We start from the raw sequence: 223842 nt of genomic DNA, 5'->3' as shown, positions 1-223842 counted from the left end.
GATCGGGACCCGCTGTCCTTCGCCCACCGCGAGGCTGTTCCGCAGCCCGAGCTTGCCCAGCACCAGGTCGGGGCCGCCGACCTGGACCCGGGTGGCCCCGGAACCCGGGGGGCCGCGGCCGGCCCGTGTGCGCGGCCGTGTGCCCGGTCAGGTACACGGCCGTGTGCGAGCCCGTTCGCCCCGGACAGGGCCGTCGTGGCAGCGTGGGGGCATGAGTACGGCAACGCGGAAGACACCCCTGACCGACTGGACCCTCGTGGTCCCCTTGGTGGCGCTGGTCGCACTGCTGTTCAGTTGGGGGCGGGACCTGCCCGGAGTCGCGGTCGCCGCCGTCGCCCTGTGCCTGGCCGGCGCCGTCCTGGCAGCCGTCCACCACGCCGAGGTCGTCGCCCACCGGGTGGGCGAACCCTTCGGCTCCCTCGTCCTCGCCGTCGCCGTCACCGTCATCGAAGTGGCCCTCATCGTCACCCTGATGGCCGACGGCGGAGACAAGACCAGCTCGCTGGCCCGGGACACCGTCTTCGCCGCCGTGATGATCACCTGCAACGGGATCGTCGGCCTGTCCCTGCTCGTCGGCTCCCTGCGCAACCGGGTCGCCGTGTTCCACGCGGAGGGCTCCGGCGCCGCCCTGGCCACCGTCGCGACCCTGGCCACCCTCAGCCTGGTGCTGCCGACCTTCACCACCTCCAAACCCGGCCCGGAGTTCTCCGCCGCCCAGCTCACCTTCGCGGCCGTCGCCTCGCTCGCCCTGTACGGGCTGTTCATCGCCGTCCAGACGGTGCGTCACCGGGACTACTTCCTGCCCGTCACCACCAAGGCCCGGGCGGAGGACGAGCACGCCGAACCGCCGACCGCCCGAGCCGCCCTGATCAGCCTCGGCCTGCTGCTGGTGGCCCTGGTCGCCGTCGTCGGCAACGCCAAGGCCGTTTCGCCCACCATCGAGTCGGGCGTCGAGGACGCCGGCCTCCCGCACGCCGTCGTCGGCGTGATCATCGCCCTGCTGGTGCTGCTCCCGGAAACCCTCGCCGCCGTCCGGGCGGCCCGCCGCGACCGCGTCCAGACCAGCCTGAACCTCGCCTACGGCTCCGCCATCGCCAGCATCGGCCTGACCATCCCGGCGATCGCCCTGGCCTCCGTATGGCTCTCCGGTCCGCTGCTCCTCGGGCTCGGTCCGATCCACATGGTGCTGCTCGCCCTCACCGTGGTGGTCAGCGCCCTCACCGTGGTCCCGGGCCGGGCGACCCTGCTCCAGGGCGGAGTGCACCTGGTACTCCTCGCCGCCTACCTGTTCCTCGCCGTCAGCCCCTGACGGGCGAGGAACAGGCCTGCGAAGGGAGGCCGGTCAGCGGCGCTCGCGCGCCCAGACCACCCGCAGGGCCGGCGAGGACAGGATGTCCCGCTCGCAGAACCGCGCCTTCACCCAGCGTTCCTGCGAGAACAGCCGGGTCTGGTCGGCGAAGTACGGCGAGTTCGGGTTGGCGGACTGGCCGTACGTCAGCAGCGTGCGGGCCACCGGGCAGCGGCTGCCGTCCCAGCCGACCGCCTGCATGTGGCTAGAGCCGTGTGCCACGTCCGCGTAGCCCCCGGCGGACGGCAGCCACGCCGCCTCGATCTTGTTCCACACGCCCAGCGCCTCGGTGCCACCGCCGACCGGAATGCGCTGCCCGCCGCGCACCACGAACTGGTGCTCGCCCAGTGGGGCGTCCAGGGCGATGCCGGCCGCCTTCAGCTCCGCCACCGCATCGGCCAGGGCCCGCCCGATCCCGGGCGCGGCCCGGTTCAGCGTACGGGGGGTCCGCACGGGGTCGGCCGCCGAGAACGGCACCAGCCACAGGTCCTTGGCGGGGGTTCCCGCCGTCAGCTTCCGCCAGAACCGGTCGAAGAGCAGGGCGCCCCGGCTGCCGGTGTCCGCCGTCCGGTCCCATCCGGCCAGCACCGGGCAGGCCGCGGAGACGTCCACCGTGCTGCCGTCGCTCGCGGTCGCGGTGCCGCCGGGCAGGGCGGAGCAGGCCAGGGCAGCGTCGGCGGCTGCCAGGTCACCTGCGGGCACCCGGTTGGCGTACTGCTGCTTCTCCAGGTCGGCCACGGTGAGCCGGCCCCGGGCGGCCATCGCCGCGACGTCCTCCACGGCGCCGCGGGTGCGCAGGCTGCGCGGGGTGTCGATGTTCCCCCACACCCGCTCGTAGCCCCGTACCGGCCGGTCGGCATTGGCCAGCCATGCGCTGTCGTTGGAGTTCTCGGCGTACGGGGCGTCGCGCAGCGACGGCGCCTTGGCCGGGCCGAACACGCCCGGCTGTACGGCGTCCGGGTCCGAGCCGAGCGCGCAGTCCCCGCGCGATCCGTCCAGCACCGCCAGGCCGGAGGCCGGGTAGGTGGCCCGGCCGAGCGGGGTGGAGCAGCGGGCGGCCAGCTCGTCGGTGATCCGCGGCAGCACCTGGGACTGGGTGAACAGGGTGCCGCCGGCCGCGTCGGCGGCGATGGTGTTGACCCAGGGCAGGCCCTGGGTGCGGGTCAGCGCGTCCTGGACGCCGGCCACCGAGCGGGCCCGGCCCAGGGCCAGGGCGGTGTCGGAGCCGCGCAGGTTCTGCGCGTTGGGGTCGTTCAGCGCGTACGCGGTGCCGCCCGTCCAGGGCAGGGGCAGGCCGGGCCCGAGGGAGGTGACGACCGGGCCGTAGCGGGTCCACCACTGGGTGCGGGTGACCGGGGCGCCGTCCTTGACGGGCACGGTCACGGTCCGCCGGGTCATCCGCTCGGCCCGTCCGTCGACCAGGTAGGCGGTCGGGTCGGCCGGGTCGAGGGCCAGCTGGTGCAGGTTGACGGGGGTGCCGGTGGCCACGGTGTGGCTCCAGGCGATCCGGTCGTTGAAGCCGATGTTGACGACCGTCGTCCCGAGCAGGGAGCCGCCGGAGACGTCGAGTTCGCCGGGGATGGTCTGCTGGGACTGCCAGAACCGGCGGCCGCCCTGCCAGGGGTAGTGCGGGTTGCCCAGGAGCAGCCCGCTGCCGGTCGCGGAGGTGGTGCCGCCGAAGGCCACGGCGTTGGAGCCCATGTCCCGGCGGGAGGCGTCGAAGAGCTCGGCGGCGGCCCGGGCGGCAGCCCCGGGGTCCACGGCGGGCGCCGTCGTACGCATGTCCGTACGGGCCGCTGTACGGGCCTCCGTACGGGCCGCCGTACGGTCATCCTCAGGGGCCTCCGGCCGGGCGGCGCCCGGTTCCGACGGGGCCGAGTCCGGGGCCGCGGGCGGGGCGGCTTGCGGGGCGGCCGGCGGCTGGGCGGCGGTGATGCCGTCGATGCCGCGGCCCTGCCCGCCGAGCACCGAGACGGCGTAGCCGCGGGCGGCCACGTCGACCGCGGACACCGGGCGGACCCAGCCGGCGTCCTTGCAGGCCGGGTCGGTGATCCTGTTCTGGGCCAGCCAGGCGTTGTATCCGGCGGCCCAGCCGCGCATCAGCTCCTTCAGCCGGCTGCTGGGCCCGGCCGGGGCGGGTGTGGCGAGCAGCTTCTCCACCGTGCCGCTGTCCCTGACGCCCCGGAAGTAGAGGTCGCTGGACAGGTTCTTCGTCGCGGAGGACAGGGAGCCGTCCGGGGCCCCGTCGGGGCCGAACCAGCGGGAGCGCTCGCCGCTGACGGTCACGAACCCGTCGGCGAGGACGCACACCTGGTCGGCCGCCTGCGCCCAGCCGGTGCCGAAGCCCAGGTCGGCGTAGTCCTTGGCGAGGATGTGGGGTATGCCGTTCTCGGTGTAACGGATGACGGCCGAGAGCCGACCGCCGGCGGGGCCGGCGCTCGCGTGGTCGTCGGCGGAGGCCGCGGCCTGTGGCAGCGCGGCGGTGGCGGCGAGCAGGGCGGCGCCGGCCAGGGCGAACCGGCGGAGGATCGGGCGGGTGCGGCGATGCGAGTCGGAAGAGCGCAACATACCTCCCAAGTAGCCTGCGTTGTCACAGGGTTGACGCCCCCACACTCATGCAGGCCGACGGAGGTCTGTCAACATCCCGTTTGGTATCTCATCGCGGGGCGGGCTCCCGCAGGGCCCGGGCCAGGATGCGCAGCGGAGCCAGGGCGCCGTAGCCGATGTCCTTGCGGAGGGCGGCCGGGCCGGCCCGTTCGACCAGGGTCAGCTGGTGGGACATCAGCTCCAGCATGGTGCGGCCGACCCGGCGCAGGCCGGGGTGGGCGTGGTCCACCACGTCGGCGGCTGCGCCGAGGGAGGCGCGGGCGGCGGCGCACTCGGCGGCCAGCAGGGCCCGCACGGCGGGGGTGTCGCGGGCCTGTTCCAGATCGGCACGGGTCACTCCGTGCGCGGCGAGCCGGTCGTGGGGCAGGCACAGGCGGCCCTCGGCCAGGTCGCCGGCGAGGTCGGCGAGGAAGTCCACGCGCTGGGCGGCGTCGACGAAGCGGCGCCAGGCCGCACCCTGGGCCTCGTCCGGCCCGCCGGGGTACTGGAGTCCGGTGAAGACGACGATGCCCGGCCAGGCGTATGCGTCGAGGTAGTCCTGGAAGTCCCGCTCGGTGGCGAACCCGGTGAACTCGGCCTCGGCCGTGGCCGCCCCGGCCAGGAAGGCCTTGACCCAGTGCGCGGGCAGTCCGCGGGCCTCCGTAGCGTGCGCGTAGGCGCGGAGCACGGGGTGCTCGCTGCGGCCGGTGGCCGACGCCGCCTCCACCTGGTCGGTGAGCGCGGCGAGCCCGTCGGCCCGCTGCTGCGGGGACCCGGTCTCGGCGATGTCGTCGACCAGGTTCATGAAGGCCAGCCCCGCCGTCAGGTACGGCACCAGGGGCGGCGCCGCCAGCAGGCGCAACGCCAGGTACGGGGCCTTCTCGCGGCGGAGCACCCGGCGGGCGGCTGCGGTGTAGTCCGCCCGGTGGGCAGGGTCGGATATCTCGGCCGCGTCAAGGGTGCGGCGCCAGCTGGGCACGGGGTGGACTCCTCGGGTGTCTCGCCGATCGGGCCGGGCACGCATCGGGTGATCGGCGGCCTCACCGTACCGGGCCGCAGTGTTGGAGGCCGGGGGAGGCCGGGGGGAGGCCGGACGGCCGCCGGTCAGTCGTGTGGCAGCAGGCCGGTGCGGTGGAGGCGGCGGAGGGTCAGGTGTTCGTGGGTCAGGCGGCCCATGAGTGCCCCGCCGTAGACGACGAAGCCGACCCCGACCAGCCAGGACTGGACGACCAGGAGGGTGCCGAACGGCCCGTAGGTGACCGCGTTGGAGGCGATCAGCGGGGAGAACACCAGCTGGGAGAAGACCCGCAGGCCGAGCAGGCCGGCGCTGGTCGCGATCGCGCCGGGCAGCAGGGCCCGCCACCGGACCCGGCCGCCGAGCAGCAGCCGTTGCGAGCCCCAGAAGAACATGCAGGTGCCCAACAGGTCGCCGATGGTGCCGGAGACCGTGCCGAAGGCACTGTGGGACGGCGCGGGGATGATGACCAGCAGGCCCAGGTAGCAGACCAGCAGGGCCAGCCAGATGACGTGCAGCCACATGGTGTGCCAGCGGGCGGACGGCACGTCCCAGATCTTCTCGTAAGCGGTCTGGACGGCCGAGCCGAAGGTCAGGCCGAACACGGTGAGGGCGGCCAGGCCGAAGGCGGTGGTCCGCTCCAGGGCCAGGTCGGCCGCACCGAACAGCATCTCGACATGGGTCAGGGAGGCCTCGCTCACCCCGAGGGCCTGGCCGAGCCAGCGGCCGAAGTTCTGGCCGCTGCCGGGTGCCGCAGCGGCGACGACGACCAGCAGCGGCACCAGGGTGAGGAAGCCGAGCGCCGCGAAGCCCATCGCCCGGTGCATCAGCTCGATCTCGCGGCCGCGAATCCAGGCCAGCCCGGCAGGGGAGGCCTGGAGCCGGTCGTGCAGCTGCCGGAAGGTCGAGGTCACACCGGTGCCCTACCCGGCGCCCGGCCGCCCGCCCCGGAGATCCGTCCCAAGTGCGCCCGAAGGGGTGGTTCGCCCCCGCCCCGTCCTGCCGATCGGCGGCCCCGTCACCCCCCGCCCCGCAGGTCCACGACCCGCTTGATCTTGCCGACGGAACGCTCCAGCGTCTCCGGGTCGACGATCTCCACTCCGACCGAGACGCCCATGCCCTCCTTGACTGCCCGGACCACCGAGGCCGCGGCGGCTTCCCGCTCGGCCGGGCTCGCCTCCCGGCGGGCCTCCGCACGGACGGTCAGGGCGTCCATCCGGCCTTCCCGGGTCAGCCGCAGCTGGAAGTGCGGGGCGATCCCGGCGGTGCGGAGCAGGATCTCCTCGATGTTCGACGGGTACAGGTTGACCCCGCGCAGGATGATCATGTCGTCGCTGCGGCCGGTCACCTTCTCCATCCGCCGGAAGGCCGGCCGGGCCGTGCCCGGCAGCAGCCGGGTCAGGTCGCGGGTGCGGTAGCGGATCACCGGCATGGCCTCCTTGGTGAGGGAGGTGAACACCAGCTCGCCCGGCTCCCCGTCGGGCAGTACCTCGCCGGTGAAGGGGTCCACCACCTCCGGCAGGAAGTGGTCCTCCCAGATGTGCAGGCCGTCTTTCGCTTCGACGGCCTCCTGTGCCACGCCGGGGCCCATCACCTCCGACAGCCCGTATATGTCGACCGCGTCGATGCCGAGCCGCTCCTCCATCTCCCTGCGCATCTCCTCGGTCCACGGCTCCGCACCGAAGATGCCGGTGCGCAGCGAGGTCGTGCGCGGGTCTATGCCCTGCCGCTCCATCTCGTCCAGCAGGGTGAGCATGTAGGAGGGGGTCACCATGATGATCTCGGGGCGGAAGTCCTGGATCAGCCGGACCTGGCGGTCCGTCATGCCCCCGGACGCGGGGACGACCGTACAGCCGAGCCGCTCCGCGCCGGCGTGCGCGCCGAGGCCGCCGGTGAACAGGCCGTACCCGTAGGCGATGTGCACCATGTCCCCGCGGCGCCCGCCGGCCGCCCGGATGGACCGGGCCACCACCTCCGCCCAGACGTCCAGGTCCCGCTCGGTGTAGCCGACGACGGTCGGCCGGCCGGTGGTGCCGCTGGAGGCGTGGATCCGCCGGACCTCGGAGCGGGGGACCGCGAACATTCCGAACGGATAGTTCTCCCGCAGGTCCGCCTTGGTGGTGAAGGGGAACCGGGCCAGGTCGGCCAGCGACCGGCAGTCGTCCGGATGCAGGCCGGCCCGGTCGAACGACTGCCGGTAGAAGGGCACCCGTTCGTACACCCGGTGCAGGGTCGCGCGCAGCCGCTCCAGCTGGAGTGCCTCCAGCTCCCCGCGGGTCAGCCGCTCACCGCTGTCTTCTCCGTACTGCTGCTCAGTCCTGCCCATGGCCCCTCCCGAGTGCCGACCGATCATTCGGTAGATTGCCCGACCCCGAGCCGGGAAATCAATAACTCGTTCGAGTGGTTCGTCGGCGATGATGTCCGCCATGCCGATCTTCACGACGTACGACGGAACCGAACTCTCCTACCGGATCGCGGGGGAGGGGGAGCCGCTGGTCTGTCTGCCGGGCGGGGCGATGAGGGCGGCCGAGTACCTCGGTGATCTGGGCGGGCTCGCCGCCACCCGGCAGCTCGTCCTGCTCGACCTCCGGGGCACCGGCGACTCTGCGGTGCCGGCCGACGAGTCCAGCTACCGCGTGGACCGCCAGGTCGAGGACGTCGAGGCGCTCCGTTCCCACCTCGGCCTGGAGCGGATGGACCTGCTGGCCCACTCGGCCGGCGGCGGGCTCGCCCTGCTGTACGCCGCGGCGCACCCGGGCCGGCTGCGCCGGCTGGTGCTGGTCACGCCGAACGCGGCCGCGGCCGGCCTGCCGGCGACGGCCGAGGACCGGCTGGCGGCCGCCCGGCTCCGGGCCGGAACGGACCCGTACGACGCGGCCATCGCCGCGTACGCGCGGATCCTGGCCGGGGAGGACGAGGACGACGCGCTGTGGGACCTGGCCCTGCCGCTGTTCTACGGCCGCTGGGACGAGATCGCGCGGGCGCACGCCGCGGCCAGCGACCGGCAGCAGAACGAGAAGGCGGCGGCGGCCTATGCCGGCCCGGGCGCCTTCGATCCGGCCGCGACCCGGGCGGCGCTCCGCGCGGTGACCGCGGAGGTTCTGGTGCTGGCCGGCGGGTACGACGGGAACCCGAGCCCGGAGCGGGCCGCCCGCATCGCCGGGCTGTTCCGTTACGGCATACCGGACGCCCAGCCCTCGGCCGGCCACTTCCCGTGGCTGGACGACCCGGACTGGTTCAGCGCCCGGGTGGAGCGCTTCCTGGCCGAAGCCGCCTGACCCCGGAGCCCGCCGCAGCGCCCCCGACGATCCGCGGTGCCCCGGCGTCCCGCCCGCAGCGCCCCCGGCGTCCCGCCCGCAGCGTCCCCGGCCTTCCCGCCCGTAGTGCCCCCCGGCCCTCCCGCCCGGCGGGCGCGGGGAGCCGGGCGTACCGTCGGAAGTGGGGCCCGGCCGAAGTGGGGCCCGGCCGAAGGGAGGCCCGGACATGTCCGTCATCGACCCGGCCGTCTCCGTACGGATCACCGCCGTCGAAGCGCGCCGCCTGGTGGGCCTGCTGGGCGAAGTGTCGTTCCTGCTGGAGGATCCGGGCGCGGACCGGCTCACCGACCCACAGACCGCCCTGCTCGGTCAGGGGGCAGCCCGGCGCGAGCTGGCCGAGTGGGCGCGGGCCTTCGCCGCAGAGCTCCAGGCGAAGCTGTGATCCGAGGGGCCGCGAGGGACGGCCGCCGTGAGCGGCTGTTCTCCGGCCCGGACCGCGCGGTCATCGCGGCCGCCTCCATCTCCATGCTGCTCGTCCAGATGGACTGGTTCGCCCTCAACCTGACCCTGCCCGTGATCGCCCGGGACTTCGGCACCCCGACCACCGACCTGCAGTGGCTGGTCAGCGGCTACATGCTGACCCTCGGCGCGTTCATGATCATCGGAGGCAGGGCGGCGGACGTGCACGGCAGGCGCAAGGTCGCCGTCTGCGGGCTGACCGGCTTCGCCGTCGTCTCCGTGCTGTGCAGCACGGCGCAGAACGTGCCCTGGCTGGTCGCCGGCCGGGTGGTCCAGGGAATCACGGCCGCCCTCGTCTTCCCGGTCGCCGTGGCCGTGGTCACCGCCCACTTCCGCGACGCCCGGCAGGGCCGGGCGGTCGGCACCGTACTGGCCTTCAGTGCGATCGGCACGGCCCTCGGCCCCTTCGTCGGCGGGGCGTTCGCCGAACACGTCAGCTGGCGTGCGGTCTTCCTGCTGAACGTGCCCTTCTGCGCGGCCGCGATCGTCCTGCTGCTGCGCTTCGTCGCCGACACCCGCGACGAGCAGGCCGGCCGCGGCCTGGACCTGCCGGGGGCGGTCACCGTCGCCGGCGGCCTGACGGCCGTCATGCTGGCGGTGGACCAGGGCGGCCGCTGGGGGTGGGCCTCGCCGCCCACCCTGGTCTGCTGGGTGTCGGGCATCCTGCTGCTGGCGGCGTTCCCGGTCATCGAGCGTCGGACGGCCGAGCCGCTGCTGGACCTCGCCCTGCTGCGCAACGGCCCGTTCGTGACGGTCACCCTGGCCGGCTCGGTGTCCAACATCGTCTACTGCCTGGTCGCCGTCCTGTCCGCGCTGTACCTCCAGCAGGCCCGCGGGCTCTCCCCGCTGGAGTCGGGGCTGGTCTTCCTGGCCCTGTCCGGTGGGGCGGGCGCCGCGAGTTACCTGTCCGGGCACCTGGCCCGGCGGTGGCGGGCGGAGGCCCTGATGGCGGCCGGGATGCTGCTGAGCGGGCTCAGCCTGCTCGCCCTCACCTGGACCGTGCCGATCGCCCTGTACACGGCCGTCTTCGCCGTCGTGGGGCTCGGCCTCGGCCTCGGCTGGGCGCTGACCCAGGTCGCCACCCAGTCGTACGTGCCGGCCGGCCGACTGGCCGCCGCCTCCGGGCTGGTGCTGACCTCGCTGGTGCTGCTCGGGGCGATGGCGGTGGCCGTGGCCACGACCGTACTCGAAGCGCTGAGCGGCTCGGCCGAGGGTGCCGCCTCCGACGGCCCCGCGATCGAGGCCGTGCTGCGGGTGGCGGCCGCCCTGGCCCTGGCCGGCGCGGCCGCCCTGCTCCCTCTGGTCCGTGCGCACGGCGCGAAGGCTGCCGTCCCGGGCGAGTTCCGTGCCCCCACCCTGTGACCGGGGGCAGGAGGGCCGGCCCTCACACGCCGGCGGAGGCTCGAGCTCCGCGGCGTGCGGGGTGCGGGGCGGGGGTGTCCCGGTGTGCCCACCCGTCCCGCCCTGGGGGACGATCGCCCATACCGGAAGGTCAGGCGTCGTCTGTTGCGGGCGTGTCCGCCTGCGTTGCGACCGCCTTCGCCCACCGGTAGTCCGCCTTGCCGCTCGGGGACCGCTGGATCGACGGGGCGACCACCAGCTGGCGGGGGATCTTGTAGCCGGCCAGCCTGGTCCGGCAGTGGGTCTGGATCTCGTCCAGGGTGGGTTCCGGCGCGCCCTGCCGGATCTGCACCACCGCCGCGACGTGGTTGCCCCACCTGGCGTCCGGGACGCCCGCGACCAGCGCGTCGTACACGTCCGGATGCGCCTTCAGGGCCTGCTCGACCTCCTCCGGATACACCTTCTCGCCGCCCGTGTTGATGCACTGCGAGCCCCGACCGAGCACCGTGACGATGCCGTCCTCGTCGACCGTGGCCATGTCACCGAGCAGCACCCAGCGCTCGTCACCCCGCTGGAAGAAGGTTTCGGCGGTCTTCTCCGGGTCGTTGTAGTAGCCCAGCGGAACGTGCCCGCGCTGGGCGAGCCGGCCGGGCTCGCCCACCGGCACCGGCTCGTGCGTCACCGGGTCGATCACCTGCGTGCGCTCGTTGACCTCCAGCCGGAACCCCTTCTCCGGGCCCGAATCGTCCGTCGCCTTGCCGTTGGACCCGGACTCGGAGGACCCGAAGTTGTTCAGCAGCAGCACGTTCGGCACGAGCTCCTGGAACTGGGCGCGCACCGTGTCCGACATGATCGCCCCGGACGAGGAGACGCTGAACAGCGAGGACATGTCGGTGCCCTTGAGAGGGCCGCGCAACGCGTCGAGGAGCGGCCTGAGCATCGCGTCGCCGACCAGCGACACGCTGGAGACCTTCTCCTTCTCGATGGTACGGAGGACCTCTTCGGGCGCGTACTTGCGGTGGATGACGATCCGCTGCCCGTAGTTGAACGCCACGAACGAGGTCAGGGTCGACGTGCCGTGCATCAGCGGGGGCGTGGGGAAGAAGGTGAGTCCCGCGCCGCCCGCGGCGACCCGCTCCGCCAGTTCCTCGGGCCGCTTCACCGGCTCGCCCGTCGGCGCGCCGCCGAAGAGCCCCGCGAAGAACAGGTCCTCCTGGCGCCACATCACCCCCTTGGGCATGCCGGTGGTGCCGCCCGTGTAGATGATGAACAGGTCGTCGGGCGAGCGCGGTCCGAAGCCCCGCCCCGGCGCGCCGGACGCCTCCGCGTCACCGAACTCCACGGCTTCCAGGGCCGGTGCCCCTTCCGGGACCGCACCCACCCGGACCAGGTGCCGGAGCTTCTCGGTCCGCGGCAGCGCGCCGGCCACCCGCTCGGTGAACTCCCCGTCGAAGACCAGCGCGGCCAGGTCGGCGTCGCGGTAGAGGTAGACCAGCTCCTCTTCCACGTAGCGGTAGTTGACGTTGACGGGCACCAGCCGGGCCTTGAGGCAGGCCAGCACCGTCTGGAGGTACTCGACGCCGTTGTAGAGGTGCAGTCCGAGGTGCTCGCCGGCCTTGAGCCCGTTGTCCAGCAGGTGGTGGGCGATGCGGTTCGCCGCCTCGTCCAGCTCCCGGTAGGTCAGCCTGCGCTCGGCGCCGGTCCCGGGGTGGTCCACGTACACGAGGGCCTCGCGGTCCGGTACCACGTCGACCACCGACTCGAACAGGTCGGCAAGGTTGTACTCCACCGTTCCTCCTGACCTCTTCATCCGATGGCGGTCATTAGAGCGCCGCCCATCCCAAGTGGGAAGGGCGCCGTCCAAGAAATCTGACTGAGTGTCAGAAAGCTATTGAACTGCACCCGCCCCTCCTGCAACCTGTTCTAGGTCTTGAGACGGGAGGACGGCAATGGGTGGGACGGAACACCTCACCGTGGAGCGCCACGGCGCCACGCTGGTGCTCACCATGAACAGGCCCGAGGCGAAGAACGCGCTCTCGCTGCCCCTGCTGGTCGGGCTCTACGACGGCTGGCTGGAGGCGGACGCGGACGACGGGATCCGCTCGGTGGTGCTCACCGGAGCGGGCGGCGACTTCTGCGCCGGCATGGACCTCAAAGCCCTCGCCGGCAAGGGCATGTCCGGCGACCACTACCGGGACCGGCTCAAAGCCGACCCCGACCTGCACTGGAAGGCGATGCTCCGCCACCACCGGCCGCGCAAGCCGGTGATCGCCGCGGTGGAGGGGTACTGCGTGGCCGGGGGGACCGAGATCCTCCAGGGCACGGACATCCGGGTCGCCGGGGCGGGCGCCACCTTCGGGCTGTTCGAGGTCAAGCGGGGGCTCTTCCCGATCGGCGGCTCCACGGTGCGGCTGCCGCGCCAGATCCCGCGCACGCACGCGCTGGAGATGCTGCTGACCGGGCGGCCGTACTCCGCGGAGGAGGCCGCGCGGATCGGGCTGGTGGGGCGGGTCGTGCCGGACGGGGAGGCGCTGGGCAAGGCCCTGGAGATCGCGGAACAGATCAACGCGTGCGGGCCGCTGGCCGTGGAGGCCGTGAAGGCCTCGGTCTACGAGACCGCCGAGCTGACGGAGTCGGAGGGGCTGGCCTCCGAACTCCTGCGGGGGTGGCCGATCTTCGATACGGCGGATGCCAAGGAAGGGGCGCGGGCCTTTGCCGAGAAGCGGCCCGCGGTGTATCGGCGGGAGTAGCTCCCGGTCCGGTCCGGCCCCGCCCGGCGTTGCGTCCGTGCGCGATGCGGTGCGGCGCCGTTGCCGGGGCTCCGCCCCGGACCCCGCGCCTCAAACGCCGGCGGGGCTGGATTGGCCCTGTGCCTCGATGCCCGGCGGGGCTGGATTGGCCCCGCGCCTCGAAGCCCGGCGGGGCTGGATTGGCCCTGTGCCTCGAACGCCGGCGGGGCTGGATGTGGTCCGCGCCTCGAATGACGGTGGGCTGACGTGCGCCCGCCCCAACGATCGGAGAGTCACCCATGACAGCCCCCGCGTCCCCACCCGAGGTGCTCCGCGCACCCCTCGTCGTCGAGTTTCCCTTCACCCGCTCCCTCGGGCCCGTGCAGAGCGCCTTCCTCACCGGCCTCCGCGAGCGCGTCGTCCTCGGCGTGAAGACCTCCGACGGCACCGTGATGGTCCCGCCCGCCGAGTACGACCCCGTCACCGCCGAGGAGATCCGCGAGCTCGTCGAGGTCGCCCCCACCGGCACCGTCACCACTTTCGCCTGGAACGACCACCCGCGCCCCGGCCAGCCCCTCGACACGCCCTTCGCCTGGGTGCTCGTACGGCTGGACGGAGCCGGCACCGCCCTGCTGCACGCCCTCGACGCACCCGGCCCGGACGCCGTCCGCACCGGCATGCGGGTCCGGATCCGCTGGGCCGCCGAACGGGTCGGCGCCATCACCGACATCGCCTGCTTCGAGCCGGACCCGGCAGGACCCCCCGTCGCCGAACCCCGCCCGCACGACGGCGGCTTCGCCGACGCCGTCACCGGCATCGTCGCCCCCGCCCGGCTCGACTACACGTACAGCCCCGGCCGCGCCCAGACCGCGTACATCAACGCCCTGTCCGAGCGGCGTACGGTCGGCGAGCGCTGCCCGTCCTGCCACAAGGTGTACGTGCCCCCGCGCGGCGCCTGCCCCACCTGCGGGGTCGCCACCACCGACCGCGTCGAGGTCGGCCCGGCCGGCACGGTCACCACCTTCTGCATCGTCAACATCAAGGCCCGGAACCTCGACATCGAGGTCCCGTACGTCTACGCACACATCGCCCTCGACGGCGCCGGCCTCGCCCTGCACGGCCGGATCGGCGGCATCTCCTACGACCAGGTCCGGATGGGCCTGCGCGTCGAACCCGTGTGGACCGAAGGCGGCCGCTACCCCGACCACTACCGCCCCACCGGCGAACCGGACGCGGACTACGACGCGTACAAGGAGCTCATCTGATGGCCCGATACGCCCGCGAGGTCGCGGTCGTCGCCTTCGCCCAGAGCGACCACCGGCGACGCACCGACGAACTCAGCGAAGTCGAAATGGTCATGCCCGTGCTCCACCGGGTGCTGGCCGAGACCGGCCTCAAGGCCGGCGAGATCGGCTTCACCTGCTCCGGCTCCAGCGACTACCTCGCCGGCCGGGCCTTCTCCTTCACCATGACCCTCGACGGGGTCGGCGCCTGGCCGCCCATCTCCGAATCCCACGTCGAAATGGACGGCGCCTGGGCCCTCTACGAGGCCTGGGTCAAGATCCAGACCGGGGAGGCCGACACCGCCCTCGTCTACGCATACGGGAAGTCCTCCCCGGGCTCGGTACGCGACGTACTGACGCGCCAGCTCGACCCCTACTACCTCGCCCCCCTCTGGCCCGACTCGGTGGCCCTGGCCGCCCTCCAGGCACAGGCCCTCATCGACGCGGGCGAGACCGACGAACCCGCCCTCGCCGCCATCGGCGCCCGCAGCCGGGCCGCCGCCCTGGCCAACCCGCACGCCCAGCTCCGCGGCACCGTCGACCGGGGCGACTACGAAGTCCGGCCGCTGCGCACCGGCGACTGCCCGCCGATCGGCGACGGCGCGGCCGCCGTCGTCCTGGCCGCCGGCGACACCGCCCGCCAGCTGTGCGAGCGGCCCGCCTGGATCACAGGCATCGACCACCGCATCGAGGCCCACAGCCCGGGTCTGCGCGAACTCACCGACTCCCCGTCCACCCGGACCGCCGCCGAACACGCCGGCGTCTTCGACCGGCCCGTGGACACCGCCGAACTGCACGCGCCGTTCTCCTCCCAGGAGGTGATCCTGCGCAAGGCCCTCGGCCTGGGCGAGGACGTGACCGTCAACCCGTCCGGCGGGGCGCTCGCCGCCAACCCCATGATGGCGGCCGGCCTGATCCGGATCGGCGAGGCCGCCGCCCGCATCCACCGGGGCGAATCCCACCGGGCGGTCGCCCACGCCACGTCCGGCCCGTGCCTCCAGCAGAACCTGGTCGCGGTCCTGGAAGGAGATCCCGCATGACGAAAGAAGCAGTGGCCGTCGTCGGAATCGGGCAGACCAAGCACGTCGCCGCCCGCCACGACGTCTCCATCGCCGGACTCGTCCGGGAAGCCGCCCAGCGGGCCCTCCAGGACGCCGAGCTGACCTGGGCGGACATCGACGCCGTCGTCATCGGCAAGGCCCCCGACTTCTTCGAGGGGGTGATGATGCCCGAGCTGTACCTCGCCGACGCACTCGGCGCGGTCGGCAAACCCATGCTGCGGGTCCACACGGCCGGCTCGGTGGGCGGCTCCACCGCGCTGGTCGCCGCCAACCTGGTCGCCGCCCGGGTCCACCGCACCGTCCTCACCCTCGCCTTCGAGAAGCAGTCCGAGTCCAACGCCATGTGGGGCCTGTCCCTGCCCGTGCCCTTCCAGCAGCCGCTGCTGGCCGGAGCCGGCGGCTTCTTCGCCCCGCACGTCCGCGCGTACATGCGGCGCACCGGGGCCCCCGACACCGTGGGCTCGCTGGTCGCCTACAAGGACCGCCGCAACGCCCTCAAGAACCCGTACGCACACCTGCACGAGCACGACATCACCCTGGAGAAGGTCCAGGCGTCCCCCATGCTGTGGGACCCCATCCGCTACTCCGAAACCTGCCCCTCCTCCGACGGGGCCTGCGCGATGATCCTCACCGGCCGGGAGGGAGCGGCCCGCGCGCCCCGGCCGCCGGCCTGGGTGCACGGCGGGGCGATGCGCTCCGAACCCACCCTCTTCGCCGGCAAGGACTTCGTCTCCCCGCAGGCGGGCAAGGACTGCGCGGCCGACGTCTACCGGCAGGCCGGGATCACCGACCCGCGCCGCCAGATCGACGCCGTCGAAATGTACGTGCCGTTCTCCTGGTACGAGCCCATGTGGCTGGAGAACCTCGGATTCGCGGAGGAGGGCGAGGGCTGGAAGCTCACCGAGGCGGGAGTCACCGAACTCGACGGCGACCTCCCGGTCAATCCCTCGGGCGGGGTGCTGTCCACCAACCCCATCGGCGCCTCCGGCATGATCCGCTTCGCCGAGGCGGCCCTCCAAGTACGCGGCCAGGCAGGCGAACACCAGGTCCCGGACGCGCGCCGGGCCATGGGACACGCGTACGGGGGCGGCGCGCAGTTCTTCTCGATGTGGCTGGTGGGCGCCGAACCCCCCACCTCCTGAACGGAGCGGGAGCACCGGCCGAGGCGTGCCGGACCGGCCACGGGTGACGCACCGTGGCCTGTGCGGCACGGGCTGCTGTGGTTAACCTGGCCCCCGGACGACGTAGGCAGTACGGGAGGAGCACCACGTGGCCGAGAGCATGACTTCACAGCCCCTCGCCGGCTGGGGCAAGCCGGACCTCGATCTCACCAGGGCAGACTGGCAGTCGAGCAGCCACGGCGCGGGCGACGTACAGATCGCCTTCGTCGAGGGATTCATCGCCATGCGCAACAGCGAGCGCCCGGAAAGCCCCTCGCTGATCTTTGCCCCGGACGAGTGGCACGCCTTCGTCCTGGGCGCGCGCGGCGGTGCGTTCGACCTGACGTAGCGGTCGGCCCACGGCGGGCCACCGGGGGCGGCCGCAGCCCCGGTGGCCGCCGGTCGACCGGTTCCCGAGGCTCCGCCCGCGCGTACGCGGGCGTACGCTGATCTCCCGAACCGGCCTGGGGGGTACCAGCCATGACGGAACGCCCGACCCGTACGCGGCGCACCCTGCTCGAACGCGAGGCCGAACTGGCCGCCGTGGACGAGGCCTTGGACCAGCTCACCGGTCCACAGTCCCACCAGGGCGGCACCCTGCTCGCCTTCTCCGGCCCCGCCGGCCTCGGCAAGACCACGCTGCTCGCCGAGATCCGCCGTCGCGCCCACGCAGGCCGGTGCACCGTCCTCACCGCCCGCGGCGGCGAACAGGAACAGAACCAGCCCTTCCACGTCGCCCGCCAGCTCATCCAGCCCCAGCTGGCCCGCACCTCCGAACACGAACTCCGCACCGCCCTCGGCAGCTGGTACGCCATCGTCGGCCCCGCCCTCGGCCTGTGCGCCCCCGAACAAGGCGCGCCCCCCGACCCGCAGGGCCTGCGCGACGGACTCGACTGGGTGCTCACCCACCTCGCCGTCCAGCGTGCCCCCGTCGTCCTCGTCCTGGACGACGCCCATTGGGCCGACCCCGAATCCCTCGGCTGGCTCGCCGCCTTCGCCCCGCGCGCCGAACACCTCCCGCTGCTCCTCGTCGTCGCCTACCGGCCTGACGAACTCCCCGCCCACGCCGAGGCCTTCCGCACCCTGCCCGGCCGGGCCGGCCGCCGCCCCCACCCCCTCGCGCCGCTCACCGCCGCGGCCGTCGGCACCCTGGTCCGCGAAGGCGTCGGCGACCACGCCGACGACGCCTTCTGCCGGGAAGCCTGGGCCGTGACCTCCGGCAACCCCTTCGAGGCGGTCGAACTCACCGCCGAGGTCCGCGTCCGGGCCCTCGACCCCGTCGAATCCAGCGCCCCGCTGCTCCGCGACCTCGCCGCCGCCCAGCGCGGCACCGGCCTCGTCGCCCGCCTCCACCGCCTCGGCCCCTCCACCGTCCGGTTCGCCTGGGCCTGCGCCGTCCTCGGCACCGCCATTCCGCAGGAGATCGCCGGGCGGGTGGCCGCACTGGGCGACGAGGAGGCCGTCGCGGCCGCCGAGCGGCTGCGGCACGCCCGCATCATCGCGGGTGCGGGTGCGGGTGCGGGTGCGGGTGCGGGTGCGGGCGCCGGGGCGGGTCCGGGTACAGGTGCGGGCGCGGGGGCCGGCGGCGGGGGCGGCACCGGCGGGCTCGAGTTCGTGCATCCGCTGATCGCCACCGCCCTCTACCGCGCCATCCCCGACGCCCTGCGCGTCGCCCTCCACAGCAAAGCCGCAGCGGCCCTCGTCGATGCCGGACTCGGACCCTCCGCGGCCGCCCGCCACCTCCTGGAAACCCACCCCGAGAGCGACCCCTGGGTGGTACGGACCCTCCGCGAGGCCGCCCGCGACAACCTCCGGGCCGGCGCCCCCGAAGCGGCCCGCCGCCAACTCGCCCGTGCCCTGCGGGAACCGCCGGGCTTCGACGAACGCGCAGCCGTCCTCTACGAGCTCGGCTGCGCCTCCCTGCTCACCGAACCCGCCACCACCGTCAACCACCTGCGGGCCGCGCTCGCCGAGCCGTTCGACGACCCGGCCCTGCGCCAGGGCATCGTCATCCGGCTCGCCCAGGTCCTCGCCCACAGCGACCGGCTCGCCGAAGCCTCGGAAGCCTTGGCGCGGGAGATCCCGCACACCCCCGACGTACGCAACCGGCTGCGCCTGCAGTCCGAACAGTTCATGTGGGACGCCTTCCGCGCCGACGAACCCGACTCCCCGGCCCGCTCCCGCCGGCTCGCCAAACTCGCCGACCGGCTGCCCGGCCGCGACCTCACCGAGCGGTACGTCATCGGACTGCGCGCCTGGGACGCCACGCTGCGCGGCGAACCGGTGGACGTCGTCCTGCACCACGCCCGCCGGGCCCTCGGCGACCGGCTCAGCTGGGCCGAGGAGGACCGCGGCTTCGAGGTTCCGGTCCTCGTCGCACTCACCCACCTCTACGCCGACCGGCCCGACCGGGCCGAGGAACTCTTCGAAGCCGGCACCGCCGAGTTCGAACGCCAGGGCTGGCGCGGAGCCCACCTGTCCTTCGCGCACAGCCTGCGCGCGTACATCCGCTTCCGGCGCGGCCGCCTCGCCGAGGCCGAGGAACTGGCCGGGCTCGGCCTGCGGCTCGCCGAGCGGGTGGGCCGGCGTACGCCCGTGCACTGGTACGCCATAGCCATCCTCACCGAGACACTGCTCGCCAGGGGCCGGGTCGGCGAGGCGTGGGAGCTGGCCCGGGAACACGACTTCGGGGAGCCCTTCCCGGCGGGCGTGGTCTTCCCCGACTCGCAGACCGTGTACGCGGAACTGCTGCTCGCCCGCGGCAACATGAAGGCAGCGGCGGCCGAACTGGAGGCGGTGGGGCGGCGGTTGACACCGCGCGGCATCCAGAACCCGTCCTGGTGCCCGTGGCAGCTGTACCTGGCCCGGGCGGTCGCCGGCGAGGAGCCGGAGCGGGCCCGGGCCCTCGCCGCGGACGCGCTGCGGCAGGCGAGGGCCTTCGGGGCGCCGTCCGCCATCGGGCAGGCACTGCGCTTCGCCGCCGAGGTCGCCCCGGCGGCGGAGCGGACCCCGCTGCTGACGGAGTCCGTCCGGCTGCTCTCCGACTCACCGGCGCGGTACGAGCTGGCCTGCGCGCTGGCCGCGCTCGGGACGGAGCAGCGGGACGCGGAGCTGCTTGAACGGGCGCTGCTGCTGGCGAGGGAAAGCGGCGCGGAGGGCCTGGCGGCGGGGCTCACCGCGAGGCTGCTGGGCTGAGGATGCGGGCCCGGGCGGGCGGGCCTGCTGGCAGAGTGGGGGCATGGACTACATCTCCGTCTTCCGCAGCGAGACGTCGGCCTTCCAGCGCGCCGTCGGACGGGCCGTCGGGGCAGGGGAGGGCGCGCCGCTGGTGCCGTCCTGTCCCGGCTGGTCCGTGTCCGACCTCGTCGGGCACCTCGGCGGCGTACACCGCTATGTGGCGCACATCCTCCGCGAAGGCACGACGGAGGCCCCCGACCACACCGATCTCTCGCTGTACGGCCTGCCGGCCGATCCCGCCGTGCTGGCCGCCTGGCCGATCCCGGACCGGGCGCCGAATCTCGGGCCGGTGCCCGTCGAGCTGACCGAGTGGTTCGCGGAGGGCGCCCTGGCGCTGGAGGAGCAGTTCCGTGCGCACGGCTCGCAGCTGCCGGTCTGGACGTGGTCGGCCGAGCAGAGCTCCGGCTTCTGGCTGCGGATACAGGCCATCGAGGCGGCCCTGCACCGCTGGGACGCGGAAGGGGTCACCGACGCGCCGGCCCCGGTGGACACCGGGCTCGCGGTGGACGCCGTCGGGCACACCTTCGAGGTGATGGCGCCGTTCCGGCGGGCGGTGAAGCAGGCGCCGCCCGGCCTGGGGGAGCGGTACCGGTTCCGGCAGACCGACGGGAACGGGGACTGGACGGTCCGGTTCGAAGGTGATCAGGTGCGGTTCGACGAGGGGCCGGCCGACGCGGAACTCGCCGGTACGGCCTCCGAGCTGATGCTCTTCCTCTGGAACCGGATTCCCGCATCGGATCTCGAAGCCGACGGTGACCCGACGTACTTCGAACGTTACTTCGAGCTCGTGCCGCCGGTGTGATCCGATGACCGACGTACTGATCGTGGACGGGGCCAATGTCGTCGGCTCCGTGCCGGACGGATGGTGGCGGGACCGCCGCGGTGCGGCCGAACGGCTCCGCGACGCGCTGGCGGCCCGCCCCGGCGACGAGGAGATCATCCTGGTCGTCGAGGGCGCCGCGCGCGGCGTGCCCTCGGTGCCCGGCGTACGGGTGGACAGCGCGCCCGGGAGCGGCGACGACCGGATCGTGGAGCTGGCCGCCGAGCACGCGGGCCGCCGGTGCGTGGTCGTGACGGCGGACCGGGAGCTGCGGGAGCGGGTCCGGGCCCTGGGGGCCGAATGCGCGGGCCCCCGCCTGGTCCGGCCCTGACCACCTCCGAGCCGTCCGACCCTGCGCACCTCCCGACAGAGGGGACCCGCGGCCGGATTTCCTGCCCGGCCACGTACCATGGCGGCATGTCCTTCCTCCGCCGCCACCGTGCCGCCACCCCCGCCGGCCCGGACTTCGATGTCCTGGCCATGGACCCGGGCGACTGGCCGGGCAACCTCGGGGCCGGGCTGCTGCCCGCCGCCGACGGCAGCTGCCAGGGTGTCTTCCTCCGCTACGACCTCTTCGGCGGACGCGGCCCCGCGATGATCATCGGCAACCTTCCCGAGGGCTCGCCGGCCCGGGAGCTCGCCGACAAGCAGATCCCCTTCGAGGTGGCCCAGCTCCTCGACGCCCTCGAGAACGACGAGGACGTCGAGGTCACCGGTGTCGAGGACTGCCCCGTCATGCAGGGCGACAACCTCCTCATCGTCCGCAAGATCAAGCTGTCCGAGTCGCGCATTTCGTGCGTGCAGTTCGACCGCAGCGACAACGTCCTGGTGACCATCGCCAGCTGGGACCGGCCGATCACCGACGACCTGTACGCGCTGCTCAAGCCGCTGCCCGCGGAGCTCTTCCAGCAGGGCTGAGCCGGCGGATCACGCGTCCGCGATGTCGTTGGCCGCCACATGGCCGAACGTCATCGCGGGCCCGATGGTCGAGCCCGCGCCCGCGTAGCTGTGGCCCATCACGGCCGCACTCGCGTTCCCCGCCGCGTACAGGCCCCGGATCACCGAGCCGTCCGGCCGCAGCGCCCGCGCCCGCGCGTCCGTCACGATGCCGCCCTTGGTCCCCAGGTCGCCCGGCACGATCCTGAAGGCGTAGAAGGGCGGCGCCCAGATCGGGGCCAGGCAGGAGTTCGGCTGTACGGCCGGATCCGTGTAGTAGTGGTCGTACGCCGTGTTCCCGCGGCCGAAGTCCGGGTCGGTGCCGTGCCACGCCTGCGCGTTGAAACGGTTCAGGGTCGCCCGGAAGGCCGCTGCCGGCACCCCGATCTCACCGGCGAGCGCATCCCAGCTCCACGCCTTCTTCACCGCGCCCGTCCGGTACCAGGAGTCCGGGAACACGATCGTCGGCAGCACGTCCTTGAACAGGTACTTGCTGCGGTAGTTCTGATCGACGATCAGCCAGGCCGGGATGTGCGAGCCGGGTGCCCCCTCGTCCCGTTCGTACATCACGTGCACCACATCGCTGTACGGCGCCGCCTCGTTGACGAACCGCGCGCCCGCCCCGTTGACGATCAGCCCGCCCGGCAGGGTCCGTTCGGCGAGGCAGAAGTACGGTTCGCCGGGCAGCGGGATCGACGGCCCCCACCAGGCGTCGTCCATCAGGCCGAGGGCCGCGCCGGCCCGCTGACCGGCCCGGATCCCGTCGCCGGTGTTCTCCTTCGCACCCACAGACCACTGCGTGCCGATGGGCTGCTGCTGGTACTGAGCCCGCATCGCCGCGTTGTGCTCGAACCCGCCGGAGCCGACGATCACGCCCTTGCGGGCCCGCACGGTGCCGCGTACGCCCTCCTGCTCCACCACCACACCGGTGACGGCGCCGCCTTCCTGCACGAGGTCGACCAGCGGGGTGTTCAGCCACACCGGCACCCCGGCCCGCATCAGCCCGGCCCGCAGTCCCGCCGCCAGGGCCTGGCCCATGGTCAGCGGCTTCTCCCCGCGCAGCGCGGCCTTCGTCCCGCGCGCCAGGCATTCGGTCGACACGGCCAGCCCCTTGGCGTTGACCGCCGCCAGGGTCAGCCACTTGTAGTCCTGGCTGAACACCACCATCCCGGCGGGCACGGGCAGGTACGCCGGGTTCAGGCGGGCGAGTTCGGCGCCGAGGACGTTGCCGTCGAGCTGGTCCGGCTCGATGGACCGGCCGTTCGGCAGGCCGCCGGGGAGGTCGGGGTAGTAGTCGCTGTAGCCCTCCATGAACCGGAACCCCAGCGGGCTGTTGGCCATCACGAAGTCCAGCATCCGGGGGCCGTTGGCGAGGAAGGCGGCCTGCCGGTCGGCCGGCACCTCGTCCCCGACCACGGCCGCCAGGTACGTCGCCGCCTTCTGCGGGGTGTCCGGCACCCCGGCACCCAGGATCACCGAGTTGTTCGGCAGCCAGATCCCGGCGCCCGAACGCGCCGCGGACCCGCCGAAGGTGGCCGCCTTCTCGACGACCACCACGCTCAGGCCCCGCTTCGCGGCGGTGAGCGCGGCGGTCATCCCGGCCGCCCCGGAGCCGACCACGACCACGTCGTACTCGGCGAGCACCGTCGTCCCGGCGGCCCGCGCCCCGGCGGACGGCAACACGGCGGCGGCCAGCACCCCGGCACCCGTCCCGGCGAGGACGGAACGGCGGGTGGGGGAAGAAGACATGGGCGGGCTCCAGCGGTCGGGGGAGGCTGAGTGAGCCAAGGTCTTCGGGGGATCATGTGATGTCAAGGCATGCGCGCGCGTTCCGGCGGCGCGCCCGGTCCACCCCGGGGCGTACCCCGCCGACCTGCCCCGCCGACGTGCCCGGCCGACATGCGCGAGGTCCCGTGGCGGGGGCCACGGGACCTCGTACTGGCGGCAGGCGGTGTCAGCGGGTGCCGACCGCCGCGCGGACTGCTCGGCGTGCCATGCCGCAGTCGTCGTGCAGGCGACGCAGCAGCAGCCGTTGTTCCTCTCCGGAGGAGAGGGCGCCGGTCGGCAGCGGCTGTGCCGGGGCCGGCGCCAGAATCGAGCGCTGGACCGCCATTTCGGACATCCGGATCTCCCGGGTCAGTACCAGCATCAGGTTGACCAGGAAGGCGTCGCGGGCGGCCGGTCCGGCCGTCTGCGCCATGCGGCTGATCTGGCTGCGGGCCGCCGGGGCGTCGCCCAGGACCGTCCACAGGGTGGCCAGGTCGTACCCGGGCAGGTACCAGCCCGCGTGTTCCCAGTCCAGCAGCACGGGCCCGGCGGGCGACAGCAGCAGGTTGGACAGCAGGGCGTCACCGTGGTTGAACTGCCAGTGTGGTCCCGCCACCGCCAGCCCGTGCAGCAGCTTCTGCAGATCTCCCAGGTCCCGGTCGGTCAGCAGCCCCAGTTCGTGGTAGCGGGAGATCCGGGAGGCGTAGTCCAGCGGCCGGCCGAAGAGTTCGGCCGGCGGACGCCACTGGTTCACCCGGCACACCGCCCCCAGAGCGGCCCGGACATCGGCCCTCGGCGGGGCCTCCACCGGATGGCGCTGCAGGGCCGCGACCCGGCCCGCCATCCGTTCCACCACCAGCGTGCAGTTCTCCGGGTCGGCGGCGATCAGCCGCGGGACCCGGACCGGCGGGCGGTGCCGGACGAACGCCCGGTACGCAGCTATTTCGTGCCGGTACCGTTCGCGCCACTCCGGCGAGTGGTCCAGTAAAACCTTGGCGACGGCGGTCGTCCGCCCGGTGGTGCCCACCAGCAGCACCGACCGGCCGCTGCGGCGCAGCACCTGCACGGGGGCGAACTCGGGACAGATCCGCTGCACCGAGGCGAGGGCGGTGCGCAGTTGCGCGCCCTGCGGCCCGGACAGGTCGATTCTTCCGCTGAGCGGCTGCGTGCCGGCTCCCGGCATCCGCCGGGCCCGTACGGCGCCCTGCGCCGGGACCGCGGACCGGCCGGAGTCGAGGTAGGGGCTGCCGCCCGCCTGGAGCGTGCGGTGCGGCCGGACGGGGGCGGTCACGGAGGTCGATGCTGCGTACATGACGGATACGGATCCCTTCGTGCGCCGACGAGTTTCGTACGCCACCCCGCCGGATCCCGATGCATCACCCTGGGGAGTTCCGCCCGGGGTACCGGGGCGGGGAGGCGCATTCCTACCTGACACCCCGGCGCGGGTGGCGGACCATCGAGCGTGCCCTGGCGAAGCCTGGCGAATAGTCGCTCGGCATCTGACCCGGGGTTACTGTCAACTCAGCCGAGAACCTGGGGGCTTGACGTGAGCAGAGGACCAAACACCCGTCTGAACGACCTGTTCGGCCTGGCCGGGTGGTCCAAAGGCGAGCTGGCGAGGATGGTCAACCGGCAGGCGGCGGCCATGGGCCACCACCAGCTGGCCACCGACACCTCGCGGGTGCGGCGCTGGATCGACATGGGGGAGACCCCGCGCGAACCGGTGCCCACCGTGCTGGCAGCCCTGTTCACCGAGCGGCTCGGTCGTGTCGTGACCATCGAGGACCTCGGGTTCGTACGGCAGCGGCGCACCACGAAACGGCAGCCGGACGGGGCGAAGGACAACCCCGACGGCCTGCCCTGGGCGCCCGAACGCACAGCCGCGGTCCTCACCGAATTCACGGGAATGGACCTCATGCTCAACCGACGCGGCTTGATGGGAGCGGGTGCCGTGCTCACAGCCGGCTCCGCCCTCAGCAGCGCCATGCACGACTGGCTGCACACCGACCCCGCCCAGACCGGCGCCCCAGGGTTCGCCGATTCCTTCCAGGCCGACCCGGCGGGCTACGACCGCTACGAGGCGGCGCCCATCGGCTCCCAGGAGATCGAGGCACTGGAACGCTCCGTGGAGGTCTTCCGGGCCTGGGACGCCTCCCGCGGCGGCGGCCTCCAGCGGAAGGCCGTGGTGGGCCAGCTGAACGAGGTGGGCGGCATGCTCGCCTACCACCACCCGGACCACCTGCAGCGCCGCCTGTGGGGGGTGGCGGCCAACCTCGCCGTCCTGGCGGGCTGGATGTCCCACGACGTCGGCCTGGAACCGACCGCGCAGAAGTACTTCGTCATCGCCGCGCACGCCGCCCGCGAGGGCGGGGACCGGCCGCGGGCCGGGGAGGCCCTGTCCCGCGCCGCCCGCCAGATGGTCCACCTGGGCAAGCCCAACGAGGCGCTGGACCTGATGAAGCTGGCCCGGTCGGGGGCCGGCGAGGAGGCGCTGCCCCGCACCCGGGCCATGCTGCACACGATCGAGGCGTGGGCGCAGGCCGCGATGGGCAAGGGGCAGGCGATGCGGCGGACCCTCGGTGAGGCGGAGGAGCTGTTCGTCTCCGACAAGGGCGATGTGCCGCCGCCGAGCTGGATGCAGCACTTCGACGAGGCGGATCTGCACGGCATGCAGGCGCTGGCGTACCGGACGCTCGCCGACCACGACGCGACGGCGGCGCCGATCGCCGCCCGGCACGCCAGGGAGGCGCTGCGGCTGCGCGGCGACGGCTACCAGCGCTCGCAGATCTTCGACTACATCTCGCTGGCCTCGGCCTGCTTCATCGCCGACGATCCGGAGCAGGCGGACCGGTACGCGCGGCTCGCGCTGGTTTCCATGAACGAGACCTCCTCGCACCGGACGTGGGACCGGCTGCGGGAGATGTACCGGCTGACCGGGCAGTACTCCGGGTACGCCCGGATCGAGGACCTGCGTACGGAGATCAAGCTGGCCCTGCCGGGGAGCCCGGCGGCGCGGACCCGGGGCGCGGAGGTCTAGCTCCGCCGACGCGGAGATCTGGCTCCGCCCCGCCGCCCGGGACTCGCCTCTCCGCCAGGGCTCTGCCTTGCCGCCCGGGGCTCCGCCCAGCCCCCGCGCTCGAACCCCCGGACTTCGTCCGGCGGGATCCCCTGGCGGGGCCGGGAATTGCGGGGCCGGAGAGGGGCTACGCGCCGATGCGGGCCACCAGGACGCAGGCGTCGTCCTCGCGTTCGCCCTCGCCGAACTCCTCGATGACCATCCGGACCACGTCCTGGGCCGACCGGGCCGCCGAGAAGCGGGGCGCCAGGGCCAGCAGGCGTTCGGTGCCGTCGGCGCGGCTGAACTCGATGCTGCGCGGGGTCAGTCCGTCCGTGTGCAGGACGAGGACGTCACCCGCCTCGAGCCGCTCCTCGGCCTGGCCGTACGCCGCGCCGGAGGTCGCGCCCAGCAGGACGCCCTCCGGCGGGGCCAGGGAACGGCCGGAGCCGTGCCGGAACAGCAGCGGGGCGGGGTGGCCGGCCTGGGCCCAGGTCAGCACCCGGCGGGCGGGGTCGTAGCGGCAGCAGACGGCGGAGCCGAGGGCGGGCTGCACCGAGGTCTCCAGAAGCTGGTTGAGCCAGCCCATCAGGGGGCCCGGGGCGATCCCGGCCATCGCCATGCCGCGCAGGGCGCCGAGCATCATCGCCATGCCGGAGGTGGCGGTGACCCCGTGCCCGGTCAGGTCGCCGACCGTCAGCATGGAGCAGTCGTCGGGGAGTTCCAGCGCGTCGTACCAGTCGCCGCCGATCAGCGCGCTGGTAGCCGAGGGCAGGTAGTGCGCGGCCACGTCGAGCGCGCCGGTGTTGCCGTGCGGGAACCGCAGGGAGCCGCGCCACGGGGGGAGCACGGCTTCCTGCAGCTCGACCGCCAGCCGGTGCTCGGTCTGCGCGATCTCCCGCTGGCGCTGCAGCGAGTCCCGGGACTCGCGTACGGCCCGCTGGCTGCGGCGCAGTTCGCTCACATCGCGGAGGACGGCCCACATGGAGGCCGTGCAGCCGTCGGAGTCGAGGACCGGCTCGCCCCTCATCTGCAGTGTGCGGACCCGGCCGTCGGCCCGGACGATGCGGAACTCGCCGTCTATGGGCCGCCCGTCGACAAGACAGGCCGTCACCATGGCGGTGAGCAGCGGCTGGTCCTCGGAGAACAGGGTGGAGCCCAGTTCGTCGAGGGAGAGCGCGCCCGCCTCGGGGGAGCGGCCGAAGATCTGGAAGAGCTCCTCGGACCAGCTGACCTCGTCGGTGAGCAGGTTCCACTCGGCGCTGCCGACGCGGGTGAGCTCGCCGTTGAGTTCGCCGCCGGCCTCGTACGGAGCCGGCTGCGGCACCTCGCCCTGCTCGGTCTCGACCACCGGGGGCATGCCCTCCTTGAGCTGCCCCAAGTGCTCGCCGAGGTCGTCGAGATGGTGCACGGCGAGGTCGCAGAGGGCGCGCTGCCAGCGGCCCTGCGCGTCGTCGTCGTCCACGACGGCGTCGCGGCGCACCGCGTCCACGTCTCCGCGCAGGCGCCGGGTCTGCTTGATCAGCGCGTCCACCGACCCGGGCTCGGGCGGCTGCGCGGGACGGTCCGCGAACAGGTGGGACGGCATGAGGACTCCGATACAGGCGCGGCACGGCCAAGTCTGAAGGAAGGACCGGTAACGACTGTGGCACAGGCTGCGACGGGGTGTAAGGCGTTTGGCAACATCCGTTACGGCCTTGCACCTGGCATATGCCAAAGGCCTTCCGGAGCCGGTGATGTGTGCGAATGATTCAGGTCACTCCCCGGTCCGCGGTGGGGGTCCGACGGGCCCCCACCGGGCCGTCATCGGGGTCAGCTCACCATGAGCGGAACCGGATGAATCTCGTCCGCCGGGTGCCCGGCCCGCTCGTGTATCCGCTGGACGGCCTCCTTGGACGGGGCCTCGGAGAGGCAGTAGACCGTCCCGGCCTCCGGGTCCGCCCAGGCCTGCTTGAAGTGCACGCCCTCCTCGGCCTCGATCGCCAGGTCCGCCCGGTGGGCGGCCGACAACTCCTCCTTGGTGATGCCCTTCATGCCCGTGTGGACGTCCATGTAGGTGGCCATGGCAGCGCACCTCCTTCCTTCTCTCCCTCCATCGTCGGCCCGCGGCCGGAAACCGGCCTTCCGGGGGCCGCACACCGTACGTACGGCCGAGCCGTAGGCCCGGCAGGAGCAGGTCAGGTTTTTGCGGGAACGCCCCCCGAACGAATGACCCCGCAGGCCGGAAGCCGCGCTTCCCACCGATCCCACCGATCGCTACTCTACGTGCCGGTAATCAGCTCATATTCGGCTCACTCGGCGCGTACGGAGACCAGATGACAGGGCAGAGGCAGAGCCGGCGGACCTTCCTCGGCTACCTGGTCGCCGCACCGACCCTGGCAGTCGCCACCCGGGCCGGCGCCGACGCCCTGCTCCCGCAGCCGGCCCACGCGGTGATCCCCACCCTCCCGGCCCCCGCCGACCTGGTCGACCTCGGCGATCTGTTCATCCTGGCCGGCGCGCCCACCGCCGGCATGCTGGTGCTCACCGTGGAGACCGACGGCACCATCCGGTTCCGGCTGCCCCGCGAGGAGGTCGGCCAGGGCCTCACCACCGCCGTGGCCATGCTGGTCGCGGAGGAACTCGACGCCCCCCTGCACGACGTCCGGGTGGAACTCGAGGACGCCCGGCCCGAACTCCTCTTCAACCAGCTCACCGGCAGCTCCAACGCCATCCGCTCGTTGTACGGCCCGGTCCGGCAGACCGCCGCCGCGGTCCGGGCCCGGCTGGTCGCGGCCGCCGCCGCCCGCTGGCAGCTGCCCCCGTCCGGCCTGACCACGTCCGGCGGCACCGTCCGCGCGCCCGACGGCCGCACCGCCGGCTACGGCAGCCTCGCCGAAGCCGCCGCCGACCCGCACCTGGTCGTCCTCGGCGCCACCCCCAAGCCCGAGTCGCAGCACACCCTGGTCGGCCGGCCCACCAGCCGCATCGACGCCCGCGCCATGGTCACCGGTCGGCACGAGTACACCCTCGACCTGGACGTGCCCGGCGCCAAGCCCTGCGTGCTGCGCCGCCCGCCCAGCCTCGGCGGCACCGTGCGGTCCGTCGCGAACGCGGCCGCCGTCAAGGCCATGCCCGGTGTGCTCGACGTGGTCACCGTCCCCACCGGGGTCGCCGTGGTCGCCGAGACCTTCGGCCAGGCCCTCGACGCTCGGGCCGCCCTCCAGGTCAGCTGGGGCCCCGGGCCCGCCGACCACCTCTCCGACGCGGAGATACGTACGAAACTGCGGGCCGCCACCCCGCCGTTGCTCGTGCCGCCGCTGCTCACCCCGCACGTGGACGCCGAGTTCGACTTCGCCTTCGTCAGCCATGCCCCGCTGGAGACCAACTGCGCGGTCGCCGACGTACGGGAGGACCGCGCCGAGATCTGGTCCGGGCTGAAGTCCCCGATCGTGGCCCGCCAGACCATCGCCGCCGAACTCGGCCTGCCCGTGGACCGGGTGACGGTCCATGTCGTGCAGGCCGGCGGCTCCTTCGGGCGGCGGCTGTTCTTCGACGCCGCGCTCGAGGCGGCCCGGGTCTCGAAGGCCTGCCGCCGGCCGGTGCGGCTGATGTGGACCCGGATCGACGACACCCGGCACGGCCGGATGCGGCCCGCCACCCACCACCGGATCCGCGCCACCTACGCCCTGGGCGAGGTGCTCAGCTTCGAGCACCGGGTGGCGGCCGCCGAAACCGACTTCCGGCACGGCCTCGGCGAGATCATCACCGCCACCGCCGCCAGGCTCCCGCTCGGCATCGGCAACGCCACCCTGGCCCAGACCCTGTTCCTCACCACCGTGAAGTCGCCCTACCACTTCGGTCTCACCACGCAGCTGCTGACCGAGGTCCCGACCGGGATCCCCACCGGCTCCTGGCGCTCGGTGTACTCCGCCAACACCCGCGGCGCCGAGGAGATCATGGTGGACGAACTGGCCGGGCGCCTCGCCAAGGACCCGTACCGGTTCCGCCGGACCTTCCTGAAGACCGACGCCCAGCGCGCCGTGCTGGACCGGGCGGCCGCAGAGGGGGAGTGGGGGCGGGCCATGGAGTCGGGCTGCGCCCAGGGCATCGCCTTCCACGAGGAGTACAAGTCCCGCACCGCCTGCCTGGTGGAGATCGACGCCCGGGACCGCAAGCGGGTCCGGGTCACCAAGGCGGTGGTGGTCGTGGACGTCGGCCGGCCGGTCAACCCGCGCGGCCTGGAGGCCCAGATGCTCGGCGGGCTCACCGACGCCATCTCCACCACCCTGCGGGCCGGCCTGCACATCGACAAGGGACTGCCGCTGGAAGGCAGTTACAGCCAGTTCCACTGGGCCCGCCAGCAGGACACCCCGCGCCAGGTGAAGATCATCGTGATGCCGGCCCGGCCGGGAGCCGAGCCGGGCGGCGCCGGTGAACTCGGCGTCCCCGCCGCCGTGGGCGCCATCGCCAACGCCTACGCCCGCGCCACCGGCACCAAGCCCCGCAGCTTCCCCCTCGACTTCGACGTCGACTTCACTCCGTACCCCCGCTAGAGCTGGAGCCCCCACGTGCCGTCGCACACCTTCACCGTCAACGGGCGCAGCGTCACCGTGGACGCGCCCGACGATCTCCCCCTGTTGTGGGTACTGCGCGACCTGCTCGGCATCCGCGGCCCCAAGTACGGCTGCGGGGTGGACGTCTGCAAGGCCTGCACCAGCCACCTCGACGGCTCCGACATCCGGCCCTGCGTGGTGCCGGTGTCCGCCTGCGCGGGGCGTGAGGTGACCACCATCGAGGGCCTGGCGGACGGTGACACGCTGCACCCCGTGCAGGAGGCCTGGCTCGAGCAGGACGTCGCCCAGTGCGGTTTCTGCCAGCCCGGTCAGATCATGGCGGCCGTGGCGCTGCTGAAGCGGACCTCGGAGCCCACCGACGAGGACCTCGACGCCATCGCCAACATCTGCCGCTGCGGCACGTACGTCCGGATCAGGGAGGCGATCCGCAGCGCGGCCGCCCGCATGTGAGGACACGCGGGACGGCCCGCAGGGGCGTGCGTGAGGAGGGACCCCGGTGCTCCCCCGTGAACACCGGGGTCCGACCGCTCGGGCTACAACCTAGGCGCGTGCGCGGCCCGTTGCAGGATTCGTTCTGCCCAGTCGTTCAAGGAGACCGGTATCACAGCGCACAGTGTGCGCCCGGTGGTTGAATGCGCCGACCCGCAGCGAAGGGAACGTGCCATCCAGCCCTGGAACCGCTCCGACGACATCCTCAAGGCCCACCGGCTCGCTCACACCGGCGGTTCGGCCGCGCTGCTGCGCTGGCTGTCGGTCAGGCTCTCCGGCTGGACCGGGGTGCTGGACCCCGGCGGTCCGCCGGCCTGCCCGGAGCCGGAGCTCGCCGCCCGCGCCGCCGCCGAACTGGCCGCCCGGGGCGTCCGGTCGGCCGTACTCGACGGCCCGTCCGCCACCGCCCTGCTGTTCGCGCTCGACGGCGGCAGCGCGCTGGCCGCCGTACTGCCCCGCCCCTACCCGCCGGGGGCGCCCGCCCTGCTCGCCGACACCGCGGTGCCGCTGGCCCTGGTACGGCGCGTCGAGGCGGCCGCGCGGCGCGAGGAGCGGGCACGGCAGGCGGAGACCAGGGCCCGCGAGGCGGTGCTGCACCTGCTGATGAACGGCCGGCTCTCCATCGCCCACCAGATCGCCGAGGCGCTCACCCCCTCGCTGCCCGACCCGATGCGGATGTACGTCGTCGAATGCCGCCCGGGGACCCGCGAGGAAGTGGTCCGGCTGTGCGCCGAACTCACCGGCGGGCGGGCCTGGATCGTCCGCTGCCCGGTGTACGTCCGCCACCTCATCGTGCTGGTGCCCACCGATGTGCCGGCGACCTCCGCGGACTGCGACCCGCTGGCCGGGGCGCTGGCGGCCGCGGCCCGCGACAGTGTGACCGGGGTCAGCGAGGAGACCGGGCTGCGGGACGCCCCGGCCGCCTACACCCAGGCCTTCCACGCCCTCGCCGTGGCCCGCGGCCGGGCGGACCGGTACGCCCGGTTCGGCCCCGGCCCCGAGCTGGCGCTGGCCGCGCACACGGCCGGCGCGGGCTGGGCCGAGGCCCTGCTCGGGCCCCTCCACGGGTACGTGCCCCGGCGCCCGCAGGACCCCGGCGCCCAGGAGCTGCGCGCCACCGCCCACGCCTGGCTGAACTTCACCTCGCACGCCACCCGGCTGCTGAAGATCCACCGGAACACGCTCGCCACCCGGCTGCGGCTGGTGGAGGAGATCCTCGGACTGGACCTGGCCCGGCTGCCCGACCAGGCCTCGCTCTCCCTCGCGCTGCGGCTCACCCCCGGCGGCCCGCCGCCCCGGCCCGCCGACACCGCCGCTGCCTCGCTGGACGAGGTGCTGCGCCATCCGAGCCTGGCCCAGTGGGCGCGCCGCCACCTGCGGCCGCTGACCGGCCCGGACGCGCCGTCCGGCGCCCGCGACACGGTCCGCGTCTGGTTGCGCCACGACGCGCGGCTGGTCCCGGCCGCGGCCGCGCTCGGCATTTCCGTACCGGGCGCACGCAAGCGGCTGACCCGGATCGAGACCCTGCTCGAGCGGTCCCTGCTCCAGTCGCCCAGCGCCCGCCACGACCTGTGGCTCGCACACAGGGCCGAGGAGCTGGGCGTGTGTCACGCCGACTGAAACCGGTCAAATCGGTTGATCATCTCTGAATGAGGCGCATCCACCCGAAACGTGTGCTGGTCGGTGAACCGCTCGACACCGCCCGGCTGGGCGAGACCCTGCTCCCCAAACGGCTGGCCCTGCCGATCTTCTGCAGCGACCCCCTCTCCTCGGTGGCGTACGCGACCGAGGAGATCCTGCTGATCCTCGCGCTCGGCGGGGTGGCCCTGCTCCACCTCGCCTGGTACGCGGCCGCCGCGATCGTGTTCCTGCTGGTGGTGGTCGTCGCCTCCTACCGGCAGACCTGCCACGCGTACCCCGGGGGCGGCGGCGCGTACGTGGTCAGCTCCGAGAACCTCGGCCAGACCGCCGCGCTGACGGCCGCCAGCGCCCTGCTCGTCGACTACGTGCTGACCGTGGCCGTCTCGGTGGTCTCCGGCGTGGCCGCCGTCACCTCCGCCATCCCCGCCCTCTCCGACCACGAAGTCGCCCTGTCCATCGGCTTCGTGATCCTGCTGACGGTGATGAACCTGCGCGGCGTACGCGAGTCGGGGCGGGTGTTCGCGATCCCCACCTACGGGTTCGTCCTCGTCATCTACGTGATGTTCGCGGTCGCCGCGGTCCGGATGGCCACCGGCTCCACCATCCGCGCCGAATCCGCCGAGCTGCCCGTCATCGCGGACGGCACCTACACCGGCCTCGCCCTGGTGCTGCTCGCGATGCGCGCCTTCGCCTCCGGCTGCACCGCGCTCACCGGCGTCGAGGCGATCAGCAACGGCGTCCCCGCCTTCCGGAAGCCCAAGAGCCGCAACGCGGCGACCACCCTGGCCGTCATGGGAGCCCTGTCGGTCACCATGTTCCTCGGGATCACCATCCTCGCCATGGCCTACGAGGTCCATGTCGCCGCCGACCCCACCGAGCTCGGCCTGCCTCCCGGAACGCCCACCTCCACCGCCCTCGCGCAGATCGGCCGCGCCACCTTCGGCGACTGGCACTTCCTCTTCTACCTGCTCCAGGCCGTCACCGCCGGAGTGCTGATCCTCGCCGCCAACACCGCCTTCAACGGCTTCCCGATGCTGGCCTCGATCCTCGCCCGGGACCGGTACGCGCCGCGCCAGCTCTTCAACCGCGGCGACCGGCTCGTCTACTCCAACGGCATCCTGCTGCTGGCGCTCGCCGCCATGGCCCTCATCGTCGCCTTCGACGCCCAGCTGACCCGCCTCATCCAGCTGTACATCATCGGCGTCTTCGTCTCCTTCACCCTGTCCCAGGCGGGCATGGTCCGGCACTGGAAGAGGGAGCTCGCCGACCCCGCCACCCCGGCCGCCGAACGCGTCCACATCCACCGCCGGCGGGCCATCAACGCGGTCGGCGCGGTCATGACCTCGGTGGTCCTCGTCATCGTCCTGGTCACCAAGTTCACGCACGGGGCCTGGCTGGTGGTCATCGCGATGCCGCTGCTCTTCCTCGGCATGAAGGGGGTGCGCCGCCACTACGAGCAGGTCGCCCGGCAGGTCTCGGTCGCCCCCGGAGTCAGACCCAGGCGGCCCGCCCGGCACCACGTGGTCGTCCTGGTGGCCGACGTGCACGCCCCCACCCTCAAGGCCCTGGGCTTCGCCCAGGCCCTGCGCCCGGACACCCTCACCGCGCTCAGCGTCGCGGCGGACGAGGAGGCGGCGGCCCGGCTGCGCGAGGCGTGGGCCGAGCACGATCCGGGGGTGCCGTTGAAGATCCTCCACTCGCCCTACCGGGAGGTGGTCGGCCCGGTCCTGTCGTACGTGCAGGAGCGCGCCGCGGAGGACGGCGAGGACATGCTCTCGGTGGTGATCCCGGAGTACGTGGTGGGCCACTGGTGGGAGCAGCCGCTGCACAACCAGAACGCACTGCGGCTCAAGGCCCGGCTCCTGTTCACCCCGGGGGTCGCGGTGATCGACGTGCCCTATCTGCTGGAATCGGCGACACCCTGAAGGCCTTCACCGTGGCGAAGGCGCTGACGGATTCGGGGGGTCGGCCGGGTCCGCGTGCGGTCGCCCGCTGGACCACCGCCGCGTGCGCCAGCGCCAGTTCCACCACCTGGGCCGGGTCGGACAGGGTGCGGCCGGTCAGCTGCTCCAGCCGGCGCAGCCGGTTGGAGACGGTGTTGCGGTGGCAGAACAGGCGCTGGGCGGCGTGCGTGGTCGAGCCCTGGCAGGCCAGCCAGGTGCCCAGGGTGGTGAGCAGCACCCGGCAGTCCTCGGCGGGCAGTGCCAGCACCGGTCCGAGCACCACCTGCCGCAGCCGGTCCGCGAGTTCGCCCTGCGCGGCCACCAGCGCCGCCGGCAGCGCCTCGTCCAGCAGTGCCGTCCGCGGGGCCGGCGCCCCGGCCGCCGTACGGAGGGCCAGCCCGGCCAGCCACCGGGCCCGGGCGAGCCCGGTCGGCGTCTCGGTCACCGGGCTCACCCCGGCCCGCACACCGAGCGGCGCCAGCAACTCCCGTACGGCGTCCAGCGGATGACCGCCCAGGTCCACCAGCCCGGTCTCCCCGTCGGCCCGGATCCGCCACAGCACCCGGGGGCCGTCCGGCCCGGCCTGCGGTTCGGCTCCGGAGCCGGCCCCGGAGCCCGGCCCCAGCACCACCACCGCGAACCGGCCCCGCTCCGGCAGGCCCAGCTGCGCCGCCGCCTCGGACACCAGCCCGCGCGCCGCCCCGGTGCCGTCCAGCAGTGCGTCCAGCAGGGCCGCGCGGCGCTCCCGGTCCCGGGCGCCGCGGGCCGCCTCGGTGTGCCGGTAGGCCTCGGCGACGGCGTCCGTCAGCTGGTCCAGTACGTCCCACAGCACGGCCGCGGCCGGCAGCAGCCGGGCCGGCCCGGACCGGTCGTGCGCGGCCGCCGCCTCGGTCAGGGCCTGCCAGAGCAGCCGGCCGCCGTGCCGGTAGGTGCGCAGCAGCGAGGTGAGCGGCAGCCCCTGCTCGGCGCGGAGCACCCCGGTGGCCCGGGCGTCGGCGAGGTCCACGGGGAGGCCGCGGATGCTGCGGACCAGGCCGTCTGCGGCCTGGCGGAGGTTGTGGTGGATCCGCTCGCGCAGTTCGGCCCGTCCGAGCAGCGCGGCGTACGCGGGATCCTCGGCCAGGGTGCGGTCCGCCAGCCGGTCCGCGGCGGCGGCGATCCGCCGGTCCAGGTCCTCGCGTATCTCCTCGATGATCCTCTCCATGGCGCGCAGCGTGTCACGGGGACGGGCCGATGGGGAGGGGCCCGGAGTCCGCGCGGCGGGCGATCGGGCGTATGCCGACGCACCGAATCACTGCAGGTGCAGTACTCTGCCCGATGTCGAACGTTCCATGTCCGATGTCCGATGTCCTCATCTCACCGCCAGGGGCCCGCCATGCGCCAGAACCCGGAGCGCCGCGCCGCGCTGCTCGACGCCGCCATCGAAGTCCTCGCCCGCGAGGGATCCCGCGGACTGACCCTGCGGGCCGTGGACAAGGAGGCCGGAGTCCCGACCGGTACCGCCTCCAACTACTTCGCCAACCGCGCCCAGCTGCTCGGCCAGATCCTGCGCCGCACCCGCGAACGCCTGGTCCCGGACGAGGGCGTGCTCACCGGGCCGCTGGACACCGCCACCCTGCTGCGGGACCTCCTCGCCCGGATGCGGCGTGAGCGCAGCGTGCACATCGCCATGCTGGAGCTCCGCCTGGAGGGCACCCGGCGGCCCGAACTCCAGGAGGAGCTCGCCCGGTTCCAGGGCGCCGAACTCGAGGCCAACGTGGCCTTCCACCTGGAATCCGGCCTGCCGGGGGACCGGACCGGCGTGGTGCTGCTCTACCTCGCCATGCTCGGGCTGATCGTGGACGACCTGACCGTGCCCGAGCTGCTGGCCCCCTACCCGGTGGAGGGGCTGATGGACGCCATGGTGGAACGGCTGCTGCCGGAACGGCCCGAGGGCCGGCCTACCCCTTGACCGGATCCGTATCCGTATCCGGATCCGGGCCCGGGCCGGCCGTGCGGCGGAGCGTTCGGGCCGTGCCGGCCAGGATGAGCGGTACCGTCACCGCAGTCAGGCCCGCCCCCGCGGCCAGTGCCACCGGCACGCCCGTGCCCATCGAGGCGGCCACGCCCGAGAACACCGCCAGCATGAGCAGGGTGAGCATCGGGAACATGAGCAGCCACAGCATCCTGCGCGTCGAGCAGCCGTCCCGGTCACCCTCGGCGTAGGTGCCGGCGAAGTCCCGTGCTCCGGCCCTGCCTTCCGGTACGGCGACCAGCAGCTGCCGGCCGCCAGTCGGTGGTCATGGCGTCAGCCTGCATCACGGCGCGGCATTCGGCGCGGCCGACCCCGGAAGCCGTCGCTCCGTCGAAGTCGCCCTCGGACGCAGGTCGATCGGGGGTGGTCAGCCCAGGCCCGACTCGCCCGCGTCGTGCACCAGCAGGGCGATCTGGACCCGGTTGTTCAGGTCCAGCTTGGTGAGGATCCGCGAGACGTGGGTCTTCACGGTCGGGAGCGACAGGTACAGCTCGCGCGCGATCTCCGCGTTGGAGCGGCCCTGCCCGACGGCCAGTGCGACCTCCCGCTCCCGGCCGGCCAGCAGGGCGAGCCGGGCCCGGGCGGCCTCGGCCCGGGAGTCGACGCCGGTCTGGCCCGCCACCCGGTCGATCAGCGCCTGGGTGACCGCCGGGGACAGCACCGGCTCGCCGGCCATCACCTTCCGTATCGCCGTGACGATCTCCTGCGGCGGGGTGTCCTTCAGCAGGAACCCGGCGGCCCCGGCGCGCAGGGCGCGCAGTACGTGCTCGTCCGTGTTGAAGGTGGTCAGCACGATCACCTCGGGCGCCCCGGGCCGCGCGCGCAGCGCCTCGGTCGCGGCCAGTCCGTCCGTGCCGGGCATCCGGATGTCCATCAGCACCACGTCGGGGGCGTGCGCCGCGACCAGCGCGGGCACCTCCGCCCCGTCGGCCGCCTCGCCCACCACCTGCAGGTCCGGCGCCCCGCCGAGCATCAGACGCAGCCCCGCCCGCACGATCGGGTCGTCGTCCACCAGCAGCAGCCGGATCACGGGCACCTCACAGTTCTGGGTCGGCCGGCCCCCAGGGTAGCCAGGCCGCGACCCGGAACTCCCCGCCGTCCACCCCGTACTCCAGCCGGCCCCCGGCCAGCCGGGCCCGTTCCCCCAGCCCGAGCAGCCCCTGCCCGCCCGACGCCCCGCCCGATGGCACGGCCGATGCCGATGCCGGGAGGGTCGGCTCCCTGCCGGCCGTGCCGGCAACCGTGTTGCCGACCTCGACGGTGAGGCCGGAGCCCGGGCCGCCCGTCAGCGAGAGCCCGACCAGCTCGCCCGGTGCGTGCTTGCGCGCGTTCGTCAGGGCCTCCTGCACGATCCGGTACGCCGTCCGGCCGACCGCGGGGGAGGGCGCCGGCCCGTCCTGCGGCAGCAGGTCGCAGACGATCCGCATGCCCGCCGCCCGGGACTCCGCCACCAACTGCGCCACATCGGCCAGGCCCGGCTGCGGACGGTCCCCGAACTCCCCGGCCGGGGCCCGCAGTACGCCCAGCACCCCGCGCAGGTCCTGCAGCGCCAGGTGCGCGTTCTGCCGGATGACACCGGCCGCGCGCCCGATCTCGTCCCGGGGTGCACCCGGGTTGAACTCCAGCGCACCCGCGTGCACGCTCAGCAGCGACAGCCGGTGCCCCAGGACGTCGTGCATCTCGCGGGCGATCTCCTCGCGGGCCAGCTGCTGCGCCCGCTCCGCCCGCAGCGCCGCGTCCGCCTCCGCGAGCTCCGCCCGCTCCCGCAGCGAGTCGATCAACTGCCGCCGGGACCGCCGGTACAGGCCCCAGCCGATCGCCCCCGCGACCAGCGCGAAATAGGTCACCGCCGAACCCGCCCGGTCCTCCGTCAGCTCCGGCAGGTTCGTCAGGAACACCGGCAGCGGGGCGAAGGCCACCGCCGTGACCCAGGCCGTCACCCGCCACGGGCGGGTCGCCGCCACCGTGAACACCGCCACCAGGGCGGGCCCGGTGAGGTAGTGCCCGATGCTGCCCGCCAGCAGCAGGACGACGGCCAGCTGGACCGGCCACCGCCGCCGCAGGAACACCGCGGCACAGCCCAGAGCGCCGGCCAGCTGGTCGGCGGTCCGCCAGCCGGGCCCCGGGTCCCCAGCGACGGGCACGGACTCCGCGGTGACGATCGCGAAGCAGACCGCGAAGAGGAACATTCCCAGGTCGGCGGCCCAGTCGCGGCGGGTCCGGTGGATGGTGCGCATGCTCCGGAATCTACGCCGGGCGGGCCGGCCGGGGCGCGCCTGCTCCCCGGCCGGATACTTAAGTACGACAGGCCGGCCCCCGGCCGCCGACCTTGGTCGCCCCACCGCCACCGGAAGTCCGACGCCGGGCGGCCCCGGCCCTGCCTACGGTCGGGCCATGACTTCCTCCAGCCCGCTCAAGGGCCTGTCCGGCATCCTCGGCTTCGTTCTCATCCTCGGCGGCGCCTTCGGCCTGCTGCACGAATGGTTCGGCTGGATCCGCTTCTTCGGCTTCGTCCGCTTCCTCGTCCCTTCGGGCCACGAGGTCTTCGGCTACGCCGTGATGATCGTCCTCGGCCTGGCGGTCGGCGCCGCCGGGGACCTGGTCGGCCGGCGAAGCCGCGGCTGAGTTGATCTTATGCTCAGGTTTACGCGAGTCCGCTGGTTTTGAGGCGGTTGAGGGACTTTGATGGGGGTTGGCAGGCCTCGTACAGGAGCAGGGGGAGTACTCATGGGCATTGATCGCCAGGGCGACCTCAAGGACAAGGACAGCGCACCCACCCTCATCGGCTCCGTGCAGCGGGCGCTGCGCCTGGTGGAGGCGATGTACGCGGAGGGCGGGGCGACGGCCAAGCGGCTCGCGCGGCTGACGGGCATTCCGCTTCCGACCGTGTACCACCTGTTGCGTACGCTGACCCACGAGGGCTATGTCCAGCGGGAGGGCGGGGCGTTCCGGTTGGCGGACGATCTTCCGCTCCCAACGTGATCTCGCCTATGCGGATTCGGCCAATCCAAGTCGCCTTCCGTGCATGTTCCGTTGGAAAATGCCAGAACCCCCTTCCGCAGTGTGGAACTTGAGTAAGTTCCTCTCTGTCGCCGCCGTACGACTGTGCGCTACGGACATCTGGCCGGGAGGGGAGCCCGCGTGCCCGGGATCGACGAATGCCTGCTCGAAGCCATGGCGCTGCCCGGTGCCCGCGGCGCCGCGCTGGTGGACTGGAGCAGCGGGCTGGCCCTCGGCACGGTGGGGGAGTCGCCCGTCGGCGACCACGAGACGACCGCGGCCGAGACCGCCGAACTGGCCAGGGCAGCGGCCGAGTACGAGTCCTTCGCGGCAGCGGGTCCGCCGGAGCCGCCCGGGCGGGCGGGCCGGACGGACCAGGCGGGCCAGGCGGGCCGGGCGGAACAGGAGAAGCAGGCCGCCGCGGCCGGACCGCCCGTCGAGGACCTGATCGTCACCACCCGCAGCGGCTACCACATCCTCCGGTTCGTCGAGACGAGCTTCGACAGCAGCGTCTTCCTCCACCTGTGGCTCGACCGCACCGACGGAAACCTCGCCCTCGCCCGCCTGAAACTCCGGGTCCTGGCCGAGGGGCTGGTGCTGAGATGACCGGCACCCCGCTCGCCGCCCACGATCCCGCCGTGGTCTCCCCGCTGCTCACCCGGCTCGCCGCCGAGCGCGCCACCGGCGCCCTGCTGCGCGACCGCGGCACCCTCTTCCTGGAGGACGGCCGGATCGTGCACGCCGAGAGCCCGGCCACCCCGGGCCTGGACGTGCTCCTCACCATCGGCGGCGGCCTCACCCCCGAGCGCTGGCGGGAGGCCGTGGACCGGGCCGGGTCCCGCCGCCAGGTGGCCCGCTTCCTCGTCGACAGCGGCGGGCTGGCCGGCGGGGAACTGGAGATCTGCCACCTCGCCGCCATGTACGACGCGGCCTTCTTCGCCCTCGAACCCGGCTCCGGCCCCTCCCGGTTCCGGCGCGGCGCCACGCACTGGATCGGCTCCGTCCACTCCGTCCCGGCCGCCGCAGTCGAGCGGGAGACCCGGCGGCGCCGCGAACTGCTCGACGCGGTCTGGCCCTACCCGGCCCTGGACACCGCCCCCGTGGTGCCCCGCCCGGCCGCCCCCGGCCAGACGGTCACCAGCCGCCAGCGCGTCCTGCTCCGCCACGCGGACGGCATACGCACCCCCGCCGCACTCGCGTGGACCCTGGGCCGGCCCGCCTTCCACACCCTGCTCGACGTACGCCGCCTCGCCGCGGCCGGACTGGTCGAGACCCCGCACGCGCCCGCCCCCCGGCCGGCCGCGGCCCCCCTGCCCGACTGGGTCACCCAGGCCCAGACCCCGGACGTGGCCCTGCTCCGCCGGTTACGCGACGCACTGGAGGCAAGCCTGTGAGGCTCCCGCTGCGCCCGCGCGCGGACCGGCGCCAGCCCGAAAGGAGAACGGTGATGGTGCCTGCCGAAGCCGAAGCCGAGATACTCGCCGAACTCCGGCGGCTGCGGGCCCGGGTCCCCCAGCTCACCGGCGCCCTAGCAGCCAGCGCCGACGGCCTGGTGCTGGCCCAGGACACCGCCGCCACCGAGGCCGAAGCCGTGGCCGCACTGACCGCCGCCGCCCTCGGCGTCGCCCAGCGGCTCGCGGACACCACCGGCCAGGGCGGCTTCCGGGAACTCCTGGTCCGCGGCGAAAACGGCTACGTCGCCACCTACGCCGCCGGCGAGACGGCCGTCCTGACCCTGATCGCGGAGCCCCGCGCCAACGTCGGCCGCCTCCATCTGGAGGCCCGCCGCTCCAGCCTCCACATCGCCGAGCTCATCGACGAAACCCTCGGCCGCCGGGGTCCCGGCGGCCGTTCCTGAGCACGCCCCTTTGAAAACGCCCCCTTCCGAAAGGCAGAACCCTCATGGCCAACGTGGACACCGTCCTCAAGGAAGCCACCACCACCATCGACGGCGCCCTCGGGGCCGCCCTGGTCGACTACGGCAGCGGCATGGCCCTCGGCACGGCCGGCGGCGGCAAGGACTTCGACCTGAGCGTCGCCGCGGCAGGCAACACCGACGTCGTCCGGGCGAAGGTCCGTACGATGGAGCTGCTCAACCTCCAGGACGAGATCGAGGACATCCTGATCACCCTCGGCTCCCAGTACCACCTGATCCGGCTCCTCAGGGGCCGCGGCGCCCAGGGGCTGTTCCTGTACCTGGCCCTGGACAAGCAGCGCGCGAACCTCGCGATGGCCCGACACCAGCTGAAGAAGATCGAGGCGGGCCTGGAGGTCTGACGGCCCCGTCTTCGACGGAGCTGTCACCAGCGGGTCACAGTCCGGCGGCGGGTGGCTTAAATCTGGCCGCCCGCCCCGCCGACCTGCAGCTATATGCACCTTTCGTCCGGACTTCACAAAGTCATTACCACGTAAGATGTTGTACTTAGCTGATCATTGACTGACAAAATCCGCTGGAGAGCCCCCACCCCATGTCCCCGCGCCTGAGCATCGTCGTCCCCGTCTACAACGTCGAGCTCTATCTCGACGAGTGCCTGGAGTCCCTCGCCGCCCAGACGTTCCGTGACTTCGAGGTCGTCATGGTCGACGACGGGTCGACCGACGCCAGCGCCGTCATCGCGAAGGCCTTCGCCGCGAAGGACAAGCGGTTCCGCCTGGTCATGCAGGAGAACGCGGGTCTCGGCGCCGCCCGCAACGTCGGCGCCCGGCACATCTGTGCGGACAGCGAGTTCCTGGCCTTCGTCGACAGCGACGACACCATGCCGGACAACGCCTACCAGCTGATGATCGACTCCCTGGACGAGACGGGCTCCGACTTCGTCGCGGGCAACGTGCTGCGCTTCCGCTCCGTCGGCATGAACCAGTCCTGGGGGCACAAGGCGCCGTTCGCCAAGACCCGGCTGAAGACCCACATCTCCAAGTTCGCGCCGCTGGTCACCGACCGCACCGCCTGGAACAAGGTCTACCGCCGCACCTTCTGGGACGCGCACTCCTTCCAGTACCCGGAGGGCATCCTCTACGAGGACGCCCCGGTCAGCATCCCCGCGCACTACTTCGCCGACAGCGTGGACATCCTCAGCGACGTCGTCTACCACTGGCGGGTCCGGGAGACCGGCGAGCGCTCCATCACCCAGCGCTCCACCGACCCCGTCTCCCTCACCGACCGCGTCACCTCCGTCCGCCTGGTCCGCGAGGCCCTGCAGGGCAAGGAGGGCGCCGTCTACGCCAAGTACCTCCGCGAGTACGACCACAACGTGCTGGTCGAAGAACTCCCGCTGATCTACAAGTACGTGCCGGAGGGCGGCGAGGACTTCCGGGCCGCGTTCGTCCGGGACGTCGGCGGCCTGGTCCGCGAGATCGGCTCCCAGGGCTGGGCCGACCTGACCGTCGGCGACCGCCTCAAGGCCTACTTCGCCCGCGAAGGCCGCGTCGAGGACTTCATCGCCCTGCTCGAGCACCAGGAGGACTTCTCCTGGAGCATCCCGGTCAAGGGCTTCGCCCGCCCGCAGGCCGACTACCCCTTCCTCCAGGGCCGCCCGCCGGTGCCCGCCTCCCTGCTCGCCGTCGGCCGCAAGGAGCGCCGCCTGGTCAGCGGACTGGAGACGGTCAAGTGGTCCGACGGCAAGCTGCTGCTGCGCGGCTGGGGCTTCCCCGGCCAGCTCGGCGCCGAGAGCCGCCTCCGCTCCCGCAAGAAGCTCGTCTTCCGCGAGAAGGGCCAGCGCCGCAAGGTCGTCGTCGGTGCCCGTACGGTCGCCAACCCGGTGGTCAGCGCCAACCACGCGCACCTCGCGCTCCGCCACGCCGACTGGGCCGGCTTCACCGCCGTCCTCGACCCCACCGCCTTCCAGCAGGGCGGCGAGTGGCAGGACGGCGTCTGGAACGCCTCCATCGTCGTCAAGGACGTCGCCATCCCCTACCAGGCGCGGCTCAAGGGCGGCGACCACGACAGCGCCCAGGCCCCGCCGTCCCACTGGGTCGACCAGGACGTCCGGATCGTCGCCTCCACCGCCGGCAACTCCCTCTCCCTGAAGGTGGAGAACGTCAAGGCCCGCGTCCTGGACGTGCGCGCCCTGGACGCCGAGGCCTTCGAGGTCGGCGGCGAGCTCGCGCAGAACCCCGGTGAGGGCACCACCCTGCGGGCCGAGCACCAGACCACCGGTACCGTCCTCACCTTCCCGCTGGAGCTCGGCGCCCTCGCCGGCAACGGCCGCACCCCGTTCACCGCCCGGGTCCCGCTCGCCGGCCTGGCCGCCGTACCCGACCGCGAGGTCGAGCCCGGCCACTGGACCCCCGAGCCGTGGACCCTCTGCATCGAGAAGGGCGACGGCACCCGCCTGGACCTCGCGCACGACGAGCGCGGCGGCTTCAACGGCCTGGTCCTGCCCGTCCCCGGCGAGACCGCCGGCCGCTCCCTGTTCGTCAAGCGCACCGCGGTCGGCTTCCTGCAGTTCTCCATGCAGCCCTCGCCGCCGCTGGTCGACCGGGCGAGCGCCGACAACGGCGTCTTCACCCTCGGCGGCGTCTTCCACAAGCCCGTCGACGAGGAGTACGAGCTCGTCCTGCACAACTGGCGCGGCGAGGAGTACAGCTACCCGGTCAGCACCGCCGACGGCCGCTTCGAGGCCGTCTTCAAGCCGGTCCTGCCCGAGCCGTTCGCCGGGAAGACCACCCTCCCCGAGGGCCGCTGGTGGCCGACCCTGCGCCCGATGAGCGAGGCCGGCACCACCGCCGGACTGCTCGGCGTCGACCGCGGCGCCCCCGTCCAGATGATCGCCCCCGCGCTGGGCACCGGCCCGGTCACGGCCACCGTCGACGGCCGCCGGATGCGGGTCGAGGCCCGCTTCTTCGACCGGATGGCCCTGGTCGCCGACCCGCTGCGCACCCCGCGCGACCGCGCCCGGTTCCACCAGCGCATCATGCGCGACGAGACCTACCCGCAGCTGCGCACGGCGCCGCTGCGCGACGTGGTCGTGTACTCCACCTTCCAGGGCAACGGGGCCGGCGACTCCCCGCTCGCCATCCACCGCGAGCTGGTCCGCCGCGGCGAGAAGCTGGAGCACGTCTGGCTGGTCAACGACGGCCGCGCCGAGGTTCCCGCCTCCGCCCGCGCCGTGGACCCGGCCTCCCACGAGGCCTGGGAGCTGCTGGCCCGCGCCAGGTACTTCGTGACCAACGACAGCGTCCCCGGCTGGTTCCGGCGCCGCGAGGGCCAGACCGTCGTGCAGACCTGGCACGGCACCCCGCTCAAGCAGATCGGCCACGACTACATCCACGACTACTACACCAGCCCCGGTGTCCTGGAGTCGCTGGAGCACGACAGCGCCCAGTGGACCCTGCTCGCCTCCCCGAGCAGCTTCGCCACTCCCGTGCTCAAGCGCGCCCTCGGCTTCCAGGGCGAGGTGCTGGAGGTCGGCAGCCCGCGCACCGACGTCCTGGTCAACCGGGACGAGGCCCGCGCCGCGGAGGTCCGCCGCCGGCTCGGTCTGCCGGAGGGCAAGAAGGTCGTCCTGTACGCCCCGACCTGGCGCGAGAACCGCGAGGCGTGGAGCGGCGGCTACAAGCTGGACCTGCGGATCGACCTGGACGCGGCCCGTCGCGAGCTCGGCGAGGACCACGTTCTGCTGGTCCGCGGCCACTACCGGGTCAACGAGCAGGTCCGCGACGCCGTCCGGGACGGTTTCGTGGTGGACGTCTCCCGCTGGCCCGACGCCGCCGACCTGCTGCTCGTCGCCGACGTCCTGATCAGCGACTACTCCTCGGTGCTGTGCGACTTCTCGCTCACCGACAAGCCGATCCTGCTGTTCACGTACGACCTGGCGCACTACCGCGACACCCTGCGCGGATTCACCTTCGACTACGAGGACAAGGCCCCGGGCCCGCTGCTCGAGGACTCGGAGAGCCTGATCGCGGCGGTGCGCAACGCCGATGCGCTGGGCGCGGAGTACGCGCAGGCGCGGGCCGCCTTCCGGGCGGAGTTCGCCGACCTGGACCGCGGCGACGCCGCCGCCAAGGTCGTCGACCGGATGCTCGGGAAGTAGGCCGAACGAGTGCTTCCGCCAGTCCGGCCCCGGGCCACCGATGAATTTCGGGCCCGGGGCCGGTCTGTATGGGCGAGAAGGTCCCCCACTCGCCAGGAGGCAGTCATGAGCGGCAGCGGCTTCACCACGTGCCTGTGGTTCGACGGCAACGCCGAGGAGGCGGCCGCGTACTACGTCTCGGTGTTCAAGGACGGCAGGATCGGCCGGACCGCCCGCTACACCGAGGCCGGCCCCGGCCCGGCCGGATCGGTCATGGTCGTCGAGTTCGAGATCAACGGGCAGAAGTTCGTCGGCCTGAACGGCGGCCCCGACTTCACCTTCAACGAGGCCATCTCGTTCCAGATCCACTGCGCCGACGAGGCGGAGGTCGACTACTACTGGGACGCGCTGACCGCGGACGGCGGTCAGGAGGTTGCCTGCGGCTGGGTGAAGGACAGGTTCGGGGTGTCCTGGCAGGTCGTCCCGGCCGGGGCGATCGAGCTGGTCAGCGACCCGGACCCGGAGCGGGCCGCCCGGGCCACCAAGGCCATGATGACGATGAAGAAGCTGGACGTGGCGGCCATGCGGAAGGCCGCCGACGGCGGCTGACGCGGCCGACGGCGGTTGACGCGGCTGACGGGCCTGCCGCGGGTGACGAGCCTGGACTCGTGGGGGGAGCCCCGCCGATCGGGCCGGCCCGCCCGGCATCACCCTTCGGCGGCGATCCGCCGCAGCAGCTTCGGCAGCGCCGTACCGATCGGTTCCCGTACGACCTCCTCGGCGAGCGGATCGTACGGGGTCTCCTCGGCGTTGACGATGATCAGCCGGGCGCCGTGCTCGGCGGCGATCCCGGCCAGCGAGGCGGCCGGCTGCACCTGGAGGGTGGTGCCCACGGCGATGAAGATCTGGCAGCCCTTCGCCACCGCCATGGCCTGGGCGAGCACCTGGGGGTCCAGCCGTTCGCCGAACATGACGGTGGCCGACTTCAGGATCCCGCCGCAGGCCAGGCAGGCCGGATCCGGGTCGCCGGCGGTGACCCGGGCCAGTGCCTCGGCCATGGCGGACCGGACGTGGCAGCGGGTGCACACCACCGCCCGGGCGGTGCCGTGCAGTTCGAAGACCTTGCGGTCGGGGAGTCCGGCGAGCTGGTGCAGCCCGTCCACGTTCTGGGTGAGGACCCGGACCGGGGTTCCGCCGCGCTCCAGCTCGGCCACGGCGAAGTGCGCGGCATTGGGCCGGGCGGCCAAGGCGCCGACTTCTACGCGCATCTGCCAGGAGCGCCGGCGGATCTCGGGGTCGGCCATGTAGTACTCGTACGTGACGAGTTTTTCGGCCTCGGGGTCGCGCCGCCACAGGCCGTTCGGGCCCCGGTAGTCCGGAATCCCGGAGTCCGTGGACATTCCGGCCCCACTGAGCAATGCGACGAGCGGCTTTCCCATGCGGCGACTCTACGAAGCGCCGCCCGGCCCGGCCAGCGGATTTATCGCGCCGCGACGACCAGGGCCGCTGCCGCCGCCCAGACCAGCCCGGCCGCGACCAGCAGCGCCTGGACTTCGCGGCCGTCCGTGGCGATGCGCGCGGTCAGACCGAGCGTCCCCGCCGTTCCCGCCAGCAGTCCGAGGGCCGCGGCGAGCAGCCCGGGCAGCGGCACCAGCAGCACGGCGGCCACCGCGGGGCCGGCACCGCCGGCCAGCGCCAGCCCGTAGAACACCATCGCGACGTGCCGCGCCGCACGACTCTCGACGAGCACCGCGCCCCCCTGCCTGCTGTCCGAACCGCCCACCGTTCCGCGCTGGGATCATGCCTCACGGGTGCGGGGTCTAATCGGGCGAAGTGCAACGAAGCGGAGCCCCGAGTCGGTGGCAGGGGCGGAGTGGAAGGGGATCCTGAGTACGGGTACTCAGGAGTCCCGCCCGCCCCGTTGGCATAATCGGCCGTCCGTCCTGCCCGTCCGGTCCTTTGGAGAACCGCGTGATACGCCGCCGCCCCGCCCCGACCGCCGCCGTCGCCGTACTCGCCGCGGGCGTGCTCACGCTGACGGCCTGCGGCACCACCAAGACGACGACCGGGCAGCCCGGGGCGGCCGGGTCCGGAGCGGCCTCCGCCTCCGCCTCCGCCAAGCCCGATTACGTGGCGGCGGCCGAGGCGTCCGCGGCCGCCGAACAGCAACGCCACGACGCGAAGTTCCCCGACATCGTCGCCCGTTGCAAGGACGCCGCCGCGACGGCCGGTCCTTCCACCGCAGCCACGTCGAGCCGTTCCATGGATCCCGAAGCGGCCAAGTACGCGGAGAACCACGCCTACAAGACCAAGGGCGAGCTGAGCCCGGAGGCCGAGTGCAAGGGCCGGGCGCACGCCGCCCGCATCGCCAAGGCCCTGTCCGGCGCGGGGAAGACCACCCCGGCCACCGAGGCAGACCTCGCCAAGTCCCTGGAGAAGCTCGGCTACCCGAGCGCGCAGGACGAGGTGTACCGGGACGGCGGCAACCTCGGCTTCGCCTTCTTCGTCCAGGGAACCGGCTCCTGCGTCACCGGCCGGCTGGGCACCCCGCCCAAGGTCGAGGCCCACGGCCCCTACATGGAGGGCGGCTGCCAGGAACCCCGGGGCGGGCACTGAGACTTGGCCGGCGCCGGCCGGATGGTGACCCGGTGACCCGGTGACCCGGTGACCCGGTGACCTGATCCGGTTGCCGTCGGCCTCCGGGTCCGGCCCGTTCTGGTACAACACCCCGCATGACGGGATTCGAGATCACCGGCGCGAGCGCCGCCGACATGGCCCTGTTCCGTGCCTGGGCCGATGACGAGGGCTGGAACCCGGGAGACAGCGACCGGTTCGCGTTCGCCGTGGCCGACCCGGAGGGGTTCCTCATCGGCCAGGTCGACGGCGAACCGGCGGCCTGCATCTCCGCCGTCCGCTACGGCACCGGCTTCGGCTTCATCGGCTTCTACATCGCCCGCCCCGCCTTCCGCGGCCAGGGGTACGGGATCCGGCTCTGGCAGGCCGCCATGGACCGGCTCGACGGCCGGCTCGTCGGCCTCGACGGGGTGGTCGAGCAGCAGGACAACTACCGCAAGTCCGGTTTCCTGCCGGCCTGGAACAACATCCGGTACGAAGGCGTACCGGTGCCGGTGCCGGTGCCGCAGGGCGCCGGAGCCGGCTCCGGTTCCGGAGGTGGTGCGGGGGAGGATTCCGGAACCGGAACCGGAACTACGGGTGCCGCGGACGGTTTCGACCTCGTCGACGCCGCCTCACTGCCCTTCGCCCGGCTCGCCGCCTACGACCGGCGGTTCTTCCCCGAGGCGCGCGACGCCTTCCTGGCCGCCTGGACCGGTCTGCCCGGCCGGACCGGGCTCGCGGCCGTCCGCGACGGCCGGATCGAGGGCCTCGGGGTGATCCGCCCGTGCAGCGGCGCCGCCCGGATCGGACCGCTGTACGCGGCCACGCCGGCCGTTGCCGCCGCGCTGGTCCGGGCTCTCGCCGGCCGGGCGCCGGGCGGCGCCGTGGCACTGGACGTGCCCGACGCCCACCCGGCCGCCGCGGCCCTGATGGCGCAGCTCGGCCTGGCCCCCACCTTCGAGACCGCCCGCATGTACACCGGGCCCGCACCCGAGGTGGACCTGACCGGGCTGTACGGCGTCACCAGCCTCGAACTGGGCTGACCGCCGGTCAGAAGTCGAACACCGTCCCGCTGCCGTGCCGCAGTGCGCACTGGTTGGAGAAGGTGTGCGCGTAGTTGACCAGGCGGCCCTGCCACACTCCCGCCGCGTTCACCGTCACCGGGTCCCATTCCCGGGTGCAGGCGACCTCCTGGCCGTCCTCGGTGATCGCCTCGAACCGGCCCTGCTCCGCACGTAATTCGGCGCAGGCGGCGGCCGGGTCCGGGTGCGTGCCGTCCGGGCCCGGCATACAGGAGAGGGTGACCGCCCGCAGCACCGTCCCGTACGCCGGGTCCTCCCCGGCGGTTATGGACAGCACCAGTGCCGACGGCGCGTACAGGCTGTCCGCACCGGCGGGTGCCGCGCCGGCCGGACCGGACGCGGCCAGCGCGGTGACCGCGGTGAGCGCCATGGCGGCGGACGAAAGCCCCAGGCTGCGTGCGATGGAACGCATTGCGAACACTCCTCGATTGGTTGTGCCGGATAGCGGACACGAGTCTTCCGCACCTTCGGCGTGCGCGCGCGCCACCGGTACCAATTCACGTCACTTTCGGTGACCGCATGTGTGCAGAGTGCGGCGGTGGCGAAGCTTCCACCTGCGGCGCAGCCGAACGGAGATTCGGCCGAACCCCGCCCTGAACCGACCCCGGGGGTAGGGCCTGCCCCACCCCCGGGACTCGGTCCAGGGCTGATGTGCCGGGCGGACGGCGCCGGTTGAGTGGAGGTCATGCGAACCGATGAGATGCACGCGATCCGGCTGCGGGACGTCAGCCGGGTCCACGGGTCCGGGGACCACGCCGTCACCGCCCTCGACCGGGTCTCCCTGGCCTTCCCCCAGGGCACCTTCACCGCCGTCATGGGCCCCTCCGGCTCCGGCAAGTCCACGCTGCTGCAGTGCGCGGCCGGTCTCGACCGGCCCACCGCCGGCACCGTGACCGTCGGCGGCACCGAACTCACCGGGCTCAGCGAGACCCGGCTGACCCTGCTCCGCCGGGACCGGATCGGCTTCGTCTTCCAGGCCTTCAACCTGCTGCCCGCGCTGACGGCCGAACAGAACGTCGCCCTGCCGCTGCTGCTGGCCGGCCGTCGGCCCGCCCGGGCCGAGGTGCGCGAGGTCCTGGAGCGGGTCGGGCTCGGCGCCCGGGCCAAGCACCGGCCCGCCGAGCTGTCCGGCGGGCAGCAACAGCGGGTGGCCCTCGCCCGTGCCCTGATCACCCGCCCCGACGTCCTCTTCGGCGACGAGCCGACCGGAGCCTTGGACTCGCAGACCGGCCGTCAGGTGCTCGGCCTGCTCCGCGGCATGGTCGACACCGACGGGCAGACGGTCGTCATGGTCACCCACGACCCGGTCGCCGCCTCCTACGCGGACCGCGTCGTCTTCCTCGTCGACGGCCGCGTGCACGGCGAACTCGCCGGGACGACCGCCGAGGACATCGCCGCCCGGATGACCCGCCTGGAGTCCGACCCGGACACCCGCCCGATGACCGGTGCGGAGGCCTTCCCGTGCTGACCGTCGCCTTCCACACCCTGCGCGCCCGCTGGACCGCCTTCGCCGGCAGCTTCCTCGCCCTCGCCCTCGGCGTCGGCCTCATCACCGTCATGGGCCTCGGCCTCGCCGCGAGCCTGGACGCCCCCGACCGGCAGCCGCCCGAGCGCTTCGCCCGGGCCCCCGTCGTGGTCCAGGGCACCGGCACCCTCGCCGTGCCCAGCCCGATCGGCGACCGGACCGCACGACTCGCCCACCCGCGGCCGGTCCCGCCCGCCCTGGCCCGGCAACTGGAGGCCCTGGGCCGGGTCGTGGAGGACCGCAGCTTCCCCGTCCGCGCCTCCGGCGCCCCCGCGGACCTCGTCGGCCACCCGTGGTCCACCGCCGCCTTCGCCCCGTACGGGATCCGGCACGGCCGTGCCCCGCAGGCCGACGGCGAGGTCGTCGCCACCGGCGACTGGGCCCGCCCGGGGCAGCGGCTGGACACCGCCCGCGGCCCCGTCACCGTCGTCGGCAGCGCCCCCGGCCTCGGCTTCGAGAACGCCCTCTTCTACCCGGACGCCCAGGCCGCCCGCCTCTCGCCCGCCATCGACCGGCTCGTCGTCACCGCCGACCCGGCAGCCGTCCGGGCCGCGGCCGGCCCCGGCCTGCAGGTGCTCACCGGGCCCGACCGCCGGTACGCCGACCCCGACCCGGAGCGCGACGGCGAAGCCCTGGTCGCGGTGAACGCCCTGCTCGGCACGGCCGGCGGAGTCACCGGTTTCGTCTCGGTCTTCGTCGTCGCCTCCACCTTCGCCTTCGCGGTCGCCCAGCGCCGCCGGGAGTTCGCGCTGCTGCGCACCGCGGGAGCCACCCCGCCGCAGATCCGCCGGATGGTCCTGGCCGAGGCCCTGCTCGTCGGCGTGCTCGCCTCGGCGGCCGGCTGCCTGCTCGGCGGCGCCGCGGCCCCGACCCTGGCCCGGTTCCTGGCGGACGACGGGATCGCACCGCACTGGTTCGCCATCGGCGACCACACCTGGCCCTACCACCTGGCCTTCTGGACGGGAGTGCCGGTCTCCCTCGCCGGGGCCGCCGCCGCCTCCTGGCGGGCCGGCCGGGTAGGCCCCGCCGAGGCGCTGCGCGAAGCCGCCGTCGAGACCGGGACCATGACCCGGGGCCGCTGGGCCGGCGGAGCCGTCCTGCTCGCCACCGGACTCGGCCTGCTCGTCCACGCCCTGCTCACCGACCCCGCCGACCTGCTGCACCGCAAGACCTACACCAGCCGCCCCATGCTGCTGATCGTGGCCTTCGCGCTGCTGGCTCCCGTGCTGGTCCGGCCGCTGACCCGGCTGCTCGCCTGGCTGCCGGCCCGGCTGCCGGGCGCCGGCGGGATGCTGGTCCGGGAGAACGCGGCCGCCGGGGTCCGGCGGACCGCCGCCGTCGCCGCTCCCGTGCTCGTCACGGTCGCCCTGGCCGGCTCCCTGCTCGGTACCACCGAAACCCTGGCCGGGGCGAAGTCGGCCGAGATCCGCCGCCAGACCACCGCCGACTACGTGGTGACGGGCGGCACCGGCCTCGACGCGGCCACCGTGGACCGGCTGCGCGCCGTCGCCGGCGCCCGGGTGTCCGCCACCGCCCGCACCGCCGTGTACACCCTGGAGGACGGGGTCGCGCTGATCCGCTCCGACGCCCGCGCCGCCGATCCGGCGGGCCTGGCCCGGACGGCCGCCCTTCCCGTGGTGGCGGGCCGGGCCGCCGACCTCGACGACGACTCGATCATCGTCAACGAGGAATGGGCCCGGAAGACCGTCGGCACCCGGGTCGAGGTCTGGCTCGGCGACGGTACCCGCAGATCCCTGCGGATCGCCGCCGTCATGAGCACCGGCACCGGCAACAACGGGGCGTACGTCACCCCGGCGAACGCGCCCGGCGCCGCGGTCGACCGTGTCGACGTGAAGCTTGCCTCCGGCGCGGACCGGGCGGCGGTGGGCGCGGCCCTGGCCCGCGCCGCCGGCCCGGCCGGCGCCTCGGTCCTCACCCGGGACCAGTGGGTCCGGGCGGCCTCCCCGCAGACCAAGCGCACCACCCGGATGGGCTTCGTCCTGGTCCTCGGCATCGCCCTGCTGTACACCGGCATCGCCCTGGCCAACACCATGGTGATGGCCACCGCCGACCGCATCCGCGAGCTGGCGGCGCTGCGGCTGGCCGGGGCCACCCGGCGGCAGGTGCTGCGGCTGGTGGCGGGGGAGTCGCTCATGGTGGTGACGGTCGGCGCGGTGACGGGGGCCCTGGTCGCCGCCCTGAACCTGTTCGGCCTGTGGGGTGCGCTCGGACTCCTGGACGCTCCGGCCGCGGTCGCCGTCCCCTGGGACGCCCTCGGGGCCGTGGTGGGCGCCTGCGCGGCGGCCGCGGTGCTCGCCGCGGTGGTCCCGGCGTGGCTGGCGCTGCGGCGCGGGACGGCCGGGCCGGCGGGCGTACGGGACCGGCGCCGGGAGGGCCGGCGGCTCTGCCGCCGGCCCGGTGCCCCTCGTCCGCTCAGATGAGATGGCCGGTACGGGGAACGTACAGGTCGAGCAGCCGGGTCCGGGTCTGCTGCAGCCGGTGTGCGAGCACCCGCCCCACCCAGTGTCCGAGGGCGGACCCGAAGGCGGGATCGGCGTCCATCAGCATCCGTACGTTCGCCGCGTCGAACTCGTAGGACCGCACCGGGGTCATCGCCTGGGCGCCGAGCTGCCAGACGTACGGCGGGAACAGCCAGGACCAGCCGACCAGCTCTCCCGGTCCGAGGCTCTCGATGACGGCCGGGCGGCGGCCGGGCACCGGCAGCTCCAGGGTGACCGTGCCGGACCGGACGATCCAGAAGGCGTCGGCCGGGGCACCTTCGTCGAAGATGCGGGCGTTCTCGGGGAAATTCACCTCACGGGCCAGGCTCATCAGGCGCCCGCGGTGGTCGGCCGACAGGACGGCGGCGATGCGTATGGGGGAAGGTGTGCTCACGACGGCCTCCGATCAGGGCCCCCCGTACCACCAGTGTCCGCTGCCGGACGGAAGAAACCCCTCCCCGGGAACGATTCAGTCCTCCGCCTGGGCTTCCAGGCAGGCGAGCTCCATGGAGTCGAGCACGGCCTCGTAGCTGCGCCGGCTGAGCTCGGCGACGTTCTCTATCTGCGCGGTGGCCCATGCGGACAGGGTCATGACCAGCACCCGGAGACCGTCCGGGCCGTGCTCGGCCAGCACGGCGTCGGCCAGCGCCATGGCTCCTTCGGGGACCCGCTCGGGTGGCTCCAGGCCGACCAGTTCGCGCAGCAGCCCGATGGTCCGACGTGAGATCTCCGGCGTGATCCTGGCCAGCCGGAGGTCCTCCTCCTCATCCATCCACCCGCCTCCTTCCCACCCCGCGGTCGTCTTCCCCGCACGGTAGAGCCCCCCACGCCCCGAGGTGGGCCCTTTCCGCAACCTCCCGTCCGCCCGGGCGGGTTCCCCGCCCGGGCGCCGCCGGACCACCACCCCCCGTCCCGGAGCCCGCCGGTACGTCGCCATTGCGTCAAGTGGGCTGCCCGGGCGCCCGAAACGTCCTATGGTGCGCCCGTACGTATGCCGTACGTACGGCTGATCGCATCGCATTGGGGGGTTCATGCGTAGATCCAGGTGGCTGACAACCGCTCTCGCCCTGTCCGTGGCCGGAGCCGGCGCCGGCCTCGGGCTGAGCGTCGTACCGGAGGCGGCGGCGATCACACCGCCGGTGGCCTTCACCGCAGATCCGCTGCCCACCTGGCAGCCCAACGGCGTCGTGTGGGCCCTCGCCGAGGCCGGCGGGACCGTCTTCGCCGGCGGCACCTTCTCCGCCGTACGCCCGCCCGCCGGGGCCGGCGGCAGCCAGCAGCAGGCCGTGAACTTCGCCGCCCTCGACGCCGCCACCGGCGCGCCGACCGCCTGCAAACTGTCCTTCACCATCGGCAGCGGCACCGCCACCGTGCGCGCCCTCGCCCTCTCACCGGACAAGAAGACCCTCTACGCGGGAGGGTACTTCGGCGCCGTCAACGGCACCCCGGTCAGCAGCCTCGCCGCCATCGACGTGGCCACCTGCACTCCGAAGGCCTCCTTCCGGCCGGCCTTCGCGGCCACCGTCCGCGCCCTCGCCGTCACCGCCGACACCGTCTACGCGGGCGGCGACTTCCTGACCGTGGCAGGACAGCCCCGGCAGCGGTTCGCGGCCGTGTCCACCGCCGACGGCACCCTGCGCCCCTTCACCGCCAACGCCGACGAACCCGGCCGCGCCGTCGAGGTCACCCCGGACGGCAGCAAAGTCCTCCTGGGCGGGGACTTCTTCACCGTCAACGGGACCAACTCTCACGCCCTGGCCGTGGTCGACGCCGCCAGCGGCGCCCTGACCAAGGCCTACCCGGGCTTCATCGAGACCAACTCGGTCGTCAAGGACATCGCCACCGACGCCACCGGCTTCTACACCGCCAACGAGGGCACCGGCGGCGGCGTCTTCGACGGCCGGATCGCCCTCAACCTGGCCGACTTCGGGCAGCGCTGGCGCGACACCTGCCTCGGCGCCACCCAGGCCGTCCTCCCGTACCAGAACGTGCTCTACAGCGCCTCGCACGCGCACGACTGCTCCAGCGTCGGCGAGTTCCCCGACGGCCGCCGCTACCACCTCCTCGCCCAGCCCACCACCAGCGTCGGCAAACTGGGCTGGGCCCCCGACACCAACGACGGCATCGGCGAGGGCATCGGCCCGCGGGTGATGACCGTCGGGGCCAAGAGCGGGGTGCAGTACCTGTGGGTGGGCGGTGAGTTCACCACCGTCAACGGGGCCGCCCAGCAGAGCCTCACCCGCTTCGCCTCCACCGGCGACACCGGCGCACCCACCACGCCCGTCGCGAGCGCCGTCAGCTTCACCCCGGGCCAGGTCCAGGTCCGCTGGCGCACCAGCCTCGACCTCGACGACAGCCGGCTCACCTACCGCATCTACCGCAACGGGGCCGCGACCCCCGTCGGCACCGTCACCGCCGACTCGCTGTTCTTCCTGCGCCCGCAGGCCTCCTGGACCGACACCACCGCCGTGCCCGGCCAGTCGTACACCTACCGGGTGACGGCCACCGACGCGGCCGGCAACACCAGCGCACTGTCGGCCACCGCCGCGGTGACCGTCCCCACCGCCCCGGACGCCTACCCGAGCCAGGTCCGCAGCGACGGCGCCCGGCTGTTCTGGCGCTGGGACGAGTCCGCCCTGCCGTTCGTCGCCGACTCCTCGGACGGCGGCAACACCAGCGGAGTCCACCACAACGCCCCGGCCCTGCGGCAGACACCGGCCGCCGTGACCGGAGCCGGCACGGCGATCGGCTTCAACGGCACGGACGCCAAGGTGTACGGCGACCGGCGGTCCCAGGTGGGAGGCAGCTACACCCTGGAGACCTGGGTGAAGACGAACACCACCCGCGGCGGCAAGCTGCTCGGCTTCGGCAACAACCAGGACCGCGGCAGCAGCCAGTACGACAAGCATCTGTACATGACGAACGACGGCCGGATCGTGTTCGGCGTCTACACGGGCGCCACCCGGACCATCACCACCGGCGGCACCGAGCGGTACAACGACAACACCTGGCACCACGTGGTCGCCACCCAGGGGCCGGGCGGCATGGTCCTGTACGTGGACGGGGTGCAGAAGGGCACCCTCAACGTCACCGCCCACGAGAACTTCGCCGGCTTCTGGCGGGTCGGCGGGGACAGCCTGGGCGGCTGGCCGGAGCGCCCCACCAGCGAGTTCTTCGCCGGGCAGCTGGACGAGACGGCCGTCTACCCGACCGTGCTGTCCGCGGCCCAGGTGCAGAACCACCACCAGCTGGCCAAGGCTCCGGCCCCCTCGGTGGTCCAGGTCACCGCGGCCGAGGACACCTACGCCAACGCGGGCGCGCCGGCCGCCAATTACGGCACCTCCGGCTCCCTCGCGGTGCGCGGCAGCTCGTTCTACGCGAGCTACCTGCGCTTCAACCTGCCGGCCGCGCCCGCGGGCACCGTCCTGAAGTCGGCCACGCTCGGCGTGAAGACCAGCACCATGGCGGGCGCGGGCACCGCCGACACCGTCTCCGTGGTGCCGGTCACCGGCTCCTGGACGGAGGCGGGGACGACGTACGACAACCGGCCTGCGGTCGGCGCCCCGGCGCTGGGCACTTTCGCGGGCGTCCCGGACGGGTCCGCGGTGCACACCACCGGGCTCAGCACGGCGGCGCTCTCGGCCGCGCTCGGTACGACGTACAACCTGGCGCTGACGAGCACGGGCACGGACGCGCTGTGGCTGTGGTCCTCGGAGGCCGCGGCCAACGAGGGCACCCCGCAGCTGACCCTCACCTTCGGTCCGTAGCGGCGGAGCAATCCGGGGAGGGTGGGCGCGCGGCCGCGCTCACCCTTACGCGCCGGCGGCCGGAGCGTGGTGCACATGTGCCAGAACCTGCTGGAGCAGGGCTTCCACATGGGTGTCGTGGAGCTCGTAGGTCACGCTGCGGCCGGACCGGCGGCCCGTCACGAGTCCGAGGTGGCGGAGCAGGCGGAGGTGGTTGGAGACCGTGGGCTGGCCGAGGGAGAGGTCGGCGGCCAGATCCCCGACCGGGCAGGGAGCGTGCAGCAGGCGCGCCAGGATGCGGACCCGGGCCGGGGAGGCGAGGGCCTGCATCACCTCCGCGACGGCGGTGGCCTCCTCCTCGGAGAGCACGTTCACGGGTTCCACGGGTCGCATGGGCCCAGCTTAGAGCGCGATCGGGTGCTGTTGTGATGTCCCGAGATTCAGATATTTGGATGTGCTGATATATTGGGCCCATGGACAACGCCCTGAACGAGCACGCGCGCCACCGGGACCCCGACGAGTGCGGCACCTGCGCCACCCTCACCCGGCCCCGCCCGCGAGCCCGCCGCGCCGCCGCCGAGCTCCCCGCCGCCTCCCGGCCGCCGAACCCCCGCGACGGCCACGAGCGTGCCGAGCTCGCCGCCGCCCTCCTCTCGCTCGTCGCCTACCTGGCCGGACTCGGCCTGAAGCTGACCGGCACCGACGGCCCGCTCCCCTTCGCCCTGTTCCTCGCCGCCTACGCCTTCGGCGGCTTCTTCACCCTCCGCGAGGCCCTGGCCGCCGTACGCCGCGGCGCCTTCCAGGTCGACTCCCTGATGCTGATCGCCGCGGCCGGCGCCGCCGCCATCGGGAAATGGGAGGAGGGTGCCGTCCTGCTGGTCCTCTTCAGCCTCGGACACGCCCTGGAGGGGTACGCCATGGGGCGCGCCCGCCGCTCCGTCGAAGCCCTCGGCGAGCTGGCCCCGCGCACCGCCGTCCTGCTCCGCGACGGAGGGACCACGGAGGTCCCGGTCGAGACGCTCGCCGTCGGCGACACCGTCCGGGTCCGCCCGCACACCCGCGTCCCCGCCGACGGCTTCGTCACCGCAGGCACCGGCAGCATCGACCAGTCCGCCCTCACCGGCGAGAGCGTGCCCGCCGACAAGCGCCCGGTCCCCGACCCGGCCGCCGCGCTCGCCTACCCGGCCGGCACCGCCGCCGACAGCCGGGTCTTCGCCGGCACCGTCAACGGCCCCGGCTCCCTGGACGTCACCGTCACCCGCCTCGCCGCCGACAACACCCTCGCCCGGGTGGTCCGCATGGTCGCCGAGGCCGAGGAACGGAAGTCCCCGACCCAGCGGTTCACCGACCGCTTCCAGAAGGTCTTCGTACCGGCGGTGCTCGGCCTCGTCGCCGTCCTGCTCGCCGTCGGCGCCGTCTCCGGCGAGCCCTTCACCGAGACCTTCTACCGCGCGATGGCCGTCCTGGTCGCCGCCAGCCCCTGCGCCCTGGCCATCGCCACCCCGGCCGCCGTGCTCAGCGCCGTCGGGCGGGCCGCGCGCAGCGGCGTACTCGTCAAGGGCGGCGCCCCGCTGGAGGAGTTCGGCCGGCTGCACACCCTCGCCTTCGACAAGACCGGCACCCTCACCGAGGGCCGGCCCCGGCTGACCGACATCGAGCCCGCCGACGGCAGCGACCGCACGGAACTGCTCCGCACGGCCGTCGCCGTTCAGCGGATGAGCGACCACCCCCTGGCCCGGGCGGTGGTACGGGACGCCGGTGACAGCGCGGGCACCGCCACCGCCACCGGGGTACGGGCCCTCGTCGGCCGCGGCGTGACCGGCGAACTCGACGGCCGGACCGTCCACATCGGCAGCCCGGCATACGCGGACACGCTCGCCGGCCCGCCCGTCCCGCCCGCGCTCCGCGCCCGGGCCGAACAGCTCGCCCGGACCGGCCGGACCACCGTGCTGGTCCGGCACGGCGACCGCTGGCTCGGCACCCTCGGCCTGATGGACACGCCCCGCCCGGAGGCCGCGGACACACTGGCCCGGCTGCGGCGGCTCGGCGTGAGCCGCATCGTGATGCTGTCGGGCGACGACCAGCGGGTCGCCGACGCGGTCGGGCAACAGGTCGGCGTGGACAGCGCCCGCGGCGGCCTGATGCCGCAGGACAAGGCCGCCGAACTGGCCCGGCTGCGCGGCGACGGCCGCACCGCCATGATCGGCGACGGGGTCAACGACGCCCCGGCCATGGCCGGGGCCACCGTCGCCGTCGCGATGGGCGCGGCCGGCTCGGCGGTGGCCCTGGAGACCGCGGACATCGCCCTGATGTCCGACGACCTGCGCCGGCTGCCCTTCATCACCGGCCTCAGCCGCAAGGCGAGCCGGGTCATCCGGCAGAACCTGTGGCTGAGCCTCGGCATCGTCGCCGTGCTCGTCCCGGCGACCGCCCTGGGCCTGGGCATCGGCCCGGCAGTCCTGGCCCACGAGGGCTCCACCCTCCTGGTCACGGCCAACGCCCTCCGCCTGCTGCGCCACCGCGACTGACCCGTCTCACCTCCGCCCGCCACGGCCGGGCCGTCACTCCGACGGCCCGGCCACGACGGCCCGGCCACGACGGCCCGGCCACGACGGCCTGGTCGGCAAAGGCCTGGTCGGCGAGGGGCATGGTCTGCGAGGGCCTGGTCCGCGAGGGCCTGGTGAGACCCATGGAGCCGGGCGCCGCATGCGCCGACGGCGCTACGTTGCGGACACGCCCCGGGCTTCGGCCGCGGCGCGCTGCAGTTCCGTAGACGGGGCCGGCAGCCGTTCCAGGAGCGCCTGCCCGGCCTCCGCCGCCGCCCGCGCCTCGGCGGGCAGGCCGGCCGCGGCCGCCGCGCGGGCCAAGGCGAAGTGTTCCTCCGTCACCTGAAGGCCGATGCTCAGGCGAACCCACGGTATGCAGTGGTGGGTCGACGGGCCGCCGGCCGGCGCCGGTACCGGGGGGCCGTCGAGTGTGGTGACGGCACGGCACAGGGACTTCCAGGCGGCCGGCAGATCCTCCGCGCGCCGCTGCAACGACGCCAGGTTGGCCAGGGCCGAGCCGCGGGCGAACGGGTCGTCCAGCAGGCAGGCGTGCAGGTGGCGGGCGCGCGCCGCCTGGCGGAAGTCGCCGATCCGCACGAACTCGGAGGCCAGCACGCCGATCAGGCCCCGGTCGCGCGGCCCGGTGGCATCCAGCATCCGGATCAGCGCCGCCCGCGCCAGCTCGGTCCGCCCCTGCCGCCCGGCCAGGGCAGCCCAGTCGACCTCGGGCTCGTCCAGGGGATCCGTGCCGTACTCAGACGCGTCCCAACCGGCCGCCCACCGGCCCAGCTCCGCCGGATCCTCCGGGAACTCGGCACCGCCCAGGGCGTAGTACACATCGGGGACGGCCGAGCGCACCGAGTTCAGCCACGCATGGTCGCGGGCTTCGCCGTGCAGGCCCAGCAGCACCGCGCCGAGCCGGAACTCCGCCACGTCCTCCCCGTGCTCCACGACGTGTTCCAGCAGAACGCGCAGCAGCGGCAGGTCCTCCGCCCGCCGGTCGTACTGCGCCGCCCGCAGCACGGTCGCCCGGCGCCCCGCATCGGCGAGCACGTCCGCCGGCGCGACCGCACCGGACCGCAGCCGGTCGAGGTAGGCGCGGCCGGGGGCCAGGACCGTCTCCCACAGGGCCGGCCTCGGCAGCTCGTCCAGCCGGCGGTAGGCGCGGTGTTCGGCCGCGTTGAGCAGCAGGAAATCCGGCTCCGTACGCAGCAGGGCCCGCTGCAGCCGCCCGGCCAGCTCGCGCACCGGCAGCCGCCGCAGCCCGAGTCCGGCCAGCAGCCTCTCCCGGTCCGCGTCCAGGGACGGGCCGTAGTACTCGGCGATCTCCTCCTCGACCTCGGCGGTCCAGGCGGCCAGTTCGGCATCGTCGAGGGACAGGTCGAGATCCGCGTAGGACCCCCAGTCTCCGAGCCCGACGATCGTCTCCAGCGCCTCGGCGATGCTGCCGCCGATCAGCCCGGCCTCCCCCTCCGAGCCGCCGTACAGCACCTCACCGCCCGCGCACACGAAGAACGACCCGCCCGTGTCGTCTCCCGCGACTTTCCGCAGCGGCCCGTCGGACGCCAACCGGACCTCCTCCACGTGCCGTCTGCGGCCCACGTCGAAGTTGAACGGGTACGCGGCGAGGTCCGCCAGCTCGGAGTGGCGGAGCAGCAGCTCCAGCGCGTCGTCACGGTGCGTCATGATCGGAAGGTAACAGCCGGGTCCGACAGCCAGGTCGTCGGCGGTTCCACCTCCAGGAAGCGGCGGCGCCGCGGCCCCCGGTAGAGCAGGGTCTGCCAGCCGGCGCCTTCCAGCACCTCGGCGCAGGCGGCCAGTCGGTCGGCCTCCTCCTCGGCGGCCCGGCTGCCCGGCGGGCCGGCCCAGGTCACCCGTACCCGGTCCGGCCCGTCCCCGGCGGTGGTCCGGTAGCCGGTGACGATCCGGTCGCCGGTCGCCGGGTCGACGGCGGACGGTGGCAGCCCGGCCGCTTCCAGGGCCAGCGACACCGCGCGCAGCGGCTGTTCCCGCTCCCACACGGCCGGGCCGTCGGTCCGCATGATCCGGCGGATCTGCAGCAGCCCCTCGAACGCGGTGCGCACCTCCTCCGCGCGCACCCCGGCCGCCGCCCCGGCTTCGGGCGGCGGACCGTCACCCGTGGCGGCCTCGAAGGGACCGCGACCGGGTCCAGCTGTCACCACCCACCACCTCCGTCCGGTGTGATCTGAGTATGCGGGCCCCAACGGGCTGAGTACCTGCCCCGATTCCCGGCCCGGCCGCCACTGGTCGAATGCATTCCATGACCCCGACCCCCGCCACCGCCCGGCACCCCCGCATCCGGCACGTCACCCTCGCCGGCCAAACCCTGGCCGGCGCGCTGGTGCCGCTGGTCGTCGGCGTGCTGCTGGCCAAGGCCGTGGCCGGCGACCCGATGACCCCGGTGAACGCGCTGATCACCAACGGCGGCCATCGGGCCCGCATCGCCCCGGCCGAGCTGCGCCGGTGCGGCCGCGACGCGCTGGGCCGCCTGCGGCCCGTCCGCCGCCGCCGTGCCCGGCGGCCGCCACGGGCCGGCCGGTGGGCCCGGCGAGCCGGTCAGTCCGTGGCGGCGAGGGGCTCCTGGAGCTCCGTCACCCATTCGGCCGGGTCGTCCGAGTAGTGCAGCGTCACCTCCCGCGCGTAGCCCGTGGACCGGTGGCCGTGGTCCTCGATCCACCGCGCCAGCGCCTGCACGCTGGGCAGTACGTCGTCCATGGAGCCGCGGTGCACCACGGTGGCGGCCCGCTCGATGCCCGGCAGGACCACGATCTCCACCCCCTCCACGGCGCCCGCGTCGGAGCCGACCGGCAGCCCGGCGTGCACCGTCACGGCGCCCTCCGTCCCGGCGTCCTCGTAGTACGCGGTGCCCGGGCCGGCCGGGGTCACGCCCGCCGCCTCCAGACGGGCGCACAGCTCCTCGAACAGCGGACCGATGACGGGGCCGATGTGCTCCGGCTCGAAGCTCTCGGCGGTGGCGGTCAGCTCGGCGAGCCGGACCGGGGGAACGCTCTTCAGGACGATGTCGACTGCAGGCATGAAACCCTCGCTCTCGATGATCCGGAGCCTCGTCTCGACCTGGGCCAGCCGGGCGGCCGCCGCCGCAACGGCCGACTCCAGCTCGGTCCGCCGCAGCCGCAGCATGCCGCGCAGTTCCTCCGGCCCGACGTGTTCGTCGAGGATCGCCTGCACCTGGTGCAGGCTGAAGCCGAGGTCCTTGAGCGCGATGAGGCGGTTGAGGCGGGCGAGCTGGTCGGCCCGGTAGAAGCGGTAGCCGCTGGCCGGGTCGACACGTGCGGGGTGCAGCAGCCCGATGGCGTCGTAGTGACGCAGCATGCGGACCGACACCCCGCCGTGCTTGGCGAAGTCTCCGATGGTGAACATGTGGCTCCATTGCAGGCCCTGACACAGTGAGAGGGTCAAGCCAGTCAAGCCCACACATCGGGAAGTCCGGGAATCAGCCCCCGGTCAGCGCCCGTACCGGCCCACGCACAGGTCCACCACCGACGGCGGCACCGACCCCTCGGCGGCCTCGCACAGGTCGTCCATGTCGTCCGCGCCGGCCACGTCAACCACGTCGGCCACGTCGTCCATGCCGTACGCCCGTCCCGGACCCGGGGCCGGTGCGGCCGGCCGCCGGTGGGGCCCGGCCGGGCCGGCCGGCGTGCGCGGGTGGGTCTTGCGGGCGCCCGCGGGCGGCCCGGGCCGCCCGGCCGCCGGCGGAGCCGCCTGCGGGGGTGACCCGGGCAGCCGCCCCAGCGGCAGGGTCTCCTCGGCCGCGGGGGAGGCCGCCGACCCCGGTTCCGGTACGGCGGCCGGGGCCTGCGGGGCGTCCCCGCGGGGCGGCGGGGCCGGCGAACCGACGGACACGCACCCGGCGCTCGTCAACAGCGCGGCGAGGGAGAGGGACAGGCGGGCGGCCCGGCGTAACTGCATGGGTCCACCATGCCGTACCGGCACCCGCCCGTGCCGCCGCCGCTCACGCCTGTGGGTGACGGCCCCGGCCGGGCCGCGGCGCCGGGCGGGCGCATCGCGACCGGATCGTGAGGTTCGCCGGGGAGTCCCCCGACCGGAACCGGGGCATGGGGACACCTGTTCGTCGATCCTCAGTCCGCTCGTCCGCTCGTCCGCTCGTCCGCTCGTCCGCTCGTCCGCTCGTCCGCTCGTCCGCCCTGTTCCGTCGTACGGAGTCCCAGCATGACCGCACCCGTCCCGCCCGCCACCCCCGTGAAGGCATGGTCCGCCGTGCTCGCCGTGTCCCTCGGCATCTTCTGTCTGATCACCTCCGAACTGCTGCCGGTCGGCCTGCTCACCCCGGTCGGTACCGAACTGGAGGTCTCGGACGGCACGGCGGGCCTGATGGTGACCGTGCCCGGCCTGGTGGCCGCGCTCTGCGCGCCGCTGGTCACCGTCGGGACGGGCCGGCTGGACCGGCGGCTGGTGCTGTGCGTGCTGATCGGGCTGATGGCGGCCGCCAACCTGGCCGCCGCGGCCGCCTCCGCGTTCCCGGTGCTGCTGGCCGCCCGGCTGCTGGTCGGGGTGAGCGTGGGCGGGTTCTGGGCGATAGCCGGCGGCCTGGCCCTGCGGCTGGTACCCCCGCACCAGGTGGGCCGGGCCATGGCGGTCATCTTCGGCGGGGTCTCCATCGCCTCCGTGCTCGGCGTGCCCGCCGGCACCCTGCTCGGCGAACTCAGCGGCTGGCGGGTCGCCTTCGCCGCGGTCGGCGGGCTGGGCCTGGTGTCCCTGCTCGCCCTGGTCCTGCTGCTGCCCCCGCTGCCGCCCCGGCAGACCGTCACCTTCCCCGAACTGCCCGCCCTGCTGCGCAGCCACCCCGGGGTCCGGGCCGGGGTGATCGTCACCTTCCTGGTGGTGACCGGCCAGTTCGCCGCCTACACCTTCGTCCGGCCGGTCCTGCAGGACGTCTCCGGCGTCGAGGCCGGCCTCATCAGCACCCTGCTGCTCGGCTACGGCGTCGCGGGCGTGGCCGGCAACTTCCTGGCCGGCACCCGCGACGCCCGACGGACCCTGTTGGTGATCGGCCCCGCCCTGACGGCGGTCCTCACCCTGATCGGCCTGCTCGGCTCACCGGCCGCCGGCGCGGTGCTGCTGCTCGCCTGGGGGCTGGCGTACGGCGGGGTCTCGGTCAGCGTGCAGAACTGGATGAACAAGGCGGCACCGGAGGCCACCGAGGCCGCCTCCTCCCTGATGGTGGCGATGTTCAACCTGGCCATCGCCGCCGGCGCGCTGCTCGGCGGCCTCGCGGTCGACACCGTCGGCACGGCGGCTGCCCCGGCCGCCGGTGCGGCCCTGACCCTGCTCGCCGCCGTCACCATCCTGGCCACCCGCCGTACGGCCCGGCCGCCCGCCGCCCCCTCCCTGCCGGTCGCCGGCGGCCCCGGCACCACCGCCGCAACCCCCCACCCCGGCCCGTCCGCCGACCACACCGAGAACGCCTGAGCCGCCGACGCGGACACCCCCTACTCCGCCGGGAGTACTCCCGGCGGATCACCGGCCGCCCCCGGCCACCCCCCGCGGTAGCCGCGATCTCCCCCCTGCGCCCCACGAACACGGCCCCGGCGGACGGGAGTCTGGAGACACCACAGACACCTGCCAGGAGGGAGGCCCGGGATGAGGGCCGCAGTGAAACAGGGCCGGTCGCGGGCGTGGGGGGTGCTCGCGCTCTGGGTGGTCGTCCTCGCCGTCGCCCTGCCGTTCGCCGGGAAACTCGCCGGCGTCACCCAGAACCGGGCCGTCGACTACCTCCCCGCGAACGCCGACTCCACCCAGGTCGCCCGGATCCAGGACGCCCTGCCGGGCGGCGGCTCCACCGACCTCGTCCTCGTCTACCACCGGGACGGCGGACTCACCGGCGCCGACCGGGCGCAGGCCGCCGAACAGGCCGCCCGGATCGACCGCGAACACCGGCTCACCGCCCGGCCCGAAGCGGTGCCCTCGCCCGACGGCAGCACCCTCATGTACGCCGTCTCCACCACCGAGGTGGACCCCGACGGGCCCGCCCGCGTCGAGTTCGTCGAACAGGTCCGGGACGTCGTCCGGGGCGGTGACGGACTGACCGCAGAGGTCGGCGGGCCGGCCGCTTTCGGCACCGATGCCGACAAGGTCTTCGAAAGCCTCGAGGGCCCGCTGCTGTGGACCACCGTCGCCGTCGTCGCGATCCTGCTCGTCCTCATCTACCGCAGCCCGCTGCTGTGGATGGTCCCCCTCCTCGCCGCCGGCGCCGCCAACTTCCTCGCCAACGCCACCGTCTACGCCCTCCAGCAGGGCCTGGGCATCACCGTCACCGGCCAGAGCACCGCCGTCATGGCCATCCTCGTCTTCGGCGCCGGCACCGACTACGCCCTGCTCCTCGTCGCCCGCTACCGAGAGGAACTCCGCCGCCACGAACGCCCGTACGAGGCCATGGTCGCCGCCCTGCGCGGCTGCGGCCCCGCCGTCCTCGCCTCCTCCGGAACCGTCGCCGCCGGACTGCTCTGCCTGCTCGTCGCCGACCTCAACAGCAGCCGCGGCATGGGACCCATCGCCGCCGTCGGCGTGGTCTGCGCCCTCGCCGCCATGACCACCCTGCTGCCCGCCCTGCTGGTGCTGCTCGGCCGGCGGGTCTTCTGGCCGCTCGTCCCGGCGTACGGCAGCCAACCCAGGGAGCGGCGCTCGATGTTCGCCGCCATGGGCAGCTCGGCCGGCCGCCGGCCCGTCACCGTCCTGCTGGCCGGCGCCGCCGTCCTCGGCGCCCTCGCCCTCGGCTCCCTGAACCTGCCCGGAGACCTCAAGCAGGAGGACGGCTTCGTCACCCGGCCGGAATCGGTCACCGCCATGAACACCCTCGCCCGCAGCTTCCCCGGGCAGAGCAGCCAGCCCATCGCCGTCGTGGTGCCCGCGCCGGCCGCCGACAGCGCGCTGGCCCGGATCCGCGGCACCGCCGGCGTGGTGTCCGCCCAACCCGGCCGCAGCGCCGACGGCTGGACCGAACTCGCCGTCCTCGCCCAGGACCCGCCCCAGTCCCCGGGAGAACGGGCCGCCATCGAAGCCCTGCGCGCCTCCCTCGGCGAACTCGACGGCTACGTCGGCGGACCCAGCGCCCAACAGCTCGACCTGGAGACCGCCAACGCCCGCGACCTCCGCCTGGTGGTGCCGCTGGTCGTGCTGTCCGTCCTCCTCGTCCTGATCCTCCTGCTCCGCAGCCTGGTCGCCCCGCTGCTGCTGGTCGCCGCCGTGATCGCCGTCTGGGCGGCCGCCCTCGGCATCGGCGGCCTGCTCTTCGGACCGCTCTTCGACTTCGCCGGCACCGACCCCGGACTGCCGCTGCTGTCCTTCGTGTTCCTCGTCGCCCTCGGCGTCGACTACGGCATCTTCCTCATGCACCGGATGCGCGAGGAGGCCCTCACCGGGGCCGAACCGGACGCCGCCGCCCTCACCGCGCTCCGCACCACCGGCGCGGTGATCGCCTCGGCCGGACTGGTGCTGGCCGCCACCTTCGCCGTGCTGCTCAACATGCCGATGGTGGCCCTGGCGGAGCTCGGCTTCGTCATCGCGGTCGGCGTCCTCCTGGACACCTTCGTGGTCCGCACCTACCTGGTCACCTCGGCCGCCGTGGCGCTGGGCCGGAAGGTCTGGTGGCCCGGACCGCTCAGCCGCCGCCCGCTGCCGCCTTCCGCCGGGCCGACACTTCACGAGGCCGCGAACCCGGACCCCCTCAAGGTGCTCTGAACAGCCGATGACCGAGAATGTGCGGGTGCCTTCGACCACACGGACGGCCCGATGGACCGAGCGCATCCTGGCGGCCGTCCACCGCGACCCGATGTCGGCGCCGCACCGGCAGCGCACCGACGCCCTCATAGCCGTGGGCGCCGGTGCGCTCTCGCAGCTGATCGCCCTCACCGCGAACGGCGGCCGGAACCCCGACGCCCTCGGCCTGGCCCTGCTGGTGGCCGCCGCCGTCCCGCTGGCCTGGCGGCGGCGCTCCCCGCTGCTCACACTGCTGGCCGTCGCCGCCTTCGAAGGCCCCTACCACATCCTCGGCAACCCCGACCACGGGCCGCTGCCGCAGTCCCTCATCGTGCTGTGGACCGTCGGAGCCACCGGCTCCATGCTGCGGACCGTGCTCACCGGCCTCGCGAGCGTCGCCGTCGCGCTGGCCCTGATGATGGCCGGTCACATGGAATCCGGCCATGAACTGCTCCAGGTCTGCGGCTGGATCCTGGCCATCCTCTTCCTCGGCCAGGACGTCCGCATCTACCGGCGGTACGTGGCCTCCCTGGTGGACCGCGCCGAACGGGCCGAACGCACCCACGAGGAGGAAGCCGCCCGCCGGGTGGCCGAGGAACGCCTGCGGATCGCCCGCGACCTGCACGACCTGCTGGCGCACAGCATCACCCTGATCGGAGTGCAGACCTCGGTGGCCGCCCACGTGCTGCGGGCCGACCCGGACCGGCTGGACCGGGAGGCCGTCGCCAAGGCCCTCGCCGACATCACCGAAACCTGCAGGGAGGCCCGCACCGAACTCCGCGGCACCCTGGAGGTGCTCCGGGCCGACAGCGGCGGCCCGCCCGCCGCCGGCGCGGACGGCCCGCTGCCCGACCTCGGTGCCCTGCCCTCGCTGGTACGGGCGGCCGAGACGGCGGGCGCACGGGTGGCGCTCACCCTGCGCACCCCGCAGGGGCGGCCGGCCCCGGCGGTCGGCGCGGCCGCGTACCGCATCGTGCAGGAGGCCCTGACCAACGCGGTCCGGCACGCCGGGCCCTCGGTCGGGGTCACGGTGGTGGTGGAGCCCGTGGCGCAGGGCCGGGAGCTGCACGTGCGCGTCACCGACGACGGACCCGGGCCCCGGCCGCAGGGCGGTGCGCCGGGCTTCGGCATCATCGGGATGCGCGAGCGGGCGCGCAGCGCCGGCGGCACGCTGACGGCCGGTCCGGGGCCGGCCGGCGGCTTCGAGGTGCTGGCGCACCTGCCGCTGCACGGCACACGGGACGCGGAGGGCACACGGGACGCGCGGGACGCGCGGGATGCGCGGGATGCGCGGGACGGGGAGGCGGTGGCATGACGGGGATCCGGGTTCTGCTCGCGGACGATCAGGCGCTGGTCCGGGCCGCGTTCGCGATGCTCCTCGACTCGGCACCAGGCATGGAGGTGGTCGGGCAGGCCGGCACCGGGGCCGAGGCGGTCGAACTCGCCCGGTCGGCCCGCGCCGACGTGGTGGTGATGGACATCCGGATGCCGGAGATGGACGGCATCGAGGCGACCCGCCTGATCGCCGCGGACGAGGACCTCGCGGGCGTCCGGGTCCTGGTCCTCACCACCTACGACACCGACGAGCACGTGCTGGAGGCCCTGCGCGCCGGCGCCTCCGGCTTCCTGGTCAAGGACACCGAGCCGGCCGCGCTGCTGGCCGCGATCCGCACCGTCGCCGCCGGTGAGGCGCTGCTCTCGCCGGGGCCGACGGCCCGTCTGATCGCCCGGGTGCTGCGCGCCCCCGGCCCGCCGGACCCGCCCCGGGAACATCCCACCGGCGGTCTCTCGGACCGGGAACGGCAGGTGCTGACCCTGGTGGCCCGGGGCCAGAACAACACGGAGGTCGCCGAGACGCTGGGACTGAGCCCGCTCACCGCGAAGACGCACGTCAGCCGGATCATGGGCAAGCTCGACGCTCGGGACCGGGCCCAACTGGTGATCGCGGCCTACGAGTCGGGGCTGGTGGTCCCCGGCGGGGACCGCACCCCCGGCCCCCCGGATGCCGGTCCGGCCTGAGCCCGCTCCCCGGCCGCCGCACGGCCCAGTGACCGGACCGGGTTTGACCTGGCGTCCGGCGTGCGCGAGAGTGCCGCCGGGCCGGGGTGCAGTGCCGCGTCGGCCCCCGTGCCTGCCAGGAGCCAACCGTGTCCCACCACCGTGACCAGAGCGCGGCCGTCGACGACGACGGCCGGCTCGTCCCTCCCTACATACCCGCCGGGGGACACTCCGGCCCGGCGGGCTCCTGGCTGCCGTCCGTGCCGGAGCCGACGGAACCGGACCCGGACCCGGGGCGGCCCGCCCCCCGGTCGGCGCGGCCGACGGCGGCCGGTGCCCCCGCCGGCCGCGCTTCGCACCGCCGCGCGGTGCGCTCCCGCCGCGGCCCGCGGACGCCCCTGATGATCATCGGCGTCCTCGGGGTGGCGGCGACGGCCGGGCTGCTCCTGCTGCTGCGGTCACCCGAGACCGAGCGACCGAAGGCGTCTCCGCCCCCGCTGACCGGCGTGCCGGGACTGCCGGGCGGAGGCGGGGTGGCCGACGGCTCGGAAGCCCCCGCGGACACCGCCGCCGGCACCCTCACCGGCCCGGCCGCCACACCCTCCGCCGTACGCCCCTCCGCTTCCGCCGCCACGACGCCCTCGGCGAAGCCCTCGCCCGGTACCGGCCAGACCTCCGCGCAGCCCACGCCGTCCCCGGTCCGGCCGGAACGGACCGACGGCACCCTGCGGACGGGCGACTCCGGCCCCGAGGTGAGCGAACTGCAGCAGGCGCTCTTCGGGCAAGGCTTCACCTATGTGTCCGTCACCGGCAGATACGACGAGGCGACCAAGCGCGGGGTCCGGCAGTTCCAGCGCGACAGGAGCCTGCGCGGCGACCCCTCCGGGGTGTTCGGCCCGCACACCCGCGCCGCCCTCTACGGCTAGGGGGTGTCTTGTCGGTCAGGCCGCGAGCCCGGCCTGACCGGCAAGACACCCTCTGGCCTCCGGGGATTCAGCGGCCGCCGGACACCCGCAGGACCGTGCCCGTGGTGTACGAGGCGTCCGGCGACAGCAGCCAGGCCACGGCGGCGGCGATCTCCGCGGGGGCGCCGGGCCGCCCGAGCGGGATGCCCGCGGCGGCCTTCGCGGGCCGGTCGGGGTCCCCCATCGCGGCGTGCATGCCGGTCTCGATGATGCCCGGCGCGACCGCGTTGACCCGGATGCCGGCCGGCCCCAGCTCCTTGGCGAGGCCGAGGGTCAGCGTGTCGGTGGCCGCCTTGGTCGCCGCGTAGTGCACGTAGTCGCCCGGGCTGCCCAGGGTGGCGGCCGCGGAGGACAGGTTGACGATGGCGCCGGACCCGGCTGCCGTCATGTCCCGGGCGGCCCGACGGCAGCACAGCAGGTAGCCGAGCAGGTTCACCTCCACCACCCGGCGCAGGTCCTCGGTCCGCGCGTCCGCCAGACGGCCGAGCGGGCCGGTCACCCCGGCGTTGTTGACCAGCCCGGTCACCGTGCCGAGCTCGGCCGCGGCCACGTCGAACAGCCGCTCCACGTCGACCTCCACGGCGGTGTCCACCCGCACCACGGCACACCGCCCGCCCGCCGCCCGTACCGCCTCGGCGGTGGAATCGGCGGCCGCGCGGTCGTTCACGTACCCGAGGGCGAGGTCGTGGCCCTCGGCCGCGAGCCGGACGCAGGTGGCCGCGCCGATACCGCGGCTGCCGCCGGTGACGATGGTGACGGGTCGTGACATCGGTGCTGTTCCCTCGGGCCGGGCGGGTGCCCGGCCGGGCCCGGAGGCCGGCGGGCGGGATCCCGTCGATCCTATGCACCCGCCGGCCGGCACCCGCCCGCCGGCACCCGGGCGCCGGCACCCGGGCGCCCGGGCCCCCGGGCTCCTCGGGGCCTAGAGGGTGACCGCCACCACGGTGGACGTGGTGGCCGGGTCGGACCAGTCGGCGTCGAACCGGGCGTTCACCACGTACAGCCGCCCGCCGTACACCGCCGCCGTGGTCGGCAGGTCGAACCGCGGGTCGGTGATCCGCTTCACGAACCGTGCCCGGCTGCCGTCCGCGGCGATCCGGAACACGTCCACCGCATAGGCCCAGTTGCGCACCACGTACAGGGTGCAGCCGTCCACCACCAGGCCGTCGCCGAAGCTGACCTCGCCCCCGCCCTCGAGGACGGTCCGGGTGGCCTCACCGGTCCGCGGGTCCACCCGGAACAGCGCCGGGGCGTTGTCGTTGACCACCAGCAGGGACCGGCCGTCCGGGGTCCGTTCGATGCCGTTGGCCCCCCACACCTGCCCGCCGGGCGGGGTGGGCACCCACTCGCCGCCCAGCGGGATCCGCCGGAGCGCGGAGGCCGGAGCCGGCGAGCCCGGCCACACCGGCAGCCGGTACAGGACGTCGTTGAAGGAGTCGGTGAACCAGGCCGAACTCCGCCCGGCCACCACGTCGTTGACGAAGTTGACACCGGTCCCCGCCTGATAGGTGGCCAGTACCCGGCCGTCGCCGGGCCGCACCACCCGGATCTCGCCGCTGCCGCCCCCGGCGACCAGCAGTCGGCCGTACGGGTCCACCTTGAGCCCGATGGACGCCGGGCCCCGGCCGGGGCTGATGATCCGGCCCCGCCCGGTGGCCAGGTCGAAGGCGTAGAGCGCGCCGTCGATCATCGAGCCGGTGTAGGCGATGCCGTCGGGGCCGACGGCGATGCCCTCGGGCTGGAAGCCCGGCGGGGTGGTGATGAGCTCGGGCCCGGCACCGCCTGCCGCGCGGGCGACGCCGGCGAGCGGCCCGAGCGGGGCGAGCAGGGCGGCCCCGCCGACGGCCGCGGCGGTACCGAGCAGACCGCGACGGGAGAGAGTGTGTCCCACGGTTCGGATCCTTCCGGCTGTTGAAGTCTCTGACGCAGACACTTCAACACACGTAGCACGGTGAAAAACCGTTCGCCCAGCGGAAATCGACTGACGCAGAGTGACGTTCATGTCGACCTTGAGAGTCACCGCCGAAGTCCTGACCATCCACGAGCACCCCAACGCCGACGCTCTTGAGCTGGCCCAGGTCGGCCTCTACCGGGCAGTCGTCGCCAAGGGCCGCCACCGCACCGGGGACATCGCCCTCTACATACCCGAACAAGCCGTGCTGCCCGAGGCGTTGATCGAGGAGCTGGGCCTGACCGGCCGGCTGGCCGGCGGCGACGCGAACCGGGTCAAGGCGGTCCGGCTGCGCGGGGAGCTGTCCCAGGGCCTGGTCTGTCTGCCGTCCGCGCTCGACGGCACCGACCTGGAACTCGCGGTCAAGGAGGGCACCGACTTCGCCGGACTGCTCGGCATCACCAAATGGGTCCCGCCGATCCCGACGAACATGAGCGGCGAGGTGGAGTCCGCCCCCGAGCTGCTGCCCTGGGTCGACATCGAGAACCTGCAGCGCTACCCGGACATCTTCGAGCCCGGCGAGCCGGTGGTCCTCACCGAGAAACTGCACGGCACCGCCAGCCTGGTCACCTACCTGGCCGAGGACGGGCGGGTGCTGGTGTCCTCGAAGGGATTCGGCTCCCGGAACCTGGTCCTGAAGGAGGACGAGGGCAACCTCTACTGGCGGGCCGTCCGCGCCCACGGTGTCCCGGAGGCCGCCGCCCGCCTCGCGGCCCGGCTCGGCGCCACCCGGGTCGGGATCTTCGGCGAGGTATTCGGCGCGGGCGTCCAGGACCTGGCGTACGGATCCGACGCCCGCACCACCGGACCGGGCTACGCCGTCTTCGACGTCTCCGCCGAGATCGACGGGCAGGTCCGCTGGCTGGACCCGGCCGCGCTGCTGGACGGCGAACTGCCGCTCGTACCGCGGCTGTACGAGGGCCCGTACGACCTGGGCACGGTCCTGGAGCTGGCCACGGGCCGGGAGACGGTCTCCGGCCGGGACCTGCACCTGCGGGAGGGCGTGGTCATCCGGCCGGCCACCGAGCGGTACAGCCCGGTGACCGGCGGCCGGGCCATCGCCAAGGCCGTCAGCCCGGCCTATCTGACCCGCAAGGGCGGCACCGAGTACGAGTGACCGCCCCCGGGCCGGCCGGCGCCCTCACTCGTCGTTGGCGGGCAGGCTGTCCATGAAGGAACTGACCGAGAACACGGCCCGGCCCGGACCGGCCGGGCCGTACCCGGGCGGGGAGCTCAGCCCGAACTCCTCCATCGTCGACCGGTAGGCCTCCAGCAGCCGGATGTGGTACTCCAGCGGCGCACCCTGCGGATTTGCCTTGCCCAGCGGAGTGGTGGGCTCCGGGCACCAGGTGGTGAACCGCGGGGTGATGCCGTGCGACATGAAGTAGCGCAGCCCCTCCACGGTCGAGTCGATGGCCTCGTCCACCGTGGTGAACCCGAACGGCTCGGCCATCTCCACGCCCGCGACGAAGTTCGGGATCACGTTGCGCGCACCGAACACCTCGGCGGACTCCAGGATCCGCCGGTGCCACTCGTCCCGCCCGATGTACTGCTCCTTGCCCGGGCAGTACAGCTCGAACAGCCGCCGGTCCCACACCTCGTAGTTGGGGTGGTAGATCCGCACCCCGTAGTCGTAGAACCGCTGGACGTCCTCGCGGGGCAGCGCCTGCGCGACCACCTTGCCGGTCCAGCGGCCCGGGAACCGCTCCTCGATGGCCTTCGCGTACTGCCCGTAGAAGTCGGCCTCGTCCTTGCCGCCGACCTGCGAGGTGATGGCCCCGCCGGTGAGGGTGTACGCCTTCGACGCCTTGGCCGTGTCGTACTTGTCGATGATCTCCAGCGCTTCCAGGATCTCGTCGAGCTGCTTGACCCCGGTGTAGGGGCGGCCGGCCGCCTTGTGCTGGCGCCAGTTGTGGTTGATGTCGCAGTACTGGCACTCCTGCTTGGCGCCGAAGTACTGGCAGACCCGGAACACCGTGAGGTAGATCAGGTAGCCCCACTGGATGGTGGGCGCCACCTCCATCACGGACTTCCCGTTCGACAGCTTGTGCCGGTAGTACTCGGGCATCGGCGGCAGCCCGACGTCCGCGATCCGTACGCCGTCCAGCCACAGCCCGAGCATGCCGTCGTCCCCGGCCGCCACCCGGTAGGGGGAGGCGGGGTTCACCCGCACCGACACCACGGTCCGGCGCAGGTCGTAGGGGCCGCCGGTGAGCACGATCTCCTCCGGCGGGCGGCGCAGGGCGGCCGCACCGAGTTCGGGCAGGGTCCGGTGGTCGAAGGAGAAGATGAAGTACGACTTGGGCTTGACGTCGCCCGATTCGTTGTCGCTGAGCGCGGATTCGTCGAAGGCGATGCCCCCGCGCAGCAGGTCCTCCTTGATGACCGCCTCCCGGGGTACCTGCGGGAAGCGGGCCATCAGCGACTCGATCGTGTCGGTGCGACGCTGGGCGGCGGGGGTGTGCGGCGTGTGCGCGATGTCTTCGGTCACCCCTCCAGGAATATCAGCACGCCCGGCCGGACTCGTCCCGAGGGTGCCCGCTTGCCCGATTTCGCTCTCGTACCCGGCGCTCGGCGCCCACCGCGCGGTCAGGCCGGCGAGCCCAGGGCGCCGCCCTCCGCCCAGCTCGTCTCCACCCCGGGCAGGTCCCGGGACCAGGCGTCCGCCACGGCGGCGAGCACGGACCGGGACGGCGGGGCGGGTCCCAGGCCGACGGCGAACCGGGCCCGGGTGGGGGAGGAGCGGAAGGGGCGCGGCCAGGCGTGGACGTCGGGGACGCCGGCCTCCTCCAGGGCGGTGAGGAGGGCGCGCATCCGGCCCCGCATCCGGCCCGCGGCCGCCTCGAACTCCGCCTCCGTGTCGGCCCGTACGGTCACGATCGCCCAGGCCGCGTGCCGCCGGTGCAGCGGCGGCGGGGACAACAGCCCGGCCGGGCTGCCGCCCGCCTCCAGGGTCTCCCAGGCCTGGTACAGCTCCTGGACCAGCAGGTCTCGGAAGCCCGGACCGACCTGTGCGGTGCAGCTGCGGACGGGCGCGGACGGGGTGAGCACCGTGACCGCCCCGCCCCCACCGGCCGGCTCCGCCCCTGCGGCAGCTGTCGGCTCCGGCCCTGCGGCAGCTGTCGGCTCCGCCGCGCTTGCGAGGGTCACCGGCCGCCGCCAGTCCCATGCGGCCCAGGCCCCGAAGAACTCCTGCAACAGCGCCCGGCCGCCGTCCCCGCCGGGCTCTCCGGCTCCGCCGGTCCGGGCCCGGTCTTCGGCCGGGCCGGCCGGGGTTCGGCCTTCGTCGGCCCGGGCTGCGCCGGGTTCGGCGCCGGGTTCGGCGGCTGCTTGGGGGGCGGCCGGCCGGGAGGGCGGGGTCTGAAGGACCGTGCGGGCGGCCAGGACGGACCAGGCCAGGCCCGGGAGTCCGCCGTGCGGGGCGGAGTCCAGGCCGCGGGCCCGGGCCCAGGCCTTGACCTGCCGGGCCAGCTGGGCGAACTCCGCCTCCCGGCCGGCGGCTCCGACCGCCTCCCGTACCGCTTCCGCGTCGCTCACCGAGCTCAGCGCCACCGCTGCCGCCGGGTCCAGCTCCGCGCGGCGGGCCACGGCCTGCCCGGGGTGCACGTTCCCGGCGCCGACCAGCACCAGGTCGACCGCCAGCCCGCCCACGGCGAACCGCAGGCCCGGGACCCGGGCGCCGATGACCTGCCGCAACCGGGTGGCCTCCGGCAGCGCCGCGCGGATGCGGTCCGCGACCCCCTCGGCATCGGCCCGGCCCGGCAGCGCCGCCACCAGGTCCAGGTCCGCGCCGGGCAGCGCGCATCCCGTACGGCGCGAGCCGACCACCTCGACGACGCCCTCGCCGAGTGCGGCAGCCACCCGTGCGGCCACCGAGTCCGCATCCGGCTCGCCGGGTGCCCCGCCGGGTGCGCCGTCGGCCGGCCCCCCGGGCGCCCCGGCGGCCGCGGCCGGTGCGGGCTCCGGCAGCCAGCGGACCTCGCCGGTACCCAGCGCCACCGTGGCCCGCGCCCGCATCGGCTCCTCGCCGCGCCGCGACAGCAGCACGAGTTCGCCCGCCCGGGCGGCCGGCAGCCCGGCCCGGGCCAGCCGCTCGGCGCAGTCGGCGGCCACCCGCTGTGGATCCGCCGAGCGGCCCAGTGTCAGATGCGGGGTGTACCCGGCTCCGGACCGGCCCCGGCATCCCGGGAAGCGGGCCGCCAGCGCCGCCCGCAGTTCCTGCCACGGCGCCTCCCCGGCCGCCGCCGGGTCGAGCCACACGGTCGCGTCCTCCCGGTGCCCGAAGGTGTGCACCCCGGCCGGCCGCACCGGGAACGGTGCCGTCCCCGCCGCCACGGCCGCCACCAGCGGGGCCGCCCGCTCGAACTCCGCCTCCGGCACGAAGCCGAAGAGCAGGTTCACGTGCGGCGGCCAGCGGTGGACCTGCGGGTCGTGGTCCCGCCGCAGCTCCTGGACGCCCGGCCACCACTCCCGGGGCGGCAGCCAGGCCAGGGCCGTGCGCGCCGTCGCCGGCACGTCCAGCACCGGCACCCCGCCCGTCCCCTCGCCCTCCGCGCCGACCGACAGCTCCGCCCGCACCCCGTAGTGGTCCGACAGGAACAGTCCGTCCGCCTCCGGTACGTCGCCCAGCAGGCCGGCGCCGGCCACCCGGGCGCCGCCCCGCAGCAGGATCCGGTCCAGCCGCGAGGCCCGCCCGGTCAGCGAGGAGACGGCGGCGAGCGGATTGGCCCCCGGGTCGAAGGTCGGCGTCCGGTCCGCCGGCCCGTGCGCCTCGGTCCAGGCGTCCCGGAGTCCGAGCGCGGCCGCCGGCCCTTCCGGCCCGTCCCGGCCGTCGTTGAAGTCGCCGAGCACGACCAGGTCGCCTTCCACCCCGCCCAGGCCTTCGCCCAGCCGGGCCAGTTCGGCTTCCCGCCGGCCGGCCCCGTTCTCCGAGTGGTCGCTGCTCAGGTGGGAGGCGGCCACCACCAGCGGCCCGCCGGCCGTGTCCACCACCACGGCCGCGACCGCCTTGTGCGGGCCCAGCCGGTGGCCGCCCGCCTCCCGCACCGGGAGCCGGCTGAGCAGCAGCAGCCCGCTGTCGTCCACGTCCCTGCCGCCCGGATCGGTGCCCAGCGTGTACCGGGCGCGCACCCAGTCCGCCGCCAACAGCATGTCCAGCAGCGCCGGTTCGACCTCCTGCAGGGCGATGACGTCCGCGTCGGCGGCCGCCAGCGCGGCGAGCAGCCGCGGCCGCCGGCGGGCCGTGTCGATCCGGTCGGCGTCGTACCGGTCCCACAGCGTGTTCCAGGTCAGCAGCCGCACTTCCGCGGCGGGGACGTCCGCTCCGGCCGTCGGGGCCGCTCCGGCCGGGGACCAGCGCCCGGCCGCCGCGTCCCACGCGTACGGGGTGCGGGCGGTGAAGAACGGTGCCCGCAGCCGCCGCGGCTCCCGTACCCGCCCCGCCTCCGACAGTCCGACCCGGTCCAGGCCGGCGGACCGGTCCCACACCAGCTCCCCGTCCGCTTCCACGAACAGCACCCGGTGCCAGGGGATGTCGCCGCCGGGCACGAACGCGGGCAACGGGATCCGCTTCGGTGCGGCCCCCCGCTGGAGCAGTCCGAGCACGAACCGTGCCGGGTCGAGGCGCGGATCCCAGCGCACCTGGTGGTAGATCTCCTCGCTGGTCCGCATCAGTTCCTCACGCCCCACTCGTCCCCGTCGGCCAGGCCGCCGGCCCGGTCCGCGATCACGCCGTCCGCACCCGCGTACCAGGTGCGGTGGACCCGCCCGGGGTACGGCGGGCTGAACCGGCGCAGCTGCCCGGCCAGCACGTCCGCCGGCACCGGATGCGGCCGGACGGCGTTGCGCCGGACCAGTTCGTCCTCGTCCACCAGCAGCACCAGCTGCGTGACCAGGGCGTTCCTCCGCCCCGCCACCCCCAGCACCAGCCCGCGCTGCTGCTCGGTCAGCGAGGTGGCGTCCCATACCACTGTGCCTCCGCCGGACAGGGCGCTGTCCAGCCGGTCCAGGCCCGCCCGCAGCACCTCCCCGTTGGCCCGCTGGTCGGCCCGGTCGCCGCGCTCGGAGCGCAGGTCGTCCAGGGAGACGTACGCGCCGACGCCCGGCAGCGTGCGCGCCACCGTGCTCTTCCCGCTGCCCGAGGGCCCGACCAGCTGGACCAGCCGGGGGAACGCCCCGTCCCGCCACCGCCAGGTCGCGGCCACCGCCTCCTCGGCGGTGCCGAGCCGGCCCCGGACGTACGCCTGGCGGGCCTCCGCCCAGCACCGGTCTGCAGCCTCGCCGTCCAGGCCGCCGAGTGCCTCGCGCAGGCCGGCCCGCAGCGGTTCCAGCGGGTCGGCGGCGAGCAGCCCGGCGTCCTCGGCGTACAGCGCGGACCATTCCAGGTGCCCGCGGGCCTCCGCGGCCTCCGGGCCGGTGCGTCCGGCCAGGGCCGCGGCCGACACTGCGTGCAACAGCCCGAGGTCGGCGGCGGCCGCCAGCCGCAGCAGCCCGGCCCGGCGCTCCTCGTCGGGGTACGGGCGGTGCGGCAGCGGGTGCAGGCCGACGAGGTCGGCGACCCGGCGGGCGAGCGGCAGCCCGAGCGGGCCGGCGAGCCGCGCGCCGAGCCCGGCCCGGCGGCGGCCGTGCAGCAGGGCCGCGAGGACCCCGGCGAGCCGGGCGTCCCCGGTCCGCCCGAGCAGATCGATCCGGCCGGCCGCCTCCGCCACGGCCTCCGCGGCAACGTCTCCCGCTCCCGCCACGGCCTCCGCGACGACGCCCCCCGTGCCCGCCCCGGCCTCCGGGGCAACGCCCTCCGTCTCCGCGGCGACGCCTCCCGCGTCCGGCGCCGGCTCGCCCAGCGCCGCCGCGAGCGCCGCCGGATCGGGCACCGCACCCGAGCGGACCGCCCACAGCGCGGCGGCCGGCCCCAGCCCGTTCTCCACCACGGCCGCGTACATCCAGTGGGTGTCGGTCATCACGTGCCCGGGCCGCACCCACTTGGCGACCCGCTGCCCGAACTCGGCCCGGGCGAAGCCCTCGACGGTCCGGACGACGTACCCCTCCTGGCGGGTCGTGTCCGGCCGCAGCCGGCGCAGCGCCCGCTCGTCGAACACGCCCCGCCACAGCACCCGGGGGACCGGCACGCCCAGCCCCCGGAGGAACCGTACGGTGGAGTCCCAGTCCAGGCAGTGCCCGGTGGCGTCCCACACCGAGAACCCGTAGAACCAGCTGTCCAGTTCCTCGTACGCGAGGGAGTGCCGGGCGTACAGGTTCTCCCCGCACACCCGCCAGCCCTGCGGGATCCCGGCGCCCACGCGCCCCTGCAGCCCCCTTCACCCAGGCCCGCGACGGATGGTGCCCCGAGTCCAGCGACCGGGCGTGCAGCCCGTCCGCGTACAGGGTGGTGTTCTCCCCGTCGAGCTTCTCGGTGACCACGACCTCGCGCCCGGCCAGGCCGGCCAGGTCACCGGCCCGCACGTCGTCCGAGGCCGCCCCCGGCGACCAGGGCAGATGCGGCGTACGGGGATAGTGCGTGCGCATGATGACCTGGACCGACCTGTTCCTGCATGTCCTGCGACGAGGACGACGATGACGAGGGCGTTCACGCCGGCTGCGTGGCGCCCCCGCCACTGTAGGAAGCCGCCGGAGGCGGATCTACCGATTAACGGCGATCACCCCTTTTCCGCGCGCGTGCCCGCCCTCCAGATGCCGGATCGCCTCGGGCACCTCGGAGAGCTGGTACGTCCGCTCGACGGCCGGCACCAGCCGCCCGGCCACCACGAGTTCGGCGAGCTCGCGCAGGTCCGCCGCCCGGTCCGCGGCCACCAGGGTGCGCAGCCGCTGCCGGATGAACGGGGAGAGCAGGGAGGCCCGCAGCTGCCGGTCCAGGGTGCCGAAGAACCGGCTGCCGCCCTCGCCGCCGACGATGACCAGGGTCCCGTCGGGGGCCAGTGCCCGCCGCAGCAGCGGCAGCGGCCGGTTCCCGGCGGTGTCGAGGATCAGGTCGTAACGGGGCCCCGCGTCCGCGAAATCCTCCCGGGTGTAGTCGATGACCGCGTCCGCGCCGAGCGACCTGACCAGGTCCACCTTGCCGGTGCTGCACACTCCGGTCACCTCCGCCGCGCCCAGCGCGCGGGCGAGCTGGACGGCGTACGAGCCCACTCCGCCCGCCGCCCCGATCACCAGCACGCGCTGTCCCTCCTTGAGGCCCCCGGTGTCGCGCAGTCCCTGCAGGGCGGTCTGCCCGGACACCGGCAGCGCGGCCGCCTGTTCCACTCCGAGCCCGGCCGGCCGGGCCACGATCCGGTCCTGCCGGGCGCACGCGTACTCGGCGAAGGCGCCCGTACCGACCCCGAACACCTCGTCGCCCGGCGCGAACCCGGTCACCTTCGGGCCGACCGCCTCCACGCGGCCGGCGAACTCGTGGCCCCGGACCCGGGTCCTGGGTCTGCGGTACCCCATGCCGAACAGTCTTCCGATGGACGGCAGTCCGGCCATCAGGTGCCAGTCGCCGATGTGGACTCCGGCCGCGTGCACGCGGACCAGCACCTCCGCCGGGCCGGGAACCGGCACCGGAATGTCCGCGAGCTCCAGCACCTCCGCCGATCCGTACCTGTCCTGAACGATCGCTTTCACAGGTGACTCCAAACGAGGGTCCGAGAACCCGGATGTTGGCTATGGTCCATAGCGCGTACGGCGCTTGGCCGAGGGGGAGCGATGGCGCGGGTGATCTGTGTGCACGGTATCGGTCAGCAGTTCGGCGGAGAACGGGAACAGCACGGCCGATGGTGGCCCGCCATGGCCGACGGCCTGAGCCGGGCCGGCCACGAGGACCGGTTGAAGCCCGCCGACATCGCCTGCGTGTTCTACGGCGACCTGTTCCGGCCGCCCGGCCGGGTGCTATCCGGCAGCGAACCGCCCTGGGACGCCGCCGATGTGGAGCCGGAGTTCGAGGCGGAGCTGCTGCGGCTGCTGTGGGCCGAGGCCGCCCGTACCGACCCCGCCGTGGTCCCGCCCGACGCCCCCACGCTGGCCCGCACCCCGCGCTCCGTCCAGCGTGCCCTCGACGCCCTCAGCCGGTCCCGGTTCTTCTCCGGCCTCGCCCTGCGGGCCCTGGTCGCCGACCTCCGGCAGGTCCGCCGCTACCTGTGCGACCCCGGGGTCCGCCCCGCCGTCGCCGCGCGGGTGGCCGCCCGGATCACCCCCGACACCCGCCTCCTGGTGGGCCATTCGCTGGGCAGCGTCGTCGCGTACGAGAGCCTCGCCGCGCACCCGGAATGGCCGGTCCGCGCCCTGCTGACGCTCGGCTCCCCGCTGGGCATCCGGAACCTGGTCTTCGACCGGCTCAGCCTGCCCGCCGGCGGCGCGCCCGGCGACTGGCCGGGCTCGGTCGAACAGTGGACCAACATCGCCGACGAGGGCGATGTGGTCGCCCTGGCCAAGGACCTGCGCCCGCTGTTCGGCGAGCGGATCCACAGCCATCTGGTGCACAACGGCGCGCACGCCCACGACATGACCCGCTACCTCGACACCGCAGCGGCCGGCGCGGCCGTCGCCGATGGCTGCGGCCTCCGCTGAGGGCCCGCGCCGCTACGTGCTGGCCACGGCGGTCGCGCACATCGACGGGCACCCCGAGTACGACGTGCCGGAACTCGCCGAGGACGTCCGCCGGATGACGGCCCTGTTCACGGAACTGGGCTACGAACCGGTCACCCCGCCCGGGCCGGTCACCCCGCCCGGGCCGGTCACCCCGCCCGGGCCGGTCACCCCGCCCGGGCCGGTCACCCCGCCCGGGCCGGTCACTCCGCCCGGGCCGGTCACTCCGCCCGGGCCGGAGGCGGGCCCGTGGACCGATCCCGGACGGGAGCAGCTCACCCGTACCCTCCGCGGGTTCTGCACCGACCCCGACCGCCGCCCCGACGACTACCTGGTCTGCTACCTCGCCGCCCACGGCGTGGTGGCGGACTCCAGCGGCGTCCACTACCTGATGCTCGCCGACACCGACCCCGTCGACCTGCGCGGCACCGCCCTGCCCACGGCCGATCTGGTCTCCCTGATCTGGGAGGACACCCGGCTCGAACGGGTCCTGCTGCTCCTGGACTGCTGCCACGCCGAAGCCGGCACCGACGACGCCCTGCACGCCGCCCTGCAGGCCCGCCGGTTCCGCAGCCCGGCCGGCCCGGACGGCGGCGGCTCCACCACCGGCCGTACGACCGGCCCTACGACCGGCCACACCACCGGCCTCGCCCTGGTCGCCGCCTCCCGCCGCAAGGACGTCACCCGCCCCGGCGCGCTGCCCGCCGCGTTCGAGCGAGCCGTCCGCAGCCGGGCCACCGCCGGCCACGCCCCCGCCGCCATCAGCCTCGAACACGTCATGGCGGCCGTCAGCGCCGACCCCCAGGTCCCCGAGTGGCAGCGCCCCGTCTGGTCCATCGGCCAGGCCTCAGCCGCCATCCCCGAGTTCCTGCCCAACCCCCGGTACGTCCCCGACGCCGCCGACCTCAAGCTCGACGAGATCGACCGGCTGATCCGGCTCCGCTCCCGGGAGCGCACCGCCCGCGAGGAGGAACTGCTCAGCCACTTCCTGCCCCGGGCGCGCGGCACCGACGTACCCACCGAGGAGGTCTGGGACTTCACCGGCCGGCACCAGGCCCTGCACGCGACCGCCCGCTGGCTCGACGCCCGCCCCCACCACCGGCTCTGCGTGGTCACCGGGGACCCCGGCTCCGGCAAGTCCTCACTGCTCGGAATGGTCACCCTGCTCGCCGACCCGGAGCGGGCCGCCGCCGTCCCCCGCGACCGGCTGCCCGACGGCGACCTGCCGGCCCCCGGCACCGTCCACGCGGCCGTGCACGCCGGCCACAAGTCCACCCGGCAGCTGCTCGACGCGATCGCCGCCGCCGCGGACTGCGCGGCCGAGACCGTCGGTGCCCTGACCGCGGCCCTGCAACGCCGCACCGACCCGCTCGTCATCCTCGTCGACTCGGTCGACGAGGCCCTCGACCCGCGCGGCGCCACCGAGGAACTCCTGCTGCCGCTGACCGATCCCGAACTGGGCCTGCCGCTGCGGCTGTTGCTCGGTGCCCGCCGCCACGTCGCCCAGCGGCTGCCCGCCTCCGCCGTGCGCATCGACCTCGACGAGGAGGAGTACGCCGACCCGCTCGCCGTCCGCGCGTACGTCCGCGGGCTGCTCACCGTCCCCGGTTCGGTGCTCGCCACCGTCGAACCCCACCGGGTGGACGCGGTCGCCGGCGCCGTCGCCGAAGCCGCCGGCCGGTCCTTCCTGGTAGCCCGGATCACCGCCCGTACGGTCGCCCGCGAGATCCGCGTCCCCGACCCCGACGACTCCGCCTGGCGGGCCGCCCTGCCCCGGCTGCCCGGCGAGGCCATGGAACGCGATCTGCGCCAGCGCCTCGGGGACCGCGCGGACACCGCCCGCGACCTGCTGGTGCCGCTCGCCTTCGCGCAGGGCGTCGGCCTGCCCTGGGCGGGGGTGTGGCCGCAGCTGGCCAGCGCCCTGTCGGGCCGCACGTACGGCGACGCCGACCTGTTCCGGCTGCGGGACGAGGCCGGTTCGTACATGGTCGAGAGCGTCGAGGACGGCGGCTCCGTCTACCGCGTCTACCACCGCGCGCTCATCGAATACCTGCGGGAGGGCCGGGACGAACGCGCCGTCGAGGCCACCGTGACCCAGGTCCTGCGGGCCTCCGTCGACCGCCTCCCGGGCGGCGGCTGGCCCGCCGCCCACCCCTACGTACGCCGCTACCTGGCCCTGCACGCGGGCGCGGCCGGCGTCCTCGACGAGCTGGTCCAGGACGCCGACTACGTACTGTCCTGCGCCCCCGGCCAGTTGATGGCCGCGCTGCCCGGCCTGCGCACCCCGGCCGGCCGGCGGGCGGGCGACGCGGTGAAGGAACTGGAAGGCGACCTCCGCCGGTCGGACGGCCGCGCCACCACCCCCGAGGTCCGCGCCCGCCTCCGCCTGGCGGCGGTCTGCCGGGGCGCCGGGGCCCTCGCGGACTCCTGCGACCCGGCGCCGGGGGAGCAGTGGCCGGAGTGGCGGGTGCGGTGGGCGGTGTGGAACCCGCACGGCGGGAAGCGGGCCTACGAGGGGCTGAGAGACTGGGCCGGGGTGGTGGTTCCCCGGCCCACGCAGGGCGCCGACTTCTGCGGCATGCCGGAGAGCGGCAGCTTCGAGAGCTGGGACCTCGACTTGGGGGAGCTCCGGGAGGTACCGGTCCAGGGACCGGGATGGCTGAGGCAGGGGCCGTGGACGGCGCTGCCGCCACCCGCGCGCGCGGTGGCGGTGGTGCTCGACGACTTCTTCCGGCGGAATCCGGCGGACAGCGCGACGGCCCACGCGCGGCGCCCGCGCCTCGTGGAGTCCGCCTGGGAACTGCGCGTCTTCGACCCCGGTACGGGCGCGATGAGCTCGTGGCGGCTGCCCGTGCCGCCCGACGCACCGCCGACGCTGGAACGCACGCCCTCACACCTGGCGGTGAGTGCCGCGGACGGATTCCCCAGTCATGCGGCCTTGCTCGTCCCACCCCACCGGCTGCTCGTCTACCGACTGGAGAAGGAGCCCGGGCAGCGGCAGCTCACCCGTGCGCAGCGCAGGACCGCGTACGAGTTCGAACGCCGGGAGGTCGAGGAGCGACTGCACCAGCGGGCGGGAACGCTGGTCGGGATGACGGCTGAGGGGGACCCTTCGATCACGGTCTGTGCGGCACCGGACGGGATGCCCGAGGGACGGTTCCTGGTCGGCACGGCCGAGGGGGAGGTCCTGGTCCTCGACGGCAGCGGCCGGATGGTCTCGCCGATCCGTACCGGTCACCACGCCGAGGTGACGGCCATGGCGGTGATCCACCCCCACCCGCACGGCCGGCTGCTGGTGTCGGGCGGCCGGGACGGACGGGTCCAGCTCACTCCCATGGGCACGGACGAGGCTCCCCGCACCCTGCTCGCCTCCCGTTTCGTGATCACCTCCCTCGCGGTGGTGCGCAGGGACCGCCAGTGGATGGTGGCCGTGGCCACCGCCGACGGCCTCCTGCACCGCATCGACGTGGAAAGCGGCCGCCCCGTCGGCCTGCCGCTCGACGTCGCCCGGTGGGGCCCCCGACTCGCCGCCTTCGGTCTCGGCGCCACCGCGTGCGTCGCCGTCCAGGGCGGTGGCCGGGGGCTCCAGCTCTACGACCTGATCGGCGGGGAGCGGATCGGCGGCCAGGAAGACGAACACGAGGCGAGCGCCCTGACCCGGATCGGCGGGACCCTCTGCGTCGGTGGCACGGACGGCATCGTCCGGCTGCTGCCGACCGCGCACGTCACCGATACCCGGCAACTCGTCGCACACGACGTGCCCGTGATCGCCCTGGGCGAGGTCCGGGGGCCGGGCGGGGTGCCCTGCCTGGTCAGCGTGGGCGCCGATCACCGGATCCGCTGCTGGGACCCCCAGCGGCGCACCGAACTGTGGCACCGCCCGGCCGTTCCGCTGCCGCCGGGCATCGGGGAGCGGACGGATTCCCTCAGCCACGCGGTGTGCGGCCGCACCGGGGCGGGCCTCGACTACGTCGCCACCACGCGCCATGTCGACCTCGGCCGGGTACGGATCCTGCTGCTGGCCGGCGGACTGCCGGTCCGGGAGCAGGAGTTCAGGGCACCGAGCCCGGTCACCGCGTTGTGCGCGGGCCGGGTCCGCGGCCGGGACGTCGTGGTCGCCGGTACCGACGACGGCCGGGTCCTCTGCTGGGACCTGGGGGACGGCGGTCGATGGTGGGGCGGGGGCCGGACCCCCGCCGGGGCCTGGCTCACCGCCCTCGCCCTCGCCCCGGACGGCTCCGGCCGCCTCGCCGGCGGCACGGAGGACGGCACCGTCCACCAGTGGTCCGTGCCCGACGGACGCCTGCTCCCCGACCCGGTTCCGGCCCACCGCCGAAGGGTCCGCGCGCTGTCCTTCGTCACCGGCAACGGAGGGGACCGGGGGCCGTGGCTGGTGAGCTCGGGAGACGACCACCGGCTCGTGGCCCGGGAGCCGGACGGCGCCGGCGGGATCCGAACCGTGTGGGAGCGGCGCACCGACCGGCGGATCCGCTCCCTCCACCCGGCTGCCTCAGGACTCGTCTGCGGGGACGACCTGGGCGGTCTGCACCTGCTGACCCGTGAGGGGCCCGGCTGGGTCCTGCGGGACGGGCGGGAGCCGGTGCCCTCCGGCCGTGCGGTGGCCACCACCCTGTTCGGGGACCGCCCCGTGTGCGTCTCGCCGGGCGGTCACGACGTGCTGCTGGTGCACGACCTCGCCGACGGTTCCCCGGTGCAGCGGCTGAGATCCGCGTTCGGCTCCGGTCACCGGGCGGTCACCGCCGTGCGCCGGCGCTCCCCGGACGGCAGTCCTCGCCCCCTGGTGTTCGCCCGTACCGGCGAAGGACTGCTCGAATACTGGGACTTCGCCGACCCGGCCGCCCCCGTACGGACCGGCAGGCCGATGGGGCTGGCCGTACCGCACGACGACGGCCGGGGCGTGAAGAGGCTGGCGGCCTTGCCGGACCCGGCCGGGGAGGCGGAAGACCTGTACTCGCTCTCCGCCGTCGGGCCGGTGTTCGCGGTGCAGGACGTGGCGCGCGGCCCGCTGGTGCACCAGGTGCTGTGGAGCGACGGGCTCCGCACGCCGTTCTTCGGCCTGCGGCCCGACACGGTGCCCGTGTACCCGCAGCCCATGCCGCGGGAAGGGCAGACCCAGCCCCTCCGCCTGAAGGCCCCGTGGGCGGTGCGCAGCGCCGGCCGTACCCTCGGGATCGTCGAGACGGAGAGGGCGCGGGTCTCGCTCGTCGACCTGGAGACGGGGCACTGGGCTCGGGCCTCGCTCGCCGGCCACGACCTGGTGGAGGCTTTCGTGGTCACCCTGGACGACGGCGGTGCCGGTGTCCTCCTGGTCGGTGCCCGGATGGCCTGGCTCTATCCGGTGCCGTCCTTGCTGGAGGCGCTCGCCGACCCGGAACCCCCTTTCGAGGGGCTCCGGTTCCTCGGCAGGCCCCGCGCCCTGCGGCTGCGGCCGAAACCGGTGCGCCCCGTGGCCCACAACGTCGCCCGCTTCACGGTCCGGCATGCCGCACCGCTTCCCGGCGGCCGAGAGTACGTGGTCGCCGGCAGCCGTCTGCTCCTCATCCGGTCCGTCTCCGGCGGCTCCCCGCGCCACCTCGTCGAACTCCCCTCTCCCTGCACGGCCCTGGCCGTCTCCCCGGCCGGCGAGATCGCCGTGGCGACCCGCAACGGCCTGTTGCTGTTCGACCCGCCCGGCAGCCCCCGCGGCCGCTAGAGTCCGGGCAGAGCACTCCGGACGAGGGGGACGCATGGCCAAGGTCAACATCAGCCTGGACGCCGAGCTGGTCGTGGAGGTGATGGTGCTCGCCGGCGTCGGCTCGCCGCAGGACGCCGTCGAGGCGGTCGTACGCGACTACATCGCCCGCGGCCACCGGACCGAAGCCCGGGTCGAACTGAAGGACACCCAGCACCGCCGGCACGACCTCCGCCCCCAGGAGCCCCCGCAGGGCTAGGGGGTGTCCGGCGGATCAGGGTCGGATCAGCCCGGCCCGCCTGGCACCGCGGCTTGCCGCGTTGTCGTCGGTCGCCGACGCTCCGCGTGGGCTCCCTCCTCCGCCTTGCAATCCACGGCACCAGACGACCCGGGCTGATCCGACGCTGATCCGCCGGACACCCCCTAGCGGGCTCGATCGCCCGCTGGGTCAGGAGCTCGGCGGCGGGCTGAACTCAGCCTGGGCCTGCGGGGTCTGCGATCACCAGGTCGCCGACCGTGTCCGCCAGTGCCTCTCGGGCCGGCCGGGGCATCCCGCTGTCGGTGACGAAGCAGTCGATGCGGTCCAGCGGGGCGAAGGAGCTCAGGCCGACCACACCCCACTTCGTGTGGTCCGCGACCACCACGACCCGCCGGGCGGCGGCCACCAGGGCCCGGTTGGTCTGGGCTTCGGCCAGGTTCGGGGTGGTCAGCCCGGCGCCTTCGCTGACCCCGTGGACGCCCAGGACCAGCAGGTCCACGTGGAGCGAGGAGATCACCAGGTCGGCGAGCGGGCCGACCAGGGCGGCCGACGGGGTGGGGGAGCCGCCGGTGAGCAGCAGGGCGGGGGCTTCGGCCTCCCCGCGGTCGCGGGCCGCGGCCCGGACGAGGTCGGCGACCGGCAGCGAGTTGGTGAGGACGGTCAGCCGGGGGATCTCCAGCAGCCGGGCGGCCACCGCGCAGGCGGTGGTGCCGGCCGAGACCGCCACCACGCTGCCCGGCTCGACGAGCCCCGCGGCGGCCTCCGCGATGGCGGCCTTGGCGGGCCCCGCCAGGGAGGCCTTGGCGTCGAAGCCGGGCTCCTCCCCGCGCGCTCCGGGAGCGGCGACGGCCCCGCCGTACACCTTCTCCAGCAGCCCGCGCGCGGCCAGCGCGTCGAGGTCCCGGCGGACCGTCATGTCCGAGACGCCCAGCCGGTCGACCAGGTCGGCGACCCGGACCGCGCCGTCGCGCCGGACCGTTTCGAGGATGAACGCACGTCGCTGCTGGGCCAGTTGCACCTCAACAGCGTAGCACGCAGGATCTGTTGATTCTTATAGGATTCTGTTTACTCTTGGGGGGTGAAGAAGAGCATCACGAAACTCGCCGACGGTCGTGAGCTGATCTACTACGACACCGACGAGAGCGCCGTGCGCGACACCCCGGACCCGCGCCGGCTGGAGCGCACCGAGAGCCGCCCGGAACTCCGCCGCGACGAGGCGACCGGCGACTGGATCACCATCGCCGCCCACCGCCAGACCCGCACCCACCGACCCCCCGCCGACCAATGCCCGCTGTGCCCCGCCCGGGACGGCCGGACCGGCGAGATCCCCGCCGCCGACTACGAAGTCGTGGTCTTCGAGAACCGCTTCCCCTCCCTCGCCGGCGGGGCGGGCCGCTGCGAGGTGGTCTGCTTCACCCCCGAACACGACGCCGGCTTCGCCGATCTCACCGAGGACCGGGCCCGCCTGGTCCTCGACGCCTGGACGGACCGCACCCGGGAACTGTCCGCACTGCCCGGCGTCGCGCAGGTGTACTGCTTCGAAAACCGGGGCGCCGACATCGGCGTGACCCTCGCCCACCCGCACGGCCAGATCTACGCCTTCCCCTTCACCACCCCGCGCACCGCCAAGATGACCGCCGCCGCGGCCGCCCACCGCGCCACCACCGGCCGCAACCTGTTCGAGGACCTGCTGGCCGGAGCCCGTGCCGCCACCGAGCGCGTGGTCACGGCGGGGGAGCACTGGACGGCCTTCGTGCCGTACGCCGCCCGCTGGCCCTACGAGGTGCACCTCTACCCGCACCGCAGGGTCCCCGACCTGACCTGCCTCACCGAAGCCGAACGCGCCGAGTTCCCGGGCATCTACCTGGACCTGCTGCGCCGCTTCGACCGGCTTTTCGGCCTCCCGGACCCCACCCCGTACGTCTCCGCCTGGCACCAGGCCCCCGTCCCGGACGGTGCCGGCACCGAACTCGCCCTGCACCTCGAGCTGTTCACCGTCCGGCGGGCGCCCGGCAAGCTCAAGTACCTGGCCGGCACCGAATCCGGCATGGAAGCCTTCATCAACGACGTGGCGCCGGAGGCGGCCGCCCGGCAGCTGCGGGAGTCCGTATGACCGACGACATCACCGCCGAGAGCACCGACGGAATTGCCGCCGTGTTCCGGGAGCTCTACGGCGCGCAGCCGGACGGCGTCTGGGCGGCGCCCGGCCGGGTCAACCTGATCGGTGAACACACCGACTACAACGACGGCTTCGCCCTGCCCATGGCCCTGCCGCAGAGCGTCCGGCTGGCCGCCCGCCGCCGCGGGGACGGCGTCCTGCGGCTGCACAGCGCCCAGTCGGGCGGCCCGGCCGCCGAACTCCGGGCGGACGGGCTCGCCCCCGGCGCGGTCACCGGCTGGGCCCGCTACCCGGCCGGCGTGGTCTGGGCGCTCACCGAGGCCGGGCACGACGTGTCCGGCGGCGCCGACCTGCACCTCGACAGCACCGTCCCCACCGGCGCCGGCCTCTCCTCCTCCGCCGCCCTCGAATGCGCCGTCGCCGTCGCCCTCGACGAGCTCTACGGCCTGGGACTGGCCGGCCCCGAACTGGCCCGGATCGCCCAGCGCGCCGAGAACGCCTTCGCCGGGGTGCCCTGCGGGATCATGGACCAGATGGCCTCCGTCTGCTGCACGGAGGGCGCCGCCCTGCACCTCGACAGCCGCACCCTCGGCCACCGCCAGGTGCCCTTCGACCTCGACGGCCACGGCCTGCGGCTGCTGGTCATCGACACCCGCGTCCAGCACGACCTCGCCGACGGCGCGTACGCGGGCCTGCGGGCCGGCTGTGAACGTGCCGCGGCCCTCCTCGGCCTGCCCGCCCTGCGCGACCTCCCGGACGAGGACCTCCCCGCCGCCCTGGCCGCCCTGCCCGACCGACTGGTGCCGCTGGTCCGCCACGTGGTCACCGAGAACGCCCGCGTCACCGAAGCCGTCGCCCGGCTCACGGCCGGGGACCCCGCCGCCCTCGGCCCCCTCCTCACCGCCGGGCACGCCTCCCTCCGCGACGACTACCGGGTCAGCTGCCCCGAGACCGACCTCGCCGTGGCCGGCGCCGTCGGCGCCGGAGCCCTGGGCGCCCGGATGACCGGCGGCGGCTTCGGCGGCTCCGTCATCGCCCTCACCCCGGCCGACCGGACCGACCGGGTGCGCGCGGCCGTCACCAGGGCCTTCGAGTCGGCCGGCCACCGTCCCCCGGCCGTCCTCGAAGCCGCCCCGTCCCGAGGCGCCACCCGCCTCGCCTGACCGGCCGGCCCCGGCGGCCGCGGCACAGCCGAACGGTCGGTCACGGCCGCCACCGCCGCCCCCCGAACTCATTCGGGCGTCCGCCGCCGTGCGGGCCCGCCCCGGGTGATGCATGCTCGGGAACATGACCGACCCGAGCGACGCGGTCGCAGCCGACCGTGCCCTGAAGAGCAGGCACCGTGCGATGTGGGCGCTGGGCGACTACCCCGCCGTGGCCTCCCGCCTCATCCCCGAACTGGGCACCGTACTGACCCGGGCCTGCCGCGTCACCAGCGGGACCCGGGTGCTCGACATCGCCGCCGGCTCCGGCAACGCCTCGATCCCGGCGGCACAGGCCGGGGGACACGTGGTGGCCTCCGACCTCACCCCCGAGCTGCTGGAGACCGGCCGCCGGCTGGCCCAGGAGGCCGGCGTCGACCTGGAATGGCGGGAGGCGGACGCCGAGGCGCTGCCCTTCGGCGACGCGGAGTTCGACACCGTCATGTCCTGCGTCGGCATCATGTTCGCCCCGCACCACCAGGCCGCCGCCGACGAGATGGTCCGCGTGTGCCGCCCGGGCGGCACCATCGGGCTGGTCAACTGGACCCCGCAGGGATTCATCGGCCAGATGTTCGGCGTCATGAAGCAGTACATGCCCCCGCCGCCGCCCGGCGTGCAGCCGCCGCCCCTGTGGGGCGACGAGGCGCACGTACGCGAACTGCTCGGCGACCGGGTCACCGACGTGGAGGCGCGGACCCGGACCGTCCGGGTGGACCGGTTCGAACGGCCCGAGGAGTTCCGCGAGTTCTTCAAGGCCTGCTACGGGCCGACGATCGCCGTGTACAAGGCCATCGCCGACCGGCCCGACCAGGTCGCCGCCCTCGACGAGGAGCTCGCCGCGCTCGCCGAGCGGAACACCAAGGACGGCGGCATGGACTGGGAGTACCTGCTGCTCACCGCCCGACGAGCCGGGCAGGATGTCTTTTAAGTCCGAGTAAGTCCCGGCGATTCGGCCGGAGTTCACCCTGAGACACGCTCACCATCGGGTGACGGTCCCGGACTGCCCGGCACGGGGCCGCCAGGGTGATCTTCATGATCACCCGTACCCTGCGGCGCCGTGCCGCCGTCCTGGCCGCCGTCCTGGCCGCCGCCCTCCTGCAGCCCGCCGCGGCGGAGGCCACCGCCCCCGCCGCCGGCCGCACCGCCGCCGCCTCCCTGCCGGCCCCGGCCGCGCCCGCGAACTCCTGCCCGCGGGTCGAGGACCACCTCTTCGCGGCGGCCGACCGCCGCGCCGACATCGCCCGCATCACCCCGTCGCCGTCCTGGCGGATCAACTGCAAGCAGCTCTACCGCGCCGACAGCCGGCCGCCGACGGTGGTCTTCGAGGAGGGATTCCACCCCCGGGACACCGTCGGCGGCCAGTACGACCTGGAGCAGTACGTCCTGGTCAACCAGCCCTCCCCGTACGTCTCCACGACCTACGACCACGACCTGTACAAGACCTGGTGGAAGAGCGGCTGGAACTACTACATCGACGCCCCCGGCGGTGTGGACGTCAACCAGACCATCGGCGACACCCACAAGTGGGCCTCCCAGGTCGAGGTCGCCTTCCCGGGCGGCATCGACCGCTCGTTCGTCGTCGGGGTCTGTCCCGTCGACAAGACGACCAAGACCGAGATCATGGAGCAGTGCCAGGACAACCCGCACTACCGCCCCTGGCGCAACACCTTCCCCTCCTGATCCGAAGCTGCTCGGGAGCCAGGAGCCAGGAGCCGGAACAACCGGGAGCGGGACAGCCGGTAGCCGGTAGCCGGTGCTAGGAGGCGTGTACGGCCGCGGCCAGGAACTGTGTCGCGGCCAGCTCCCCGTACAGCGGGTCGCCCGCCACCAGCTCCTCGTGGGTGCCGACCGCCCGCACCCGGCCGGCCTCCATCACCACGATCCGGTCGGCGAGCGTCACCGTCGACAGCCGGTGCGCCACCACCAGCACGGTGGTGTCCCGGGCCGCCTCCGCCACCACGTCGCGCAGGGCCAGCTCGTTGACCGCGTCCAGCTGCGAGGTGGCCTCGTCGAGCAGCAGCAGCCGCGGCTTGCGCAGCAGCGCCCGCGCGATCGCCACCCGCTGCCGCTCACCGCCGGACAGCGTGGACCCGCGGTGCCCGACCATGCTGTCCAGCCCCTCCGGCAGCCGGCCGACCAGGGTGTCCAGCCGGGCCCGGCCCAGCACCTCCGCGATCTCCTCCTCGGTGGCCTGCGGCGCACCGAACACGAGGTTCTCCCGCAGCGTCCCGGCCATCACCGGGGCGTCCTGCTCCACATAGCCGATGGCGGCCCGCAGCTCGGCCAGCGGCCACTCCCGCACGTCCCGGCCGTCGACCAGGACCCGCCCGCCGGTCGCCTCGTAGAACCGCTCGATCAGACCGAACACGGTGGTCTTGCCCGCACCCGACGGCCCGACGAACGCCGTCATGCCGGCCCCCGGCACCGTGAAGCTCACGCCGTGGTGGACGGGCGGCAGATCCGGCCCGTACCCGAAGCGGACGTCCTCGAACGCGACCGTCGCCGGGGCGCGCCGCGCCGCCGGAACCGCGAGCCCCGACCCGGCGGCCGTCTCCTGCTCGGTCTCCAGCGCCTCGGCCTCGGCGATCCGGGCCAGCGCCGCCGAACCCACCGAGAACTGGGTGGCCGCGTCCGTCAGCTTCGAGATCGGGTCGATCAGGTAGAAGAGGAACAGCAGGAAGGCGACCAGCTCGGCGACGGATATCGCCCCGGACGCGACCCGGGCGCCGCCGATCCCCAGCACCGCCAGGAACGACACCTGCACCGACAGGCCGATCGAGGGCGTGGCCACCGCCTGCCACTTCGCCGAGGCCAGTCCGTGCCGCCAGGCGTCCTCCGCTGCCGCCTCCACCCGGGCGATCTCCCGCGTCTCCGCGCCGGACGCCTTGACCGTGCGGTAGGCGCCGAACGCCCGCTCCAGCACCGTGGAGATCTCCGCGACCGCCTCCTGGGCGCGGGCCGAGGCCTTCGAGATCCGCGGCCAGACCATCGCGGTGGCACCGCCGACCAGCACGATCACCCCGAGGGTCACGCCGAGCAGCACCACGTCCATGGCGGCCATCAGGGCGACCGTCGCGAGGAAGGTGAGCGTGCCGGTCACGGAGGACACCACCGCCGTGGTGGTCACCGACCGCAGCAGCGTGGTGTCGGCGGTCACCCGCGACATCAGGTCGCCCGGCTTGTTGCGCTCCATCTCGGGCATCCGCAGCCGCATCAGCCGGCCCACCAGCGTGCGCCGGGCGCTCAGCACCACCGATTCCGCGGTCCGCTCCAGGACGTACGCGCCCAGCGCGTCGATGACCGTCCCCAGCAGGACCAGGGCGGTCAGCGCCACCAGCACCCCGGCGATCGGCGAATCGTCGCCCAGCCGTTCCACCAGAGCCTTGGCGGCGAGGGGCTGCGCCAGCCCGCTCGCCGCACCGATCAGCGAGAGCAGCGCGCCCAGCGCGACCGTCCACCGGTGCGGCCGGAAGTGCCCGTACAGCGCCCGCCAGTTCTGTGCCGCGGGCATCTTCCGCGCGGCGTCCGTCTCGACCCCTGAGTAATCCATGCCCACCAGGATGCGGAAAACCGGCCCCGGACCTGCCCGGCGGGCACCGGGTATGTCACGTCACCCGACCGGACCAGAGCCCGCTCCGGGGACCGGGCCGTCACAGCCCGGACGGCGTACGGGCGGTGACACGAACGGACGCGTCCTCACGGGCTGTTCCGGCACGACACGCCGAGAACCCGCTTGTAGCGTCGTCGTACCCACCCGGGGTCCGCGGCACCGCCGACGGACCGCCGTGGGTGGCTTGGGGGGTGTCTTGCCGGTCGGGCAGGGCCTGATCGGTACTCCGTGCGAGGAGCCGAGCCGATGCCGAACAACTCTCCCGTCACCACCCTGCTCCGGATCGAACGCGGCCACGCCGAGCCCGAGGAACTGGCCGCGATAGCCGCTGTGTTGACCGCGTGCGCGGCCGGCCGCGCCATGGCCGCCCACGCGGCGGGGAAGCACACGACGCCCGACCACCGATCCCCACGGCGGCCGGGCGTCCTGCGTCAGGTGTGCTGGGCGGGCTGCTGGGCCTGCCGCTGAGGCTCAGGCGCGGTGCAGGATGCGCTTCATCACCGATTCCAGCTCCGCCTCCGGGTCCCGCGCCGGGCCCTCGGAGCGCCAGGCCACGAACCCGTCCGGGCGCACCAGGACCGCCCCGTCGGCCCGTACGCCGTGCGCCGCCGCCCAGTCCGTGCCGTCCTCGGTACGTCCTTCCGCCTCGGGGCCGCTGCCCAGGGTGAATCCCGCCAGCAGGACGGACATCCGCTTCGCCACCCGCGCGGCCGCCGCCTGCCACGGCGTACCGGGGCCGCACAGCAGGGTGAAGGACCGCTCGTACAGGTCGAGGGTGGACTTGCGGCCCTCCGGCACCTGGAGCCACAGGTGCGGGGCGCGTGAGCCGGGCTCGCCGTCGATCTTCATCCCCGGCGGAATGATCTCCCGCTCGGGATCGCCGCCGATGACCGCTCCACTCGGGTAGCAGTACGCCATCGCGGTCGGCAGCATCCGGCTGTCCTTCCCGGCCTTCCCGCTCGGCCCGCCCGGTACGCCCGGAGCTCCGGGGAGCGGCGAATAGCCGGGGTGGTCGTGCTCCACGGACCGGGCGGAGGCGCGTTCACTTGTGGCCAGGGCCACCGGCCGCCGCTCCTCCTCGTACGTGTCGAGCAGGCCCGGACCGGCCTGGCCCGCCAGCACCGCCGCGATCTTCCAGACCAGGTTGTGCGCGTCCTGGATACCGGTGTTGGAGCCGAACGCCCCGGTGGGCGACATCTCGTGCACGGCGTCGCCCGCGAGGAAGACCCGCCCCGCCGAGTACCGCTGCGCCACCCGTTCGGCGGCATGCCACGGTGCCTTCCCGCAGATCTCCACGTCCAGGTCGGGCACACCGATGGCCCGCCGGATGTGGTCCGTGCAGCGCTCGTCGGTGAAGTCCTCCATGGTCTCGCCGGTCTCGGGGTGCCACGGCGCGTGGAAGACCCAGTTCTCGGCGTTGTCCACCGGCAGCAGCGCCCCGTCGGCGCCCGGCTTGATCAAGTAGCAGACGATGAACCGGAGATCACCCAGTACCTCGGGCAGCCGGCGGGAGCGGAAGGTCACGCTCACGTTGTGGAACAGGTCCCCGTTGCCGGACTGCGGGATGCCCAGCTGTTCCCGCACCGGGCTGCGCGGACCGTCCGCCGCGATCAGGTACTGCGCGCGGACCCGGATGTGCCGGCCGCTGTCGCGGTCCTTGACCACGGCGCTGACGCCCTCGGGATCCTGGTCGAAGGAGATCAGCTCGGTGGAGAACCGCACGTCGGCGCCCGCTTGACGGCTCCGCGAGGCCAGCACCGGCTCGATGTTGTTCTGGCTGCACAGGCACCACCGGGTCGGGCTGAACTTGGCCAGCGCCCCGCCCGGGTCGGTGTTCTGCACCAGCCACCGGTGGTCGCCGCCGGTCAGCGAGGTGGCCTGGATCAGGCCCTTGTTCTCTTCCAGGACCTCCGCGGCCCGGCGGATGTCCGGCTCCGCGCCGGCCACCCGGAACAGTTCCATCGTTCGGGCGTTGATGCCACGGCCACGCGGGTGAGGGGAGACCCCCGCGTGCTTCTCGACCAGCAGATGTCTGATGCCGTGCCGGCTCAGGAACAGCGAGGTGGACAGCCCCACCAGGGAGCCGCCCACGACCAGCACCGGCACGTCTACGTCGAACTCTTCTTCCATGGCCTGCTCGGCTCCTTCCCGCGGGGGTGACCCGGTTTCTATGCCCGCTGACCGGCCGTTGTGCGCCGTCGTTCACCCGCTTGATCTGCATGTGTCGCGTTCTGTGGAGGCTGCGGCAACGATCTGTCTTTAGGAGAGCAGCGCCGTGCCCCGGCAATCCGAGGGCCGGCGGGCCTGCGCGAACGGCGCGGCCCCTGTCGCAAGGGAGCGTACGAAATGACGATCAGCCTGCCGGAACGTGTGTCGCAGTCGGCCTTCGACGGATCCCGGCTGCGGGTCGTGATGCTGGTCGATCTGCACGAGGGCACCCAGCACCAGTTCCTGGAGGCCTACGAACGGATCCGCGACCATGTTGCCGCGACTCCCGGCCACCTCAGCGACCAGCTGTGCCAGTCGTTCGAGAATCCCTCCCAATGGCTCATCACCAGTGAGTGGGCGAACGCCCCGCAGTTCCTCGAGTGGGTCAACAGCGAGGCGCACATCGAGCAGATCCGGCCGCTGAGCGCCTGCATCCGCACCACCTCCTCGCTGCGCTTCAACGTGCTGCGCGAGACCGGCCGCAAGGTCACCGGCGGCTCGGTGCAGGCCGCCCCGAGGCTCGGCGACGACCTGGTGCGGCACGCCCTCACCTTCACCGTCAAGGCCGGCGCCGAGGAGCGGGTCGCGAAGATCCTCGCCGACTACGCCGCCCCCGCCGCCCGCGTCGACGACAGCACCCGGCTGTGCCGCACCACCCTGTTCATGCACGGCAACCGGGTCGTCCGGACCGTCGAGGTGAAGGGCGACCTCACCAAGGCGCTCCGGCACGTCGCCCGGCAGCCCGAGGTCCGGGCCGTCGAAGAGGCCATCAACCCGTACCTGGAACAGGACCGCGACCTCGACGACCCCGAGTCCGCCCGGATGTTCTTCACCCGTGCGGCCCTGCCCGCCGTCCACCACGTGGCCGCGCACGCCCCGGCCGCCCCCGCCGGCCCCGGCAAGGCCGACCGGCACGCCCTCTACTACCGGGCCAAGCCCGGCCAGGGCACCGCCCTCGCCCGGTTCCTCGCCCAGCAGGCCGAGGCCGCCGCCGACGCCACCGGAAGCCCGGTGCTCAGCAGCACCGTCTTCCAGCGCGACGACATCGTGGTCCGCCTGATCGACGTACGCGGCCCGCTCGACGCCGACCCCGTCGCCGCCCTCGGCATCGAGGGCACCCGCAAGGCCGCCGTCCTCGACCGGCTGCTCGACAGCACCGCGTACGAGCCCCCGGCCACCGCCCAGCAGCCCGCACAGCTGCTCGCCCGCACCGGCATGCGGCTGGTCACCGACCGGCACGCCACCCAGGACGCCTGACCGCGGACCCGCCCGGTCCGCCCCCGCCCGGTCCCCCGCCCCAGCCCGGTCCGGCCCGACCCAGTCCCGGTCCGGCCGGCTCCGGCCCCGAACCACCGATCCCCGTCCCAGCCCGCCCCCGCCAGGAGGAACGCAGCCATGACCACGCACGCCCCACGCATCGTGGACCTCAGCGAGACTCAGCCCAACCGCAGGCGGGGCGGTGACCTGCGCGCCGTGCTCACCCCGACCTCGGTCGGTTCGACCAGCGGATTCATGGGCCTGGCCCTCATCCAGCCGGGCGAGTGGATCGCCGAGCACTACCACCCGTACTCGGAGGAGTTCATCTACCTGGTGGCCGGCCGGGTCGAGGTGGACCTGGACGGCGTCACCCACGAGATGCGGCCCGACCAGGGTCTCCTCGTCCCCGTCAACGTCCGCCACCGGTTCCGCAACACCGGCTCCGAGGAGGTCCGCATGGTCTTCCACCTCGGCCCGCTGGCTCCCCGCCCCGAGCTGGGCCACGTCGATACCGAGACCAACCCGGCGGGCAAGGGGCACCCGGCACCGTCCCACGGACCGGCCCCCACCCCGGCCCCGTCCGAGGCGCTTTCGTGACCCGCCGGGTGGCCGTCACCGGCATCGGCGTGGTCGCCCCCGGCGGGATCGGCGCCCCGGCCTTCTGGGACCTGCTGTCCCACGGCCGTACGGCGACGCGCGGCATCACCCTCTTCGACCCGACCGGGTTCCGTTCCCGGATCGCCGCCGAAGTGGACTTCGATCCCACCGACCACGGCCTCGACCAGGACACCCTCGCGCGCTGCGACCGGTACATCCAGTTCGCCCTGGTCGCGGCCCGGGAGGCGGTCCGGCACAGCGGACTGGACCTCGCCGCCGCCGATGCCTGGCGCACCGGTGTCTCCCTGGGGACCGCCGTCGGCGGCACCACCCGGCTGGAGCACGACTACACCGCCGTCAGCGGCAAGGGCGCCTGGTGGGACGTGGACCACCACCCCGCCGGCCCGCACTTGCACCGGGCCTTCACCCCGGCCACCCTGGCCGCCACCGTCGCCGAGGACGTGGGCGCCCGCGGCCCGGTGCAGACCGTGTCCACCGGCTGCACCTCCGGCCTGGACGCCATCGGCTACGCCTGCCACTCCATCGAGGAGGGCCTGATGGACGTGTGCATCGCCGGCGCCTCCGACTCGCCCATCTCCCCGATCACCGTGGCCTGCTTCGACGCCATCAAGGCGACCTCGGCGAACAACGACGACCCCGCCCACGCCTCGCGCCCCTTCGACGCCCGCCGCGACGGCTTCGTCCTCGGCGAGGGCAGCGCCGTCCTCGTCCTGGAGGAGCTGGAGCACGCCCGGGCCCGCGGCGCCACCGTGCTCTGCGAGATCGGCGGCTACGCCACCTTCGGCAACGCCCACCACATGACCGGGCTCACCACCGAAGGCATCGAGATGGCCCGCGCCATCTCCGTCGCCCTCGACCACGCGCGCCTCGACCCCACCGAGGTCGACTACGTCAACGCCCACGGCTCCGGCACCAAGCAGAACGACCGCCACGAGACCGCCGCGGTCAAGCGGGTGCTCGGCGAGCACGCGTACAACACCCCGATGAGCTCCATCAAGTCGATGGTCGGCCACTCGCTGGGCGCCATCGGGGCCATCGAACTGGTGGCCTGCGTGCTCGCCCTCCTCCACCAGGTGGTACCGCCCACCGCCAACTACGAGAACCCCGACGCGGAATGCGACCTGGACTACGTCCCCCGCACCGCCCGCGAGCGGAAGCTGCGCACCGTCCTGTCGGTGGGCAGCGGCTTCGGCGGCTTCCAGTCCGCGGTCGTCATGTCACGGCCGCCCGAATCCGCCCGGACGAAGGTGAGGACTGCATGAGCGCAAGAGCACCGGCGCCCCGCGACCGCACCGCGGTGATCACGGGAATCGGCGTCGTCGCCCCCAACGGGGTCGGCGCCGGCGCCTTCTGGAAGGCCACCCAGGCGGGCACCAGCGTGCTGGACCGCATCACCCGCAAGGGCTGCGAGCACCTGCCGCTGCGGATCGCGGGCGAGGTCCGGGACTTCGACCCGCACGGGCTGGTCGAAGAGCGCTACCTCGTCCAGACCGACCGGTTCACCCACTTCTCCCTCGCCGCCGCCGACATGGCCCTGGAACAGGCCCTGCTCGGCCGGGCGGACTACGAGGACGACTCGTTCTCGGTCGGGGTGATCACCGCGGCGGGTTCCGGCGGCGGCGAGTTCGGCCAGCGCGAACTCCAGCAACTGTGGGGTCAGGGACCCACCTACGTCGGCCCCTACCAGTCCATCGCCTGGTTCTACGCCGCCACCAGCGGCCAGATCTCCATCCGGGGCGGCTTCCGCGGCCCCTGCCAGGTGGTGGCCAGCGACGAGGCAGGCGGACTCGACGCCTTCGCCCAGGCGGCCCGGACCATTCGGCGGGGCACTCCCACCGTGCTCGTCGGCGCGGCCGAAGCACCGCTGGCCCCCTACTCGATGGTCTGCCAGCTGGGCTACCCCGAGCTCAGCACCCACCCGGACCCGACCCGCGCCTACCGCCCCTTCACGGCCTCCGCCTGCGGGTTCGCCCCCGCCGAGGGCGGCGCCGTGCTCATCGTGGAGGACCGGGAACGGGCCGCCGCCCGCGGCGCCCCCCTGCGCGCCGAAGTCGCCGGCCACGCCGCCACCTTCACCGGTGCCGGACAGTGGGAACGGTCCCGGGAGGGACTGGCCCGGGCCATCACCGGCGCCCTGCGGCAGGCCGGCTGCGCCCCCGAGGAGATCGACGTGGTCTTCGCGGACGCCCTCGGCGTCCCCGAGGCAGACCGGGCCGAGGTCCTCGCCCTCGCCGACGCCCTCGGCACCGCACACGGCCGTTCCGTACCCGTGACCGCCCCCAAGACGGGTACCGGCCGGGCCTACTGCGGCAGCGCCGCCCTCGACGTGGCGGCCGCCGCCCTGACCCTCGAACACGGCCTGGTGCCCCCCACACCGAACATCTTCGACGTCTGCCACGACCTCAACCTGGTCACCGGCGCCGCCCTGGCCTCGAACCCGCGCACCGCGCTGGTCCTCAGCCGCGGCCTGATGGGTTCCAACTCGGCCCTCGTCCTCCGCACCCCCTCACGCTAAGGAGCCGCACATGTCCGAACGCCTCACCGTCGAAGAGCTCAGCACCCTGATGAAGCGAAGTGCCGGCGTCAGCGTCGAGCCCTCGGTGCTCGCCTCCCGGCCCGACGCCGCCTTCGCGGACTACGGCCTGGACTCGCTCGGGCTGCTCGGCATCGTCGCCGAGCTGGAGAAGCGGCACGGCCACCCCCTCCCCATCGAGGTGGACCAGTGCAAGACCCCCCGGGCCTTCCTCGACCTGGTCAACGACAGCCTCGTGACGGGAGCCTGACCATGCCCGGACACACCGACAACGAGATCACCGTCGCCGCCCCGGTGGACCTGGTCTGGAAGATGACCAACGACCTGCCGAACTGGCCCCGGCTGTTCAGCGAGTACGCGTCCATCGAGATCCTCGCCGAGGAGGGCGACACGACCCGGTTCCGCCTCGCCATGCACCCGGACGAGAACGGGGTGGTCTGGAGCTGGGTCTCCGAACGCACCGTCAACCGGGACGAACTCCAGGTCAAGGCCCGCCGCGTGGAGACCGGACCGTTCGAGTACATGAACATCCACTGGGAGTACGCCGAGGTCCCCGGCGGCACCAAGATGCGCTGGCGGCAGGACTTCGCGATGAAGCCCGGCGCCCCGCTCGACGACGCGGGCATGACCGACCGCATCAACCACAACTCCCGGATCCAGCTGGAACTCATCCGGGACAAGATCGAAGCCCACGTCTGAGGAGGCCGCACCGATGCACCAAGCGCTCATCGTGGCCCGGATGGCACCCGAGTCGGCGGGCGACATCGCCCGGGTCTTCGCCGAGTCCGACGCCGGTGAACTCCCGCACCTGGTGGGGGTGACCCGCCGCAGCCTGTTCCAGTTCGGCGACGTCTACCTGCACCTGTTCGAGACCCCGCACCCGCCGGGTCCCGAGGTGGCCAAGCACAGCTCCCACCCGCTGTTCCGGGACATCAGCGAGCAGCTCTCCGCGTTCGTCAGGCCGTACGACCCGGAGACCTGGCGCAGCCCCAGCGACGCGATGGCCCGCCAGTTCTACAGCTGGCACTCAGGGGGCTGACCGCAGCTCCTCGGCGGCCGCGGCCGCCACCGCCCCCGCCACCGCGGACAACGCGGGGGAGTGCAGCTTCCACTGCTGCCAGTACAGCGCCACATCCAGCGGACGGTCCGGCGCCAGCGCGGTCAGCGCGCCGGACCCCAAACCCGGCAGCGCCTGCGGCTCGGGCACCAGTCCCCAGCCGAGGCCAGCCGTCACCGCGTCGCGGAACCCCTCCGAGGACGGCACCTGGTGGCGTACCGGCCCGGCGCCCGCCCGTCCGCCGGTCAGGCCGCGCACGAACGCCTCCTGCAGATCGTCGCTGCGGTCGAAGACGATCACCGGCGCCCGGGGCAGGTCCCGCTCCAGGGGGCCGGCCAGATGGCGCGCGGCGAACCCGGGAGTGGCCACCGCCAGATACCGGGCCAGACCCAGCGGCCGGACCGAGCACCCGGCGACCGGATCCGGGGAGGAGGTGACGGCCGCCATCACCTGCCCCTCCCGGAGCAGCATCGTGGTCCGGCTCTCGTCCTCCCGGTACAGCTCGAAGCAGACCGGCGGATCCTGCGGCACCCGGGTCAGCGCCGGCAGGAACCAGGTGGCCAGCGAGTCCGCGTTCACCGCGATCGGCAGCCGGGCCGGCCCCTGGCCGTCACCGATCCCCAGCTCGGCCCTGGCGTCCCGCTCCAGCCGCGCCAGCTGACGCGCGAACCGCACCACCACCTCCCCGGACCCGGTGGGCCGCACCGGCTTGGTACGCATCAGCAGCACCCGCCCGGTGCGCTGCTCCAGCGCCTTCACCCGCTGGCTCACCGCCGAGGGCGTCACGTGCAGGACCGCCGCGGCGGCGTCGAAGGTGCCCTCGTCCACCACGGCGAGAAGGGTGCGGACCTGGTCCAGCGGAAGTTCGTCCATCACACCCCCACCTTACAGAGCGGCCAAAGAATCGCTAAGGATGCGTAAGAATCTTTAGCTGTACGCATGATCCGTGCGTCCCTACGCTCGAACCCATGACCAGCGGAACCATCCCAGCGGCCCTCGCCGGCTTCGGCACCGGCCTCTCCCTCATCGTCGCCATCGGCGCCCAGAACGCGTTCGTCCTCCGGCAGGGCGTGCGCCGGCACGCCGTCCTCGCCGTGGTGGCCATCTGCGCGATATCCGACGCCCTCCTCATCACCCTCGGCGTCGCCGGGGTCGGAGCCCTGGTCACCGCCTGGCCCGCCGCCGTCACCGCCGTGGGCCTGGCCGGCGGCGCCTTCCTCATCTGCTACGGCATCCTCGCCGCCCGCCGGGTCCTGCGCCCCGACCCCGACGCCGCCCTCAGCACGGCCGGCAAGACCGCCGGCTCGGCCGGCGCCGCCGTCCTGACCTGCCTCGCGATGACCTGGCTCAACCCGCACGTCTACCTCGACACCGTGCTCCTCGTCGGCAGCCTCGCCGCCGACCGCGGCGATCTGCGCTGGGCCTTCGGCATCGGCGCCGCCCTCGCCAGCCTCATCTGGTTCACCACCCTCGGCTACGGCGCCCGCCTGCTCAGCGGCCTGTTCGCCACCCCCAAGGCCTGGCGGGTGCTGGACGGGCTGGTCGCCGCCACGATGCTCACGATGGGAGGCCTCCTGCTCGCCGGGGCCTGACCGCCGTGGTGGGATGGACCGGTCGGATCACCGGGGGGCCACACCGTAAGGACGGGCCGATGGCCGAAGACACGATGCGGGCGATGACGTACGAGACCTACGGCGGATCGGAGGTGCTCACCCAGGCCCGGCTGCTGCGGCCGAAGTACGGACCCGGCGAGGTGCTGGTCCGGGTGCGGCGGGCGGCCGTCAACCCGGTCGACTGGAAGATCATGGCCGGCGGGCTGGACGCGCTGATGGAGGTGACGTACCCGGTCGTGCCCGGCTGGGACGTCGCCGGCACCGTCGAACAGGTCGGCATCGACGTCCCCGAGTTCGCCGTCGGCGACGAGGTGATCGCCTACGCCCGCAAGGACTGGGTGCACGGCGGTACCTTCGCCGAGTACGTCACCGTGCCCGTCCGCGCCCTCGCCGCCAAACCGGCCTCCCTCGACTGGGACCAGGCCGCGGGCCTCCCGCTCGCCGGCCTCACCGCCTACCAACTGCTCACCCGGCTCGGCACCGGCTCCGCCGACACCGTGCTGGTGCACGGCGCGGCCGGCGGGGTCGGCTCCCTCGGCGTGCAGATCGCCCGCGCCCTCGGCGCCCGCGTCATCGGCACCGCCTCGCCCCGCAACCACGACCGGGTACGGGAGCTGGGCGCCGAGCCGGTCGCCTACGGGGAGGGCCTCGCCGACCGGGTCCGTGCGCTCGCCCCCGACGGGGTCACCGTCGTCGCCGACTTCGTCGGCGGGGTCGTCGACTACACCCGTGCCGTGCTCGCCGACGGCGGACGCCACGCCTCCATCGCCGATCCCGCGGTCCTCGGGGACGGCGGCCAGTGGATGTGGGTCCGTCCGGACGGGCACGACCTCGCGGCCCTGGGCCGGCTCGCCGACAGCGGGCAGCTGACCGTCCCGGTCGCCGCCACCTTCCCGCTGGAGAAGCTGGCCGAGGCCTTCGAACTCAGCCGCACCGGACACACCGCCGGCAAGATCGTCATCCAGGTCTCCGACGGGGCGTAGCGACCCGACCCGACCCCACCCGATCCGACCCGATCCGGGTCTGTCGCGCTCTCACCACGCCAGGTTCTCCAGGTCGTCCAGGTCGGCCAGGCCCGGCACGATCGGCACCACCCCGCCCGCACCCGGAATCAGCGGCAGCTCCGCCCAGATCACCTTGCCCCGCCCCGTGTAACGGGTGCCCCACCGCTCCGCCAGCTGGGCCACCAGGAAGAGGCCGCGCCCGCCCTCGTCCGTGGTCGCCGCATACCGCAGGTGCGGGGCCGTACTGCTGCTGTCCGAGACCTCGCAGGTCAGCACCCGGTCCCGGAGCAGCCGGACCCGGATCGGCTCGCCGCCGTAGCGGATCGCATTGGTGATCAGCTCGCTGAGGATCAGCTCGGCGGTGAACGCCACCTCGTCCAGCCCCCACGCTGACAGTTGCGCGGACGCGGCGTTCCGCACCCGCCCCACCGCCGACGGATCGGCCGGTACGTCCCACTCCGCGACCTGGTCCGACGCCAGCAGCCGGGTACCGGCCACCAGCAGTGCGATGTCGTCGCTCGGCGCCGGGAACAGCAGCGCCCCCAGCACGTCCGCACACGTCTGCTCGGGGCTGCGGCCGGCCCGGGCCAGCGTGTCCCGCAGCAGGTCCAGGCCCGTCTCCAGGTCCCGGTCGCGGTCCTCCAGCAGCCCGTCGGTGAACAGCACCAGCCGGCTCGACTCGGCCAGCTCCAGCTCGGCCGACTCGTACGGCATCCCGCCCAGCCCCAGCGGCAGACCGGCCGGCACCTCGGGGAACTCCACCCGCCCGTCCGGGTGCACCACGGCCGGACCCGGATGCCCGGCCCGGGCCACCGCGCACCGCCCGGACGCCGGATCGTAGATCGCGTACAGGCAGGTGGCGCCGGTGATCGCGCCCCCGTTCCGGGCCTCCGCCTGGTCCATGTCGATCCGCCCGACCAGCTCGTCGAGATGACCCAGCAGCTCCTCCGGCGGCAGGTCCAGCGTGGAGAAGTTGTGCACCGCCGTCCGCAGCCGGCCCATGGTGGCCGCGGCGTGCAGCCCGTGCCCGACCACGTCGCCGACCACCAGCGCCACCCGCGCCCCGGGCAGCGGGATCACGTCGAACCAGTCACCACCCACCCCGGCCATGGCCGGCAGGTACCGGAACGCCACCTCCACCGCGTTCTGCTCGGGCAGCACCCGGGGCAGCAGGCTCCGCTGCAGGGTGACCGCCATGGCGTGCTCCCGGGTGAACCGGCGCGCGTTGTCGATGGAGACCGCCGCCCGCGCGGCCAGCTCCTCGGCGAAGGACAGGTCCTCCTCCACGAACGCTTCGGGCGTGTCGGCCCGCCAGAAGTTCGCCATCCCCAGCACCACCCCGCGGGCCTGCAGGGGCACGGAGATCAGCGAGTGGATGCCGTACGCCAGGCTCTCGGCCGCCCCCGGCGGGTCCTGGGCCCGCCAGCCCGTCGCGGTGGTCAGATCGGGTTCCAGGACCGCCCGGCCGGCGTCCAGCGCCGCCGCCATCGGCGTGGACGGCACCACGAACCGGATCAGGTCGCCCACCGCCTGCAGCGGCGGATCCGGCCGGACCCCGCTCAGCGCCGTCCGCCGCATCTCGGTGTACACCCCGGAGGGCTCCTCGCCGCGCAGCACCGGGTCCAGCAGCTCCACCGTGACGAAGTCCGCGAACCGCGGCACCGCGACCTCCGACAGCTCCTCGGCGGTCCGCACCACGTCCAGCGTGGTGCCGATCCGCACCCCGGCGTCGTACAGCAGCCGGAGCCGGCTCCGCGCCACCTCGGACCGGCCCGACAGGGCCGCCAGCTCGGTGGAGTCCCGCAGGGTCGCCACCGTGCCGGTGGCCAGCCCGTCGTACTGCTTGGTGGGGCGGACGTTCACGGCCAGCAGCCGGTCGCCGGCCAGGTGCAGCTCGTCCGTCGCGATCCGCCCCGAGGCGAGCAGGGCGGCGATCCGCGGCGGCAGCCCGAGCCCGGTGACCGGCAGCTGCTCGACCTCGTCCGGCAGGTCCAGCAGCCGCCGCGCCTCGTCGTTGGCGAGCACCAGCCGGCCGTCCGCCCCGATGATCAGCACGCCCTCGCGCACCGCGTGCAGCACCGCCTCGTGGTGCTCGCTCATCCGGGACAGCTCCACCGGGCCCAGACCGCGGGTCTGCCGGCGCAGCCGCCGGCTCACCAGCGCGGCCCCGCCGGTGCCGAGGACCAGGGCGCCGGCCGCCGCACCGAGCAGCAGCGGCAGCTGGTCCTCCACCACGTCCCCGACGTTCTCGATCTCGATTCCGGTGCCGACCAGCCCGATGACCTTGCCGTCCTCGCCCCGGATGGGCACCACGGCCCGCACCGCGTCACTCGGCTGGCCCCGGAAGACCTCCGTGAAGGATTCGCCGGCCGCCGCCCGTGCGAGGTCGCCGGAGGCCCGCGCCCCGATCAGCTCGGGGCGGGAGTCCGTGAACCGGATCCCGTCGGTGGTCATCACGGCGATGAAGTCGAGCCCGGCGGCCCGCCGGGCGGCATCCGCCCGGGGCTGAAGCGCGGCCGTCGGGTCCGGCGACCGGAGGGCCTCCTCGAGGCCCGGGGCGTGCGCGAAGGCCTCCGCCGCGGCCAGCGACCGGTTCCGGGCGTCCCGCTGGCTGTCGTGCCGTGCCTGGAAGACCAGCGCCAGCAGGGCCGCGGACACCAGCACCAGCACGATCACCGCCTGCAGGGCGAACACCTGCCCGGCCACGCTGCGCGACCACGCCCGGGGACTCACGGCCGGCTCCGGGCGATCAGCAGGGCCACGTCGTCGGACTCCTCGTCCCGGCGCAGCGCGTCGAGCAGCAGGTCACAGGTCTCCTCCAGGGAGCGTCCGGGGTCGTCCAGCAGGGCGAGGAGGGCGTCCAGCCGTTCGTCGATCGGGTCGTGGCGGGTCTCCACCAGCCCGTCGGTGTACAGCACCAGCTGGTCGCCGGGGCGAAAGTCCACCACCGTGGTCTCGAAGGGGATCCCGCCGACCCCGAGCGGGGCCCCGGTCGGCAGGTCCACCAGCTCGGCCCCGCCGCCCGCCCGCAGCAGGACGGGCGGCAGATGCCCGGCGTTGGCGATGCGGCACCGCCCGCGCCCCGGGTCGTAGACGGCGTACAGGCAGGTGGCGATGTAGTGCTCCAGGCCCGAGGTGATCTTGTCGAGGTGCCGGAGCACCTGGTCGGGGTCGAGGTCGAGGTCGGCGAAGGCGCAGGTGGCGGTCCGCAGCCGGCCCATGGTCGCGGCGGCGTCGATGCCGCTGCCCATCACGTCGCCGACCACCAGGGCGGTCTTGTCGCCGGCCAGCGGGATCACGTCGTACCAGTCCCCGCCGACCTCGCTGGAGCCGTGCGCGGGCCGGTACCGGGAGGCGATCTCCAGGCCCGGCGGATGCGGCGGCGGGCCCGGCAGCAGGCTGCGCTGGAGGGTCACGGCCGAGTTGCGCACGCTCTGGTACCAGCGGGCGTTGTCGATGCTGACGGCGGCCCGGGCGGCCAGTTCGGTGGCCAGCAGGACGTCGTCCTCGTCGAAGGGCAGCGGATTGCGGGCCCGCTTGAGGTCAAGCGCGCCGAGCACCTCCCCGCGGGCGATGAGCGGCACGGCCAGGTACGAGTGGACGCCCGCGCGCTCCAGCTGCGCGGCGGCCTCCGGGCTGCGGGCGATGTCCGCCAGGTCCTCCGTACCGACCTCGGCCACCATGACGGGCCGGGCGGTGTGCACGCAGCGGGTGACCAGCCGGTCGGCCCCGTACATGGCGAGCTCACCGGCCGGGTCGGCGGCGGTCAGCGCCTCGGTGGGGTAGGCGGCCTTCACCGCCAGGGCGCGGAACAGCTCGGGTCCGCTCTCGGGGGCGCCCGGCCGGCGGCAGGACAGCACCGAGTCGAGCACGTCCACCGCCGCGACGTCGGCCAGCTCGGGCACCACCACCTCCGCGAGTTCGTGGGCGGTCCGGTCCACCTCCAGGGTGGTGCCCACCCGGGCGGAGGCGTCCGCGATCACCGCCAGCCGCCGGCGGGCCCGGTCCGCCTCGGTCGCCGAGCGGTACCGTTCGGTGACGTCGACCACCGAGACGCCGACGCCCAGCACCCGGCCCCGGGGGCCCTCCAGCCGGTAGAACGACACCGACCAGGCATGGTCCTCGTCCGGATGGGCCGCGGTGCGCCCCACCGTGAACTGGTCGACCAGCGGCACCCCGCTCTCCAGCACCCGGCGCAGCGTCTGCTCGATGGCATCGACATCGAGGAAGGGCAGGGTCTCCCGGATCCGGCGGCCCATGTGCTTCTCGGCCGGCAGGCCGTTGATCCGCTCCAGGGCGGGGTTGACCAGCACGTACCGCAGCTCGGTGTCCATGAGGGCGAGTCCGATGGGGGACTGGGAGACCAGCCGCTCGGACAGCGCCAGCTCCGTCTCCACCCGCTGGACGGTGGCGTGGTCGGCGGCGATGCCGAGCGCGTAGAAGTCCCCGAAGGTGTCCTGAAGCCGCATGTTCCGGAATTCCACCAACCGGGTGCCGCCGTCGCGCATCCGCACCGGGAAGGCCCCCGCCCAGCTCTCGCCGCTCTCCAGCACCTCTTGGAACAGCCGTACCACCAGTTCAAGGTGCTCCTCGTTGACCAGCAGCCGCCCGGCGAACCTGCCGAGGGCCTCGGCGGCGCTCCAGCCGAAGAGCCGTTCCGCCTCGGGGCTCCAGAACCGGATCCGTCCCTCGGCGTCGAGCACCACCGCCGCGACGCCGAGAACGTCGAGCAGCCCCCTGGGCTCCGGCGTATCGGTCACCCCTCCATGCTGCCCCCTGGGGCCTCGCCGGGCGCTACGAGCGCCGCCGAGTGACCTCTCCTATAGGGTGTTTTGAGCGGAATGTACCCCCTCGGGGTGAGGTCGTTGCCTTGGACACACATCAGTGGGCGAGCGAGGCGCCGGTGCAGCCCCAGCGCGCCGTCGGCTACGCCGGCGTGCTCAGCGAGATCCTCCCGATCGCCCTCTGGCAGGAGGACGCGGACGGGCGGGTGGTGGAGTGGTCCCTGGCCGCCCAGGACCTCCTCGGCCACCTCCCCGAGGACATCCTCGGCCGCCCCGCCGCCGGTCTCCTCGTCCCCGAGGGCAACCGGGAACTCGCCGACGACCTGACCCGCCGCGTCCACGAGGGCGAAACCGTCGTCGGCACCCTCTCCGCCCGCCACCGCGACGGCCACCCGGTGACCATGGAGATGTGGATCGTCCCCGCCACCGACCCGGACGGCCGCCCCGGCGCGCTGCTGATCGCCGTGGAGACCACCGAGGTCCTGCGGATGCGGGACTCCCTCGCCGCCCTCGAAAGCCTCTTCACCCAGTCGCCCATCGGCCTCGCCACCCTCGGCACCGACCTGCGGTTCCTCCGCGTCAACGAGGCCCTGGCCCGGATGAACGGCGTCTCGGCCGCCGACCACCTGGGCAAACGCCTCTCCGAAGTCGCTCCCGGCATCAACGCCACCGCGCTGGAGGCGATGATGCGGCAGGCCCTCGACCGCGGTACGCCCGTGATAGACACCCGCCGCACCGGCCGCACCCCCGCCGACCCCGGCCGCGACCGCACCTGGTCCTGCTCCTACGCCCCGCTGCGGGACAACTCGGGCCGCATCCTCGGCCTGATCGCCTCCATCATCGACATCACCGAGGGCCAGCAGGCCCTCGTCGAGGCCGGACGGGCCCGCCAGCGCCTGGCCCTGCTCGCCGAGGCGGGCACCCGCATCGGCACCACCCTGGACCTGTACCAGACGGCCCGCGAGACCGTGGAGGTCCTGGTCCCCGGCCTCGCCGACTCCGCCGACGTCCAGATGCTGGAGGAAGTCCTCGCCCCCGACGAGGCCGGCACCGGACAACACGGCCTGGTCCGCAGACTCGCCGCCACCTTCCCCGACTCCTCCGCCCCCACCGCCAAACTCACCGCCGGCATGACCTTCCAGCTGCCCCTGGGCTCCGTGTACGAACGGGTCATCGACCAGGGCCGCCCGATGAACCTGACCTACTCCGACATCCCGGCCCTGATCACCGACCCCCGCGCCGAGCGCCTGCGCGACTACCTCAGCAGCCGCATCGGCTCCGCCCGGCTGATCCCGCTCGTCGCCCGCGGCAGGTCCCTGGGCGCCGTCGTGGTCACCCGGCTGCTCAGCCGCGAGCCGTTCGATGAACAGGACTGCCTCCTCATCGACGAACTGGTCGCCCGCGCGGCCCTCAACATCGACAACGCCCGCATGTACACCGGCCAGCGCGAGGCCGCCCGTACGCTCCAGCGCAGCCTCAGCAACAACGCCCTGCCCGAGGTACCCGGCCTCGAACTCACCGGCCGCTACCTGCCCGCCAGCGACCACGACGTCGGCGGCGACTGGTACGACGCCATCAGCCTGCCCGGCGGCCGCACCGGCCTGGTCATCGGCGATGTCATGGGCCACGGCATCCACGCCGCCGCCGTCATGGGCCAGCTCCGCACCGCCGTCCGCACCCTGGCCCGGCACGACGTCCCGCCCGTCCACATGCTCCGCTCCCTCGACGACATCGTCGCCGAGCTCGGCGAGGACGAGATGGCCACCTGCGTGTACGCCGTCCACGACCCGGCGACCGGCGGCTGCGAGATCGCCCGGGCCGGCCACCCGCCCCCGGCCGTGGTCACCCCCGACGGGACCGTCTCCTTCCTCGACGGCCCGCCCGGGACCCCCCTCGGCACCGGTGCGCACTCCTTCCGCTCCGAACACGTCCCGCTGCCGGCCGGCAGCCTCCTCGCCCTCTATACGGACGGCCTCATCGAGTCCCGCCACCGCGACCTCGACCAGGGCATGCGCCAACTGGCCCGCGCCCTCGTCCTCCTCGACCGCCCGCTCGACACCATCTGCGACGGCGTCCTCACCGACCTCCCCCCGAACCCGGCCCAGGACGACGTGGCCCTGCTCCTGGCCCGGCGGGTGCGTGAGCCGTTCAGCCCCGCCGGCGTTTGAGGCGCGGGGGCTCGGGGGCAGCGCCCCCGCAACGGCGCCGCACCCGGTCCACCGGCGGTATCTCCGCGGGGTTCAGCCCGCCGCGGCGGTGGCCGCCAGCATCCGCGCAGCCGCCTCGCGGACGGGACGGTCCAGCCACGGACACCCCAGTACCAGCCGGCACAGCGACGCCAGGATCGTCGCATCGCGTTCCTGCCAGGCAAGCCCCACCGCCGTCATCCGGTCCGTCAGCAGCACCCCCACCTCCTCCCGGGCCGCCGGATCCGCCCACGCCGAGGCGAGCAGCGCGAACCCCGCCGCCTCGTTCACCCAGTCCTCCGGCCCGAACAGCAGGTCGACGAGGACGGACCGGCGCCGCGACCCGGACCAGGGCTCGTCCGCATGGTGGTGGGCGATGCCCAGGCAGGCGAAGGTCTGCACCGCCCGCACCCACAGCTCGGGCTGCCGGCCCAGCAGATAGGCGCCCTGCTCGCTGTCCCGCGGCAGCGGCGGATGCACGCAGACCGCCAGCAGGTCGCCGAGGGACAGGCCGGAGAGCCGTACGGCGTGGTCGTACGCGGCGCCCGGCGCGTCCCAGCCCACCGAGGCGACCTGGCGCACCAGCTCCGCCGCCGGCCGGGACGGCGGGGCGAGCGCCGGACGGGCCGCCGGACCGTCGAACTCCCAGAGCCGGGTGTCCACCTCGTGCTGGGGCAGCCGCGGGTCCGGCAGCGGCACGGCCTTGTAGGCGATGTCCGAGCGGGGCAGCCCCATCCGGACCGCGAGGACCGTGCTGGGCGGCTCGAGGTGCGATCCGACCAGCTCGATCCCGTGGCCGGGGGAGCCGGCGGGGTCGGCGAGTATCCGGTGCAGGACGCCCACGCTCGCCTCGGACGCCGGGTGCACGTGCCCGAGCCACGGTTCGCCGTCGCACAGCTCCGCCAGCAGGTGCGCCGCGTAGCCGTGGTCCGGATGGTCCCTCAGGTGGTCGGAGAGGGCCAGCAGATGGACCGTTCCGCCGCCCTCGGCGGCATGGCGCAGGGCGTGCACCGCGGCCCCCGCCACGGGATGCCCCGGATCGATGTCCAGTACCCGGTCCAGCCAGGGCAGCCCCTCGGCCGGCCGGCCGGTGCGCCGGTACAGCTCGGCCACGTCCACGTACCGCTCCAGGTCGGAGGGGTCGCGGGCGACCTCCGCCTGGCAGGCGGACAGCGCCGCTTCGGCCCAGCGGGCCGCCTCGGTCGGTTCACCGAACCGGCGGGCCAGCACGGAGCCCAGGGTGAGCAGCGGGGCGTGCTCCGGGTGCCGCGCCAGCACCTCCCGTACCAGCGTGTAGAACGGCCGCAGCGCCTCCCGCAGACCGGCCGGCAGCGGCCCGTCCGGCAGGCCGCCGGCCACCGCGGCGGCGGCCCGGGCGAGGGCCTCCGGGGAGACCAGCCCGGTCAGATCCGGCCGGGCCAGCCAAGCCGCCTGCGCCCAGCCGCGCTCCGGCTGAGCGCCGATCAGCGCGCCGAGGCGGTCGACCGCCGCGTCCCAGCGGCCGGCCGCCGCATGCAGATGGGCCGCGCAGGCGACGTTCCCGGCGTACGGCTCGTCCTCCGGGAACAGCGCCAGTGCCGCCTCGGCCCCGCCGGCGGCCGCGGCCAGCTCGGCGAGCGCCTCGTGCACCTCCGGCAGCACCGGATCGGCCGCGAGCGCCGTACCCAGATGCCGGGCCGCGTGCCGGAGCTCCCCCTCGGCCAGGGCCAGGTAGGCCACCGCCACCTCGCTCCGGGCCTCCGCCGCGCCCTGCTGCCCCTCGTTCATCCCCATGCCGGAAACGTACCGCCCGCCGCCCACACCGTCCGGCTCCAGGGCCGAGCGGGTGGTCGCGGCCTGCCGCCCGGCATGGGATACGTAACGGTTTATCACATGATGATGTAGTACGGCCGGTACATGTGACTGCCGCGCGACCAGCAACCCGCGCAGCACAACGAACGGAAGGGACCTCGGTGTTCAGAACGCTGTTCACCGGTGGCGCGACCGCCGCACTCGTCGCAGCCGCCGCTCTCACCCCCACGGCGGGGATCGCCGCACCCCACCCGGCCCCCCGGCCCGGCCCCGAAGGCAACGTCACCATCGACCTCGCCTCCGTCAACGGTTCCGGCTGCCGGCCCGGCAGCACCTCCGTGGACGTGGCCCCGGACAACTCGGCCTTCACCGTCACCTACAGCGAGTACCTCGCCCAGGTCGGCAAGGACGCCAAGCCCACCGATTTCCGCAAGAACTGCCAGATCGGCCTGCGGGTCAACGTCCCGCAGGGCTACACCTACGCCATCGCCAAGGTCGACTACCGCGGCTTCGCCAGCCTCCAGGACCGGGCCGTCGGCACCCAGCAGGCCGGCTACTACTTCCAGGGCATGTCCAGCACGGCCCGCCGCAGCCACAGGTTCCCGGGCCCCCTCCAGGGCAACTGGCAGGTCAGCGACACCACCCCGGTCCAGTCCCTCGCCTACGCGCCCTGCGGCGAGAAGCGCAACTTCAACATCAACACCGAACTGAGGGTGGACAGCGGCGGCTCCGACACCGTCAACACCAACAGCTTCATGGCCATGGACTCCACCGACGGCAGCTTCAGCACCGTCTACCACTTCGCCTGGAAGGAGTGCGCGCAGACCGAGCCGGCCCAGCCGGTTCTGCCGGTCGAACCGTTCCAGCCGGTCGAGGCGGAGAAGCCGGACCCCTGGGGCGGCGGCCGCTAGCGCAGCCGCAGGGCGGTGGCCAGCTGGGCCCGGGAACGCACGTCGAGCTTCTGGTAGATGCGCGTCAGCCGGGCCTCGACGGTCTTCACGCTCAGGAACAGCTTCGCCGCCGCCTCCTGGTTGCTCGCCCCCTGGCTGACCAGCACGGCCAGCCGGGTCTCCGCCTCGGTGAGCACCCCGAGGTCGTCCCCGGGACCCCGTCCCGGGGACGACACGCGCCCACCGCGCGCCGGAACCTCCCGGGTCAGCTCCGCCCACGGCACCGCACCGGCCCGCTCGAACACCTCCGCCGCGCTCTGCAGCGCGGCCCGGGCCGGAGCCCGCCGGCGCCGCCGCCGCTCCACCCGCGCCAGGGCCAGCAGCGTCCGCCCGCGCTCCCACGGCAGTTCGAGCTCCTCGAACCGGTCCGCCGTGGCCTGCAGCAGCGCGACCGCGGCATCCGCGTCCCCGGCCGCCGCCACCAGCAGCCCCTGCGCCCGGTCCAGCGCGGCCAGCACCCCGGACCGGCCGAGCCGAACCGCCACCGCCCGCACCTCCGCCAGCAGGGCCGCCGCCTCGGCCGGGGCGTCCGCCGCCACCAGCGCCTCGGCGAGCTCCCCGTGCCAGCGCAGCACCGACGGGTCCACCACCTGCTGCGCGGCCTCCAGTTCCGCGACCCGGCGCAGGGTCGCCACCGCCTTCGCGGCCTCCCCGGTGGCCAGCTCCACCAGCCCCAGCGCGTACAGGCTGCGGGACAGGAACACCTGGTCGCGTTCCTCCTCCGAGGCCTGCACGCCCCGCCGGGCGTATCCGGCGGCCCGCGCGAAGCTGCCGCCCATGCACTCCGCCATCGCAGCCAGGTACCAGGCCGGCCCGGGGGACAGGCCCGCCTCGATGGTCAGCTCCAGGGCCCGCCGGGCGTGTGCCGTGCCCGCCGCGCACCGCCCGCGCCGCAGCTCCATCTCGGTGAGGCTGCGCAGCACCTCGAAGACGTCCTCGGCGGACCCGGTCCGCTCCACCGCGGGCAGCAGCACCAGCAGCTGTTCGCGGGCGTCGGCCAGCCGGTCGTCGAACAGGGCGTGCCGCACGGCCAGGTACTGGGGCGCGTTCCGCATGCCCAGCGGCACTTCGGGAGCGGGCAGCGCCAGCGCCTCGGCGAGGATCTCCTCCGCGTCCGTGTCGCCCAGGATCCGGCCCATCCGGGCCCGTACGGTCAGCGCCATCGCCTCGGCCACCCGGTCCCCGCCGGCCGCGGCGAGCGCCCCGGCCTCGGCGGCGGCGTCCCGCGAGCGCACCGGGTCCCCGTCGCTCAGGTTGAGCTTGGTCGCGATGCGCAGCTGTACGGCGGCCAGCAGCGCGGGATCGCCGGCCGCGTCGGCCATGGCGTGCGCGAAGGTCTCGTCGAGGTCGGCCAGGGCCTGGCCGGCGGCGTCGATGACGGCGAGCCGGGCCCGCACCCGGTCGGCGGGGGCGGCGTCCCGGGCCAGCACGGCCCGGGCGGCCCGCCGGGCCAGATCGGCCCGCCCGGACCAGCCGGCGTCCTCGGCGGCGGCGACCAGCCGGGCCAGTTCGGCGGCGGGCCGGTCCACCGGGGTCCGTTCGGCGGCGAGCAGCCCGAGCTCGGCGGCCAGCGCCCGGTTGCCGCGCCGCCGGCAGGCCGCCGCGGCCTCGGTGATCTCGGCGGCCAGCTCTTCGTCGGGGAGCTCCACGGCCAGCGCCCGGTGCCGGACGGCCTGCACCGGATCGTCGACGGCGGCGGCCAGCGCGGCGTGCCCGGAGGCCCGCTCGGGCCAGCCCGCGTCCGCGGCCAGGGCGGCGGGCAGGGCCCCGGCGGTGAACGTCACGGTGCCGTCCTGCCCCACCGTGACCAGGGCGGCCCGCTCGGCCTCGGCGAGCTCCGCCTCCGCGTCGGGGCGGCCGGCCCGACGCAGCAGGGCGGTCGTCGGCCGGGCGGCGAGGGCGGCCAGCAGCAGGGTGCGGTGGGAGTCCGCCGGCGCCTCGGCGAGCAGCCGCCGGGTGACCTCCCGGGCCAGACCGGACACCGGGAGGGTGTCGGCGTGGTGCGCGCAGCCGTCCCCGGCCTCGGCGAGGGAGTGCCCGAGGGCGAGGGCGAGCCGCGGATTGCCACCGCTGGCCTGGTGGATCCGGCCGGCCAGCCGGGCGGGCAGTCCGTGCCGGACGAGGAGTTCGGCCACCTCGTCGGCGCCGAGCGGGGGGACCCGTACGGCACGGGCGCCGGGCCCGCACAGGGCCTCGGCGACGGGCGCGCCGCCGCGGGCGCATTCGGCGGCGAGCAGCCGGACGCCGGGCGGGGTCAGCCGCAGTGCGAACCGGAGCAGGCCGGCGCTCTCCGGATCCAGCCACTGCGCGTTGTCCAGCACGATCAGCAGCGGTTCGGCGGCGGCGAGGGTCCGGAGCACCTCGACGACCGCGAGGCGCAGTGCGACGTCGTCGCGGCCGGCCCGCGGGGCGTCCGTCTCGCGGCGCAGCAGGGCGATGGCGGTGCGCTGCGGGCCGGCCAGCCGCTCCAGTACGGCGCAGGGCACGGAGGCGAGCAGGGCCGCGGCGCTCGCCTCGGGTATGAGCCGGTCGGCGGCCTCGGGGGCCAGCCGGAGCACGGTCTCGCCGCGGGCCTCGGCGGTGGCGGCCACGGCGCCGGCCAGTGCGGTCTTCCCCGCTCCGGTCGGGCCGGTGAGGATCGCCCGGCCGCGCGTGGTCAGTGCGTGGTCGACCGTCTCGATCAGTTCACCGTGTCCGACGGTCGCCTCAGCGTTCCCCGTCGCCGCCACGCACAGCCACCAGCCTCTCGCGCCCCGCTCCTGTGCCTCACCTGTGAGCGCGAGAATACGAGGTCGGGGGCGTACGGGACCCGGATTGTGACGCAGAAATCAGCCGACGGCCGGAAAGACCCGCGGGCCTGCCGTCATGGGACGAATCGGCAGGCCCGCGGGCTGAGTTGGTCCGGACCTATTGGTCAGGCAGGTCCGGACCTTTGTGGGGGGTGGCGGCCTCTGTGTGCGTGGGGGGCACGGCCGTGGTGCGGGGCGACTCAGAAGCCGAGGCTCCAGGAGTCGATGTACCCGGTGTCGGCGGCGGCGACGTCCTGGACGCGCAGCTGCCAGGTGCCGTTCGCCGGCCAGGCCGAGGCGTCGACCGTGTAGGTGGTGAGCACGTTGGCGGCGCTGTCGCCCGAAGAGCTCTTCAGGCGCTTGACCGCACCGCCCGGGCCGACCAGGTCGATGACCAGGTCGCCGCGGTAGCTGTGCTTGATGTCCACGTTCACCTTCAGGGCGGCCGGCGCGTTGCCGGTGCGGCCGGAGACGGTGATCGAGGAGGAGACGGCGCCCGCGTTGTCCGGGATCGCCACGTCCGTGGTGTTCTCGTACGCCGGGGTGACCGGGCCGGAGGTCACGGCCGCGACCGTCTTCGCCGCGTCGGCGAGCCCGGCGCCGCAGCCGCCGGTGCAGGTGCCGGCCAGCGGACGGGCGTTGGTCTTGATCGCGGACTCGATCTGGGCCGGGGTCAGCGCGGTGTTGGCCGACTTCATCAGCGCGGCGAGACCCGCGACGTGCGGGGCGGCCATGCTGGTGCCCTGGTACGGCTTGTAGTTCTCGGCCGACGGCGTGGAGGTGCCGGAGTTCAGCGTGGAGAGGATGCCGTTCTCGGGGGTGGTGATGGTGCCGGGCGTGTCGGTGGCGCGGCGGGTCTCACCGCCCGGGGCGGCGATGTCGATGATCGACCCGTAGTTGGAGTAGTAGGACCGGTCGCCGGTGCGGTTGCTGGCTGCCACGTTGATGACGTTGTTGCAGCTGGCGGGGGAGAAGCCGCTGGCGTCGGAGTTGCTGTTGCCCGCCGCGACGACCACGGTGGTGCCCCGGCCGACTGCCGCGTTGATGGCGTTCTGGTAGCTGGTGCCGCAGGTGCCCGAGCCGCCGAGGCTCATGTTGATGACCTTGGCCGGGGTGGCGTTGGCCGGGATGCCGGGAACCGAGCCGCCCGACGCCCAGGTGATGGCGTCGACGATGTCGGAGGTGGCACCGCCGCACTTGCCGAGCACGCGCACCGGCTGGATCTTGGCGCCGTACGCGATGCCGGCGACGCCCTTGCCGTTGTTGGTGGCGGCGGAGATGGTGCCCGCCACGTGGGTGCCGTGCCAGGAGGAGCCGCTCGCCTTGGAACCGATGCCGCACTCGCCGGCGGCGGTCCAGTCGCCCTCGTCCGCCGGGTTGCTGTCGCGGCCGTTGCCGTCGCGCGCCGCGGAGGAGGTGGAGATGAAGTCGTAGCCGGCCACCACGTTGGCGGCGAGGTCGGAGTGCGCGACGTAGCCGGTGTCGATGACGGCGACGGTGACGCCGGAACCGGTGGTGGTGTCCCAGGCGGCCGGGACGTTCATGCCGGCGGTGGCCTCGAAGAGGTCCCACTGCTTGGCGTACTCGGTGTCGTTCGGCGTGGCCAGCGCGTAGGCGCGGGTGTCCGGCTCCACGTAGGCGACGTCCGGGTCGGCGCGGAACTGGGCCATCACGTCGGCCGCTTCGGCGGGCGCGAGGGTGCCGCCGAGGTCCACGAGAGCGGCTCCGGTGCCGAGGCGGCGCTCGAACCCGACGGTCTCCCCGGCCTTCTTGCCCTTGGCCTTGGCGTCGGCCTCGGCCGCGGTGTTGGAGCTGGCCTCGGAGGCGGTCGACTTGTAGCCGACGATGAGGTTCTCGACCGGCGCGGACGGCTGCGGAACGGACGCGGCCGTGGCGGCGGACGGGACCAGGCCCGGCGCGGCGGAGGGGTGGGACAGGGCCATCGAGGTGGTGACAGTACCGCCGAGCAGGGTGGCGGACATCGCCACCACGGATATGAGCCGACGTCTGGATGCGTGCACGCTGTACCCTTTCGCGGCCGTTTCCGGGCAGGCCGGGGCGACCGGTTGGTGCGGTGTGGGAGGTGTACCGGCGAGGGGGTGTACGGCCGAAACCGTTCGCCGGTGGGCAGACATTAGGCAAAGCGGAGATGAACCCGATACGGGGAAAACCCTTGCCGCGCCCCTCCCGCCCCCCTGCGCCCCGTCTGACCTGCGGCCCGGTGGGTCCTCAACTCGCCCTGGTGTCAGGTCAGTTGGCAATCGCCCCGCTCGGCGGCCGCGCGCAAGAGTTCACACGCCGGACACAATCGTCCGGATTCCGGACGCCCCTCGGCGTGCGAGGCGGGCCGGCCCGTTCGGCGATACGCTGGAACGGCTTGAGGTGGCAGACGGTCGTGAGGGAGATCGATTCCCATGGACCTCAACACCATCACCGAGGTCGTCCGGCGACCGTCCGACCGACCGGGTGCCCAATGGCGCGAGGGCGACGCCTGGCTCGCCGGCGGGACATGGCTGTTCTCCGCGGAGCAGCCGGGCCTCTGCCGCCTGATCGACCTGACGGCGTTGGACTGGAATCCCCTCGTCCAGAGCGAGGGGGGCCTCGAAATCGGCGCGACGTGCACCATCCGCGACCTGTACGCCTTCACGCCGCCGCCCGACTGGATCGCGGGCAGCCTCCTGGCGACGGCCTGCGAGGCGTTCCTGTCCTCGTTCAAGGTCTGGAACTCGGCCACCGTCGGCGGAAACATCTGCATGTCCCTGCCCGCGGGCCCGATGATCACACTGGCGGTCGCGCTCGAGGCGCGGTACGAGCTGTGGGCCCCCGACGGGTCCGTGCGCACCGTCGACGCCCTCGACTTCGTGACCGGGAACAACAGGAACATCCTCGCCCCCGGGGAAATCCTGCGCCGGATCCGGATCCCGGCACGCGCCCTGAAGAAACAGGCCGCGCACCGCCGCTTCACGCTGACCCGGCTCGGCCGTTCGACGGTGTTCCTCATCGGCACGCACACACCCGGAGCCGGCGATCTGCTGCTCACCGTCACCGCCGGCACCACGCGTCCCGTTCGCCTCGCATTCGACACCATGCCCGATGCCCGGACCCTGCGGGAGAGCATCGACGCCATCCCCGCCGACGTCTGGTTCGCCGACCCCAACGGGACCCCCGACCACCGCCGCCACCTGACGCGGTACTTCGCCGAAGAGATCCGCGACGAACTCATGACCGGGGGCCCGGCATGACCTACCTCGTGAACGGCAGGAGCTTCGACAAGGAGCCGGAGCCCGGCCAGTGCCTGCGTACCTTCCTGCGCGAACTCGGCCACTTCGGCGTCAAGAAGGGCTGCGACGCGGGCGACTGCGGCGCGTGCACGGTGTGGCTGGACGGCAGTCCGGTGCACAGCTGCATCACCCCGGCGTTCCGCGCGGAAGGCCGTGAGGTGACCACGATCGAGGGCCTCGGCTCACCCGGGAACCTGCATCCGATGCAGCGCCGGTTCCGCGACGCCCCGGGGTTCCAGTGCGGGTTCTGCACCGCAGGGATGATCATGACCTCGGCGACGTTCACCGAGGAGCAGAAGGCGGACCTGCCACGGGCCCTGAAGGGCAACCTCTGCCGCTGCACCGGCTACCGGGCCATCGAGGACGCCGTGAAGGGCCTCTCCGCCGTGCAGACGGCCGCACCGGGAAAGGCCGTCGGAACGAGCGTCGGCGCGCCGGCGGCCGAGGACGTGGTGACCGGCCGGGCCGAGTTCACGATGGACACCCGCATGGAAGGCATGCTGCACCTCAAAGTGCTGCACTCGCCCCACGCACACGCGCGGATCGTCTCGATCGACAAGACCGCCGCACTCGCGGTGCCCGGCGTGCACCGCGTCTACACCTGGGAGGACGTGCCGCGCAGACGCTTCACCACGGCGATCCACACCGACCACCTCGTCGATCCCGACGACACCTACATCCTCGACGACACGGTCCGCTTCGTCGGCCAGCGCGTGGCCGCCGTCCTCGCCGACACGGTCGGGGCGGCCGAGGAGGGCTGCCGGAAGCTGGCCGTGGAGTACGAGGTGCTGCCCGCGGTCTTCGACCCCGAGGAGGCGATGGCCGACGGAGCGCCGCAACTGCACGAATCGGAGGACCCGTTCGTCCGCGACAGCGTCCACAACCTCCTGTTCGAGATCCACTCGCACATCGGCGACGTCGACGCGGGGTTCGCCGCGGCCGACGTGATCCACGAGGGCACGTACGTCTCGCCGCGCGTGCAGCACGCGCACCTCGAGACGCACGGCTCGATCGCCTGGATGGAGGACGGCCGGCTGAACGTCCGCACCAGTTCCCAGTCGCCGTCGATCGCGAAGGTCAAACTGTCCTACCTGTTCGCGCTGCGCCCGGACCAGCTGCGGGTCTTCTGCAAGCGGGTCGGCGGCGGCTTCGGCGGCAAGCAGGAGGTCATCTCCGAGGATCTGGCCGCACTCGCCACCCTGGACACCGGGCGGCCCGTCGGTTACGAGTACACGCGCGAGGAGGAGTTCACCACGGCTTCGCCCCGGCATCCGATGAAGCTGACGGTCAAGCTCGGCGCGAAGGCGGACGGCACGCTCACGGCGTTCCAGGTGCGCAACGTGTCCAACACCGGCGCCTACGGCAACCACGGCGGCGAGACGCTGTTCGCGGGCGGCGCCGCCGTCATGATCTACCGCTGCCCCAACAAGAAGTACGACGCCTACTCCGTCTACACGAACACCGTTCCGAGCGGTGCACTGCGCGGTTACGGAATGACGCAGCCGGCCTTCGCCGTGGAATCGGCGATGGACGAGCTGGCCCTCGCCCTGCACCTGGATCCGTTCGAGCTGCGACGCCGCAACATCGTGCGTTCCGGCGATCCGCTCGTCGCGATGCACGACGGCCCGGACGACGTGATGTTCAACGAGGACGGGCTCGCCAAGTGCATCGACCTCGTGGCCGGCGCGCTCGCCCGGACGGCCGATCAGCCGTCCCCCGGACCGGGGTGGCTCGTCGGGGCCGGCGTCGCGAGCTCCCTGCACGAGACCGCGCCCCCGACCGAGCACATCTCCGAGGCCTGGATCACGCTCGGCGACGACCTCGTGTACGAACTCGCGGTCGGCACCGTCGAATTCGGTGAGGGCACGTCGACCGCGCACGTCCAGATCGCGGCCAACCAGCTCGGTACGACGCCGGCACGGATCCGCCTGGTGCAGTCCGACACCGACCGCACCGGATTCGACACCGGCGCCTTCGCGAGCGCCGGACTGTTCGTGGCGGGCAACGCCGTGCTGCGGGCGGCCAACGCGGTGCGCGACCGCATCCTGGAGTTCGCCGCCATGCACACGGGTGTCCACCTCGTGATGTGCTCGATGGACGACCAGGACGTCGTCTGCGGGGACGAGCGCGTCGCGCTGGCCGAACTCGTCGCCCTGGCCCGGACGCGCGGCATCCGCTTCACCGCCGCCCGCAAGGCCTACGGCTCGCCCCGCAGCGTCACCTCCAACACCCAGGGGTTCCGCATCGCCGTCCACCGGGTGACCGGCGAGATCCGGGTCCTGTACAGCGTCCACGCCGCCGACGCAGGTGTGATCGTCAACCCCGAGCAGGTCCGGGGCCAGGTGGACGGCGGCGTCGCCCAGGGCATCGGATTCGCACTGACCGAGAACTACCAGGTCGACGCGGACGGCGTGATGGCCAACCCGAGCCTCCGCAACTACCGGATCCCCACCTACGCCGACGTCCCGCGCACCGACCTGCTGCTGGTGGGCTCGTCGGACTCCGCCGGGCCCATGCGGTCGAAGGGAATGGCGGAATGCTGCATCAACCCGGTGGCCCCCGCGTTGGCGAACGCGCTCCGCGACGCCACGGGCATCCGCTACCGCGAGCTGCCCCTCACCCCGGAACGGATCTACAGCCGGCTCAACGAGAGCCAGTCGGCGCGGACGGGCCCGAGACGATGACCACCGGACAACAGCAGCAGGACGCCGCGGCGACGGTCATCATCGGCCGGAAGGTCCGCCCGGGCATGGAGCGGGAGTACGAGAAGTGGCAGGAGCGCGTGAACGCCGCTGCCGCCGAATACCCCGGGCACCTCGGCGCCGAAATCTCCCCGCCGACCGGCCTGCAACCCGACTGGGTGGTCGTCTACCGCTTCGACTCGATCGCCCATCTCCAGGCGTGGATCAACGGCGCGACCAGGCAGAGACTCCTGGACATCGGCGAGAAGTACTTCGACGGCCCCGCGACCCAGCAGGTGATCAGTGGCGGCACCCAGCCGACGGACCCGCTCGTCACCGTGGTGGTGACCCACCGCGTCCCCCCGCACCAGATCGACGACTTCCTCGACTGGCAGCGCCGCATGAGCCAGGAGGAGAGCAGGTTCGAGGGGTTCCGCGGCACCGAGATCTTCCGCCCGGTCGAGGGCCTCCAGGACGAATGGACCACCCTGTACCGCTACGACAACGCCGAACACCTCGACGCCTGGCTGACGTCCGCCGAGCGACGGGAGATCCTCGCCGAAGGGGAGAGGTTCGACGACTTCAAACTGCGCACGATCGACAACTCGTTCGGCAGCTGGTTCGCCTTCGAGGAGAACGGCAGGGAAGCGCCGCCGCCCTCCGAAACGAAGACGGCCCTCGCCGTCTGGGTCGGCCTGTACCCGACCGTCGTGCTGCTGACGCTCGCCCTGCATCCGCTGGGCATGCCGCTCTGGCTCGGGCTGCTCGTGGGCAACCTGCTGTCGAGCTTCATCATGAGCTTCTTCACGATGCCGTACTACGTGAACCGGCTGCTCAAACGGTGGCTGTGGCCGCCACCGGACCAGCCGGTGGCGAAGACCAATCTCGTCGGCCTCGGCATCGTCGCCGCGGTGACCGTGCTCTGGGCGCTGTTCTTCTACGTCATCACGACCCGGATCTGGTCGCTGCCCTGACCCCATCAGGCCGACCGCGTCAGGCCGTCACACGGGGCTCGTACGGATCCGCGTCCACGGTCGTGGCGATGGTGAACAGCCCTCCGTCGGGGTCCCGCAGCGTGGCGTGCCGGCGGCCCTCCTCCTCCGCCCCGGTCGGGACGGTGGTGCCGCCCAGGCTCAGGGCCGTGGTGACGGCGGACTCCAGGTCCGGCACCCGGAAGTTGACGTGCCAGCGCGGCCGGATCCGCGGATCGGGAGCCTCTTCGACGGCCCCGCCGCGGATCCGGGCCACCGGGTGCCCGCTGTGCCGCAGCACCACGTGGCCGTCCTCGTAGGAGGCGTCGCAGCACCCCTCGCGGTCACAGCCCCAGTCGAGGACCTCCCCGTAGAAGATCGCGGCGTCGAGGGCCTGCCGGGTGCGCAGCTCCAGCCAGGCGGGGGCGTTCTTCCGGCCGACGTGCCAGTCGGGGATGACCTCCCCCTGCCAGATCCCGAAGACCGCGCCCTCACGGTCGGCGGCCAGCGCGGCCCGGCCGGTGCCGAAACTCAGCGGGCCGACGGCCAGGGTGCCGCTGCGCTCCGTGATCCGCGCCGCCGTCACGTCGGCGTCGTCGACGGCGAAGTACGGGGTCCAGGCCACGGGCACGGAGAGGCGCTCGGCGAGGGCTCCGATCCCGGCCACCGGAATCCCTTCCAGGAAGGCGACGCGGAACGCCTCGCCGAGCCCGGTCCGCCGGAAGCTCCATCCCAGCACCTCGCCGTAGAAGTGCTCGGCCGCCGCCAGGTCGCGGGCCATCAGGCTGACCCAGCAGGGCGCGCCGTACACCTCGTGGGTAGACGTCGACATGTCTGTCAACCCCATCCGCCTCGGCTGTCACTGAATTCTCTCACCGCCGGAGGATTCCGAATCCCTCTTGGGGTGATATGTCCCCCAGCTTCCCACAGGTTGGTGACGCTCTGCCTGCGCAGGGTCGCGGCCGGTGACCTACCAGCCGAAGCGGCGGTCCACCACCGCGGCGAACTCCTCGAAGGACAGGACGCTGTCCCCGTTCTGGTCCGCCGCGTCGAACAGGGCGGAGGAGGCGTCGGCATCCCCCACGGCCCAGTACGGCAGATGGCCCTGGGCGGCCAGGGTGGGACCCTTCGACCGGAGCGCCGAGATCACCTCGGCTCGGGTCAGCGTGCCGTCCGCGTTCAGATCGAGCGCGTCGAACAGCTTGCGGGCCTTCTCGCTCATCGTGATCCCTCTTCCCGGGTCCGAACCGTCCCCCGAATAGTCACATGAGCCGTCTTCGGTCCGCCCGGGGCGTGCCGTTCCCGCCCCCGCAACCACCTGTGGAAGGGTCGCTTCCGCCTGGAGGGCGAGCGGCGAGTCGCGAGGTGATGACGGATGACCATGTCCCGCAACGAAGCCTACGGCGAGTGGTTCCACGCGGGCCGGCAGGACGGCGCGGCCCGGTCCGCCGAGCGCGTACTGCCCCTGGTTTTCGATCTCGTCCGCCCGGCCTGCGTGGTCGACGTGGGGTGCGGCACGGGCGCCTGGCTGGCCGCCGCGCAGCGCCTCGGCGCCGAGACGATCCTCGGCATCGACGGCGGCCGGGTGGCCGAGGACGCCCGGCACATCCCGCCCGACGGCTTCCTCGCCCGGGACCTCGCCCACCCCCTGCGCCTGGACGGCCGCCGCTTCGACCTGGCCGTGTGCATGGAAGTGGCCCAGCAGCTGGACCCGGTCCGCGCCGACTCCCTGGTCGGCGACCTCTGCACCCTCTCCGACGTGGTCCTCTTCTCGGCCGCGATCCCCGGCCAGACCGGCACCGGTCACCGCAACGAGCAGTGGCCGAACTACTGGCGCGACCGCTTCGGCCAATGGGGCTACGCACTCGTCGACTGCCTGCGCGCCCGCCTGTGGGACGACCCCGAGATCGAGCCCCGGTACGCGCAGAACGCCTACCTGTACGTGGGCGCCGACCGCCTCGCCGCCGACGGGCGCCTGCGCGCGGCTGCGGCGGAAACCGGGCGCATGCCACTGTGCGTGGTCCACCCCGGGCTGCCGGCCCTCTCCCCGAAGCCCTTCGCGCCGCCGGTGCCCGCCCCGCCCGAGCAGCGCCGGGCCCCGCAGCGCTACCTGCCGCACCCCCGGTAACCCCCGGTAACTCCCGGTCGACACCCTGCGGCCGACGGCCCCCGGTCGCCGGGCCTCCCGGCCACGCGGATGCTCGAAAATGCGTGAAGCAGGCCAGTTTCGAGCAACTCCCTTCGGTCGGCCGTCCCGAAGCGGTATTTTGCCGAGCGCATGACAAGCGAGCTCGAGCAAGCCCTCCGGGACCGTCCGACCGCACAAGGAGCCGCACCATGATCCGTGGCCGACGCCGTCCGGCGTACCGTCTCCGCCCGGACCGAGGACGGTCCCCAGGACGCCTGCGCATCCTCGGCGCCCTGCTCGCCCTCGCCCTGGCGCTGACGGCCCTCGCCGTCACCGCACCCGCCCCGCCGGCGGCCGCTGCCGCAGCGCCGGCCGCGACCGCAGGCTCGGTCACCGGCATCACCCGCGCCGGCAACACCTTCACCATCAGCACCTCCACCAAGGCCAAGGTCCGCCTGGTCATCGCCCGTGCCGACATCTTCCGCCTGTGGCTGTCGCCCGACGGCCGCTTCGCCGACGACCCGGCCGGCACCGACCTCGCGATCACCACCGACTTCGGCCCGGTGACGGCTTCCCTCACCGACGCCGGCACCCACCACCGCATCACCACCGGCGCCCTGTCGATCCGCATCAACAAATCGCCCCTGCAGTTCTCCGTCTACCGCGCGGACGACACCACCCTGGTCTGGCAGGAGACCCGGCCCACCTCCTGGACCGGCAGCCAGACCACCCAGTACCTCGCCCGCGGCGCGGACGAGCAGTTCTACGGCACCGGGCTGCGGCTGGGGGAGTGGGCGCTGCGCGACAAGACCGTGCCCGTCGCCGTGGACAACAAGTGGCGCGAGAACAACAACGCCAGCCCGGCGCCCTTCTACATGTCCACCAACGGCTACGGCGTCATGCGCAACACCTGGGCCCCCGGCTCCTACGGCTTCCACGCCACCGGCACCCTCACCCACGACGAAAGCCGCTTCGACGCCTGGTACTTCACCGGCGACTCCCTCAAGGGAGTCCTGGACGGCTACACCGATGTCACCGGCAAACCCTTCATGGCTCCCCTGTGGGGCTTCGAACTCGGCAACGCCGACTGCTGGAACGCCTCCAACCCCGAGTACCAGGGCGACCACGGCCGGGCCCGCCACCAGACCACCCCGGACGTGGTCTCGTACGCCGCCGACGCCCGGGCCGCGGACATGCCCTCCGGCTGGTTCCTGCCCAACGACGGCTACGGCTGCGGCTACACCGCCCCCCTGAAGTCCACCGTGGACGCCCTCAAGGCGAAGGGCTTCCAGACCGGGCTGTGGACCTCCACCGGCCTCGGCCGGATCGCCGACGAGGTCGGCGTCCAGGGGAGCCGCGGGGTCAAGACCGACGTCGCCTGGATCGGCAGCGGGTACAAGTACGCCTTCGACGGCGTACAACAGGCCGTCGACGGCATCGAGAAGAACTCCGACGCCCGCCGCTACGTCTGGACGGTCGACGGCTGGGCCGGCACCCAGCGCAACGCCGTCGTCTGGACCGGCGACACGCACGGCACCTGGGACGACATGCGCTGGCACGTCCCCGCCATCACCGGCGCCGGACTGTCCGCCCTCAACCACGCCGCCGGCGATGTCGACGGCATCTTCGGCGGCAGCCCCAAGACCTACGTCCGCGACCTCCAGTGGAAGGCCTTCACCCCGGCCTTCATGACCATGTCCGGCTGGGGCGCGACCAACCCCGCCGCCGGCTACCACGACAAGCAGCCCTGGCGGTTCGCCGAGCCCTACCTGTCCATCAACCGCAAGTACCTCAAGCTGAAGATGCGGCTGATGCCGTACCTGTACACGATGAGCCGCGTCGCGCACGAGACCGGCGTCCCCAGCACTCGTGCGATGGTGCTGGAACACCCCGCCGACCCGGTGGCCCGCGGCAATCTCACCAGCGGCCAGTTCATGGCCGGCGACTCCTTCCTCGTCGCACCCGTCGTCTCCGACACCGCCGTCCGCGACGGCATCTACCTGCCCGCCGGCACCTGGACCGACTACTGGACCGGGAAGACCTACGCCGGCCCCGGCTGGCTCAACGGCTACGCCGCCCCCCTCGACACCCTTCCCCTCTTCGTCAAGGGCGGGGCCATCGTGCCGATGTGGCCGCAGATGAACCACACCGGCGAGAAGCCGGTCTCCACCCTCACCTACGACATCCACCCGCGCGGCGCCTCCTCCTTCACCCTCTACGAGGACGACGGCCTCACCCGCGCCCACCAGAACGGCGCCTACGCCCGGCAGAAGGTGGACGTCACCGCCCCCGCCGCCGGCACCGGCGACGTCACCGTCTCGGTCGGCGCCGCCACCGGCACGTACGCCGGCAAGCCCGCCTCCCGCGGCTACGAGCTCACCCTGCACGTCGCCACCGCCCCGGCCGGGGTGACCCTGAACGGAAGCGCCCTGCCCCGGCACACCTCCAAGGCCGCCTACGAGGCCGCGCAGACCGGCTGGTACTTCGACCCGGCCGACCGGGCGGGCGTCCTCTGGACCAAGACCGGCGCACAGTCGGCTGCCTTCACCGTCGCGGCCACGGGCACCACCGTCCCCGCGACCTCCCCGCTGCCAGGCTCCACCACCATCCCCCACGCCGGGTGGAGCCTGGCGCACGCCGACAGCCAGGAGACCGCCGCCGAGAACGGCGCCGCGGTGAACGCCTTCGACGGCAACCCGGCCACCCTCTGGCACACCGCCTGGTCCGGCGGCACGGCCGCCCCGCTGCCGCACGAGATCCAGATCGACCTCGGCGCCCGCTACACGGTCGACGGGCTCGGCCACCTGCCCCGCCAGGACGGCGGCGTCAACGGCCGGATCGGCGGGTACGAGGTGTACGTCTCGGACACCACCGCCGACTGGGGCTCTCCGGTGGCCTCGGGCACCTTCGCCGACACCGCTGCCGTCAAGACGGTCCCGCTCGCCGCGAAGACCGGCCGCTACCTCCGCGTCAAAGCCCTGACCGAGGCCGGCGGACGCGGACCGTGGACCAGCGCCGCCGAGTTCACCGCCACCGGCCGCCCGGCCCCGCTGCCTTCGGACGCCACCCTGGTCAACGCCGCCTCCGCCACCTGCGTCGACCTGCCGTACAGCGCCACCGCACCCGGCACCGAACCCACCCTGTACGGCTGCCACGGCGGACCCAACCAGCGCTGGACCCTGCACCCCGACGGCCGCCTCACCGGCCTCTCCGGCGTCTGCCTCGACGGGGCCGCCGCCTCCCGGGTGACGATCCAGCCCTGCAACGGCAGCAGCGGCCAGAGCTGGCAGCAAGGACCCCAGGGCAGTCTCCGCAATGCCGGCCTCTGCCTCGCCCCGGCCGGCTCGGGCACCGCCGACGGCACCCGGCTGACCCGGGAGTCCTGCACCCAAACCGCCGACCGGCAATGGACGTTCACGCCGTGAGCGCCGCCGTTCAGGCCGTGAGTACGGCGCGCCGCTCGCGGGCGGAGAGACCGCCCCAGACTCCGTACGGCTCCCGCGCCCGCAGCGCGTAGGTCAGGCACTCGCGACGGACCGGGCAGTCGGCGCAGACCCGCTTCGCGGCCTCTTCCCGGTCCTCGCGCTCCGGCCCGCGTTCGCCGGTCGGATGGAAGAACATCCCGCTGCCGAGCGTCCGGCAGGCGGCGTGCAACTGCCAGCTCCAGTGGTGCTCGAAGGCGCCGGGCAGACGTGAGACATCGGACATCGCTGCGTCCTCCAAGGGGCCGGAGCCCCGAGCTCCGGCCGGTCGGGTACGGCCGTGCCCGCGACGGTCACCCGGCGCGGGCACGGCCCGTTCCCTGACGCGCCTGCCCGCTCAGGCGGCCAACATGCCCTCGCGCAACCGGCCGAGGGTCCGGGTCAGCAGCCGGGAGACGTGCATCTGGGAGAGCTCCAGCTCGGCCCCGATCTGAGCCTGCGTCATCTCCTCCCCGAAGCGGAGCCGCAGCAGGCGGCGTTCCCGCTCGTCCAGCTGCTCCAGCAGGGGGGCCAGGGTCTGGATGTCCTCGACCAGCTCCAGGTCCGCCTGCTCCTGGCCCATGACCTCGGCCAGGCTGCGGGGGCCGTCGCGGCCGTCGCGGGCGGCGTCGCCCTCCGCGTGGCCGCCCTGCGGCGCGTCGAGGGAGCTGCTGGTGTGCCCGTTGGCGGCGACCAGCCCCTCGACGACCTCGTCCTCGCTCAGGTTCAGGTGTTCGGCGAGGTCCCGGACCGTGGGGGAGCGGCCGAGGAGCGCCGTGAGCTCCTCCTTCCCCTTGGCGAGGTCGATGCGGAGCTCCTGGAGGCGGCGCGGGACGCGCACGGCCCAGGTGGTGTCGCGGAAGTGCCGCTTGATCTCACCGGTGATGTACGGCAGCGCCAGGGTGGCGAACTCGATGCCGCGGTCGGGGTCGAACCGGTCGATGGCCTTGATCAGGCCGATGGTGCCGACCTGCATCAGGTCCTCGACGTCGCCGGCGTCCCCGCGCTTGCGGAACCGCCGGACCGCATACCGCACCAGCGAGAGGTTCATCCGGATCAGTGTGTCGCGCACGTACGAGTAGGCGTGGGTGCCCGGTTCCAGCGTCTTCAGGCACTGGAAGTAGGCCTTCGACAGTTCCCTCGCATCCCGGGTCGACAGTTCTCCGGGGTCCTCGATCCGCGGGAGTCCCGCGAGGCGGGCGTCGTCGGAGAGGGAGAGGGAGGTGCTGCGCATGGCTTCGCTCCTTGGGCTTGTGGGCTTACGGCGCGGTCTGGTGCTGCGGTGTCGGTGTCGGTGTCGGCGTCGGGCTCGGCTTCCTGCTGTTCTTCTGTCGCCGGCGGCGGCGTCTGCGGACGAAGGGTTTCCGGTGGGGCTGTCCGCATGATTGCGCTGTCCCGGTCATACGTCAAGAAATACAGGAAATGCATTTCACGTCTTGAGTCTCGCCCGTCCTCTGCCATCATGGGGCGATGGGGACCGCACCACATCGACAGAACTGGACATTTCTGACGAATCATGCGCGCGTGCTGGTCGCGATTGCCCGCGATCCCGGCGTCCGCCTGCGTGACGTCGCCGCGCTGTGCCGGCTGACCGAGCGCACCGTGCAGATGATCGTCACGGACCTGGAGGGTGACGGGTATCTCACCCGCTCCCGGGACGGCCGCCGCAACCGGTACGAGATCGCCCCGGGCGCCCTCTTCCGGCACCCCGCCGAAGCCGGGGTGCAGGTCGCCGGGCTGCTGGCCCTCCTCCTCGGGGCCCCCGCCGCCCCCGGATCCTCCGGGGAGGGGCTCGGCGTTCCCGCCGGCGGCGCGGAGCACGCCGACGCCTGAGCGGCGGGGCGCCCCCGGGGGACCGCAGCCCCCCGCGGGGCCGGGTTGACGTGCGCGGCGGGCACCGGCGACCGTGGCCCGCATGGGGAAAGAACGCCGACTGCTCACGCTGATCGTCTGCCTGGCGCTGGGCGGCGTCCTGGCCGCGGCCGTGCTGGGCGCCTCGCGCGCCTCCGGCCCGCACCACGGGGCGGACGGCTCTCCTCCCGCGGCAAGCGACTATCAGGACATGCGCGACGTACCGCCCGCGACGCAGCCCGAACCGCCCGCCGGTCCGGACGCCTCCACCGGAACCGTCGCCGTCGACTGCGGCCGCAACGAAGAGGCCCACTACAACGAGGACAACCTGGTGGTCTCACCCGGCCTCGCCGGCGGCGCCCACCACACGCACTCCTACGTCGGCAACCTGGCCACCCGTGCCACCTCGACGGACGAGGAGCTGGCCGCCGCCCCCACCACCTGCCGCAGCGGCGACCGCTCGACCTACTACTGGCCGGTGCTTCGCCGCCCGGACCGGCCCGCCACCCGCCCGTACGAGAAGGCCGCCGGCCACGGCAACACCGGCGAGATCCTGCTCCCCGCCGAGGTGGGGCTGGAGTTCCGGGGCAACCCCACGAGCAAGGTCGTGGCCATGCCCCGCTTCCTGCGGGTCATCACCGGAGACGCCGTCGCCTTCACCGCCGCGACCGACGCCGACGTACGGGCCCGCTGGGGCTGTTCGGGCTTCCCGGACCGCTCCACCACGAAGTACCCGAAATGCCCGGCCGGCGACCGGCTCACCCGCACCCTGTCCTTCCCCAGCTGCTGGAACGGGCTGGACACCGTCAACGACACCCGCAGCCACCTCCGCTTCCCCGCCGTCAACGGGGTCTGCCCGCCCGGCACCTTCCCCGTCCCGGAGCTCCGCATCTCCCTCGCCTACGACGTCCCGCCCGGCGCGCCGGTCGCCCTGGACTCCTTCCCCGAGCAGCGGCACAGCCCCCGCACCGACCACGCCATGTTCGTGAACGTGATGACGGACAGCCAGATGGCCGGGATCGTCGCCTGCCTGAACGAGGGCCGCCGCTGCTGAACGCGACCCACCGCCCGCACGTGTGACGCACGCCACATGAACGGCCGGGGCCGGGGCCGCGTGTTCCGCACGACGCAGGCGAGGAAGACGGAGAGGGTGAGATGGCCGGACCACTGTGGCCCCGCAGTCGGCGGGGCTCGACCGACGAAGCACTGATCAGGTCGGTGTACGAGGAGCACGGCAACGCCCTGCTCGCGTACGCGACCCGGCTGACCGGCGACCGGGCCACGGCCGAGGACGTCGTACAGGAGACCCTCATCCGGGCCTGGCGCCACTCGGACGTCCTGGTCAACGGAAAGGGCTCGGTGCGCGGCTGGCTGCTGACGGTGGCCCGCAACATCATCACCGACCGCTACCGCGCCAAGGCCGCCCGGCCGACGGAGGTCGCCGGCTCCGCCGCGACACCGCCGGTGGAGGCGGACCACTCCGACGCGGTCGTCGACGCGATGACCGTACTGGGCGCACTCGACAAGCTGTCGCCCGAACACCGCGACGTGCTCACGGAGCTGTACTACCGCGAGCGCAGCGTGGCGGAAGCCGCCGACAGCCTCGGCATCCCCGCGGGCACGGTGAAATCGCGCTCGCACTACGCACTCAAGGCCCTGCGCGAGACGTTCAGGGAAGGCAACCGACCGAGCAGGCCCCAACAGCCCGCCGGACTCAGGGAGGTGGTGGCATGAACCGGCAGCAGCACGCGGAGGAGGAACTGCTCGGCCCGTACGTCCTCGGCGTACTCGACGAGGCGGACGTCCTGCGTGTCGAAGAACATGTGGCTGGCTGCGAGCAGTGCGGGCGGGAGGTGACCGCCTTGCGCGAGATGGAGGCGGCGCTCGGCGAGGTACCCCAGGAGGCCTTCCTGGACGGGCCTCCGCAGGGCGGAGACCTGCTGCTTCAGCGCACGCTGCGGCAGATGCGGAGCGAACGGGCGGGCAGCCTGCGCCGCCGCCGGGCCGTCGTCGGCCTGGCGGCGGCCGCCGCCTTCGCGGCGGTGTTCTGGGCCGGCACGGCCGCGGGCGGCGGGGGCGGCGAGCCGCCGGTCGCCCTGCCCCTGCCCCCGGCGACGACCGCTCCGACCTCACCCGCCACGCCGCCCGCCGGGACCCGGTTGGGCTCTGCCACCGACGAGGCCACCGGCGCCCGGATGACCGTGAGGATGGTCCCGGCCACGCAGTGGGTGCGGGTCAACGCCGCCGTGACCGGAGTCCCGCCCGGCGAGCGGTGCCGGCTGGTCGTGGTCGCTCGCGACGGCAGCCGCACCACGGCGGGCAGCTGGGTGGTGGGCAGCCAGGCCAACGGTGAGGCCAAGGGGGCCTCGCTGGACGGCTCCGCGGCGGTGGACCCGGCCGACGTGAAGGAGATCGTGGTCGAGAACGAGGCCGGCAAGGCGTTCGTCACCGTCCCGGTCTGACCTCGCGGCAGCTGAGAACCGGCACACAGGAGCCCGGAAGCAGGTCTGCTCCCGGGCTCCGCCGTGTTCCCGGCCGGCCACGCACTCTTGTGCGGCCACGGCCGCCACGGCACTCTGGCGTGCGCTCCGCCGGACCACCGGCGCCCCCACACCGGTTGAGAAAGGTTCAGGTGCCCTCGTATGAGAGTGCTACGCCGCCGACTGCCCGCGTTATCCCCGCTGCCCGCTGCGCTGCTGCCCGCCGCCCTGCTGGCCGCCGCGCTGCCGCTCGCCGCCACCGGACCGGCGGCGGCCGCCGCACCGGCCGCGGCGGACGTCACGTACGCCGCCCCCGGCGAGACCGCGATACCGGACTCCTGGATCGTCACCCTCAAGGGCTCGGCCCGCACCGCCGACGCGGCCTCCACGGCCCGCGAGCTGACCGGCCGCACGGCCGGCCGGGTCCGCATCGGCCACGTCTACACCTCCGCCCTGCACGGCTTCTCCGCGCGGATGAGCCGGGCCGAAGCCGTCCGCCTGGCCGCCGATCCGCGCGTGGCCGGGATCCGGCAGGACACCCGGGTGACTTTGGACCCGGCGGCCGCCGCCGTGACGCCCGCCGCCGTGACGCCCGCTGCGACCCAGCCGAACGCCCCCTGGGGACTCGACCGCATCGACCAGCGCCGACTGCCGCTCTCCACCACGTACACGTACCGCACCACCGCCCCGGACGTCCGCGTGTACGTCATCGACACCGGACTGCGCACCTCGCACACGGACTTCGGCGGCCGGGCCTCCGTCGGCACCGACACCGTCGGCGACGGCCGCAACGGCGAGGACTGCCACGGCCACGGCACCCACGTCGGCGGGATCGCGGCCGGCACCGTCCACGGCGTCGCCAAGTCCGCCCGGCTGGTGGCCGTACGCGTCCTCGACTGCCAGGGCTCCGCCACCACCTCGGGGGTGATCGCCGGCATCGACTGGGTGACTGCGAACGCCGTCCGGCCGGCCGTCGCCAACATGAGCCTGGGCGGTGCGGCCAACACCGCCCTCGACGCCGCCGTCCGCACCTCGATCGCCTCCGGCATCACCTACACCGTCTCGGCCGGCAGCGCCGCCCGCCCCGACGGGGCCTGCACCACCTCGCCGGCCCGGGTGCCCGAGACGATCGTGGCCGCGGCCTCCGACCGCCTGGACCGGCGGGCCTCCTCCTCCAACTACGGCAACTGCGTCTCCCTGTTCGCCCCCGGAGTGGCCATCCCGTCCGCCTGGAAGGACAGCGACACGGCGACGGCCACCCTGAGCGGCACCTCCATGGCCACCGCGCACACGGCCGGCGCCGTCGCCCTGCACCTCGCCTTCCGCCCGGCGGACACCCCGGCACAGGTCAAGCACGCGCTGCTGGCCAACGCCACCGCCGGAGTACTCCAGGGCAGCCCGCCGCCCGTGCCGAACCGGCTGCTGTACACGCTCTACCTGCCGTAGGCCGCCGGGCGGGCAGGCTGTTCAGCCCTTTCAGGTCAGGTCCGCGCGGCGCCGAGGGCGGCCACGGCGGCCACCATCCGGTCCCAGAACCGCTCCCGGTCCAGCTCCACGGCCACCCGGGCGTTCAACGGCCGGTCCAGGTACCGGTGCAGGTCCACCACGGTCGCCCCGCGGGTGTGCTCCCCGCGCAGTTCCACGTCCACCTGCGCGTCCACGCAGCGCACGATGCCCGGGTCGATCACCCGGGCCACCGCGACGGGGTCGTGCAGCGGCGGGCTGGGGAAACCCCACAACCGGTGGTAGGTGCCGGCGAAGTAGGCCATCAGTTCGGCGCAGATGCGCCCGAGGTCCGTACCGAGCCCTTCGAAGCGGGCCAGGACCTCGGGCGTCGCCAGCGCCTGGTGGGTGACGTTGAGCCCGCACATGGTGACCGGGACACCGCTGCGGAAGACGATGTCCGCCGCCTCCGGGTCGGTGTGGATGTTGAACTCGGCGGCCGGGGTCCGGTTGCCGCGCTCCGTGGACCCTCCCATCAGGACGATCTCGCGGATCCGGGCGGCCGCATCGGGGTAGCGGGTCAGCAGCAGCGCGATGTTGGTCAGCGGCGCGGTCGGCACCAGGGTCACCGGTTCCGGATGCCGGGCGAGGATCCGGTGGATGAGTTCCACGGCGTGCTCGGGCACGGTGTCCACGGTGGGCTCCGGGAACCGCGGCCCGTCCAGCCCGGAGGTGCCGTGCACGTCGTCGGCCACCCGCAGGGGCTGTACGAGCGGCCGGTCGCACCCGGCGGCGACCGGCACCCCGGTGATGCCCGCGACGGTGCACACCCGGCGCGCGTTCAGGGTGGTCTTCTCCAGCGTCTGGTTCCCCGCGACCGTGGTGATGGCGAGCAGGTCGACCGCCGGGTCGCCGGCGGCCAGCATGAGGGCGAGGGCATCGTCGTGCCCGGGATCGCAGTCGATGATGATCGGTACGCCCACGGTCGTCCTCCTCGGCACCCGGCCTGCCTCCGCCACGACCAGTGTGCGCGTCCGGAGGGTAGGGTGCGAGGACATCCGCCGAGTCGAACCGGAGGTACTGCCGTGGCCGTCGAATGGGTCCGACTCGCCCTGGACCTGGAGGCGTTCGACGAGAGCCCGTTCCTGCCCCGGCTGCGGAGCTGCCGGGAAGCGGGCGTCGAGCTCACGACCATGGCCGCCGTCGGCGACACCCCGGAGCACCGGCGCGCGCTCTACGAGCTGAACAAGGCGTGCTCGGCGGACATCCCGGGCCGGGGCGCGTTCCACACCTTCGACGAGTACCTGGCGCAGCGCATCGAGACTCCGGTCTACGACCCGCGCGGCGTGGTGCTGGCCCGCGACGGGGATGCCTGGATCGGCATGGCGGCGACGACGATCCGGCCCGAGGGGTTCGCCTTCAGCGAGATGACCGGCGTGCGGGCCGGGTACCGCGGCAGGGGGATCTCCCTGGCCATGAAGCTCCTCGCGATCGGTTTCGCCCGCTCCGGGGGCGTCCCCGTGCTGCGGGCCTTCCACCACCCCGGCAACACGGTGGCCATCGCCATGAACCGCCGACTCGGCTTCGTCCCCGAGCCCGCCCAGGGCTGATCCGCCCGGCGGCCGCGGGGCGGGATCGGGTGCGCGGGGGAGGGGGCGGTGTGGCGGATACCGCCATGAGGACGGCCCTGACTGTGGTGGTCGCACCCGTGGGCGGGCGGCCCGGCCCCTGTCTAGCGTTCCGGCCATGACGAGCGAACTTCCCCCCGGCCACGCCGTGGACCTCACCGGACGCACCGCCCTGGTCACCGGCGGCGGCAGCGGCATCGGCCGGGCCTGCGCCCGCGCGCTGGCCGCAGCCGGCGCGCAGGTGCACGTGGTGGACCTGGACGCCGCCGCGGCCGATGCGACCGCCCGGGACACCGGCGGCCGGGCCCACGCCGTCGACCTCGCCGACCCCGAGGCACTCCACGGCCTCCCCACCGAGGTGGACATCCTCGTGAACAGTGCCGGACTCCAGCACGTGGCACCCATCGAGGACTTCCCGCCGGCCCGGTTCGAGCTCATCCAGAAGGTGATGGTCACCGCGCCGTTCCTGCTGCTCCGGCACTGCCTGCCGCACATGTACGCCCGCGGCTGGGGCCGCGTGGTGAACATCTCCAGCGTGCACGGCCTGCGCGCCAGCGCCTACAAGTCCGCCTACGTCGCCGCCAAGCACGGCCTCGAAGGCCTCAGCAAGGTCGCGGCCGTCGAAGGCGCCCGCCACGGAGTGACGAGCAACTGCATCAACCCCGGCTACGTCCGCACCCCGCTCGTGGAACAGCAGGTCGCCGCCCAGGCCACCGCCCACGGCATCGCCGCCGAGGACGTGGTCACCGAGGTGCTGCTCGACCGCTCGCTGATCAAACGCCTCATCGAACCGACCGAGGTCGCCGCCCTCGCGGTCTGGCTCTGCGGCCCCCACACCGGCTACATCACCGGCGCCTCCGTCCCCGTCGACGGCGGCTGGGGCGCCCACTGACCCCGGCGGTGGCGAAGATGCCTTCACCCCATGGCGCGAATAGCATGGAATAAAGGAGCCGTCTAGCCCGAAGGCAGAGTCATGAGTGACATGCGGACGCAGACGCAGTCGTCGGAAGACCCGCCGGAGCAGGGAGTGGAGCTGCTCATTCTTCCGGTGGAGTTGGCCGAAGCCAGCCTGAAATCGCTGCTCGGCAGCGATTCCGGGAAGCTCGCGCGATGCGGAACGGGTTGTTCGAGCACGAACACGCCTACTGGCGACGTTCACTGTACCGACGTCGAGCCGGTTTAGTGGTGAGCTCCACCGTCTCGAAACAAGAGCCGACGACATACGACGACCGACCACTCCCGTTCGTCATCCGGGTGGCGGCAGAGTGGGTGAACCTCGAGGAGGGCGAATCAGCCCTCCTCTTTCAAGCTCGAAGCCCCTTGACCGGGGATCTCTGCGTTACGGCGGACGGGGCGGACGTACAGTTCTCGGACATCGGGGTGTCGATGTGATCCTGATCATTTCCAATCCTCAAGGTGATGGTCACGTCGCATCGGTCACGACCGAGCTGTCACGTCGCGGTGAAGAATTCAGGATCTACAATCCGGCCGGATATCCCGCAGAGTCGACGGTGACGGTGGACAGCACACCCGGAGGCGTGCGGACGTCACTGAGGTGGGACGGGGCGGATCTGGATCTGGATGACGTCAAGAGCGTGTGGTACCGCCGACCGGACGAGTTCGAGCTGTCGGACCGGTTGACGACGGAAGAGAAGGAGTGGACCCGTTCCGAGTGCAACCACTTGTTCCAATCGGTGTGGAGTGGCATGCGCTCGTACTGGGTCAGTGAGCCGCGCGCGATCAGAAACGCAAGCGCAAAGGTGATGCAGCTGGATGTGGCTGCTGGAATGGGTTTCACCGTTCCCCGCTTCACGGTGACGAACGACGTCGATTCCGCTGCGGGCTTCATCTCTTCCTGTCGCGGCGGGGCCATCGTAAAAGTTCTGGCGTATCCGTTCATCGCCTACCCGGAGCGAGGCTGCAGGCTCTACACCCACTTGCTCACGGTCGAGGACCTCGAGCACATCGAATCCGTCCGCTTCGGGCCGACCTTCTTGCAGGAATTCGTCGAGAAGGAGATGGACGTACGCGTCACCGTCTTCGGGGAAGAGGTGTTCGCCGTCGGCATCAAGTCGGCGGGCTTCGAGGAGGCCCGCATCGACTTCCGGCGTGCCGAAATCTACGACCTCCCGCATTGCGTTCTGGACCTGCCCAAAGGTCTGAGTTCGCTGTGCGTCGAACTGGTCAGACGCCTCGGTCTCCGCTTCGGCGCGATCGATCTGATCCTCACACCCGACGGCCGGTACTTCTTCCTGGAGATCAACCCCAACGGTCAGTGGTACTGGCTGGAGTTGATGACGGGCGTCCCCTTGACGCGGTCACTGTGCGACTTGCTGACCGGCGCATCCAACGTCGAACGGTCGATGTCGCCCAGGTGAAGTTCGAGCCCGCCGTCGGCGGCGCGGCCGATCCACACCCGCGTTCCTTCCAGGGCCGGGAGGTCCTCACCGGGCACCAGCGATCGCAGGTATTCCCTTACGTGGGACGGAACCCGAACGACTTGAGTTCCCACGGGAACAGGGTGTGCCATATCCATTTACCGTACGGCAGGCGGCAGCCCCCCACCACTCGGGCCGGCAGCATCGACCTCCCACGTCTGCCCCGAGGTCTGTGCCGGCGGTGTGGTGGTCGGGCACACAGGACGGTGTCCGAATGTGAGGGTCAGCCACATACGCGGCTGACCTGCGGGCTTCTACGGTGTGGCGACACGGAACGTCCCCGCCAACCGCCTGGAAGTGGTGCACATGGTCTCCCCCGCAATGGCTGCGCCGGCCGGAGGACACGGCATACGCCGCATCGTCGCCGCCAGTCTCGTCGGCACCACCATCGAGTGGTACGACTTCTTCCTCTACGGATCCGCCGCCGCCCTGGTCTTCAACACCCTGTTCTTCCCCTCCAGCGATCCCCTCGTCGGCACCCTCCTCGCCTTCCTCACCTACGCCGTCGGCTTCGCCGCCCGCCCCCTCGGCGGCATCGTCTTCGGGCACTTCGGCGACCGGATCGGCCGCAAGAAGCTGCTCGTCCTCAGCCTGCTGATGATGGGCGGAGCCACCTTCGCGATGGGCCTGCTGCCCACCCACGCCGCCATCGGGGCGGGCGCCCCCGTGCTGCTGACCGTGCTGCGCCTGGTCCAGGGCTTCGCCCTCGGCGGTGAGTGGGGCGGTGCCGTGCTGCTGGTCTCCGAGCACGGCAGCGCAGAACGGCGCGGGTTCTGGGCCTCCTGGCCGCAGGCCGGCGCCCCCGGCGGCAACCTCCTCGCCACCGGCGTCCTGGCACTGCTCGCCGCCGTCCAGTCCGACGAGGCCTTCCTCGCCTGGGGGTGGCGGATCCCGTTCCTGCTGTCCGGCGTCCTCGTCGTGATCGGCCTGTGGATCCGCATCTCCGTCTCCGAATCCCCGGTCTTCCTCGAAGCCCGCCGCAAGGCCGCCGAGGCGGCGGCCACCGGAGCCCAGGAGAAGCCGCCCGTCGTCGAGGTCCTCCGCACCGGCCGGCGCCAGGTGCTCACCGCCATCGGCACCCGGCTCGGCGAGAACATCTCGTACTACATCCTCACCGCCTTCCTCCTCGTCTACGTCACCGCCCACCTGGGACTCCCCAAGAGCGACGCCCTCAACGCCGTACTGATCGGCTCCGCCGTCCACTTCGTCACCATCCCCGCCTGGGGCGCGCTCTCGGACCGGATCGGCCGACGCCCCGTCACCCTCATCGGCGCGGTCGGCATGGCGGGCTGGGCCTTCGCCTTCTTCGCCCTGCTCGACACCGAGTCCTTCCCGGTCATCGCCCTCGCGGTCACCGTCGGACTGCTCCTGCACGGAGCCATGTACGGGCCGCAGGCCGCTTTCATCTCGGAGATGTTCGACACCAAGGTCCGCTACTCCGGCGCCTCCATGGGCTCCCAGCTCGCCTCCATCGTCGGCGGCGCCCTCGCCCCGATCATCGCCGTCGAACTCCTCAAGGACTACGACTCCTCCCTCCCCGTATCGGTCTACCTGAGCGCCGCGGCGGCCGTCACCGCCCTCACCGTCTGGCTGGCCAAGGAGACCCGCGGCCGCGACCTGGCACAGGACGGCCCCACCACCACGACCGCAGCCGCGGCCGCCGCCCGCCACGGCACCCCCGCCGACCCCCGCCCCACCCGGGCCTGACCGACCGTATGCTCCCGTCCGTGACAGCCCCCGGCCCCCACCCCGCGCACACCGGCCTGCGGCAGCTCCTCGACCTGCTCGCCGAGGGCGCCACCGCCGAGGCACTCGCCGGCCCCGCCGCCGAAGCCAGGGCGGCCGGGGCCGGCCCGGACGAACTGGCCGCACTCGCCGAAGCCACCGAGACGGCCCTCCGCATCCGCCGCACCCTCAGCCAGCACCGCCGGCGCGAGGCCCAGCTCACCGCCCTCTTCGACACCGCCAGCGACCTGGCCGCACTCCGCGACCTGGACTCCGTACTGCGCGCCATCGTGCACCGGTCCAAGCTGCTCCTCGGCACCGACGTCACCTACCTGTCCCTCAACGACGACGAAGCCGGCGACACCTACATGCGGGTCACCGACGGGGCGGTGGCCCCCGCCTTCCAGCAGGTCCGTCTCGGCATGGGCGAAGGGCTCGGCGGCCTCGTCGCCCAGACCGCCCGCCCCTACGCCACCGGCGACTACCAGGCCGACACCCGCTTCCACCACACCACCGCCATCGACAGCGCCGTCCACGACGAAGGCCTGCGGGCCATCCTGGGCGTACCGCTGCGCGTGGGTACCCGGGTCATCGGCGTCCTCTACGCCGCCGACCGCACCCCGCGCACCTTCACCCCCGACGAGGTCGCCCTGCTCTCCTCGCTCGCCGACCACGCCGCCATCGCCATCGACGGGGCCCGGCTGCTCGAGGAGACCCGCGCGGCCCTGGACGACCTCAACTCCGCCTCCCGCACCATCCAGGCCCACAGCGAGGCCATGCGCCGCGCCGAACAGGCCCACGACCAGCTCACCGACCTCGTCCTGCGCGGCGGCGACGCCACCGGCGTGGCCGCCCAGATCGCCGACATCCTCGACGCCGGCATCCTCATCCACGACGCCGACGGAGCCGAACTCGCCCGCACCGGCACCGAGCCGCTGCCCCCGCCCGCCCGGGCGGTCGCCGCCTCCCGGGCCAGCGGCCGGGCCGTCCCGCTGGACGGCACCTGGGTGTGCGCCGTGCTCGCCGGCCCCGAACTCCTCGGCAGCATCGCCCTGACCGGCCGCCCCGCCCTGGCCGACGCCGACCGGCTGCTGTTCGAACGCGCCGGCGTGGTCACCGCGCTCCTCCTGCTGCTGCGCCGCTCCGTGGCCGAGACCGAGGACCGGGTACGCGGCGAACTGCTCAACGACCTCCTCGCCACCTCCGGGGACCCCGACAGCCTCGCCGCCCGCGCCCGCCGGCTGGGCATCGGCCTGAGCCATCCGCACGGCGTTTTCGTCGCCCACAGCGAGACCGCCCCGCGGCACCGGCTGCTCGCCGCCGCCGCCCGCAGCGCCCACGCCCACCGCGGACTGGCCGGCATCCACCACGAGCAGGTGGTCCTGCTCCTCCCCACCCGGACGCCCGGCACGACCGCGCACGCCCTCGCCGCCGAACTCGGCCAGGCGGCCGACGCCCCCGTCACCGTCGGAGCCGCTGGCCCCACCACCGGCCCCGCCGGCCTGCCGGACACCCACACCGAGGCCCGGCAGTGCCTGTCCGCCCTGCGCGCCCTCGGCCGGACCGGCCAGGGCGGAGCCCTCGCGGACCTCGGCTTCGTGGGCCTGCTGCTCGGTGACCCGGCCGGCGTGTCCGGGTACGTACGGAACACCCTCGGCCCGCTCCTCGGCTACGACGCCGAACGCGGAACCGACCTGACCGGCACCCTCGACGCGTACTTCGCGCAGAACGCCAGCCTCACCCGGACCAAGGACGTCCTGCACGTCCACGTGAACACGGTCGTGCAGCGCCTCGACCGGATCGGCCGCCTGCTGGGCGCGGACTGGAACACCCCGGCCCGGGCGCTCGAACTCCAGCTGGCGCTGCGGCTGCACCGGCTCGCCGGAACCTGGTGAAGGGGCGTCCGGATCAGCGCCAGGCCGGGTGCCCCTCGGCGGAGCCGCCGGGGGTGACCGACCGTTCGCCGGACTTGTCCGGCCGGACCGCCCAGACCACCGGCTTCTCGTACGGGCCGCGGACGAAGGCCAGCCAGCTGCCGTCCGGGGACCAGCTGGGGTCCATCTCGTGGGCGCCGGTGGCCACCAGGGCCCGGTCGTTGCCGCCGTCCGAGTCCACGAGCCGGATGTCGCCCTGGGTGCCCGTGCCGTACGTGCCCGCCGTGTAGGCGAACGTACGGCCGTCCGGGGACCAGACGGGGTCGAGCGCCGGGTGCGGCAGCCAGGACACCCGGTGCGGAGAAGTCCCGGGATCGGCCGCATCCACCACGTGGATCTGCCAGTTGCCGGGCCCGTCCTGAAGGCAGACGGCGATCCGCTTGCCGTCCGGTGACCAGGCGGGGTCCTCGACCTGGCTGCTGCCGATGGTGAGCTGCTGCGCGGATCCGTCGGAGACCTTCACCGAGAACAGCTGCTGTACGCCGCCCTTTTCGCGGAGTACGGCGAGCCGGGTGCCGTCCGGGGACCAGGACACCCGGCCCCCGGCGATGGCGGCGATTCGCCGCGGGTTCGAGCCGTCGGCGTCGGCCGTCCAGACGGCCGCGCCCTGCGGGGTGACCCGGGTGAAGGCGAACGACCGGCGGTCGGGGGACCACTGGGGCAGCATGTCGCAGCTGTCCCCGGCGAGCAGCCGCTCGGCGGAGGGGGACTTCGGGTCGCGGCGGGCGATCACCCCGTGGCAGTCCTTCGGCCAGCCCGGGGCGGTGTCCTGCCGGATCAGCATCGGGGCGGTGGGGAACGGCGCCGGGCCGGGGGAGGAGGCGGCCGAGGCGGGCGGGTTCTCGCCGCCCTTGGTGTTGTCGCCGGGGGAGCCGGCCCACGGCTGCCACAGCACCAGGCCGACGGCGGAGAGCGCGACCAGCGCGGCCGCCGTCGCGATCACCGCGCGCCGGGCCAACGGCCGTTCCTGCGGCCGCTCGGCGACACCCGACGGCCCGGCCCCACCCCCGGCCACCGTCACCGCCTGCCCGGCACCCGCGCTCGGGCCGAAATCCGCGCCCGGGCCGAAGCCCGCGCTCGGGCCGGAGCCCGCGCTCGGGTTGGGGGCCGCGCCCGGGCCGGCACTCGGGCCTGTGACGGTGCCCGCACCCGGGCCGAAGCCCGGGCCGGGACCTGTGCCCGCGTCGGCGACCGGGCCGAAGCCCGGACCCGTAGCGGCATCCGGACCCGTACCGGCACCCGGACCCGTAGCGGCATCCGGACCCGTACCGGCACCCGGACCCGTACCGGCATCCGGATCCGGGCCGGGGTTCGCGGTGCCGTAGCCCGCAGGGGGAGCCGAGGTCACCGTCGGGGGCTGGACCGCCGCGGGGCCGGTGTCGGCCGTTGCGGCCGCGGTGGGAACCGCCGCGCCCGCAACAGGCGCCCCCGGCCGGGCCGCATCGGGCGCGGTCACGGGGTGTGCCGGAGCCGCTGGGGTGGCCGGGGCCGCGGGGTTTGCGCGGGGCAGCAGTTGCGTGGCCGCGTCCGGCAGCCAGCTGTCGCCCGGAGGGTGGCGGACCGTCAGCCGGTCGAGGAAGGCGGACGGTGTGGGCCGGCCCGCCGGGTCCTTGGACAGGCAGGCCGCGATGAGCTCCCGCAGTTCGCCGGGGACCTCTGCCAGGTCCGGCTCCTCGTGCACCACCTTGTAGTGCCGGGCCGCCGACGGGCCGTCGCCGAAGGGGGAGCCGCCCGCCGCCTGGGTGAGCACCACCCCGAGGGCGAACATGTCCACCGCCGGGGTCATCGTCCCCCCGGTGAGCTGCTCGGGCGCCAGGAACCCCGGGGTGCCCACCTGGAGCCCGGTCTGCGTCAGGGCGGTGCCGTCCAGTGCACGCGCGATGCCGAAGTCGATGACCCGCGGCCCGTCCTCCGCGACGATGATGTTCGCGGGCTTGAAATCGCGGTGGATGACCCCGGCCCGGTGGATTGCCTCCAGGGCCTCGGCGAGACCGGCGGCCAGCACCGTCAGCGTGTCCACCGGCAGCGCGCCGACCCGGGCGAGCACCTCGGCCAGGGTGGGTCCCGGCACGAACGCCGTCACCAGCCAGGCGGGGTCCGCCTCCGGGTCGGCGTCGACGACCGGGGCGGTGTGGAAGCCGCCCACCCGCCGGGCCGCGGCCACCTCGTCGGCGAACCTGCGGCGGAACCCGGGTTCCGTACTGAGCTCGGGGCGCACGACCTTCACGGCCACCTGCCGCCCGGACTGGGAACGGCCGAGGTAGACCACGCCCATGCCCCCCTGGCCGAGCCGTCCGGTCAACCGGTACCGGCCCTCGCCGACCGAGGCGGGATCGCCCGGTTGGAGCGGCTTCATGTGCACCCCCGTTTTCGCACCCGGATCGGTGCCAGCATCTCCATATCGGCCGGCCGGCCCGCCCGTCAAGCGGAGTCCGGGCGGCCGCCGGACCGGGACGCCGGTCAGGCCTTGCGGACCACGCTCGACTTCAGCTGCATGGGACCGAAGCCCTCCACCTTGCAGTCGATGTCGTGGCCGTCCACCCCGTCGACGAGGCGGATGTTGCGCACCTTGGTGCCCGCCTTGATGCCCGACGGGCTGCCCTTGACCTTCAGACCCTTGATCACCGTCACGGTGTCACCGTCGGCGAGCACATTGCCGACCGCATCCCGCACCACGCGGTCCCCGCTCGCGCTCACACCGGAGGCATCGGCCGACGCTGCGGGGGACCACTCGTGCCCGCATTCCGGGCAGACGAGGAGCGCCCCCATCTCGTAGGTGTACGCGCTGGAGCACTGGGGGCACGGAGGCAGGGAGGTATCGGTCACTCCATGAGTATATTTCAGGCCATTCGGTGATCGGATGAGCGCCAAGGAGCACACTGGGGCCCAGTCCGATGGGGGGACGACGACGGGGACGGGGCGTGTGGTCCGGGCCGGCCTCGCCCTGAACGATTCCTGAACGGGCTCCCGAGAGAGGATCATGAGGAGGGGCGCCGGCCCGCCGGGGCCGGACCGCTGCCGACGACACCGGGAGGTACGCCGTGTCCACCACGCCGAGCGAGCCGATCACGCCGAGCGGGTCGAGCAAGCCGAGCGGGTCGAGCAAGCCGAGTCATGCGTCCGGGACCCGGGACGTCCCCCTGCTGGAGGACACGATCGGCGCCAACCTCGACCGCACCGTACGGAGGTTCCCCGACCGGGACGCCCTGATCGACCTCGCCGCCGGCCGCCGGTGGACGTACGCGGAACTGGCCGCCGACGTCGACGCACTCGCCCTCGGACTGCTGGACCTCGGCATCGCCCGGGGCGACCGGGTCGGCATCTGGGCGCCCAACCGCGCCGAGTGGACCCTCCTGCAGTACGCCAGCGCCAAGATCGGGGCGATCCTGGTCACCGTCAACCCCGCGTACCGCTCGCACGAGTTGGAGTACGTCCTCAACCAGTCCGGGATCCGGCTGCTGGCCGCCGCCGACCGGTTCAAGAGCTCCGACTACGCGGCGATGATCGAGGAAGTGCGCCCCCGCTGCCCGCAACTGGAGTTCGCGGTGCTCCTCGGCAGTCCGCTCTGGACCTCCCTGCTGGACCGCGGCCGCGCCGCCGACCCGGCCGAACTCGCCCGCGCCCAGGCCCTGCTGAGCCCGCACGACCCGGTGAACATCCAGTACACCTCCGGTACCACCGGCTTCCCCAAGGGCGCCACCCTGTCTCACCACAACATCCTCAACAACGGTTTTTTCACCGGGGAGTTGTGTCACTACACGGAACAGGACCGGGTCTGCATCCCGGTGCCCTTCTACCACTGTTTCGGCATGGTCATGGGGAATCTCGCCTGCACCAGCCACGGCGCGGCCATGGTCATCCCGGCGCCGTCCTTCGACCCTTCCGCCACCCTCGCCGCGGTCGAAGCGGAAGCCTGCACCTCCCTCTACGGCGTTCCCACCATGTTCATCGCCGAGCTGGCCGACCCGGACTTCGACCGCTACGACCTGAGCAGCCTGCGGACCGGCATCATGGCCGGATCGCCGTGCCCGGTCGAGGTGATGAAGGAGGTCGTCGACCGGATGGGGATGGCCGAGGTGTCGATCTGCTACGGCATGACGGAGACCTCACCGGTGTCCACCCAGACCCGCGCGGACGACAGCGTGGAACGCCGGGTGTCCACGGTCGGACGGGTCGGACCGCACCTGGAGGTGAAGGTGGTCGATCCGGCCACCGGCCGGACGGTGCCCCGCGGCGAAGCCGGCGAACTGTGCACCCGCGGCTACTCCGTGATGCTCGGCTACTGGGCCGAGCCCGAGAAGACCGCCGAGGCCGTCGACTCCGACGGCTGGATGCACACCGGCGATCTGGCGGTCATGGACGAGGACGGCTACCTCGGCATCACCGGCCGCATCAAGGACATGGTGATCCGCGGCGGCGAGAACCTCTACCCGCGCGAGATCGAGGAGTTCCTGCACGGGCACCCGGACATCCTGGACGTCCAGGTCATCGGCGTGCCCGACCCCGCATACGGGGAGGAACTGATGGCGTGGGTGCGGATGCGGGAGGGCGCCGAGCCGCTCACCGCCGCTTCCGTCCGCGCGTACTGCACCGGCCGGCTCGCCCACTTCAAGATCCCGCGGTACGTCCATGTGGTGGAGGAGTTCCCCATGACGGTGACCGGCAAGATCCGCAAGGTGGAGATGCGCGAGATGGCCGCGGGCCTCCTCACCCCGCCCGCCTGATGCCCTGCCGGCTCCGGACGGCACGTACGGAGCCGGCCCAACCCACCCCGACCAACCGACCGACCCGACGGAGGGCGTATGACGACGGACAAGGACGAGGTCACCAAGGTGGAAGTGCACCCGGTCGCCGGGCACATCGGTGCCGAGATCACGGGCGTCGACCTGGCCGAGGACCTGCACGACGACGCGGTGGTCGCGGAGATCCGGGCGGCGGTCCTGCGCTGGAAGGTGGTGTTCTTCCGGGGACAGCGGCTCGACCACACCGGGCACGTCGCCTTCGCCCGCCGCTTCGGTGATCCGGTCACCCTCCGCTCCCGCGGCAGCGCCTCACCCCCCGACCACCCCCAGGTCGAAACCACCGCCGACCGGCTGGAACTGGGCGGCCGCTACGGCATGGACCACGCCGAATGGCTGGAGCGGCGCCGCCATTCGCTGCTGCGCGGCTGGCACTGCGACCACGGCGCCCGGATCGACCCGCCGGCCGCGACGATCCTGCGCGCCGAAACCGTGCCGCCCTACGGCGGCGACACGACCTGGTCCAATCTGGCGGCCGCCTACGCGGGCCTGTCCACGCCCGTACGGGCCTTCGTCGACGGTCTGCGCGCCGAGCACCGGCTCGGCGTCGGCTACCAGCCGCGGGCCGGCGAGGACGCGTACGTCCGCCACCTGCTGGAGCACCAGACCGCCTCGGTGCACCCCCTGGTCAGGGTGCACCCCGAGACCGGCGAGCGGCTGCTGTCCGTCAACGGCTACTACATCGAGCGGATCCTGGAGGTGTCGCGCACCGAGAGCCGCCCGCTGCTGGAGATGCTGCTGGAGCAGGCGGTGCGCCCCGAGTACACCGTCCGGTTCCGGTGGGAGCCGGGCAGCGTGGCCTTCTGGGACAACCGTGCCACCATCCACCTGGCCCCCAACGACACCGCCCACCTCGGGCAGCCCCGGGTCATGCACCGGGTGATGCTCGCCGGAGACGTTCCGGTCGGCGTGGACGGCAGGCCGTCGGAGCCGGTCACCGGCCCCGCCCCGGGCCGCTGGTAGCCCCGGCTACGGTGCTGTCGGGGTGGGCGTGGGGGTGGGGGTGCGGGTGCCCAGCAGGCCGCGCAGGTCGGTGATCCGGTAGCCGCGGGCGTGCACGGCATCGATGATCCGCGGCAGGGCCTCCGCGTCGAGCACGGTCTGCTGCCCGCCCGATGCGCCCACGTGCATCTGGATGATCGCGCCCGGCCGCAGCGCGTCCAGCGCCCGCTGCACGGTCTTGTCCACCGTCATCCCGCCGGCCGTGCCGAGGTAGCCGTTGGTGTCGGTGGTGAACTCGATGTCGGCGAACCCCAGGGCGTTGACCTCGGCGATGTGCTCGGCGGTGGTCTCCCCGTAAGGGAACCGGAAGAACGGCGTCGGCACGGCACCGGAGGCGGCACGGATGGCCCGGTCCGCATCGAGCACCTCGTCCGCCCGCTCGGCCTCGGTCAGGTCCGCGAAGTAGGGGTGGCCGTACGAGTGGTTGCCGAGCCCGTGGCCGGCCGCCGCGATGGTGCGGGCGGCGGCGGGGTGCCGGTCGGCGAAGTCCCCGGTCAGGAAGAACGTGGCCGGGGCACGGTGGCGGCCCAGCACGTCGAGGACGGTGGCCAGTCCCTTGTCGTTCCAGGCCGCGTTGAAGGTCAGCGCGACCACTCGGCTCCCGGTCCGGATCCGGCGGTTCTCCGACCCGTACAGGGCCCGCAGTCCCTCGTCCTCGGCGGCTACCACGACGGCAGCCGGCCGGGCCGGGGAGGCGGAACCGGAACCCGAACCGGGGCCGGAACCAGTACCGGTTCCGGCCCCGACCCCGGCCACCGGCAGGGCCGCCAGCACGACGGCCGTCATCACGCCCAGGGCACCCGCGAAGAGATTCACACCGCAGACCATCGGCACCTGCCGCGGCGGACTTGAGCCGAGGCCTCTCGCCCGGGCGTCAGCCCGCTGAACGGCGCGCCACTCTCCCGGGCGAGGAACCAACGTTTCCGCACTGGTGTCCCGTGTCCCCCGGACGATCTTCGGGCAGCCTGATCGCGTCCCGGCCGGGTCCCGAAGGGGGAACGACATTCCACCGCCGACGTCACGCCCGCTGCACGCCCCTCCGGCCGTGCGGTCAGCGCTGAGGCTCGCCGTGCCGGCCGCCGTGCTGGCCGCCGTGCTCGCCGTCACCGCAGGCTGCGCCACCGGCACGGCGCAGCGTCCGGAGGCCGGACCGCGGCCGCCGGACGCGCAGGCCGCCGGGCCGGCCTTGCCCCCCGGGCCCGCCCTGCCCCCGGAACCTGCCCTGACCCCCGCCGAACTGCGCACCCTGGACCGGGCCGAACAGGTGCTCATCGGCCGCTGCCTGAGGGCGCAGCAGTTCGCCTACGTGGAGACCGTGCCCGACGCCCGGCCCGTCCGCAGGTTCCCGTACGTCATCGACGACATCGCCTGGGCCCGCTCCCACAGATACGGCCTGGAGCTGGAGCGCCGGGCCGCCGCCCGCAAGGACGCCGACCCCAACGCGCGCTACTTCCGCAGCCTTCCCCCCGAACGGCAGAAGGCCGCGCTCGCCGCCCTGAACGGCGGGCGCCCGGTGGGCCTGTCCGTCCGGATGCCCGCCGGCGGTGTCGCCTCCGCCAGCGACGACGGATGCACCGCGGCGGCGCAGCGGCGGCTGTACGGCGACCTGCCCGGCTGGTTCGCCGCCCGGCTCGTCGTGGCGAACCTGTCACCCCTGTACGTACCGAAGGTGCGGGAGGACCGGCGGTTCCGGCAGGCCGAGGCCGCCTGGGCCGACTGCATGGCCGCCCGCGGCCACCGGTTCGCCGGCCCGCACGCCCTGCGCCGGGACCTGCCCGGGCTGCTGCGTGGCCTGTCGGCCGACCGGGCCCGCGCGGCGGAGGTCCGCCTGGCCGTGGCCGAGGCCGGCTGCGCCCGCGATTCGGGCCTGGCCCGGACCGCGGCCGCCCTCGACGAGCAGTACGGGTCCGAGGTCCGCGCCCGGTACGGGACGCAGATCGCCACCCGGCTGCGGCTCCAGCGCGCCGCCCTCCCCAGGGCCCGTCAGATCCTCGCCGGGGCAGTCCTGCCCTCGGCGTGACATGAAAGGAAACACGCGTCACATGCTCAGGATGACGAAGATGAACAAGACCCTTGCCGCGGCGACGCTCGCCGTGTCCGCCGTCCTCGCCGCCACTCTGCCGTCCGCCGTCGCGGTCGCCGCGGACGGCAACCTCTACGTGTGGGAGCACACCGGCGCCGGCGGAGCGAGCTGCCGGTGGAGCGGGGACGACAGCGACTACCGCTACAACACGGGCTGCGGCGACATGAACGACAAGGTGTCGTCCGCCAAGAACGACGGCTACTCGGGCAGTTACGAGGACGTCCTCTTCTACGAGAACATCGGCCGCCGCGGCTCGTTCGTCTGTCTGCCCAACGGCGTCTACTGGAGCAGCATGCCGTCCGGCTGGAACGACCGTGTGTCCTCGCACAGTTGGGCCGACGCCTGCTGACACCGCCCGGTCACCGGCAGCACTGCGGGCAGGCGTGCACGGCCTGCCCGCTTCCCCCGAGCAGGGGTGTCAGGGCACACTGCCCGCCGGCAAGGGCGGTCCGGCCCTCCGCCGTGATGCGGCGCGTGGTCGCCCGCTCCGGGTAGCAGCGCAGGAACATCTGCGTGAAGTGGTGCCCGTAGTGCAGCTCCGTGTCGTTCCCGGGCGCCGGCACCAGCGGCCGGACCCTGGCGTCGAAGTGCGGTTCGTGGAAGTACGCCAGGGTGAACCGCTCCCGGTCCGCCAGCCGGACCTTGTGCGGGGTCGACAGCAGCACCCCGCCGGTCAGGAACTGCAGGATGTCGCCCGGAAAGACCGTCAGCACCCCCGGCACGGGCGTGACGAACCGCCAGCCCGGCTCGCCCTCGGCCAGGCCCGCGGAACTTTCGTCCGCCCGCCAGTTCCGCGGCCGTTCCTCACCCGGCACGGGCGGCCGCACGTACAGCCCGCCCACCTCGTCCTGCGCGGCGATCACCAGCAGCCCGTAGTCGGTGTGTGAGCCGATCCCGCGTTCCAGCCCCGCCGTACGGGGCGGGAACCGCAGCACCCGCATGTGGTGCCAGCCGCCCTCCGTCAGCCCCGTCAGCGGTTCGGCGTCCGCGCCGTCGAGACCCAGCCCGAGGCCCAGCGCGACCAGCCGCAGGATCCGGTCGCCGAGGCCGCCGACCCCGCCCAGGTATCCCTCCATCGCTGGCCGGAACCCGCCACCCGGCCACGGCACCGGCCCGTGGCAGGGCAGCCCCTGCTGCACCCGTGGGTGGGAGAGTCCGAGGTCGGGGGTGATGGTGAAGATCTCCGGCTGGTCCCGTTCGCCCGCGGTGAGCTCCTCCCCGGAGGCGATGTACCCGCTGTACGAGAGGTCGTTGACGCACGCCGCCTTCTCGGCCAGGGGCTGCCGGAAGAACGCCCGCGCGGCCCCCATCGCGGCCTCGGTGCGCTCCTCCAGCAGCGGATCCCGTACCACCTGGAAGATCCCGTCCTGCTGCCAGGCGCGCACCATCCGCTGCCCCAGCCGCCGGTCCGGCTCGGACCCCCGCACTCGCTCCGGTACCCGGAACGTCGAGAACGCTGCCATTCTCATCCCCTTCTGTGCACGGCCTTCAACCCGCTGTACGGCCTCCGCCCGCAGAAGGTTCGAACCCCGTCCGTTCTTCGGCGTGTTCACGCCGGAACCGGCCGGGTGCCCGGCCGTGGGCCCGCTTGAAGGCGTGGGAGAACGCGAACTCGGAGGTGTAGCCGACCTGTTGGGCGATGGCGCTGAGGGGGGAGTCGTCGGCCCGCAGGAGACGGGCTGCGGTGTTCATGCGCCACCAGGACAGGTACGCCATGGGGGACTGGCCGACGTACGCGGTGAAGCGCTTGGCGAACGCGGTCCGCGACAGGCCCACCGCCGTGCCCAGCGCCTGCACGGTCCACGGGTGCGCCGGCTGCCGGTGGATGTGGTTCAGGGCGGCCGCGACGGCCGGGTCCCCGAGCGCCGCGCACCAGCCGTTGCCGGGCCGCAGCTCGGCCTGCTCCTCCAGCCAGGCGCGCAGCAAGTAGACGAGCAGCAGGTCCAGCAGCGCCGGCAGCGCGGCCTCCGCTCCCGGCCGGTCCTGCTCCAGGTCGGCGCTCAGCAGATCGACGGCCGACCGCAGGGAAGCGTGGCGGCCCAGCCGGGCCGGGAGATGGATGACCTCCGGCAGACCGCGCAGGAACGGATGCGTCTGCCCCCGGTCGAGCCGGTACGCCCCGCACAGCATCCGCACCTCGCCCGGGTCGGTGGGTGTCGCGGGTGCCGCGGCGCTGCCGGTCTCCAGGGCGCGCATCTCCGGGGAGCCGGGCGGCGGCGCCGGCGGAAGGCTGGCGAGCGTGCGGTCCGGCGAGTCGCTGAGCCCGTGCTGGGCGCCGTGCGGAAGGAAGACCACATCGCCCGCGCTCAGCCGCACCGGGGCGCCGGCCGGCGGAATCAGCCAGCACCCGCCGCCCAGCACGACGTGGAATCCCGCACCGGGGTCCGGGCCGAACCGGTTGCCCCAGACTCCGCTGCGCCGGGTGCGGGTGAACTTCGCCCGGCCCGCCCGCATGGTCGCGATGACATCGCTGAAAACGTCCATGGGAGCGAATCTAGCGACCGGCACTCCGGCCGGGACGATCACGCATGTTCCGGGCCACTTCTCGTATGGGAACACCCGCGTGCACCCGCATACGGTCGACAACGAGCAAGCCCACACTTCACTACTTCACCACTTCAGGAGCAGCACATGCCCGCCTACGTCGTCATCGACCTCGACATCACCGACCCGGAAGGCTTCCAGCAGTACGTGGAGGGAGTGGACCCGCTGATCGAGCAGGCCGGGGCCCGCAACCTGCTCGTCGACGAGAACCCCCTGCTGCTGGAGGGCGACTGGAGGCCGTCGCGCCTGGTCGTCCACGAGTTCCCGAGCAAGGCCGCGGCCCAGGAGTTCTGGGACGCGCCCGCCTACCAGCCGCTGAAGGCCCTGCGGCGCAAGCACTCCACCCTCTCGGTCGTGGTCGGCGAATCCGTCTCCGCCTGATCCGGGCCGACCGACCGACCGGCCTGGCCGGCCGGCTGACTGACTGCCTGCCTGCCTGCCGCTACGCCCGGTGCTTCTTCTGCTTGCCGAGCCGGGCGAGCAGCAGATTCGGGTCCTGCATCGTGGCGGAGGCCGCGCCGGGGACGTACACCTGTTGCTGCCGCACCGCCACCGAGGTGGGATTGGTCAGTCCGTCCCGCGGGCCGAGCAGGACGGAGTGCGTTCCGTCGGGTTGGACCACGGCGATCTCGCTGGTGGTGTGCAGTGCCGCGAGGACCGTCTCGCCCGTCCCGACGAAGGCGAAGTCGTCGATTCCGGCCAGCCCCGTCGCCCGGGTCTGGACCACTCCGGCCGACCCGTCGCGGAGCACCGGGATGCGCAGCAGGGTGCCGTGGTCGGGATTCGACACCCACACGGCGTCGGGCCGCAGCTGGATGCCGTTGGCGCCGACGGAGGACACCGGCTGCAGCTCGGCGCGGGTCGCCCACGCCGTCACCGAGCCGTCGCGCAGCGATACCCGCCACACCGTGCCGCGCACCGAATCGGCGGCGTAGAGCACGCCGCGCCGCTCGTCGACCGCGAGGCCGTTGGCGAAGCCGTCCGGTGGCAGGGCCGCGAAGCGGCTGACCGAGCCGTCGGGGGCGATCCGCCAGATCCCGGTCAGGTCCGCGGTGCCGGTGGGGTAGCCGACGTACAGGGACCCGTCCCGGGTCCGGGCGATCCCGGTCACGACCGCCACGCCGATGAGCGGCGTGGCGGTCGCGTTTGCTGCCGACGGGAGGGTCGCGAGGATCCGCGTGTCGCCCTGTACGGTGACCCGCGCGACCTGGCGGGCGTGGGCGAAGGTCAGGTTCGCGGAGCCGTCGGGCTCCAGCACGATGTTCTCCGGCGTCTGCCCTGCGGCGAAATCGAAACGGGTCACGACGCGCGGGTGCGACAGCGCCAGCGGCTGTTCCCCGGCGGAGGTCGGGGCGACGGCCAGCACGGTGAGGGCGACGGCCAGGGCGGCGGTACCGGCGGCGCGCGGGACGCGGCGGCGCAGGGCGCGCAGCCGGGGATTGCGGGGGGTGCGGGGCACGGGGTTCTCCTTCTCGACCGGCGGATTCGAGGAGTGACGAGACCCAGAAGAACATGACGCAACGTCACCAACCCCGTTCGCGGGCCCGGACGTCCCGGAGATCGCCCGCGCGGCCGAAGGGCCGGCCCCGGGGGAGGGCGGCCCGGGCCGGGCCGGGGGCATTGAGCAGGGTGAATTCCCGGGAGTTCGCGACCACCTGTAAGTAAAGGAAATCTAAAGTCCAGATATGGACTTTCTTTCGACTCTCGGGCTGCGTAAGCAGTCCTGCCGCCGGGACGCCCGGACGGTGGTCGAGGGGGATGAATTCGCGCCGCGGTGTTCCCTCCGGGGGTGGTCATGGGACAGCATGTCCCCGCGTAATTCGTTTATCGCTGAACGGGATTGACCAACCGTCGGTAACTCCACGAAACGCCCAGGTTACAGAGAGGGGAGAAAGGATCTCGCCGACGTAAACCGGCCACTGGGCAGCTCGACTTCCACAAGATCCGTTATGTAGGGTTCCTTTTTATTCACCGCCCAACGGGGGGCGGAACCAGGCTCTTTGTCATGGGTCCGGACCGCAACCCCCGCGCACGCGTCCGGGGGATCGACCATGCGGTTCCAGCTCCTGGGGCCCCTCAGCATTGCGCACGGCCCCGAAACCGTTGTTCTCAAACCATCGAAACCGACCAGCCTGCTCGCCGCCCTCCTGCTGCACCCCGGAGCGGTGGTGTCGACCGGCTATCTCCTGCGCGCCGTATGGGACGAGGAGCCGCCCGCCACCGCGCGGGCCGCCCTCCAGACCTGCGTCCTGCGCCTGCGCCGGATATTCGCCAAGTACGGGATATCGGCCACCACCATCGAAGCCGTGCCGGGCGGCTACCGCATGCGCGCCGACGCCGACAGCCTCGACCTCGTCGCCTTCCGTGGGCTGGCCGGCAGCGCCGCGGCCGCGCAGGGACCCGGCGAGGAGCTGTACCGGCTGCGGGAGGCCCTCTCCCTCTGGCACGGCCAGCCCCTCGCGAACGTGGCCTCCCGGCTGCTGCACCGCGACGCCGTTCCCGCCCTGGAACAGGAACGGCTGCGCGTGCTGGAACGGGTCTGCGACCTCGAACTGGCCGCGGGGAACTGCCACCAGGTCCTCGTCGACCTCTACGACGCGGCCCGCCGCCACCCGGTGCGCGAGCGCTTCACCGAGCAGCTCATCGAAGCCCTGTACCGCACCGGCCGGCAGGCCGAGGCCCTCGCCGAGTACCGGACCGTACGGGACCGGCTCCGCGACGAGCTCGGCATCGATCCGGGGGCCGGCCTGCAACGACTGGAACTGGCGATCCTGCGGGCCGAGGACCTGCACGGCCCCCTGCCCGCACCGGGGGAGGGCAGCCGACCGTTGCGGGCGGAGCCGCCGGCGCTGCCCGCGGCCCCGGGCCCCGTCCCCGCCCTCCCGGCCGCCGCTCCCTCTCCCTCTCCCGCCTTCCCGGACCCGCCCGTGGAGACCGTGCAGCCGCCGCCCGGATTCGCCGGGCGGGCCGACGGCCGGGCGGCGATGGCCGGGCAGCTGGCCGCCCCCGCCGGACCCCGGCTGGTCGTCGTCTCCGGCGCGCCCGGCATCGGCAAGTCCGCGCTGGCACTCCAATGCGCGTACGACGCCCGCCACGCCTTCCCCGGCGGGTCCCACGTCGTCCCGCTGGCCCGGCCGGACGGGACTCCGGTCACCGTCGAGGAGGCCCGCAAGCTGATACCCGAACCCGTCGGAGAGCGGCGGCTGGTGCTGCTCGACGATGCCGCCGGAGCCTGGCAGGTGCTCCCGCTGCTGCCCGCCGCCGCGGCCGGGGACGCCACGGTCGTGGTCACCAGCCGGCGCGGGCTGGCCGCCGTGGTCGCCACCCGCGGCGGCGCCGTCCACCGCCTCGACGTACTCGCACCCGACGAGGCGTACGACCTCCTGTCCGGCCTGGTCGGCGCCGAGCGGATCGCCGCCGAAGCCGAGGCGGCCGGCGAACTGGCCGCGGTCTGCGGACATTTCCCGCTCGCCCTGCGGATCGCCGCCGGACGGCTGCTCACCCGGCCGTCCCTGTCCGTGGCGCACTGCGCGGACTGGCTGGCCCAGGACCCGGCCGGCCGGCTCGCGCTCGCCGAGGACCCCCGGATGTCGGTGCCCGCGGTCTTCGGACAGGCCGTCGAGTCGCTCACCCCGGAGCTGCGCGAGGCCTTCCTGCGGCTGGGCCGGCACCCGGCCGGGACCGGCCCCGGCACCGACGAGGCCGACGGGGTACTCGAACAGCTCGTGGAAGCCGGGCTGTTGGAGGATGGCCCGCCCGGCCCCTACCGGATGCACCCGCTGCTGCGCCTCTACGCGCGTTGGCACACCCGACCCACCAGCCCCACCCGTCACACCACGGCCCCTCCCGCCGTCACGGGTTGACCACCCGCTGACCGCCCGCCGAACCACCCGAGCTCCAGACCTCCCTTCCTGCCCCCTCCCCTCCCCTCCTCCCTCCCAGACCGCACCCAGGGGTGTCCCATGGCCCGAACCACCTACGAAACCGTTTCCGCGACCCGGCCCCGCATCCGCCGGGACGTGCTGTTCACCGAGACACCGGACGGCGTCCTGTTCCACAACGCCGACGGCGGATTCCGCCTCACCGCGAAATCGGCGTACCGTTTCGCCACCCTGATCGTCCCGCACCTGACCGGTGACCACACGGTGGCCGAACTGTGCACCGGGCTGGGCGACACCCAGCGCAGAATGGTCGGCGAGCTCGTGAAGACCCTGTACGAACGGGACTTCGCCCGCCCCGTCCCGGCCCGTCCCGAGGACCGGGAACCCGTCCTGCCGGAGGACGTGGCCCGCCGCTACGCCCCGCAGATCGCCTACGCCGACCACTACGCCGACGAGGCCGAAGAACGGTTCCGGGTCTTCCGGGACACCCCGGTGGCCGTCCTGGGCGACGACGAGACGGCCCGCTGGTGCGTGCTCAGCCTGATCCGCAACGGCTGCGCGGCCGTCGGAGTCCTGCCCGGCCTGGATACCGGGCAGGCCGAGGCCGAGGCCGCCGAGGCCACGGCCGACGGGTGCCCGGCCCGGATCAGCCGGCTGCCCGGCACCCCCGAGGGGCCCCTGGACTGGGCCGCGTTGGACGGGTACCGGGCCGTGGTGGTCACCGGCGGCGGGCAGTCCGCCCCCGCCCGGCTGCTGCCGCTGCTCCGGGCCGGCATTCCCGAGGGGCGGCTGCTGCTGCCCGCCTGGACCTACGGCTCGTACGCCGTGGTCGGACCGCAGACCCGGGCCGGCCGGGCCGGCTGCTGGGCCTGCGCCGCACTGCGGCTGGGCGCCGGCGCGACCGAGGGCGGCGCGGGCGCCGCGGCCGGGCTGTGGAGCGCGCTGGCCCTGCCGGGGGCCGGGCTGCCGGGCGGGGCCGAGCCGGCCGGACCGCTGGCCGCGATGCTCGGAAACCTGCTGGGCTACGAGGTGTTCCGGGCCGCCTCCGGGGCGCTGCCGGCCGAGACCGCCGGGCAGATCCTCGTCCAGGACCTTGAATCGCTCGACGTCACCGCCGAACCGCTCCTCCCGCACCCGGGCTGCCCCTTCTGTGCGGAGAGCCGGGCCGAGGGCCGCCCGGAGGGTCGACCCGCCGGGCACATCGCGGACGGAGCCGAAGCCGGCCCGGCCGAGGCCGCCGCCCCGGTCGACCTGTCCGCCGCCGGCACCTCCGGCGCGCCCGCCCTGCCGACCCTGGACACCGCGCGGGATGCCGACGCGCTGGTCGAGGAACTGAACCGGCGCGCGGTGCTCGTCCGGCCGCACGCAGGGGTGTTCACCCGGTACGCGGACGAGCCGCTGACCCAGATACCGCTCAAGCTGAGCGTGGTCGAACTCGGCATCGGACACACCGGCCGCCGGGCCGTCGCCGCCTTCGACGTCCACCATGTCGCGGGCGCCCGGATGCGCGCCCTGGACGAGGCCGCGATCGTGTACGCCGAGCATGTCGCGCCCGCCCGCGGCCTGGTGACGCCGGGTCCGGGCTCGGGCCGGGCGGCGGCTGTCCTCGCCGTCGCCTCCGGGGCGGTGGGCACACCCACCGCCCACCAGCAGGGCGTCTCGCTGCTCACCAAGGAGCCGGTGCTGGTCCCGGCCGGGGCCGTGCGCCCCTTCGGCCCGCACAACGCCGCCGGCCTGTTCGAACGCAGCCGGGCCGGCGCGGGAGCGGGCCCGTCGCGCGCCGACGCGGCCGCCGCCGGACTCCGCTCCGCCCTCGCCCACGACGCGCTGCTGCGGGCCGTCCGCGGTGCGGAGGCCCGGCCCGTGCACCTCGCAGCGGAGACCGACCCCGAAATCACCTTCCTGGTGCGGTCGGCGGAGCGCCTCGACCTTCCGGTCGAACTGCTCGACCTCGGGGAGGCGGCACACTCCGGCCTCCACGTCCTGCTGGCCCGCTCCGGCGGCCGCTGGGCGGCCGGCAGCGACCCCGACCGGCAGGTGGCTGCCGTGGCCGCCCTGCGCGACCTGCTCGGCGCGGTGCAGTACGAGCGCGACGAGGCGGCCGGCGGTACGCCCGCCGACACCGGTGACCCGCTGCTGCGCGACCTGGACGCCCGCACCCTCACCACCTCGCCCGGTGCCGCGGCCGAGCTGTCCGGCGCCCCGGTCCCGGCCTGGCCGGAAGTCCTGGAACGGCTCCGGTCGGCCGGTCGCGACGCCTACGCCGTACCGACCGGCTCCGCGGACCTGGCCCAGGCCGGTATCCACACGGTCCGGGTCTTGCTCACGGCCGCGCAGGAGCCCGGCCATGACGCCTGAGCCGCCCCCCTCCACGACGGCGGACCCGGCGACGGTCCCGGCGCCCTCTGCCGCGGCCGACCCGGCGGCGGACTACCCCGCGCCCTCCGCCGCACCTGCCCCGGCGGCCTTCGCCGTGGCGGACATTGCGGCAGGCACCGTGGCCGCCGCCGCGACCAACCCCGTCGACGATGCGGCCGCGGACCTGGCCGCCGGGGCGGCTGCCGGATCGGCCGCGGACCTGGCCGCCGGCCTGGGGCCGGACGTCGCCGAGCGGTTCGCCGTGCAGCTGGCCCGGGCCCTTCGGGTGCTGGACGGTCCGCGTGCCGCGCTGTCGGTGCTGGGAATGGCGGACGCGTTCAGCGCGCCGGCCCCGGCCACCCGGTCCGGGCCGGACGACGCGGTGCCCGTGCACCTGTACGGCCATCACGCCGTGGTCGGGGCGCCGGGCAGCTGCCCGCGCTGTCTGGAGCGGCGCTGGCAGGCCGTCCGTTCCGTGGCGCTGCGCGACGCGCTGGAGCTGGGCGGCGGCACCCGTGCCGCGGGTGCCTGGCCGTACGCGCTCCCGTTCGCCGCCGAACTCCTCGCCGCACTCGTCACGGCCGCCGCCGCCAGCCCGCCGCCCGCCGGCCCCTTCCCCGAGGTGCGGCTGCTGGACCTGCGCACCGGCACCGTGCGCCGCTGCCCGCTCGTCCCCGACCCCGAATGCCCGGCCTGCGCCACACCCGAGGCGGACGCGCCGGCCGTGCCGGACCTGGCGGCCGCGCCCAAGTACCGGCCCGGGGTGTTCCGGACCCGGCCCCTCGACTCGTACGGGATCGAGGTGGCCGCCTTCGCCAACCCCCTGTGCGGCGCCCTGGGACCCTCCCTCGTCCAGGACATCTCCTCGACCACCACTTCCGCCACCATCGGCTGCTTCTCCCTGCGCTCCGGCGCCTACCTGCGGGAGACCTTCTGGGGCGGCCACACCGACTCCTTCGACCGCAGCGCCCGCGTCGGCGTGCTGGAAGGGCTGGAGCGGTACGCCGGGATGCGGGCCCGGGCCCGGACCACCGGGGTGTCCGGCAGTCTCGAGGCCCTCGGCCCCGACGCCGTCGACCCCCGCGAAGTCGGGCTCTACAGCGAGCGGTTCCACCGCGACAACCCGCGGGTACGGCCCTTCGACCCGGACCGCGAGATCCCCTGGGTGTGGGGCTGGTCCCTGCGCGACCGCGCCCCCCGCCTGGTACCGGAGGTCCTGACGTATTATCACGCACCCGGCCTGGAGAACCGGTTCGTGCAGGAGAGCTCCAACGGCTGCGCCTCGGGGGGCAGTCTGGCCGAGGCCGTCTACTTCGGCCTGATGGAGGTCGTGGAACGGGACGCCTTCCTGCTGGCCTGGTACGGGCGCCAGCCGCTGCCCGAGATCGACCCGGCCACCAGCACCCGACCGGCGACCCGCGCGATGGTCGACCGGCTGGCCATGTACGGCTACCGGGCCCGGTTCTTCGACACCCGGATCACCTTCCCGATCCCGGTGGTGACGGCCGTGGCCGAGCGGTTCGACGGCGGAACCGGCCGGATGTGCTTCGGCGCCGGAGCCGGCCTAGACCCCGAATCCGCACTCGACTCCGCCCTCTGCGAGATCGCCACCGACGCAGTGAACCTGCCCGGCCGCACCCGCCGGGACGAGACCCGGCTGCGGGCCATGGCAGCCGACTTCGACCTGGTCACGGCTCTGCACGACCACCCGCTGGTGTACGGGGTCCCGGAGATGGGCCGGCACGCCGACTTCCTGCTGCGGGCCCCGCAGCGGGCGCCGCGCACGGTGGCCGGGCTGGCCTGGCCCGATGCCGCCGGAGCCGTCGTCGCCGACGACGTCCGCGACGACCTCGACCGGTGCGTCGCGGCGGTGACGGCCGAGGGATTCGACGTCGTCGTGGTCGACCAGACCCTGCCGGAACAGCGGGCACTGGGCCTGCACACGGTGAGCGTGCTCGTACCCGGGCTGCTGCCCATCGACTTCGGCTGGTCCCGGCAGCGGGCCCTCGGCATGCCCCGGCTGCGCACTGCACTGCGCGCCGCCGGACTGCGCGAACACGACCTGGAACCGGGCGAGTTCAACCCGGCCCCGCACCCCTTCCCCTGATCGGGCCGCCCGCTCGGCCGCACCCTCGGCCGTCCCGGGGAAACACCCGACGAACGAACGCAGGAGGACCCGTGGGCTACGCCCATGACTACGCGCACGACATCATGCACCGCGGCCGGATACCGATGGAGCCCGTCGACTTCGTCCCCGACTGGGCGGACCGTCCCCGCAAGGCGAAGTACTACCCGGGCACCGAGCTGCTGACGCTGCCCACCGGCCCCACCGGCCCCACCGGCCCCACCGGCCCCACCGGTCCCGCCGGTGCCTCCGTACCGGGGGAGGGGTTCACCCTGCCGCTGCTCGGCGCGATGCTCCAGGACAGCTACGGGCTCACCGGCCGCCGGCTGGGCGTGCAAGCCAACACCGACCTCGCCGCCCTGCCCCACTACACCCACGCCAACTGGTCCCGGGGCACCGCCTCGGGCGGCGGGCTCTACCCGGTCAGCGTCTACTGGGCCACCGGCGCCGGCGGGCCGGTCGTCCCCGGCCTGCACCACTACACCCCGCATCAGCACGGGATGCGCCGGCTGCTGGCGGGCGACATCACCGGAGAGGTGCGGGCCGTCCTCGGCGGCGCCGCAGAGGGCCGATCCGGCCGAACAGACGCGGCCGGTGCGCCCGGAGTCCTTGCCGCGGCCGACGAGTACCTGATCCTCGGCGTCAAGTACTGGCAGAACGCCTTCAAGTACAACAGCTTCTCCTTCCACGCCGTCAGCATGGACGTCGGCGCCCTGCTCCAGACCTGGCGGCTCTGGGCGGCCGAGCGCGGCTTGACGATCGCGCCCGTGCTGTGGTTCGACGAGGAGCGGCTGGCCCGGCTGATCGGCGTGGACCCGAAGGACGAGGGCTTCTTCGCCGTCGTCCCGCTGCACCACACGGGCGCCCCGGCCGAGCCCCGTGCCACCCACACCACCCCCGCCACCCCCGCCACCCCCACGACTCCCGCCGAGGCGCCCGCCGTCCGGCACCGCGACCGCGAACGCTCCCGTACGGTCCTGGAGTTCGACACCCTGCACCGCATCCACGCCGCCACCCTCGGCCGGGCCGCCGACCGGCCGGCCCCCGGCGCCCTCGACACGGCGGCCGCCCGCCCGCCGCGCACCACCGGCCGGCCCCCGGTGCCGCTGCCGGCCCCCGCCGCGGCCCCGCTCGGCACCGCGGCCGCCCTGCGCGCCCGGCGCAGCAGCTTCGGCCGCTTCGAGGCCGGCCGCCCGATCACCGCCCCGCAGCTCGCGGCCGCCCTCGCGGACTGCGCGGCGACCACCCTGGGCAGCGAGGCCGAACGCCCCGACGGGCCGCGCCTGACCACCCTGTACGCCTACGTCAACCACGTCGACGGAGTGGCGCCCGGCACCTACGCCTACGACCCCGACGGCCACACCCTCCACCTGCTGGTGGACGGCCCGCCCGGACCGTTCCTGCAGCGCACCTACTTCCTGTCCAACTACAACCTGGAGCAGGCGGCGGCGGTCCTCGTCCCGGCCGTACGCACCACCGCCGTGCTGGACGCCGTGGGCGACCGCGGCTACCGCCTCGTCAACGGCACCATCGGTGCGGTCGCCCAGACCTTCTACACGACGGCGGCCGCCCACGGCCTCGGCGCGGGCGTCGCCCTGGGCTTCGACACCATCTCCCACATCGAGCAGCTCGGACTCTCCGGCACCGACGAGGCACCGCTGCTGATCATGCTGCTCGGCCACGAGCGGCCGCGGCCCGCCGACTTCCGGCACGAGATCGCCTGAACCGCCGACGGGAGCGAAGACCATGAGTACGACACACACGACGACCCGGTGGCAGCCGGGAGACCGCTTCATGCTGCGCGTGGCCGGCCTGCCGGCCGCCTCGGTCGAGGCGCTGCGCTGCCCCGACACCGGCCGCTGGGCCGAGGAGGTCCTCGCCGCCGAGGAGGCCCTGCGCACCGACGCCGAACGCCTCGGGGACCTGCTGCACCGCGCGGTGGGCGCCACCGACCCGGCGCCCGACGGGCCCGGGGCCGTCCAGCGCCGCGCCCTGCTGCGGCTGCGCCGGCAGATCCACAACAACCGGCTGCCGGACCGGCCCGAAGAGGCCGTCCTGGCCCTGGCGGCCGCCGACGCGCCGGCCGGCGAGGAACTCGCGGCCTGGCTGCACCGCCGCCGCCACCTGGAGAAGCTGCGGGCCGACGGGCCGCCCCTGCTGGCCGCCGACCTCGCCCGCGCCCGGACCGCGCTCCGCGCCCTGCTCGCAGACGACCGGCTGCGCCTCGGCCTGCTGCTGGCCTCACCCGTCCTGGACGGCCAGGTCGACGCCTACACCGCGGCAGCCGGCGTGCCGAACGGGCGGGCCCGCAAGGCGGAACGGTCCCTGCTCTCCTACGTGTACCGCACGGCCTGCAAGACGAGCCCGTTCAGCACCTTCACCGGCGTCGCCACCGGCACCTTCACCGGCACCTTCGCCGGCGTCGCCACCGGCACCTTCGCCGACCCGCCGGCCGGCACCGCCGGAGGCGAGGGCCTCCGCGTCGCCGACACCTGGACCAGCCACGTCCGGCTGAACGTGGTCGTGCTGGCCCGGCTGGCCGAGCTGATCCTCGCCGACCCGGAACGCCGCCGCGACCTGCCGCTGCGGGCCGCCTCCGGCTGGGGCCGCGACGGCGACCGGATCCGGTACGTGCGGCGCTCGGTCACCGCCGGCGACGACGCGGCCGCGGTCACCTTCGACGCCGCCTCCGACCGGCTGTTCTTCCTGCGCCGCAGCGGCACCCTGGAACGGCTGCTGGACCGCTTCGCCGAGCGCACCGAGCTGCGCCACCAGGAGCTGGCCGACTGGCTGGCCGCCGAGCACGGCGCCGGCCCCGAGGACGGCGAGGCCTACCTGACGGCGCTGCGCCGGCTGGGCGTCGTACGGGTGCCCTGCCTGGACACCGAGGTCCACAGCAGCGACCCGCTGCGCTCCTTCCAGCGGGCCCTCACCCGACTGGGCACCCCGTGGGCGGACCGGCTGGCGACCCTCCTCGACCCGCCCGCCGAAGCGCTGGACCGCTACCCGGCCGCCGGCCACGCCGAACGCCGCGACCTGCTGCGGGCACTGCGTTCCGGCCTGCGCCGTGCCCAGGAGGAGCTCGGCGCGCCGCCGGACACCCCGCTGCCGCAGACCCTGCTGTACGAGGACGTCAGCGCCGGCCGGGACCTGCCCTGCCCGGCACCGGACTGGGCGGGACTGCGCTCCGTGGAGCGGATCCTGCCCGCCTTCGACCTGACCCTGGCCCAGCGGATCACCTTCGAGGGGTTCTTCACCGCACGCTACGGCGCCGGCGGCCGCTGCGAGGACCTCCTCGGCCTGGTCCACGACTTCCACGAGGACTTCTTCGACCAGTACCTGTCGTTCACCGCGCGCCGCAGGCCCATCGACGAGCACGGCGCGTACGTGCCCGAGGAGAACTGGCTGGGCCTGCCGGGCATCCGCGCCCTGGACGCCTCCCGGCGGACCTTCATCGACCGGATGCGGCAGGCCTGGACCGCGTACCAGGACGCGTACCAGGACGCGAACCGGGACCCCGCCCAGAACCCCCCCTGCGACACCGAACTCCGCCTCGACGACGCCGACATCGAGGCGGTCGCGGACCCGCTGGCGCCGCTCCTCCCCGCCTTCGCGCCGCGCTGCCACCACCTCCAGCTCGCCCGCGACCCCGCGACCGGCGCCCCGCGCACGGTCCTCAACCGGGCCTACGGCGGACTCTCCTTCCCCTTCAGCCGCTTCACCCACGTCTACGACGAGCCGGGTGCGCCCCCGCTCTCCGACGGTCTGCGGGCCGCCGCCGCCCGCACCGCGCCCGCCGGCGCCGTCCTCGCCGAGGTCACCGGCGGTCCGGTCACCACCAACCTCAACCTGCACGGGCAGCTCACCGACTACGAGATCGTCTGTCCCGGCGAGAGCGGCACCCTGCCCGAGGAGCGGCAGCTGCACCTGGAGGACCTGTACGCCGAGCACGATGCCGGGACCGGCCGGGTCACCCTGCGCTCGCACCGCCTGGGCCGCGAGGTGATCCCCGTCTACCTCGGCTACCTGGTGCCGCTCGCCCTGCCCGCGATCCCGCGCACCCTGCTGCTGCTCTCCCCGTCCTCGATGTCCCCGCTCGACGTGTGGGCGGGCGTCCCCGAGGGCACGGCCCGCGGCGCGGTGACCTTCCGCCCCCGGGTCGTCCACCGGGACGTGGTCCTCAGCCGCCGCAGCTGGACCACCACGGCAGGGGCCCTGCCCGCCCGCGGCGCCCAGGAGGCCGACCACTTCCTGGCCTGGCAGCGCTGGCGCCGCGAACACGGCCTGCCGGAGCAGGTGTTCGCGACCGTCTCCGCCGGTCCGGGCGCCGTCGGCGCCAAGCCCGTGTACGTCGACTTCGCGAGCCTGCTGTCCCTCGCCGCCTTCGAGGCGCTGCTCCAGGACCCCGCCCACCGGGTCGTCTTCCGCGAACTGCTCCCCGACCCCGGCGGCCTGCACACCCGCTCGGCGCGCGGCGCCCACGTCGCCGAACTCGCCGTCGAGACCTTCACCACCACCACCGTCACCACCCCCACGATCCGCAGAGACCAGGAGGGCGAAGCCCGATGTCACAGCTGACCGAGCCGACCCGGACCCGCGGAGCCTGGCAGGCCCTGCACATCTTCTACGCCGCCAACCCGCAGCCCCTGCTGGTGGCGTGCATCCGCCCGCTCATCGCGGAACTCACCGCCGACGGCCTGATCGCCGGACACTTCTTCATCAACTACTGGCTGGAGGGCCCGCACGTCCGCCTGCGCCTGCGGCCCGCCACCCCGGAAGCCGAACCGGAGGTCCGGCGCCGCGCGGAGGAGGCCGTGGCCGCCTTCCTCAAGGCCCGCCCGGCCCTGTACGAGGTCGACTCGGGATTCCTCAACGAGTTCTACAACACCCTCTTCGACATCGAGTTCCCCGGCGGCGACCGCGCCGCGTTCACCGGCCCCGACGGCCGCATGAACCTGCGGCCCAACAACGCGTTCTCCCGCGAGCCCTACGAGCCCGAGTACGGAAAGTACGGCGGCCCGGCCGGCATCGAGCTCGCCGAATGGCACTTCGCGCACTCCAGCGACCTGGTCATGGACGCCCTCGGCCGGATGAACCTGCACCTGCGCACCGTCCTGCTGGGCACCTCCGCCCAGCTGATGATGGTGATGGCCGGGGTGTTCCTGCCCGACCGCGAGGAACTCGCCGACTACCTCGACTCCTACTACGAGTTCTGGCACAAGGCGTTCCCCGGCACCGGCTTCATCGGCTCCACCGAGTACGACCGCACGTACGCCGGCACCGCACCCGGCCTGGCCCGCCGGTTCGCCGCCGTCCGCGCGGCCCTGGCCTCCGGCGAGACCGGCCGGCTCCCCGAGTTCCTGGCCGGCTGGGCCGCACACTGCCGCGAACTGCGTGCCCGCGCCGAGGCGTTGGCGCTCTCCGGGGACCTCGTCTTCCGGTCCTGGGACGGCACCCGCGACGAGCAGGTCACCGACCCCGCCGAGGCCCTGCCGCGGCTCCTCTCCCCGTACCTGCACATGACCAACAACCGGCTGCACGTCACCATCCGGGACGAGGCCTACCTGGCCCACCTGCTGGGCCGGGTGCTCCGCGAGGAGCCCACGGCGGTCGCCCCGTGACCGGCGGCCCGGCCCCCTCCCTGCTGGAACACCGGCCCGCGCTGCGGCCGGACGTCCTCCTGTCGCCGCCCCTGCTCAACGGGCCCGCCACCGTCCACCTGGTCAAGGACCCGGTCTCGGGAGCGGCCTTCGAGATCGGCACCAAGGAGTACTTCCTGGTGTCCCGGCTGGACGGCACCCGCAGCCTCGCGGAGATCGGCGGCCAGTACGGGCAGGCCTTCGGCCGGCGGCTGGACGAACGCAACTGGCAGCAGCTGCTGGCCCTGCTCGGCACCCGCCGGCTGCTGGCCGGCGGCCCGCCGCCCACCGCCCCCGAACGGAACCCCTCACCGCTTCAGGGCGGGCTGCTGCGCGGCAGCCTGCGCCTGGTCGCGGACGCCGACGCGGCCACCGCGCGGCTCCACCGGGTGCTGCGGCCGCTGCTGCACCCGGCCGCCCTCGGGGTGCTGCTCCTGGCCTGCCTCGCCATGACGGCCGTCCTCGCCGCGGAGCTGCCCCGGCTGGCCGACGGCCTCGGCTGGACCGTACGCAGGCCGGTACCGCTCCTCGCCGTCGCCACCCTGCTCTGGCTGAGCACCGCGCTCCACGAGTTCGCGCACGGTGTCGCCGCCCGGCACGCGGGCGGCACGGTCGGCGAGATCGGCCTGCGCTGGCGGCTGCCCGTCGCCATCATGTACTGCCGGGTCGACAACTACCGCTACCTGTCCCGCCGCCGGGACCAGCTGGCCGTCGCCGCGGCCGGCGCCTTCGCCAACCTGCTGTTCCTGCTGCCCTTCTTCGGCTGGTGGGCCGCCCTGCCCGCCGCCGACCCGACCGGCCGGGTGCTGTCCGCACTGCTGCTCCTCGGCAGCGCGCAGGCTCTGGTCAACCTCCTGCCGCTGCCCCCGCTGGACGGCTACACCCTGCTCGGCCACACCCTGCGGGTGACCCGGCTGGCCCCGGCCGGCTCCGCCTACCTGCGGCTGCGGATGCGGGACCGGGCCGCCGCGGCCGCCTACCCGCCCCGGGCCCGCCGCATCTACCTGGCCTACGGGATCGGGTCCGCCCTGCTCGTGCTGCTGCTCGCCGCCGGACTCACCGCCGTGCTCTGGTACGCCGCCACCCGCTGAACCACCCGGACCCCGCTCGCCCCCCACCCCCCCATCCCCACCCGTCACCACACCGAGGGACGCACCACCCATGACCACTGACCACACCCCGCCCGAGCACACGGCGGCCATCGCCGTCACCGACGTACGCAAACGCTATGGCGACCGCCAGGCCGTGGACGGCATCACCCTCGACGTGCGGCACGGGGAGTTCCTCGGCCTGCTCGGCCCGAACGGCGCCGGCAAGACCACCCTCATCGAGATCATGGAGGGGCTGCGGCAGGCCGACTCCGGGACCGTCCGCGTCCTCGGCCAGAGCCCCTGGCCGCGCAACACCACGCTGCTGCCGCGGATCGGCGTACAGACCCAGGCCTCGGCGTTCTTCGTACGGCAGACCGCACGCGAGCACCTGGTCACCGTCGCCGGGCTCTACCGCGCCGACCGGGCCGCCGCCGACCGCACCCTCGCCGCGGTCGGACTCACCGACCGGCAGGACGTCCTGGTCGAGAACCTGTCCGGCGGCCAGCGCCAGCGCCTCGCCATCGCCTCCGCGCTCGTCCACGACCCCGAGCTGATCTTCCTGGACGAGCCGACCGCGGCCCTGGACCCGCAGGCCCGCCGCGACCTGTGGGAGGTGCTGCGCGGTCTGAAGAGCCAGGGCCGCACGATCGTGTACACCACCCACCACCTCGACGAGGCCGAGGCGCTGTGCGACCGGGTCGCGATCCTCGTCGACGGCCGCATCGCCGCCCTGGACACACCGCACCGGCTGGTGGCCGCCGCCGGAGCACCGTCCCGGCTGCTGCTGCCGGCCGGCCGGATCGACGTCGAGCGGGCGGCCGCCCTGCCCGGCGTGGACCGGGCCACCGTCCAGGGCGGCTCCCTGGTCCTGGAGACCGCAGCCCCGGGCCGGGTCCTGCAGGCCGTCGACGCGCTCACCGGGCTCGACGGCGTACTGACCCGCACCGCCAGCCTGGAGGACGTCTACCTCGAACTCACCGGCACGGCCGTCCCGACCGCCCCCACCACGGAGTACCAGGCATGAGCGCGTACACGGCCCTGACGGCCGCCGGCTACCGGGCCCAGGTCCGGGACAAGGCCACCCTCTTCTTCACCTTCGCCTTCCCCCTCCTCTTCCTCCTCGTCTTCGGCCTGATCTTCAGCGGCCAGGACGTGGAGGAATCCGGCCGCCCCTACATCTCGTACATCGCACCCGGCGTGATGTCCTGGGGCGTCGCCAACGCGGCCGTGTTCGGCATCGCGTTCACGCTGATGCAGTGGCGGCGCGACGACCTGCTGCGGCTCATCCGGCTCACCCCCACCCCGCTCACCACCGTGCTGGCCTCGCGGTACGTCCTGGCCCTGGCCGTCGGGGCCGCGCAGGCCGCCGTGTTCGTCGGGGTGGCCATGCTCCCCGGCTTCGACCTGCGGCTGGACGGCCGCTGGCCGCTGGTGCTGCCCGCCCTGGTCCTCGGCATCACCGCCTTCATGGCCATCGGCGTGATCGTCGGCACCTACGCCGACACCCCGGAGGCGGTCGCCGCGATAGCCAACTGCCTGATGGTGCCGATGGCGTTCCTGTCCGGATCCTTCCTGCCGCTCGACATGATGCCCGACTGGCTGCAGCAGCTCTCCCGGATCCTGCCGCTGCGCTACCTGAACGACGCGGCGACCGGGGCGCTCACCGGCGCCGGTTCCACCGGCACCATCGGCATCGGCTGCGCGGCCCTGCTCGGCTTCGCGCTGCTGTTCGGCGCGATCGGGCTCAAGACCTTCCGCTGGAGCAACCGCCCATGACCGGCACCCCCATGACCGGCACCCCCTTGGAGGCGGCCCGCGCCCAGCTGGAGCAGGCCCTGGCCGGGCGCGGCGCACACGTGGTCACCGTGGGCGTCCACGACGCGCTGGGCCCGCGGGCAGCCGACCCGTACGCAGCGGTCCGCGCGGCCGCCACCGTCCACCTCACCGCCCAGGCCGTCCTCGTCGGCCCCTGGGGCGGCGACGGCACCGCACCCGCGTGCGGGCAGTGCCTGGCCATGCGCTGGCAGCGGCTGCGCAGCCGTAGCGAGCGCGATGCCCTGGAGACCGGTACGGGCCCGGTGACGGCGGTCTCCGGGGACTGGCCGCGGCTGTCGCCGTACGCGCTGGACGCGGTGTACGCCCTGCACACGGCCGTGTCCGACGGTGGAGGCGACGGCGGAGGCGGAGGCGAGGGCGGCGCCAGAACGGTCCGGGCCCCCGGACCGGAGCCCGCCGACCGGGCCCTGCCGCAGGTCAGCCGACTGGACCTGAAGACCTTCCAGGTGCGGACCCACCCGCTGCTCGCCGACCCGCTCTGCCCGGACTGCGGGCCGCGCGGCGTGGACGCCCCCGTGCCCTTCACCCCGCAGTCCCGCCCCAAACCCGCACCGGGCGCCGCCCGGCTGCGCGCCGCCTCCTCCTACCCGATGCCGTACACGGCACTCGCCAACCCGGTCACCGGCGTCCTCGGCGGCGGCACCTGGATCAACGTCACCTCGCCGACCACCGCCCCGGTCGCGGGCAGCGTCTTCATGCGCGGCTACGCCGGCCTGACCGACGTCACCTGGAGCGGACAGGCCAACAGCTTCACCGCCAGCCGCGACCTCGCCCACCTGGAGGGCCTGGAACGCTACGCGGGCACCCACCGGCGCACCGGCAGCACCCTCCTCACCGCCTCGTACACGGAACTCGGCGCCCGCGCCCTGAACCCCGCCGACTGCGGCCTCTACCCGCCCGACACCTACCGCGACGACCCGCTGCTCTCCCCGTTCGACCCCGACCGGCCCATCCCCTGGGTGTACGGGCACTCGCTCCGCGACGACCGGCCCGTCCTCGTCCCGGCCCGCCTGGTCCACTACAGCGCCGGCCTGGCCGCCGACAACTTCGTCTTCGAATGCTCCAACGGCTGCGCCATCGGCAGCTGCACGGAGGAGGCGCTGCTGGGCGCCCTCCTCGAACTCGTCGAGCGGGACGCCTTCCTCCTCGCCTGGTACGGCGGCCAGCGGCTCACCGAGATCGACCTGGCCTCCGTACCCGGCCCGGCCGTGCGCACCATGGCCGACCGCGCCGCCCTCCAGGGCTACGACGTGCACGCCTTCGACAACCGGATCGACCTGGACGTCCCGGTCGTCACGGCCCTGGCGGTACGCCGCGACGGCGGCCCCGGTCTGTACTCGTTCGGGGCGGCCGCCGCCCTGGAACCGGCGGCGGCCGTGGAGGCGGCCCTCTCCGAGGTCCTGACGTACATCCCGCACCTGCCCGGCCAGGTCGCCGAACGCCGCGGCGAACTGGAGGCGATGGCCGCCGACTTCGGGAAGGTACGCCATCTGAAGGACCACGCCCAGCTGTACGGGCTGCCCGCGATGGCCGAGCACGCCCGCCCCTACCTGGAGCCGACCACGGTGCGCCCGCTGGACGAGCTGTACGCCCGCCGGCCGGCGACCACGGACCTGCGCGAGGACCTGCTCCGGGTCGTCCGGGAGCTCGACGACGCCGGGCACGATGTGATCGTCGTGGACCAGACGACCCCGGAACAGCACCGGATCGGCCTGCGCACGGTGTGCGCCCTGGTCCCCGGGCTGCTGCCGATCGACTTCGGCTGGGCGCGCCAGCGGGCCCCCTACCTGCCCCGGCTGCGCACGGCGGCCCGCCGGGCCGGGCTGCGGGACCAGGACCTCACGGACGCGGACATCCGGATGGTGCCGCACCCGTTCCCGTAGCGGATTCCGCAGCGGGTCCTGTGACGCCGGATGCCCCGGACCCTTCCGGGGCCGGGGCATCCGCATGCGGTCTGCCGGGCCTCAGGCCGAGCAGGAGGTGGTGCTGGTGGTGGAGGAGCAGGTCGAGGTGGAGCTGCAGCTCGTGGAACCGGCGAGCACGACCTCGCTGGCGTCCGAGTAGTCGGAGATCTCGAAGGTCTCCGACTCCAGCTCCAGGATCTCGTCGGCGAGCGAGGCCAGCGGGGACTTCTCCATGATGACTCCCAGGGGGTGCGGCGGTGGACGGACACCGGGCGGTGCCCGTGCCCCCATCAGATCCCGGGCCGCCGTCACCTCCCCCCGCGTACCGCTGACACTTTCCGTCAGCGACCTGTCAGCAAGCTGACAGCGACCTGGCGGGGCCTCCCCGCGGCGCGCCCCGATCATGGGCCCATGACGTCCGCCCCCCTCCCGCAGCTGCTGCGCCCCCTGACGACCCTCTACCTGGACCTGCACCGGCACCCCGAGCCGTCCGGCGCCGAGGAGCGCACCGCGCACCGCTTCGCCCAGTGGCTGGCCGAAGCCGGGTACGAGGTCACGACCGGGATCGGCGGGCACGGCGTGGCCGCGGTGCTGCGCAACGGGGACGGGCCCACCGTCATGCTGCGGGCCGAACTCGACGCGCTGCCGATGCGCGAGACCACGGGCCTGCCGTACGCGAGCCGAAGCGAGGCCGCGCACGCCTGCGGGCACGATCTGCACCTGGCCGCGGCGGCGGGCGCGGCCTCCCTGCTGGCCGGATCCCGCCCGTCCTGGCGGGGCACCGTGCTGGTGGTCGGCCAGCCCGCCGAGGAAACCCTCACCGGCGCCCGCGCGCTGCTCGCCGACGGCCTGTACGAGCGGTTCGGCCGCCCCGACACCGTCCTGGCCCAGCACGCGGCACCGCTGCCGGCGGGCATGGTCGCCCACGGCTACGGGCCGATGACGGCCGGCAGCGTCACCTTCCGGGTGGTCGTGCACGGCCGGGGCGGCCACGCGGGCGCACCGCACCTGGCCGTCGACCCGGTGGTCGCCGCCGCCCACGTGGTCACCCGGCTGCAGACGGTGGTCGCCCGGGAGGCCGCGCCCACCGAGCCGGTCGCCGTCACCGTCGGCTCCTTCCGGGCCGGCGACCGGGCCAATGTGATCCCCGACCGGGCGGAACTGGACATCACCGTCCGCGCGGTGGGGGGCACCGCGCTGGCCGCTGCCGCCGCGGCCGTGGAACGCGTCGTCCGCGCCGAGTGCGCGGCCGCGGCCTGCCCCCGCGACCCCGACATCGAGCGGGTCTCCGACTCCCCGGTCACCCACCCGGACCCGGCGGCCACGGCCGCCGTCCGGGCCGCCCACGTGGCCGAGTTCGGGGCCGAAAGGGTTGCGATGTGGCCGCCCACCCTGGCCACGGAGGACTTCGCGCACTTCGGCGGCGACGGCATCCGCCTGGCCTACTGGATGCTGGGCAGCATCGGCCCCGCCGCCTGGGCGGCGGCCCCGGGCGCCGGAGCGGCCGAAAAACTCGCCGCGCTGCCCGCCAACCACGCCCCGGACTTCGCCCCGGACCCCAGGACCGCCCTGCCGGCGGGCGTCAGAGCCATGCACGCGGCCGCGCTGACCGGCCTGGACACCCCCGCGTGACGCGCCCGGAGCCGCCGCTTTCCGGCCGCGCCGCCCGGCGTCCGGACGCGCCCGGAGCTACCCTCGTACGCGGGGGCGGGGAAAGGGATGGCCGGTCATGTGCCGTTGGCTCGCCTACTCGGGATCGCCGATCCTGCTCGACACCGTCCTGTACCGGCCCGAGCACTCCCTGATCAACCAGAGTCTGAACGCCCGGCTCGGCGTCGAGACCACCAACGGCGACGGCTTCGGCCTGGGCTGGTACAGCGCCGACGGCGACGGAACCCCGGCCGTCTTCCGGGACATCGGCCCGGCCTGGAACAACCGCAACCTGCTGGAACTCGCCGGCCACGTCCGCTCCCGGATGTTCTTCGCCCACGTCCGCGCCTCGACCGGAACCGCGATCCAGCAGACCAACTGCCACCCCTTCCGGCACGGCCGCTGGTTGTGGATGCACAACGGCTCCATCACCGACTTCCACCGCCTGCGCCGGGACCTGTGCATGGCCGTCGACCCGGCGCTCTTCCCCTCCATCGAAGGCTCCACGGACTCCGAGGTGATGTTCTACCTGGCGGTCACCTACGGCCTGGACCAGGACGTGCCCGGCGCGGTGGCCCGGATGGCCGGTCTGGTGGAGCGGCTCGGCAAGGAGCACGGGGTGCCGGACCCGCTCCAGATGACCGTCGCGGTCGCCGACGGCGAGCGCGTGTGGGCGTTCCGGTACTCCAGCGTCCGCAAGTCCCGCTCGCTGTTCTACAGCAGCCGCGCCGAAACGGTTCGGCAGCTGTATCCGGAGATCGACTTCCTGCGCGGGGTCTCCGAGGCCACCCGGCTGATCGTCTCCGAACCCCTGGGTGACCTCCACGGCGTGTGGAACGAGCTCCCGGAAGGCAGCTACGCGGTCATCCCCTCCGGGCCCGAGGACTACCTGCCGTTCGTCCCCGAGTACATGTAGCCGCGCGGGTCAGCGGCGCCGCGCCCGGGAGCGCCGGATCCACACGCCGACACCGGCCCCGCCGAGTGCCGCCACGACGACCCCGGCCGCCGCAAGCCATTGCGATCCGCCGTCCTCGTCCTCGTCCGGTTCCGGTTCCGGCCGCGGCTCGGCGACCGTGACCGTGGTCGGGGCCGTCGTCGGGGCCATGGCCGTGGCCGGGGGAGCGGAAGCGGCGGGCGGTGCCGGGGTGGCGGCCGCCGCGACGGTCAGCTCGCGCTCTCCCCGTCCCAGCCCGGGGAAGCCCGCCTCGACGGTGACCTTCCACCGGCCCGCCGGCAGCGCCTCCGCCGTGGTCCAGCCGCTCGCGCTGCCGCCGTCCCGGACCAGCTTCCACGGGCCCGCCGTACGCGAGCCGTCGCCGCTGACCGCGTTCACCGTGGCGGCGACCGTCTCCTCCACCGGGTCCCCGTCGTTCTCCCAGGTCACATCGGTGGTGACATGGCCGTCCCGGTGCCCGGTGACGACCACCTTCACGGTGTCGCCGTGGGCCGCGGCGGGCAGCGGCACACCGAGCGCCAGGGCCAGGCCCAGGGTCAGGGCGCCGGCCGAGGCCGGGAGCGGAATCCGCGGACGGCCGGAGCTCTGCGGGATCGTTCTTTGCATGCCAATCCTCCGATGCGGTGGTGATGAGGAAGGGAAGGAAGAGGGGGCGGAAGGTACGGATGGGCGGGCGGGCCGCCCCGTGACGGCCCGCCCACCCCGCTCGTGCAAGCCGGCTCAGCCGGCCTTGCGGACCGTCCAGACCTGCGCCGGACGCCCGTCCGCACGCTGGAGGTCCAGCAGCTTCGCGCCGTAGTACGGGCGGCCGCTGACGGTCAGCGCGTACGCTCCGCCGCGGTCGGTGACCGTCACCGCGCCGTTCTTCGAGGCCAGCTTCCACAGCTGGGCGCCGGCACCGGCCGAGCAGGGCTGCTGGGAGACCCACATGCCGGGGGCCGGGCTGCCGCCGGGCTGCAGGCACTTGCCGGAGGCGGCGGACCGGATGCGGACCAGCCCGCTCCCCGCGTCGTCGAAGTACCACTGCTGCTGGGCGTAGCCGTTGTCCTGCGAGCCGACCAGCACCGTGCCGTCGGCCGAACGGCCGCCCCACAGCTCGGCGTTCATGCCGGTGCTGCCGTTGGCCAGCAGGTAGCGGGTGTTCGGTGCGGTGGTGGTGCCGCCCGCTCCGGCGGTGCGGAACGAGGCGGCCCGCCCGGGACCGCTGTCCCGGCCCTGCCCGTCGCGCACCGAGACCGCGACGGTGTACGAGGTCCCGGGCCGGAGGTTGTAGATCCGCAGCGTGGTGCCCTGCACCCAGGTCAGGTGCTTCCCGTTGAACAGCACCTGGTACCAGGCGGCTCCGGCGACCCGCGGCCAGCTCGCCACGACCGAATCGGGCTGGATCTGGCCGACCGTCACATCGGGCCCGCTACCGGGCCGCGGCGTGGTCGGCGTCGGCGTCGGGGTGGGCTTGGGGCTCGGCCCGGGACCCGGGTCGGTCCCGCCGCCCTTGTTCCGCATCAGGAACTGGTTGTCGGCGATGTTCCAGTGGGTGGCCAGATAGCTGCCCGGCTTGGGGCTGGTGTGGAAGTAGTCGTCGTGGTTGCAGTCGAGGATGTTCTCGGCGGCCCGGTTGGTGCAGACGTTGCGCATCTTCGGGTAGTACGGGGTGTCCGAGTAGCACATGACGTCCCACTCGTCCGTGCAGTGCGCGCCCCGGCTGGTGTTGGGCGCGCTGTTGTTCACCGCGCCCAGGTTGTGCCCGAGTTCGTGCGCGGCGGTGTGTCCGCCCCAGCAGCCGGTGTCCGTACGGCCGTACGAGGGGCCGAAGTTGCTGAGGTTGGACTGGCCCGGCCGCTCGTCCCCGTTGAAGGTGCCGATGCCGCAGTAGACCTGGGCGTCGGCGAAGATCATGTACTTGCGGTCGCGCCGGTCGAGCCCCTTGACTGCCAGCGCCCGGTTGGTGGCGCTGAACTCGGACAGTGCGGAGTCCGGGAGTTCGATGTTGAGGACGGTCGGAGTGCAGTCCGCCGCGGTCACGTAGCGGATGTGGCGGGTGCCGCCGGTCTCCTGGGCGCTCGCCGAGTAGATGAGGTCGGCGTCGGCGGCCCACTTCCGGAACGAGGCGACGTACTGGGAGTACCGGTCCCGGCCGGGCCCGTGCACGTACACCACCTGGACGCGGTTGCCGGTGCTGCCGTCGCCGTCGCACTGGACGGTCTGCCCGGCGGGGGCGGCGGCCGGTGCGGAGCCGGTGGTGCCGGGGGCGCCGGCGGCGGGACGCGGCGCGGCGGCGGGGGCTGCGGCTGCCGCAGCGGCGTCGGCGGCGGGCGTGTCCTGAGAACGCTCGCCGTTCCGCTCGGGAGCGGGGTCCTGCGCGGCGGGTTTGGCCGGGTCGGCCGCCGCGGCCACGGTCTTGACCGCGGGCGGGGTGTCCTTCTTGATGTCGACGCCCTTGGGCGGTGCGTCGGGGCCGTGCGTGCAGTGGCCGGTGTCGGTGCTGTAGACGCCCGCGCAGCGGTCGCCCTTGGGGGCGGTCTTCAGCCCGTCGTACACCATGCCGCGGGCCGGCTCGTTGGTCGGCTTCTTCTCGATCGGCTTCGGATCGTGGTCCCGGGCCGGTGCGGCGGCCGGGACGGCGATCTCCGCGGAGTGGGCTCCGAGCTGGGTGACGGAGGCCTGGTCGGAGTCCGCCCGGCCGGCCTCGTAGGCGAAGCCGCCGGCGACCACCGCCGCCACTGCCATGGCGGCGGTGATGCCTATGAAGCGGCCGCGCGGCCTGCGCTGACGCTCATTCAGTCTTCGATGTTTAGACATGCGCACCTCAATTCTTTGGTCAGAAGAGTGGGTGCGCGGAAGCCTGCCAGACGCTCGCGTCGGAGAATTCGGACAAAGCGGAGCCCGCCCCGTGAATCCATTCCGTTACCTGCGACCAGGTTCTGATGAACCCTCAACTTGCTTTAAAATTAGGGAAGTTACGCGCGTCGCATCACATTGGTCCAGGCCTTTTCGGCCACGTCGTTATGTAATCGAAATAATCGCGAATCGTTTATTGACGGGAATTCAGTAGAAGGTTCACCCTTTGATTACCTCGTGAATTCCCCCGGTCACCACTCGTGATCACCGGCGTTGTGTCCAGCCCGCTGAACGGCAGCGCCGTACGGTGATTCGGTGCGCCCGACCTCCGCCGCCCTGGCCCTCGCCGCCGCCCTGTGCGCGGCCTCGCTCTCCTGCACCGCGCAATCGCCCAAGGCCCGCTTCCAGGCCCCGCCGTTGCCGGGCCTCTCCGCCGTGGTCACCACCGTCCCGCCGGACAAGCTGGGTGCCAGTCATGGCCCCGGCTGCCCGGTCCCACCGGAGCGGCTGCGGCTCATCCGGATGAACCACTGGGGCTTCGACGGCGGGGTCCACCGCGGCGAACTGATCGTCCACCGCAACTCCGTCCGGCCCCTCCTGCACGCCTTCGGCAAGGCGTTCGAGGCGAGGTTCCCGATCCGCCGGATGAGGGTGATGGCCGAGTACGGCGGCAGCGACGCGAAGGCGATGGCCGACGACAACACCTCGGGCTTCAACTGCCGCCGGGTCACCGGGGACGCCCGCCAGCTGTCCCAGCACGCCTGGGGCGACGCCGTGGACATCAACCCGGTGGAGAACCCGTACGTCGACCGCCGCGGCGCGGTCCACCCCCCATCGGCCCGCGCCAACCTGCGCCGCACCCCCGTCCAGCCGGGCATGATCCACCCGGGCGACGTCCTCACCACCGCCTTCCGCGACATCGGCTGGCACTGGGGCGGCCGCTGGAGCAACCCGGACTACCAGCACTTCTCGGCCAACGGCGATTAGGCGGAGGGACGGGGACGCGCCGCGCCCACGGTCACCGGGGTGCGGTGGCCGTGGGCGCGGGGGTGCGGGCGCGGGGGTGTGGGCGCGTCAGCGTCGTGGGTGCGTCATCTCGTGCCGCGACCGTTCGACGGACCCGTCGGGTGCGGATCGTGGACGCAGAGCGCCCAGATCACGAAGAGGGCGATGGCGATCGAGATCAGGGCCCAGACGGGCGTGTACGGCAGCCACATGAAGTTGAAGATGATGCTGATGCCCGCCAGGGCCAGGCCCATGGCGCGGGCCCATTCCGCGTCCTTGAGGATGCCCGCGCCGACGACCACCAGCACGATGCCGAGGACCAGCATGATCCAGCCCCAGGCCGCCACGTCGAACTTGAAGGTGTAGTCGCCGACACGGGCGTAGACGTCGTCCTTCGCGATGCCGACGATGCCCTTGAGCACATCGAGCACGCCGTCCACGAGCAGGAGGATTCCGGCGAACATCGCGCCGCCCGCGGCCCATGCGGCGCGGGTGCTGCTGCCGGAGGACGGGCGCGGGGGTGTCCCGGCGGGGGATGTCGACTGGGTCACGAGCAGCTCCTCTGTGCGGCGGGCCTCTCCGGGGAGGACCGGGTACGGCCCAGCGTGCGGGCCCGATCCGCGGACGAACACGTGAGCGCACCCGTTCGGGTGAAAACCGGGAGCCGGGGGAGGGCGCAACGGGGCACGCCCCGCCGGTGGGCCGCCACGCTCGGGTGGCCGTGTCGTTGAGGTCGGTATGACTGATCTCATGGTGAAGATTCCGGCGGACTGGCTCGCCCGCGTGTTCCTCTCCCTGCGCCGCGGCAGGTCGGAGGACGCCCACGCCCTGGCGGCGGAACTCCAGCCGTTCACGGAGAAGCCCGGCCAGCGGGTGCCCGTCCCGAGAGCGACCGTCCTGCGCACGGAGCTGGCACTGCGCGGCGAAATGGAGATCGCCGCCGCCGAACGCGGCCGCCACGCCGAACTGTCCGAGGCGGCCGACTACCTGATCAAGGCAAGACTCGAGGACCGTTAGCGCCCTGAATCGGAAACGGTGGTCACCCGCTGTACGCCTGCGCCCCGGCGGTGCCGTCCTCCTCGATCGCCACGACGCCCTCGACGCTCCTCGCCACCGGCCGGGTCGAGGGCAACGACATCGCACGGCGTGGCGGCCGGCCCTCCCGCGGATGGTCCGCCCGGGGCCCGCGGCACGGGAACAGCGGGCCCCGGAACGGGTCAAGGGGTGCGCCGGTGCGGGACCGGGCCGGATGCCGGCCGGTCGTCCAGGGCGCGGGATGCCCGCAGCAGCAGCTGCACGGGGCGGGACGGGCTGTCGATGCGCAGTCGGCGGCCGTGGCCGGACCAGGCTTCCAGGGCGTGCAGGAATGCGGTGTCGGCGAAGGTGACGCGGGAGGCGTCGACGACCAGCCGCGTACGGCCGCCGCCGGTCGCCGCGGCGGCGAGCATCACGCGCAGCGGGGCCGCGCTGAAGTGGTCGATCTCGCCGGTGAGCCGGACACACAGCGTGTCACCGGTCGCGGTGACGGAGTGGACGACCTGTATGTCACACGGCGCGGGATCCGCGCCGGGGCTTTCGGGCGAGGGCAGTATCGGGCCGGTGGCTGTTGTCTTCATGCCAGGTCAACGGCCTTGCCCGGGGCCGGGAAACGTGTTCCGGCCGCCCGTCACCCGTGGGGAGCGGGCTGTTTCCCCGGAGCGGGCGAAAACGCTCACCCGCACGATGGAAACCTTCCACCCCACCCGGTTCCGACCGGACGCCCCTCAGAGTCCGCGGAGGCCCTGGCGTCGTCGTCGGCGGCACCCCCTCCGAGACCGCCCGACCGGTTCTGGAGCGACCCGCCGCACACTCGTGATCCCGGCCACCCCCTGAGCGGAGAACCAGATGGCACCCACCCCCATCCTCAAGCCCGGCACCGCCTGGACGGACGCCTGGCAGCGGGCCCTCGCCACCGCCCCCGAAGCCTTCCGGGAGGACCGCGTCCTCAACCTCTGGGCCGGCTCCTGGCAGCCCGACGGCCGCACCCTCCCGGCGACCAGCCCGGTCGACGGCAGCCCCATCGCCGGCCCGCCGCGCCTGGACTCCGCCACCGCCGGGAAGGCCGTACGGGCAAGCCTCGACCAGCACCGGGCCTGGCGGCACATCCCGCTCCCCGAACGCCGCGCCCGGGTCGGCGCCGCCCTCGACGCACTCACCGAGCACCGGGACCTCCTCGCCCTCCTGCTCGTCTGGGAGATCGGCAAGCCCTGGCGCCTGGCGCTGGCCGACGTCGACCGCGCCGTGGACGGGGTCCGCTGGTACGTGGAGCACATCGAAGCCATGACCGAGGGGCGCAGCCCGCTCGACGGGCCCGTCTCCAACATCGCCAGCTGGAACTACCCCATGTCCGTCCTGGTCCACGCCATGCTGGTGCAGGCCCTCGCCGGCAATGCGGTCATCGCCAAGACCCCCACCGACGGCGGCCTCGCCTGCCTCACCCTCGCCTGTGCGCTGATCCGGCGCGAGGGCATCCCGGTCACCCTCGTCAGCGGCAGCGGCGCCGAACTCTCCGAGGCCCTCGTCCGGTCGCCCGAGATCGGCTGCGTCTCCTTCGTCGGCGGCCGCGACACCGGCGCGCGGATCGCCACCGCCGTCGCCGACCTCGGCAAGCGCCACATCCTCGAACAGGAGGGTCTCAACACCTGGGGCGTGTGGAACCACACGGACTGGACGGCGCTCTCGGCGGTCATCCCCAAGCTCTTCGACTACGGCAAACAGCGCTGCACGGCATACCCGCGGTTCGTGGTCCAGCGCACCGCCTTCGACGCCTTCCTCGCCGCCTACCTGCCCGCCGTGGCCGCCGTCCGCACCGGCCACCCGCTCGCCGTCGCCGACCCCGACGACCCGCTCCCCGAACTGGACTTCGGCCCGCTCATCAACGCAGCCAAGGCCAAGGAACTCGCCGAGCACGCCGCCGAGGCCGTCGAACGGGGCGCCGTACCGCTCCACCGCGGCACCCTCGACCCGGCCCGGTTCCTCCCCGGCCAGGACACCTCCGCCTACCTCGCCCCGCTCACCCTGCTCAGCCCGCCGGCCTCCTCACCGCTCTACCACGCGGAACCCTTCGGACCGGTCGACACCATCGTCCTCGTCGACACCGAGGCGGAACTCCTCGCGGCGATGAACGCCTCGGGCGGCGCCCTGGTCGCCACCCTCTCCACCGACGCCCCGGACACCTTCGCCCGGCTCGCCCCGCAGATCCGCGCCTTCAAGATCGGCCACGGCACGCCCCGTTCACGCGGCGACCGCGAGGAACTCTTCGGCGGCTTCGGCGGATCCTGGCGCGGGGCCTTCGTCGGCGGCGAACTCCTCGTCCACGCCGTCACCGAAGGCCCCGCCGGCGAACGCCTGCCGGGCAACTTCCCCGAGTACCAGCTGATGCCCTGAACCGATGAACATCGCGGCGGGGGCGGCTGCTTGAGGGTGTATGAGCAGCCCTTCAGGTTCCTGCCCCCGCTGTTGTCCCGGACCGGGTCCGGCCGACGGCGGAGGCGGGGACCCCAGGGGGTGTCTAGCCGATGTCCACGTTCACCGCTTCGTAGATCTTCGGCTCGACCTTCGGCATACCGCCGGCCTCGAAGATCGCCGCCGACTTCTCCATGAACGCCGCGAGAGCCTCCTTGGACTCCCACAGGTCGACCACGAGCCAGCCGCCGTCCGCCGGGGCCCCCGCATGGGAGATGAAGCCCTCCGCCGGCCACCACGGCGCCGCGTGGACGTTCGCGTGGTTGGCCTGGTACTGCTCCTTGGTGACGCCCGGCAACTCGATGATGACGATGACGGCCATGGTGCGGCTCCCGTGACGTGCGAGGCGGAGGGACTTCCCCAGTCGAGCAGTCCGCCCCGGCCTCCGCACGGCGGCGTGAGCCGCCCGGGCTACCGGCACGACGGAGCCGACCTCGCGCCGGCGACGCGGCTATTCGAACCGGGTGGTGTCGCCCGCGCCCCGGCGGACGATCTCCGCCTCGCCGCCGGAGAAGTCGATGACCGTGGTGGGGCGGGTGCCGCAGTCGCCCGAGTCCACCACCGCGTCCACCACATGGTCGAGCCGCTCCTTGATCTCCCAGCCCTGGGTCAGCGGTTCCTCCTCGTCGGGCAGCAGGAGCGTGCTGGACAGCAGCGGTTCACCGAGCTCGGCGAGGAGGGTCTGGGTGACGACATGGTCCGGGATCCGGACGCCGACCGTCTTCTTCTTCGGGTGCATCAGCTGCCGCGGCACCTCCGTGGTCGCCCGGAGGATGAAGGTGTAGGGGCCGGGCGTCGCCGCCTTGATAGCGCGGAACACGTCGTTGTCCACGTGCACGAACTGACCCAGCTGCGCGAAGTTCTGGCACACCAGGGTGAAGTGGTGACGGTCGTCCAGATTCCGGATCGACCGGATCCGGCTCATGCCGTCACGGTTGCCCAGCTGGCATCCCAGCGCGAAACAGGAGTCGGTCGGGTACGCGATGAGCGCGCCGCCGCGGATGCTGTCCGCCACGCTGGTGATGGTGCGCCGCTGCGGATTCTCGGGATGCACGTCGAAGTACTTGGCCATCCGCCGAGGGTACGCCTGCCAGCGAAGCCACCTCCTGTGCGCGCTGCCCCGGCGCGCTCCACCGGTCCCGGCGCGCTGAACCGGTTCCGGCGCGTGATCCTGGTGACATGGGCGCTGATCGTGACGGCGGCGTCAGGACCGACGGCGCAGGCACGGCCACCAAGCCCCGCCCGCGCCGGGCAGGGTTCCGGCTGCCCGCGGCCTATGCCGCCGCGGCCCGCCGCTCGGCGCGCGTCACCCTCGCCGCCTGCGCAGCCTTCTACCTGCTGCTCTACGGGTTCGACCAGTCCGTCGCCGCCACCTACGGCCTGTTCGGCGCGGTCGCCCTGGCCGGCCTCTCCCGGATCCCCGGCACCGGCCGGCAACGGGCCGCCGCCCTGCTGCGGGTGCTGCCCGCCGGCTGGCTGCTGGTGGTCGTCGGCACCTTCCTCGCCGTACGGACCTGGACCGCGGTCGCCGGGATGCTGCTCATCGGCTTCGCCCTCGCCTTCGTCGCGGTGGGCGGACCCCGGCCCGCGGGGGCCGCACCGGGGCTGCAGCTCCTCTACATCCTGCCCTCCTTCCCCCCGTACGCCCCGGACACCCTCGGCCAGCGGCTCGCCGGCGCCACCCTCGGCATCCTGCTGCTGGTGCTCGCCGAAGCCTTCCTCTTCCCCGATCCGCCCGGCGTCTCCTACCGGCAGCTCGCCGCCCGCGCCGCCGGCACGGCCGCCCGCTGCGCGGCAGAGCTCGGCCGGCCCCCGTACGCCCTCTCCCACACCTCCCTGCGGGCGGCCGCGGACGCGGGCCAGGCGTTGCGCCCCTCCCGGGTCCCGGACGCCGAACGCCCGGCCGGTCCGGGCGTCCGGGAGCGAGCCCTCGCCCACACCGGGCTGGCCACCCGCACGCTGCTCGCCCGCCTGTCGCGGCTGCCGGCCGCACCCCCCGGACGGCCATCGGCCGGCACCGGCGCCCCCCGAACCGGCACCGGCACCGCCCGCGGAACCGCTGCCGGCCTGCTGCACGACCTCGGGGAGGCCTCCGTCGAAACCGCGGCCGCCCTGCGCGGCGAGCACCCCGACGGCACGGCCCGCACCCGGCTGCGCCGGACCCGCGCCGAGGCGGCCGCCACCCCCACCGAGCCCCCGGCCCCGGCCGCCCTGCGCCGCCACGCGGCACTCATCGAGCTCGCGGACGCCGGGCTCGCCATGGCCACGGCCGCCGACATCGCCGTACGCGGGCGGGCCGCGGCGGCCGGCCTGGACCCCGGACGCTTCTGGTACGCCCACCTGCGGGCCCCGCAGCTGTGGTGGCGCCGCCTGATCGGCAACGCCGGCCGCCGCTCGGTGTTCTTCCAGAACGCCGTACGCATCAGCCTGGCGCTCGCGGCCGCGCGGGCCGTCGCCGGGCTCGACGCCCTGCCGCACGGATTCTGGGCCATGCTGGCCACCCTCACCCTGACCCGCACCACGGTCACCGAGACCCGCACCACCATCGGCCACGCCCTGGCGGGCACCCTGATCGGAGCCGTGGTCGCCGCCGTGGTGCTCGCCCTGGGCGGTACGGACAGCGACGTCTACGCCGCCATACTGCCCGGCCTGATGCTGTTCACCTTCACCGTCGGTCCGGTCCGCGGGGTGGGCTGGTCACAGGCCCTGTTCACGCTGGTCGTCGCCCTGGTCTTCGCCCAGCTGGCACCGGCCACCTGGCAGCTCGCCGAGCTCCGGGTCATCGACGTCCTCATCGGCAGCGTGATCGGCGCCGCCTTCGGCCTGCTCGCCTGGCCCCGGGGCGCGCACGACGAACTGCACCGCTCGGTGGCGGTCCTGCTGCGCGGTACCGCCGAGCTGGTGGCCGCCACCACGGCCGCCGTCGCCGCGGGCGGCCCCCGGCAGGCCGTGCCGCCTCCCGTGCACCGCTCGGTGCAGCACGCGCTGATCCTGGCGGAATCGGCGTTCGCGCAGTACCAGACCGAGCCGCCCGCCGCCCGCCCGGGCCCGGCCGCCGTCGACTGGCAGGCGGCCCTGATGGCGGGCCACCACACCCTCTGGGGCGCCCAGCGCATCCTGATGCCCCCCGCCCCGCCGGTCCCGCCCGCCCCGACCGCCGGGCCGTCGCCGCCGCCGGTTCCGCCGCCACCGCTGCCGCCAATGGAGCGGGAGGCCGCCGCCACCCTGATGCTCCTGGGGGAGCGGGTCGCCGGCCGGATGCTGCTGACCGCCGCCGCCCTCGAACCCGCCTCCTTCGAGCCGGGCAGCCCCTTCCCGCCCGCCGCCGTGGAACCCGCGGAGCCGGGGTTCGACGCCGAGCCGCCCGGCGCCTCGCGGTTGTTCTACGCGACCACCTCCTGGCTGGGCTCCCTCTCGGCCGACCTGGAACACCTCGCCGCCCGGCCGCCCGCCCCCGCTTGAGAGGGGCATCCCGGCCCCGGTTACCGTTCGTCGTATGAGGAACAGCAACCCGCACCCCCTGCTCGACCACCTGCTCGCGGCCGCCGACGGGCAGTACCCGGAGATCGACGGCGGGGTGACCGTGCTGCCGCCGTTCGAGGGCGGGCTGGAGTGTTCCTTCGCATTCACCGGACATGCCTACGTAGCCACCCGCCTCCCGGCCGAAGAAGTGCTCGCCCAGGGCCCCGACGGGTTCGGGCTCTCGATGGGCGCCGACTTCCTGCGCCACCTCGCCGGGCCCGGGGGCTGGATCGGAGTCATCGACGCCAGCCTGGTCGCCCGCGGGGCGGGCGAGCCCGGCACCGGCGCCCGCCTCGGCGAACGGCACGACGTCGACGACCACCCCCGGGTCCGGCACGCCCGCTCCGTACGCAACGACGTACGCGTCTACGGCGACGAGCGCGGCTTCGTCACCGTCGGGCAGGGCCTGGCCGGCCGGCGGGAGATAGGCATCGCCCTCGACGAGGAGGCCGGCCAGAAGGCCGGCCGCGGGGTCGGCCGGACGCTCCTGCTGGACGCACTGACCCTCGTCCCCGAGGGCGAGCCGGTCTTCGCCGCGGTCTCCCCGGGCAACTCCCGCTCGCTGCGCGCCTTCCTCGCCGTCGGATTCACCCCGATCGGCAGCGAGGTCCTGCTCCGCCCCCGGCAGGACCAGGGCCGACACGGTGGTGTCTCCTGTCCCGGTGAGCGGTGACAGCAGATACCACCGCAGGGATCAGGGGATGAGCTTGTCGTAGCCCTTGTCCCGGTCGGAGTCGTAGATCTCCTCGCCCTTTGCGTCGTAGCCCTTGATCCGGGGGGACTTGGTGACCGGGCGGTCCAGGATCCCGGTGGCGGCGAACCAGCCGTGGTCGAGGGCGGCCTCGACGGTCGTACCGCCGTAGGTGACCGTCACCTTCGCCACCCGGGCGTCCACCGTGCCGATGCTGCCCCAGCGGTAGGGCAGCTTCCACGGCCCCTCCGTGCTCAGCCGCTGCAGGAACAGCTTGCCGCCGTTGATGTCGGGTGCGACGGCCCCGCTGTCCGCCTCCCGGTGGTTGCTCACCGACGTGTTCATCCCCTGGGCCTCGCCCTGCTTGATGTTGCAGATGAGGCGGGTCTGGTTCGGCGCGGGACCGTCCTTCAGGGCGACGATGTACTGACCGTCACCGGGGGAGTTGTCGTTCCCGGTGCTGCGTTGGGCGAGCAGGATCCGGTAGTCGGCGGGCTTCCCGAGGTCCTGCGCCCCGCCGGGCCCGCTGCTCAGGTGGGTCCGGTTGAACCCCAGGCACTTCTCCAGGCCTTCGGCCGCCTGCTCCATGGTGATCCCGTCGGCCAGCTGGCCGGGCGTCGCGGGGGCGGCGGGGCCGGTCGGCTTCGGCGCCGGGGTGGTCCCGGCCTGCCGGGGTGCCGGGCTCGTCGGGGACGGGCCCGCCATCTGCGTGCTCTCCGTCCCCTCGCCGTTGCCGGAGAAGGCGAAGGCCGCGGCCGGTACGACGGCCAGTACGGCCAGTGCCGCGCCCGCGGCCGCCAGCCGGCGCCGCCGCTCCAGCCGGCCCTGCCGGACGATCGCCGGGTACGGAACGGCGGCCGGGCGCACCGCCTGGGCGTCCTCCGCCATCCGCTGCCGGAGGTTCACCTCGAACACCCCGAGGTCGTCCCGCGGGGCCTGCCGGCCCTCGTGTTCGTGCTCGTTCTGCCCCGTCATCGGACCGCTCCCTGATTCGTCGTCGTACGGACCGGGCCGTCGGCCACCTGGGCCAGCCCGGGATGGGCGCGGAGTTTCGCCAGCGCCTTCGACGCCTGGCTCTTCACCGTGCCGGGGGAACAGCCCAGGACGTCGGCGACCTCCGCCTCGGAGAGGTCCTCCCAGTACCGCATCACCACCACGGCCCGCTGCCGGGCGGGCAGTTCGGCCAGCGCGGCCATCAGCGCGTTCCGCTCGTCGGCCCAGGCCACGGCTGAGTCCGGTACGGACATGTCCGGCGGGGTCGCCGTCAGCCGCTCGGTGACCCGGCGCTTGCGGAACCGGTCGCTGTTGCAGGTGACCAGCATCCGGCGGACGTACGCCTCCGGGTTGTCGCTGCGCCACACCCGCCGCCACGAGCGGTAGGCCTTGGCCAGCGCGGTCTGGGTCAGGTCCTCCGCGTCGTGCGGATTGCCCGTCAGCAGGTACGCGGTCCGTACCAGATGAGTCCATCGTGCGCTCACGAACGACTGGAACTGAGCTTCTTGCTCGGCTTGCATCACGCACCCCCTCGCCCCCTTGACCACCACTTTCGCGGATTCGGTTGCCTGGGGGACCACACCGATGTCAGCGCGGGCCCGGCGGCGTCCAGTCGGCATGGTCGCAGGGCGGCACGGAGGGTCAGCCCGGACGGAGCGAGCCGGAGTGCCGTGTTGCGCAGGGCGACGGCCCAGGGGTGGGCCGGCTGCTGGCCCATCCGGCCGGGCCCGGCCGTCGGCGAAGGCGATGTGGCCGAACTCGGCGCCCCTGCCCCAGGTCGGTTCGAAGTCGGTGCGCAGCTCGACGGGGTGCTCGGTGATGGCGCGCAGGACGGTCGAACCGCTGAGCTACCGCACCCGTCAGGCGCTGCTCACCGCGCTGGTCCGACGGCTGGTCGCGCTCGACCAGGCGGAGTTGCAGGCCGCGGGCTGGTGGCGGCCGCCCTCAGGTGACGGCCGCCCTCGGGTCAGCAGCTCAGGTTGTTGCCCGGGGTCACCCCCAGCAGCTGGGTGAACTGCTGGTACTTCGTCACGCGGCTCTGCACCTGCGCTGGGTTGCCGCCGTTGCACTCCAGGGAGCCGTTGATGGAGCGGATGGTCTCGCCGAAGCCGGCGCCGTTGACCATGGCCGCGTGCGCGGTCATGGTGCCCGGCCCGTTCTGGGTGTTCCAGTACCACAGGGCGGTCTTCATGGCGATGGCCGGGTCCTGCTCGACGAGGTAGGGGTTGGCCAGCAGGTTGATGCCGAGGGCGTCGCCCGCGGCCTTGTAGTTGAAGTTCCAGCTGAGCTGGATGGGGCCGCGGCCGTAGTAGGCGGCCTGGCCGGCCGGGCAGCCGTAGGGCTGTGAAGCATCGCAGTAGTGGGGGTAGTTGGCGGTGTTCTGCTCGACGATGTGGACCAGGCCGCCCGTCTCGTGGGAGACGTTGGCGAGGAAGGCCGCGGCCTCCCGGCGCTTGGTGGTGTCGTCGCCGGTGTTGGCGAAGCCGGGGTAGGCGGAGAGGGCCGCGACCAGGCCGTTGTACGTGTAGAACGGATTCCGGTTCGGGAACATCTGGTTGAACTGGGCCTCGCTGACCACGAATCCGGACGGGTTCCCGGTGCCCGGGTCCGGGTCCTGCCCGCCGCCGTTGCCGCAGGCGCCCTGGTCCGCCCACACGCCCCACTGGCCGGTGGTGCCGGGGGTCTCGCCCTGGGTCCACCATTTGGCCTGCCAGTTGTGGCCGTTCCGCGAGGCGGTCATGCCGCCCGTGTACACGGCGGTCGCGGACCACGCGGTGGCGCAGGGGGCGGCCGCGGAGGAGGTGGCGGGCAGGGCGAGTGCGGAAAGCCCGGCGACGGCCGCCCCGGCGGTTACCAGGGCGAGGGTGTGGCGGCGTAGTGTGCGGGTGCGCATCACGTAACTACTCCTTGAGTGGGGGGAGTTGCCGTGGCGGAGGCAACTCCTCCACTCAAGCGAAGGTGGTCTGGACCTGTCAAGGTCCAGACCATTCCCGGGGTGTGGGCAGGCCCCTCCTAGTCGTCCACCGCCCCCGGGGCCAACGCAGGGGCCGGGAAGGCGAATCGGGCCTCGGCGCCCGACCACCAGACCCCGATCGCGAAGACCGCGGCCGCCTCCAGCAGGCCCGCACGGGCCAGCCCGCCGCAGGGCAGCGGTGTACAGCCCATCGAGGTGATCAGCTCGGCGACCCGCGCGGCGGCGTCCGCTGCGTCGGTGCAGAAGGGGACCGCCAGGGGCGCCCCCTCGAACGCCGGGCGCTCCAGGGTCCAGATGCTCTCGTGGCACACCCCGAAGGCCTTCACCACCCCGGCGCCGGGGGCGGCGTCCGAGATGATCCGGGCCATCGAGGTGCCGCCGCCCGGCCCGCCGGTGGTCAGGGCGGGGCCGTCCGCGCCCGGGGCCATCGGGACGGTGCAGTCGATCACCGTCCGCCCGCTGAGCACCTGCGCCAGCTCCCCGGCCAACTCCCCGGCCGCCTGCGCCGGTACGGCCAGCAGGACGAGCTCCCCGTGGGACGCCGCCTCCGCCAGACTGCCGTGCCCGGCCGCGCCGGTACGCCTGGCGGTGCGGGCGGCCGCCTCGGTGTCCCGCCCGCCCACCCGTACGTCGTGCCCGGCGCGCACCCAGGCGCCACCGAGGGCCGTGGCCATCGCCCCCGTACCGAGAATGCCGATGCGCATGTCCTTGCTCCCGTCCGTGTCGTGGAACGTGAGGTGCGGTCCTCACGGCAGGGACGCTAGGCGTGCCGATGCGCACCACATGGTGTGCATCGGGACGGGCAGGATGGGCCCATGGGGCGCGGAGCGGACGAGCACGAGCACGAGCACGAAGAGGAGCGGGACCTGGGTGGCGGCGCATTCGCGGCCGACTGCCGGGCGCGGGTGGCCTTCGAGGTGCTCGCGAACCGATGGGACAGCGTGGTCGTCTTCGTCCTCGGGGAGACGGGTCCCATGCGGCCGCGCGCGCTGCTCGCCCGCATCGGCGGGATCAGTCCGAAGGTGCTCAACGAGGCCCTGCGCCGCCTCGAGTACAACGGCCTGGTCGAACGCCGCGCCTATGCGGAGGCGCCGCCCCGCGTCGACTACGCCCTCACCGCTGCGGGCGCCGCGCTGCTGGACCCGATCCGGGCGATGGGCGCCTGGGCGGCCCGGCACGCCGACGACGTCCTCGCGGCGCAGGACCGCTTCGGCCGGTGATGGCCGGATGTGACAGAGAGCCGTCATTGCAGTCATGAGGCGGTGCCGTGACGATGGACGCATGCCCGCTCCCGCTCCCCACCGCGTCGTCATCGCGGTCTTCCCGGACGTCGACCTGCTCGATGTCACCGGCCCGGCCGAGGTCTTCGCCCTGGCCAACCGGGAGACCGGTGGCCGGGCGGCCTACGAGGTCCGCCTGGCGGGCCCCGAGGCCGGCCCGGTCGTCACGTCGGCCGGCGTGCGCCTGACGGCGGACCTGGCCTTCGCCGACGTGGGCGCCGCCGTGGACACGCTGCTGGTGCCCGGCGCCGTGGACCTGCACCCGGACGGCCCGGTGGCCCGGGTCGACGGCACCGTGGTGGAGTGGGTCAAGGCCACGGCACCGCACGCGCGCCGGATCGCTTCGGTGTGCGTGGGCGCGCACCTGCTCGCCGCGGCCGGTCTGCTGGACGGGCGGCGGGCGACCACACACTGGTCGACCGCGGCGCAACTCGCCGCCGACCACCCGCAGGTGAAGGTCGATGCCGACCCGATCTTCGTCCGCTCCGGCCGCGTGTGGACCGGAGCGGGCATCAGCACCTGCCTGGACCTGGCGCTCGCCCTGGTGGCCGAGGACCACGGCGAGGAGTCGGCCCTGGCCGTGGCCCGGCAGCTGGTGATGTACCTCAGGCGGCAGGGCGGCCAGAGCCAGTTCAGCGTGCCGCTGAGCCGGCCCGCCGCCGCCCGCAGGGACATCGACGAGCTGCGCGTGTTCATCACCGAGCACCTCGACGACGATCTGTCGGCAGCCGCGCTGGCCGGGCGCATGTGCCTGAGCGAGCGCCACTTCGCCAGGGTCTTCCGCCAGGAGACCGGCACCAGCCCGGCCGCCTACGTGGAAGCCGCCCGGGTCGAAGCGGCCCGCCGACTGCTGGAGACCACCGACCTGCCGCTGGAGCAGATCGCGGCAACGGTCGGGATGGGTTCGGTGGAGACACTGCACCGCGCCTTCCGCAAGCAGATCAGCGCCACCCCGGCCTCCTACCGCCGCCGTTTCCGCACCACTTCCTGACTCTTTCCGCCACGCGGACCGCCGCATCATCCGCGGCCCCGCTGCCATGCCTGTTTCCCACCGGAAAGGAACCTTTCATCCATGAATGCCTCTGCGACCCTGCGCGATGTCATCGGTCTCGACAACACGCTGCCGCGCCTCGGCGAAACCACCCTGATCCTGATCGATTTCCAGAACACCTACCGCACCGGCGTCATGGCCCTCGACGGCGCCGAGCCCGCCCTTGCCGCCGGAGCCCGCCTGCTCGCCGCCGCCCGCGCGGCCGGCACACCGGTCGTCCACGTCATGGACGCCGGCTACGACATCAGCTCCGAGCTCGGCGCCATCAGCCCCGAAGTGGCGGCCGCCGACGGCGAACCGGTCGTGGTCAAGCAGGTCCCCAACGCCTTCCACAGCACGGATCTGGAGAAGACCCTGCGCGACCTGGGCGCCGGACCCGACCTTGTGCTGGCCGGGTTCATGACCCACATGTGCGTCACCTTCACCGCCCAGGGCGCCTTCAACCTGGGCTACCGGCCCACCGTCGTCGCCGAAGCGACGGCCACCCGCTCCCTGCCCGCACCCGACGGCAGCACCCTGCCCGCCGCCACCCTCCAGGCGGCGAGCCTGACCACCATCGCCGACCTCTTCGGCCCCGTGGCCCCCACGGTCGAACACCTCACCGGCTGACCGCCGGACGAGCGGGGGTGTACCCGGGTACGCCCCCGCTCGGGCTCAAGGGAGCGCTCTCAGCGGACCGGTGGGAGCGGATATCCTGCGGGCGGCCCAGTCATCCGCCGTCCGGCTGCGACCCGAGGAGTCATCCGTGCCCGAGCAGTCATCCGGTCGCCGCCCGACGCTGGAAGCCGTCGCGGCGCGGGCCGGGGTCTCCCGGGCCACGGTCTCCCGGGTCGTCAACGGCGGGGCCGGCGTGCGGCAGCCGGTGGTGGACAAGGTGCGCCGGGCCGTGGACGAGCTCGGCTACCTGCCCAACCCCGCCGCCCGTACGCTCGTCACCCGCCGCACCGGAGCCGTCGCGGTGATCATCCCCGAGCCGGAGGTCCGAATCTTCTCCGATCCGTTCTTCTCCCGGCAGCTCCGCGGCATCAGCAAGGAACTGACCGCCCACGACACCCAGTTGGTGCTGCTCCTGGTGGAGGGCCCGGGGGACTACGACCGGATCGCCCGCTACCTGGCCGGCGGGCACGTCGACGGCGCCCTCGCCTTCTCCCTGCACACCGACGACCCGCTGCCCCGGATCGCGCAGCGGATCGGCCTGCCGACGGTCTACGGCGGCCGCCCCGACGGCTCGGCCGCGGTGGCGTACGTCGATGCCGACAACCGGGGGGGCGCCCGCACGGCCGTACGCTTCCTCGCCGATCAGGGGCGCCGGAGCATCGCCCACATCACGGGTCCGGCCGACCAGACCTCGGCGGCCGACCGGCTGGCCGGCTACCGCGACGTGCTGCTCGACGGGGACCCCGCCCTGGTCGCGGACGGCGACTTCACGGTGGAGGGCGGCGCCCGGGCGATGGCCGTCCTGCTGGAGCGCCGGCCGGACCTGGACGCGGTGTTCGCCGCCAACGACCTGGCGGCGGTCGGCGCGCTGCGGGTGCTCCGCGAGCAGGGTCGGCGCGTCCCGGAAGACGTCGCGCTGATCGGCTTCGACGACATGCCGTCGATCGCGGAGTCCACCGACCCGCCGCTGACCACCGTGCACCAGGACATCGAGGGGATGGGCCGGCTGATGGCCCGGCTGCTGCTGCGCGGCCTGGACCGGGGCCCCTCGGAGGCCGTCCTGCCGTCCTCGGTGATCACCCCGACCAGACTGGTCCGGCGTACCTCCGCCTGAGCCGGCCGTACCCCGCCGCCTGAACTCTTCGGCTGTGTTCAGGACTTGGGGACAAACGCCGCCCCGAGGGCGCAATCCCGCACCGAACCGGGCCGGTGCTGTTCGAGGTATTGACGGGGACCCGCGTGACGGGCACGCTCCATCCCGTCCTTGAGAGCGCTCTCAGAAACAGATTCCTCGATCAGGGAGACCGCCATGCCCCTCGCCCGAGCCGCCCGGAGCACCACCGTCCGTCTGGTCGCCGTCGCGCTCGCCGGGACCCTGCTCGCCTCCTGCGACTCCGGTACGTCCACCGGTTCCGCCGGCTCCGGGAAGGCGGGCGAAATCACCCTCACCATCGACCTGTTCGGCTCGTTCGGCTACCAGGAGGCCGGGCTCTACGCCGAGTACGAGAAGCTCCACCCGGGCGTCACCATCAAGCAGACCGACACCGAGGACGAGCAGGACTACTGGAAGTCGCTGCAGACCCGGCTCGCGGGCGGCGGCGGCCTCGCCGACGTGCAGGGCATCGAGGTGGGCCGGATCGCCGCGGTCACCCAGCGGCAGGCGGACCGGTTCGAAGACTTGAACGCCTACGGGGCCGCGGCACTCAAGGGCGCCTTCGCCGACGCCAAATGGTCGGCCGCCACCACCAAGGACGGCAGGGTGCTGGGCCTCGGCACCGACGTCGGCCCCGAGGCCATGTGCTACCGCACCGACCTGTTCCGGGCCGCCGGCCTGCCCACCGACCGCGAGGTCCTCGCCCGGAAGTGGTCCACCTGGCAGGGCTACCTGGACCTCGGGCGCCAGTACAAGAAGAGCGCCCCCGCCAAGACCGCCTGGCTGGACAGCGTCGGCAGCCTCTACGCCGTGATGACCGGCCAGGCCGCCGAACGGTACTACGACACCTCCGGAAAGCTGGTGTACGAGGACAGCCCGGCCGTCCGGACCGCCTGGGACACCTCGGTCACGGCGGCCGCGGACGGTCTCAGCGCCGAACTCGACCAGTGGTCACCACCGTGGAACCAGGCCTTCGCCGCCGGATCCTTCGCCACCATCCCCTGCCCCGCCTGGATGCTCGGCTACATCAAGGGCCAGGCCGGCGACGCCGGCAAGGGCAAGTGGGACGTCGCCCGCCTGCCCAGCGGTGCCGGAAACTGGGGCGGCTCGTACCTCGCCGTCCCGCGCGCCGCCCGCCACAAGAAGGAGGCGTACGACCTCATCCGGTGGCTGACCGCCCCCGAGCAACAGGCCAAACTCTTCCGGAAGCAGGGCCAGTTCCCCTCGGCCGTCGCCGCGATCACCGAGGTGGCGGACGCCAAGGACCCCTACTTCTCGGACGCCCCCATCGGCCGGATCTTCGGCGACGCCGCCAAGGCCGCGCCCGTCCAGGTGCTCGGAGTCGACGACAAGACCATCGCCGACCAGATCGTCAACGCGCTGAGCGAGGTCGAACGCAAGGGCACCGCGCCGGACAAGGCCTGGGAGACGGCCCGCCGGGGCGTGAAGAACGCCACCGGCTGAGGAAGGGGCAACGCGCCATGACCTCCCCCTCCCCCCGCCGGCCCTGGCAGGCCGTCTCCCCGTACGCCTACCTGGCGCCCTTCTTCACCCTCTTCGCCGCCTTCGGACTGTTCCCGCTGCTCTACACGGCCTTCGTCTCCCTCTACCGCGTCGAACTCCAGACACCCGGAACCATGGAATGGCGCGGCCTCGGCAACTACACCGCAGTCTTCGCCGACCCCTTCTTCTGGACCGCGCTGCGCAACACCTTCACCATCGGAGTCCTCTCCACCGTCCCGCAGCTGGCGATGGCCCTGGCGCTGGCGCACTTCCTCAACTACCGGCTGCGCGCCCGCACCTTCTTCCGTACCGCCATGCTGCTGCCGTACGCCACCTCGGTGGCCGCCGCGACCCTGGTCTTCGCCCAGCTCTTCGGCCGCGACTTCGGCCTGGTCAACTACCTGTTGGGGCTGGCCGGCATCGGGCCGGTGGACTGGCAGACCGGCACCGCCGCCTCGCAGATCGCCGTGTCCTCGATCGTCGTCTGGCGCTGGACCGGTTACAACGCACTGATCTACCTGGCGGGCATGCAGACCATCCCGGCGGAGCTGTACGAGGCCGCGGAGGTCGACGGGGCGTCCCGGTGGCGGCAGTTCGTCCACGTCACCCTGCCGGGGCTGCGCCCCACGATCGTCTTCACCACCGTGGTGTCCACCATCGGGGCCACCCAGCTCTTCGGCGAACCGCTGCTGTTCGAGGGCTCCGTCTCCGGAGGCATCTCGCACCAGTACCAGACGCTCGGCCTGTACCTGTACGAGCAGGGCTGGGGCTTCTTCCACCTGGGCCGGGCCGCCGCCATCGCCTGGGTGATGTTCCTGCTGATCGCGCTCCTGGTGGGCGCCAACGCCCTTCTGACGTCCCGCCGTTCACCCAAGGAGTCCGTACGATGACGGCACGCGCCCTGCGGCCCGGCCGGCTCGCCTACGCCGTCCTGATCCTCGCCGTCCTGGTCTCGGCCTTCCCGCTCTACTGGACGGTCGTCGCCGCCAGCCGCTCCAACGCGGACCTCGCCCGGGTGCCGCCCTCACTGGTGCCCGGACCGAACCTGCTGCACAACCTCCGGCAGGTCCTGGAGGAAGCCGACATCGGCAAGGCGCTGGTGAACTCCCTGATCGTGTCCGGATCGATCACCGTCGGCACCGTGCTGTGCTCCACCCTCGCCGGATTCGCCTTCGCCAAACTGCGCTTCCGGGGCCGCGGGCTGCTGCTCTCCGTCACCGTCGCCACCATGATGATCCCCCCGCAGCTCGGCGTGATCCCGCTCTTCATGCTGATCGCGCAGCTGCACTGGGTGAACCAGCTTCAGGCCGTGGTGCTGCCCGGACTCGTCTCGGCCTTCGGGGTCTTCTTCATGCGGCAGTTCCTGGCCCAGTCGCTGCCCGACGAACTGATCGAAGCCGCCCGCATCGACGGGGCCTCCACCCGGCGGATCTTCTGGTCGATCGTCGTGCCCGTCGCCCGGCCCGCGATGGCCGTCCTCGGCCTGCTCACCTTCATGACCGCGTGGAACGACTTCTTCTGGCCGGTCGTCGCGCTCTCCTCGCAGGAGCCGACCGTACAGGTGGCGCTGCGCCAGCTCGGCGGCGGCTACGTCCACGACCAGTCCGTGATCATGGCCGGCACCCTGCTCGGCACGCTGCCCGTGCTGCTCGTCTTCGGGCTGCTGGGCCGGCAGATCGTCGGCGGCATCATGCAGGGCGCCGTCAAGGGCTGACCCCGTCTAGGGGTGACCCCCGTCAAGGCTGACCCGGTCGGGGGCCGACCGCCGACCCCTGCCGGGCACCCCCGCCCCCCACCATCCCCTGGAGCTGCTTCCGATGACCACCACCCACCTGCGGTTCCCGACCGGGTTCCGCTGGGGCACGGCCACCGCCGCCTACCAGATCGAAGGCGCCGCCGCGGAGGACGGCCGCACCCCGTCGATCTGGGACACCTTCAGCAGGATCCCGGGCACGGTCCGCAACGGAGACACCGGCGACATCGCGGCCGACCACTACCACCGCATGCACGAGGACGTCGCCCTGCTCAGAACCCTCGGCGTGACCGACTACCGCTTCTCCGTCGCCTGGCCCCGCGTCCAGCCGACCGGCCGCGGGCCGGCCCTCCAGAAGGGCCTCGACTTCTACCGGCGGCTCACCGACGCGCTGCGCGACGCCGGGATCCGGCCCGTAGCCACCCTCTACCACTGGGACCTGCCCCAGGAACTGGAGAACTCCGGCGGCTGGCCCATCCGTGCGACGGCCGACCGCTTCGCGGAGTTCGCCTCCCTCACGGCCGAGGCGCTCGGCGACCGCGTGGCCACCTGGACCACCCTCAACGAACCCTGGTGCACGGCCTTCCTGGGGTACGCAGCCGGAATCCACGCCCCCGGCCGGACCAGTCCCGCGAACGCCCTGCGGGCCGCACACCACCTCAACCTCGCCCACGGACGGGCCGTCCAGGCCCTGCGCGCCGCGCTGCCGGGGGAGAGCGAGATCTCCCTGACCCTCAACCTGCACACCCTCCGCCCGCTGACCGGCTCCGCCGCCGACCGGGAGGCCCTCCGCCGGATCGACGCGCTCGGCAACCGGCTCTTCCTCGACCCCGTCTTCCACGCCCGGCTGCCGGAGGACCTGGTCCGCGACACCGCCGCGGTCACCGACTGGTCCTTCGTCGAGGACGGCGACCTGGCGGCCGCCGCCGCCCCCATCGACTCGCTCGGCGTCAACTACTACGCCCCCACCACCGTCGCCGCCGGCCGGTCCGAGACCCCCTCCCCGTGGCCCACCGCGGAAAACCACGTCCGGTTCCCCCGGCCCCCCGGCCCCCGGACCGCCATGGACTGGCCCGTGGACGCCGAGGGGCTGTACGAGCTGCTGACCCGGCTGCGCACGGAACTCCCGGGCGTGCCGCTGATGGTCACCGAGAACGGGGCGGCGTACGAGGACTACGCCGACCCCGAGGGCCGGGTCCACGACCCCGAGCGGGTGGCGTACCTGCACGGCCACCTCGCGGCGGTCCACCGGGCCATCGCGGACGGGGGCGACGTCCGCGGCTACTTCCTCTGGTCGCTGCTGGACAACTTCGAGTGGTCCTACGGCTACAGCAAGCGGTTCGGCATCGTCCACGTCGACTTCGCGACCCAGCGGCGGACCTTGAAGGACAGCGCCCACTGGTACGCCCGCGTCGTCGCCGAAAGCTCCCTGCCCGCCTGACGGGCCGGCCCAGTCCGCCCCGTCCGGTCCCGCCCCCCAAAAAAAGAAGATCAGCCCCTGAGAGAGGACTCCCATGAGAGACACACCCGCTGCACGCGGGATCCTGCGGCGAGCGGCCCTCGCCGTGGCCGCGCTGCTCGTCCCGGCGGCCGCCGTGCTGGTCTCGTTACCGGCGAACGCCTCCATACCCGCGGACCCACCCGGATGGACCGCGGTGTTCCGCGACGACTTCACCGGCCCGGCCGGCACGGGCGTCAACACCGCCGACTGGCAGTACACCACCGGCACCGGCTATCCCGGCGGCCCGGCCAACTTCGGGACGGGCGAGATCGAGACCATGACCGCCAGCACCGCCAACGTCGCACTGGACGGCAGCGGCAACCTGCGCATCACCCCGCTGCGCGACGCCGCCGGCCAGTGGACCTCGGGCCGCATCGAGACCCGGCGCTCGGACTTCCAGCCCCCGGCGGGCGGCAAGCTGCGCGTCGAGGCGCGGATCCAGATGCCCGATGTCACCGGCCCGGCGGCGAAGGGATACTGGCCCGCCTTCTGGATGCTCGGCGCCCCCTACCGGGGCAACTGGTGGAACTGGCCGGGCATCGGCGAGCTGGACATCCTGGAGAACGTCCAGGGCATCAACCAGGTCTGGGCCACCATGCACTGCGGCACCAGCCCCGGCGGCCCGTGCCAGGAGAAGTCGGGCATCGGCGGGCAGCGGGTCTGCGCCCCGGTGTCCTGCCAGGCGGGATTCCACACCTACGCCGTCGAGTGGGACAAGAGCCTCAGCCCGCAGGAGATGCGCTTCTACCTCGACGGCGTGCCCTACCACACCGTCCGGGAGAACCAGGTCGACGCGGCGACCTGGACCGATGCCACCAACCACGGGTACTTCCTCATCCTGAACGTGGCCATGGGCGGCGAGTTCCCCGCCGCGTTCGGCGGCGGCCCGGACGCCGGGACCCAGCCCGGCAAGCCGATGGTCGTCGACTACGTCGGGGTCTGGCAGAGCGGCCCCGGCACCACGCCTCCGCCCACCAGCCCGCCGCCCACCACCCCGCCGCCCACCACCCCGCCCCCGTCCGGCAACCGCGACGCCTACGCCGCCATCCAGGCCGAGTCGTACGACGGCCAGGCGGGCCTGACCACCCAGGCCACCACCGACACGGGCGGCGGCCGGAACGTGGCCGGCGCGGCCAACGGCGACTGGGCGCTGTTCAAGGGCGTGAACTTCGGCTCCACCGCGGCGACCCAGTTCCACGCCCGGGTCGCGAGCGGCGCGGCCGGCGGAGTCAGCGGACTGGTCGAGGTCCGCCTCGACAGCCGCAGCAACCCCCCGATCGGCAGCTTCTCGGTCGCCGGCACCGGCGGCTGGCAGAGCTGGCGGACCGTCCCGGCGAACATCTCCGCCGTCACCGGCACCCACGACGTGTACCTGACCTTCACCAGCGGTCAGCCCGCCGACTTCGTGAACGTCAACTGGTTCGACTTCGGGCACTGAACCGGGCCGGGGGGCCGGTGCTCCGCGCGCCGGCCCCCCGGTCACCCTCCCCCCACCGGAAAGGCAGCCATGACGCCATCCGCCCACCGGCCACCCGCCCGCACCACATCCGCCCACCCGTCCCGCCCCCGGCGGCTTCCGGCCCCGCTCGCCCTTCTCGCCGCGCTCACCGCCCTCCTCTCCCTCGCCCTCCTCTTCCTCGGCACCTCCGCCGCCACCCCCGCCCGGGCCGTCGCAGCCGGCAGCTTCCCCATCACCTTCCGGAACGACACCCGGGGCGCGTACGCCGACTCCCAGATCCACGTGACCGTCCTCGGCCAGGTCACGCCGGGCCAGTGGTCGTACATGAAGCCCGACGGCACCATGACCCGCATCAACCACCTCGACGCCCAGGCACCCGGCCACCTCACCAAGAACGGCGTCGACTACCCCAACATGTCCTTCACGGTGGCGCAGGCCGGCGGCACCGTCCCCTCACCGCCCTCCATCCGCGGCGGCCGGATCTACCTCTCCCTCGGCTCGCCCCTCTACATCCCCGTCTCGACCGACGACCAGGGCTGGGGCGGCCCCGACCCGCGCAACCCGGCCGACCCCAACACCGATGTGCACTACGACTGGTACGAGTACACCTACGTCCACGGGCAGGTCGCCTTCGGCGGCAACACCACCCAGGTCGACCAGTTCGCCTTCCCGATGACCACACGCCTTCAGCAGGCCTCCAGCGGCTACGACGACACCCAGGGCATCACCCTCGGCCGCGCCGAGGTCATGTCCCGGTACGCGGCCGCCGTCGGGACCGCCTTCCGGCCGCTGCAGAACCGGTACCGGATCACGGCACCCCGCTCGGCGAACGCCTTCCTCGAAGGCGGCGCCCACGCCGGGTACCTCCAGTCGTCCATCGACCGGGCCTGGTCGCACTACACCGCCCACCCGTTCGCCCTCACCCGCCTCGGCGAGACCTTCACGGGCCGGGTGACCGGAGGCGTCCTCACCTTCACCAAGAACGGCGCGGGCCCCTTCGTGCTGCGCAAGCCGACCTCCCCGGACGTGGTGGCCTGCGCGGGCGCCCTCGCCTCCGGCAACGACATCGAGAAGCAGCTGGGCGCCGAGTTCTGCGCCGCCTTCAACCGCGGCGTGGCCCTGAACACCGCCGCCTGGTACACCCCGGCCGCCTACTATCCGGCCGGCAGCCCCAAGAACGACTACGCCGCCTTCTTCCACACCGTCGGACTGCACCAGCGCGCCTACGGCTTCCCGTACGACGACGTCAACGACCAGTCGTCCGTCCAGATCCTCGGCAACGCCAACCCGCCTACCGCGCTGACGCTCGGGATCGGCTGGTAGCGGCGCCGTCGTCGCTGCCGGCCGGGCCGGCAGCGATGCGGAAGCGCAGCCTGCAGATGACCGCGTCGGTGTCCCGGCGCACGGCGTGGGCGACGACCGCGCCGCGCCGGTTCTGCAGCAGCCGCTGCCACAGGCGGGCGGGTTCGGTCTCCGGGATCAGTACGGTGACCTGCGCGCCGGGGTGGGACGCGGCCAGCACCCGTACGTACCGCGAGACCGGCCGCCCCACCGCCCGCCGCTCCGAGGGGATGTCGACCAGCTCCACGCCGGGGTTCCACAACTCCCCGTCCCGGCGCAGGGCCTCCGCTGCCAGGCGGTCCTCCGGGGCGGGGTGGGTGACGGTGACGGCGTGGACCTCGTCGCCCAGCGAGCGGGCGGCCGTCAGGGCCCGGCAGGTCAGCTTGGAGAGCCCGGAGACGGGGACGCCGACCAGCGAGCGGGACCGGTGCGGCGACTGCGGCACACGACCCAGTTCGAGCCGGTCGCCGATCTGTGCGTAGGCGCGGTGGACCTGGCCGAAGGCCAGGACGAGCAGCGGCAGGGCGAGGACGATCAGCCAGGCGCCGTCGGTGAACTTGGTGGCGGTGACCACGACCGCCGAGACACCGGTCAGCAGCGCGCCGAAACCGTTGAGGGCGGCCTTGGCCCGCCAGCCGCGCGGCCGCTCGCCGTACCGGTGCCGGACCATGCCGACCTGGCAGATGGTGAAGCCGACGAAGACACCGATGGCGAACAGCGGGACCAGGGTGTTGGTGTCACCGCCGGAGAACACCAGCAGCACCGCGAACACGGCCGCCAGCCACACCACACCGTGCCGGTGCACCTGCCGGTCGGCCTTGAGGGCGAAGAAGTGCGGCAGGTGGTTGTCCCGGGCCAGCAGGCTCATCGGCACCGGCAGCCCGCCGAACGAGGTGTTCGCGGCCAGCGCCAGCAGCACCACGGTGGCGAACTGCACGACGTAGAAAGCCGCGTTGTGGCCGAAGGACGCGTCCGCGAGCTGGGCGAGCACGGTCACCCCCTCCACCGGCCGGAGGTGGAAGCGGCCGATCAGCACCGACAGCCCGATGAGCATCACGCCGAGCAGCGCGCCGAGCGCCACCTCGGTGCGCTGGGCGCGGCGGGCGGCGGGAGCCCGGAAGGACGGCACGGCGTTGGCGACGGCCTCGACGCCGGTCAGCGCCGAGCAGCCGGCGGCGAAGGCCTTGAGCAGCAGGAGCGCGCCGACCGCGGTGGCGCCCTCACCCAGCGCGGAGGCGTGCCCGGCGGCGGAAGCGGTGCTGACCGGCCCGTCGCGGAACAGGCCGACCGTGATCACGGCGAGGATCGAGCCGACGAACACGGCGGTGGGCAGCAGGAAGGCCTTGGCGGAGTCGACGATCCCGCGCAGGTGGCAGCTGTCCGCCGAGGACACCCCCGGCGGCGGCCTCACCATGGTCCTCACCCAACCCGGCGAAGCAGCCGGGGTGGCCGACCGCCGGCCTTCGACAAGCAGGTCTACGAGCACCGCAACGTGGTGGAACGGTGCTTCAACCATCTCGAGCAGTGGCGCGCCATCGCGACCGGGTACGACAAGACCGCCCAGTCCTACCAAGCAGCCATCACCCTCGCATCGCTCCTGATGTGGGCGTGACACTTTGACAACTCCTAGGGGGTTCCTCTCCCGGTATGGACCTCGGCTCCGGCGTTGTCAGTGCCGCCCGTTACTGTGCGGAGCAACTGATCTTGCGGGGAAGCGGAGGGGCCGTGCAGCGCTGGGAGCACGTCGGAGAGGGTTCGGCGAAGTTCTGGGAGGGGGAGGCCGAGGGGACCTCGGTGACCCTGCGGTACGGCCGGGTGGGCACGGCCGGGCAGACCCGGGTCAAGGAGTTCGACACGGTCGAACTGGCCGCGGCCTACCTGGAGAAGGCCGTGGTGGAGCGGGAGAAGAAGGGCTACACGCGCACGGACGCCGCCGCAGCGGGCCCGGCCGCCGAGGCTGTCGCCGAGGCCGCCGCCGCGGCGGCAGGACCCGCCGCCCCGGCCGGGAACCCCGCCCCCGCCGTACTGCGTGACGAGGACGCCCTGGTCCTCCCGGCGGCCTGGAAGCGGAACCTGCTGCCCCGCCGTGGTGGCACCCCCCGCACAGTGACCCCCGTGCCCGCCGCCGCCCGCCGGACCGGGGAATGGCTCGCCGCCGACGCGGACTTCCTCGAGCAGACGCTCGCCGCCGAGGGGAGCGCCCCGGAGCTCGTCGCCGCCGCCCGCGCCCACCTCGACGGCAGCAGCCCGAGCCCGCTCGGCGCCGCGGTCCTCGCCGCCGTCGTCCGGACCCAGGACGAAGACGACAGCCATTCCGTGTACGCCGACGCCTGGACCCAGGAGTTCGGCCTGGTCTTCGCCGCCCGCGCCACCGTGGAGCTCGGCGAGGTGGTCGTCGAGCACGTCGACCGCGGCGGCCGGGCCGGGTCCCGGATCAGCCGGCGCACGGAGGATCACCAGGCCTGGCGCACGGTGCAGAACCCGGCGGCCGCGCGCATGCGCGTCCTGCTCGCGGCGGCCGACGCGGACCTCTACGGGCGGGCCGTGGCCGCGCTGGCCGACCACCGGGACACCCCGCGCCGGCGCGTCACGGTGTCCTTCCTCGTCCCCACCGAGCAGGAGTGGGTGGACGAGTGCTGCGCCGACCCCGCCACCCGCGACCATCCGGTCACCGAGGTACGCGCGATGCTCGTGTGCTCGCTCGGCACGGCCGGGCAGGTGGCCCTGCTGAACTCCGGCGGGCACGGCTACCACCTGGGCTGGCACGGCTGGAGCGCCGCCATCACCGCCACCGCCGCCGAGGGCGTCGGAGCTGCGCTGGCCCCGCTCCTGGACGCCGAGATGAAGACGGCGTACCACGACGCGGACACCACCAGGTCGCTGTCCGAGGCCCTGGCCGAACTGCCGGGCGACGAGGCCTTCGGCTTCCTGCTCGACCGGCTGGAGCACCGGACGGCACGCGGCGCCCTGATGAACGCCACCCGCACCTTCCCGGTACGCGCCCTGCGGATGATCGCCGACACCGCCCTCCGCGGCGAGACGAAGGCCGCGGCCGCCCTGCGGCTGCTGGAGACCCATGTCGCCGCCCACCGCGAACTGGCCCTGGCCGTCCTGCCGGAGCTGCCCGCGCCCGCCGCCGAGCTGGTCGAACGGCTGGCCCGGAAGGACAGCCGGCTCCCGGAGGCTCCGGCCGAGACCCTGCCGGCGCTGCTCACCAGCCCGCCCTGGACGCGCCGGCGCAAGGCGGTCAAGCCCCGCGTGGTGGCCGGGCTGACCGCCCCGGCCGGGGTCCGCGTCAGCTGGCAGCCCGGCGAGCGGGAGGAGTGGGCGGCCGCCGAGTCCGCCGTCACCGGCTGGACCCTGTACGGGGAGCTCGAGGAGGCCCTGGAGGAGCATCGCCGGGGCACCCTCAACGAATGGCAGAGCCTGACCCTGTTCACCAAGGGGCCCGTCGAAGCCGTCCGGCCGCTGCTCGCCGAATGGCACGGCCCGTCCTGGTCGTACGACGGCCCGGAGACCTTTCAGCCCGTGATAGCCGCCCACGGCGCGGCCGCCCTGCGCATGGCCACGTCGATGGCCTGCGGGCATCCGGCCACGCTGGGGCCGCTGTTGCTGCCCTTCCTGGAGCTCGGCGTCGCCCGTCGCCTGGCGGACTGGCTGGTCCGGCTCAAGACCGCCGGCCGCACCGCCCGCGCCTACTTCGTCCGACACGGCGCGGACGCCGCCCGCCTGCTGGTCCCCGACGCCCTCGGCACCATCGCCTCGATGCGCACCGCCGCCGAGACCGCGCTCAAGGTGATCGCCGCCGCCCACGGCCCCGAGCCGGTCCTGGCGGCCGCCGCCGAGTACGGGCCGGAGGCCGCCGAGGTGGTGGAACTCCTGCTCTCCGCAGACCCGTTCGAGGCGGCGCTGCCGGCCCGGCTGCCCGTGGTCGGCGGCTGGGTGGAGCCCCACGGGCTGCCGCAGCTGAAGCTGACCACCGGCCAGGCCCTGCCGGCGGAGGCGACCCGGCACCTGCTGATGATGATGGCCCTGTCCAAGCCCGACACCCCCTACCCGGGGATCGGCGAGGTCCAGCCGCTGTTCGAGGCCGAATCCCTCGCGGAGTTCGCCTGGGCCCTGTTCGAGGAGTGGCGGCTCGTCGGCATGCCCGCCAAGGAGGCCTGGATCCTGCACGCCCTCGGGTACCTGGGCGATGACGAGACCGTCCGCCGCCTCACCCCGCTCATCCGCCGCTGGCCGGGCGCCGGCGCCCACCAGCGGGCCGTGGACGGCCTCGACGTACTGGCCGCCATCGGCACCGACACCGCCCTGCTCAGCCTGCACGGCATCGCCCAGCGGGTGAAGTTCAAGGCCCTCAAGGCCCGCGCCGTGCAGAAGATCGACGAGGTGGCGGCGGTGCTCGGCCTGACCGGCGAGCAGCTGTCGGACCGGCTGGTGCCCGACTTCGGCCTGGACGCGGAGGGCACCACGGTGGTCGACTACGGCCCCCGTCGCTTCACCGTCGGCTTCGACGAGCAGCTCAAGCCGTACGTGCTGGACGAGACGGGCAAGCGCCTGAAGGACCTGCCCAAGCCCGGAGTCAAGGACGACGCGGAGCAGGCACCCGCCGAGCGGAAGCGGTTCGCCGCACTGAAGAAGGACGTCCGGACGATCGCCTCCGACCAGGTGCGCCGCCTGGAGGACGCCATGGTCGCCCAGCGCACCTGGACGGGCGCCGAGTTCCGCAGGCTGTTCGTCGAGCACCCCCTGGTGTGGCACCTCGCCCGGCGCCTGGTGTGGCTGGCGGAGGCCGAGGGCACGGTCACCGCGTTCCGGGTGGCGGAGGACCGTACCTACGCGGACGTCGAGGACGAGACGGTCACCCTCGCCGACGACGCCGTCGTCCGGCTGGCACACCCGCTGCACCTGGGAGCCGAGGCCCTGCCCGCCTGGTCGGAACTGTTCGCCGACTACGAGATCCTGCAGCCGTTCCGCCAGCTGGGGCGCCCGGTGCACGTACCGACCGAGGAGGAGGCGGCCGGGTACCGGCTGACCCGCTTCGAGGGGTTCACCGTGCCCGTCGGGCGGCTGCTGGGCCTGACCAAGCGCGGCTGGGAGCGCGGCGTGCCGCAGGACGCGGGCGTCGAGCGGTGGATCTCGCGTCGGCTGGGGCCGAAGGTCTACCTGGTGATCGCCCTGGACATGGGCATCGCGGTCGGCATGGTCAACGAGTTCCCCGACCAGAAGCTGGAGACGGTCTGGCTGGACACCCACCCCACCGACCACTGGCAGCACCGCGGCGAATACACCCTGAAGTTCGCCGACATCGACCCGGTCCTGGCCTCCGAGGTGCTCGCCGACCTCACGGAGCTGACGGCATGACGCACTCCGCGACCGGCGCCGCGACCGGCGTCGCGACCGGCGTCGCGACCGGCGCCGCGACCGGCGCCGCGACCGGCGTCGCGACCGGCGTCGCGACCGGCGCCACGACCGGCCCCGCGACCGGCACTGCGAGCGGCGCTGAGACCGGCATCGCGACCGAGCCGGAGCTGCAGCGCCCGCCGGCCGAGGTCCGGTACGCCGAAGAGCTGGCCGCACTGCGCGCCGCCGACCGCGACCCCCGGCCGCCCGGCTGGGCGCTCAGCCTGCGCGCCGCCCGCCGGTTCATCGCAGGCGACCCGGAAACCGGCATCGGCCGCAAGTTCGTCGGCGACACCGCCCTGGTGGAGCGGGCCCTCGTCACCCTCGCCACCAACCGCGGCCTGATGCTCGTCGGAGAACCCGGCACCGCCAAGTCGCTGCTGTCCGAACTGATCGCGGCCGCCGTCAGCGGCGATTCCACCCTGGTGGTGCAGGGCGGCGCGGCCACCACCGAGGACCAGATCAAATACTCCTGGAACTACGCCCTCCTGGTCTCCGAAGGCCCCTCCGCGCGCTCGCTGGTGCCCGCCCCCATGCTGCGCGGCATGCGGGAGGGCCTGCTGGTCCGCTTCGAGGAGATCACCCGCTGCCCGCTGGAGGTACAGGACTCGCTGCTGTCCCTGCTCTCCGAACGGGTGGTGGCCATCCCCGAGCTGCCGGGCGCGGACGGCATGGCCTTCGCCCGTCAGGGGTTCAACGTCATCGCCACCGCCAACACCCGCGACCGCGGGGTCAACGAGATGAGCGCCGCGCTCAAACGCCGCTTCACCTTCGAGACCGTCTTCCCCATCGCCGACCTCGACACCGAACTGGCGCTGGTGGAGACCGAGGCCACGGCGCTGCTGGAACGCTCGGGCGTACCCCTGGCACCCGACCGGGACGTACTGGAGGTGCTCGTCACCACCTTCCGCGAACTGCGCTCCGGAGTCGCCCACGACGGCACCGGCACGGACCGGCTCTCGGCCGTGATGAGCACCGCGGAAGCCGTCTCCGTCGCCCACGCGGTGGGCGTGCGCGGCTGGTTCCTGCGCGGGGAGGCGGGCAGCGCCGCCGACGTGGTGACCTGCCTGGCCGGCACCGCCGCCAAGGACAGCCCCGAGGACCTGGCCCGGCTGCACCGCTACCTGGAGCAGCGGGTGGCCCAGCGCCGCGGCGCCGGGTGGCGGGCGCTGCACGAGGCCCGCCACCTGCTGGCGGACTGATGCCGGCCACCTTCCTGGGCGTACGCCACCACTCGCCCGCCTGCGCCCGGCTGGTCTCCCGTACGATCGCGGAACTGCGGCCCGCGCACGTGCTGATCGAGGGCCCCGCGGACCTCGGCGGCCGCCTGGACGAGCTGCTGCTGGGCCACGACCTGCCCATCGCCGTGTTCAGCCACTACCGGGACCCGGTGCGCTCCGCCACCTCTTGGACGCCGCTGTGCGACTACTCGCCGGAGTGGATCGCGCTCACCGAAGGCCGGGCGGCCGGCGCGCAGGTGCACTTCATCGACCTGCCCGCCTGGCACCCGGCGTTCGCCGAGCGCACCAACCGGTACGCGGACGCAGAAGCCCGGTACGAAGAGACCACCGCGCGGCTGTGCGCGCGGTTCGGCGTGGACTGCGTCGACGCGCTCTGGGACCGCATGGTCGAGTCCGGCGGGCCGGACACCGGAGCCGGACCGGATCTCGCCGAACGGCTGGCCGTGTACTTCGACCTCGTCCGCGGGGACGCGGAGGCCGATGCGGGCGACCGGGCCCGCGAGGCCTACATGGCCCGCTGGGTCCGGGCGGCCGTGGCCGACGCGGGGGAGCGCAACGTCCTGGTGGTCACCGGCGGCTTCCACCGCCCCGCCCTGCTCGCCCTGACCGCCGACGGCACACCGCACGCGGGGGAGGGCGGGAAAGGCGGGGAAGGTGGGGAGGGCGGCTGGCCGGAGGTCCCGCAGCCGCCGGCCGGGGCACTGGCCGGCAGCTACCTCGTCCCGTACTCCTTCCGCCAGTTGGACGCCTTCGCCGGTTACCAGTCCGGCATGCCCTCGCCCGGCTACCACCAGCGGCTGTGGGAGGAAGGGCCGCAGGCGGCCGGCGAGGCCCTGGTCCGCGACATCACCCGGCGGCTGCGGGCCCGCGGCCGGCCGGTGTCCACCCCCGCCCTGATCGCCGCACGGACCGGCGCCCAGGCCCTGGCGGCCCTGCGGGGCCATCCGCAGCCGACCCGGCTGGACCTGCTGGACGGCCTGGCGGGCGCCCTCGTCGACGAGGCCCTGGACGAGCCGCTGCCGTGGACCCGGCGCGGCCAGCTCCGCCCCGGCTCCCACCCCGTCGTCGTGGAGATGGTCGCGGCGGGCTGCGGCGACCGGGTGGGCCGGCTGCACCCGGACACCCCGGTGCCGCCGCTCGTCCACGACGTCGGGACCCGTCTCGCCGCCCTCGGCCTGGACGGCACCGGCCCGGTGACGCTGCGTCTGACCGACGCGGCCGACCTGGAGCGCAGCCGGCTCCTGCACCGGCTCCGCATCCTCGGCATCCCCGGCCACCACCGGGCGGCCGGCCCGGAACACGGGGCCGACCCGGTGCTCACCGAACGCTGGGAGCTACGCCCGGACCCCGGCCGGGAAGCCGCCCTGATCGAGGCGGGCAGCTTCGGCGCGAGCCTGGAGGACGCGGCGGCCGCCGCCCTCGGCGAGCGGACGCGGGCGGCCGGCGGGGAGCCGGCCGCCCTGTCCGCCGTCCTCTTCGACGCCGTGGTGTGCGGAGCCACGGCCCTGTCCGGGCCGCTGCTGACCGCACTCGCGGCCGACGTGGAACGCGCCGGCGAACTCGGCCCGCTCGGCGAAGCCCTGCACACCGCCCTGGGGCTGTGGCGGCACGACCGGATCTACGGCGTGGCCCGCGACCCCCTGCTGGCCGCCTTCATCGACGCCGCCGTCGGCCGGGTGCTGTGGCTCGCGGAAGGGGTGCACGGCACCTCCGGCGCGGAACCGGCACGGCTGCGCGCGCTGGCCGCCGTACGGGACGCCCTGCTGCACGCCGGACACCTGCTGTCGCTGTCCCGGCAGGCGGCCGTGGAGGTGGCGCGGCGGATCAGCGCCGATCCGGCGGCCCCCGCCGACCTGCGCGGCGCCGGGTTCGGCCTGTGCCGGTCCCTCGGAGCGGACACCGACGACACCGGCGAGGCGGGCGAGGCGGGCGACGCGGGCACGGCGGCCGCGGCCGCCCGGGCGGCAGCCGATCCCGCGGCCCTCGGCGACTGGCTCGCCGGACTGTTCGTCCTGGCCCGGGAGGAACTGACCGGCCCCGGCGGGCAGGCCGGCAGCGGCGCACTGATCGAAGTACTCGACCGGCTGGTCACCGCCATGCCCGAAACGGACTTCCTCGGCGGACTGCCCGCGCTGCGCCAGGCGTTCGCCTACTTCCCGCCCCGCGAGCGCGAGCAGATCGCCCGGGAACTCATCGAGCGGCGCGGCCTGCGGGGATCCGCCCGGTCGCTGCTGCGCACCACCGCCGACCCGCTGCTGCTGGCCCGGGCCCGCCACCTGGAGGACACCGTGGGGACGTTGCTGGACCGGTACGGCCTGGAGGCGGCGCGATGACCGAGGCACCCGAGGCCGGCCTGGAACGGTGGCGGCTGATCCTGGGCCGCCCCGCCGAACACTGCACCGGCCCGCTCGGCGAGCGGGCCGCCGCCCGGGACGCGGCACTGGAGTGGCTGTACGGGCGGGACCCGGAACAGGCCGCGCGCGGCATCCGCCCCGACCGGGACCGGGACCGGACCGGCGGCGACGGGGCCTCCGCGGTCACCGCCGTGGACTGGCTCGACGACATCCACCGGCTGTTCCCGCGCGAGACCATCGAACGGCTGGAGCGGGACGCCGTCGAACGGTACGAGATCCACGAGATCGTCACCGACCCGGCGGTACTGGAGCGGGTCGAGCCCAACCCGACCCTGCTGCGCGCCGTGCTGCGCACCAAGCACCTGATGAACCCCGAGGTGCTGCGGCTGGCCCGGCGCCTGGTGGAAGCGGTCGTCCGGCAACTCCTGGACCGGCTGGCCCCGGAGATCCGGCAGACCTTCACCGGAACCCGCTCCCGCCGCCCGAGCCGCCACGCGCAGGCCCGGAACTTCGACTTCCACGCCACCGTGCGGGCCAACCTGGCCCACTACCAGCCGGCCGAACGGCGGCTGCTGATCGAACACCCCCGCTTCCACTCCCGGACCCGGCCGCACCTGGAGCAGTGGCAGCTGATCCTGCTCGTCGACCAGTCCGGCTCCATGGCCGGCTCGGTCATCCACTCGGCGGTCACCGCGGCCGCCCTCTGGGGCCTGCCCGGCCTGAAGACCCATCTGGTCGCCTTCGACACCAGCGTGGTGGACCTCACCGGCGAGGTGGAGGACCCGGTGGAGGTCCTGATGCGCGTCCAGCTGGGCGGCGGCACCGACATCGCCCGCGCCGTGGACTACGCGGCAGGCCTGGTCGACAGCCCACGGCGCGCCATCGTCGCCCTGGTCACCGACTTCTTCGAGGGCGGGGATCCCTACCGGCTGGTCCGGACCGTACGGGGCCTGGTGGAGCAGGGCACCACGGTGCTGGGGCTGGCCGCCCTCGACGAGGACGCGGTTCCCGCGTACGACCGGCAGCTCGCCCTGCAACTGGCCGACGCGGGGGCCCACGTGGGCGCCATGACCCCGGGCCGGCTGGCCGCGTTCGTCGCCGAAAGGCTGGGCCGGTGAACCGTACGGATCTGCTCGCACTGGACCCCGTCACCCTGGCCGCCCTCGCCAACCGCGGCCTGGTCAAACGGGCCGCCAAGGAACTCGACGCCGGGACCGGAGCGGTCCCGTCCCTCTCCGCGGACACCACCCTGACCGGCCGGTTCCCCGACGGCACCGAAACCGTCCTCCCCCCGAACACCGGCCTGGACGGCGGCCGCTGCACCTGCGCGGCGGCCGGAATCTGCCGCCACCTGGTGGGCCTGGTCCTCTCCTACCAGCGCAGCGCAACGCCTCCCGCGGAAGCAGCCGTCACCCCCGCCGAACCGGCCGGGGCCACCTCTCCCGCCGGGACGGACAGTTCCACGGGTACGTCGCCCGGTGCCGCCGGAGGGACAGCCGGTGACCCCGGTCCTGCGGGCGAGGCCGCGGGCCGGAGGGCCGGCACGGGCGGTCCCGCGGGGACGGCGTCCGGCGACGCCGGCGGGGCGGCCGGAACGGGTGGGCCTGCCGGGGCCGGCGGGCCGGACTCCGGTGCTGCCGCGGCACCGCCGTGGTCTCCCGCCGAGGTGGACGAAGAGGCGCTGACCACGGCCCTCGGCGCCCGTGCGGTGGCCGCCGCGCGGCGTGCACTGCGCGCGGGCTACACCGCGCGCCTGCACCACCCGACCGCCGCCGAGCCCGTAGCCCGCGCCGAACTGGCCACCTGCACCGTGCGGTTCCCCGTCCCCGGTGCGCTCGGCTACGCCCTCACCGACACCGCCGAGGACCGCCGCGCCGAGGCCGTCGCGCTCGCCGTCTGGGCGTTCCGCGCGGCCGCCGAGGCGGACCCTGCCGATCCGCCCGCCCAGCTCGACGTCGGCGGCCCGGCCGGCCCCGCCCCCGCCGCGGTCCGGGAGCGGATGGAGGCGGCCCTCACCCTCGCCGACGACCTGCTCCTGGACGGCACCGTGCACGCCGGCCCGGTGCTCCACGCAGCCCTCCGCGGGGCCCGCGACACACTCGCCGCCCACGGTCTGCACTGGCCGGCCGAAGCACTGGCCGAACTCACCGGCCTCCAGGCCGACTACACCGCCCGCGGCGCCCGCTACCGGCCCGAACGCCACGCCCTGCTGCTCGTCGAACTGCACGCCCGCCACCGCGCGGCCACCCACGAAGGAGCCATCGCCGCCTCCCCGGTCCTCGGCACCGGCCGGCCGGGCACCACCGCGCTGCGCCGGGTCCGCCTGACCGCCCTGGGCTGCCGGATCTCCGGCGGACCGGGCGAGCGCACGGCACAGGTGTACTTCGCCCACGGCGACACCGGCGTCGCCCTGGTGCTGCACCGCCGCTGGGAGGTCCCGCAGGACGGCCCGCAGCCGGTGGGCCGCGATCTGGCCGCGCGCCGCATCGCCGGCGCCTCCCTCTCCGCGCTGTCCGCCGCCAACGTGGTCAGCGAGAACGCCTCCCGGACCGCGGGCGGCACGGTCGTCCTCGGCGCCGGCCGGCTGGCGGGCACCAGCGTCACCCCGGTCGGCTCGGCCTGGTCGGGGCTGCCCGAGCCACTGCTGGTCGGCGACTTCGCGGCCCACGCCGAGCGGCTGCGCCGGCTGCCGCCGCAGCTGATCCGCCCCCGGGTGGCCGCCGACTCGGTCCGGGTGGTGGCCGTACACGCCGTGGAGGATCTGGGCTACGACCCGGCGGAGCAGCGGCTGACCGCCACCGTCCGGGACGCGCACGGCAACCGGGCGGCGCTGGCCGCGCCGTACAACCCGTACGGGCCGGGTGGACTGGACGCGCTCGCCGCCGCCCTGCAGCCGCGGCCGGAGGGCGCCCTCCTCGTCAGCGCGTTCGTGCGCGCCGCCCCGCGGGGCGGCCTGCTGATCGATCCGATCGCCGTGCTGACCCCGGGCGGGGTGGTCGTGCCGGACCTGGCGGCCGGCTCCGGCCGCCAGGACCCGGCGTACGCAGGCCCGTCCGCCGCCGACCCGATCGCGGAGGCGCTCGGAGCCGCCCTCACCGCGCTGGCCCGGGCCGCCCACCGCGGGCTGGGCCATCTCGGGCGAGGCGAGCGGGAGCGGCTGGCGGAGGCCGCGACGGCGCTGGCCCGTACCGGCCTGGCCAACGCCGCCGGGCGGGTACGGGCCGTCCTGACCGCCCTCGGCCAGGACGGCCCCCGGGCCGCGGTCCCCGCGTGGGTGGACGCCCAGCTGTACGTACTGACCGCGGCCGAACTGCACGACGGAGCCCAGGAGTAGCGGCTACTTCGGGGTGACCCAGACCTGGCGCTTGTTCGTGTTCGCCGTGTAGAGCTGGATCGGCGTGCCGTTGGCGGTGGCACCGCCGGTCACATCGAGCACCTTGCCCGAGGCGACGTGCACGATCTGGCCCTTCGGGTTGACGGACCAGCGCTGCGCCGGCGTGCCGTTGCAGTCGTGCAGGGTGATGCTGTTGCCGTTGGCCGTCCCGTTCCGCGCGTTGTCCAGGCACTTGCCGAGGGCGCGGAAGGTGCCGTCCTTGCCGAGGATCCAGGACTGGGCCACCGAGCCGTTGCAGGTGTAGAGCTGGATCCGGGTGCCGTTGGCCGCCTTCCCGCCCTTGACGTCCAGGCACTTGCCGCCGAGCCCGGTCACCCGGCCCTGCGGGGACAGCTTCGATCCGGCCCCGGCGGCGAGGAGGCGCAGACCCTGCACGTCGAACTGCTGGACGTAGGTGCCCGCCCGCTTGTCCTGGTACGCCAGGGCGGGTGAGCACATCACCGGGAACTGCCCGGAGTCGGTGCCCTTGACACAGTCACCCCGCGTCAGACTGCGGTTCGCGTGCGTCAGGCCCAGTGTGTGCCCGAGCTCGTGGCTGATGTGGTTGCGCATGTAGGTCTCGCCCATGGAAGCCGAGGGCTTGCCGTCCGCCGTGAAGAACTCGCTGTCGATATAGGCGTGTCCGCTGGTCACGGTGGCCGGCACGGACGAACTGGTGAAGCCGCAGCTCAGGTTCGGGCTCCCCGACCCGTCGCGGACCACCTTCCAGCCCGTGCTGCCCATGCTGCCCTCTCCCGCAGGAGGCAGGCAGGGGCGGTGCAGCACGCCCATGACCACCTCGCCCTTGGGGCGGGCGTAGTTCCAGCCCACCGGCCGGGTGTCCACGGTGACGGGCAGGTTCGTGATCCGCTGCAGATCCGCAGCGGAGGCCTTCGCGTAACGGGCCAGCCAGTCCGCGGACTTCTGGTCGTAGAACTTGATCGTGTAGCCGGTCGCCAGCCACTTGGTCGCCCCGCTGAGCTTCCACCCCGGACCCTGGGGCGGTGCTGCAGCCGCGGCCGCCGGCGCCGCGGCGGCCGTCGGCGCGGGCAGGGTGTCGAGCGTCATGACACCGTTCTCGAAGCGGGTGTGGTCGCTGGCCGAGATGCCGGAGTCCTCCGCGTGCGCGTTCTCCGGACCCGTCGCCGCCGGTGCCGCGGGCGGCTGCTCCTCGGTCCCGAACGCCATCGAGGGGAGTTGCAGGCCCCCTACGATCGCCGCCACGGCACATGCCGCCACCACGGATATTCGTCGCTTGCCTGTGAATCGCACGTCCCCGTTGCCTTTCATCGAACAGACGAGTGAGGGTAACGGGTGGGTCGCGCACCCGGCACCGGTGCGCCCGAACCGCGCCTGGCCGCCCGCTCGTTCAGTGCACGCCGGACGGATCCGGATAGGGGCTGTGCATGGTGAGGAAGCGGATGTCGAGGTCGGACTCCAGGTAGTCCATCCGTTGCTCCCAGAACTCCCGCAGGTGCGGCAGCGCGAGGTGGGCGTCGAGATCGGCCTGCGAGCGCCACGCCTCGTAGAAGACGAACACGCCGGGCTCGTCCCGGTCTTCGTGGAAGTGGTACTCGAGACAACCGGGCTCCTGGCGGGTCGGCTCGACGAACGACAGCAGGAGCCGCTTCAGTTCCGCGGCGCGTTCGGGCTTGGGGCGGGTGATGCCGACGAGTGTCAAGGGCTGGGCCATGAAGACTGCCTCCTCAGTAGGTACGACCAATCTCATACCTACCGGACGTTAGCCGCCCCCTGGGTATGATGCAAGCCATACCTATGCCGTAGTTGTGGGAGGTGTTCCTGATGCCCGACGAAGAAGGCCACCCGGCCGTCGAGGAGATCCTGCTCGGCCCGGTGCTCTCCGCCCTCGCGGATCCGCTGCGCCGGCGCGTGGTGCGCACGCTGGCCGCCGAGCCCGAGGGAACGGCGCGCACCTGTAGCTCCTTCGGCCTGCCGGTCTCCAAGGCGACCCTCACCCACCACTTCCGGGTGCTGCGCGAGGCCGGCCTGATCAGCCAGGTCTCCCGCGGCAACAGCCGCATGGCCACCCTCCGCCGCGCTGACCTCGAACGCCGCTTCCCCGGCCTGCTCGACCTCGTATCCGCCGAACCGGAGCCCCCGCAGGCCGCAACGTAGGCTGTCGGCATGGGGTTCTGGATGACGCTGTCGCGGCACGACGCGGCCCGGGTCGGCGCCCTGTTGGACCATCCCGGTGGAGTGCGGGCGGGCCGCAGGCGGCTGTGGGATGCCTGGGATGCCTGGGACGACCCGGCGGAGGAGGCGGGGGCGCACGAACAGGCGGCGCCGCCGGTGCTGGAGGCCCTCGAGGAGACCCACGAGATCCGGCGCAACTGGGACGGTATGCACGTCCTGCTGACCGGCTGTGAGGACCATTACCACGAAGAGGACGCGCAGGAGCGGGCCTGCGGGCCGGCGCCGGCCCGCGATGTGGTCATGGGCGGCCTGCCCCTCTCCGGAGCCGCCGGCCCCGCCCGGATCGGCGTTCCCGTCCTCCTGATGCCGGACGAGGTCCGCGCGGTGCACGGCTTTTTGAGCGGTGTCGACGTCCCCCGCCTGGTCCGTGAGCGGGCCGGGCTGGTCGAAGCCGCGGGCGTGTATTCCTTCCGTATGACCGTCCAGTGGGCCGACGGCAGCAGCAGGAACATGAGTATGATCGAGGACGGGACGCTGGCCTCCGCCCTGGAGGCGGTCCGCGGGTTCTACGCCCGCGCCGCCGCGGCCGGGAACGCCGTCATCAAGGAAATCTCCTGACACGGAAACAGGGCTTCGAAAAACTCCGTTGCTTGCCGGCGGTGCCGTGCCTAGCGTCCTGATCATGCTCCCCGTGGTGGAAACAGATGAACAGTGGGACGAAGTCGTCCCGGACGAAACGGTCATGCGCCCCGGCGCGGAAGACCTGTGCGCCCGCCTCGGCCTCGCCGGCGCACCGCTGACCCGATTCCCGGACGGCTCCCAGCCGGTGTACGCGGTGGGTGACGAGCACGTGCTCAAGCTGTTCCCCGGTGCCGCCGCCGAGGACGGGGTCGCCGAAGGCCGTGTCCTGTCCCACCTGCAGGGGCGGCTGCCGGTACCCACGCCGCAGGTCCGCTCGTTCGGCCCGTACGAGAACGGCTGGCAGTACGTCCTGATGTCCCGGCTCCGGGGCGAGAACCTCGCCCGCGCCTGGGACCGCATACCGCAGGGCGACCGCGAACGCCTCGTGACCGAGACCGGCGAGGCCCTCGCCGTCCTCCACTCCCTCGATCCCGGACCGCTCCGGGACGTCCTCGGCCCCGGCGACTGGGGCGCCTTCCTGGACCGGCAGCGGGACGGCGCCGTCGAGCAGCAGCGCGCCCACGGACTTCCGGACCACTGGCTGGAACAGATCCCCGAGTTCCTGGCCTCGGTCCCCCTGCCGCGCACCCCGCGCCCGGCCCTGCTGCACACCGAGGTCATGCAGCAGCACTTCCTGGTGGATCCCGACGGCTGGCAGCTGACCGGACTCTTCGACTTCGAACCCGCCGTGATCGGTGACCGTGCCTACGACTTCGTCGGCGTCGGCCTGTTCGTCACCCGCGGCGACCCGAAGCTGCTGGCCCGCCTGGCCGGCGCGTACGGCCACACCTTCGAGCCGGCCGAACTGCTCGCTTACACCCTGCTGCACGTCTATAGCAACCTCCCCTGGTACCTGCGGGAACTCGACGCGCCGGCCGAAGCGACCCTGCCCGCGCTCGCCGAGGCGTGGTTCGGCACGGCCCCTTAGGCGGCGGGGAAGGCGGGGCGCCCGGTCAGTGGCGGGTTGAGGCGGGCGAAGCCCTCCTGCCGCTCGTACGGGAAGTACGGGTACGGCGCCGTACGGTGGCTGGCGGCGTCGAGCCGGGCCGTCTGCTCGGGGGTCAGCGCCCAGCCGATCGCGCCGATGTTCTGGCGCAGCTGTTCCTCGTTGCGCGCCCCGATGATGACGGAGGACACCGTCGGCCGCTGAAGCAGCCAGTTCAGGGCGACCTGGGGGATCGTCCGGCCCGTCTCCCGTGCCACCTCGTCGAGCGCGTCGACCACGTCGTAGAGGTACGCGTCCTCCACCGGCGGGCCGTAGTCCGCGGTCTGGTGCAGCCGGCTCCCGGCCGGCAGGGGGCGGCCGCGGCGCACCCTCCCGGTCAGGCGCCCCCATCCCAGGGGGCTCCAGACCAGCGCGCCGACCCCCTGGTCGTGGCCGAGCGGCATCAGCTCCCACTCGTAGTCCCGTCCGACGAGCGAGTAGTACACCTGGTGGGCGACGTAGCGCGGATAGCCGTGCCGGTCGGCGGCGGAGAGGGACTTCATCAGCTGCCAGCCGGCGAAGTTGGAGACGCCCACGTGGCGGATCTTGCCGTCCCGCACGAGCCGGTCGAGCGCGGCGAGCACATCCTCGACCGGGACGGCCGCGTCGAAGGCGTGCAGCTGGAACAGGTCGATGTGGTCGGTGCCGAGCCGACGCAGGGCGTCCTCGGTGGCCTTGACCAGGCGGGGCCCGGAGGTGCCGGCCTCGTCCGGGCCGTCACCCGTCGGCAGGCCGGCCTTGGTGGACAGCAGCACCCGGTCGCGCCGCCCCTTGACCGCCGCGCCCAGTACGGTCTCCGAGGCCCCCGCGGAGTACACGTCGGCGGTGTCGAAGAGCGTGATGCCCGCGTCCAGGCTGATGTCGACCATACGGCGGGCCTCGCGGGCGTCCGTGTCGCCCCAGGCGCCGAAGAGCGGACCGCTGCCGCCGAACGTTCCGGCTCCGAAGCTCAGGACCGGAACCTTGAGGTCGGACGTGCCGAGCTGCCTGTACTCCATGACGATGCCTCCAGAATTGTTAATGGAACTCAAGGCCCTTTAAGATGCCCCTAAGGTAGCAGGCGGCGGCGATTAATGGAACTGGAGACCCGTTATGAGTTCTGGAGCGGCAGAACCGGGCACCGTACGGCCCGGCGGACGGACGGCGCGGGTCCGTGCTGCGGTCCTGCAGGCGGCCGGCGACATGCTGGCCGAAGCGGGCTTCGACCGGCTCGACCTGGCCGAGGTCGCCCGCCGCGCCGACGTGGGCAAGACGACGGTCTACCGCCGCTGGGGGACACCGGCCGGCCTGGTCGCCGACCTGCTGGCGGACATGGCCGAGCAGTCCCTGCCGCGCACCGAGACGGGCTCGCTCGACGCCGACCTCCGGGCCAACGCGGACCTCGTACGCGGCACCCTGGCCGACCCCCGCCAAGGACCCCTGTTCAAGGCGGTGATCGCCGCGGCCACCACCGACGCCGGTACGGCCGAGGCCCTGCACCGCTTCTACGAGGTGCGCGTCGCGGAATGGGCGCCCTGCGTCCGGCAGGCCGTGGCCCGGGGCGAACTGCCGGACGACACCGACGCGGACGAGGTGATCCGCGCCGTGTCCGCCCCCCTCTACTACCGGCTCCTCACCACCGGCGCCGCCCTCGACGAGGAGGCGGCGCAGCGGGCGGCCCGGGCCGCCGCAGCGGCGGCGCGCGCGGGCGCCTTCACCCGGGACGGCTGACCGGCCCGGGTCCGGGCGGCGCCCCGCGCCGGGCGCGGGCCGCCGGCGTCAGGAGTGGAAGTTGCGCTGCCAGCGGTGCCCCGCGAGCGGGCCAGATGCCGTTCAGCGGAGGGACCTTGGCGGCCACGTACACGGGGTCGCCGGCCCGTGCGCGGACCACCCGGCCCACGATCCGCTCGCTCTCACCGTAACCACGGGCGGTGTCGACGAAGTTGACGCCCAGTTCGAGCGGGAGGGTAACCGCCGGGCGGACAGGAGCAGGAGCCGCTTTCCCGCGGCCGGCGCCGCCCCCGGCCGGGCGGATGCGAAACTGATCACCGGTGAACTTCACAGAGGGGACGGACGGAAGCGTGAGACTGCGGCGGGGGAGTGCAGGGGTGACTGCCATGGTCATAGCGGTGACGGCGACGGCGACGGCCTGCTCCCACCCCCTGAAGGACCACGGCCCGCTGCCCCCGCGCTACTCGGGGCCGCCGGTGCCCGCGGACACGGTCGTCTCGGAGCTGACCTCGGCGATGGCGGCCGAAGGCGTCACCCTGAAGCGGACGCCGCAGGAACTGATCGCCCTCGACTGCCAGGAGAGCCTGACCGGCGAACACGCCTCGGCGACGGCGGACGCCGTCCTCGAGGGCGGCTTCGCCCGCGCCCGTTCCGGCCACGGCTGGCAGCCCGGCCCGGACCTGGGCAGCGGATCGCTCGCCCTGCGCAAGGGCAACTGGACGGCGACCGCCCTCCTTCCCGGCTCCCTGGCGGCGGGTTCCCCCACGACGCAGTTCGTGATCACCCTGCTCTGCGACGGCGCCCGCTCGAAGTCCTCGACCCGCAAGGCCAGTCCGCCCGTCTAGTCCGCCCGTCTGGTCCGCCCGGCTAGTCCGTCGCGTAGTCCGTCGCGGCACCGGCCTCCCACACCGGTGGCAGGTCGTCGCGGGCGAGCGCGGCAACCTGGTCCGTGATCATGTCGAGGATCGTCGCCGCGGCGGCCGCATCGTGGCCCAGCACGAGGAAGTTCAGGGTCAGCCCGTCGGTCACGGCAGCCAGATAGCGGGCCAGCACCGGGACGGGGACCCGGAGTTCCAGCTCCATGCTCTCGCCGAGCTGCTCGATGAGCTCGTGGTAGATCTCGGCGTACCGCTCGTGCTGGCGCCGGGCCAGCGGCTCGAACCCCGGGGTGCGCAGCGCGTACTGGGTGAGTTCGTAGGTGAGCATGTGCTCCGCGGGGTGGGCGCACACATGGTCCCAGTAGGCCCCGAAGCCGGCCCTGATCGTCTCCCGGAGGCTGCCGCGCGGCCGCAGCGCCTCCTTCACCACTCCCACGTAGTGGTCGGTGATCGTCGTGATCACGGACTCCAGCAGGGCCTGCTTGGAGTCGAAGCAGTAGTGGAAGACGCTGAGGGACACCCCGGCCTCGGCGGCGATGGACCGGGTCGTCGTCCGCGGGACGCCGTCCCGCGCCATCGCGCGGATCGCCGCTTCGGTCAGCTGCCGGCGCCGTTCGGCGAGCGGCATGCGGGTCATGAGGCGGGTTCCCTCCGGTCGTTCCAGGTGCTCGGTGCTCGGTGCTCGGTGCTCGGTGCTCTGTGACTCGGTTCTCCGTGCTGTTCCCGCTCCGCTCCGGTCGGAGGGGAGCGGACGGGCGGCGCGGCCGGTGGTCGTCCGGCCGCGCCGCCCGTACGTCGGTCAGCTGCTGTAGACGCCGACCTCGTGGATCGAGTACCCCCACTCGGTGGCCCGCTGCACACCGTGGATCCGTACGTAGCGGGCCGTGGTACCGGCGAACTGGGCGGTGTCCAGGCCGCCGTCACCCGCCGTGGTGGACCAGGCGGTCCGCCAGGTGCTGCCGTCGTCGGACAGCTCGATGCGGTACGACCTGCCGTACGCACGCTCCCAGTCGACGGTGACCCGCTTGACCAGCTGCGGCTCCCCGAGGTCGATCCGGAGCCACTGGCCTTCCTTCCACTCGCTCGCCCAGCGGGTGCCCCGGTTGCCGTCCACGGCCCGGCCGGGCGCGAAGGAGGTGAACGGGTCCCACCACTCCGTGGTGGAGGCCGAAGTCGGCCGGCCCGAGGCCAGGTTCACCCCGGCCCGGTGCTGCTCGGAGGCGCCCCAGGTGTCCAGGTAGGACTCGGCGCCGCGGAACAGGTCGTCCACCACGCCCTGGCCGCCCACCTTGCGGACGTCCTCGATCCAGTCCGGGACCAGGCCGTAGTGCGAGGCGCCGTCGGTGTTGAGGTCCCAGGTGCGCTGGCCGGTGGTCTGCCGGTCGATGACCGAGCCGCCGTCGACGCTGCGGAAGGGGTAGGTGACCGCGTTGGGGGCGTCGGCTCCGCGCGGGCCCGGCCATCCGCCGACCCCGTTCATATCGGTGCCGTACCCGTAGCCGACCCGGTACTTCTCGCGCAGGGCGTCCTTGGCCTTGGCCTCCGAGCTGAACGCCTCGGCCCCGTTCATGTACTGGGCTGCGAACCCGCCGAGCCGGTAGAGCCGCTCGGTCCAGTTGTCGTCCATCCAGCTGTGCGAGGAGATCACGCCGGGGTAGGACTCCGACTCCATGATGTCGAAGGCCCGGCCGGCGGCCTTGACGCTCATGTGGTCGATCTCCAGCATCATCTTGCGTTTCATCATCCCGCGCACCGCGTACTCGCCGAGCTCGGTGAGCCCGCGGGTGTTGCACCGGGCGTCCTGGGCGTACGTGGGCACGCTCACCCCGGCCGGGAGCTCCTTCTGCGCGTTCGGCGCCGCGGCCAGGCCGATCGGGTTGTCCTGCTGCGGGCCCGCGCACTTCTCGGTCCGCCAGAAGGTTCCGGTGGACAGGAACTGGCCGACGTTGATCGCCGTGCCGAGCGCCCCGGAGTCGAAGCGGACGCCGCAGAGCGCGTTGTCGAACTTGTGGCACAGGAACATGCTGCGCACGCCCAGCCGGTGCAGCTCGTCCAGGCCGCGGTCGATGTCCTCCCGGTCGCACTGCGCGACGTCGAGGATCTGCTTGCAGCCGAACGGCTCGGAGGTCTCGACGCCGAGCACCACGGCCAGCTTGCCCTGGGCGATGACCTCGCGGGCCTGCGCGGTGTCGGTGACGATCCGGAACCAGCCCTTGCCGGGGCCGCCGTACATCTTGTCGACGTAGGCCTGCATGTCGTACGTCTTCTGGGCCTGGAGGCGGATCGAGGTCATCTCGTCGCAGCCGCGGTCCTTGAAGAAGTAGACCGAGCAGATCACCCCGTTGGTGACGAGGTCGTTGACCATCACCCGCTGGCCGCCGCGCCAGGCCCGTTCGATCCAGGCGTAGTAGTTCTGCTGGTGGGTCAGCGAGTCGTGGGCGGGCCAGTCCTTGAAGGTGGGCCAGCCGTTGGGGTCGTGCTTGCCGTCGCCGCCCTTGGTGATGAAGTCGAAGACGGCGAGGGTGCCGTCGGGGTAGTGCTCGGGGCAGTCCTTGAGGGCGTCGGCGACCCCGAGTTCGGAGAACGGCTTGCCGCAGATGAGGCGCCCGCCGAAGGCCTCGTTGGACATCACGTGGTTGTGCGCGTCGACGAAACCGCGCACCTCGCCCTGCGCGTTGGTGCCCTTGAACGGCTCGCCCGTGACGTTGATCTGGGAGTCGGGCTCGGGCCGGGCGGTGGGGTTCCACCAGGCGGCATCGGCGGCGGAGCCGGGCGCGGGGCCGAGCAGCATGGCCATCGCGGCGAGGAGCAACGACAGCACTGCCAGGGGCCTGCGCCTGCTGTGCGCGGGTCGCGGTCGCGTCATGGACATCACTCACGTCTTCGGTCGGCGAAGGGCGCGCGGTCGAGGACTTGTCATGCTCCGCGCAAAGGGTGTGTCGAGAATCCCGACTGCCGCAACCGGAGTCAAGAGTCCGGGACACTTGACCTGATGGACCGTCGGTTCGCGTTTCGCCGCCCCGATCGCCGACCGCCGGCCGCAGCGCTGTCGGTGCAGCCGGATGGCCTGCGCAGATGATCGAAAGCGACCGTGACGACCGCCGCCTTCCGCCCACCGTGGCCGAGGTGGCCCGAGTGGTTCCGAACAAGCCCAACCGGCTCCTGGTACGGCTTCGGAGCTACTACTCGGTCGAGTCCTGGCCGCGTGCTCCGTATCGACCGCGGAGTTTCCTGAGAAG

The 223842-nt window shown here is 73.7% G+C and carries 181 protein-coding genes and 5 pseudogenes; 118 read left to right on the top strand and 68 right to left on the bottom strand.

Going from position 1 to position 223842, the window contains the following annotated elements:
- The first annotated feature begins 211 nt into the window (after nucleotides 1–211).
- On the top strand, nucleotides 212–1309 hold the full coding sequence (locus AB0447_RS11650; RefSeq protein ID WP_366476399.1) for an ionic transporter y4hA: 1098 nt from the start codon (nucleotides 212–214) through the stop codon (nucleotides 1307–1309).
- A gap of 33 nt (nucleotides 1310–1342) precedes the next feature.
- On the opposite strand, the gene AB0447_RS11645 is transcribed toward AB0447_RS11650, so the two are convergent.
- From AB0447_RS11645 to paaK, 4 genes are all read right to left on the bottom strand, one after another.
- Complete coding sequence (locus AB0447_RS11645) at nucleotides 1343–3916, bottom strand: penicillin acylase family protein (RefSeq protein ID WP_366476398.1); 2574 nt, start codon at nucleotides 3914–3916, stop codon at nucleotides 1343–1345.
- A gap of 88 nt (nucleotides 3917–4004) precedes the next feature.
- Entirely contained in the window at nucleotides 4005–4913 is a 909-nt protein-coding gene (locus tag AB0447_RS11640) for a squalene/phytoene synthase family protein (protein ID WP_366476397.1), read from the bottom strand.
- Nucleotides 4914–5038: 125 nt separating this feature from the next.
- Nucleotides 5039–5863, bottom strand: coding sequence for a YhjD/YihY/BrkB family envelope integrity protein (locus AB0447_RS11635; protein ID WP_366476396.1), 825 nt, complete (start codon nucleotides 5861–5863; stop codon nucleotides 5039–5041).
- A 104-nt stretch (nucleotides 5864–5967) separates the two neighbouring features.
- Nucleotides 5968–7275 (bottom strand): phenylacetate--CoA ligase PaaK, encoded by a 1308-nt coding sequence (paaK, locus tag AB0447_RS11630; protein WP_366476395.1) that lies wholly within the window; start codon nucleotides 7273–7275, stop codon nucleotides 5968–5970.
- Between the two features lie 100 nt (nucleotides 7276–7375).
- On the opposite strand from paaK, the gene AB0447_RS11625 reads away from it, so the two are divergent.
- The 3 genes from AB0447_RS11625 (at nucleotide 7376) to AB0447_RS11615 (ending at nucleotide 10087) form a co-directional block, all read left to right on the top strand.
- The gene (locus AB0447_RS11625; RefSeq protein ID WP_366476394.1) at nucleotides 7376–8227 is read left to right on the top strand and encodes an alpha/beta hydrolase; all 852 of its coding nucleotides are present in this window, start codon (nucleotides 7376–7378) and stop codon (nucleotides 8225–8227) included.
- A 205-nt stretch (nucleotides 8228–8432) separates the two neighbouring features.
- Nucleotides 8433–8648 (top strand): hypothetical protein, encoded by a 216-nt coding sequence (locus AB0447_RS11620; protein WP_366476393.1) that lies wholly within the window; start codon nucleotides 8433–8435, stop codon nucleotides 8646–8648.
- Nucleotides 8645–10087: an MFS transporter gene (locus tag AB0447_RS11615; RefSeq protein WP_366476392.1), complete on the top strand. Its 1443-nt coding sequence runs from the start codon at nucleotides 8645–8647 to the stop codon at nucleotides 10085–10087. The genes AB0447_RS11620 and AB0447_RS11615 overlap by 4 nt, the downstream gene beginning before the upstream one ends.
- 130 nt (nucleotides 10088–10217) lie before the next feature.
- Here AB0447_RS11615 and AB0447_RS11610 read toward each other — a convergent pair whose 3' ends face one another.
- Complete coding sequence (locus tag AB0447_RS11610) at nucleotides 10218–11855, bottom strand: acyl-CoA synthetase (RefSeq protein ID WP_366476391.1); 1638 nt, start codon at nucleotides 11853–11855, stop codon at nucleotides 10218–10220.
- A 160-nt stretch (nucleotides 11856–12015) separates the two neighbouring features.
- Between AB0447_RS11610 and AB0447_RS11605 the strand changes: the two genes are divergently transcribed.
- From AB0447_RS11605 to AB0447_RS11565, 9 genes are all read left to right on the top strand, one after another.
- On the top strand, nucleotides 12016–12816 hold the full coding sequence (locus AB0447_RS11605; RefSeq protein WP_366476390.1) for a crotonase/enoyl-CoA hydratase family protein: 801 nt from the start codon (nucleotides 12016–12018) through the stop codon (nucleotides 12814–12816).
- A 278-nt stretch (nucleotides 12817–13094) separates the two neighbouring features.
- Nucleotides 13095–14060 carry an OB-fold domain-containing protein gene (locus AB0447_RS11600; protein WP_366476389.1) on the top strand — a complete coding sequence of 322 codons (966 nt, stop codon included), beginning with the start codon at nucleotides 13095–13097 and terminating at the stop codon, nucleotides 14058–14060.
- Nucleotides 14060–15118 carry a thiolase domain-containing protein gene (locus AB0447_RS11595; RefSeq protein WP_366476388.1) on the top strand — a complete coding sequence of 353 codons (1059 nt, stop codon included), beginning with the start codon at nucleotides 14060–14062 and terminating at the stop codon, nucleotides 15116–15118. Before AB0447_RS11600 ends, AB0447_RS11595 begins: the two co-directional genes overlap by 1 nt.
- Nucleotides 15115–16281 carry a thiolase domain-containing protein gene (locus AB0447_RS11590; RefSeq protein WP_366476387.1) on the top strand — a complete coding sequence of 389 codons (1167 nt, stop codon included), beginning with the start codon at nucleotides 15115–15117 and terminating at the stop codon, nucleotides 16279–16281. The genes AB0447_RS11595 and AB0447_RS11590 overlap by 4 nt, the downstream gene beginning before the upstream one ends.
- 127 nt (nucleotides 16282–16408) lie before the next feature.
- Entirely contained in the window at nucleotides 16409–16648 is a 240-nt protein-coding gene (locus AB0447_RS11585) for a DUF397 domain-containing protein (protein WP_366476386.1), read from the top strand.
- 131 nt (nucleotides 16649–16779) lie between these two features.
- Nucleotides 16780–19494 carry an AAA family ATPase gene (locus AB0447_RS11580; protein ID WP_366476385.1) on the top strand — a complete coding sequence of 905 codons (2715 nt, stop codon included), beginning with the start codon at nucleotides 16780–16782 and terminating at the stop codon, nucleotides 19492–19494.
- Between the two features lie 43 nt (nucleotides 19495–19537).
- The gene (locus AB0447_RS11575; protein WP_366476384.1) at nucleotides 19538–20338 is read left to right on the top strand and encodes a maleylpyruvate isomerase family mycothiol-dependent enzyme; all 801 of its coding nucleotides are present in this window, start codon (nucleotides 19538–19540) and stop codon (nucleotides 20336–20338) included.
- A 4-nt stretch (nucleotides 20339–20342) separates the two neighbouring features.
- Nucleotides 20343–20687 (top strand): NTP pyrophosphohydrolase, encoded by a 345-nt coding sequence (locus AB0447_RS11570; protein ID WP_366476383.1) that lies wholly within the window; start codon nucleotides 20343–20345, stop codon nucleotides 20685–20687.
- A gap of 86 nt (nucleotides 20688–20773) precedes the next feature.
- Nucleotides 20774–21274 (top strand): hypothetical protein, encoded by a 501-nt coding sequence (locus AB0447_RS11565; protein WP_150211360.1) that lies wholly within the window; start codon nucleotides 20774–20776, stop codon nucleotides 21272–21274.
- Between the two features lie 9 nt (nucleotides 21275–21283).
- Here the strand turns inward: AB0447_RS11565 and kstD are convergent, their stop codons facing one another.
- Both kstD and AB0447_RS11555 read right to left on the bottom strand, forming a co-directional pair.
- Nucleotides 21284–23041 carry a 3-oxosteroid 1-dehydrogenase gene (gene kstD, locus AB0447_RS11560; RefSeq protein WP_366476382.1) on the bottom strand — a complete coding sequence of 586 codons (1758 nt, stop codon included), beginning with the start codon at nucleotides 23039–23041 and terminating at the stop codon, nucleotides 21284–21286.
- Nucleotides 23042–23246: 205 nt separating this feature from the next.
- Entirely contained in the window at nucleotides 23247–24371 is a 1125-nt protein-coding gene (locus AB0447_RS11555; protein WP_366476381.1) for an aminoglycoside phosphotransferase family protein, read from the bottom strand.
- Between the two features lie 234 nt (nucleotides 24372–24605).
- Between AB0447_RS11555 and AB0447_RS11550 the strand changes: the two genes are divergently transcribed.
- A complete protein-coding gene (locus tag AB0447_RS11550; protein ID WP_366476380.1) occupies nucleotides 24606–26096 on the top strand; it encodes a hypothetical protein in 1491 nt (496 codons plus the stop codon).
- A gap of 166 nt (nucleotides 26097–26262) precedes the next feature.
- Here AB0447_RS11550 and AB0447_RS11545 read toward each other — a convergent pair whose 3' ends face one another.
- Both AB0447_RS11545 and AB0447_RS11540 read right to left on the bottom strand, forming a co-directional pair.
- Nucleotides 26263–27702: a SpoIIE family protein phosphatase gene (locus AB0447_RS11545; protein ID WP_366476379.1), complete on the bottom strand. Its 1440-nt coding sequence runs from the start codon at nucleotides 27700–27702 to the stop codon at nucleotides 26263–26265.
- Nucleotides 27703–27926: 224 nt separating this feature from the next.
- Nucleotides 27927–28178: an SCO4226 family nickel-binding protein gene (locus tag AB0447_RS11540; RefSeq protein WP_366476378.1), complete on the bottom strand. Its 252-nt coding sequence runs from the start codon at nucleotides 28176–28178 to the stop codon at nucleotides 27927–27929.
- A gap of 251 nt (nucleotides 28179–28429) precedes the next feature.
- On the opposite strand from AB0447_RS11540, the gene AB0447_RS11535 reads away from it, so the two are divergent.
- The 4 genes from AB0447_RS11535 to AB0447_RS11520 all read left to right on the top strand — a co-directional run bounded on the left by AB0447_RS11535 (nucleotide 28430) and on the right by AB0447_RS11520 (nucleotide 34725).
- Entirely contained in the window at nucleotides 28430–30649 is a 2220-nt protein-coding gene (locus AB0447_RS11535) for a molybdopterin cofactor-binding domain-containing protein (protein WP_366476377.1), read from the top strand.
- A gap of 15 nt (nucleotides 30650–30664) precedes the next feature.
- Nucleotides 30665–31120, top strand: coding sequence for a (2Fe-2S)-binding protein (locus tag AB0447_RS11530; protein ID WP_366476376.1), 456 nt, complete (start codon nucleotides 30665–30667; stop codon nucleotides 31118–31120).
- Nucleotides 31121–31294: 174 nt separating this feature from the next.
- Entirely contained in the window at nucleotides 31295–32779 is a 1485-nt protein-coding gene (locus AB0447_RS11525; RefSeq protein ID WP_366476375.1) for a helix-turn-helix domain-containing protein, read from the top strand.
- A 29-nt stretch (nucleotides 32780–32808) separates the two neighbouring features.
- The gene (locus AB0447_RS11520) at nucleotides 32809–34725 is read left to right on the top strand and encodes an APC family permease (protein WP_366476374.1); all 1917 of its coding nucleotides are present in this window, start codon (nucleotides 32809–32811) and stop codon (nucleotides 34723–34725) included.
- Here AB0447_RS11520 and AB0447_RS11515 read toward each other — a convergent pair.
- Nucleotides 34667–35947 (bottom strand): helix-turn-helix domain-containing protein, encoded by a 1281-nt coding sequence (locus tag AB0447_RS11515; RefSeq protein WP_366476373.1) that lies wholly within the window; start codon nucleotides 35945–35947, stop codon nucleotides 34667–34669. The genes AB0447_RS11520 and AB0447_RS11515 overlap by 59 nt on opposite strands.
- A gap of 171 nt (nucleotides 35948–36118) precedes the next feature.
- Between AB0447_RS11515 and AB0447_RS11510 the strand changes: the two genes are divergently transcribed.
- The gene (locus AB0447_RS11510; protein ID WP_366476372.1) at nucleotides 36119–36694 is read left to right on the top strand and encodes a TetR family transcriptional regulator; all 576 of its coding nucleotides are present in this window, start codon (nucleotides 36119–36121) and stop codon (nucleotides 36692–36694) included.
- On the opposite strand, the gene AB0447_RS11505 is transcribed toward AB0447_RS11510, so the two are convergent.
- The 3 genes from AB0447_RS11505 to AB0447_RS11495 all read right to left on the bottom strand — a co-directional run bounded on the left by AB0447_RS11505 (nucleotide 36684) and on the right by AB0447_RS11495 (nucleotide 38994).
- Nucleotides 36684–36893 carry a hypothetical protein gene (locus tag AB0447_RS11505; RefSeq protein ID WP_366476371.1) on the bottom strand — a complete coding sequence of 70 codons (210 nt, stop codon included), beginning with the start codon at nucleotides 36891–36893 and terminating at the stop codon, nucleotides 36684–36686. The genes AB0447_RS11510 and AB0447_RS11505 overlap by 11 nt on opposite strands.
- Nucleotides 36894–37124: 231 nt before the next feature.
- On the bottom strand, nucleotides 37125–37793 hold the full coding sequence (locus AB0447_RS11500; protein ID WP_366476370.1) for a response regulator transcription factor: 669 nt from the start codon (nucleotides 37791–37793) through the stop codon (nucleotides 37125–37127).
- Between the two features lies 1 nt (nucleotide 37794).
- Complete coding sequence (locus AB0447_RS11495) at nucleotides 37795–38994, bottom strand: histidine kinase (protein WP_366476369.1); 1200 nt, start codon at nucleotides 38992–38994, stop codon at nucleotides 37795–37797.
- A gap of 157 nt (nucleotides 38995–39151) precedes the next feature.
- Between AB0447_RS11495 and AB0447_RS11490 the strand changes: the two genes are divergently transcribed.
- The 8 genes and pseudogenes from AB0447_RS11490 to AB0447_RS11455 all read left to right on the top strand — a co-directional run bounded on the left by AB0447_RS11490 (nucleotide 39152) and on the right by AB0447_RS11455 (nucleotide 46380).
- Nucleotides 39152–39382 (top strand): hypothetical protein, encoded by a 231-nt coding sequence (locus AB0447_RS11490; protein WP_366476368.1) that lies wholly within the window; start codon nucleotides 39152–39154, stop codon nucleotides 39380–39382.
- A gap of 102 nt (nucleotides 39383–39484) precedes the next feature.
- Nucleotides 39485–39712 (top strand): annotated as a pseudogene (locus AB0447_RS11485) (helix-turn-helix domain-containing protein); the annotation flags it as partial.
- 186 nt (nucleotides 39713–39898) lie between these two features.
- On the top strand, nucleotides 39899–40363 hold the full coding sequence (locus AB0447_RS11480; protein ID WP_366476367.1) for a hypothetical protein: 465 nt from the start codon (nucleotides 39899–39901) through the stop codon (nucleotides 40361–40363).
- The gene (locus AB0447_RS11475; protein WP_366476366.1) at nucleotides 40360–41151 is read left to right on the top strand and encodes a transcriptional regulator; all 792 of its coding nucleotides are present in this window, start codon (nucleotides 40360–40362) and stop codon (nucleotides 41149–41151) included. Before AB0447_RS11480 ends, AB0447_RS11475 begins: the two co-directional genes overlap by 4 nt.
- Nucleotides 41152–41204: 53 nt before the next feature.
- A complete protein-coding gene (locus AB0447_RS11470) occupies nucleotides 41205–41615 on the top strand; it encodes a roadblock/LC7 domain-containing protein (protein ID WP_366476365.1) in 411 nt (136 codons plus the stop codon).
- A gap of 44 nt (nucleotides 41616–41659) precedes the next feature.
- Nucleotides 41660–42034: a hypothetical protein gene (locus tag AB0447_RS11465; RefSeq protein WP_366476364.1), complete on the top strand. Its 375-nt coding sequence runs from the start codon at nucleotides 41660–41662 to the stop codon at nucleotides 42032–42034.
- Nucleotides 42035–42225: 191 nt separating this feature from the next.
- Nucleotides 42226–45792, top strand: a complete 3567-nt coding sequence (locus tag AB0447_RS11460; RefSeq protein ID WP_366476363.1) for a bifunctional glycosyltransferase family 2 protein/CDP-glycerol:glycerophosphate glycerophosphotransferase — start codon at nucleotides 42226–42228, stop codon at nucleotides 45790–45792.
- A gap of 105 nt (nucleotides 45793–45897) precedes the next feature.
- Nucleotides 45898–46380 (top strand): VOC family protein, encoded by a 483-nt coding sequence (locus AB0447_RS11455; RefSeq protein ID WP_366476362.1) that lies wholly within the window; start codon nucleotides 45898–45900, stop codon nucleotides 46378–46380.
- A gap of 98 nt (nucleotides 46381–46478) precedes the next feature.
- Here AB0447_RS11455 and AB0447_RS11450 read toward each other — a convergent pair whose 3' ends face one another.
- Together AB0447_RS11450 and AB0447_RS11445 are read right to left on the bottom strand one after the other, a co-directional pair.
- Nucleotides 46479–47210, bottom strand: a complete 732-nt coding sequence (locus AB0447_RS11450) for a Sir2 family NAD-dependent protein deacetylase (protein ID WP_366476361.1) — start codon at nucleotides 47208–47210, stop codon at nucleotides 46479–46481.
- 41 nt (nucleotides 47211–47251) lie between these two features.
- Complete coding sequence (locus AB0447_RS11445) at nucleotides 47252–47521, bottom strand: hypothetical protein (protein ID WP_366476360.1); 270 nt, start codon at nucleotides 47519–47521, stop codon at nucleotides 47252–47254.
- 221 nt (nucleotides 47522–47742) lie between these two features.
- On the opposite strand from AB0447_RS11445, the gene AB0447_RS11440 reads away from it, so the two are divergent.
- Together AB0447_RS11440 and AB0447_RS11435 are read left to right on the top strand one after the other, a co-directional pair.
- The gene (locus tag AB0447_RS11440; RefSeq protein ID WP_366476359.1) at nucleotides 47743–48387 is read left to right on the top strand and encodes a hypothetical protein; all 645 of its coding nucleotides are present in this window, start codon (nucleotides 47743–47745) and stop codon (nucleotides 48385–48387) included.
- Nucleotides 48388–48503: 116 nt separating this feature from the next.
- Entirely contained in the window at nucleotides 48504–49430 is a 927-nt protein-coding gene (locus AB0447_RS11435) for a GNAT family N-acetyltransferase (protein ID WP_366476358.1), read from the top strand.
- A gap of 7 nt (nucleotides 49431–49437) precedes the next feature.
- On the opposite strand, the gene AB0447_RS11430 is transcribed toward AB0447_RS11435, so the two are convergent.
- Nucleotides 49438–49881: a subtilase-type protease inhibitor gene (locus tag AB0447_RS11430; protein WP_366476357.1), complete on the bottom strand. Its 444-nt coding sequence runs from the start codon at nucleotides 49879–49881 to the stop codon at nucleotides 49438–49440.
- A 273-nt stretch (nucleotides 49882–50154) separates the two neighbouring features.
- Between AB0447_RS11430 and AB0447_RS11425 the strand changes: the two genes are divergently transcribed.
- Nucleotides 50155–50937 carry an ABC transporter ATP-binding protein gene (locus AB0447_RS11425; protein WP_366476356.1) on the top strand — a complete coding sequence of 261 codons (783 nt, stop codon included), beginning with the start codon at nucleotides 50155–50157 and terminating at the stop codon, nucleotides 50935–50937.
- The gene (locus AB0447_RS11420; protein ID WP_366476355.1) at nucleotides 50931–53435 is read left to right on the top strand and encodes an FtsX-like permease family protein; all 2505 of its coding nucleotides are present in this window, start codon (nucleotides 50931–50933) and stop codon (nucleotides 53433–53435) included. Before AB0447_RS11425 ends, AB0447_RS11420 begins: the two co-directional genes overlap by 7 nt.
- On the opposite strand, the gene AB0447_RS11415 is transcribed toward AB0447_RS11420, so the two are convergent.
- A complete protein-coding gene (locus AB0447_RS11415) occupies nucleotides 53428–53889 on the bottom strand; it encodes a Crp/Fnr family transcriptional regulator (protein WP_366476354.1) in 462 nt (153 codons plus the stop codon). The two genes, AB0447_RS11420 and AB0447_RS11415, sit on opposite strands and share 8 nt — an antisense overlap.
- A 75-nt stretch (nucleotides 53890–53964) precedes the next feature.
- Nucleotides 53965–54267: a hypothetical protein gene (locus AB0447_RS11410; protein ID WP_366476353.1), complete on the bottom strand. Its 303-nt coding sequence runs from the start codon at nucleotides 54265–54267 to the stop codon at nucleotides 53965–53967.
- Nucleotides 54268–54526: 259 nt separating this feature from the next.
- Here AB0447_RS11410 and AB0447_RS11405 point away from each other — a divergent pair, with 259 nt between their 5' ends.
- Complete coding sequence (locus AB0447_RS11405) at nucleotides 54527–57262, top strand: LamG-like jellyroll fold domain-containing protein (protein WP_366476352.1); 2736 nt, start codon at nucleotides 54527–54529, stop codon at nucleotides 57260–57262.
- A 45-nt stretch (nucleotides 57263–57307) separates the two neighbouring features.
- Here AB0447_RS11405 and AB0447_RS11400 read toward each other — a convergent pair whose 3' ends face one another.
- On the bottom strand, nucleotides 57308–57634 hold the full coding sequence (locus AB0447_RS11400) for a metalloregulator ArsR/SmtB family transcription factor (protein WP_366476351.1): 327 nt from the start codon (nucleotides 57632–57634) through the stop codon (nucleotides 57308–57310).
- An 80-nt stretch (nucleotides 57635–57714) separates the two neighbouring features.
- Here AB0447_RS11400 and AB0447_RS11395 point away from each other — a divergent pair, with 80 nt between their 5' ends.
- Nucleotides 57715–59769: a heavy metal translocating P-type ATPase gene (locus tag AB0447_RS11395; RefSeq protein WP_366476350.1), complete on the top strand. Its 2055-nt coding sequence runs from the start codon at nucleotides 57715–57717 to the stop codon at nucleotides 59767–59769.
- Nucleotides 59770–59961: 192 nt separating this feature from the next.
- Here AB0447_RS11395 and AB0447_RS11390 read toward each other — a convergent pair whose 3' ends face one another.
- Together AB0447_RS11390 and AB0447_RS11385 are read right to left on the bottom strand one after the other, a co-directional pair.
- Nucleotides 59962–61473, bottom strand: coding sequence for a hypothetical protein (locus AB0447_RS11390; RefSeq protein WP_366476349.1), 1512 nt, complete (start codon nucleotides 61471–61473; stop codon nucleotides 59962–59964).
- Nucleotides 61470–61967, bottom strand: coding sequence for a hypothetical protein (locus AB0447_RS11385; protein ID WP_366476348.1), 498 nt, complete (start codon nucleotides 61965–61967; stop codon nucleotides 61470–61472). The genes AB0447_RS11390 and AB0447_RS11385 overlap by 4 nt, the downstream gene beginning before the upstream one ends.
- 101 nt (nucleotides 61968–62068) lie before the next feature.
- On the opposite strand from AB0447_RS11385, the gene AB0447_RS11380 reads away from it, so the two are divergent.
- Nucleotides 62069–62428 (top strand): hypothetical protein, encoded by a 360-nt coding sequence (locus AB0447_RS11380; protein WP_366476347.1) that lies wholly within the window; start codon nucleotides 62069–62071, stop codon nucleotides 62426–62428.
- On the opposite strand, the gene AB0447_RS11375 is transcribed toward AB0447_RS11380, so the two are convergent.
- Nucleotides 62365–63189 (bottom strand): MerR family transcriptional regulator, encoded by an 825-nt coding sequence (locus tag AB0447_RS11375; protein WP_366476346.1) that lies wholly within the window; start codon nucleotides 63187–63189, stop codon nucleotides 62365–62367. The two genes, AB0447_RS11380 and AB0447_RS11375, sit on opposite strands and share 64 nt — an antisense overlap.
- Nucleotides 63190–63273: 84 nt before the next feature.
- A complete protein-coding gene (locus AB0447_RS11370; RefSeq protein WP_366476345.1) occupies nucleotides 63274–63741 on the bottom strand; it encodes a hypothetical protein in 468 nt (155 codons plus the stop codon).
- Nucleotides 63742–64002: 261 nt separating this feature from the next.
- Between AB0447_RS11370 and AB0447_RS11365 the strand changes: the two genes are divergently transcribed.
- The 5 genes from AB0447_RS11365 to AB0447_RS11345 all read left to right on the top strand — a co-directional run bounded on the left by AB0447_RS11365 (nucleotide 64003) and on the right by AB0447_RS11345 (nucleotide 70472).
- On the top strand, nucleotides 64003–65262 hold the full coding sequence (locus AB0447_RS11365; RefSeq protein ID WP_366476344.1) for an MFS transporter: 1260 nt from the start codon (nucleotides 64003–64005) through the stop codon (nucleotides 65260–65262).
- Nucleotides 65263–65433: 171 nt separating this feature from the next.
- A complete protein-coding gene (locus AB0447_RS11360; protein WP_366476343.1) occupies nucleotides 65434–67530 on the top strand; it encodes an MMPL family transporter in 2097 nt (698 codons plus the stop codon).
- Nucleotides 67531–67537: 7 nt separating this feature from the next.
- Entirely contained in the window at nucleotides 67538–68863 is a 1326-nt protein-coding gene (locus AB0447_RS11355) for a sensor histidine kinase (RefSeq protein ID WP_366476342.1), read from the top strand.
- A complete protein-coding gene (locus tag AB0447_RS11350; protein ID WP_366476341.1) occupies nucleotides 68860–69567 on the top strand; it encodes a response regulator transcription factor in 708 nt (235 codons plus the stop codon). The genes AB0447_RS11355 and AB0447_RS11350 overlap by 4 nt, the downstream gene beginning before the upstream one ends.
- A gap of 128 nt (nucleotides 69568–69695) precedes the next feature.
- Nucleotides 69696–70472 carry a peptidoglycan-binding protein gene (locus tag AB0447_RS11345; protein WP_366476340.1) on the top strand — a complete coding sequence of 259 codons (777 nt, stop codon included), beginning with the start codon at nucleotides 69696–69698 and terminating at the stop codon, nucleotides 70470–70472.
- Between the two features lie 67 nt (nucleotides 70473–70539).
- On the opposite strand, the gene AB0447_RS11340 is transcribed toward AB0447_RS11345, so the two are convergent.
- A complete protein-coding gene (locus tag AB0447_RS11340) occupies nucleotides 70540–71280 on the bottom strand; it encodes an SDR family oxidoreductase (RefSeq protein WP_366476339.1) in 741 nt (246 codons plus the stop codon).
- Nucleotides 71281–71433: 153 nt separating this feature from the next.
- A complete protein-coding gene (locus tag AB0447_RS11335) occupies nucleotides 71434–72402 on the bottom strand; it encodes a superoxide dismutase (protein WP_366476338.1) in 969 nt (322 codons plus the stop codon).
- A 109-nt stretch (nucleotides 72403–72511) separates the two neighbouring features.
- Here AB0447_RS11335 and AB0447_RS11330 point away from each other — a divergent pair, with 109 nt between their 5' ends.
- The gene (locus tag AB0447_RS11330) at nucleotides 72512–73579 is read left to right on the top strand and encodes an RNA ligase (ATP) (protein ID WP_366476337.1); all 1068 of its coding nucleotides are present in this window, start codon (nucleotides 72512–72514) and stop codon (nucleotides 73577–73579) included.
- A gap of 24 nt (nucleotides 73580–73603) precedes the next feature.
- Here the strand turns inward: AB0447_RS11330 and AB0447_RS11325 are convergent, their stop codons facing one another.
- From AB0447_RS11325 to AB0447_RS11310, 4 genes and pseudogenes are all read right to left on the bottom strand, one after another.
- Nucleotides 73604–74881, bottom strand: a complete 1278-nt coding sequence (locus AB0447_RS11325) for a radical SAM protein (protein WP_366476405.1) — start codon at nucleotides 74879–74881, stop codon at nucleotides 73604–73606.
- 170 nt (nucleotides 74882–75051) lie between these two features.
- Nucleotides 75052–78132, bottom strand: coding sequence for an RNA repair domain-containing protein (locus tag AB0447_RS11320; protein WP_366476336.1), 3081 nt, complete (start codon nucleotides 78130–78132; stop codon nucleotides 75052–75054).
- Nucleotides 78132–79983 (bottom strand): annotated as a pseudogene (locus AB0447_RS11315) (RNA ligase family protein). Before AB0447_RS11315 ends, AB0447_RS11320 begins: the two are co-directional and overlap by 1 nt.
- A 114-nt stretch (nucleotides 79984–80097) precedes the next feature.
- Complete coding sequence (locus AB0447_RS11310; protein WP_366476335.1) at nucleotides 80098–81078, bottom strand: NAD(P)-dependent alcohol dehydrogenase; 981 nt, start codon at nucleotides 81076–81078, stop codon at nucleotides 80098–80100.
- An 81-nt stretch (nucleotides 81079–81159) separates the two neighbouring features.
- Between AB0447_RS11310 and AB0447_RS11305 the strand changes: the two genes are divergently transcribed.
- Genes AB0447_RS11305 through AB0447_RS11295 form a run of 3 tightly spaced genes read left to right on the top strand, consistent with a single transcriptional unit; the run spans nucleotide 81160 to nucleotide 87989 of the window.
- Nucleotides 81160–82020: a hypothetical protein gene (locus tag AB0447_RS11305; protein WP_366476334.1), complete on the top strand. Its 861-nt coding sequence runs from the start codon at nucleotides 81160–81162 to the stop codon at nucleotides 82018–82020.
- Nucleotides 82001–87751 carry a WD40 repeat domain-containing protein gene (locus AB0447_RS11300; RefSeq protein ID WP_366476333.1) on the top strand — a complete coding sequence of 1917 codons (5751 nt, stop codon included), beginning with the start codon at nucleotides 82001–82003 and terminating at the stop codon, nucleotides 87749–87751. Before AB0447_RS11305 ends, AB0447_RS11300 begins: the two co-directional genes overlap by 20 nt.
- Before the next feature lie 34 nt (nucleotides 87752–87785).
- Complete coding sequence (locus AB0447_RS11295; protein ID WP_366476332.1) at nucleotides 87786–87989, top strand: type II toxin-antitoxin system VapB family antitoxin; 204 nt, start codon at nucleotides 87786–87788, stop codon at nucleotides 87987–87989.
- 214 nt (nucleotides 87990–88203) lie between these two features.
- Here the strand turns inward: AB0447_RS11295 and AB0447_RS11290 are convergent, their stop codons facing one another.
- On the bottom strand, nucleotides 88204–89007 hold the full coding sequence (locus AB0447_RS11290) for a DeoR/GlpR family DNA-binding transcription regulator (RefSeq protein ID WP_366476331.1): 804 nt from the start codon (nucleotides 89005–89007) through the stop codon (nucleotides 88204–88206).
- A gap of 60 nt (nucleotides 89008–89067) precedes the next feature.
- Here AB0447_RS11290 and galT point away from each other — a divergent pair, with 60 nt between their 5' ends.
- From galT to AB0447_RS11270, 4 genes are all read left to right on the top strand, one after another.
- Entirely contained in the window at nucleotides 89068–90102 is a 1035-nt protein-coding gene (gene galT, locus AB0447_RS11285) for a galactose-1-phosphate uridylyltransferase (RefSeq protein ID WP_366476330.1), read from the top strand.
- A complete protein-coding gene (gene galK, locus AB0447_RS11280) occupies nucleotides 90099–91271 on the top strand; it encodes a galactokinase (RefSeq protein ID WP_366476329.1) in 1173 nt (390 codons plus the stop codon). The genes galT and galK overlap by 4 nt, the downstream gene beginning before the upstream one ends.
- Nucleotides 91272–91395: 124 nt before the next feature.
- Nucleotides 91396–92238, top strand: coding sequence for a class I SAM-dependent methyltransferase (locus AB0447_RS11275; protein WP_366476328.1), 843 nt, complete (start codon nucleotides 91396–91398; stop codon nucleotides 92236–92238).
- Between the two features lie 104 nt (nucleotides 92239–92342).
- Nucleotides 92343–92990 carry an ADP-ribosyltransferase gene (locus AB0447_RS11270; protein ID WP_366476327.1) on the top strand — a complete coding sequence of 216 codons (648 nt, stop codon included), beginning with the start codon at nucleotides 92343–92345 and terminating at the stop codon, nucleotides 92988–92990.
- Nucleotides 92991–93066: 76 nt separating this feature from the next.
- Here the strand turns inward: AB0447_RS11270 and AB0447_RS11265 are convergent, their stop codons facing one another.
- Nucleotides 93067–94860 carry an ABC transporter ATP-binding protein gene (locus tag AB0447_RS11265; protein ID WP_366476326.1) on the bottom strand — a complete coding sequence of 598 codons (1794 nt, stop codon included), beginning with the start codon at nucleotides 94858–94860 and terminating at the stop codon, nucleotides 93067–93069.
- 306 nt (nucleotides 94861–95166) lie between these two features.
- Between AB0447_RS11265 and AB0447_RS11260 the strand changes: the two genes are divergently transcribed.
- On the top strand, nucleotides 95167–95388 hold the full coding sequence (locus tag AB0447_RS11260) for an acyl-CoA carboxylase subunit epsilon (protein ID WP_366476325.1): 222 nt from the start codon (nucleotides 95167–95169) through the stop codon (nucleotides 95386–95388).
- Nucleotides 95389–95391: 3 nt separating this feature from the next.
- Here the strand turns inward: AB0447_RS11260 and AB0447_RS11255 are convergent, their stop codons facing one another.
- The gene (locus AB0447_RS11255) at nucleotides 95392–97050 is read right to left on the bottom strand and encodes an FAD-dependent monooxygenase (RefSeq protein ID WP_366476324.1); all 1659 of its coding nucleotides are present in this window, start codon (nucleotides 97048–97050) and stop codon (nucleotides 95392–95394) included.
- 216 nt (nucleotides 97051–97266) lie between these two features.
- Between AB0447_RS11255 and AB0447_RS11250 the strand changes: the two genes are divergently transcribed.
- The 7 genes from AB0447_RS11250 to AB0447_RS11220 all read left to right on the top strand — a co-directional run bounded on the left by AB0447_RS11250 (nucleotide 97267) and on the right by AB0447_RS11220 (nucleotide 102575).
- A complete protein-coding gene (locus AB0447_RS11250; RefSeq protein ID WP_366476323.1) occupies nucleotides 97267–98385 on the top strand; it encodes a SchA/CurD-like domain-containing protein in 1119 nt (372 codons plus the stop codon).
- A 138-nt stretch (nucleotides 98386–98523) separates the two neighbouring features.
- Nucleotides 98524–98982 (top strand): cupin domain-containing protein, encoded by a 459-nt coding sequence (locus AB0447_RS11245; RefSeq protein ID WP_366476322.1) that lies wholly within the window; start codon nucleotides 98524–98526, stop codon nucleotides 98980–98982.
- A complete protein-coding gene (locus tag AB0447_RS11240) occupies nucleotides 98979–100265 on the top strand; it encodes a beta-ketoacyl-[acyl-carrier-protein] synthase family protein (RefSeq protein WP_366476321.1) in 1287 nt (428 codons plus the stop codon). Before AB0447_RS11245 ends, AB0447_RS11240 begins: the two co-directional genes overlap by 4 nt.
- Nucleotides 100262–101518 (top strand): beta-ketoacyl synthase N-terminal-like domain-containing protein, encoded by a 1257-nt coding sequence (locus AB0447_RS11235; protein WP_366476320.1) that lies wholly within the window; start codon nucleotides 100262–100264, stop codon nucleotides 101516–101518. Before AB0447_RS11240 ends, AB0447_RS11235 begins: the two co-directional genes overlap by 4 nt.
- A 10-nt stretch (nucleotides 101519–101528) precedes the next feature.
- Entirely contained in the window at nucleotides 101529–101786 is a 258-nt protein-coding gene (locus AB0447_RS11230; protein WP_366476319.1) for an acyl carrier protein, read from the top strand.
- Nucleotides 101787–101788: 2 nt separating this feature from the next.
- Complete coding sequence (locus tag AB0447_RS11225; protein WP_366476318.1) at nucleotides 101789–102235, top strand: SRPBCC family protein; 447 nt, start codon at nucleotides 101789–101791, stop codon at nucleotides 102233–102235.
- Between the two features lie 13 nt (nucleotides 102236–102248).
- On the top strand, nucleotides 102249–102575 hold the full coding sequence (locus AB0447_RS11220) for a TcmI family type II polyketide cyclase (RefSeq protein WP_366476317.1): 327 nt from the start codon (nucleotides 102249–102251) through the stop codon (nucleotides 102573–102575).
- On the opposite strand, the gene AB0447_RS11215 is transcribed toward AB0447_RS11220, so the two are convergent.
- Entirely contained in the window at nucleotides 102564–103466 is a 903-nt protein-coding gene (locus tag AB0447_RS11215) for a LysR family transcriptional regulator ArgP (RefSeq protein WP_366476316.1), read from the bottom strand. The two genes, AB0447_RS11220 and AB0447_RS11215, sit on opposite strands and share 12 nt — an antisense overlap.
- A gap of 95 nt (nucleotides 103467–103561) precedes the next feature.
- On the opposite strand from AB0447_RS11215, the gene AB0447_RS11210 reads away from it, so the two are divergent.
- On the top strand, nucleotides 103562–104185 hold the full coding sequence (locus AB0447_RS11210) for a LysE/ArgO family amino acid transporter (RefSeq protein ID WP_366476315.1): 624 nt from the start codon (nucleotides 103562–103564) through the stop codon (nucleotides 104183–104185).
- 74 nt (nucleotides 104186–104259) lie between these two features.
- Nucleotides 104260–105189, top strand: a complete 930-nt coding sequence (locus AB0447_RS11205; RefSeq protein WP_366476404.1) for an NADP-dependent oxidoreductase — start codon at nucleotides 104260–104262, stop codon at nucleotides 105187–105189.
- A 51-nt stretch (nucleotides 105190–105240) separates the two neighbouring features.
- On the opposite strand, the gene AB0447_RS11200 is transcribed toward AB0447_RS11205, so the two are convergent.
- Together AB0447_RS11200 and AB0447_RS11195 are read right to left on the bottom strand one after the other, a co-directional pair.
- Nucleotides 105241–107943 carry a SpoIIE family protein phosphatase gene (locus AB0447_RS11200; RefSeq protein WP_366476314.1) on the bottom strand — a complete coding sequence of 901 codons (2703 nt, stop codon included), beginning with the start codon at nucleotides 107941–107943 and terminating at the stop codon, nucleotides 105241–105243.
- Nucleotides 107940–109970: a SpoIIE family protein phosphatase gene (locus AB0447_RS11195; protein ID WP_366476313.1), complete on the bottom strand. Its 2031-nt coding sequence runs from the start codon at nucleotides 109968–109970 to the stop codon at nucleotides 107940–107942. The genes AB0447_RS11200 and AB0447_RS11195 overlap by 4 nt, the downstream gene beginning before the upstream one ends.
- Nucleotides 109971–110080: 110 nt before the next feature.
- Between AB0447_RS11195 and AB0447_RS11190 the strand changes: the two genes are divergently transcribed.
- Nucleotides 110081–112162, top strand: a complete 2082-nt coding sequence (locus AB0447_RS11190) for a SpoIIE family protein phosphatase (RefSeq protein WP_366476312.1) — start codon at nucleotides 110081–110083, stop codon at nucleotides 112160–112162.
- A 72-nt stretch (nucleotides 112163–112234) separates the two neighbouring features.
- Here the strand turns inward: AB0447_RS11190 and AB0447_RS11185 are convergent, their stop codons facing one another.
- Nucleotides 112235–113953 (bottom strand): hypothetical protein, encoded by a 1719-nt coding sequence (locus tag AB0447_RS11185; RefSeq protein WP_366476311.1) that lies wholly within the window; start codon nucleotides 113951–113953, stop codon nucleotides 112235–112237.
- Between the two features lie 179 nt (nucleotides 113954–114132).
- On the opposite strand from AB0447_RS11185, the gene AB0447_RS11180 reads away from it, so the two are divergent.
- The gene (locus tag AB0447_RS11180; protein ID WP_366476310.1) at nucleotides 114133–114882 is read left to right on the top strand and encodes a DUF4360 domain-containing protein; all 750 of its coding nucleotides are present in this window, start codon (nucleotides 114133–114135) and stop codon (nucleotides 114880–114882) included.
- On the opposite strand, the gene AB0447_RS11175 is transcribed toward AB0447_RS11180, so the two are convergent.
- Both AB0447_RS11175 and AB0447_RS11170 read right to left on the bottom strand, forming a co-directional pair.
- A complete protein-coding gene (locus AB0447_RS11175) occupies nucleotides 114879–117650 on the bottom strand; it encodes a LuxR family transcriptional regulator (protein ID WP_366476309.1) in 2772 nt (923 codons plus the stop codon). The genes AB0447_RS11180 and AB0447_RS11175 overlap by 4 nt on opposite strands.
- A gap of 260 nt (nucleotides 117651–117910) precedes the next feature.
- A complete protein-coding gene (locus AB0447_RS11170; protein WP_366476403.1) occupies nucleotides 117911–119692 on the bottom strand; it encodes a S8 family serine peptidase in 1782 nt (593 codons plus the stop codon).
- A gap of 432 nt (nucleotides 119693–120124) precedes the next feature.
- On the opposite strand from AB0447_RS11170, the gene AB0447_RS11165 reads away from it, so the two are divergent.
- From AB0447_RS11165 to AB0447_RS11155, 3 genes are read left to right on the top strand one after another with little or no spacing between them, the layout of a single operon-like run.
- Nucleotides 120125–120952 (top strand): FAD binding domain-containing protein, encoded by an 828-nt coding sequence (locus AB0447_RS11165; protein WP_366476308.1) that lies wholly within the window; start codon nucleotides 120125–120127, stop codon nucleotides 120950–120952.
- Nucleotides 120949–123675, top strand: a complete 2727-nt coding sequence (locus tag AB0447_RS11160) for a molybdopterin cofactor-binding domain-containing protein (protein ID WP_366476307.1) — start codon at nucleotides 120949–120951, stop codon at nucleotides 123673–123675. Before AB0447_RS11165 ends, AB0447_RS11160 begins: the two co-directional genes overlap by 4 nt.
- On the top strand, nucleotides 123672–124646 hold the full coding sequence (locus AB0447_RS11155; RefSeq protein ID WP_366476306.1) for an antibiotic biosynthesis monooxygenase: 975 nt from the start codon (nucleotides 123672–123674) through the stop codon (nucleotides 124644–124646). Before AB0447_RS11160 ends, AB0447_RS11155 begins: the two co-directional genes overlap by 4 nt.
- Before the next feature lie 19 nt (nucleotides 124647–124665).
- On the opposite strand, the gene AB0447_RS11150 is transcribed toward AB0447_RS11155, so the two are convergent.
- Nucleotides 124666–125475, bottom strand: coding sequence for a VOC family protein (locus tag AB0447_RS11150; RefSeq protein WP_366476305.1), 810 nt, complete (start codon nucleotides 125473–125475; stop codon nucleotides 124666–124668).
- 138 nt (nucleotides 125476–125613) lie between these two features.
- Complete coding sequence (locus tag AB0447_RS11145; protein ID WP_366476304.1) at nucleotides 125614–125865, bottom strand: EF-hand domain-containing protein; 252 nt, start codon at nucleotides 125863–125865, stop codon at nucleotides 125614–125616.
- Nucleotides 125866–126024: 159 nt separating this feature from the next.
- Between AB0447_RS11145 and AB0447_RS11140 the strand changes: the two genes are divergently transcribed.
- Complete coding sequence (locus AB0447_RS11140) at nucleotides 126025–126771, top strand: class I SAM-dependent methyltransferase (RefSeq protein ID WP_366476303.1); 747 nt, start codon at nucleotides 126025–126027, stop codon at nucleotides 126769–126771.
- A 209-nt stretch (nucleotides 126772–126980) separates the two neighbouring features.
- The gene (locus AB0447_RS11135; RefSeq protein ID WP_366476302.1) at nucleotides 126981–130196 is read left to right on the top strand and encodes a TIM-barrel domain-containing protein; all 3216 of its coding nucleotides are present in this window, start codon (nucleotides 126981–126983) and stop codon (nucleotides 130194–130196) included.
- A 10-nt stretch (nucleotides 130197–130206) separates the two neighbouring features.
- Here the strand turns inward: AB0447_RS11135 and AB0447_RS11130 are convergent, their stop codons facing one another.
- Nucleotides 130207–130479, bottom strand: a complete 273-nt coding sequence (locus AB0447_RS11130; protein ID WP_366476301.1) for a WhiB family transcriptional regulator — start codon at nucleotides 130477–130479, stop codon at nucleotides 130207–130209.
- 111 nt (nucleotides 130480–130590) lie between these two features.
- Nucleotides 130591–131466 (bottom strand): SigB/SigF/SigG family RNA polymerase sigma factor, encoded by an 876-nt coding sequence (locus AB0447_RS11125; RefSeq protein WP_366476300.1) that lies wholly within the window; start codon nucleotides 131464–131466, stop codon nucleotides 130591–130593.
- 236 nt (nucleotides 131467–131702) lie between these two features.
- Between AB0447_RS11125 and AB0447_RS11120 the strand changes: the two genes are divergently transcribed.
- The 5 genes from AB0447_RS11120 (at nucleotide 131703) to AB0447_RS11100 (ending at nucleotide 136009) form a co-directional block, all read left to right on the top strand.
- Nucleotides 131703–132065 (top strand): helix-turn-helix domain-containing protein, encoded by a 363-nt coding sequence (locus AB0447_RS11120; protein WP_366476299.1) that lies wholly within the window; start codon nucleotides 131703–131705, stop codon nucleotides 132063–132065.
- An 82-nt stretch (nucleotides 132066–132147) separates the two neighbouring features.
- Complete coding sequence (locus AB0447_RS11115) at nucleotides 132148–133137, top strand: DUF1996 domain-containing protein (RefSeq protein WP_366476298.1); 990 nt, start codon at nucleotides 132148–132150, stop codon at nucleotides 133135–133137.
- A gap of 101 nt (nucleotides 133138–133238) precedes the next feature.
- On the top strand, nucleotides 133239–133817 hold the full coding sequence (locus AB0447_RS11110) for a sigma-70 family RNA polymerase sigma factor (RefSeq protein WP_366476297.1): 579 nt from the start codon (nucleotides 133239–133241) through the stop codon (nucleotides 133815–133817).
- A complete protein-coding gene (locus AB0447_RS11105) occupies nucleotides 133814–134545 on the top strand; it encodes a zf-HC2 domain-containing protein (protein WP_366476296.1) in 732 nt (243 codons plus the stop codon). Before AB0447_RS11110 ends, AB0447_RS11105 begins: the two co-directional genes overlap by 4 nt.
- A gap of 180 nt (nucleotides 134546–134725) precedes the next feature.
- Nucleotides 134726–136009 carry a S8 family peptidase gene (locus tag AB0447_RS11100; RefSeq protein ID WP_366476295.1) on the top strand — a complete coding sequence of 428 codons (1284 nt, stop codon included), beginning with the start codon at nucleotides 134726–134728 and terminating at the stop codon, nucleotides 136007–136009.
- Between the two features lie 35 nt (nucleotides 136010–136044).
- On the opposite strand, the gene AB0447_RS11095 is transcribed toward AB0447_RS11100, so the two are convergent.
- Entirely contained in the window at nucleotides 136045–136989 is a 945-nt protein-coding gene (locus tag AB0447_RS11095; protein WP_366476294.1) for a nucleoside hydrolase, read from the bottom strand.
- 102 nt (nucleotides 136990–137091) lie between these two features.
- On the opposite strand from AB0447_RS11095, the gene AB0447_RS11090 reads away from it, so the two are divergent.
- The 6 genes from AB0447_RS11090 (at nucleotide 137092) to AB0447_RS11065 (ending at nucleotide 143692) form a co-directional block, all read left to right on the top strand.
- Nucleotides 137092–137616, top strand: coding sequence for a GNAT family N-acetyltransferase (locus AB0447_RS11090; RefSeq protein ID WP_366476293.1), 525 nt, complete (start codon nucleotides 137092–137094; stop codon nucleotides 137614–137616).
- A 136-nt stretch (nucleotides 137617–137752) separates the two neighbouring features.
- On the top strand, nucleotides 137753–138526 hold the full coding sequence (locus AB0447_RS11085) for a 3-hydroxybutyrate dehydrogenase (protein ID WP_366476292.1): 774 nt from the start codon (nucleotides 137753–137755) through the stop codon (nucleotides 138524–138526).
- A gap of 81 nt (nucleotides 138527–138607) precedes the next feature.
- On the top strand, nucleotides 138608–138817 hold the full coding sequence (locus AB0447_RS11080; protein WP_366476291.1) for a hypothetical protein: 210 nt from the start codon (nucleotides 138608–138610) through the stop codon (nucleotides 138815–138817).
- A 205-nt stretch (nucleotides 138818–139022) separates the two neighbouring features.
- Nucleotides 139023–140012, top strand: coding sequence for an MvdC/MvdD family ATP grasp protein (locus AB0447_RS11075; RefSeq protein ID WP_366476290.1), 990 nt, complete (start codon nucleotides 139023–139025; stop codon nucleotides 140010–140012).
- A gap of 366 nt (nucleotides 140013–140378) precedes the next feature.
- Nucleotides 140379–141779, top strand: coding sequence for an MFS transporter (locus tag AB0447_RS11070; RefSeq protein ID WP_366476402.1), 1401 nt, complete (start codon nucleotides 140379–140381; stop codon nucleotides 141777–141779).
- An 8-nt stretch (nucleotides 141780–141787) separates the two neighbouring features.
- Nucleotides 141788–143692, top strand: a complete 1905-nt coding sequence (locus AB0447_RS11065) for a GAF domain-containing protein (protein WP_366476289.1) — start codon at nucleotides 141788–141790, stop codon at nucleotides 143690–143692.
- Nucleotides 143693–143705: 13 nt separating this feature from the next.
- On the opposite strand, the gene AB0447_RS11060 is transcribed toward AB0447_RS11065, so the two are convergent.
- Both AB0447_RS11060 and AB0447_RS11055 read right to left on the bottom strand, forming a co-directional pair.
- Nucleotides 143706–146087, bottom strand: coding sequence for a protein kinase (locus AB0447_RS11060; RefSeq protein ID WP_366476288.1), 2382 nt, complete (start codon nucleotides 146085–146087; stop codon nucleotides 143706–143708).
- 104 nt (nucleotides 146088–146191) lie between these two features.
- Entirely contained in the window at nucleotides 146192–146557 is a 366-nt protein-coding gene (locus AB0447_RS11055) for a zinc ribbon domain-containing protein YjdM (protein WP_366476287.1), read from the bottom strand.
- A gap of 239 nt (nucleotides 146558–146796) precedes the next feature.
- Here AB0447_RS11055 and AB0447_RS11050 point away from each other — a divergent pair, with 239 nt between their 5' ends.
- Both AB0447_RS11050 and AB0447_RS11045 read left to right on the top strand, forming a co-directional pair.
- On the top strand, nucleotides 146797–148455 hold the full coding sequence (locus AB0447_RS11050; RefSeq protein ID WP_366476401.1) for an AMP-binding protein: 1659 nt from the start codon (nucleotides 146797–146799) through the stop codon (nucleotides 148453–148455).
- A gap of 78 nt (nucleotides 148456–148533) precedes the next feature.
- Nucleotides 148534–149493, top strand: coding sequence for a TauD/TfdA family dioxygenase (locus tag AB0447_RS11045; protein ID WP_366476286.1), 960 nt, complete (start codon nucleotides 148534–148536; stop codon nucleotides 149491–149493).
- 6 nt (nucleotides 149494–149499) lie between these two features.
- On the opposite strand, the gene AB0447_RS11040 is transcribed toward AB0447_RS11045, so the two are convergent.
- Entirely contained in the window at nucleotides 149500–150348 is an 849-nt protein-coding gene (locus AB0447_RS11040; protein ID WP_366476285.1) for a polysaccharide deacetylase family protein, read from the bottom strand.
- 229 nt (nucleotides 150349–150577) lie between these two features.
- Here AB0447_RS11040 and AB0447_RS11035 point away from each other — a divergent pair, with 229 nt between their 5' ends.
- Both AB0447_RS11035 and AB0447_RS11030 read left to right on the top strand, forming a co-directional pair.
- A complete protein-coding gene (locus AB0447_RS11035; protein WP_366476284.1) occupies nucleotides 150578–151552 on the top strand; it encodes a hypothetical protein in 975 nt (324 codons plus the stop codon).
- 22 nt (nucleotides 151553–151574) lie between these two features.
- A complete protein-coding gene (locus AB0447_RS11030) occupies nucleotides 151575–151964 on the top strand; it encodes a peptidase inhibitor family I36 protein (protein ID WP_366476283.1) in 390 nt (129 codons plus the stop codon).
- Nucleotides 151965–151974: 10 nt separating this feature from the next.
- Here AB0447_RS11030 and AB0447_RS11025 read toward each other — a convergent pair whose 3' ends face one another.
- The gene (locus AB0447_RS11025; protein ID WP_366476282.1) at nucleotides 151975–153078 is read right to left on the bottom strand and encodes a 2-oxoglutarate and iron-dependent oxygenase domain-containing protein; all 1104 of its coding nucleotides are present in this window, start codon (nucleotides 153076–153078) and stop codon (nucleotides 151975–151977) included.
- Nucleotides 153079–153103: 25 nt separating this feature from the next.
- A complete protein-coding gene (locus tag AB0447_RS11020) occupies nucleotides 153104–154099 on the bottom strand; it encodes an AraC family transcriptional regulator (RefSeq protein ID WP_366476281.1) in 996 nt (331 codons plus the stop codon).
- A gap of 147 nt (nucleotides 154100–154246) precedes the next feature.
- On the opposite strand from AB0447_RS11020, the gene AB0447_RS11015 reads away from it, so the two are divergent.
- Complete coding sequence (locus tag AB0447_RS11015) at nucleotides 154247–154540, top strand: DUF1330 domain-containing protein (protein ID WP_366476280.1); 294 nt, start codon at nucleotides 154247–154249, stop codon at nucleotides 154538–154540.
- Nucleotides 154541–154601: 61 nt separating this feature from the next.
- Here the strand turns inward: AB0447_RS11015 and AB0447_RS11010 are convergent, their stop codons facing one another.
- Nucleotides 154602–155618 carry a hypothetical protein gene (locus tag AB0447_RS11010; protein WP_366476279.1) on the bottom strand — a complete coding sequence of 339 codons (1017 nt, stop codon included), beginning with the start codon at nucleotides 155616–155618 and terminating at the stop codon, nucleotides 154602–154604.
- Nucleotides 155619–156210: 592 nt separating this feature from the next.
- Here AB0447_RS11010 and AB0447_RS11005 point away from each other — a divergent pair.
- The 10 genes from AB0447_RS11005 to AB0447_RS10960 all read left to right on the top strand — a co-directional run bounded on the left by AB0447_RS11005 (nucleotide 156211) and on the right by AB0447_RS10960 (nucleotide 172972).
- Complete coding sequence (locus AB0447_RS11005; RefSeq protein WP_366476278.1) at nucleotides 156211–158022, top strand: BTAD domain-containing putative transcriptional regulator; 1812 nt, start codon at nucleotides 156211–156213, stop codon at nucleotides 158020–158022.
- Nucleotides 158023–158121: 99 nt separating this feature from the next.
- Nucleotides 158122–160398, top strand: a complete 2277-nt coding sequence (locus AB0447_RS11000) for a TOMM precursor leader peptide-binding protein (protein ID WP_366476277.1) — start codon at nucleotides 158122–158124, stop codon at nucleotides 160396–160398.
- Nucleotides 160399–160723: 325 nt separating this feature from the next.
- Nucleotides 160724–162505 carry a TOMM precursor leader peptide-binding protein gene (locus AB0447_RS10995; RefSeq protein ID WP_366476400.1) on the top strand — a complete coding sequence of 594 codons (1782 nt, stop codon included), beginning with the start codon at nucleotides 160724–160726 and terminating at the stop codon, nucleotides 162503–162505.
- Nucleotides 162506–162576: 71 nt separating this feature from the next.
- Entirely contained in the window at nucleotides 162577–164247 is a 1671-nt protein-coding gene (locus AB0447_RS10990; RefSeq protein WP_366476276.1) for a nitroreductase family protein, read from the top strand.
- 22 nt (nucleotides 164248–164269) lie between these two features.
- Complete coding sequence (locus AB0447_RS10985; protein WP_366476275.1) at nucleotides 164270–167101, top strand: lantibiotic dehydratase; 2832 nt, start codon at nucleotides 164270–164272, stop codon at nucleotides 167099–167101.
- A complete protein-coding gene (locus AB0447_RS10980; RefSeq protein WP_366476274.1) occupies nucleotides 167089–168144 on the top strand; it encodes a lantibiotic dehydratase C-terminal domain-containing protein in 1056 nt (351 codons plus the stop codon). Before AB0447_RS10985 ends, AB0447_RS10980 begins: the two co-directional genes overlap by 13 nt.
- A complete protein-coding gene (locus AB0447_RS10975) occupies nucleotides 168141–169253 on the top strand; it encodes a peptidase M50 (RefSeq protein ID WP_366476273.1) in 1113 nt (370 codons plus the stop codon). The genes AB0447_RS10980 and AB0447_RS10975 overlap by 4 nt, the downstream gene beginning before the upstream one ends.
- Before the next feature lie 70 nt (nucleotides 169254–169323).
- The gene (locus tag AB0447_RS10970; RefSeq protein ID WP_366476272.1) at nucleotides 169324–170277 is read left to right on the top strand and encodes an ABC transporter ATP-binding protein; all 954 of its coding nucleotides are present in this window, start codon (nucleotides 169324–169326) and stop codon (nucleotides 170275–170277) included.
- A complete protein-coding gene (locus tag AB0447_RS10965; protein WP_366476271.1) occupies nucleotides 170274–171029 on the top strand; it encodes an ABC transporter permease in 756 nt (251 codons plus the stop codon). Before AB0447_RS10970 ends, AB0447_RS10965 begins: the two co-directional genes overlap by 4 nt.
- Entirely contained in the window at nucleotides 171026–172972 is a 1947-nt protein-coding gene (locus tag AB0447_RS10960; RefSeq protein ID WP_366476270.1) for a TOMM precursor leader peptide-binding protein, read from the top strand. The genes AB0447_RS10965 and AB0447_RS10960 overlap by 4 nt, the downstream gene beginning before the upstream one ends.
- Before the next feature lie 81 nt (nucleotides 172973–173053).
- On the opposite strand, the gene AB0447_RS10955 is transcribed toward AB0447_RS10960, so the two are convergent.
- Complete coding sequence (locus AB0447_RS10955; RefSeq protein WP_007268044.1) at nucleotides 173054–173227, bottom strand: thiazolylpeptide-type bacteriocin; 174 nt, start codon at nucleotides 173225–173227, stop codon at nucleotides 173054–173056.
- A gap of 177 nt (nucleotides 173228–173404) precedes the next feature.
- Here AB0447_RS10955 and AB0447_RS10950 point away from each other — a divergent pair, with 177 nt between their 5' ends.
- Nucleotides 173405–174625: an amidohydrolase gene (locus AB0447_RS10950; protein ID WP_366476269.1), complete on the top strand. Its 1221-nt coding sequence runs from the start codon at nucleotides 173405–173407 to the stop codon at nucleotides 174623–174625.
- Nucleotides 174626–174722: 97 nt separating this feature from the next.
- Nucleotides 174723–175559 (top strand): class II glutamine amidotransferase, encoded by an 837-nt coding sequence (locus AB0447_RS10945; RefSeq protein ID WP_366476268.1) that lies wholly within the window; start codon nucleotides 174723–174725, stop codon nucleotides 175557–175559.
- A 9-nt stretch (nucleotides 175560–175568) separates the two neighbouring features.
- Here AB0447_RS10945 and AB0447_RS10940 read toward each other — a convergent pair whose 3' ends face one another.
- Nucleotides 175569–176204 (bottom strand): hypothetical protein, encoded by a 636-nt coding sequence (locus AB0447_RS10940; protein WP_366476267.1) that lies wholly within the window; start codon nucleotides 176202–176204, stop codon nucleotides 175569–175571.
- 114 nt (nucleotides 176205–176318) lie between these two features.
- Nucleotides 176319–178325, bottom strand: a complete 2007-nt coding sequence (locus AB0447_RS10935) for an RICIN domain-containing protein (RefSeq protein ID WP_366476266.1) — start codon at nucleotides 178323–178325, stop codon at nucleotides 176319–176321.
- A 426-nt stretch (nucleotides 178326–178751) separates the two neighbouring features.
- Here AB0447_RS10935 and AB0447_RS10930 point away from each other — a divergent pair, with 426 nt between their 5' ends.
- Entirely contained in the window at nucleotides 178752–179423 is a 672-nt protein-coding gene (locus tag AB0447_RS10930) for a M15 family metallopeptidase (RefSeq protein WP_366476265.1), read from the top strand.
- 104 nt (nucleotides 179424–179527) lie between these two features.
- On the opposite strand, the gene AB0447_RS10925 is transcribed toward AB0447_RS10930, so the two are convergent.
- Complete coding sequence (locus AB0447_RS10925; RefSeq protein ID WP_366476264.1) at nucleotides 179528–179992, bottom strand: hypothetical protein; 465 nt, start codon at nucleotides 179990–179992, stop codon at nucleotides 179528–179530.
- Nucleotides 179993–180191: 199 nt separating this feature from the next.
- Here AB0447_RS10925 and AB0447_RS10920 point away from each other — a divergent pair, with 199 nt between their 5' ends.
- Nucleotides 180192–180458, top strand: a complete 267-nt coding sequence (locus AB0447_RS10920; RefSeq protein ID WP_366476263.1) for a hypothetical protein — start codon at nucleotides 180192–180194, stop codon at nucleotides 180456–180458.
- A 200-nt stretch (nucleotides 180459–180658) separates the two neighbouring features.
- Here the strand turns inward: AB0447_RS10920 and AB0447_RS10915 are convergent, their stop codons facing one another.
- Entirely contained in the window at nucleotides 180659–181057 is a 399-nt protein-coding gene (locus AB0447_RS10915) for an STAS domain-containing protein (RefSeq protein WP_366476262.1), read from the bottom strand.
- 268 nt (nucleotides 181058–181325) lie between these two features.
- On the opposite strand from AB0447_RS10915, the gene AB0447_RS10910 reads away from it, so the two are divergent.
- Nucleotides 181326–182867 (top strand): aldehyde dehydrogenase family protein, encoded by a 1542-nt coding sequence (locus AB0447_RS10910; RefSeq protein WP_366476261.1) that lies wholly within the window; start codon nucleotides 181326–181328, stop codon nucleotides 182865–182867.
- 124 nt (nucleotides 182868–182991) lie between these two features.
- Here AB0447_RS10910 and AB0447_RS10905 read toward each other — a convergent pair whose 3' ends face one another.
- Both AB0447_RS10905 and AB0447_RS10900 read right to left on the bottom strand, forming a co-directional pair.
- Nucleotides 182992–183267 (bottom strand): hypothetical protein, encoded by a 276-nt coding sequence (locus tag AB0447_RS10905; protein ID WP_366476260.1) that lies wholly within the window; start codon nucleotides 183265–183267, stop codon nucleotides 182992–182994.
- Nucleotides 183268–183396: 129 nt separating this feature from the next.
- Entirely contained in the window at nucleotides 183397–184017 is a 621-nt protein-coding gene (locus AB0447_RS10900; protein ID WP_366476259.1) for an L-threonylcarbamoyladenylate synthase, read from the bottom strand.
- 107 nt (nucleotides 184018–184124) lie between these two features.
- Between AB0447_RS10900 and AB0447_RS10895 the strand changes: the two genes are divergently transcribed.
- Nucleotides 184125–186407, top strand: coding sequence for an FUSC family protein (locus AB0447_RS10895; RefSeq protein WP_366476258.1), 2283 nt, complete (start codon nucleotides 184125–184127; stop codon nucleotides 186405–186407).
- Nucleotides 186408–186441: 34 nt separating this feature from the next.
- Entirely contained in the window at nucleotides 186442–187140 is a 699-nt protein-coding gene (locus AB0447_RS10890; RefSeq protein ID WP_366476257.1) for a hypothetical protein, read from the top strand.
- A 21-nt stretch (nucleotides 187141–187161) separates the two neighbouring features.
- Here the strand turns inward: AB0447_RS10890 and AB0447_RS10885 are convergent, their stop codons facing one another.
- From AB0447_RS10885 to AB0447_RS10865, 5 genes and pseudogenes are all read right to left on the bottom strand, one after another.
- On the bottom strand, nucleotides 187162–188133 hold the full coding sequence (locus AB0447_RS10885; protein WP_366476256.1) for a hypothetical protein: 972 nt from the start codon (nucleotides 188131–188133) through the stop codon (nucleotides 187162–187164).
- A complete protein-coding gene (locus tag AB0447_RS10880; protein ID WP_366476255.1) occupies nucleotides 188130–188672 on the bottom strand; it encodes a SigE family RNA polymerase sigma factor in 543 nt (180 codons plus the stop codon). Before AB0447_RS10880 ends, AB0447_RS10885 begins: the two co-directional genes overlap by 4 nt.
- A 204-nt stretch (nucleotides 188673–188876) precedes the next feature.
- A pseudogene (locus AB0447_RS10875) lies at nucleotides 188877–188996 on the bottom strand (FAD-dependent oxidoreductase); the annotation flags it as partial.
- Between the two features lie 122 nt (nucleotides 188997–189118).
- Entirely contained in the window at nucleotides 189119–190045 is a 927-nt protein-coding gene (locus AB0447_RS10870) for a glycoside hydrolase family 19 protein (protein WP_366476254.1), read from the bottom strand.
- Between the two features lie 119 nt (nucleotides 190046–190164).
- Complete coding sequence (locus AB0447_RS10865; RefSeq protein WP_366476253.1) at nucleotides 190165–190830, bottom strand: NAD(P)-binding domain-containing protein; 666 nt, start codon at nucleotides 190828–190830, stop codon at nucleotides 190165–190167.
- A 111-nt stretch (nucleotides 190831–190941) separates the two neighbouring features.
- Between AB0447_RS10865 and AB0447_RS10860 the strand changes: the two genes are divergently transcribed.
- The 10 genes from AB0447_RS10860 to AB0447_RS10815 all read left to right on the top strand — a co-directional run bounded on the left by AB0447_RS10860 (nucleotide 190942) and on the right by AB0447_RS10815 (nucleotide 201806).
- Entirely contained in the window at nucleotides 190942–191346 is a 405-nt protein-coding gene (locus AB0447_RS10860) for a helix-turn-helix domain-containing protein (protein WP_366476252.1), read from the top strand.
- A 61-nt stretch (nucleotides 191347–191407) separates the two neighbouring features.
- Nucleotides 191408–192397 carry a DJ-1/PfpI family protein gene (locus tag AB0447_RS10855; RefSeq protein ID WP_366476251.1) on the top strand — a complete coding sequence of 330 codons (990 nt, stop codon included), beginning with the start codon at nucleotides 191408–191410 and terminating at the stop codon, nucleotides 192395–192397.
- A gap of 81 nt (nucleotides 192398–192478) precedes the next feature.
- Nucleotides 192479–193066 (top strand): isochorismatase family protein, encoded by a 588-nt coding sequence (locus AB0447_RS10850; protein WP_366476250.1) that lies wholly within the window; start codon nucleotides 192479–192481, stop codon nucleotides 193064–193066.
- Between the two features lie 136 nt (nucleotides 193067–193202).
- Nucleotides 193203–194228: a LacI family DNA-binding transcriptional regulator gene (locus AB0447_RS10845; RefSeq protein ID WP_366476249.1), complete on the top strand. Its 1026-nt coding sequence runs from the start codon at nucleotides 193203–193205 to the stop codon at nucleotides 194226–194228.
- Nucleotides 194229–194423: 195 nt separating this feature from the next.
- Nucleotides 194424–195731 (top strand): extracellular solute-binding protein, encoded by a 1308-nt coding sequence (locus AB0447_RS10840; RefSeq protein ID WP_366476248.1) that lies wholly within the window; start codon nucleotides 194424–194426, stop codon nucleotides 195729–195731.
- Nucleotides 195732–195748: 17 nt separating this feature from the next.
- Nucleotides 195749–196660 carry a sugar ABC transporter permease gene (locus tag AB0447_RS10835; RefSeq protein ID WP_366476247.1) on the top strand — a complete coding sequence of 304 codons (912 nt, stop codon included), beginning with the start codon at nucleotides 195749–195751 and terminating at the stop codon, nucleotides 196658–196660.
- Nucleotides 196657–197484 (top strand): carbohydrate ABC transporter permease, encoded by an 828-nt coding sequence (locus AB0447_RS10830; protein ID WP_366476246.1) that lies wholly within the window; start codon nucleotides 196657–196659, stop codon nucleotides 197482–197484. Before AB0447_RS10835 ends, AB0447_RS10830 begins: the two co-directional genes overlap by 4 nt.
- Nucleotides 197485–197587: 103 nt before the next feature.
- Nucleotides 197588–198964 carry a GH1 family beta-glucosidase gene (locus AB0447_RS10825; RefSeq protein WP_366476245.1) on the top strand — a complete coding sequence of 459 codons (1377 nt, stop codon included), beginning with the start codon at nucleotides 197588–197590 and terminating at the stop codon, nucleotides 198962–198964.
- A 73-nt stretch (nucleotides 198965–199037) separates the two neighbouring features.
- Nucleotides 199038–200462, top strand: coding sequence for a glycoside hydrolase family 16 protein (locus AB0447_RS10820; RefSeq protein WP_366476244.1), 1425 nt, complete (start codon nucleotides 199038–199040; stop codon nucleotides 200460–200462).
- A gap of 69 nt (nucleotides 200463–200531) precedes the next feature.
- Entirely contained in the window at nucleotides 200532–201806 is a 1275-nt protein-coding gene (locus AB0447_RS10815) for a glycoside hydrolase family 64 protein (protein WP_366476243.1), read from the top strand.
- On the opposite strand, the pseudogene AB0447_RS10810 reads toward AB0447_RS10815, so the two are convergent.
- Nucleotides 201775–203196, bottom strand: a pseudogene (locus AB0447_RS10810) (amino acid permease); the annotation flags it as partial. The gene AB0447_RS10815 and the pseudogene AB0447_RS10810 overlap by 32 nt on opposite strands.
- A 66-nt stretch (nucleotides 203197–203262) precedes the next feature.
- On the opposite strand from AB0447_RS10810, the pseudogene AB0447_RS10805 reads away from it, so the two are divergent.
- The 6 genes and pseudogenes from AB0447_RS10805 to AB0447_RS10780 all read left to right on the top strand — a co-directional run.
- Nucleotides 203263–203436 (top strand): annotated as a pseudogene (locus AB0447_RS10805) (transposase); the annotation flags it as partial.
- 113 nt (nucleotides 203437–203549) lie between these two features.
- Nucleotides 203550–207188 carry a DUF4132 domain-containing protein gene (locus AB0447_RS10800; protein WP_366476242.1) on the top strand — a complete coding sequence of 1213 codons (3639 nt, stop codon included), beginning with the start codon at nucleotides 203550–203552 and terminating at the stop codon, nucleotides 207186–207188.
- Nucleotides 207185–208429 (top strand): AAA family ATPase, encoded by a 1245-nt coding sequence (locus AB0447_RS10795; protein ID WP_366476241.1) that lies wholly within the window; start codon nucleotides 207185–207187, stop codon nucleotides 208427–208429. Before AB0447_RS10800 ends, AB0447_RS10795 begins: the two co-directional genes overlap by 4 nt.
- The gene (locus tag AB0447_RS10790) at nucleotides 208429–210801 is read left to right on the top strand and encodes a DUF5682 family protein (protein WP_366476240.1); all 2373 of its coding nucleotides are present in this window, start codon (nucleotides 208429–208431) and stop codon (nucleotides 210799–210801) included. Before AB0447_RS10795 ends, AB0447_RS10790 begins: the two co-directional genes overlap by 1 nt.
- The gene (locus tag AB0447_RS10785) at nucleotides 210798–211940 is read left to right on the top strand and encodes a VWA domain-containing protein (RefSeq protein ID WP_366476239.1); all 1143 of its coding nucleotides are present in this window, start codon (nucleotides 210798–210800) and stop codon (nucleotides 211938–211940) included. Before AB0447_RS10790 ends, AB0447_RS10785 begins: the two co-directional genes overlap by 4 nt.
- Nucleotides 211937–214156, top strand: coding sequence for a hypothetical protein (locus tag AB0447_RS10780; protein WP_366476238.1), 2220 nt, complete (start codon nucleotides 211937–211939; stop codon nucleotides 214154–214156). The genes AB0447_RS10785 and AB0447_RS10780 overlap by 4 nt, the downstream gene beginning before the upstream one ends.
- 3 nt (nucleotides 214157–214159) lie before the next feature.
- Here the strand turns inward: AB0447_RS10780 and AB0447_RS10775 are convergent, their stop codons facing one another.
- Both AB0447_RS10775 and AB0447_RS10770 read right to left on the bottom strand, forming a co-directional pair.
- Nucleotides 214160–215419, bottom strand: coding sequence for a ricin-type beta-trefoil lectin domain protein (locus tag AB0447_RS10775; protein WP_366476237.1), 1260 nt, complete (start codon nucleotides 215417–215419; stop codon nucleotides 214160–214162).
- Between the two features lie 145 nt (nucleotides 215420–215564).
- Nucleotides 215565–215888 (bottom strand): putative quinol monooxygenase, encoded by a 324-nt coding sequence (locus AB0447_RS10770; RefSeq protein WP_366476236.1) that lies wholly within the window; start codon nucleotides 215886–215888, stop codon nucleotides 215565–215567.
- Nucleotides 215889–215998: 110 nt separating this feature from the next.
- On the opposite strand from AB0447_RS10770, the gene AB0447_RS10765 reads away from it, so the two are divergent.
- The 3 genes from AB0447_RS10765 (at nucleotide 215999) to AB0447_RS10755 (ending at nucleotide 217958) form a co-directional block, all read left to right on the top strand.
- Nucleotides 215999–216331: a helix-turn-helix domain-containing protein gene (locus AB0447_RS10765; RefSeq protein WP_366476235.1), complete on the top strand. Its 333-nt coding sequence runs from the start codon at nucleotides 215999–216001 to the stop codon at nucleotides 216329–216331.
- A gap of 9 nt (nucleotides 216332–216340) precedes the next feature.
- Complete coding sequence (locus AB0447_RS10760) at nucleotides 216341–216967, top strand: DUF1877 family protein (RefSeq protein ID WP_366476234.1); 627 nt, start codon at nucleotides 216341–216343, stop codon at nucleotides 216965–216967.
- 64 nt (nucleotides 216968–217031) lie between these two features.
- Nucleotides 217032–217958: an aminoglycoside phosphotransferase family protein gene (locus tag AB0447_RS10755; protein ID WP_366476233.1), complete on the top strand. Its 927-nt coding sequence runs from the start codon at nucleotides 217032–217034 to the stop codon at nucleotides 217956–217958.
- Here AB0447_RS10755 and AB0447_RS10750 read toward each other — a convergent pair.
- On the bottom strand, nucleotides 217955–219013 hold the full coding sequence (locus AB0447_RS10750; RefSeq protein WP_366476232.1) for an aldo/keto reductase: 1059 nt from the start codon (nucleotides 219011–219013) through the stop codon (nucleotides 217955–217957). The two genes, AB0447_RS10755 and AB0447_RS10750, sit on opposite strands and share 4 nt — an antisense overlap.
- A 94-nt stretch (nucleotides 219014–219107) precedes the next feature.
- Here AB0447_RS10750 and AB0447_RS10745 point away from each other — a divergent pair, with 94 nt between their 5' ends.
- The gene (locus AB0447_RS10745; protein WP_366476231.1) at nucleotides 219108–219725 is read left to right on the top strand and encodes a TetR/AcrR family transcriptional regulator; all 618 of its coding nucleotides are present in this window, start codon (nucleotides 219108–219110) and stop codon (nucleotides 219723–219725) included.
- Here the strand turns inward: AB0447_RS10745 and AB0447_RS10740 are convergent.
- A complete protein-coding gene (locus AB0447_RS10740; protein ID WP_366476230.1) occupies nucleotides 219709–220113 on the bottom strand; it encodes an aldo/keto reductase in 405 nt (134 codons plus the stop codon). The genes AB0447_RS10745 and AB0447_RS10740 overlap by 17 nt on opposite strands.
- Here AB0447_RS10740 and AB0447_RS10735 point away from each other — a divergent pair.
- Nucleotides 220103–220570, top strand: coding sequence for a hypothetical protein (locus tag AB0447_RS10735; protein WP_366476229.1), 468 nt, complete (start codon nucleotides 220103–220105; stop codon nucleotides 220568–220570). The genes AB0447_RS10740 and AB0447_RS10735 overlap by 11 nt on opposite strands.
- A 22-nt stretch (nucleotides 220571–220592) precedes the next feature.
- Here the strand turns inward: AB0447_RS10735 and AB0447_RS10730 are convergent, their stop codons facing one another.
- Together AB0447_RS10730 and AB0447_RS10725 are read right to left on the bottom strand one after the other, a co-directional pair.
- Entirely contained in the window at nucleotides 220593–221240 is a 648-nt protein-coding gene (locus AB0447_RS10730; protein ID WP_366476228.1) for a TetR/AcrR family transcriptional regulator, read from the bottom strand.
- A gap of 162 nt (nucleotides 221241–221402) precedes the next feature.
- A complete protein-coding gene (locus AB0447_RS10725; RefSeq protein ID WP_366476227.1) occupies nucleotides 221403–223469 on the bottom strand; it encodes a discoidin domain-containing protein in 2067 nt (688 codons plus the stop codon).
- Nucleotides 223470–223842 lie beyond the last annotated feature (373 nt).

This window comes from Streptomyces sp. NPDC051211, assembly GCF_040689505.1.
GTDB lineage: Bacteria > Actinomycetota > Actinomycetes > Streptomycetales > Streptomycetaceae > Streptomyces.
This window is presented reverse-complemented; position numbering and strand designations above follow the sequence as displayed.

Excerpts from the sequence above, each read along its gene's own strand:
- AB0447_RS11650 (WP_366476399.1), top strand. The coding sequence starts at position 212 with ATGAGTACGGCAACGCGGAAGACACCCCTGACCGACTGGACCCTCGTG.
- AB0447_RS11645 (WP_366476398.1), bottom strand. The coding sequence starts at position 3,916 with ATGTTGCGCTCTTCCGACTCGCATCGCCGCACCCGCCCGATCCTCCGC.
- paaK (WP_366476395.1), bottom strand. The coding sequence starts at position 7,275 with ATGGGCAGGACTGAGCAGCAGTACGGAGAAGACAGCGGTGAGCGGCTG.
- AB0447_RS11625 (WP_366476394.1), top strand. The coding sequence starts at position 7,376 with ATGCCGATCTTCACGACGTACGACGGAACCGAACTCTCCTACCGGATC.
- AB0447_RS11620 (WP_366476393.1), top strand. The coding sequence starts at position 8,433 with ATGTCCGTCATCGACCCGGCCGTCTCCGTACGGATCACCGCCGTCGAA.
- AB0447_RS11605 (WP_366476390.1), top strand. The coding sequence starts at position 12,016 with ATGGGTGGGACGGAACACCTCACCGTGGAGCGCCACGGCGCCACGCTG.
- AB0447_RS11600 (WP_366476389.1), top strand. The coding sequence starts at position 13,095 with ATGACAGCCCCCGCGTCCCCACCCGAGGTGCTCCGCGCACCCCTCGTC.
- AB0447_RS11595 (WP_366476388.1), top strand. The coding sequence starts at position 14,060 with ATGGCCCGATACGCCCGCGAGGTCGCGGTCGTCGCCTTCGCCCAGAGC.
- AB0447_RS11590 (WP_366476387.1), top strand. The coding sequence starts at position 15,115 with ATGACGAAAGAAGCAGTGGCCGTCGTCGGAATCGGGCAGACCAAGCAC.
- AB0447_RS11580 (WP_366476385.1), top strand. The coding sequence starts at position 16,780 with ATGACGGAACGCCCGACCCGTACGCGGCGCACCCTGCTCGAACGCGAG.
- AB0447_RS11575 (WP_366476384.1), top strand. The coding sequence starts at position 19,538 with ATGGACTACATCTCCGTCTTCCGCAGCGAGACGTCGGCCTTCCAGCGC.
- AB0447_RS11570 (WP_366476383.1), top strand. The coding sequence starts at position 20,343 with ATGACCGACGTACTGATCGTGGACGGGGCCAATGTCGTCGGCTCCGTG.
- AB0447_RS11565 (WP_150211360.1), top strand. The coding sequence starts at position 20,774 with ATGTCCTTCCTCCGCCGCCACCGTGCCGCCACCCCCGCCGGCCCGGAC.
- kstD (WP_366476382.1), bottom strand. The coding sequence starts at position 23,041 with ATGTCTTCTTCCCCCACCCGCCGTTCCGTCCTCGCCGGGACGGGTGCC.
- AB0447_RS11555 (WP_366476381.1), bottom strand. The coding sequence starts at position 24,371 with ATGTACGCAGCATCGACCTCCGTGACCGCCCCCGTCCGGCCGCACCGC.
- AB0447_RS11545 (WP_366476379.1), bottom strand. The coding sequence starts at position 27,702 with ATGCCGTCCCACCTGTTCGCGGACCGTCCCGCGCAGCCGCCCGAGCCC.
- AB0447_RS11540 (WP_366476378.1), bottom strand. The coding sequence starts at position 28,178 with ATGGCCACCTACATGGACGTCCACACGGGCATGAAGGGCATCACCAAG.
- AB0447_RS11535 (WP_366476377.1), top strand. The coding sequence starts at position 28,430 with ATGACAGGGCAGAGGCAGAGCCGGCGGACCTTCCTCGGCTACCTGGTC.
- AB0447_RS11520 (WP_366476374.1), top strand. The coding sequence starts at position 32,809 with ATGAGGCGCATCCACCCGAAACGTGTGCTGGTCGGTGAACCGCTCGAC.
- AB0447_RS11515 (WP_366476373.1), bottom strand. The coding sequence starts at position 35,947 with ATGGAGAGGATCATCGAGGAGATACGCGAGGACCTGGACCGGCGGATC.
- AB0447_RS11510 (WP_366476372.1), top strand. The coding sequence starts at position 36,119 with ATGCGCCAGAACCCGGAGCGCCGCGCCGCGCTGCTCGACGCCGCCATC.
- AB0447_RS11505 (WP_366476371.1), bottom strand. The coding sequence starts at position 36,893 with ATGTTCCCGATGCTCACCCTGCTCATGCTGGCGGTGTTCTCGGGCGTG.
- AB0447_RS11495 (WP_366476369.1), bottom strand. The coding sequence starts at position 38,994 with ATGCGCACCATCCACCGGACCCGCCGCGACTGGGCCGCCGACCTGGGA.
- AB0447_RS11490 (WP_366476368.1), top strand. The coding sequence starts at position 39,152 with ATGACTTCCTCCAGCCCGCTCAAGGGCCTGTCCGGCATCCTCGGCTTC.
- AB0447_RS11475 (WP_366476366.1), top strand. The coding sequence starts at position 40,360 with ATGACCGGCACCCCGCTCGCCGCCCACGATCCCGCCGTGGTCTCCCCG.
- AB0447_RS11470 (WP_366476365.1), top strand. The coding sequence starts at position 41,205 with ATGGTGCCTGCCGAAGCCGAAGCCGAGATACTCGCCGAACTCCGGCGG.
- AB0447_RS11465 (WP_366476364.1), top strand. The coding sequence starts at position 41,660 with ATGGCCAACGTGGACACCGTCCTCAAGGAAGCCACCACCACCATCGAC.
- AB0447_RS11460 (WP_366476363.1), top strand. The coding sequence starts at position 42,226 with ATGTCCCCGCGCCTGAGCATCGTCGTCCCCGTCTACAACGTCGAGCTC.
- AB0447_RS11455 (WP_366476362.1), top strand. The coding sequence starts at position 45,898 with ATGAGCGGCAGCGGCTTCACCACGTGCCTGTGGTTCGACGGCAACGCC.
- AB0447_RS11450 (WP_366476361.1), bottom strand. The coding sequence starts at position 47,210 with ATGGGAAAGCCGCTCGTCGCATTGCTCAGTGGGGCCGGAATGTCCACG.
- AB0447_RS11435 (WP_366476358.1), top strand. The coding sequence starts at position 48,504 with ATGACGGGATTCGAGATCACCGGCGCGAGCGCCGCCGACATGGCCCTG.
- AB0447_RS11430 (WP_366476357.1), bottom strand. The coding sequence starts at position 49,881 with ATGCGTTCCATCGCACGCAGCCTGGGGCTTTCGTCCGCCGCCATGGCG.
- AB0447_RS11425 (WP_366476356.1), top strand. The coding sequence starts at position 50,155 with ATGCGAACCGATGAGATGCACGCGATCCGGCTGCGGGACGTCAGCCGG.
- AB0447_RS11410 (WP_366476353.1), bottom strand. The coding sequence starts at position 54,267 with ATGGATGAGGAGGAGGACCTCCGGCTGGCCAGGATCACGCCGGAGATC.
- AB0447_RS11405 (WP_366476352.1), top strand. The coding sequence starts at position 54,527 with ATGCGTAGATCCAGGTGGCTGACAACCGCTCTCGCCCTGTCCGTGGCC.
- AB0447_RS11400 (WP_366476351.1), bottom strand. The coding sequence starts at position 57,634 with ATGCGACCCGTGGAACCCGTGAACGTGCTCTCCGAGGAGGAGGCCACC.
- AB0447_RS11395 (WP_366476350.1), top strand. The coding sequence starts at position 57,715 with ATGGACAACGCCCTGAACGAGCACGCGCGCCACCGGGACCCCGACGAG.
- AB0447_RS11390 (WP_366476349.1), bottom strand. The coding sequence starts at position 61,473 with ATGACGCACCGTGACGACGCGCTGGAGCTGCTGCTCCGCCACTCCGAG.
- AB0447_RS11380 (WP_366476347.1), top strand. The coding sequence starts at position 62,069 with ATGACCCCGACCCCCGCCACCGCCCGGCACCCCCGCATCCGGCACGTC.
- AB0447_RS11375 (WP_366476346.1), bottom strand. The coding sequence starts at position 63,189 with ATGTTCACCATCGGAGACTTCGCCAAGCACGGCGGGGTGTCGGTCCGC.
- AB0447_RS11370 (WP_366476345.1), bottom strand. The coding sequence starts at position 63,741 with ATGCAGTTACGCCGGGCCGCCCGCCTGTCCCTCTCCCTCGCCGCGCTG.
- AB0447_RS11365 (WP_366476344.1), top strand. The coding sequence starts at position 64,003 with ATGACCGCACCCGTCCCGCCCGCCACCCCCGTGAAGGCATGGTCCGCC.
- AB0447_RS11360 (WP_366476343.1), top strand. The coding sequence starts at position 65,434 with ATGAGGGCCGCAGTGAAACAGGGCCGGTCGCGGGCGTGGGGGGTGCTC.
- AB0447_RS11355 (WP_366476342.1), top strand. The coding sequence starts at position 67,538 with ATGACCGAGAATGTGCGGGTGCCTTCGACCACACGGACGGCCCGATGG.
- AB0447_RS11350 (WP_366476341.1), top strand. The coding sequence starts at position 68,860 with ATGACGGGGATCCGGGTTCTGCTCGCGGACGATCAGGCGCTGGTCCGG.
- AB0447_RS11340 (WP_366476339.1), bottom strand. The coding sequence starts at position 71,280 with ATGTCACGACCCGTCACCATCGTCACCGGCGGCAGCCGCGGTATCGGC.
- AB0447_RS11330 (WP_366476337.1), top strand. The coding sequence starts at position 72,512 with ATGTCGACCTTGAGAGTCACCGCCGAAGTCCTGACCATCCACGAGCAC.
- AB0447_RS11325 (WP_366476405.1), bottom strand. The coding sequence starts at position 74,881 with ATGGCCCGCTTCCCGCAGGTACCCCGGGAGGCGGTCATCAAGGAGGAC.
- AB0447_RS11320 (WP_366476336.1), bottom strand. The coding sequence starts at position 78,132 with ATGCGGACCAGCGAGGAGATCTACCACCAGGTGCGCTGGGATCCGCGC.
- AB0447_RS11305 (WP_366476334.1), top strand. The coding sequence starts at position 81,160 with ATGGCGCGGGTGATCTGTGTGCACGGTATCGGTCAGCAGTTCGGCGGA.
- AB0447_RS11300 (WP_366476333.1), top strand. The coding sequence starts at position 82,001 with ATGGCTGCGGCCTCCGCTGAGGGCCCGCGCCGCTACGTGCTGGCCACG.
- AB0447_RS11295 (WP_366476332.1), top strand. The coding sequence starts at position 87,786 with ATGGCCAAGGTCAACATCAGCCTGGACGCCGAGCTGGTCGTGGAGGTG.
- galK (WP_366476329.1), top strand. The coding sequence starts at position 90,099 with ATGACCGACGACATCACCGCCGAGAGCACCGACGGAATTGCCGCCGTG.
- AB0447_RS11275 (WP_366476328.1), top strand. The coding sequence starts at position 91,396 with ATGACCGACCCGAGCGACGCGGTCGCAGCCGACCGTGCCCTGAAGAGC.
- AB0447_RS11270 (WP_366476327.1), top strand. The coding sequence starts at position 92,343 with ATGATCACCCGTACCCTGCGGCGCCGTGCCGCCGTCCTGGCCGCCGTC.
- AB0447_RS11265 (WP_366476326.1), bottom strand. The coding sequence starts at position 94,860 with ATGGATTACTCAGGGGTCGAGACGGACGCCGCGCGGAAGATGCCCGCG.
- AB0447_RS11260 (WP_366476325.1), top strand. The coding sequence starts at position 95,167 with ATGCCGAACAACTCTCCCGTCACCACCCTGCTCCGGATCGAACGCGGC.
- AB0447_RS11255 (WP_366476324.1), bottom strand. The coding sequence starts at position 97,050 with ATGGAAGAAGAGTTCGACGTAGACGTGCCGGTGCTGGTCGTGGGCGGC.
- AB0447_RS11250 (WP_366476323.1), top strand. The coding sequence starts at position 97,267 with ATGACGATCAGCCTGCCGGAACGTGTGTCGCAGTCGGCCTTCGACGGA.
- AB0447_RS11245 (WP_366476322.1), top strand. The coding sequence starts at position 98,524 with ATGACCACGCACGCCCCACGCATCGTGGACCTCAGCGAGACTCAGCCC.
- AB0447_RS11235 (WP_366476320.1), top strand. The coding sequence starts at position 100,262 with ATGAGCGCAAGAGCACCGGCGCCCCGCGACCGCACCGCGGTGATCACG.
- AB0447_RS11230 (WP_366476319.1), top strand. The coding sequence starts at position 101,529 with ATGTCCGAACGCCTCACCGTCGAAGAGCTCAGCACCCTGATGAAGCGA.
- AB0447_RS11225 (WP_366476318.1), top strand. The coding sequence starts at position 101,789 with ATGCCCGGACACACCGACAACGAGATCACCGTCGCCGCCCCGGTGGAC.
- AB0447_RS11220 (WP_366476317.1), top strand. The coding sequence starts at position 102,249 with ATGCACCAAGCGCTCATCGTGGCCCGGATGGCACCCGAGTCGGCGGGC.
- AB0447_RS11215 (WP_366476316.1), bottom strand. The coding sequence starts at position 103,466 with ATGGACGAACTTCCGCTGGACCAGGTCCGCACCCTTCTCGCCGTGGTG.
- AB0447_RS11210 (WP_366476315.1), top strand. The coding sequence starts at position 103,562 with ATGACCAGCGGAACCATCCCAGCGGCCCTCGCCGGCTTCGGCACCGGC.
- AB0447_RS11205 (WP_366476404.1), top strand. The coding sequence starts at position 104,260 with ATGCGGGCGATGACGTACGAGACCTACGGCGGATCGGAGGTGCTCACC.
- AB0447_RS11185 (WP_366476311.1), bottom strand. The coding sequence starts at position 113,953 with ATGGGGATGAACGAGGGGCAGCAGGGCGCGGCGGAGGCCCGGAGCGAG.
- AB0447_RS11170 (WP_366476403.1), bottom strand. The coding sequence starts at position 119,692 with ATGTCCGCCACCCTGCTCGGCGGTACTGTCACCACCTCGATGGCCCTG.
- AB0447_RS11165 (WP_366476308.1), top strand. The coding sequence starts at position 120,125 with ATGGACCTCAACACCATCACCGAGGTCGTCCGGCGACCGTCCGACCGA.
- AB0447_RS11160 (WP_366476307.1), top strand. The coding sequence starts at position 120,949 with ATGACCTACCTCGTGAACGGCAGGAGCTTCGACAAGGAGCCGGAGCCC.
- AB0447_RS11155 (WP_366476306.1), top strand. The coding sequence starts at position 123,672 with ATGACCACCGGACAACAGCAGCAGGACGCCGCGGCGACGGTCATCATC.
- AB0447_RS11150 (WP_366476305.1), bottom strand. The coding sequence starts at position 125,475 with ATGTCGACGTCTACCCACGAGGTGTACGGCGCGCCCTGCTGGGTCAGC.
- AB0447_RS11145 (WP_366476304.1), bottom strand. The coding sequence starts at position 125,865 with ATGAGCGAGAAGGCCCGCAAGCTGTTCGACGCGCTCGATCTGAACGCG.
- AB0447_RS11140 (WP_366476303.1), top strand. The coding sequence starts at position 126,025 with ATGTCCCGCAACGAAGCCTACGGCGAGTGGTTCCACGCGGGCCGGCAG.
- AB0447_RS11135 (WP_366476302.1), top strand. The coding sequence starts at position 126,981 with ATGATCCGTGGCCGACGCCGTCCGGCGTACCGTCTCCGCCCGGACCGA.
- AB0447_RS11130 (WP_366476301.1), bottom strand. The coding sequence starts at position 130,479 with ATGTCCGATGTCTCACGTCTGCCCGGCGCCTTCGAGCACCACTGGAGC.
- AB0447_RS11125 (WP_366476300.1), bottom strand. The coding sequence starts at position 131,466 with ATGCGCAGCACCTCCCTCTCCCTCTCCGACGACGCCCGCCTCGCGGGA.
- AB0447_RS11120 (WP_366476299.1), top strand. The coding sequence starts at position 131,703 with ATGGGGACCGCACCACATCGACAGAACTGGACATTTCTGACGAATCAT.
- AB0447_RS11115 (WP_366476298.1), top strand. The coding sequence starts at position 132,148 with ATGGGGAAAGAACGCCGACTGCTCACGCTGATCGTCTGCCTGGCGCTG.
- AB0447_RS11110 (WP_366476297.1), top strand. The coding sequence starts at position 133,239 with ATGGCCGGACCACTGTGGCCCCGCAGTCGGCGGGGCTCGACCGACGAA.
- AB0447_RS11105 (WP_366476296.1), top strand. The coding sequence starts at position 133,814 with ATGAACCGGCAGCAGCACGCGGAGGAGGAACTGCTCGGCCCGTACGTC.
- AB0447_RS11100 (WP_366476295.1), top strand. The coding sequence starts at position 134,726 with ATGAGAGTGCTACGCCGCCGACTGCCCGCGTTATCCCCGCTGCCCGCT.
- AB0447_RS11085 (WP_366476292.1), top strand. The coding sequence starts at position 137,753 with ATGACGAGCGAACTTCCCCCCGGCCACGCCGTGGACCTCACCGGACGC.
- AB0447_RS11080 (WP_366476291.1), top strand. The coding sequence starts at position 138,608 with ATGAGTGACATGCGGACGCAGACGCAGTCGTCGGAAGACCCGCCGGAG.
- AB0447_RS11070 (WP_366476402.1), top strand. The coding sequence starts at position 140,379 with ATGGTCTCCCCCGCAATGGCTGCGCCGGCCGGAGGACACGGCATACGC.
- AB0447_RS11065 (WP_366476289.1), top strand. The coding sequence starts at position 141,788 with ATGCTCCCGTCCGTGACAGCCCCCGGCCCCCACCCCGCGCACACCGGC.
- AB0447_RS11060 (WP_366476288.1), bottom strand. The coding sequence starts at position 146,087 with ATGAAGCCGCTCCAACCGGGCGATCCCGCCTCGGTCGGCGAGGGCCGG.
- AB0447_RS11045 (WP_366476286.1), top strand. The coding sequence starts at position 148,534 with ATGACGACGGACAAGGACGAGGTCACCAAGGTGGAAGTGCACCCGGTC.
- AB0447_RS11030 (WP_366476283.1), top strand. The coding sequence starts at position 151,575 with ATGCTCAGGATGACGAAGATGAACAAGACCCTTGCCGCGGCGACGCTC.
- AB0447_RS11025 (WP_366476282.1), bottom strand. The coding sequence starts at position 153,078 with ATGGCAGCGTTCTCGACGTTCCGGGTACCGGAGCGAGTGCGGGGGTCC.
- AB0447_RS11020 (WP_366476281.1), bottom strand. The coding sequence starts at position 154,099 with ATGGACGTTTTCAGCGATGTCATCGCGACCATGCGGGCGGGCCGGGCG.
- AB0447_RS11015 (WP_366476280.1), top strand. The coding sequence starts at position 154,247 with ATGCCCGCCTACGTCGTCATCGACCTCGACATCACCGACCCGGAAGGC.
- AB0447_RS11005 (WP_366476278.1), top strand. The coding sequence starts at position 156,211 with ATGCGGTTCCAGCTCCTGGGGCCCCTCAGCATTGCGCACGGCCCCGAA.
- AB0447_RS11000 (WP_366476277.1), top strand. The coding sequence starts at position 158,122 with ATGGCCCGAACCACCTACGAAACCGTTTCCGCGACCCGGCCCCGCATC.
- AB0447_RS10995 (WP_366476400.1), top strand. The coding sequence starts at position 160,724 with ATGGCGGACGCGTTCAGCGCGCCGGCCCCGGCCACCCGGTCCGGGCCG.
- AB0447_RS10985 (WP_366476275.1), top strand. The coding sequence starts at position 164,270 with ATGAGTACGACACACACGACGACCCGGTGGCAGCCGGGAGACCGCTTC.
- AB0447_RS10980 (WP_366476274.1), top strand. The coding sequence starts at position 167,089 with ATGTCACAGCTGACCGAGCCGACCCGGACCCGCGGAGCCTGGCAGGCC.
- AB0447_RS10970 (WP_366476272.1), top strand. The coding sequence starts at position 169,324 with ATGACCACTGACCACACCCCGCCCGAGCACACGGCGGCCATCGCCGTC.
- AB0447_RS10965 (WP_366476271.1), top strand. The coding sequence starts at position 170,274 with ATGAGCGCGTACACGGCCCTGACGGCCGCCGGCTACCGGGCCCAGGTC.
- AB0447_RS10960 (WP_366476270.1), top strand. The coding sequence starts at position 171,026 with ATGACCGGCACCCCCATGACCGGCACCCCCTTGGAGGCGGCCCGCGCC.
- AB0447_RS10955 (WP_007268044.1), bottom strand. The coding sequence starts at position 173,227 with ATGGAGAAGTCCCCGCTGGCCTCGCTCGCCGACGAGATCCTGGAGCTG.
- AB0447_RS10950 (WP_366476269.1), top strand. The coding sequence starts at position 173,405 with ATGACGTCCGCCCCCCTCCCGCAGCTGCTGCGCCCCCTGACGACCCTC.
- AB0447_RS10945 (WP_366476268.1), top strand. The coding sequence starts at position 174,723 with ATGTGCCGTTGGCTCGCCTACTCGGGATCGCCGATCCTGCTCGACACC.
- AB0447_RS10940 (WP_366476267.1), bottom strand. The coding sequence starts at position 176,204 with ATGCAAAGAACGATCCCGCAGAGCTCCGGCCGTCCGCGGATTCCGCTC.
- AB0447_RS10935 (WP_366476266.1), bottom strand. The coding sequence starts at position 178,325 with ATGGCAGTGGCGGCGGTGGTCGCCGGCGGCTTCGCCTACGAGGCCGGC.
- AB0447_RS10920 (WP_366476263.1), top strand. The coding sequence starts at position 180,192 with ATGGTGAAGATTCCGGCGGACTGGCTCGCCCGCGTGTTCCTCTCCCTG.
- AB0447_RS10915 (WP_366476262.1), bottom strand. The coding sequence starts at position 181,057 with ATGAAGACAACAGCCACCGGCCCGATACTGCCCTCGCCCGAAAGCCCC.
- AB0447_RS10910 (WP_366476261.1), top strand. The coding sequence starts at position 181,326 with ATGGCACCCACCCCCATCCTCAAGCCCGGCACCGCCTGGACGGACGCC.
- AB0447_RS10905 (WP_366476260.1), bottom strand. The coding sequence starts at position 183,267 with ATGGCCGTCATCGTCATCATCGAGTTGCCGGGCGTCACCAAGGAGCAG.
- AB0447_RS10900 (WP_366476259.1), bottom strand. The coding sequence starts at position 184,017 with ATGGCCAAGTACTTCGACGTGCATCCCGAGAATCCGCAGCGGCGCACC.
- AB0447_RS10895 (WP_366476258.1), top strand. The coding sequence starts at position 184,125 with ATGGGCGCTGATCGTGACGGCGGCGTCAGGACCGACGGCGCAGGCACG.
- AB0447_RS10890 (WP_366476257.1), top strand. The coding sequence starts at position 186,442 with ATGAGGAACAGCAACCCGCACCCCCTGCTCGACCACCTGCTCGCGGCC.
- AB0447_RS10885 (WP_366476256.1), bottom strand. The coding sequence starts at position 188,133 with ATGACGGGGCAGAACGAGCACGAACACGAGGGCCGGCAGGCCCCGCGG.
- AB0447_RS10880 (WP_366476255.1), bottom strand. The coding sequence starts at position 188,672 with ATGCAAGCCGAGCAAGAAGCTCAGTTCCAGTCGTTCGTGAGCGCACGA.
- AB0447_RS10870 (WP_366476254.1), bottom strand. The coding sequence starts at position 190,045 with ATGCGCACCCGCACACTACGCCGCCACACCCTCGCCCTGGTAACCGCC.
- AB0447_RS10865 (WP_366476253.1), bottom strand. The coding sequence starts at position 190,830 with ATGCGCATCGGCATTCTCGGTACGGGGGCGATGGCCACGGCCCTCGGT.
- AB0447_RS10860 (WP_366476252.1), top strand. The coding sequence starts at position 190,942 with ATGGGGCGCGGAGCGGACGAGCACGAGCACGAGCACGAAGAGGAGCGG.
- AB0447_RS10855 (WP_366476251.1), top strand. The coding sequence starts at position 191,408 with ATGCCCGCTCCCGCTCCCCACCGCGTCGTCATCGCGGTCTTCCCGGAC.
- AB0447_RS10850 (WP_366476250.1), top strand. The coding sequence starts at position 192,479 with ATGAATGCCTCTGCGACCCTGCGCGATGTCATCGGTCTCGACAACACG.
- AB0447_RS10840 (WP_366476248.1), top strand. The coding sequence starts at position 194,424 with ATGCCCCTCGCCCGAGCCGCCCGGAGCACCACCGTCCGTCTGGTCGCC.
- AB0447_RS10835 (WP_366476247.1), top strand. The coding sequence starts at position 195,749 with ATGACCTCCCCCTCCCCCCGCCGGCCCTGGCAGGCCGTCTCCCCGTAC.
- AB0447_RS10830 (WP_366476246.1), top strand. The coding sequence starts at position 196,657 with ATGACGGCACGCGCCCTGCGGCCCGGCCGGCTCGCCTACGCCGTCCTG.
- AB0447_RS10825 (WP_366476245.1), top strand. The coding sequence starts at position 197,588 with ATGACCACCACCCACCTGCGGTTCCCGACCGGGTTCCGCTGGGGCACG.
- AB0447_RS10820 (WP_366476244.1), top strand. The coding sequence starts at position 199,038 with ATGAGAGACACACCCGCTGCACGCGGGATCCTGCGGCGAGCGGCCCTC.
- AB0447_RS10815 (WP_366476243.1), top strand. The coding sequence starts at position 200,532 with ATGACGCCATCCGCCCACCGGCCACCCGCCCGCACCACATCCGCCCAC.
- AB0447_RS10795 (WP_366476241.1), top strand. The coding sequence starts at position 207,185 with ATGACGCACTCCGCGACCGGCGCCGCGACCGGCGTCGCGACCGGCGTC.
- AB0447_RS10790 (WP_366476240.1), top strand. The coding sequence starts at position 208,429 with ATGCCGGCCACCTTCCTGGGCGTACGCCACCACTCGCCCGCCTGCGCC.
- AB0447_RS10785 (WP_366476239.1), top strand. The coding sequence starts at position 210,798 with ATGACCGAGGCACCCGAGGCCGGCCTGGAACGGTGGCGGCTGATCCTG.
- AB0447_RS10770 (WP_366476236.1), bottom strand. The coding sequence starts at position 215,888 with ATGGCCCAGCCCTTGACACTCGTCGGCATCACCCGCCCCAAGCCCGAA.
- AB0447_RS10765 (WP_366476235.1), top strand. The coding sequence starts at position 215,999 with ATGCCCGACGAAGAAGGCCACCCGGCCGTCGAGGAGATCCTGCTCGGC.
- AB0447_RS10760 (WP_366476234.1), top strand. The coding sequence starts at position 216,341 with ATGGGGTTCTGGATGACGCTGTCGCGGCACGACGCGGCCCGGGTCGGC.
- AB0447_RS10755 (WP_366476233.1), top strand. The coding sequence starts at position 217,032 with ATGCTCCCCGTGGTGGAAACAGATGAACAGTGGGACGAAGTCGTCCCG.
- AB0447_RS10750 (WP_366476232.1), bottom strand. The coding sequence starts at position 219,013 with ATGGAGTACAGGCAGCTCGGCACGTCCGACCTCAAGGTTCCGGTCCTG.
- AB0447_RS10745 (WP_366476231.1), top strand. The coding sequence starts at position 219,108 with ATGAGTTCTGGAGCGGCAGAACCGGGCACCGTACGGCCCGGCGGACGG.
- AB0447_RS10740 (WP_366476230.1), bottom strand. The coding sequence starts at position 220,113 with ATGGCAGTCACCCCTGCACTCCCCCGCCGCAGTCTCACGCTTCCGTCC.
- AB0447_RS10730 (WP_366476228.1), bottom strand. The coding sequence starts at position 221,240 with ATGACCCGCATGCCGCTCGCCGAACGGCGCCGGCAGCTGACCGAAGCG.
- AB0447_RS10725 (WP_366476227.1), bottom strand. The coding sequence starts at position 223,469 with ATGACGCGACCGCGACCCGCGCACAGCAGGCGCAGGCCCCTGGCAGTG.